Genomic DNA, 202656 nt, shown 5'->3' with positions numbered 1-202656 from the left:
CCCATGCGAGAGTAGGTCACCGCCAGACTATTAATAAAACAGCCCTTCGCTTATGCGAGGGGCTTTTTTTATGTCTGTCCGACCACCACAGCCGATGCAAGGGCATCAGGCTACTATAACGTTTGCTTATACCTAATTGCTTTCCAGACTGAACCAAACTGTCAATTTACTGCTATATTCACTGTAATAATTATAAGGGAGAGCAGTATGAAACGTTTCAATGCTATTACGCTTGCTTTGGCGAGCTCATTTTTCATTACGCCAGTTGCGTCAGCGCAACAAGATTCTGCGCAAGACGTGGAAGAAGTGATTCAGGTTGTAGGTTCTCGATTATCGATGCGAACGGCAACAGACGGTGCTGCACCAGTGGACATCATTAGTGGCGCTGACTTAGCCGCTACAGGTATTACTGAAACGGCTAAAGCGCTTCAGTACGCTGTACCTAGCTTTAATTTTCCATCATCATCGGTTACAGACGGCACAGACGCAGTTCGTCCGGCTTCTTTAAGAGGTCTGTCTCCGGATCACACCTTAGTACTCATTAACGGTAAAAGACGTCACAAGTCAGCCTTAGTTCATTTAAGCGGAACAACAGGAAGAGGCAGCTCGAACGTTGATTTGAATGCTATTCCTATGGCGGCAATAAAACGTATTGAAGTCTTGCGGGACGGCGCTGCAGCTTTATACGGATCAGATGCTATCGCTGGTGTTATCAATATCGTTTTGAAAGATAACGAGAGCGGCGGTAACGCCAGTATTCAAGGTGGCCAAACCTATAAAGGTGATGGTGAGCAATGGAAACTGTCTGCGAGCTCCGGGTTTGCTATTGGAAACGACGGTGCTCTAACTCTGTCTGGCGAGTTGCATCATAAAAATAGAACCAATCGTGCCGGACTCGATCCGCGCCAACAGTATCCAGAGCTACCAAATGGCGATCCAGATCCAAGAGAAGAGACCTTCGACAGACAGAGTTTCCATGTCGGTGATGCGGAGTACGAAAATGCTTCGTTGTTTGCGAACATGGATATTGCTATAGGTGAAGGTAATTTCTACGCGTTTGGCGGTATCAGCGATCGCACTTCCGAGTCAGGTGCGTTTTATCGTCGGGCAATTCAAAGTAATACGCTAACTGAACTGTATCCGGATGGTTTTTTACCTATTTTAGCCCCTGACGTTAATGATCACTCAATTTATGCTGGCTATGAATGGCTAGTTGGCGAATGGACATTAGATTTTAGCGGTGGCTATGGCTTTAGTAAGTTTCAGTATAACGTTGAGAACTCATTAAATGCGTCTTTAGGTCCGGAGCTTACACCAACCTCATTTGATGCAGGTACGCTGGAAAACAGTGAATCCAATGTTACCTTAGACGCCCAACGTTTTATTCCATTCGCGAATAACTCGGAAATTTCTCTGGCTATGGGTATCAGCTACCGGGAAAATTCTTATGAAGTTATTGCCGGTGAAGAAGCATCCTACATTAACGGCGGCTATGAAGATCGCCCCAGTGGCAGTCAGGGCTTCACTGGATTTACTCCTGACTCAGAGGTAGATGAGTCGCGCGATAACGTAGGGGTTTATGTCGAAGCGGAAAACCAACTTACAACTGACTTTATGTGGGGCGCTGCGGTTCGATATGAAGATTACTCAGACTTCGGTAATAACACCAGTTGGAAACTTTCCGGTCGTTATGATTTAACCGACAGGGTTGCGATACGAGGTGCCATTAATACAGGCTTCAGAGCACCTAGCGTACAACAATTGTACTTTAGCAATGTTTCTACTTTGTTTGTTGATCGCGGCAACGGATTAGAGCCCGAACAATCAGGAACCTTTAATAATATTAGTCCGGTAACTCAGGCTCTGGGCATTGGTGCTCTGCAACCCGAAGAGTCTGAAAGCGTTAGCTTAGGTATGGTCTGGAACGGTTACGACGGTTTGGCAGTTACTATTGACGCGTTTCAAATCGAAATTGAGGATCGGGTAATTTTATCCGGCGATGTTGCCCCTGGTGACTCTCCGGCTGTTGAAGAAGCACTTGCCGGTACAGCAGCGGAAAACGCGCGGTTTTTCCTTAATGCTGTTGATACGACAACCAAAGGGCTAGATATTGTAGCCAGTAAAACCTTCGGTATCGGTGACTACGGCGACCTTAAAGCGCAGTTAGCTTATGGTTATAATACTACGGACATTGACTCTATTAACCTGCCGCAATTATTAGATGGGCTGGACGATGTTCTGTTTGATAGTGATGAGCAGATACGTATGACACGCTCCACTCCTGATCATTCAGGGTCAATTGGTTTAACCCATACTAAAGGTAAGTGGACCAGTAATGTCCAGTTCAGTTATTTTGGTAACTACGCCATTGGTTACAGCAGCGGAACCGAAACCTACGGTCCTAACTGGATAACAGACGTAACGGTTAATTATCAGTGGAACGATGCACTGGCTGTTAGAGTGGGGGCGCAGAACCTGTTCAACGAGTATCCTGATGAGCGCTCTGAAGGCAATCAGTTTAATGGTATCTTTAAGTACCCATTAACTAATTCGCCTATCGGGTTCAATGGTGGCTATTTCTACTCGGAAGTTGAATATAAATTCTAATTTCCTCCGAGAGCTAATATTAGTAAAAACCGCCAATAATTGGCGGTTTTTTTATTTCAGGTTAAGGTTTTAAATTTTAACTAGTTGAAAAATATAAGGTAAATAGTTGGCACGGTAGTTGTAACTAGAAAAGTAAGTATAGTTAAATTGCTCACTATTGGAGTTCTTGTCATGTCGAATCGTAGCTTTGGCTGGTTATTAGTTTTATCTGTTATTGGTTTATTCTTTTTCGCTGAAGAGATATTTTCAGTTTTCGGAATGGCTCTTGGCTCGGTGATTGAGTTGTCAGTTACTTTATTGATCAGCTTATTCTTTGTTGGCTTAGTATTTTTTGTGGTGGTCACGGTATTCGGTAGCGTGCTTTTAGGCGCTGGGGCCGCATTTATCGCCCTAATATTAAGTGGAATCGGCTTTTTCTGGCCGCTGATTCTCTGCGTCCTGGTTCTTTACTTTATATTTCGCAAACCAAAGGTTTCTAGAACGGGTTAATCACGTGTAATATAAAGCCTAAGTTAAATCCAATAAGGCTTAGGCTATGTTTAAAACAATAATTGCTGTATTGAGTTTGTTACCGGTTATAGTCGCCGCCGAGACATTAAAAATTGACGATGCCTGGGCTCGTGCGACTATCCCGGGAACCGAAAATGGCGCGGCTTATGCCACACTTGAAAACCTGAAAGAGACCCCTGTCGAAATTACCCGCATTAGCTCAGACGTTAGTAAAGTAGCCGAAGTACATCGACACACAATGTCTGGTGATGTAATGAAAATGGAAGAGGTTAAATCGCTGTCTATTGCTCCGGGTGAAACAATTAAGTTTCAACCAGGAGGGTATCACTTTATGTTGTTTGGCTTGAAATCTCCGCTTGAAGCCAAAGAAAGCTTTTCTCTGACCTTACATTTTCAGTCAGGCTCCAAACAAACCATTCAATTTCTAGTGAAGAAATAAAGAATCCGACATCTAATAGGAAGAGTTATGTATAAAAAAACATTAGTGTTAGCCGTTGCGTTAGCGGTTGCTCCTGCCAGCGCTTTAGCTGATACAGTTTTTGGTGTTTATGCCGGCGGACAATTTTGGGATGCCGATACTGAAGGCGAGTATGCTTTTGCTTCTAATTTAATAGAACCTAATTTCGAGAATGAAAACCAAAGCAGTTACTACATTGCATTGGAGCACCCGGTTCCATTCGTTCCAAATATTAAAGTACGGGAAAATAGTTTAGAAGTTACCAGCGACTACGGGAAAAATGACTTTAGCCATAGAGATTACATTTTTTACTACGAAATTTTCGATAATGATTTAGTCTCATTTGATATTGGCGTCAATGCTATGGATTTCGACGGCAGCTTGTGGGTACTTGGTAGCGATACTATTGGCCGCCAGGACTTTTCTGTTGTTGTGCCTACAGCTTATGTAGCAGCACGAGTGGGAATACCGGCTACCGACTGGACTTTCTTTGCTGATGCCAGTGCACTTAGCGCGAAAGACAGTAAAGTTCAGGATGCTCAAATTGGCGTCGAATATCGTTTAGTTGATAACTTAGCTGTCGATGTAAGCCTTAATGCAGGTTATCGCCATTCGGTAATAGAACTGGATGATGTCGATAATATTTACTCAGATGTGACCTTTAAAGGCCCATTTGTTGGAGTCGAAGTTCACTTCTAATCGATTAATTAGACCATTCAAAGCTTGCAGGTCGTTCAGCATATAAGCTAAATTGTTATATGTTTGTAACTTCTTATAAATGGATGGCCTCAACGCATGGTCAGTAGTCAAGATGAACCACTGTTTCTTCACGACGACGATGAAGTAACTCCGGCAGAGTACAGTAAAGGTTTCTGGAAAATTCTGATTGTCGACGATGATCAGGAAATTCATGCGGTTACTAAAATGGCACTTGCTGATGTTATTATTAGTGGTCGCCAGTTGGAGTTCTTCCATGCTTATAGCGGCAGTGAAGCGCTAGATCGTCTGACTGAACATGACGACATTGCTATGGTATTGCTTGATGTTGTGATGGAAACCGATGACGCTGGTTTAAAAGTGGCTCAGGCTATTAGAGAGCAGTTAGGTAATGACGAAATCCGGATTGTGCTGCGAACAGGGCAACCGGGTTATGCTCCCGAAGAGAGTGTTGTAAAAAATTATGATATTAACGACTACAAAACAAAAACAGAACTCACAAGAAGCCGCCTTTTAACCACTGTATTTTCTGCTGTTCGCTCGTATCAGCAACTTTGCACCATTAATGAAAATCGTCGTGGTTTGCGTAAAATCATTCACTCGGCTTCCAACTTAATGGAAAAACACTCCATTGTTAATTTTTCTGAAGGGGTGGTCACGCAAATTGCTTCCTTGCTTGGTTTGAGTGCTGAAGGGATTGTCGGTGCCAGAGCGCCTCATAAAGATAATGATATTCTGGTACTCGGAGCCGCCGGACACTTCGCGGAGAGTATTAATAAGAGTCTATCCACTCTTAATTCTGACGAAATAGAACAAAATGTCAGAAAATGCCTGAATGAACAGCGCCATATTCATACAGACACAGCTACGGTTTTTTTCATTGACGGGCAGGCACATCAGGCGGCGGCCTACATAGAGACAAAGAATGTTGTCGCTGAGTATGATCAGGAATTGCTGGAAGTCTTTTTAGCTAATATTGCGGTTGGTTTCGAGAATGCGAATTTATTCGAGGAATTGCAGACTGCTGCGTACCTTGACCCTTTAACCGGTATCCCGAATCGGGCTGAATTTACACGGTGTCTTCAAGAGCTGTCGGAGAAGCCCGATAAAGACAAAATGATCGCTGTCATCGACATTGACCACTTTTCGGATGTTAACGATGGATTAGGTCAGGATGTGGGAAATTTATTATTGCGTGCTGTGGCGCTTCGTTTGACAGACCAACTTGGCGATAAAGTCTTTGTTTCGCGTATTTCTGCCGACGTATTTGGCATTTATGGTCCCGCGAATATTGTTACTCCGAATGCCTTCAGTGAGCTTTTTGCCTTACCTTTTAGAGCCGGGGAGCATTACATACCACTGCGGGTAACTTGCGGCTTTGCCTCAGCCACAAACCCTGAGAGTGTCAATGGTAAAGGGTTGTTGAAGCAAGTTTATATCGCTTTAAAAAATGCGAAAAATAACTCTTTTGACCGTTATAACTATTATGAGCCGTCGATGGAACAAGACACCCAACGCCGGCTTCATCTGGTTCGTAGGCTGCGCGCCGATTTTGCCAATAGAAAGCTGCAGGTTTGGTATCAGCCGCAAGTTGAACTGAAAACAAAAAAAGTTGTAGGCGTAGAAGCACTTTTACGCTGGCCTCAAAGCGACGGTTCTTTTATTTCTCCTGCAGAATTCATTCCTTTAGCTGAATACTCCGGGCTGATTGTAGAAATAGGCTCCTGGGTTATTGAAGAAGCTTGTCGTCAAATTAATGCCTTTGATGAAATTGGTCTGCCCCAGCTTCGGGTCGCGGTAAATGTTTCAGTACCACAATTTCGAAAGCGCGACTTTCCTGAGCTGGTAGAAAAGCAAATAGAACAATGGGGAATTGATCCGAAGCGAATTGAGCTGGAAATTACAGAAAGTATTGTGATGGAAGACCCCGATTTAGTCGCCGATATTTTGAGGCGCTTAAAGCAGCAGGGAATTCAGGTGGCAATTGATGATTTCGGTGTCGGCTTTTCATCACTCAGTTACTTACAAAAATTGCCGTTAGATAGAATTAAAATAGACAAAACCTTCGTCAACAATTCAGACGAGAAAAGCGGTAAGATCATCATAGAAACTATTGTCGATATGGCTCGTCGTTTAGGTTTAAAAGTGCTGGCCGAAGGTATCGAAGAGCAGGCTCAACTGGATTACTTTTTAGGGCTGGAATGCACTGAGGGGCAAGGTTTTTTCTTTGCTAAACCAATGCCCGCTGACCAGTTAATCTGCTTGTTACAAAAGCAAATGAGTTACTCTTAGTTATAGACTTCTACGCTGTCGGCTTCCATCTGGTAGCCTACAACCGCAAGGTCACCTTCTTTGCGTTCTACCTTAATGGTGCCTTCTATCCAAACGGCATCATAAGTGTTTTCGTAGGGAACGCCCTCGGCGTATTCAACGTGAATAATTTGGTTTGGCGGTGGCGGCGGCACATGAATGCACGCGCCAAAATAAGGTACCAGTAAAAATTCAGTGACGTTATCGGCGTCCCCTTCCAGTTGCACAACATAGCCGGGAATACGTACTTTTTTGCCGTCCAGGGCTTCAACTACTGGTGCATCCAGATTGGTCTGCCGGTCTTCTTCGGGGTTCGCGTCATAGTATGACTGAGGCTTTACCGGAGGTGGAGTAAACCCTTCAGGGATGAGATCTTTCCAGCCAATTTTTTCAGCAGCCGCGAACGCGGGAAGGGCTAGCATTAAAAGTGCAACCACTAATAACTTCTTCATATTTTCACCGTAAGTCCATCTGCAAGAGATTGGCGATACGCACGCCATGCTGGTATTAAACTTAACATAAAGCCGACAGTAATCACGAGAGCCATGCGCCACCACTCACTAATGCTGGGCCATGAGCTAGTGAAGATTAACCCTGTCTGCGACTGGATAACACCGGCCAACGACCATTGCAGGCCATATAGCAAGAGTAAGCCAGAGAAAGCGCCGACCACGGTAAGTAGCAGGGCTTCACTGAGTAATAAGCCGAATATCGTTCCCGGACCTGCGCCCACGGCTCTTAAGACCGCCATTTCGCGACGGCGTTCCCTTAAGCTGGCAAGCATAATTGTCAGCATACCCAGTAGACCAATCAACACCACCATAGCTGAGATGGCCGTTAACGCCTGCTCGAACACTCTTAAGGTTTTCCATAGCTGCTGCAGCGTCATACCAGGCAGCAGGGCGGTTAAGGGCTCTTTGTCATAGGTGTTGATTTGACGTTGTAAGCGCAAAGCCAGAGGCTTGGCTTTTAAGCCGAGTAGTGCGGCACTGATACTTTCAGCCGGGGCTTCGCCATGATGCTCGTGCTCGCTGGCATGAGCATCGTCATGTTCGTGTTCATGGTTGTGGTCATGTTCTTCGTCGTGCCCGGCTCCACCGCTGTGAATCATCTCCAGACTGTGCAATGTCACCAGCACCGCTTGATCAACCGGGGTTCCTGTTCGTTGCAGGACACCAGTAACCGTCAAGGGGTGCTCATCGTGTTCGCTAAAGCTAATGCCGCCACTGCCGTGGGCAATAATGATATCGTCACCAATGGCTTTTGACAGCTTCTCTGCCGCATCAGCTCCTAATACAACGTCTTCATTTGAGGCAAAAGGCTGGCCTTGTGAAAACGCTAAAGGCTGCTTATCAGCATATTTAAAGTGCTCAAAATACGCATTGGTTGTCGCTACAACCGGTAACCCCTGAACGCTGTCACCCAGCGAAATTGGCACGGCCCAACTGACTTCAGGGCGGCTACTAATATCGGCAAAGCTTTCCCAGCTCATATTGTTGGTCATGCTGCCAATATGAAAGACAGAAGACAGCAACAACTGTGTCTGTCCGGTTCTGGCGCCAATAATTAAGTCTGTACCAGAAACCGTGTTAGCAAAATGACTTTGTACCTGGTCACGGACACGCTCCACTGCCAGTAATAGGGTGACACTGACAGCAATCGCTATAACAGTTAAAAGCACACTCGCGCGTCGGTTCAATAAGCTCTTCAAGGCTAGGCGGATCATGGTTTAGCCCCCCGCCTGATTAAGTTCGTTAAGCTCGACGTGTTTATCAAAATAAGAAGACAAAGCGGCGTCATGAGTCACAAAAATAACCGTGGTGTTATTTTGGCTACTCAACTCGAGTAATAATTGAATAAAGGTATCCCGGTGCTCAGCATCCAGCGCCGAGGTTGGTTCATCCGCTATCAGTAGTTTAGGTGCTCCCAGTAAGGCTCTGGCAGCTGCTACCCGTTGTTGCTGACCAACGCTGAGGGTATGAGCCTGTTGCTGAATTTGTTCTGAGGATAAACCTAAGCGTTTGAGCATTTCCAGCGCAGTCGCTTCTGCCGATGTTCCCTGCTCTGCCAAACGTTGTCGGCGTTTTTTCGAGAACTGACAGGCGAGTAAGGCGTTGTCTAAGGCGGATAAATAGGGCAGTAAATTAAATTGTTGAAATATATAGCCAATATTGTCGGCACGATAACGGTCTCGTTGTCTGCCGGACAGACTGGAGAATGCAGTATCAAACAGGTCTAACCGGCCCTGTTCCGGTGTATTAATGCCGGCCAACAGAGATAGTAATGTTGATTTACCACTACCGCTGGGGCCGCGCAGCAGCACCGTTTCCCCCTGTTTTACCTGCCAGGCAGGAATATCCAGGGTTGGTTTTTGTCCCGCCCAGGAAAAACTCAGTTTTTCTAGATTGACGGCATTCATTACGTCGGTGCTGCTTACCACTTTATATTAAGACTTTTTCGCACGTTCAAAAGAAGACACAATTTCTTCTTTTGCTGCAGCGGCATCACCCCAACCGTCAACTTTAACCCACTTACCTTTTTCCAGCTCTTTGTAACGCTCGAAGAAGTGAGTGATTTGTGCTTTTAACAACTCAGGCAGGTCATCAACGTCATTGATGTGATCGTACTCTTTAGTCAGCTTACTGACCGGAACCGCGATAACTTTCGCATCTTCACCTGACTCGTCAGTCATTTTTAACACGCCAACCGGGCGGCATTTAATAACAGAACCAGCTTGCAGCGGGTACGGAGTCGGGACGAGTACGTCTACCGGGTCACCATCCAGAGACAGCGTCTGGTTAACAAAACCGTAGTTGGCCGGATAAAACATAGCGGTTGCCATAAAACGGTCAACCCACAATGTACCGGTGTCTTTATCAACTTCGTATTTAATCGGATCGGCGTTTGCCGGAATCTCGATGATGACGTTAACTTCTTCTGGCATGTTTGAGCCAGCCGTTACGTTTCCTAAGCTCATAGTACTTCCTGCTGTAGTAATAAAATAATAAAAGATACTGCGCGATTATAGCGGCTCGGGCCACTCACGCAATAGTCGCGCAATATCGACATCAGTCTAATAAGGTTTTGGATGTTGCTTATGGTAATCCATGCACACATCTACCTCGTTGGCAGACCCCATAACCACCGAGACGCGTTGGTGAATATGCTCTGGTACAATTTCCATTAAACGGCCATAACCGTCGGTGGCTTTCCCGCCGGCTTTTTCCACCAGCATTGCCATAGGCGCAGCCTCGTATAAAAGGCGCAGCTTAAAAGGTTTTTCCGGCTTACGGGCATCCCAGGGGTAAGTGAATAAACCGCCCCGTGAGATAACCCGGTGTACATCAGAGACCATCGCTGCATTCCAGCGCATATTAAAGTTCTTACCGCGCGGGCCTTCTTCGCCTTCCAGCAAGTCGCTAATGTAAGCGCGAATAGGATCAGCCCAGTGACGACGGTTTGACATATTAATGGCAAACTCTTTGGTGTCTTTCGGGATTTCCGCTTTCTCGTGGGTCAACAAGAATTCACCAACGGTCTGATCCAGAGTGTAAATTCGCACCGCTTTACCGGTCGTCATAACCAGCATAGTTGCAGGGCCATACAAGACATAACCGGCAGCAACCTGAGCTTTACCTGGTTGCAGGAACATGTTCTCGCTGGTCTCTTCGCCTTCAGGCTTACGCAGAATAGAGAAAATAGTACCCACACCACCGTTTATGTCGATATTAGAGCTGCCGTCGAGTGGGTCAAATGCCACCAGGTAATGTCCTGAATTTGGGCTTTCGACAATGGAATCTTCTTCTTCAGAGGCAACAGCATGGACGTTAGGTGACTCAAGCAACAGAGTTTTTAACAGCTGATTGGCGACAACATCGAGCTTCTTTTGCGTTTCGCCCTGAATGTTTTCGTCCAGAGTTGAGCCTAATACACCGGCTAATGCGCCCTGGTGCAGACGGAAAGAAATTTCCTTGGCTGCAATTTGAATGGTGTTAATAACAGAGATAAGCGATTCGCTGGTTTGATCCGCTCTCAGTGTTGGTAATAAACGTTTCATGAAAGTTCCTGCAGCTCTGGTTATTGGGTGCTAACAAATGTTTGTTCAGAGAGCGCAAATGATACCTTATTTTTTGGTAAAAATCCTGCTTGTCAGTGAGTACGGTGGTACACTTTCGGTATTTTTAAAGCGAACGGATTTAGAGAACACATGCACATTCATATTGTTGGGATTTGCGGAACTTTTATGGGAGGCGTGGCCGCCATTGCACAGCAACTTGGCCATCGGGTAACCGGGTCTGATGCTAAGGTCTATCCGCCCATGAGCACGCAATTGGAAAATCTCGGTATTGAATTGATGCAGGGTTATTCGCATAACAATTTAAAACCACGCCCCGACATAGTGATTATCGGCAACGCTTTAAGCCGTGGTAACGACGAAGTTGAAGCTGTTTTACGGGAACGTATTCCCTATGTGTCCGGCGCGCAATGGCTGCACGACAACGTATTAACCCAGCGTTGGGTTCTGGCGGTTGCCGGAACTCACGGCAAAACCACAACCGCGAGTATGCTGGCCTGGATTTTACAAGATAACGGCTTTGATCCTGGTTTTATGATTGGCGGTGTACCGGGGAATTTTCCGGTCAGTGCCCGCCTAACCGATTCCAACTTCTTTGTGATTGAAGCCGATGAGTACGATACAGCGTTTTTTGATAAACGGTCCAAGTTTGTTCATTACGCACCGGATACGTTAATTCTGAATAACCTGGAATTTGATCATGCAGACATTTTCCCCGATTTAGCGGCTATTCAACGGCAGTTTGCGCATTTGCTGCGGGTTGTTCCCGACACCGGTCAGGTGATTCTACCCGCGGGCGATAAAGCACTGGATGAAGTTCTGGGGCAAGGCTGCTGGAGTCCGGTGGTACGTATGGGTGAGCAGGGTGACTGGCAGGCTAAATTGCTTAAAGCTGACGGTACGGAGTTCGAAGTGCAGTACCAAGGCAAATGCATTGCGCAGGTTAGCTGGAACGTATTGGGTACTCATAACGTTAATAATGCCATGATGGCCATTATCGCCGCCGCCCATGTTGGCATAAAAGCTGAACAGAGTGCGCAGGCGCTAATCCGCTTTAAAAGCCCCAAACGACGTATGGAGTTATTAGGTGAGCACCGCGGCGTAAAAGTCTTTGATGATTTTGCTCATCACCCCAGCGCGATTAAAACAACCGTATCCGGTTTACGCCAGCATCAGCCTGACAGTCGCATTATTGCGGTACTTGAACCGCGCTCAAATACCATGAAAATGGGCGTTCACAGCGATACTTTGGTTCAGTCATTAGAAGATGCAGACGATGTATTCGTGTTGCAGCCAGAAGGGCTACAATGGCAATTGACCGAAAAAATGCCCAAGGCGCATGTGTTTGAGTCGACCGATGACTTGCTGGCAGGGTTGCTAGCCGCAGTCAGAACCGGAGACGCCGTACTTATTATGAGTAATGGCAGCTTCGATGGTTTGCACCAGCGCTTTCTTAAAGCCTTGCAATAACTGGATGACACAGGAACCGTTCAATGAAAACCGACAATAGAATTACTGTTGCGATAACCGGTGCTTCGGGTGCCCCTTACGCGCTGCGTTTGTTACAATGTTTGCTTGATCAGGATCAACAGGTACTGTTGCTCATTTCCAGTGCTGCCCGGGTCGTAATGGCAACGGAGCAGGGTATGCAAATTCCGGCAGCTCCTGACAAGGCAGCGGCAATGCTGTGTGAACACTTTTCGGTTGGTGCTGAGCAACTCAAAGTTTACGGCAAAGAAGAATGGTTTTCGCCGGTGGCTTCGGGTTCAGCTGCGCCCGCAAAAATGGTGGTTTGCCCCTGTTCAACCAGTACCTTGTCGTCAATTGCGCATGGCAGTAGTAATACGTTGATCGAGCGCGCCGCCGATGTCGTACTGAAGGAGCGCGGACAATTGATATTGGTTCCGAGAGAGTCTCCGCTTTCGACAATCCACTTACAAAACATGCTGCAACTCAGTCAGCAGGGCGTAACGATAATGCCGGCAGCGCCGGGCTTCTATCATCAACCAGAAAGCATTGATGATTTAATCGATTTTATGGTGGCCAGAATCTTGGATCATCTTGGCCTTGAGCAGCGTTTAGTCAGCCGTTGGGGCTATGGAAAGGAGTCATAAAGAGGTCTATGAAAGCTTTAGAAATTACAGGCTTACGCAAAACATATCGTGGTGGTTTTGAAGCCTTAAAAGGTATTGATTTAGAGGTTGACGAAGGTGATTTCTATGCACTTCTTGGTCCTAATGGAGCCGGGAAGTCGACCACCATCGGAATTATTTCATCGCTGGTAAATAAAACCTCGGGTCAGGTGAAGGTTTTTGGTTACGACTTAGACACGCAGCTCACCGATTTAAAACGCCAGATTGGTTTAGTGCCGCAGGAATTTAACTTCAATCAGTTTGAAACAGTTCAGCAAATTGTAGTCAACCAGGCCGGATACTACGGTGTTCCTCGATCTCTGGCGAAAGAACGCTCTGAAAAGTATCTGCAGCAGTTGGGGTTATGGGATAAGCGCAATGAACCGGCACGCTCTTTGTCTGGAGGCATGAAACGCCGGTTGATGATAGCCCGCGCATTACTGCACGAACCTAAATTACTGATTCTGGATGAGCCAACGGCAGGCGTTGATATCGAACTGCGCCGCTCCATGTGGGACTACCTGACCAAAATTAACCAACAGGGTATTACTATTATTCTGACCACCCACTATCTGGAAGAGGCCGAAACGCTGTGCCGTAACATCGGTATTATTGATAGTGGTCGCATTATTGAAAACACGTCAATGAAGCGCTTGCTGGCGCAGTTAAGCCGGGAAACCTTTGTCTTAGATTTAGAGCCGGGCCATAACGGCGCAGACATAGAGAACTTTAATCACCGTTGGACAGATGAGCAGACACTGGAAGTGGAAGTTGATAAAAATGCCGGGCTGAACGCCGTGTTCGAGCAGCTTTCTGCCCAAAAAGTAAAAGTATTGTCAATGCGTAATAAAGCCAACCGTTTAGAGGAATTGTTTGTGTCTATGGTCGAGCAGGGGCGTCAGCAGGAGGAAGCCAAATGAGCCATTCCGCAGCTAATTTTATTGCGTTAAAAACCATCTGGATAAAAGAGTGCACCCGCTTTCTTCGTATTTGGATACAAACCCTGGTGCCGCCGGCAATTACCATGACCTTGTACTTCGTCATTTTCGGTAGCATTGTGGGCGAACGAATTGGTGAAATGAGTGGCGTCGGCTATATGGAGTTCATTGTTCCGGGCCTTATTATGATGTCCGTTATTACTAACTCCTATTCCAATGTCGCGTCGTCTTTCTTTAGTGCTAAGTTTCAGCGCAATATTGAAGAGATGCTGGTGTCGCCTGTTCCTACCGCGGTTATTATTGCCGGTTATGTCGGCGGCGGTATGGCAAGAGCCTTGATTGTCGCGGTTATTGTCACTTGCGTGTCATTCTTCTTTGTAGAAGACATCCAAATTGCTCATATTGGTTATGTCATATTAACCGTCATTTTAACCTCCACACTCTTCTGTCTGGGCGGGTTAATTAATGCCGTTTACGGCAAAACCTTTGACGATATTTCCATCGTACCGACATTCGTACTGACGCCGCTAACCTATTTAGGCGGTGTGTTTTACTCGGTTAGTCTGTTGCCGGAATTCTGGCAGAAAGTATCTATGGCAAACCCGGTGTTGTACATGGTTAATGGCTTCCGTTATGGTTTCTTAGGCCAGTCAGACGTGGGTATAGGTCTTGCCATAGCGGTTCTGGTGGGCTTCAATGTGCTGTTCTTTGCGGCGGCTTATTATATCCTCGATAAAGGCATAGGAATCCGTTCCTGATGCAGCAGGCAAGACCGGTTACGACTAACCAAAATGGACCGCATGAAGACACTGAAGCCGCGGTTCGTCGCCATTTAGAAAGTGAGTTTCTGAAACCTATTCAGGAGCACAACCAGCAGGCGTTTGACGAAATTCATGCGCAGGTAACGAGCTGGGGCGGACCTGTTATTCTGGATTCCTGCTGCGGCGTGGGTGAAAGTACTGCAAAACTGGCAGAAATTCATTCCGATGCTATGGTTATCGGCGTTGATAAGTCGGCGCATCGGGTCGACCGTCACAGCCATTATCAGACCAGCGAGAATGGTCAGCGGTACTGGGTGGTAAGAGCCGACCTGAATGATTTCTGGCGGTTGGCGAACAGAGCCGGATGGCAGCCCCGGCAGCATTGCATTTTTTACCCTAATCCCTGGCCTAAATCGGCTCATTTAGCACGCCGCTGGCATGGTAGTCCGGTATGGAAAGATGTGGTTGCGCTTGGCGGTGAATTGCATATGCGTTCTAATTGGAGCCTATACTTGTTAGAAGTGGCGCAGGCACTTAAGGTGAGCGGGCATTATGCCGATATCTCACTGTTGTCCGATGACGCTGAGCCAATAACGCCTTTTGAACGCAAATATAAGAACAGCAGTCAGGCGTTATGGCAACTGCACGCGAATTTATCTAAGGAGTCTTGATTGAGCCCTAAAACAGAAATAGCGGAAGTGAACCAGGAGTCGTTGTATCGCATTTTTACGATACCCGAGGCTCCCGACTCAACGCTGGGTAAAATCGAAAAGCATCTTTCAGAAAACCTGATGGGTTTTTTGGGTGAACATATTGTTGCCCGCGAAAAGCCGCTGCAGGAAATTGAGCGTGACTTTGATAAGTCACAGATACCGGAAGAACCCGCTTTTGTTTCCGACCATACCGAATTTCTGTTGGATAAGCTGGTCGCTCATTCGGTGCATACGGCGTCGCCGCGTTTTATAGGTCATATGACATCAGCCTTGCCGTATTTCCTGTTGCCTTTGGCTAAGCTTATGGTAGGGCTGAATCAGAATCTGGTTAAAATTGAGACTTCTAAAGCCTTTACGCCACTAGAGCGTAACGTTATTGGCATGATGCATCACTTAGTGTATCAACAGGACGCGCCGTTTTATAATCGCTGGATGCACAGCGCTCAGCACTCGCTGGGGGCTTTTTGCTCGGGCGGAACCATAGCCAACATGACGGCTCTATGGGTAGCGCGCAACCGCTTATTACAGGCAGATGGTGATTTCGCGGGCATTTCAGCCGATGGACTGGCTGCGGGTCTTCAGCATTATGGCTATTCGAAGCTAACCGTAGTGGTGTCTGAGCGTGGGCACTATTCATTAAGTAAAGCCGCAGATGTGCTTGGTATTGGTCGCCGAAATTTAGTGTCGGTGGCAACGGACAGTGATAACCGTATTCGTATCGATGAATTACGAAAAACCTGCGAAAAAATTGCAAAAGAAGGCGGGAAGGTGCTCGCGCTGGTTGGTGTCGCTGGTACAACAGAAACCGGGCACATTGATCCGCTTGACGAAATGGCCACTGTTGCCGAAGAAGTGGGTGCTCACTTTCACGTGGACGCAGCCTGGGGTGGTGCGACGTTATTGTCTGAACAGCATCGACCGTTACTGGCCGGTATTGAGCGGGCCGACAGTGTCACTATTGATGCGCATAAGCAAATGTACGTCCCTATGGGCGCAGGACTGGTGTTATTTAAGAACCCATCATTGGTTAAGTCCATAGAATACCATGCCGAGTATATTATTCGTCAGGGCTCAAAAGATTTAGGTTCGCATACCATGGAAGGTTCACGCGCGGGCATGGCTATGATGGTATTTTCGGCCATGCATGTTATCGGACGTCGTGGCTACGAGCTGCTGATTAATAACAGTATTGAAAAAGCGCGCTATTTCTCTAAATTGATTTCGGAGCAGGATGATTTTGAAGTCATTACTGAGCCTGAGCTTTGTATTCTGACCTATCGTTTTGTGCCAATCAAAGTAAAAACGGTGTTGGATAAAGCGACGCCAGAGCAGCTGGCGCGGCTAACTCCGCACTTAAACGCACTGACGCGATATATTCAGAAGCGTCAGCGGGAGACTGGACAGTCATTTGTATCCCGGACTAAGTTAACATCGGCCCAATATCATCATGAGCCAACGGTGGTTTTTCGTGTGGTTCTGGCAAACCCATTAACAACCGACGAGATGCTGCAGGAAGTTTTATGCGAACAGCGTAAAATTGCGGCAAAAGCAACCAGTTTGCGTGGCGCTCTGCATACTGAAATGCGCGAACTGGGTATGCTTATTTAGTTGCCGCGTTGGTAACCCGTAAGTTATCAATTAAGCGCGTTTTGCCCATAAAAGCGGCTGCCAGAATGACCCATTCGTGATCTTCAGGCGTCGCTTCCTGCAAATCTGCTGCGTTACGAATACTGAAATAATCCGGTACAAACCCTGCCTGAGTCAGCTCTTCTTTTGCTGCAGCTTCCAGCTCACCAAAGTTAGTATTTACACTCAGTTTCGCTTTGGTTTCTTCAAGGGTTCTATAAAGCGTAGCTGCTTTCTTCTTTTGTTCTGTGGATAAGTAACCGTTACGCGAGCTCATGGCCAGGCCACTGGTTTCGCGCTGTGTGGCTGTCCCCAGAATTTCTACAGGCAGGCTTAGGTCTTGTACCATTAAGCGAATAACCTGAAGCTGTTGATAATCTTTTTCGCCAAATACAGCTAGTTGTGGCTGCACCATATTAAATAGCTTACAAACAATAGTGGCGACTCCGGTGAAATGGCCCGGGCGACTGGCTCCGCAAAGGATATCACTGATGCCGGGTACTACAATACGAGTTTGTTTGTCGAGACCGCGGGGGTAAACATCACTTACCTGAGGGGTAAATACCGCAGAAACACCTAAAGCGTCCAGCGCCTGACAGTCGGCTTCCAGCGTGCGTGGGTAACTGTCGAGATCCTCGTTTGCACCGAACTGCATAGGGTTGACAAAAATACTGACAACCACGTTGTCGCATCGTTCTAACGCTGTTTTAACCAACTGCAGGTGACCATCGTGCAGGTTGCCCATAGTCGGTACTAAAGCTACTTCAGACTGCTGTTGACGCCATCTTCGAAGTTCAGCAAGTGATTTTAAAATTCTCATTTGTAGCTATGCTCTGCTGTCGGGAACTCGCCTGAGCGCACCTGTTCCGAATATAAACGGAATGCATCGGCAAGAGAGCCGCCCTGAGCCAAAAAGTCTTTGGCAAATTTAGGCAGATAGTCACTGTTCATGCCGAGCATATCGTGCATAACTAAAATTTGTCCGTCGGTGTCTGCGCCTGCGCCAATACCAATAGTAGGGATAGATACCTGCTCGGTAATACGTTTACCCAGAGAAGCGGGTACGCATTCCAGAACAAGCAATTGAGCGCCGGCCTCTTCGAGAGCCAAAGCCTGGTTCAGTGTGTCCTCGGCTTGTTGTTGCTCTTTGCCTTGTACTTTATAACCACCTAGGACATTAACCGATTGCGGCAGTAAACCAAGGTGAGCGCACACCGGAATGCCCCGGGTCTTTAAGCCTTCAATGGTTTCAACCAGCCAGTGACCACCTTCCAGTTTTACCATGTTGGCGCCGGCTTGCATTAAAGCTGCCGCCACATCATAGGCTTGCTCGGGCGTGCTGTAAGTCATAAATGGCATGTCTGCTATAACAAAGGCATTGCTCGCACCACGACGCACACACTGAGTGTGGTAAATCATATCATCGACGGTTACCGGCACAGTTGAGTCGCGACCCTGCACAACATTACCCAGTGAATCGCCCACCAAAATAAAGTCGACGCCTTGCTCGGTCATGAGTTTAGCAAAACTTGAATCATAGGCGGTGAGGGAGCTGATTTTGGTCCCTTCCCGTTTCATTTGTTGTAACGTTGCAATGCTGGTTTTGGTTGTTGCCATGACGCACCTTCAGCAGTTTTAGATGGTTATATCAGATCGACAGATTAGCACGTCCAGACCCTCTTCGGTAAGAGTCTCTGTTTGTTGTTTTGCGGTATTGCCATTAGGCAAAAGTTTGTCGGCGGCTATTTCGACCAGAGGATAAAGTACAAAGCTGCGTTCATATAAGCCCGGGTGAGGAACCCTGAGAGAGTCCGATTGATGTTGCTGCTCATCAAACAGCAGCAGGTCAAGGTCCAGCGTGCGCTCGCCCCAATGCCTGACTCGTTTACGACCAAAAGCATCTTCTATATCGTGTAAGGCTTGCAAAAGCTCGGCCGCCGGTAAGCTAGTGCTTACGGAACAAACTGCATTAACGTAATCGGGCTGGTCTTGCGGGCCCATAGGTTTGCTACCGTAAAGAGAGGAATAAGCTAATAATTGCCAGCGAGAATCATTATTCAGCGCCTTTAAAGCCGATAGAATATTGTCTATCGGCTTACCCAGGTTACTACCCAGCGCAATAAAGGCTTTATGTTGCGTCATTACCTTTATTTTCCTGAGGCTTACGGCGTGGACCACGACGACGGCGCGGTTTGCGTCGGCCTGATCCCGCTTCCGGCTTTGAGGACTTTAATTGCGCCGGGTTGTCCTGTGCTTTACTCCAGTGCTCTGCCAGCCCGGCTAATTTTTTATCGCTATTTTCCGCATAAGAGCGTAACAATAAAAAGTCGTAGGCCGCACGGAACCGTTTATGTTCAAGCACTTTCTGAGCGCGCACACCTTTAGTGATATTCAAGCGACGCTGTAACTGCCAGATATCTCTGGCTGGCAGACTGAATCGCTTGGGTAATGAAACGCGTTGCGACTGTCTGTGAATAACATCAGCGGCGGCAACGTTTAATGCGTCCATAGGTGGCAGGCCACCTTCGTTCTCAAGTTGTTCGCGCCGAGCCTGTAACGGCCACCACAACAACACAGCAATTAAATAGGCCGGAGTAACACGCTGTTCTTCTGCAATGCGTCTGTCGGTGTCTTTAAAAGCCTTCAGCATCATTTGATATGCCGGGCTTTGTTCGTCAGCGACGTAATCTTTCAGCATTGGGAATAACTGCTGAAACAGTCCGAAATCTTTCATCATCAGGAAGTTAGCTTCAGCTTTACCCGACATAAACATTTTCAGGAATTCGTCAAACAAACGTGCCGGTGGAATGTTTATCAGTAGTGGTGCAAGTTCTTTTAGCGGGCCGCTGACTGAATTATCCATCTGCATATTCAGTTTTGTGGCAAAGCGAACGGCGCGCAGCATGCGCACCGGATCTTCACGGTAGCGTACTTCCGGGTCACCAATCATCCGTAAAATACCGGCGTTAATATCATCAACGCCATTGGCAAAATCATAAATGGCGAAGTCGGCGATATTGTAATACAGCGCATTGGCGGTAAAGTCACGACGCTCGGCGTCTTCTTCTATGCTGCCGTAGACATTATCGCGAACCAGTTGACCGTGCTCGTCCTGATCTGCCGTGCGGTTTTTCTTGTTTTCTTCCTGCGGACTGTCGCCGTGGTGGCCGCGGAAAGTAGCAACTTCAATGACTTCTTTGCCAAATACCACATGCGCAAGGCGGAAGCGACGACCAATTAGCCGACAGTTGCGAAATAGGGATTTAATTTGCTCTGGTGTGGCATTGGTGGTGACATCAAAATCCTTTGGCTCAAGCCCCAGAAGAATATCGCGGATGCAGCCGCCAACCAGATAGGCTTCAAAACCACTGTTGTGCAGGCGGTAAAGAACCTTTATTGCGTTTTTACTGATATCGCTGCGGGATACTGGATGTTTGTCCCGTGAGATAACTTGTAATTTAGGTAACCGGCTGGATTCAGGCTTTGCCGTTTTACTGGAAAAGGCGCGCTTTGCCAGTGCTTTTATTCGCTTAATAATGGTGGTTCTCCCTTACCATTGTTTTTATTTAGAATCAGTTGTTGTCTGCATATTGTACCGTTAACGACCTGCTATATGCCACTTTTTGCACCAACTTTGCAACGCCTGTCGCAATATTTCCCTGACAGGGCTTTGTCGCAGCTCCGGTTCTGGCTTAATACCCAGATAATCCAGCGCCGAGAAAAGGTTATTACTTGCCTGGCTGGACTCAATTGACGGTGCATGGTTTTGCTTACTCAATTTGAGTCCATCGTCATTCATTATCAGAGGTAAGTGCATCATTCTCGGCTGCTTTCCGGTGAAATACTGCCATAAAGTGAGCTGCCAGAAACTTGGAGTTATCAAGTCGCTGCCACGTACAATATCGGTAACTCCCTGTTCAATATCATCAACGACCACAGCCAGCTGGTAAGCATACAATCCGTCGCGACGTTTAAGTACGAAGTCTTCAGTGACTGAGGCTGAGTGATCTTCTAATAAGCCGTGCGCGCGGTCATTAAATGTATCAACCGGGTTATTATTAATGAAGCGCAGGGCGTAAGGGGTTGAACGAGGCTGGCGGTTACGACAGTAGCCATCGTAGTGATCGCTGCGGGCACGAATAGCCCGGCGACTGCAGTCGCATTGATAAAGACGTTGAGCGTTTTCCAACTGGTTGAGCTGATGCTGGTAAACCGAATCACGCTGGCTTTGGTATAAAACGGGACCGTCCCATTCTAAACCATGGGCTTCCAACTGAGTTAAAATGGTATCGGCCGCTCCGGGCACAGCTCGCGGTTTATCGACATCTTCAATGCGAACCAGCCATTCACCTTTATGCGCTTTAGCATCTAAGTAGCTACCAACGGCAGCTACTAATGATCCCAGGTGTAAGGGCCCTGAAGGTGTTGGTGCAAAACGGCCACGATACATGAGCCTTTAGGCTCCGGTCATTTGCTTCTCTTTCATCTCGGCCAGCGTTTTACAGTCGACGCACTGGTCAGCTGTTGGGCGAGCTTCTAAGCGGCGGATACCAATTTCAATACCGCACGATTCGCAAAAGCCAAAATCATCTTCTTCTATCTTTTGTAAGGTTTTTTCAATCTTCTTAATCAACTTACGCTCACGGTCACGTGTACGCAGTTCGATACTGAACTCTTCTTCCTGCGCAGCGCGGTCTACCGGATCAGGAAAATTCGCTGCTTCGTCTTTCATGTGATGCACGGTGCGATCAACTTCCTGACGTAATTGACGACGCCATTCTTCCAGAATACGACGAAAATGCGAACGTTGCGCATCGTTCATGTACTCTTCGCCCTGTTTCTCCTGATACGGCTCCAGGCCGGCCATCGCCAGGATGCCATGGGTTTTCTTATCCTTGCCTTGAGGCATCATGGATCTCCTACATTCTCTATATAAAGAGTGCTTAAAAAGCAGTACATTAAAAAAAGGACGCTACGTATACCAGAAAGGTTTACGGTTGGCAATGTCATTCGGATTAAATTTCTGCGGTGAAATTGTGAATGCATTGAGTTTTAAAGGCTTACGGGAACTGGTCTCTCCAGTTTTATTTCTTTCGTCGACGCGCGGCACTTTACGGCATAAAACTCGACTCCGACTGACGCTGCTTTTTTACACAGCTCAGCATACTGGCTATCAATATGCGCGGCAGGAGAAACTTGTTCAATACCGTCGTGCATTACCATGTAAAGCTGCACTGCGCGATGACCATCGGCCACAACCTGCATCAGTTCATTAAGGTGTTTATGAGCGCGTTGGCTGACGGCGTCGGGAAAGTAACCCTGACTCGCATCCGCTAAAGTGACACTTTTCACTTCAATAAAGCATTCACAGTTATTCTGGTCTACGCCCCACCAGTCGATGCGGCTTTTTTCCTTACCGTAGCGCTGCTCTGGTTTCAGCTCTTGCCACTGGCTCAATTCAGGTACAAGGTTGGTTTGTAGTAATTCTCCGGCCATGCGGTTAGCGTGCTGTGTATTGACTACAATCATTTCACCGTTGTTATTCTGAGCGAGCTCCCAGGTCAGTGAGTATTTACGTTTGGGGTTATCGGAAACACTGCACCAGGCTGTAAAGCCGGGTTCTGCACACCCGGTCATGGCTCCGGTATTAGGGCAGTGGGTTGTCGTCGTTTCGTTGTCACCAAAATCAATGTCGGCGAGAAAACGTTTGTATCTTTTTTGCAAAACTCCCTGGCGCAGGGGCTTGTTAAATTGCATCAGAGACCTCATAACTCTAGTATAAACAGACAGCAAATTATCGGGAGAGGTACAGAATGTCCAGCGCACTCGCAATCTATTTAACTCAGGAAGCCCCCGCAAGTTATTGGAATCCAAAATCAAACTTAGTCTTTGGTGACAACAAAGCACAAATCATCTTAGTTGAAGATGAAGCTGAAAACTTGCGGCGTATCCAGAAAGCAGGCCGGACTCTGGACAACACCGGAGCAGTAACCGTTGAAGCTGCTGGTAGTGACTGGAACCTGGAGCGTCAGTGGGCGTTGTCACAAGGTTTTACTTCAACCTTGTCGACCAATCAGGTTATCTGGAATAAAACTGACGAGCCTGCAGTCAAAGAACTTGATGCCATGCGTGAAGCGACTCGTTTCAGCCGTGAACTGACCAATTTGTCAGCGGAAGAAATTTACCCTGAAAGTTTGGCGCAACGTGTAACCGAACACTTTAAGGCTTTGGCGCCAGACGCCATCAGTGCGGAATTTATAAAAGGCGAAGCGCTGAAAGATGCTGGCTGGATGGGAATTTACACCGTAGGTCGTGCCAGTCAGCACGCACCAGGCTTATTGGTATTAGATTACAACCCAACCGGCGATGAGAATGCGCCAGTAGAAACTGCGTTAATAGGTAAGGGTATTACCTACGACAGTGGTGGTTACAGTATTAAGCCGAGCGAAGGCATGCTCGCTATGAAGTGCGACATGGGTGGTGCAGCTACCGTATCCGGTGCATTGTCGCTGGCAATACGCCGGGGTCTGAACAAGCGCGTGAAGCTCATTCTTTGCTGTGCCGAAAACATGATTGATGGTCGCGCGTACAAATTAGGCGACATTATTCGCTATAAAAACGGCCTGACGGTTGAAGTTGTTAATACCGATGCCGAAGGTCGTCTGGTGCTGGCCGATGGCTTACAGGCAGCGGGTGAGTTTGGTGCGAAACAGATTATTGATGCGGCAACGCTGACCGGCGCCGCGCAAATGGCGGTTGGTAATGAATACAACGCGCTGTTTAGTGTGGATGAAGTGGCTGCCACTAAAGCATTGGCTAATGCGGATAAAGAAAATGAGCTATTGTGGCGCTTACCTTTAGCCCCATGGCATAGTGAAAACTGTCCGTCAGCTTTTGCTGATACGGCAAACAGCCGTCCGCAAAAAGGCGGTGGTGCCGGTGGTGCAAGCAACGCCGCAGGCTTTTTACTGCGCTTTGCGCCGAACAGCGGCAAAGGCTGGCTGCACTTCGATTTAGCTGGCGCTTACCAAAAATCGGCGACCTCTATGTGGGCGACAGGCGCTACCGCCGCCGGTGTGCGCACCATAGCCGCAACCGTACAAGGTGATTAATTTGGCATGACCTTGCCAATTGAGAGCGTGCTGCCAGAGCTGGCGAAAGCCTTTCCGGCAGCACGTGTCGTTATTGAGGCACCGCCCGGTGCCGGCAAATCAACACAACTTCCGTTATTTCTGTTGCAGCAGGGGACTGCCGATGACGGCCTTATTGTCATGCTGCAGCCTCGGCGTGTTGCTGCGCTGAATATTGCTCATTATTTGGCTAAGCAGTTGGGAGAACCGGTGGGTGAGCAGGTCGGCTACACGGTGCGCGGCGAAAGCAAGCGCAGTAAGGCAACTAAGTTACTTATCATTACGGAAGGTGTATTGGTTCGGTGGCTGCAGGACGATCCTGAACTTAGCGGCATTGGCACGCTGATCTTCGATGAATTCCACGAACGCAATTTGCACAGTGACTTAAGTCTGGCGCTGGTGATTGATGCCCTGCCATTGCGTCCGGATTTAAACCTGCTGATTATGTCGGCCACCTTGCCCGCAGAAAATCTGAAACTCTGGCTAGAGAATTACTGTGATCAGGTGCAGGTTTTGCGCAGCGAAGGCCGCAGTTATCCGGTTGAGTATCACTATCGCCCAGCATCTCATGTTACTCAATGGCTGGCTGAATTACCCAAAGTGGTTGTCGAAGCCTTTGCTGCTGCTGAAAAAGGTGTTCTGGTTTTCCTGCCGGGCGTTTATGAAATACAAAAGATTGCGACTGAACTGAGTCAGCGAATGCCGCCGGGCACACTCATCTTACCCCTGCATGGGCGTATCCCCTTGCAGCAACAGCGGCAAGTATTAAAAGCATCGGACGAAAAACGCATTATTCTGGCAACTAATATTGCCGAAACCAGCTTAACTCTGGACGGTATTGATGTGGTTGTCGACAGTGGTCGCGAGCGCCGGGCTCAGTACCTGCCTCAATACGGATTAAGCCAGTTAACGACGCAACGTATTGCTAAAGCTTCAGCAACACAGCGTGCCGGGCGTGCGGGTCGTCAGCAGGCGGGGCAATGTTTTCGTTTGTGGGCGCGCTCCGACGAGCATGGCTTTGCCGATTATGCGCCTCCGGACGTTGCCACTCAGGATTTATCAGCACTGGTACTGGATGTGTTGCGCTGGGGCAGTGAGGTGAGCCAACTGGCCTGGTTTTCTCAGCCTGACCCGGGGCATTGTGCCGCGGCGACCGATTTTTTAGCCAGTACCGGCTTAATAAGGCAGGGGCAGTTAACCGCAAAAGCCCGTCAGCTGGAGTCCGGCGGTTTTGATCCCAGAATTTTACTGGTGGCGGATGCAGCCAAAATGCTGAAGAACGAGCAGCAAGCCGCTATGGCTCGTGTTCTGGCGACACTGGAAGAGCCGCAAACTAGCATAAAATCAGTCGATCTGTCTGAACGTACCCAGCAGCATTATCAACAACGAAACCAGGCGCCTTTGTGGCAACAACGCTGGCGCTATTGGTTAAACCATTTTGGGCTGAAAGAAGCTGCAGAAACCGCAGAAGCCAGTGCAGAAGGACTTGCCGTCGCCTTACTGCAGGGTTACCCCGACCGAGTTGCAAAGTACGATGTCAGCCGAGGTGACTTTCAACTGGCTTGTGGTGGTCGGGTCAGTGGCGACAGCAGTCGCCTTAAGCAGCCAGCCTGGGCAATTATTTTTGATGTCACCTTTCATGAGCAAGACACGATAGGCCGCAGTCGCTGCCTGTTACCTGTGGACGGTGCCCAGGCGTTACTGAAAGAAGCAGGCATTCCTTTGCAGACCTTGCAAACAGCTGAATGGGTAGGTGAGCAGCAACAACTGCGACAAATAACTCGTACTCAACTGGGCTCCCTGGTACTCAGCCAGACTACTAATAGTGGACAGGTTTCCAATGAACAAAAAGCCGAAGCCTTCTGCCTGTGGTTGCGCGATAAAGGACTGGATAAACTCAACTGGAGTCAACGCGCGAAACAGCTGCAACGCAGGGTCTATTGGCTGCAACAAGCCGGAGAGCTGGGCGCTTACGACATGAGCGATGCAGGATTACTCAATGATCTGGAGCGCTGGGCTGCGCCATACTGGACGAATATTCGGTCGCTAAAGCAATTGCAGCAGTGGGATCCATACGAAGCTTTGTGTTATTTTCTCGACTACTCAGAACAGCAACGTCTTAATACGGCCTGTCCTGAATGGTGGCAAACTCCGACAGAACGTAAAGTGTTTATAAATTATCTGGACGACAACCCCCGGGTTGAGGTCAAATTACAGGAAATGTTTGGTGTCTCTGAGTCGCCTAAAATTATCGATAATCGACAAGTTGTGACCGTTGATCTTCTGTCGCCGGCCGGGCGTCTGTTGCAGCGAACCAATGATCTCGCGAGTTTCTGGCAAAATGCTTACGCCGACGTGCGCAAAGAAATGCGTGGTCGCTATCCTAAGCATCCGTGGCCCGAAGACCCTCTGAATGCAACCGCAACGTTTAAAACCAAAAGGCAGCAGTAGTGATAAAAAGTCGATGGTTTCAATACCTATTCTGGACAAGCTTTAAGATAGGGCTGGTACTTATCGCCGTCATTGGGCTTTATGCCATTTATCTGGATGCCAGTTTATCCCGCCATTTTAGCAACAAGCGTTATCAGGCACCGGCTTTAGTCTATGCGGGGGAAGTGACGCTGGTAAAGAATCACCCTATGCGTTTGCAGCGTTTAGTCGACGTTCTGGAGCGGGTGGGTTATCAGCGTAATAGTAATACCGAGCAGTCGGGTTACTATTCGGTGGGTAAAAACAATGTCATGGTGCACAGACGGCCTTTCGACTTTTCCGATGGGCCGCAGATGGCGCAAAGAGTGCAAATCAACTTTCACGGCGACCGTATTGAGTCTATAAAGAGCTGGCCCAGTGGCAGAGAGCTGGAAAGCTTTCGTCTGGAACCCGAACTGATAGGCCGCATTAGCACCTTAAGTAAAGAAGATCGTTTGTTAGTGGGGCTGGAAGTCGTGCCTAACTTACTCATTGAAACCTTATTAAAAGTTGAAGACAGAGAGTTCTATCATCATCAGGGGGTATCTCCATGGTCTATTCTGCGGGCTTTAGCTGCTAACTTAAAAGCGGGCAGGACGGTTCAGGGCGGCTCTACTCTTACTCAGCAGTTGGTTAAAAATATTTACCTGAGCAGAGACCAGACGTTGTGGCGCAAGTTTCACGAAGCCATGATGTCTTTGGTTATCGATTACCGGTTTGATAAAAACACCATATTAGAGACCTACCTGAACGAAGTGTATTTTGGGCAGGACGGAAGCAATGCCATTCACGGTATAGGACTTGCCAGTCAGTTTTATTTTGGTAAGCAGGTACAGGAACTGAACCCCAGCGAAATTGCTTTAATGGTGGGAATGATAAAAGGTCCTTCTTATTACGACCCAAGACGTTTCCCGGAGCGCGCCCGCAGCCGCAGGGACACCGTGCTTAAAGTCATGTTTGAGCAGGACCTGCTCGGTAAAGATAATTACGTTGCGGCGGTTGAGCAGGAGCTTGATGTTAAAGAAAGTCGTCGCCTGGTTGAGCACCCGTACCCCCATTATATGGACTTAGTGCGGCGTGAGATGAAGCGCATTATTCTGCCGGAAGACTGGCAGGAAACCGGACTGAAAATCTTCACGCATTTGCAGGTGGATGCACAAAATGCAGTGCAGCGCTCGTTAGCACAACAGCTTATGGCTGACGGCGAAGATGAAAAGTTAGAAGGCGCAATGGTAGTTGCTGATTACCGCAACGGCACGATTAGCGCTCTGGCTGGTGACCGCTTAAGTCAGGCTATAGGTTATAACCGAGCGTTGTTAGCACTGCGACCAATAGGCTCATTAATGAAGCCCATTATTTATGCCGCCGCGATGCAGGATTCAGACGTTGGTCTGCATACGCCGGTTGCAGATGAACCCATTACGTTATCTGACAAAAAGGGAAAAGAATGGAAGCCGCAAAACTACGATAAAGAGTTTGATGGTAGTTTGCTGTTGTACGATGCCTTGGTTCAGTCGCGCAACTTACCGGCCGTTCGGGTAGGCATGGAAGTGGGCATAGACCAATTAGTGAGTTACTTACGTGAGTTAGGAGTGACAACGCCACTACAAGCTTACCCGTCGCTGACTTTAGGCTCAGCATCGCTGTCGCCTGTGGCGGTGACACGAATGTACAGCGCGCTTATGAATGATGGTCGTTATCAGCCTTTGGCTGCGGTTTCGTCTATCACCACACATCAGGGTGAGGTGCTTTATAGGCGTGAAGCACCTGAAACCGAAGAAGTTTTCGATAAAAACGTGTCTTATCTGACTCGTTATGGTTTACGTGGAGTGGTCGCTGAGGGAACCGCAAGCCGGTTGCAGAGTGCTTTAGCCGGCCAGGTAGTCGGTGGCAAAACAGGTACAACGAATGATTATCGTGACAGCTGGTTTGTGGCAGTAGATGGTGAGCACGTGGTTACGGTCTGGTTAGGCCGTGACGATAATCAACCGGTTGGCTTAACCGGCAGTAGCGGGGCTCTCAAAGTTGTGGCGGACTTTTATGACTACTTACCGCCGCTGAGCATGGCTTTAGATGTGCCAGAACCTCTGCAAATGCAAAATTTTCACCCGACAACGGGACAGCGAATTCCTGAAGACTGTAACAATGGGCGGAAATTACCGGCTGAGGAAATCAGGCTTCCCGAGGATATTACCTGTGAAGGCAACATCCGCGAGAAAAGCTGGTGGGAACGTTTATTTGGTGGCTAAAGCGCCCAGACCGAGGCCAGGCGCTATAGCTGCAGAGCTAGACTAACTTAGCAAAGGCTTTTTCAGCGGCATCCAGAGTGTTTTGAATGTCTTCTTCACTGTGCGCTGCCGACATAAAGCCACCTTCAAAGGCCGATGGCGCAAGATACACGCCTTGCTCTAACATGGCGTGATAGAATGTCTTAAAGTGTTCCATATTACACTGTGTAGCCTGAGCGTAAGTGGTTACTTCGGGCTCTTCGGTAAAGAAGAAACCAAACATAGAACCGGCACGGTTCGTTGTCATTGGTACACCAGCCTTGTCAGCGCGTTCTTGCAAACCGTCCAGCAGCGTGTCAACGCGTTGGTAAAGCTGATCGTAAAGCCCAGGGGTAGATAATTGCTGTAACGCGGCTAAGCCGGCGGCCATGGCGACCGGATTACCCGATAAAGTTCCTGCTTGATACACAGGGCCAACCGGAGCAATGTAGTCCATGACTTCTTTTTTGCCGCCGAAAGCGCCAACCGGCATGCCACCGCCAATGACTTTACCCAAAGTAGTGAGGTCAGGTTTAATCTTGTAACGATCCTGAGCGCCGCCCGGAGCTACACGGAAGCCGGTCATAACTTCGTCAAAAATCAGAACTGAACCGTGGTCGTCACAAATGCTGCGTAAGCCTTCCAAAAAGCCTTCAACTGGTGGAATGCAGTTCATGTTACCGGCTACCGGCTCAACAATAATGCAGGCAATTTCATCGCCCATTTCAGCGAAAATTTGTTTCACTGATTCAATATCGTTGTAAGTTGCGGTTAAGGTATGTTTCGCAAAGTCTTCCGGAATGCCGGGGGAGTTAGGAACGCCCAGAGTCAAAGCGCCTGAACCAGCTTTAACCAGCAAGGAGTCGGCGTGGCCGTGGTAGTTACCTTCAAACTTCAGAATTTTATCCCGGCCGGTGTAGCCGCGTGCCAGACGAATGGCCGTCATAGTGGCTTCGGTGCCGGAGTTCACCATGCGTACTTTTTCAATAGAAGGGACTATTTTGCGAATAGTCTCCGCCATGGTGATTTCAACTTCCGTTGGTGTACCGAAGCTCAGGCCTCGCTTGGCTGCCTGCAAAGTGGCTTCTAACACTGCCGGGTGGTTATGTCCCAAAATCATGGGGCCCCATGAGCCGACGTAATCGATATAACGTTTGCCGTCGGCATCCACCATGTAAGCGCCTTCAGCACGCTCAAAGAAGATGGGACTACCACCAACGCCATTAAACGCCCGGACCGGCGAGTTAACGCCACCGGGAATACTGATTTGTGCCTGAGTATATAATTCTTCTGAGCGACTCATGTCGTAACTACCTCTTTACTGTTGGCTTTTTTCGCTGTACCAGATGACATCACATTGGTGTTTATCAACTTGGTCAACGACTCCAAGTGTTAATGCAAACAGAGCCATACGAATTAGCACTCCGTTGTCAGCCTGACGGAAAATAGCCAGGTTGGGGTTTTGGTTTAAGTCGTTATCCAGTTCATTCGCTTCGGCGCGCGAATCTCGCGGCAAAGGATGCATGATGACCGTGTTGGGTTTGTAGTGTTTTGTGTAAATAGCCTGGTTTAAACGAAACTTACCGCGATATTGATCAGCGTCTTCCGGACTTGCAAAGCGTTCTTGCTGTATGCGGGTTTGATAAACAATGTCAGCATCGACAATACCGTCGACTTTTTCTGTAACCGTTACACGATGGCCTGCATTTGCCAGCGTATCTAATACGGAATCTGGCATGGAAAGTTCACGTGGCGAAATTAAAGTGAATTTAATGTTTTTGTACATAGAGAGCAGAGTGGACAGCGAATGCACGGTACGCCCGTATTTCAAATCGCCAATCATGCAAATGTGCATGTTATCAATGCTCTGCTTATGGTACGCCAGTTCTTTCTGGATGGTGTAAAGGTCCAGCAATGCTTGAGTAGGGTGCTCGTTCGCTCCGTCACCGCCATTAATGACCGGTACCCGGCTGCCTTCAGAAAACTCTCTTACTGAGCCCGACTTGGGGTGGCGCATGGCAATAACGTCGCTGTAGCTGCTTAATACGCGGGCGGTATCGTAAAGCGATTCGCCCTTTGCAATGGCCGAACTTTCCATACCGGTAGTTTCGCGGACTTCGCCCCCTAACAGGTTGAACGCCGTGCCGAAGCTTACCCGGGTACGAGTTGAAGGTTCGAAGAAAAGATTACCAAGGATAGCGCCGTCAAGAACTCGAGTGCGTGTTTTACGCCGGGCGTAAGGTTGCATCTTGTCCGCAACGGAGAATATGTAGTCAATGCTGTCGCGATTGAACTGATTTACAGAAAGAATGTTGGAGCCGGTGAAATTCATCTTTGGGTGCGCCTCTGCCGCAGAATGTCACTGGGCGCACACTATAGCAAATCATGCGGCACAAGAGAATCTAATAAGGCTTAACTACCGCTAAAATGATAATAGCGAAAAGTGCCAGTACCGGGAGCTCATTAAACACTCGGTAAAACCGGTGGCTGCGGCGGTTGGAGCCGGTTTTAAAGTCCTTCAATAGTTTGAAACAGTAACCGTGATACGCAAAAAGTAGTAACACCAGTACCAGTTTAGTGTGCATCCAGCCACTGGCGGCAAACCAGGCTGAACCATAGGCAAAAATAAGTACGACACCGAAAATGAGCGTAAGGATGGCGAAGGGGGTGACGAAGTAGAGTAAGCGTCTTTCCATTATGCAAAGTTGCTCGTCTACGGCTGGCTTGGCGTTCATTGCGTGATAAACGAACAAACGTGGTAGGTAGAAAATGCCGGCAAACCAGGCAACCATAAAAGCAATGTGCAGGGCTTTAACCCATAGTATCCATGTCATGCGAGTTCTCTCTGTAAGGCTTTACGGACTATTTCCCAGGTCACAATGCCACAGGGCTGGCCGTCATCGGTTTCATAGACGTACACGGCACCGCGGCGTTGGGCACCAATTTCATCATACACTTCGGCCAGAGTCGATGTGACCCGAATTCCCTTAATAGGAGTGTAGCTCAGGCTGGGACTGTCACCGGCGTTGATATCATAAGTCACCAGACGATAAAGTGCCTGATTATCTTCATCGACTGACATGACAATAACGGTTTTTGCCTGCGCGGATTCAAGTGAATCAACCAGTTCGTTCTGAGTGGGCTCAAGCAGCAATTTGAAATCTGTTTCCATCACGTTTTCAACACCGGTTTTCTGCAATGCGACATGCACCGGAGCCAACTGGTAAGGCAAACCCTGCAGCTCTAGCTGGGAGATGAAAATGGACTTTGACTTCAGTAACTGACTTGATATCAAGTAAGCAGGAACAATCACTAACATAGCGGGAATAATAATTTCCACACTGCGTGACAACTCGACAATTGCGAGCAGGGCTGCCATTGGAGCGTGAATACAGGCCGCTAAAATACCAGCCATTCCCAATAGAATGAAACTGTCGAAAGACAATGGCTGTTGAATATCCAGCCCGTTAACTGCGCCGACAAATACCGCTGCAATAATAGCCCCGATACCAAATACGGCGCCAATTAAACCGCCGGGTATACCCATGCCCAAAGCAATAGCTGAGGCAAAAAGCTTCGCTATAAGTAGGGTGGTCAGCAGCGACATTTCACCCTGATGATTCATTACCTGCTCAATAGCTGTAAGCCCCGGACCTAAACTGCTGGGAATGATGACGGCCAGCATTGCCGTTATAAGCCCGGCAAAGAGCAAGCGAGTAAGCAATGACATGTCTTGTACGGTTTCCATGACATCCAGCATGAGCTTTTTGAATAATACTCCGACAAAGCCCAGTACAACGCCCAGCAGCATCACCCAGGGCAACTGTGTGGTCGGGATATCCTGGGCTGAGAGCACGGCCAGCTCAGAAGCGACACCAAAAATTTCTTCGGTAATTAGCGAACCAGCCACCGCCGACAGCATAACCGGTATAAAAACGTGAACCTTGTATTCCCGCAGTACTACTTCCATCACCAGAACCATAGCCGCCAACGGCGTGTTAAAAGAGGCAGCGATAGCTGCGGCGATACCACAGGCGGCAAGGGTTCGTATAGCGTTTTTGGGTGCGTCGAAATGGAAGCCAAGCCAGGTAGCTGCTGCAGCACCTAAATGAACGGCTGGCCCTTCGCGGCCAACACTGAAACCGGCAACCAGCGCAATTGTTCCACCAAAGAACTGGTTTATGGTACTGCGCCAGGGAAGCATGCCGTAGTGCTGCTTCATACGATGAATAACGTAGGGAATACCCATGCGTACGTGTTTAGAGCCCGACAGCCGAAACAAAACATAAACAATGGCGGCGGCAATAATAGGTAGTAAAAAGCGGTAAGTAGTTGGTAAAGGCTGTTGCCAGTAGCTGTTATTCCCGACAAGATAAGCGCCTTGCTCTATTGCAAAACGAAACCCGGCAATCATAAGAGCGGCGAGAATACCGCCGGCTAGTCCCATTAAACAAATGGCGATAGTGGTCGATGGCATCGCCAGCTGTTTGCGCAATTGTTGTCGGAGTACCGAGTTAGAGGCCATTTAAAATAAGATCCTTACCTTAAACCGTGGGATGGCGCTTGCATATTTATCAATAACATATCAGCATAAACGCTTGATGGAAATGAGCTGGAAGTTATGAAGCCCTATTTTAACCTGAAATACTGGCAACAACGCTGGGGATCCTTCCCGGTATTTGTGTTGTTGATCTGTGTTGCTGTTTTGGTTGTTTACCTGGCCTACTTAGCTGGAGTGTGGCACGCAAAGGCATTAAAAGAAGAAGTTTCGAAGCAGTCGCAGCAACTTGAAGAGCTTTATCAGCGACTTGAGCAGATGGAGTATCAACGCCATGTGCTGCAAGTTGAGTTAGATATTGAGCGTTCGGCTAACCAAAGTTTGCAGGACGAGTTGGGTGCGTTACAAAATGATAACTATGGTTTGCGTCGTGACTTAGCATTTTATCAGAAGATTATGGCGCCGGAGCTACAGGAAAGCGGCGTTACTATAGACTCCTTAACCGTTACTCAGAATCGTTCGGAAAACCATTTCCATTTCTCTCTGGCGGTTTTACAAATTGAGCAGCGTCGCAACTTTGTTCAGGGAAATGTTACTGTTGAGCTGGTTGGCCGTATCGATGGCAAGAAAAAGCGTTATGACTTACTGAAACTTGCTAATATAGCGCAAGACGATCGCAGTTTTTCTATGCGCTATTTTTCCTTGTACGAGGGCGACTTCTTTATGCCGGAAGGACTGGCTCCTGAGCGGGTAGAGGTGAAAGTCAGAATTACCAAAGGTGGTAACGGCACGCTGGATCGAACGTTTTTCTGGAAAGAAATTAGCCGGGGAGATGCTAACCCCGGTGTGCGTAGTGACGGCGATACTTGACCAAAATACTCAGGTAAGAGAAAATAGCAATAGAGTTCAACCAAGGTAGAGAAATCATGAGCAGTGCAGCAGAGCAGGCAATGCCGATTGAGTTCACTGAACAAGCGGCAAGCAAAGTGGGTAAGCTGATTGCTGAAGAAGAAAACCCAAATTTGAAGTTGCGTGTTTACGTAACCGGAGGCGGTTGTTCGGGCTTCCAATATGGCTTTACCTTTGATGAAAAGAAAAACCCGGGTGATATGGAAATAGAAAAAAACGGCGTCACCCTGCTGGTTGATCCAATGAGTTTACAGTATTTAATGGGTGGCGTGGTCAGCTACGAAGAAGGGCTGCAGGGCTCTCGCTTTTTTGTCGACAATCCTAATGCCACAACAACCTGTGGTTGTGGCTCCAGCTTTTCCGTTTAGGCTTTAGCTTCCCCCGGGAACAGCTGAAATTTTTCGACTTTTCCGCTAGAATAACCTCACAATTTTTTGTGAGGTTTTTTTATGAGCGCGTACGCAGAACACATCAAGACAGTTTGTAGCCGCTTTGATAAAGCGTTAGAGGACAACAATTTTGAATCGGTACTGGTTTACTCGGGCCAGCCACGAGTCGATTTTCTCGATGATAACGCGCCGCCGTACCGGGTTAATCCGCTATTTAAATATTGGGTTCCGGTCACAGAAAGCCCCAAAAGTGCTATTTTTTATCGCAAGGGTAGCCAACGTCCTACGGTTTATTTATTTCAGGCTAGGGACTTCTGGCATGCCCCAGTTAATGTGCCGGAGGAAGAATGGCAGCAGCACGTTGATTTAAAAATTATCGACGACTTAAGCATGCTGACTGAAGACTTAGGCAGCGACTTAGAGCAGTCCGTTTTTATTGGTGAAGACTTCGCTCAACCAGTCAGTGATTGGAAAGTGAAAGCTCGCAACCCACAGGCATTGATTGATCATCTGCATTTCCACCGCTCAATAAAAACGGAATGGGAAGTGGACAATTTGCGCGAAGCCAACCGCTTAGCGGCAAAAGCCCATGTTGCAGCAAAAGAAGCTTTTTTTGCCGGTAAAAGTGAGCTGGAAATACACCATGCTTACCTGAGTGCTATCGACTTTCGTGAGTCACAGGTGCCTTACAACAGCATTGTTGCATTGAACAGCCATTCGGCAATTTTGCATTACGACGTATACGACACTGTTCCGCCTAAGCAAATTCGTTCGTTCTTAATTGATGCTGGCGCACGTTACCGCGGTTATTGCTCTGATATAACCCGCTCATACGCTTATGAAGAGGGTTTCTATGCGGACTTGGTTGAAGCAATGGATAAAGCTCAGCAAGAGCTCTTGAGCGAGATTAAGCCCGGTGTGAGCTATTACGACCTGCATGTGTCGATGCATCTGAAAGTCGCGCAAATTTTAAGTGACTTTGAGTTTATTAAAGGTGATGCGCAAAGCATTTACGACAAAGGTTACACCAGTGCCTTTATGCCGCACGGGTTAGGTCACTTTATCGGTTTGCAGGTACATGATGTTGGCGGTTTCTTGAAAGATGACAAAGGCAACAGCTACGAGCGCAGTGAGCGTCATCCGTTCTTACGCTTACTACGAGACATTGAAGTTGGCCACGTCTTCACTATTGAGCCGGGCTTATATGTTGTAGATCAGCTACTGGAAGAGCACAAAGACAGTGCAGATATTAACTGGGAGAAAGTTGATGAGCTACGTCCATACGGCGGTGTGCGTATTGAAGACAGTATTGTCGTTGGAACTGATGGTAACGAAAACCTGACCCGGGACTCCTTTAAAGAGCTGGGTGCTGAATAACGCGGCTATTGATGTAGGACTTTAGCCCCTAAAACCACCGGGTGACTGGCTCCTGTAACTTCAGGCTGGTTACCCGGTTTTTTATGCTCGAAACACCAGCCTAACCAGGCAAAAGCGATTGCCTCAACCCATTGCGGGTCAACGCCTAAACTCGCTGTAGTATCGCATTGAATCGGCGCTAAGAGCTTAGTTAAGCGCTCCATCAATAATGGATTTCGGGTGCCTCCACCACAAAAATAAGCCGTATCGGGTTGTTGTGGCAGGGTTGTCAGTGCATCTTTGATGCTAATAGCGGTAAGTTCGGTCAAAGTGCGCTGTACATCAGCCGGGGATATATCCTGCCCGACCAATTGTTGTTGCAGCCATTTTAAGTTGAACTCCTCGCGACCTGTACTTTTGGGAGCTGGCTTAGCAAAAAACGGATGCTGCAATAAACGCTTTAGCAGGTCAGGCTGAAGTTTGCCTGCACTCGCAAACTGAGCGTTTTCATCGAAGCTTTTACTTGAGTCATTATGCTGAACCCATTGGTCGAGCAGAGTGTTGGCAGGCCCTGTATCAAAGCCCAGTATGTTGCCGTTATGACTAAGCCAGGTGACATTGGCAATACCACCTAAATTAATCACTGCAATGCTTTGATTCTCGCGAGCAAAAACTTGCTTATGAAAAGCCGGAACCAATGGCGCACCCTGGCCACCTGCGGCAATGTCTTTGCGACGGAAATCGTAAATAACATCAATGCCCGTACCCAAAGCCAACCGTGTAGGGTCGCCAATTTGACAGGTGTAGGCTGGTATTGAATTGGGTTTGTGTCGAACAGTTTGCCCGTGACTGGCAATGGCGATAACTTCTTTTGCTGTTATATCCGCTTGTTCAAGGAGTTGATGTACCACTTTGGCACAAAGCTCGGAAAAAGCGATATCTAAGCTGGCCAGCTCATCTGCCTGCCAGGTATCTGTATGACTTAAAGTCAGTAAGCCAGCGCGGAGTTCCGGGAGGAAAGACAAAGAGTGATGAGCTTCAAGTTTAAGTGTGCCTTGCGCGTCTATCTGGACCAATGCCGCGTCAACCGCATCCATACTGGTGCCCGACATCAGTCCAATATAACGCTGAAACATTACTGCATCGCCAGGTAAACGCGTCTGTTGTCGTTTAGTATGGCCATTACCTGATCCGCGTGTTGGCGGAACGAAGGCAATTCTGATTCGCCCAGCGACTTAGCTTCCGGCAATTCCACTGTACGAGGGTTACGATGTACACCGTCTACGAGGAATTCGTAGTGTAAGTGTGGACCCGTTACCCGACCTGTAGCACCGACACGGCCAATAACCTGACCCTGTTTAACACGGTCACCATTTTTTACGTGCTTACGGCTAAGGTGCAAATACTTAGTCACATAGCGTTCGCCGTGCTGAACAAAAATAAAGTTGCCGTTTAACGAGCTATAGCCCGCGGAAACAACTTTACCGTCGCCGGAAGACATCACTGGCGTACCGGTCGACGCTGCGTAATCTATACCGTTGTGCGGGCGTACCCGGCCCGTAACAGGGTGCAGGCGACGAGGATTAAAGCTTGAACTTATGTAAGTAAAGTTAACCGGTGAACGCAGGAAGGTCTTGCGCATGGCGCGACCGTTCGGCGTGTAATATTGTCCATTGTCGTGAAGAATGGCCTGGAAGTTCTCATCCCGGTTTACAAACTCTGCCGCTAAAATTTTGCCATAGCCAACAAATTCACCGTCTACATAGTGCGTTTCATAAAGTACGCTAAACTCGTCGTTTTTACGCAGGTCTAAAGCAAAGTCGATATCCCAACCAAAAATATCGGCAATGCGCATAATTTGGTTGTCAGTCAGACCTGAGTCGATACCGGCATTCCAGAAGCTGGAGTCAATAACGGCATGAGTAAACTCTGTGCGAACTTCAACTTCTTTAGTTTCTATTTCAGCAACAAAGTTGTCGTTCTGGCGAGTAATAATAAGCGTCTCGGTATCGTTTATCTGGTGCGCTAGCTGCACTAGATTATCGTCACTGTCGGTCGCAAAGCGAAGCAAATCACCGGGGTGGACTTTACGCAGGTACTTCGCGTCATCACCGGATTCGGTTACACGATAAAGCTGCTGAGCACTAAAGCCTACTTTGCTGAATATTTTTGCTAAGCTGTCACCCGACTTAACCTGATAGGTCTGCCAGGTCAGTTCTGAGTTTTCGGAGTTTTCATCTGAACTGGATTGTTCAAAAGCTAAATCCAGCTGGTATCGTTTGCCCGGCATTAACTGCTCTGCTGAAGTACTGTTCTTAGATGCCGTAGCAGGTTCCGACGGAATGATTAGTAATAGCAATAGGGCAACGCTGATCGCACTGATCAGAATTTTATGAGAGTGCGGAAGTTGCAGGAACATCCGCTGAATTTTGGTGACAGATTTTAATGTCATATTTTAGCGCACTTCACTTTCTTTATTGTGATTATCCAGTAAACATTTGTCAGCAAACACTGGGATTACCGCACCTGTTTACGACCACGGAATAACCTTATGGTTTCGAGGATAATACGAAAAAATGAAGAATACCAGATTATTGAGCTTAAAACAGTGGTAATAATGGCGTAAAATGGCTGGTTTATGAGTTTTTACAGTTGGAGATGAGGATGAAAACCGAAGTAGCGGAAGCTATTGCCGAGATTACTCGCGGTGCCGAAGAAGTTTTGCTCGAGCAGGAACTGGCTGAGAAGTTAGCCAGTGGTAAGCCGCTGATAGTGAAAGCTGGCTTTGACCCAACTGCCCCCGATTTACACTTGGGCCATACTGTTTTAATTAACAAGCTGAGAGTATTTCAGGATTTTGGCCATAAAGTGGTTTTTCTGATAGGTGATTTCACCGGCATGATAGGTGATCCTACAGGCAAAAATGTCACCAGAAAGCCGCTGACCACAGAACAGGTTATTGCTAACGCTGAAACTTATAAAGAACAGGTTTTTAAAATTCTCGACCCGGCTAAAACCGAAATCCGTTTTAACTCCGAATGGATGTCGAAAATGGGGGCGGCCGACATGATTAAACTGGCTGCGCGCCAGACCGTAGCTCGTATGCTAGAACGTGATGACTTTAAAAAGCGCTATCAGAACAATCAATCCATAGCCATTCACGAGTTTTTATACCCATTAGTTCAGGGCTGGGACTCGGTTGAATTAAAAGCAGACGTTGAGCTTGGCGGAACCGACCAGCGTTTTAACCTGCTAATGGGTCGTGAACTGCAAAAAGAAGAAGGCCAGCGTCCACAAACTGTCATTATGACACCGTTGCTGGAAGGACTGGACGGTGTGCAGAAAATGTCGAAGTCATTAAACAACTACATTGGCATTACTGAACCGGCGAATGACATGTTTGGTAAAATCATGTCGGTGTCAGACGAGCTTATGTGGCGCTACTTCCAGTTGCTCAGCTTCCGTTCCATTACCGAAATTGACGAACTGAAAGCCGCTGTAGCTGACGGGAAAAACCCGCGTGATGTGAAAGTTTTGCTGGCAAAAGAGATTATTGCTCGTTTCCACTCGGAAGACGACGCAGAAAAAGCCGAGCAGGATTTTATTCAGCGTTTCCAGAAAAACGCCTTACCGGACGACATACCTGAAAAGACGGTGCAAGTTGGCACTGAGGGAATGGCAATAGGTAATGTGCTAAAAGAAGCCGGGCTGGTTGAGTCCACCTCTGAAGCGCTACGGATGATAAAACAAAATGCCGTTAAAGTGGACGGTGAGAAATTCAGCGACTCGCGTTACCTCTGCACAGAAAAGGACTCTGGAGTTTATCAGGTGGGTAAACGCCGCTTCGCTAAAATTAACTTAACCGCCTAAGAGCGTTAAATGTTGAGGCTATAAAGTCATTAAATAGTAAAAAGGCGCCTTCAAAGGGCGCCTTTTTTCGTTTCTGCAGTTCAGAGGTTTTGCTTTAGACTCTGAAACTCTTAATTGAGTCCTGGAGCTCATCGGCCAGTTTAGCGACTTCATTAGACGCCTGAGCTGTTTGTTTGGAACCAGAAGCCGTTTGTTCGGCAATGGAAACAATAGACTCAAGACGCTCGCTGATATCCTGCGCAGTACTACTTTGCTCTTTCGCCGCATTAGCAATATGGTTACTGCTGTCAGACGCCTGATGCACTGACTCAGTAATAGACTGAAGTGCCTGAGCTGCTTCATCGGACTGTTGAACACTGAGTTCAGCCTGCTCGCGGCCTTTATTCATTACGGTAACCGCTCGCTGAGAGTCATTCTGCAGATTCTCAATCATGTCCTGAATTTCTTCGGTGGACTCTTGAGTACGGCTGGCCAGAGTACGAACCTCATCAGCAACAACCGCAAACCCGCGGCCTTGCTCACCGGCTCGTGCCGCTTCAATGGCAGCATTCAGTGCCAGCAAATTAGTCTGGTCGGCAATACCGCGAATAACATCCAGAATGCCACCAATGTTTTTACTGTTTTCTGACAACTGATCGATAACTTCCGATGCGCCTTTAATTTCATTTGCCAGGCCTTCGATAGTTGCACGGTTCTTGTCTGAAATTTGACGAACGCGTTTTGCTTCATCATCAGAGTGTTGAATTTCGCGTAAGGCCTGTTCTGCACCGTCAGCCATTTCGCTGGCAGTACTATTCATTTCCTGAGTGGCCGTGGCTACTTGCTCAATTTGACGGCGCTGTTCGTCAATGGCGTTAGTTGTCTCGTCTGAAACATTGGAAGACTGCTCCGCGGCCGTAGCTAGCTGAGTGGCGCGGTTCGCAATACCTTCAATAAGTTTACGTAAATTACCGGTCAGTTTATTGGTATTTGAGGCTAGCTCTCCAAATTCGTCCTGCGAGCTATAGTCAACACGTTCGGTTAAGTTACCATCAGCCATAATGTTCAACATGTGGTTAACGCGTGACAATGGACGGCTGATACTACGTACGGTGTACCATGAAATAAACACGGCCAGAGCAATAGAAATAATGGTGATAATACTATTGAGCCAGCTACTGGTAGAGATAGAGTCTGTTACTGAAACCCGTGTACCGTCGGCTATTCCGCGAACCGCAGTTTGTAGACGGTCGGCTTCAGCCATTAATTTATTTAGCTGGACTTCTGATTTATTCAGAGAGTCTTCTGAGTCTACACGAAGCTGTTGGCGACGAATGACATTGTCCGGATACGAACCAGTGCCTTGAAGGCTGTCGAGCGCATCACGAACTGTCGCAATTGCATCATCTACCATTGAGGCTGTACCGCCTGTAGCCTCATTATCTAAAACTTCCAGGCGAGGACGAATACTGTCAATATTTATGTCAATTTCGCTGCGAATGATTTGAGCACTGTCTAATTTATTCGCTTTGTTCAGGTCATACATTAAAGTGATGAGACTGGACAGTGACGATTCGATGTTGCTGGCTTCACGGGAGATTACTTCGTTATTAGAGGCATCCATGGTGTCCAGCAGCATGATAGCGGCATCATCAATATTGAATGCAATTTCATCTAACTGCGAGGCAGTAACATTTTGCAGTTCGAGGTATTCACTGTGCTGACTAAACAGGCGGTCTATCAGACTAATGTACTGGCGTGAGTCTTTTTCCAGCTCGTTAATTTCGTCACTCTGACCATTCCCCTGAATAAGCTCTTTAAGCTTATCAAGAGAGGAGAAAAGCAACTTGTTAGATTCGTTAAACTCTTTTTTGTGAGCTGCTACCTGTTCTAAACTTTCATCATAAAAAGTTTCTAGCTGAACATTACCCAGCTCGAGAATATCGACTTTAATAGCCGAGACTTGATTCAGTGCCGGTACTGCCTCATCGTTGAGCTTATCAACCGACGAGCCTATGCTGTTGATATTAAACAACGAGCTTAAGCTAATGATGAGTAACAGCAAAGTAATGATGGCAAAACCACCGATAACTCGCATGGCAACAGTAATTTTCATGAAACTTTCCTCAGCACTGCATAATTATTATTATCACTTCCCGGTCAAAGCCGGTTCATGAAAGAAGGTTTTATTTTCAACGCTGTATAACGTCATGTACTGACCCCAAACACAGCCAGTATCCAGCGCTATCACATCCTGACGGCGGGTTTCGCCCATTAGCGCAGCCCAATGCCCGAATAATACTCGATTCTCAGATTTTGACCAAAAGTTAAACCATGGCTTATACGAATCCTGCGACGAACGCTCATATGGATTATCTTTTTGAGAAAAATCCAGTTCACCTTCCGGGTTACAGTAACGCATTCGGGTAAAGGCGTTCACTATAAAACGGTATCGGTCAAAACCTTGCAGACTTGAGTCCCATTTTCCCGGGGAGTTGCCAAATAATTGCTGCATAAAGTTTTCAAACTCATTGCCAGCAATAACTTTCGTGACTTCCTGCGCGTATTGACTGGCTTGTTCGAGTGTCCACCATGGGTAAATACCGGCGTGAGCTATTACCGTTTTGTGCTCTATCAGCTGGTGCAGCAAAGGCTGGTGGCGAAGCCACTCTAACCAGTCATAGCGGCTGCTGTCTTCTAGCAATGCGTTAAGTTTATCTTTCGGATTAGGTTGTCGGCAACCCAGCAACACTGCCATTAAGTTTAAATCGTGATTACCTAATACGGTGTGTACCGAGTTACTGTTTTCGTAGAAAAAACGCAACGCATCGCGCGAATCGGGGCCGCGCGCGACAATATCACCTACGCACCATAATGAGTCGTTTGCAGGGTTAAAGCTGACTTGAGTAAGCAGAGCTTCAAGTTCGCGGAAGCAGCCCTGAATATCACCAACAACGTAATTGCTCATAATTAATGAATAATATTAGGAATGGCCAGCCGGAAAGACGGAATCGGCGCTTTAAACTGCGAGCCATGTTCATCTATCATCAGGTAATGACCTTCCATAGTGCCAATAGGCGTAGCCAGAACGGTGCCGCTGGTATAACTGAACGATTCACCGGCAGCCAGTTTAGGCTGTTGTCCCACAACTCCATCACCGGCCACCCGGGTAATCTTATTGTCGGCATCGGTAATGCGCCATTCGCGGGCAAGTAGCTGTACTATCTGGCTGGACTCATTGGTTATGGTTATGGTGTAAGAAAACACATATTGTCCGGTATCAGGGTTTGACTGAGCCGCTAAATATTGTGTTTTAACCTCTACTGTAATGTTACTGACTGTCATTCTTTTTCGCTTGTTCGGTGAGCCAGTCGGATATCCTGCAGTAATCGTCTACAGAGAGTGTTTCCGGTCTTGCGCCCGGGTCAATGCCAAGGGCTTCCAACTGCTCTGCAGGAACCAACTGTTTAAGGTTGTTTCTTATTGTTTTACGGCGTTGATTAAAGGCTGTCAAACATAAGCTGTGCAGTTGCGCTTTATCTTTAACTGGATGAGGGCTTTCGGTGTAAGGTTCTAACCGAACCACCGACGATTCTACTTTCGGTGGCGGCGTAAACGCCGATGGAGGAACGGCAACCACCGGGGTGACTTTACAGGCTTGCTGCACGCCGACGCTGATTCGGCCGTAACTCTTTGAACCGGGCTCTGCCGCCAAGCGATCAACGACTTCTTTTTGCAGCATAAAGTGCATATCTTTTACGTCATCGGCAAACTTTAACAGATGAAAAATGAGTGGCGTGGAAATGTTATAGGGCAGGTTGCCGAACACTCGTGCCGGACTTTCTTCGGCAAACTGGCTAAAATCTATGCTTAATGCGTCAGCTTGAATCACTTCCAGTTTTGGGCTTAAAAAAGGGTGATGCTGCAGTCGTTCAACTAAGTCACGGTCAATTTCGATAACTTTTAAATGACCACTGCGATCTACTGTCGGTTCAGTTAATGCCGCTAAACCCGGGCCAATTTCAATCAGGTTTTCACCCGGTTGAGGGTTAATAGCATCAACAATCTGCTCAATAATGTATTCGTCATTCAGGAAGTTTTGGCCAAACCGTTTACGCGCCCGGTGACCCAAGTGGGTTTTACTTCCACCCTGGTGTTTACTCCCACTTTGGTTCTTATTCATAATACGCTGCTCTTGCCATATCTATAGCGGTTTGCATTGCCAGGCGGCAACTACCGTCGTTAATCTTGCCTGATCCGGCCAACTCAAGAGCTGTACCATGATCAACAGAAGTTCGGATATAAGGTAACCCGAGTGTAATGTTTACCGCCTGACCGAAACCTTTATATTTTAATACCGGAAGGCCCTGGTCGTGATACATCGCCACTACTGCACTGGCGTCTTCCAGATACTTAGGCTGGAAAATGGTATCTGCGGGGTAGGGACCGTGAAGGTTCATGCCCTGCTGCTTAAGTTGTTCCAGAACAGGAATAATAATCTCTATCTCTTCCCGGCCTAAATGTCCCGACTCTCCGGCATGAGGGTTTAACCCGCAAACTAATATTTTGGGCGATGACTCACCGAATTTCTTGGTCAGGTCGTTATGCAGTATGGTAATAATGTTGGTCAGACGCTCGGCGGTAACGGCTTTTGCCACGTAGGCCAGCGGAATGTGAGTCGTCACCAGTGCCACGCGCAGGCCTTCTGTGGCCAACATCATAACCACATCGTTGCAGTTTGCTTCATGGGCTAAAAATTCAGTGTGTCCTGAGAACGCCACACCGGCTTGATTTATCACACCTTTGTGTACCGGGCCTGTAACAATGGCATCAAACTCGCCTGAAAGGTTACCGTCAGAAGCCCTTTTTAAGCAATCAACAACATAATGGCCATTGGCTGTGCATAACTCGCCCGGAGTCACTTCGTCACACACCGGAATATGTTCTACCCAAAGGTGTCCGGGTTCATGTTGCGGTAGCTCTTCACCCTTTTTGTACTTGTGCAAAGTAATAGGAAGATCCAATTGCTCAGCACGTTGTTTCAATAAACTCTTATCTGCACAGACAACGACAGCAGCCGACCAGGGCTGCTGTGCTATTTTTATAATCAGATCCGGGCCTATACCTGCCGGCTCACCCGGTGTGAATACAAGGGTTGGTATACTCACTCAGCAACTCTTCTGATAAAGGCCTGATCGCGAATTTCCTGCTGCCAGTTATCGAGTTCTTCACGGAACTTACGGCTAAACAGCATTTGGTATGCGCGTTCTTGCTTATTTTCTTCAGTTGCATCCAGAGTTCTGCGATCGGTAACTTCAACAATGTGCCAGCCAAACTGCGTGCTGAACGGTTCACTTATTGTGCCTTGCTCAATGTTTTCTACTTTTTGCTTGAACTCCGGCGCGTATTTATCAGGACGAGCCCAGCCTAAATCGCCGCCGCGAGACGCTGAACCGGGGTCTGCTGAATGCTCACGTGCCAGTTCTTCAAAGGTTTTCTCACCACTTGCTATTTGCTCACGATACTGAGCCAGCATTTCTTTCGCTTTGTTGTCCGACAAAATAACGGAAGGCTTGATTAGGATGTGACGTGCTTTAACTTCCTGAACTTCGACTGTCTGCTCTCCGCGCTTGTCCTGTACCTTCAAAATATGAAAGCCGATACCGCTGCGGATTGGACCAACAACGTCACCCACAGATTTTCCGTCCACAGCTTCAGCAAATAAGGTCGGCATACTGTTAACTGTCATCCAGCCCATGTCACCACCGTCAAGCGCGGCAGAACCTGAGGATGAACGTACAGCCAGGTCAGCAAAGTCGTTGCCTTTGTCCAGTAAGCTCAGAACGGTATTGGCACGCTCTTTGGCTTTTTCTAGTTCGGCCTGAGACGAATTTGAGTCAGCAGAAATCAGAATTTGGGCCAAACGGTACTCGGTCTGAACTTCCTGGTTACTTTCTATTAGCTTTACCAGGTTATTGATTTCCTGTGGCGTGATAGAAACGCGTTGCTGTACAGCGGCGCGCTGAACTTGCTGGATAACCAGTTCGTTACGAATATTTTCGCGGTAGGTCGCCCAGCTCATACCGCTGCTGACCATGTTTTCACGAAGTTCAGCTGTTGTCAGGTCTTGATTATTCGCAATTTCGTTAATGGCTTGCTCTAACTGATTGTCGTCAATTTCGATACCCATGCGGTCAGCCATTTGCAGCTGAATTTCCTGCAGTACCAGGCGTTCTATAGCCTGAGTTTCTAAAACGTCGTCTGAAGGCGCGTTACTTGCGTTGAAGTTCTGACCGTTTTTAACTTGTTGGATAAGTTGGTCAATTTGGCTTTGCAGTACCACACCATCGTCCACTACGACGACAACGCGATCCAGTATTTGCTGAGCCTGAACGGTGTTATTCAGCAAAAAAGACGATGCAATCAGCACAGCTGCTGAACAAAACGATGCAATTTTTTTCATTATACCTACCACTAGTTACTGAGATAAAAAGGACGGCGGTAACCGTACGTACTTTTCTCAAGCATGTTAATTAGACCACTGCTATCAGAAGCTAAACCGCTGATAATAAATTGTATACTAATGCCATTGTCAAATTGAGTTTCGCCGTTTATCTGAGTCGCACTAAAAGCGGGCTCAAGATCACGGTTTATGCGTCTGTATGCGCTAACCCGTAAGGCCCAGCAACAACTGCTGTATTGAACGCCCACCATAGCATCATTTAAACGATCATGTGTGAGATCGTAAAAGACATTCGATGCGACTTGCCAGCGTGAACTTGCTGACCAAACTGCCTGCGTTCCAACTTGTTCAATATCGTTGTTCAGAATGTTGGTTGCCGTGCGGTGACTGACCTGTATCAGGTTTGATTCATCTTTACGGAACTCTACCGCGGTCTGACTCTTGCGGGTGGTGTTAAGTTCCGTATCGTACTGAATTGAGCTGCGTAGTGACCAGTTCTCATCAACGGCCCAGTTAATGTCGGCAACCCACTCACTGTTACTGGAGGTTGTGGTTTCTTCATCGCTGGCAAACAATTGCGTACGACTGTCATTAATATTGTAAATTTGCCCAATACTGGCTCGCAGCACTTCTCGTTCATTCTGAGTGAATAAGCTGCTGCTGACACCGTAAGTTATTTGATTAGCCTCGGCGATACGATCCAACCCCGAAAAGCGGCGGCTACGGAACAGTCCGTGATAATCGTCTTGCAATAACGACGTATCGTAAATGCCAATGTTCTGTTGGTTTTCATAGGGCACATACAAATACTGAATTTGCGGCGACAGGGTTTGACGGTATTGGCTGTCACCCAGTTCAATGGCTCGTTCCAGATGCAAACGGGCTCTGACCCGGGCGCGGGGCAGTGTCCGGGTAACTTCTTCGGTAATGTTAGCATCCGGGCTTTCCTGCCAGTAGCGCGTATAGAGATAAGACAGCTCGGCTTCTGTGTCAAAAGCCGGTTTTTCAAAACGGTACTGAATGCTCGGCTCTACGTGTGCCCGGGTCGCGTATTCGCGCGCCTGATCCTGATTCTGAAAGTAGGTTAGCTCGTTGTATAAGTTGGCGCTGAAGCCGGTGAAGTCGCCGGTATTATAGTCGATACTAAGCTGCGGTAATGTGCGATAAGGGCTGCGGTAGTCTCCAATAAGCTCGTAGTCTTCGGTGCGTAATTGTGCGGTCCAGTTTTCATTATCGTAGTCAAGCTGGGCTACGCGATACAAATGAGTGTCGGCGCGGCCGGCAAAGTCACTGCCAAAGTCATTCAGATAGTTGTCGTCACTAATTTCGGTCGCATCAAGGTAGAAACTCAAGTCCTGGTTTATTTGCGCCGAATGCTGAACGTGCCAAAGGTAGCGTTTTTTATTTGCAATGCGGGTGTCGTCATTGCCTAAATACTCTAAATTGAATTGCCCTGCATTTTGCTCAAATAAATATCGGTATTCGCCTTTCATCATGGTGCCGCGCTCAGACATATAAACCGGAGCTATTGTGGCATCCATATTGGGCGCAATATTAAAGTAGTAAGGTACTTCTACTTCAAAACCACTGTTTGATGATGAGTCAAACGTGGGGTAGAGCAAACCGGTTTTACGCGCGTCACTTAATGGAAAATTAAAATAGGGCAAGTAGAGTACCGGTACGTCAAATAACTCAAACCGGGCATGCCAGGCTTCACCGAAGTCGCTGGTTTCATTTATCTCAATGCGCTCTGCGCGTAATTGCCAGGCCGGGGTTTCGCCCGGGCAGGTGGTGAAGCTTGAGTCTTGCAATAAAACTTCCTGCCGGGACAACGAAAGTAATTCTGCATGGCCCCGCGCGTTATGATTTCGCAGGCGGTAATCACTGTTGTAGAGTTTGGCCTCGTCATCGTTTAAGTCCAGCGATAACGAATCACCGGTAACGCTTAAATAGCCGTCATTAAAAGTAATGCCGTCTGAGGCGAGAATTTCGCCCCTTTGCTGGTCTATAGTGGCCTTTGAAGTTGACAGCCACTGTCCGTTGCGCTGAATGATGACGTTACCAGTAAAATACGCTTTTTCATTGGCGAGAATTTCGGCACTACGCGACTCGACGCCAATAGTTCCGGCTTCGGTTTTCTGCAACTGGACGGCGCCAATCATACTTTCAGTGGACTGAGCCACCGTGCAAGTCATGTGTTGTGGTGCGTCTTGATTTTGTAAAGCCGCTAGCGCGCTGCCGGTAAAGGGCAGTAGCATTAGCGAAGTAATAAACCGTTGCAGCAATTTAATCTTCCGTCGTTGTTGTTAAATGCATTTATTCTGTTTTGCAGCGCGAGGGTATAATAAAGCAATTTTGTTTGTTTCGCTATTTGGTACACTGCTAGTTTTAAGGCTTTGCGACAAATTTGGTGGAGGATATTTTGGAAGACAAACGAGAAGTGGCTCTGCAGGCTTGGTGTGAAGCCCAGACAGGCGTTTCACAACCAACTTTAGAAGTTGTGTCTGGTGATGCCAGTTTCCGTCGTTATTTTCGGGCAACTAATGGTCAGGAAAGCCTGATAGCGGTTGATTGCCCTCCCGAAAAAGAACCAATGAAGCCTTTTTTGGCTGTTGCACAAGCCTATTCTGAAGCGGGTGTTACTGTGCCGGAGATTATTGCGGCAGATTTAGATCAGGGTTTTATGCTGCAATCCGATTTCGGTCAGATATTGTTGCTGAGCAAACTGCATCCGCGCAATGCCCGGCAATACTACCAGCAGGCACTTGCCGCGCTGCCTAATATTATGTCGGTACGCCGGACTGAGCAGGGCCAGTTGCCTGCTTTCGATACCGCTTTGCTGGAACGCGAGCTGTCGTTATTTAAAGACTGGTTATTGAAACAGCACCTGAATTTAGACTGGCATGCCGGGGACGATGAAATTTGGAACCAGTTTAGCCAGCAAATGATTGATAATGCATTGCAGCAACCGCAGGTGGGAGTTCATCGGGACTTTCATTCGCGCAACTTAATGCTGCTGGATGATGATCGTATCGGTATTATCGACTTTCAGGACGCGGTACTGGGACCAGTGACCTATGACGCGGTGTCGTTACTACGCGACTGCTATATTGAGTGGCCGCAAGAGTTGGTTAACGAATTGAGTGAAGGGTTAAGGCAACAACTGATTGAGTCTGATTGCTTAGCGGCGCAGGTTGAGCCGCAGCAGTGGCAACATTGGTTTGACTGGATGGGGTTACAGCGTCACACAAAAGCGGCTGGTATTTTCGCCCGCTTGGCGCACCGGGATCACAAGCCCGGTTATTTACAGGATGTACCAAGAACCCTGGACTATTTGCAGCGAGTAAGTGCTAACTATTCTCAGCTTTCAAATTACAACCGCTGGTTGCGTGAGCGCGTTATCCCAGCCTGGAAGGACAGCCTATGAGAGCGATGATTTTAGCTGCCGGACGGGGCAGTCGAATGCGCCCGTTAACGGATAATCAGCCAAAGCCTTTGTTACCAGTGGTAGGGAAACCATTGTTAGGTTACCACCTGGAAAAGCTGGCAAATGCAGGTGTTAATGAGGTGGTTATTAATCACGCCTGGCATGGTGAGCAAATTGAAGACTTTGTCGGTGATGGCAGTCAATGGGGGCTGCAGGTTTCTTTTTCGAAAGAACCTGAAGGTGGGCTTGAAACCGCAGGCGGTATTATTAAAGCTTTGCCTTTACTCGGAGATGACCCGTTTTGGGTTATTAATGGCGATATCTGGACAGATTGGAATTACCGGGATTTACCAACGCGCTTAGACGAAGAGCAACTGGGGCATTTAGTTATGGTGGATAACCCGGTTCATCATCAAGACGGTGATTTTGTCATTGAAAATGGAATGTTGGTTAATGAAGTTAAAGAAGGCCAACAAACTAAAACTTTTTCCGGTGTGGGTCTGTATCGTAAAGAACTGCTGGCGCCATACCCTGATGGGAAGCAACCATTAAAACCTTTTTTCGACCGGGCAATAGACAAGAAGCAACTGGCAGCAAGCCATCAGGATGGATTTTGGACAGACGTAGGTACACCGGAGCGCCTACATCAACTTAACCAGCGGTTGGAGAAATAACATGGTTTGGGGAAAAGTAGTTGGCGCATTGGCTGGCTTCGCGTTTATGAAATGGCCGGGGGCTATTCTGGGTGCGCTTATTGGTCACTGGTTTGATAGGGGAATGGCTCAGGACTTTTCTCAAAAAGGTGCCTGGGGCCGTTTTCTGTATGGAGCAGAGCAAGCCGCCGGAGATGCCAACTTTATTTACACGCTGTTTGCGGTAATGGGGCACGTTGCCAAGGCAAAAGGCAAAGTTACCACTAACGACATTTCTCAGGCGCAGGAGCTAATGCGCCGTTTGAATTTAAATACAGACGCTACCCGCGAAGCCCAGGAAGCGTTTCGCGAGGGTAAAGAGCCGACGTTTCCTTTGCAGCAAGTCATGAAGGATTTTAGCGCCTCCTTTTACGGTAACCGCGACGTTCTTCAGTTGTTTATGGAGCAGTTAATTGGCCTGGCGTTAAATGACGGCATTCTGGAAAAGTCAGAGCATGAAGTTTTGGTTAACGTGGCTAAGCACCTTGGCTTTACCCGTTTCCAGCTGGACCAATGGTTGATGATGGAAAAAGCGGCGTTTCGTTTTCACCAGCATCGTCGGCAACAGCATCAGCAACAGCGGAAAACCTCCAGCCAGGATGAAATTCAAAACGCGTATGAAGTACTTGGCGTAACGGCGCAAAACAGCAACGCTGAAATTAAGAAAGCGTACCGTAAGTTAATGGCCCGGCATCATCCGGATAAGCTGGCCTCTAAAGGCTTACCTGAAGAGGTAATGAAGCAGGCTCAGCAGCGTGCGCAGGACATTCAGGCAGCTTATGAGAAAATCAAAGAAAAGCGCGACATTCGTTAGAACAACTGGCGTTAAAAAGTCGCGATAAAATTGAATCGGTTAGAAGCCGTGGAATTCCAGCCAACCTTTTATGGTGGAGGTTAATTCACGTTGCCCGGCGTTACCTGAGTTGACCAGCTGTCGCTGGCGGTACGCCGGGTGCTGATATTTATTGGCCAGCTTTTTACGCAGAGACCAGTGCTCACTCACCCAACGATTACCTTCTGCACTGCGAATATCCAGAACCGGCAACTGCGACTGACTGATGCGGTCGGCAAGAGCGCGGTTGTACTGAAACTGTGGCACATAGGCATTAACCAGTACAATAGCGTCGGGCATTAACGAGGGTTCATTTTCCAGCAGGCGTAGGGCAATGTCTGCGGTAATCCCTTCTACTACCCATACAGAGAAGCCCGGGCGGTCCAGTGTTTCGTCCAGCAGCAGGTTTATGCGTTGTTGCAGCGCGCTAACCAGTGGAGTAAATACTTCTTCGTCTGCGGCATCAGGGAAGTGCGTTGTCGTGGCCGGTGTCTGCAAATTGTCTGTGCGTATGTCGTTGTCGGGTGGGGTTAAAGCCCAGGTTGTCCAGCCAAAATCTGGTGCGTTTTCATAAACCGGACGAATATAAAAAGACTGCAATGGATGGTAGTGCCAGTCGGGTAAAAGCACAATCTGGCCGCGTTCAAAGGCCTGTAAATATTCCTTTTTCAATGCCAAATAGCGCTCGTCGTCATCTCCGGTCAACCAATGTATCTGGTCTTGCGGCAAATAACGCTCTAGGTCGTCCTGGCTAACTGCGGGGCTGATAAGAACAACCGCAAGCAGCATTAATAGATAGCACTTCATGCAGCTATTATCGGCTGAAGCAGCGTTAGCTTGAGCGCAAATTGCTAAAACTGAACGGGGCTGTAGAACTCTATAGGTTGTTCGGTTTGTGGATGAGTTACGGCAAGGTATTCCGCATGCAGTAATAAACGCTCAGCAGCAGCGAAAGCATCGCTGTGCGCATAGAATTTATCTCCAAGTATAGGGCAGCCAATGGCTTGCATATGAACTCTTAGCTGATGTGAGCGGCCGGTATGAGGTGTCAGCTCAACGCGGCTGCAACGGTTGTCAAAATCCGTTACCCGATAAAAGGTTGTGCTGGGTTTACCGGTGAAAAAATCCATGTGCTGGCGTGGGCGGTTGGGCCAGTCGCAGGACAACGGCAACTCTATTTCTCCTTGCGGAGCGGGTGGTTTGCCCCAAACTTGTGCAATATACTTTTTACTGGTCGTGCGATTCTGAAATTGCCGGTTCAGGTGGCTTTGTGCGGCTTTGGTTTTTGCCAGTAAAAGAACTCCGGAAGTTGCCATATCCAGCCGGTGGACCACTCTTATTTCCGGGTGTACGCGCTGTACTCGGGTATAAACCGAGTCTTTATGCTCTGGTCGCTTACCAGGAACACTCAGTAGCCCGCTTTGTTTATCAACCACCAACAACTGTCTGTCCTCATAAATAACCTGAAGAAATGGCGTTGTCGGCGGCTGATAATGGAGCAGAGTCATTAATGGTTATTCACCAGAATACGCACTGCCTGAAGCGATAACTGCGGGCTTTCCAGCGCCGCCGTAATTTGCTCTTCGCGCCAATTTATAGCTTCTATTTCACTGCTGCGTACCGATGGGTTTTTCTTCCGTAACTCAAGCAGGCGTGTGCGCTCGTGTTGCAGTGCGGCCAGCGCATTTTGCTTTACCTCATCCAGCTGCTTTTGTTGCCACTCACGGGCCTGTTGCTGGCCGGACTGAATAATTTTTTGTGCGGGGTCACGTAACTGACGCAATATCTGCCGTGCGGTTTTCTTATCAATAAAGCTGGATTGTTGGTCCAGCAGTTCGCGTGACACTTTAGCGGACAGCTCCTGCCCCTGACCATTAAACAGCAGGCGTAAACTTTGTAATGGACAGAACTCCTGCAACGCTGCGGCTTTAGGTGCCGGTACTATGCTGGCAAAGTCCAGCTCCAGGAACCAACTGCCAGCCGGAATCGCCGGGTTTTTTAGCTCCGCAACGCAGGTGCTGCCAAAGTCATCCGCAGTCAGCAGTTCAAGTGCGGCCTGAACCATGGGGTGATCCCAGCTTAAAAAGTCAGTATCTTCAAAGTTCAGTGCGGTGACCCTGTCAAAGGTTATGGTGATGCCGTCATCCGGCAGTCCCGGCAGGCTGCCGACACGCATATGCTCGCCCGGACGAATAAACCAGCGCTCTTCATCCAGCACTTCGTTATTCACACCAAAACGGTCAAAGAAAGCAATCATAAAGTCGGCCAGGGTGTCGGTATCGCTGTCGCTATGAATTTGCTCTATGATTTTTTCAGCGGTTTCAGGACGACAAGCGTTTAGTGCCTGTAACTTGTCCTGCCCTTCACGGTTGCGCTCCAGCCAGATTTCGTGCAGTTCTTTGGTCTGCTCCAGCAACTCGTCACTGAGTGGCTTTTGCTCAGCAATAGCCTGCTCAATGTCCGTACCAAAAGCATCGTACAGTTTACGGCCTATCGCATTACACTGAGAGAAGGCGTTCATACCCTGCTCGTACCAAGGCAGCAATATGGCTTCCGCCGAACCTTTGCAGTAAGGCAGATAAATATCAATATTTTGCAGCTGGCCAATGCGGTCTAAGCGGCCAATGCGTTGCTCCAGCAAGTCGGGGTTGCTCGGCAAGTCGAATAAAATAAGCTGGTGTACAAACTGGAAGTTGCGGCCTTCGCTGCCAATTTCTGAGCACAGCAGAATAGGGCTACCGTCTTCTTCGCTGGCAAAAAAGGCGGCAGAACGGTCTCGCTCGGTCAGCGTCATGCCTTCATGGAAGGTTGCCGCCTGCACACCCGCCAATACCCGCAGGGCTTCGGATAAATCCAGAACCTGCTCTGCCGTTTTGCATATCAGCAGTGCTTTTTCCGAGCGGTTCTGTTTAATGTGATTCAATAACCAGTCAATGCGCGGATCTTCCATCCACCAGGGCATATCTTCATCGGGTTCGCATTCATCCAGCTCTACCGGATGAAAATGGCGTTCAGGAAAACCGCCAATATCGGCCCGGCGGTTACGGAACATAACGCGGCCGGTACCATGTTTATCCAGCAGATCATCGAGTTCTGCCGGGTCAGTAACAGACTCGGCCTGTTCCGCTAATTCTTTATACTGTGTTTGCTCTTGCTGGAAACTGGCAAAGTCGGAGAACCGGTCCGGGTCCAGTAGCTGCAGTCGCTGGAAATGGCCTTCGGCACCTTCTTGCTCCGGAGTTGCCGTTAACAGCAACAAGCCGGGCACGGCCTCACAAAGTTTTTTAACTGCACTAAATTCCGGAGCCTCTGGCTGTAAATGGTGTGCTTCGTCAATAATCAGCAGATCGAATTCCGCTTCAAGCAACGCCTGACTCCAGCGCGACTCGTGCATAAAGCGGCTACTGATAATAATGTGCTGTTCAGTCAAAAACGGATTTTCACTGTCGGCTTCCGCTTGTTCGCAACGCTCATCATCAAACAGGGTAAAGTTCAGCGCAAAGCGGCGGCGTAACTCAACCAGCCACTGATGCATTAAAGATTCCGGTACCACAATTAAGACCCGCTGCGAGCGGCCGGTATTCAGGCGGCGCTTGATGATCATGCCGGCTTCAATGGTTTTTCCTAAGCCCACTTCATCGGCTAAAAGCACTCGCGGGTGGTAACGATCGGCAACGGTTTTGGCAATATACAACTGGTGCGGCAGCAAATGGGTACGAACACCTAATAAGCCGGCAACCTCGCTGGCCTGATGATGCGCCAGATGTTCACTGGCTTCGCAGCGCAACTGATACATATCCAGGCGGTCGGCCTGACCAGCCAGTAAGCGTGTTAACGCGGGGTTACTGTCCACCTGATGCGATAACTGGGTTTCCGGAACCACAACCGACTCCTGGTTGTCATCGCGTATACCATGGTAGGTCACAATACCCTGCGACTCTGTCAGCTCCTGAATTGTGAAGCTCCAGCCGTCGGCATGTTTGCCCTGTTGCTGCACTTGCAGTTGATAACGGGCCAGAGGGGCTTCCTGAGCTGAGTACAGTCGCACTTCACCGGTTGCTGGGAACATCACGGTTAAGTGACGACCTTCGGCCTGGGTGATCATACCTAGCCCTAATTCGGTTTCAGTTTCACTAAGGTAACGCTGTCCAACTCTAAACTCGCTCACTACACACTCCCGCGCGCCATTTTCCAAGGTCGCAATGGTACTTAATTCGCTCGCCAATTCCGAGGAAAAATTTATTTCTGTAACCGTTGTGTCATGAATTTTAGGCTAAGCTGTAAGAAAAGAATAATCACAAGCAAAGGTACGCGCTAATGACAACAAACGCTGGCAAGTTCTTTATCCTGGATACCAACATTCTGCTGCACGACCCTCTCGCTTTTCTCAACTTCGATGAACACAACGTGGTTATCCCCATGGTGGTTCTGGAAGAGCTCGACAATATAAAAGATCGCAATAGAGATGTGAGCCGCGAAGCACGGGTCGCCATTCGCTCACTGGAAGAGGTTTTAAAAGAGGCGACGCCGGAAGAAATTGTTGCTGGTGTTCCGTTAAACCGGGTGCACGGTGAGCATACCGCGAACGGAACTCTGGCCATATTCCCTGACTATCAGCTGGAGCAAACGGAGTCGATGCTGTCGCTGGCTGAAAACGACCACCGAATTATTCAGGCTGCACTGGAAATTCAGCGAGAGCGAGCCCCTGCTGGCGTGGTGTTGGTCACCAAAGACATCAATATGCGCCTGAAGGCCAAAGGCGCAGGTATGAAGTATGTTGAAGATTATCGTACCGACCAGCTTATTGATGACATTCGCTTGCTGACCAAAGGTTTTTACAAGTTTGAAGGCGACTTCTGGTCTCAGGTGGGAGAGGTCAAAACACAGCAGGAAGGTCGCGATGCGTACCACACGGTGAGTCGCGAATTACTGCCGCAGGTTTTTGCCAATGAATACATCATTGACTCAACCAATAACTTTGCGGCGCGGGTGGAAGAATACGACAGTGAAACTGTCACGCTAATGGATTTAAGCGTAGAGCGAATGATGTCGTACGGGGCCTGGGGTGTTCATCCTAAAAATATTTATCAGGCTATGGCATTGCACGCTTTACTGGATACCAGCATGGACATGGTGACTCTTACTGGACCTGCCGGTAGTGGTAAGACGTTTCTCGCCCTTTCAGCAGCACTGCAAATGGTTGTGGAGCAGGGTATTTATGAAAAAATTATCGTTACCCGCAATACACCTGAAATTGCCGAGTCTATTGGTTACTTGCCCGGCACCGAAGAAGAAAAAATGGCACCCTGGCTGTCGGCCATAACCGATTCGCTGGAAGCCCTGCATAAGCAGGATGAAAGTATGGAGTCTAGCCTCAATTACATTATGAAAAAGGCCAACATTCAGTTTAAGTCGCTGAACTTTATGCGCGGGCGCAGTATACAAAATGCCATTGTAATTCTGGATGAAGCCCAGAATTTAACCGCATCTCAGCTAAAAACGCTTATTACTCGTTGTGGTGAGAACACTAAATTAGTGGTGTCGGGTAACCTGGCACAAATTGATAGTTACTATTTAACAGCCGTAACCTCAGGACTGACTTACATCGTAGAGCGATTTAAAGACTACCCGGGCAGCGCTACCATCAACTTAAACGGTGTAGTGCGTAGTCCACTTGCTAAATTTGCGGAAGAGCATTTGTAATCAGTTTAGCGGCACCACGGTATACTGCTGAGTTTCTACCTGAAATTTAGTCTCTTCGCCAACCTGGCCCATCGGCATTGCCGCGGGGCCAGTCACATCGACCAGCACGTAGTTATTGCCTTTGTGTTTAACTGTGGTGTCTCCGGGCTGCCGACTAATGGCAATGCCAAAAACTGCGTGCTCAGGCAAATAAATAATGGCCATTTTGGGCGTTTCGATAATTTGCTTTATAACCGAAGTCATTAAGGTGACTTTACTGTCGCAGTCCCCCTGATTGTAATAAAGCAATTGGTTCGGAGGGACAAAGCCATCGCCCCGGCTATCCAGCTTGCTGTTTAAATCGTTGTACGGTATCTGCTGAATAAAGCTGGCGACATAGTTGATGTAATTACGTTGTGTATTCGTACCTAACTGCTCACCAATAGCTTGTATTAAGGGTTTCAGCGTTGGCGTAACTTCACTGGCTATAGCCGGGTGATCAGGGATAATACCCTGCTCGCCGGGAGGCAAACTCAATTGGCGGTAAAAGTTGGCATCAAGATAGTCGTCCCAGCGCTCATGGTAATAGTCACGTAAACGCTTTTTGTACTCGTTAAGCTGTTGCTTTTTTTGTGCTGTTCTGGCGTTAGCCGTAATCAATTCAACGGACTGCTGGCGCGGGGTTAAACGAGCTTGAATGCCTTGCCACTGCTGTTGCTTAATGTAACGGTTGAGTTGGTGTGCCAGTTCGCGCTGACTGCGTTCGCGATTAAACCCGCGATAACGTTTTAGCGGCTGTAGGAACTCCTTTTTATCGACCTGGAAACTGAATGACTGTTGGCGGTCATCGAAATCACGCCACTGGTAAGAAAAAGCGAGTTGATCGTTATCGGTTTCGTTAAGCTGGAAGAAATTTTGGCTGTACGCGGCAGAGGGGATTACAAAGAGTAACCAGACAACAGCACAAAGTTTATGTGTCATTCTGGCTACTCCCGTTAATTTCTAGAACTTCATTTCTGTAATAGGACTGTCTTCAAATTTAAGGTCAACTTGATACTCGACGCCACCGGCACGAATAAAAAAGTAGGTTTTATCTTTTTTAAAGATTTCCTGCAGAGTCACAATCCGGAAACCCGGGCGACGCTCAGCCGACATGTCCGTTAATTCTACAGAGCCGCGCGAAACCAATATGTTTTGGTAACGAGGACCTGTAATCAAAAGCAGTTTTTTATTTTCGTCTTTCAGTAAAATAGTGTTACCTGTTACTGAATAGGGTTCTTCATTACCAAACAAGGCCAGCTCCTATCGCTTTAACTTATTACTGACGACACTATAACGAATTATCGCTTTTTGGCAAATAACCGTTCATAAAATCTTCAACAATAATTAATGCAGCCTGACTATCAACTGCACCTTTTTTGAGTTTACGAAAACCACCTTCAGCAAACAGGCTTTCTCGTGCCGAGGTCGACGTCAGGCGTTCGTCCTGAAATGCTACGGGTAAACCGAAGCGCCCATGTAAACGGTTGCCAAACTTTTTGGCTCTTTGGGTTAGTGGCTGTTCGGTGCCATCCATATTTAAGGGCAGACCCACTACCAACTGTTCGGGCTGCCATTCGGCAAACAGCTTTTCAATTAGTTGCCAGTCGGGAATGCCTTCTTTGGCCGTAATAGCTGCTAAAGGCGATGCGGTTGCTGTTATGGTCTGGCCTACCGCAACGCCAATACTTTTGGTGCCAAAGTCAAAGCCTATTACTGTGCTCATGCGTGCCCTACATCCGGCCCCAGTTGCCACACGTCAAACCCCAGTTGTTCGGTAGCTTTTTGCCAACGCTCGGAGGGTGGTGTATTGAACAGCAGTTCCGGGTCTGCCGGAATAGCCAGCCAGGAATTTTCCCCTAGCTCCTCTTCCAGTTGTCCGGCTTCCCAACCTGCGTAGCCTAAAGTCAGAAGGAACTGTGGTGGCGCAGCAGATGATCCAAGAGCTTCCAGGATATCGCGCGAGGTGGTCACCATAATGTCGTCACTCATCTTCTGGCTGGCGCGCCAATTGTCCTGCGGAGGGTGGATCACAAAGCCACGCTCACGGCCTACAGGCCCGCCCTGATAAACGCTGCCCTGTAAGTGCTGGTTATTTTCCGGGTAAACAATTTCCAGTTTATCCAGCAGCGAGGTCACACTTAAATCGGCAGGCTGATTAATAACTAAGCCCATAGCGCCTTCTTCATTGTGCTCGCAGATATAGGTCACGGTCCGTTTAAACATTGGATCGTTCAGCATAGGTGTTGCTATCAATAAATGGTTCTGCAAACTGTTCATCGATTCACCGACTCCTTAACGATAATCTCTACTTACAACATGGGGGCGCATAGTTGAATTTCAATTCAGCTTTTCTTCTATTGCCTTAAAGACCAATTCAGCAATATTGATGTCGTAGGCGTTTTCAATTTCGCGCATACAGGTTGGGCTGGTCACATTAATTTCAGTAATGCGGTCACCAATAACGTCCAGTCCAACAATAATGAGCCCACGCTTTTTCAGTTCCGGTGCCACTTTACGAGCCAGAGCCCAGTCACTTTCCGATAAAGGCTGGGCGCGCCCGCTACCTCCAGCGGCAAGGTTTCCGCGGGTTTCTCCTGCGCTGGGAATACGCGCTAAAGAATAAGGCACAGGCTCACCGTCAATAATTAAAATGCGTTTATCGCCGTCTTTAATCTCCGGCAGATATTTTTGCACCATGGCGTAGCGCTGACCTTTCTCAGTCAGAGTTTCAATAATAACGCCTAAGTTACTGCCATCGGCACCAACTTTAAAAATTGAAGCTCCACCCATACCGTCCAGCGGTTTTAGAATCACCTCACCATGCTTTTTATGGAAAGCTTTAATGACATCTGCTCTGGAACTCACTAGCGTGTCGGCAATAGAGTCTGCGAACCACGAAGTAAAAAGCTTTTCGTTACAGTCGCGCAGGCTCTGCGGTTTATTCACCACCAGGCTACCGCGCTGTTCGGCCAGTTCCAGAATTTGCGTTGCGTATAGAAACTCACTGTCAAAAGGCGGATCTTTACGCATCATAATCACGTCAAAATCCTCCAGAGGACGGTATTCACTGTCGGCTAAGCTGTAAAAGTCCGTTTTCTGATCGCGAACGCTAACTTCCCGTGCAAAGGCCATTGGCTGACCGTTATCAATGACTAAGTCGCCCATTTCCAGATAAAAACACTGATAACCACGCGCCTGAGCTTCCAGCAATAAACGAAAACTGGTGTCTTTTTCGGTTTTAACGGTGGCGATAGGGTCCATCACCATAGCTAACTTCTTCATGTAAACTCCTTTAGCTTAAGTCGCCAAACTGATACTGCACGGCGGTTAGCGCTGAAAGCGCGGCGGTCTCTGTTCTTAGTATTCTTGGTCCTAAACGCATGGGTTTAAACCCCTGTTGCTCGGCGGCACTGACTTCAGTATCAGTGAACCCGCCCTCAGGACCAATCAATAATTGTATTCCCTTCTCGGCCTGTTGAAATGACGACAACGGCTGGGTGGCGGTTGGGTCTAACGTCAGGCGCAACCCTTCGAAGCTGCTTTCAATAAAGCCAGTGAGTTGCTGTGCTGGATTCACTTGTGGAACCACGCTACGGCCACATTGTTCACAGGCAGAATGGACAATTTTCTGCCATTGCAGCTGTTTCTTCTCAAGTCTGTCGCCACTTAATTTAACACCGCAGCGCTCACTAAACAGTGGGGTAATTTCTGTCACCCCCAGCTCGACTGACTTTTGCAGTACGAAATCCATGCGATCGCCACGTGAAACGACCTGCGCCAAATGAATATTGACCGATGACTCAGATGCGTTAGCCTGATTGTTGGTTGCAATAAACTGCGCGGACTTTTTTTGGACTGAGGTAATCTTTGCCTCGTAGTTCTGACCGTCACCGTTAAATAAAACAATGCTATCACCTACGTTCAAACGCAATACTTTGATCAGGTGCTGGAAAGCATCCGGACTCAATTCGGTTTCAGTTTGTAAGCTTATAGAGGCGGGGTGATAAATCCGCGGAACTCGCATGTCGTCAGCCTTATTCGGACTTTTAGACGTCCAGAAGTAGAAAAAAACAGAGTGATCGGTTACATTATGCAACCAGTATTAAACGATTTCATTAAAATTAAGGAATAGTGGGCATATGTCACGTCACCTGTTTACCTCAGAGTCAGTGTCCGAAGGGCATCCGGACAAAATTGCCGACCAGATATCCGATGCGGTTCTAGATGCTATTTTAGAGAAAGACCCTAAGGCTCGTGTTGCTTGTGAAACTTACGTTAAAACTGGCATGGTGCTGGTTGGCGGTGAAATCTCGACCCAAGCCTGGGTGGATATTGAAGATTTAGCCCGTCAAACGGTAAAAGACATTGGTTACCGACATTCTGACATGGGTTTTGATGGTGCTTCGTGTGCTGTCTTAAATGCCATTGGTAAGCAAAGTGGTGATATCAATCAGGGCGTTGACCGTGCTAACCCGGAAGAGCAGGGCGCAGGTGATCAGGGCTTAATGTTTGGTTATGCGTCAAACGAGACCTCAGTTTTAATGCCTGCTCCTATTACTTACGCGCACCGGGTTATGCAGCGTCAGTCGGAAGTCCGCAATAACGGTACACTGGACTGGTTGCGTCCGGACGCGAAAAGTCAGCTGACCTTCGTTTATGAAAACGGTAAGCCTGTTGCCATTGATACTGTCGTATTCTCCACTCAGCACAGAGAAGACATTACTCAGGAAACGCTGCGCGAAGCCGTGATGGAAGAAATTATCAAGCCTGTATTGCCGGAGCAGTGGGTTTCAAAAGACACGCAGTTTCACATTAACCCAACCGGTCGTTTCGTGGTCGGCGGGCCTATGGGTGACTGCGGGTTGACCGGGCGTAAGATTATTGTTGATACCTATGGCGGCATGGCTCGTCATGGCGGCGGCGCCTTCTCGGGTAAAGACCCGTCAAAAGTTGACCGCAGTGCGGCTTATGCAGCGCGTTATGTTGCTAAGAACCTGGTCGCTGCTGGTCTGGCTGAACGTTGTGAGCTGCAAATTTCTTACGCCATTGGAGTGGCGGAGCCAACCTCTATTAGCATCGATACCTTTGGTACGTCTACGCACTCAGAAGAGCAGTTAATTGCGCTGGTGCGTCGTCATTTTGACTTACGCCCATACGGATTAATCAAAATGCTTGACCTGGAACGCCCAATCTATAAACAGACAGCGGCATACGGGCATTTTGGCCGGGACAACCTGCCGTGGGAACAAACCGACAAGGCCGCCGATTTACAGGCTGATATTTAAACAAAATATTGCCTATAAATTTGCTTGTACCCCCTGAAATGTGGAGAATACGCGCATCGCAAGTTGCTCTTCATCTTCCAGGGGGTTTTTCATGTCAGAACGTCAATATCTCGCCAATGCCATCCGTGCGCTTAGTATGGATGCGGTTCAGAAGGCCAAGTCAGGCCACCCCGGAGCGCCCATGGGTATGGCGGATATCGCAGAAGTTCTCTGGCGTGATTATTTAAAACATAACCCTCATAACCCAGGCTGGGCCGATCGCGACCGTTTTGTGTTATCGAACGGACACGGGTCAATGCTAATTTATTCGCTATTGCATCTGTCCGGTTATGACCTGAGCATTGAAGACATTAAACAATTCCGTCAGTTAGACTCAAAAACCCCGGGCCACCCTGAATACGGCTACACTCCTGGTGTGGAAACCACTACCGGGCCGCTGGGACAAGGACTTGCAAATGCCGTAGGTATGGCGCTGGCTGAGAAAGTATTGGCTGCGCAATTTAACCGCGACAACCATGAAATTGTTGATCACCACACCTACACTTTCCTGGGCGACGGCTGTTTGATGGAAGGTATTTCGCACGAAGCATGCTCTCTGGCCGGCACTTTAGGCTTAGGTAAGCTCATTGCCTTTTACGATGACAACGGCATTTCCATTGATGGCGAAGTGGAAGGCTGGTTTACCGACGATACCGCAAAACGTTTTGAGTCTTATGGCTGGCACGTAATTAATAAAGTTGATGGACATGATTCAGCTGCCATAACCCGTGCGATTGATGAAGCCCGGGCGAATGAAGATAAACCGACTCTTATTATCTGCAAAACGGTAATTGGCTATGGCGCACCGAATAAACAAGGTTCTGAAAGCTGCCACGGGGCACCTTTGGGCGATGATGAAATTGTCGCTGCGCGTAAGCAACTGAATTGGCCACACCAAGCCTTTGAAGTACCGGCAGACGTATACCAAAAATGGTCTGCGGTGGATAAAGGCGCAGCAGTTGAGTCCTCCTGGAATAAGCGTTGGGTTGCGTATGAACAGGAATATCCGCAACTGGCACAAGAATTGAAGCGTCGCTTAAGTGGTGAGCTGCCGGAAGGGTTTGAGAACACTGTGCATAATTACGCGAAGCAGTTACAGAGCAACCCTGAAGCGATAGCAACTCGTAAAGCCTCATTGAATGTACTGAATGAGTTTGGTCCTAAACTACCAGAGCTGTTAGGTGGCTCGGCGGACCTGGCCGGTTCTAACTTAACCTTATGGAACGACGCAAAAGGCATTACGGCCAATGACGCGAGCGGTAACTACGTGTTCTACGGTGTTCGTGAGTTTGGCATGTCCGCCATTATGAACGGCGTCACTTTACACGGTGGCTTTAAAGCCTACGGTGCTACCTTCCTGATGTTTATGGAGTACGCGCGTAACGCAGTGCGTATGTCTGCGCTTATGAAGCAGCCCAGCATTTTTGTTTACACCCATGACTCTATAGGTTTGGGTGAAGATGGACCTACGCACCAACCGGTAGAGCAACTGGCTAACTTGCGTCAAACACCAAACCTGCAGTGCTGGCGTCCGTGCGACCAGGTTGAAACAGCCGTAGCCTGGGGAGCCGCAGTACAAAGCAGTAAAACCCCTTCGGCGTTAGTGTTCAGCCGTCAGGGCATGCAACAGCAAGGTCGCGACGACGAACAATTAACGAACATTGCCCGTGGTGGTTATGTGCTGAAAGATTGTGACGGCGAGCCGGAAGTTATTTTAATTGCGACAGGGTCTGAAGTTGATTTAGCCGTTAATGCCTTTGAACAACTGACTGATCAGGGGCACAAAGTACGCGTTGTTTCTATGCCGTCGACCAATGTGTTTGATATTCAGGATACTGAATACAAAGAGGCTGTGTTGCCATCCAGCGTTACGCGTCGAGTTGCAGTTGAGGCTGGTATTGCGGACTTCTGGTACAAATACGTTGGGCTTAACGGTGAAGTCGTTGGCATGACAACCTTTGGTGAATCTGCTCCGGCTGGCGACTTGTACAAACACTTTGGTATTACCACAGAAAACACCGTGGCTGCCGCTAAACGTTTGTTGGGAGCTTAAATGAACCAACCGGCCCGTATTGCGATTAATGGTTTCGGCCGTATTGGCCGGAGCTTTTTGCGTGCGCTATACGAAAACGGCTACCGCGACAGCGTGCAGGTAGTGCTTATTAACGAGCCTGCGGCGTCGGAAGCGATAGCGCATTTGCTCAAATATGACTCAAGCCACGGTCGTTTTGGAGAAAAAGTAACGCAGTCGGGTGATGCGCTGACAGTTGCCGGAGACAATATTGCTTTAACTCACCAGACCGAGATTGAAGCCATTGACTGGCGCGCCCATGAGGTTGATTTTGTTGTTGATTGTACCGGTGTATTCGGCAGTCAGGCTGACGGTCAGCTTTATCTGCAGCAAGGCGTAAAACGTGTGCTGTTTTCTCATCCTGGCAAGCCGGACGTCGATTTCACCGCAATTTATGGCGTGAATGAAGAAGAGCTCACCGTTGACCATAAAGTGGTATCGAACGGTTCCTGCACAACAAACTGCATTGTGCCGGTCATTAAAGTACTGGACGATGCTTTTGGGATAGACTCCGGTGCTATTACGACCATTCACTCGGCTATGCACGACCAGCAGGTTATTGATGCATATCATCCGGACTTAAGACGAACCCGCGCCGCCGGGCGCTCTATTATTCCGGTGGATACCCGTTTGGCGCGCGGTATTGAACGAATACTGCCGCACTTAGAAGGGCGGTTCGAGGCCATAGCCGTGCGCGTGCCCACGACCAATGTTACCGCTATGGATTTAAGTGTTACGCTGAACAGCGACGCCACTATTGAGCAAATTAATCAGGTTTTACGTGAGCAGAGCGAGCAGCAGCTGGCAGGTATACTGGATTACACCGAAGAACCTTTAGTCTCAATAGATTTTAACCATGATCCACATTCATCCATTGTCGATGGCACGCAAACCCGCGTTAGTCACAAGCGCCTGGTTAAGTTGCTGTGCTGGTGCGACAACGAATGGGGTTTTGCGAATCGGTTGCTGGACACAGCAAAAACGATGGCTGAACAAACAGAACATTAAGCTTAGAGAGGATATCGCATGTCTGTCATTGCTATGACTGATTTGGATTTAAGTAACAAGCGCGTACTTATTCGGGAAGATTTAAACGTTCCGGTTAAAAACGGAAAAGTCACTTCCGACGCGCGTTTAAAAGCCGCACTGCCAAGCATTCAGCAAGCGTTGAAAGCTGGCGCTAAAGTCATGGTAATGTCTCATTTGGGTCGCCCAACCGAAGGCGAGTACGATGAAGAGTTTTCGCTGCAACCTGTTGTTGATTACTTACAAGAGGTGCTGGATTGCCCGGTGCGCTTATGTAAAGACTACCTCGACGGTATTGAACTAAAGGCCGGAGAACTGGTAGTTTTTGAGAATGTCCGCTTTAATATTGGCGAAAAGAAGAATAATGATGAGCTTGCTAAAAAATTAGCCAGCTTATGCGATGTCTATGTGATGGATGCTTTTGGCACCGCGCATCGCGCTCAGGCATCTACTCATGGTGTTGCTAAATACGCTCCAGTTGCCTGCGCAGGGCCTTTGCTGGCCGGCGAGTTAGAAGCTTTAGGCAAGGCACTGGAAAATCCGAAGCGCCCGTTAGTGGCTATTGTCGGCGGTTCTAAAGTTTCAACGAAACTTACGGTGCTAGAGTCCTTGTCCGGTGTTGTTGACCAGTTAATTGTGGGCGGCGGTATTGCGAACACCTTTGTTGCGGCAGCAGGCCATAATGTCGGTAAGTCGCTTTACGAAGCGGACTTAACCGATGAAGCTAACCGTTTAATGGCGCAGGCAAAAGCCAAAGGCGGCGACATTCCATTACCTGTCGACGTGGTAACAGGTAAAGAATTCAGCGCAGAAGCCAAGGCAGAAACCAAAGCCGTTAATGCTGTTGCTGATGACGATATGATTTTTGATATTGGCCCTGAAACTGCAGAGCAATTAGCGTCTATGCTGAAAAACGCAGGAACCATTGTCTGGAACGGACCTGTAGGTGTTTTTGAATTTGAGCAATTTGGGCATGGAACACAAACCATAGCCAACGCAATTGCAGAAAGTGGTGCGTTTTCAATTGCCGGAGGTGGTGATACTTTAGCAGCAATTGATCAATATGCTATCGCTGATAAGATTAGTTATATCTCGACAGGTGGCGGGGCGTTCCTTGAATTCCTCGAAGGTAAAACATTACCAGCCGTTGCTATTTTACAAGAACGGGCTAAAGACGCCTGAACACAAGTTTTTTAATTAAGGAGTATTTTTTATGGCCCTGGTGTCATTACGACAGTTACTAGACCATGCCGCAGAACACGATTACGGCGTACCGGCGTTTAACGTCAACAACTTAGAGCAAATGCGCGCAATTATGCAAGCCGCCGATGCCACTGACAGCCCGGTTATCGTGCAGGCCTCAGCTGGTGCTCGTAAGTACGCCGGTGCACCTTTCCTGCGCCACTTAATTCAGGCAGCTGTTGAAGAATGGCCACATATTCCGGTGGTTGTTCACCAGGATCACGGTACTTCTCCGGCAGTATGCCAGCGTTCCATTCAACTGGGCTTTAGCTCGGTAATGATGGACGGTTCATTGCTGGACGATGGCAAAACGCCTGCAGAGTACGACTACAACGTAAAAGTAACCAGACAAACCGTAGAAATGGCACACGCTTGTGGTGTTTCTGTTGAAGGTGAGCTGGGTTGCCTGGGCTCACTGGAAACTGGTGAAGCTGGTGAAGAAGACGGTGTTGGTGCTGAAGGTAAGTTGTCGCACGAACAGCTGCTGACCGACCCTGAAGAAGCGGCTGAATTTGTTAAAGCCACCAACGTTGACGCGCTGGCTATTGCTTGTGGTACATCACACGGTGCTTACAAGTTTACTCGTCCGCCAACAGGCGATATTTTAGCCATTGACCGCATTAAAGAGATCCATCGTCGCATTCCGGGTACACACTTAGTTATGCATGGCTCATCATCTGTACCTCAAGAATGGCTGAAAATTATTAACGAATTTGGCGGCGAAATTCCGGAAACCTATGGTGTACCGGTTGAACAAATTCAGGAAGGTATTAAACACGGCGTGCGCAAAGTGAACATTGATACCGATTTACGCCTGGCTTCAACCGGTGCTATTCGCCGTCATTTGGCGGAGAATCCGTCAAACTTTGATCCGCGCAAATTCTTTACCGCGGCAACCAAAGCGATGGAAGATATTTGTCGCGCGCGCTACGAAGCCTTTGGCTGCGCGGGTATGGCGAGTAAAATAAAGCCAATTAATTTAGAAACAATGTTCCAGCGTTACGAAAATGGCGAATTAGACGCCATAGTTAAGTAATTAAGAACTTTATAAAAGATACAGATACGAGGTTAGTGTGCGACTTTCTTTATTATTCGCGAGTTTGTTTTTACCCGTTGTAGCAAGTGCTCAAACGTTTATGTTCGACGATGCTGACGACATTGATACTGAAACCGTAGAAGAGTGGGAAGCCAGTGCCGAATTCGGCCTGCTTTACACTTCAGGTAACACTGAAACAGAAAGCCTGAAAGGCAAGTTTACCGCATCGCGGGACGTGCAGAACTGGCGCCACAAAGGCGTATTCGATTATTACACCTCCGAGCAGGAAGATCAGAGCACGGGGGAAACGAACGAAACTGCAGACCGCATGTTCATTTCGGCGCAGAGTAACTATAAGTTTGATCCTGACAGTCGCGACTCATTGTTTGTCTTCGGTTCATACGAAGAAGATGAATTCAGTGGCTTTGATTATCAGGCTACTGTCGCAACGGGTTATGGTGCTCGTTATCGTTACGACGAAGACATTTACGCTGACTACGAAATTGGTCCGGGTTATTCACGTACAAAACCTGTACAGGCTGAAGGTGAACCTCCGGTTGAATCCGATGGCTCAATGATTCTGCGTGTAGCCGGTAGCTTAAACTGGAAAATCAGTGAAAACTCGCGTTTCAGTGCCTTACTGTCGTCTGAAGTTGGTGAAGACAACACGAAGAGCAAAGCTGAATTTTCAGTGTCAGCGAACATTAATAGCGCGTTGGCTATGAAAGTGTCACTGGGGGCTAACCACAACTCTCATGTTTCTGATGAAAGCATCGAAAAGTTGGATACAGAAACGGCTGTTACACTGGTTTATTCTTTCTAAGCACACTTAGCGATATACCTCAGAAAACCTCAAAGCCGTGGCAATTGCCGCGGCTTTTTTCATTAAGCTGTCATAAAACCTTCTTAAGCTGTCGCAGTGATATCAACTGGGCTTATTTATGCGCGTTTCAACCTTTAGTCGTGTTTCTTCCTTTTCTTTGCTGGGCTTGTCGTTGGTGTTTTTGTCAGTGCTAATTTGGGCTAATAGTCAATTACAGCACTTTGAACAACAGCAGAATATTTATTCATCGATAAAAGAGAAACTGATGGTTGAAGTGGTAACCGAGCTCAGTGGTTACCTGCAGTCAGGTAATGCGCTGCTATTGAACCAAGCCGAAGCCTCGGTCAATGAAGTGAACGCCCAGCTCGATAAGCTGAACTTAGCCTCCACTTCGGTTATGCAGGAACAGCTGGATATTATCCGCAGCCGAATTTCTGATGACTACCGTGCCATAGGTAAGCTCTCTGGTCAGGAGTCTGCTCTGCTAGTAAATGCCGAGCGGTCTTTATTTAACGAATTATCTCGTTTGTTTGACTACGTGCAAAAAGGCAGCAGCAATAACCCCGTGGCTGCCGAAAGTTATCAAAGTATCGGTAGCGACTTAGTGTTATTAATTGCTGACCTGGTGCATACGCGGGAACGTTTATCCAACGGTGAAGCCGAGGAGCAGTCACTGAACCAGGTGCTTAACGCCATGCAAAAAGAGATTGCCCGGCTGCAGCAGCTACCCGAGCTGGGTGTAAAGGAAGAACTGCCCGACCAGTCAATGATGTTGGTTGCCAGAGAGGCGAAAGAATTGGGGCCGAAAATCATTTCAGAAATGAACAGCTTAATTCAGCGTTACCCCAAAGAGTTGTCCTCAACGCTGCAACTTATAGAGTCGCGACGTGAAGCCTTTGCATCAATTTCCGATGACATTGCCAACATTCAGTCGCTGGCTGTAAAGGTAGAGCAGAGTCTCTTGAAAAACCAGCAAGCCAGCCTGATGCAGATAAAGCTGAGTCTTGTGGCCTTGGTGGCGGTACTCCTGGCGTTTGCAGTATTGAACTTTGTGTTACTCAAACGCATGGTTCTGACCCCTCTGCGAAGCTTACGCGACGCCATGGAAACTTTACTTGTTAAACAGGAACTCAATTATTTACCCAACGCCGATCGCGATACCGAGATGGCAGAGATTGCCCGATTCTTTAACGGCATACTCGAACAGACTCAGCGTAGCGACGAGGAAAAGTCTCAGCAAATGACGGTGGTCAATGAAGCGTTGAAGCGGGTAATACAAGAGTTACAGTATATTGTGCAATCCTCTGCTGATACGCAGTCATCCGCATCGGTCACTATTCACGGTATTACTGAACTGAGCGAGTTGACCGAAGAATTAAACCAGTGCACCAATACCCTGGAAAAGAATGCGCTCGATACCCAGGACTCTATGAAACAGAGCCGACAGCATATTCTTAAATTAAGAGACGCCTCAGAGCTGAATGAAACAGCAATAGAAACGGCCAAGCGCTCCGCAGAAGAGCTGGACCATTCGGTAAAAGAAGTAAAAGACGCGTTGTCCATTATTTCGGGTATTGCCGACCAGACCAATTTATTAGCACTGAATGCGGCCATTGAAGCTGCCAGAGCGGGCGAGCAGGGGCGCGGTTTTGCAGTGGTGGCTGACGAAGTCCGGCAGTTGGCGCAAAAAACACAGTCCTCTCTTGGTGGTATTAACGACTCTCTTAACCAGCTGACGGACGCATCGCTTTCCATTGAAAAAGGCTACCAGGACATTGCCGAGGCAAGTTACTCGCAGCAGCAATTTGTTGAACGCCTGGTGGAAACTGCAAATGAGGTTTCTGCTCAGGCGCAGGCTTCAACCGAAGAAGCTAAAACCTCATTCCGGTTGGCAGAACAGCAGACAGACAAAGTTAACGGATTCTCAGTACAGTTACAGCAATTAGTCAACGAAATGGACAACGCGCACCAGTTGTTAAGGCAAGTGGAGGCTGAAGTGGATACTCAAAGAACTGAAATAGAACGAGCGTTCAGCGCATGATGAATTAATCAAATCTTACGGTTCCCTTTACCTTTAGATTTCGCTAACATTCGCGGCAGCTAACATCGGCTGAAAAAAATCGGATAATGTTATGTCAGTGAACTCATTTCTTGGGGTATTTGCAAAGTCCCCTATCAAACCGATGATTGAGCACATGGACGAAGTGCACCGCTGCGCTTATGCGCTTAAAGATTTCTTTAAGGCGGTTTATTCGAAGGATTGGAAGAGCGCAGAAGTGGCTCGTGCAACCATCGTAAAACACGAATCAACCGCGGATGATATGAAACGTAAAATCCGTCTGAACCTCCCTAGTGGCTTGTTTATGCCTGTAGAGCGTGCCGACTTACTCGAGCTTGTTTCTCAACAGGACAAAATTGCCAATAAAGCCAAAGACATCTCCGGTCTGGTTACGGGTCGTGAATTGCTTATCCCGGAACCATTGGTTAAAGACTTTGATGCTTACCTAAGCCGCTGTCTGGACGCAACTGATAAAGCACGCGAAACCATCGGCGAATTTGACGACTTGCTGGAGACGGGCTTTAAAGGCCGTGAACGCGATCTCGTTGATAATTTCATTGTAGAACTTGATGCCATTGAAGCCGACACCGATCAACTTCAAATTAAACTGCGTCAGGATCTACGCAAGGTCGAACTTGATATGAACCCTGTGGATGCGATGTTCTTATACCGTATTCTCGACTGGGTTGGCGACTTAGCCGATCTGGCCGAGCGAGTCGGTGCACGTTTCGAACTAATGCTAGCGCGCGTCTAAGCGGAGTCTGATTTATGGATATTATTTCTAGCTATAGCCTCCTGCTTATCGGGATGGCCGCGGTTTTCGGTTTCTTTATGGCCTGGGGTATTGGTGCGAATGACGTTGCCAATGCTATGGGAACATCGGTTGGTTCTAAAGCTCTGACAATAAAACAGGCAATTCTTATTGCCATGATTTTTGAGTTTGCAGGCGCTTATCTGGCCGGTGGTGAAGTTACCTCAACCATTCGAAAAGGCATCATCGATTCCGGCTATTTCGTTAATCAACCAGAACTGCTTGTGTTCGGTATGATTTCGGCGTTATTAGCTGCAGGCTTCTGGCTTTTAATTGCCTCTTATCTTGGCTGGCCGGTATCAACCACCCACTCAATTATTGGTGCAATTGTTGGTTTCTCAGCCGTTGGCGTCAGTATGGAATCGGTACAGTGGGCAAAAGTCGGGGGGGTAGTTGGAAGCTGGGTTGTCACTCCGGCTATATCCGGGTTTATTGCTTACCTCATATTTATGAGTGCACAGAAGCTCATTTTTGACCGTTCTAACCCTTTAGCAATGGCTAAGCGCTATGTGCCTTATTATATGGGGTTAGCTGGCTTCGTGTTGTCGCTGGTCACCATTAAAAAAGGCCTTAAGCATGTAGGGTTGGACCTTGGCAGTATTGAAGGTTACCTGTGGGCTCTGGGTATTGCAGTACTGGTTTTTGCTATTGGTAAAATGGCAATTGGACGTCTTAAGTTTAACCCTTCAGACGACAAAGACATGCACTACACCAACGTAGAAAAAGTCTTTGCGGTATTAATGGTTGTAACCGCCTGTGCTATGGCTTTTGCTCACGGTTCAAACGACGTAGCTAACGCTATTGGCCCATTGGCTGCTGTTGTCAGTGTGGTTACCAGCGGCGGTGATATTGGCAGTGAGGCGCAGTTAGCCTGGTGGGTACTGCCTTTAGGTGCGGTTGGTATTGTTGCTGGTCTGGCTATGCTGGGTAAACGTGTTATTGCGACCATTGGTAACGGTATTACGCACTTAACTCCAAGCCGTGGTTTTGCGGCGGAACTTGCTGCTGCTTCAACCGTGGTTCTGGCGTCAGGTACGGGTCTACCCATATCAACCACACAAACGCTGGTCGGTGCGGTATTGGGTGTTGGCATGGCGCGCGGTATTGCGGCCCTGAATCTGGGTGTGGTTCGCAACATCGTTATTTCGTGGGTGGTCACACTGCCTGCAGGTGCCATTATGTCGATTGCTTTCTTCTACATTTTAAAAGCAATTTTCGGCGTAGCATAAACTTGCGATAAACAGGCAGCCTGCAACAGTGACAGGCTGCCTACTTTCCAGTAAAATCCGCGCTTCACTAGATCTCGCAATTGCAGCACGGATATGTCAGATACCAATCATTCTTCTTTAAAAGTCAGTGACTTTTCATTTGAGCTACCCGACGAGCTTATTGCCCGCTATCCGCAGGAGCAACGCAGTTCCAGTAGACTGCTCTCGGTAAAAGCCAGTGAAAACAGCATTGAGCATAAACACTTTAAAAATATTGTGGATGAGATAAACGCCGGTGACTTGTTGGTGTTTAATGACACCCGGGTTATTCCTGCGCGTTTGCTGGGCGAAAAAGTGTCCGGTGGTAAAGTCGAGGTTCTGGTTGAGCGACTACTGGATGATCATAGGGTGCTTGCGCATGTCCGTGCTAACCGTGCTCCCAAAGCTGGTGCGCAACTGCTGCTGGAAGGCCATGTAAAAATAACGATGCTGGCGCGTCACGATGCACTCTTTGAGCTGAAGTTTGAACACGACGAGACGGTTCTGGAGCTACTTGAGCAATACGGGCATATGCCATTGCCGCCTTACATCGACCGTCCGGATGAAAGCTCTGACAAAGAGCGTTACCAAACCGTTTATAACCGCGAGCCGGGTGCCGTTGCTGCCCCTACCGCTGGTCTGCATTTTGACGACGAAATACTGCAACAGCTGCGCGATAAAGGCGTGAACTTTGCCTATGTTACCCTGCACGTAGGCGCCGGAACCTTCCAGCCGGTGCGTGTGGAAGACATTAACGACCATGTTATGCACAGCGAATACGCGAAAGTTAGTGCTGAAACCTGCAATGCCATTAAGCAGACCAAAGCTTCGGGTGGCCGGGTTATTGCTGTAGGTACAACCTCGGTTCGTTCGCTGGAATCGGCCGCTCAGGCATCAACTAATGAAACCATAGAACCGTTTTTTGATGACACCGATATTTTTATTTATCCGGGTTATGAATTTAAAGTGGTCGATAGCATGATAACCAACTTTCACCTGCCCGAGTCTACGCTCATTATGCTGGTTTCGGCATTTGTTGGTCGTGATTTAATTATGAAGGCTTATAATGAAGCCATTAAAGAGCGCTATCGCTTTTTTAGCTACGGCGACGCCATGCTGTTACAGCGCTAAACTTAATACACTGAAGTGAATACTTATGACAATGAAATTTGAATTAGACAAAACCAGTGGTCGCGCACGTCGTGGGCGCATGGTGTTTGAACGTGGAACCGTAGAAACGCCAGCGTTTATGCCGGTAGGTACTCTGGGTACCGTAAAAGGTATGACGCCAGAAGAGGTAAAAGACACCGGCGCACAAATCTGCCTGGGTAATACCTTTCACCTAATGCTGCGTCCGGGCACGCAAATTATCCAGCAGCATGGCGACTTGCACGACTTTATGAACTGGGACAAGCCTATTCTGACCGACTCCGGCGGTTTTCAGGTGTTCAGTCTGGGTGAGCTGCGTAAAATTACCGAAGAGGGCGTGACTTTCCGTTCGCCCATTAACGGCGAGAAAATACTGCTGACCCCGGAAAAATCTATGCAGGTTCAACGCGAGCTGGGGTCAGACATTGTCATGATATTTGACGAATGCACGCCGTTCCCTGCGACGCAGGCAGAAGCACGCAGTTCAATGGAGCTTTCGCTGCGCTGGGCTGAACGCTCTAAACAAGAGCACGGTGAGAGCAAAGCCGCGTTGTTCGGTATTATTCAGGGCGGCATGTACGAAGAGCTGCGCGATATTTCTCTGAAAGGTCTGACCGATATCGGGTTCGACGGTTACGCTATTGGTGGTTTGTCGGTCGGCGAACCGAAAGAAGATATGATGCGGATTTTAGAGCACACCGCACCGCAAATGCCTGAGCAAAAACCTCGCTATTTAATGGGCGTGGGCAAGCCGGAAGACTTAGTTGAAGCCGTGCGCCGCGGTATTGATATGTTCGACTGCGTTATGCCAACTCGTAATGCGCGTAATGGTCACTTATTTATTAGCACCGGCGTAGTAAAAATCCGTAATGCAGTGCATCGTACAGACACTTCTCCGCTGGATGAAAACTGTGACTGCTACACCTGTAAAAACTATTCGCGGGCGTATTTGCATCATTTGGATCGCACTAACGAGATGCTGGGCTCACGCCTGAACACCATTCACAACCTGCGCTTTTATCAAAAAGTAATGAGTGACATGCGTGACGCACTGGATGCCGGTACGTTTGATGACTATGTAAAAGAGTTTTACCGCTTAAGAGATCAATCCGTCCCGGCACTGGACTGAGACTTATCGATTTCATCATGTAATTGCTGGTAGCGATCGACACCCGGTTGGTGCTTGATCGCTGCCTCCGCTGAACTCAGTGCAGAAGCTTTCCAACGTTCAACTAAATGTGGCTGTTCGCTATTAAGTTCAGCAAGACCTAAGTACATTTCTGCCCGCAAATAATGGGCTGCCGCTTTTTCTTCATACGTATCCGGATTACCCAGTTCATTAATTGCATTAAGCAGCATAGTGGTAAGCTGTGAGCGGGTAAAAATGTTGCCTGAGCTCAGCACAAAATGAGCGCGTTCGGAATGGTACTTCAATAGCCCCGGGCTACTTGCTACGGCGTCGTCAAAGTGGGTAAGTGCTAACTCGGCCTGCTCAGCCGCCTGTTGCAGCTGACCGCCGTTGGCAAGGTGTTGAGAATAATGAGCAAAGACAAGCGCATGTGCGTATTGGTTCTGTTCAATCGAGTAGCCGTCCAGCAAATGTCGGTTTGTCTGCTCCCGCAGAAAAATGAACAAGACAAAAATAATAACCAAAATGGCAGCACCACCAGCCCCCAGCCAGAAGAATCGTTTTCTTAACTGATAGTGGCGGAGCCAGCCATCCAACTCCTGTTGAAGCTCGCGACAGTGCTGAAAACCTTCGTTCGGCTCAGCCGAGAGCGCTTTCTTTACGATGCGACTGAGTTCGGCAGGAAGCCGGTTACGGTGCGTTATCGGGTGTTGAAAAAACTGCTCCGGTTTCATGTTGGTCAGTAACGACAAAAGCAACGTGCCCAGTTGGTATATGTCTCGCTTAATTGTTGTGGGCGAACTCGGCGCCGCAATACTCAAATCAACTAAAACTGCGGAATTATCAGACTCGTCTTCAGCATTGTCTGCTGAGCGGATCATAATGTTCTGCGCAGTAATATCGTTGTGTGCGTAACCGGCCTCGTGCATACGACATACCCCGTCAGTAAGAGACTTAACCACTTTGGCGGCGTCATAAACAGACAGGCAGCTGCGTTGCTTGCTTAAAGGTTTGCCTTCAATGTACTCAAGCACCATAAACAGTGAAGAGGAAGAAACTTCCGGTTCGCCAACGTCAAACACGCGGCAAAGAGCAGGGTGGTCAACGCTGGATAACAAACGGGCTTCATTTACCAGCCTGTGGCGGCTGACAATAGAGGGCGAGCGGGCAAACTTAATCGCAACCGTGCGTTTTAAACGCTGGTCGTAGGCTTTATAGACCAGGCCACTACCACCTTGTCCCAGTAACTTTATCGACTGGTAACGCGCTGGTATTGGATAGGGAAAATTGTTGTCCGGATGCACTTCAGCCAAACTCGTATCCTTACTACTTAAGCTCAAATCCAGTCTAACGATGACAAACACCAAACAACAGGTTTTGAGGAAGAGCTTACAGTGTATGCATTAAATGACGTCAATTGACATCAAATAAAAATAATTAGTCTGTGGCTTAAAAAACGTTAGATATAAGCTATGATGAGTTTCATAAAAATAATAAAGCAGGGGTTAACACTGATGCGGGAGAACAGCGATGTTTTGGCAAACAGTGGATTCAGGCAGTCCGTCGAAGTCCAGATTAAAGATAAGCAGAGCTATAAACGCTTAAATATGACGCTGGTGGGTCAACAGCATCCCGATTATCTTATTCTGGAACTTTCCAGGCAGTATTGCTGGCAAGATATCTTGCCAATGCTGGCTACAGAAAAGAATGTTGCAATAAAAACGGTCTCTCCAAAAGGCGAGCAGGTAACCGGCGTGGTCGACATTCTCCACATTACTCAATACCCACAAAAACTTCTGTTTGTCAGTTACCCCAGAAATGCCAGCGTGGAAATTCTGCGGTCGTCACCAAGGGTTGGCGTAAATTGCGATGCCAGACTCCAGCTTCAGCTAAAAGATAAACTCGGTGAGCCTCTTACCGGAAAAATTGTGGATATTTCCAATAAAGGTATCGCATTTAATTACTTTGGCACCTCGCCGGTTAATATCGAGGACAGCAGAGGCTTAGAAGCTGAAGTGAGAGTTAAAACAGACGACGAAACCATTTTGCTTCAGCAACTGATAACCCGAAGTATTAGGTCGGTCGGCCCACAGTTATGGCAACTCGGTTTGTCGTACAAAGAAAAACCAAATAATTTACAGGATTTAGTCAGCAAGCTTTTCCTGCACTCTACGCCAGTCCGCGAACTGCTTAGCGATAATGACCCTGGATGGGATGCTTCGGATAACACTTTACAAGGCGAATCTGAGTCGGTACAATTCAGCACCAATTGAACCCGTAGTGGTTAATTTTTAACCGAAACAGATAATTTACCCGAGGTGATTTTTTAATGCCAGTCGTTAAAGTGAAAGAAAACGAGCCGTTTGACGTAGCTTTGCGTCGCTTTAAGCGCTCTTGTGAAAAAGCAGGTGTTCTCTCTGAAGTTCGTCGTCGCGAGCACTATGAAAAGCCGACTTCAGAGCGTAAGCGCAAGAAAGCTGCTGCGGTAAAGCGTCACGCGAAAAAACTGTCTCGTGATAACGCTCGTCGTACTCGTCTTTACTAAGACCATACCTACGACAATTTGAGTGTTCACTTTTCCGTAAAGTGCTGAAAGCCGTGACTATATCGTCGCGGCTTTCGTGTTTCTGCTACTTTTTGTTTTCGCAACTTTCTTGTTTTCGCAACTTCGGTATTGAAACAATATGGCAGGCCTGATCCCCAAAAGCTTTATCCATGACTTGCTCGAACGAGCAGACATTGTTGAAATAGTTGATAGCCGCGTACCGCTGAAAAAGGCCGGTAGAAACCATCAGGCCTGTTGCCCGTTCCATAATGAGAAAACGCCGTCGTTTACCGTTAGCCAGGACAAGCAGTTTTACCATTGCTTTGGCTGTGGGGTGCACGGTAACGCTATTGATTTTCTAATGGAATTTGACGGTTTAAACTTCCCCGATGCGGTGGAAGAACTGGCCGGCATTATGGGAGTTGAGGTTCCGCGGGAACAACCGGAGAACCCTCAGTTAGCACAAAAGAAACAGCAACAGATGCAGGACGACTCCGAGCTTATGAGTAAAACAGCTCGTTTTTTCCAGTATCAGTTAAAGCACCATGAAAACTCAAATCGGGTTATAGACTACTTAAAAGGTCGGGGTTTAAGCGGCGAAACGGTAAAACGTTTTCAAATTGGCTATGCACCCGACGCCTGGGACGGCCTGCTAACCACATTTGGCAGCTCGGCCCCGCAACGCCAGCAGTTACTGGAATTAAAACTTATTAACCGTAACGAGAAAGGCCGACATTACGACTTTTTTCGTGACCGGGTCATGTTTCCTATTCATGACCGGCGTGGCCGGGTGGTGGGCTTTGGTGGTCGTATTATTGATGGCGACGGACCCAAGTACTTAAACTCTCCGGAAACCCGTCTGTTTCACAAAGGCAGTGAGTTATACGGTTACTGGCATATGCAACAGGCCGTAAGGAAACCAGAACAGGTTTGTATTGTCGAAGGGTATATGGACGTGGTGGCTTTATCCGAAGCGGGCATTCACTACGCCGTTGCGTCGTTGGGTACGGCTACTACCAGTGAACAATTACAGCGTTTATTCCGTACTAGTGGCAGAATTGTTTGTTGTTACGACGGTGACCGCGCAGGCCGCGACGCCGCCTGGCGTGCATTAGAAAATGCGTTGCCACTGTTGCGCGACGGCCTGGATATGGCGTTTCTGTTCTTGCCGGAAGGCGAAGACCCAGATTCAGTTGTGCGCGAGCACGGTGCCGAAGCCTTTGAGCGTGAATTAAAAAAGGCGACACCATTCACTGAATATTTCTTCGAGCATTTACAGGCCGATATTGACGTTAGTAGCGACGCCGGACGCTCGCAATTACTGAATATTGCGAAACCCTTAATTGAGAAAGTGGCGAGTGAATATTATCGCGACACCTTAATGCAGCGTTTAGCAGAAAAGCTTCGCCGCGAAACGTCGCAACTGGAACGTCAGTTTGAAAAGCCGCAACGTCAGTCGAGACCAAAAGAAAGCGTAAAAATGACGCCGTTACGCAAAGCCATTGCTTTGTTACTGCAATACCCGCAACTGGCGCAATCGGTTCCGGTTCGTGAGGAACTACGAGAACTGCAGGTTAGCGGCATTGATTTACTAATAGCTTTGCACAAGCAGTGTGCAGAACGCCAAATGACCACGGCGCAGGTGTTAGAAGGCTGGCGCGATACCGAGTATTACCAGCCTTTGCAGAAACTCGCGTTATGGCAACATCAGCTTGACGAAGATAACGTTGAGCAAGAATTTAACGATATATTTATTTATCTAATTGACCAATATTTTGAGCAGCGCGCGAACGCACTTTTAAAGAAAGAGCAGGAAGGTGCATTAACACGAGTTGAGCGTCAGGAATATCAGACGCTGATTCAGTATTTAAGTAAGGCAAGATAGTACATCAGGGTACGCCTTACGCTAGCTTCAAAATCAGTATTCTGATATACTATTTGGTCATTTTGGATACTCTACATTCACAGTCACAGGTGGAACGTCTGTATGCAGCAGAATCGGCAATCGCAACTTAAGGTCCTTATTGCGAAAGGCAAAGAACAAGGGTTTTTGACATTTGCTGAGGTCAATGACCATTTACCGCAGGAAATTGTTGATTCCGATCAGGTTGAAGACATTATTCGCATGATCAACGACATGGGTATTCGCGTGTTTGAAAGCGCACCCGATGCCGATGATCTGATGATGGCAGAAAGTGCTGCAGATGAAGACGCTGCCGAAGAAGCTGCGCAAGCATTAGCCTCTGTCGATGGCGAAATTGGCCGCACAACTGACCCAGTGCGCATGTACATGCGTGAAATGGGGACCGTTGAGCTACTGACTCGTGAAGGCGAAATTGACATTGCCAAGCGTATTGAAGAAGGCATTAACCAGGTTCAGTGCTCTGTTGCAGAATACCCGGAAGCCATTAACTTCTTGCTTGAGCAGTGGGACTCTTACGAAGCCGAAGAGCTGCGCTTAACCGACATTATTTCCGGATTCATCGACCCAGACGAAGTAGACGAAGCGCCTGTAGCCGCTACTAACGTTGGTTCTGAACTTCCAACCGAAGAGCTGGAAAAATCAGACGACGATGATGACGAAGACGAGGAAGAAGCGGATACTGGTATTGATCCGGAATTTGCACGCAGCAAATTTAATGCACTGCGCGAACAATACGAAGCTACACGTCAGGCGATTGCTAAGCATGGCCGTGATGGTGCCGGTGCTCGTGTTGAAATCGATAAGTTAAGCGACTTATTCAAACAGTTCCGTTTGGTTCCTAAGCAATTTGACCGTTTGGTTAAAGACATGCGTGCCATGATGCAGCGTGTTCGTGTGCAGGAACGTATTATTATGAAGATAAGCGTTGAACAGGGCGAAATGCCTAAACGCAACTTCATGAAAGCTTTTGCTACCCATGAAAACAACATGGCCTGGGTTGATAAAGAAATTGACTCTGGTGCAAGCTACTCCGACACATTGAAAGAAGTGCGCGGCGAAATTGAACGCTGTGTAAACAAGCTGGTTGATGTTGAACGCGAAACTGGCTTAACCATTGGTAAAGTTAAAGAAATTAACCGTCGCATGTCCATTGGCGAAGCCAAAGCGCGCCGTGCGAAAAAAGAAATGGTTGAAGCTAACCTGCGTTTGGTTATCTCCATTGCGAAAAAATACACCAACCGCGGCTTACAGTTCCTGGACTTAATTCAGGAAGGTAACATTGGTTTGATGAAAGCCGTGGACAAATTCGAATACCGCCGTGGTTATAAGTTCTCAACTTATGCAACCTGGTGGATCCGTCAGGCAATTACCCGTTCAATTGCGGACCAGGCGCGTACGATTCGTATCCCGGTTCATATGATTGAAACCATCAATAAGCTGAACCGTATTTCTCGCCAAATGTTGCAGGAAATGGGTCGCGAGCCACTGCCGGAAGAACTGGCAGAGCGCATGATGATGCCGGAAGACAAAATTCGCAAAGTACTGAAGATAGCGAAAGAGCCTATTTCAATGGAAACCCCAATTGGCGACGATGAAGATTCGCATCTGGGTGACTTTATTGAAGACAATACGCTGGACTTGCCAATTGACTCGGCAACATCAGAAAGCCTGCGTAACTCGGTTCGCGATGTACTTGGTGGTTTAACAGCACGTGAAGCGAAAGTATTGCGTATGCGCTTTGGTATTGATATGAATACCGACCATACTTTAGAAGAAGTGGGCAAGCAGTTTGATGTGACGCGTGAACGAATTCGTCAAATTGAAGCCAAAGCATTAAGAAAGCTTCGCCATCCAAGCCGCTCAGAGCAGCTTAAATCGTTCTTGGATGAGTAAGATATTCTCTGACAAAGGAGGCAGCATGGGTAACAACCGTGACAATTGGCCGAAACGTATTATTGACTCGCATTTACACATTTATGATGACGAGTTTCCGCTAATTGAAAACCAAGGTCATATCCCTGAGCCTTTTTACATTGACGACTATCGTAACCTGGTACGTGGCATGCCTATTGAAGGTGGGGTCATTGTGTCAGGTTCGTTCCAGGGTTTTGAACAGCGCTACCTGAAAGCCGCGCTGGAAAACCTGGGCAACAACTTTGTGGGTGTTACCCAGTTGCCGGGAACCGTTAGCGATGAAAAAATTCAGCAGTTGAAAGAGCACGGCATTCGCGGTGTGCGCGTTAACTTAAAACGCGGTGTGCATCGTGATATTGAAGGTATTGTTGATTTTGGTAAGCGCATTTGGGACTTAGCCGGATGGCACCTGGAAATCTATGTTGACAGCCGCGAGCTGGATGACATGGTTCCTACTCTGCTTAAATTGCCGAAACTCAGTGTCGACCACTTAGGTATGGCGAAATCTGGCCTGTCTCAGGTTCGTCGTTTAGCCGAAGGTGGCGTAAAAATTAAAGCCAGTGGTTTTGGTCGTACTGAAGTGAATATTGAAGAGGCCATTAAAACTCTGAATGAAACGAACCCGGACGCGTTGATGTTTGGTACCGATTTACCGGGCACGCGCAGTAATCGTTCATTCGAGCCTTCAGATATCACCAATATTGTGAATGCTCTGGATAGCGAAGAGGCAGTTGATAAAGTCTTTTATCAAAATGCCCGCAGTTTTTACAATTTACCTTAAAAATAGAGAGTGAGGTAAGTGCAGTCTCTCTCATCTCACACTAAACATAACCGCCGTCTGGCTATTGCGTTAATTGCAGTGGCTGTCGGCGGTTTGTTAGTTGCGTTCTGGTTTTCTGCAGGCGAAACCCTGCAGCGCAATCAAAATGCCATGAGCCGCTCCTGCCAGAATGTGCAATTAGCGGTAAATAGCCTGTTCCCTGCTTCTGAATCACCGCAACAACAAGTAGCCAACCCCGACTTAATGCATCAGGCGCTCAGCGACGCTATAGCCGACACTAAGGGTGTTAAAGGTGGTTTCTGGCATACAGCCCAAGGCTTTATGGGCTTTGCATTCCCAACCAGCGGCAGTAGCGCCACGGAAATTGGCATTAGTAATGACGATGTTCCTATTGTTCGTTCCGCAGTACAGCGCTCTTTAGAGCAGCAACGCGAGGTAGTTTCGGTACAGTCGAATGACCGCGTGGCAACCGTGGTCGCCGCTTGTCCTGAGACCAACCATTACAACCTGGGCATTTGGCTGAAAAAAGAAGTGCAGCTGGTACCGGCAGACTTCTCTATTATTGTCAGCGTACTCTTTGTTTTGCTGGCCATTATTGGCGGCATACTGGTGGTGTGCGAGTCGGTATTTAACCGCAATTGGCACTCTGAACGTGACCGCATTGTAACGCAGGCCGAAGACAGCTCTCAGGCCGTTACCGTTACCACCGAAATACCAGAAATACAGCCGCTGTTGTTGCTGTTGTATCAGGCGCGTCAGAAAATTCAGGCCAAAGAGCGTGAGCTTAGCCAGCAGATGAACAAAGTTATTATGGCTAACCAGAAAACGCTGGTAGGGCGCATTGCGCGCTCAATGACAGCGTTGGCATTAGCTGATCTGGAAGACATGCAGCGCAAGCTCTCAAAAATGAGTGAAGACGACATTAAGCGCAAGGTTTCGCAGCTAACCGAACTGTTTAATTCGTTTGAGAAAGTCACCTCAGAAATGGGCAATGGCAAAGCCGTGTCACTGGACGTAGAAGATTTTCTGCAGAACCTGGCTGACTACCACGAAGGCCATGGTAACGAAAAAGATATTACGATAACCGCAATAGCAGAAAAAGGGCTGAAGCTAGAGGCTGACCCCTTACTTGTGCGCTTTGCAATGGACTACTTAATACGCCATATAATGAGCTTTGTGCCGGTAAACTCCGAAATTATGCTGCAGGCAACCGCCGAAGAAAACTTTATAAAAATTGCCGTTAGTGACGAAAGCTCGGGTATAGAAGAGAAAAACAAGCATTTACTCTTCCACGCCGACGAGCTGGCACCAACCCAGTATGGCATAGGGCTTAAGGTAGTGCGGGACACACTGCACAGCCAGGGTGGCGACATCAGTTATGAAAAAGTTGATAAAACTTCACGATTTAACGTGCTGATACCCATGACAAAAGCCTAAAAAGTTCGTATAATTTGCGCCGCTTCACAGCTTCCAATCAAAAATGGCCCCTTAGCTCAGTGGTTAGAGCACCCGACTCATAATCGGTTGGTCCCCAGTTCAAATCTGGGAGGGGCCACCACTTTTAAAGGCTTTCAGCCGAAGTTTTTACTAACTTAAATGCTTCATCATGTAGCATGTCGCTTATGTGTCGCTAATGATGTGAGTTTGGAGCTTCAAGAAGTGTTTTTTCGATTTCTGGCGTGTTAAACCAGTTAGTAGAAATAAACCCCATCAATTCCTTTAATTGTTTCTCAAGAGCAATAGCGGAGGTTAAATCCTCTACCTGAGATACTATGCCTAGCTCTCTAGAAGATTTTTCAATAAAGTTTTGATATGCTTCTTTGTCCAGCTCTTCTTTGTCTGCGCTGGAAGAGAACTTTTCTAGCTCTTTTCTGAACTCTGCAACAAGCTTTTTTAAAGTAGTAGGGCTATTATAATCTGTATTACCTTTTGGTGAGCCTATTAGCTTTTTAAGAAGTTGGCGATGGTTAACTTTTGATAAAGAGGGCTCCAGATTTTGAAGTTCTCCGTTTTTTAAACAAGAATCCAGGTAGTTTTTTAGGGCGTCCGATTCTTGTTGAAACACGCTATAGATGAAAGATTGCCGCTGAAGATTTGCTTGATGAACTGTTCCCCAGATCGTGAGTATACCGAGTGTGGAAAATGCAAACTTTATGGGAAGCTCGAATATTGAATAGAAGACCCTAAGCCCTCCGTTTCCAAAGTTCCAACATAGCCCACTATCAGGGTATTCTATATAGAAAAGAAACGAGCTCGCTATTATTATCGTAAGAAATAGTGACTTAAACATAAGGGGTTATAAGGTTTAACCTATTCCTTGCGTTAGTAGCATCTTCGGGATAACTCCTTCTGAGAATACCAAGCTCGTGGCTTATACGGTTCCAGTCCTTCGCAAACCATTTTCTTTGCTGATGTATTTGGTGTTTACTTTCTAGCTTACTTAATCGCCTAAAAATTGAGTTTCTAAAACGATTTGATGGTAAAGGAGGGGCAGAAGTAAGCTTTGATTTTAACTTCTTATGAGCAGGGTGATTAACTCTTTTTAAAATACTTAAAAGGCCATACGCTCGGTGGTATTTTTTATAATAACGATGCGTAGTTCTTCTATTGTCAGTTTTTGATAAGTCACTCACTTGATGAACTAAACGCCTTATCTCTTGATATTTCAGTTTTGATACTTTTGGGGAGTTTCCAGTTACAACTATCCCATGAACCTCTAGGGGCTTAGGCCCCAAAATATCAACTTTACTCTTTGTTTCATTTATCTGGAAACCAGAGTTAACTATCATTTGCTCAACTCTCTGGTAAAGAGTGTCAATTGAAAAGTTTTTTTGAGGACTTGAGATAATTATATCGTCTAAAAGGCGAGAGTATCTAGCACCGCACTCATTAGCTGCTTTAGCTATTCTTTTTTCTTGGGTGCCAAACATCAAGTTTGCTAAGTAACTGCTAGTAGGTGCTCCCTGCGGTACACGGCCTTGGAATGTGCATAGTTCCGTTAATAGTTCTGCAACATCATCCGGAAAGTTAAAGAATCCTGAAAAAATTTTTTCAACTTTTTCATCTGTGATGTGGTCAAAGAAATCTTTGATATCAATAGTTGCTATTATTGCTGAGGGGCAATGGGATTCTGCACATAAAAGGTAGTCTCTGGGGAGGTCGGGATCAGAAATTGATCCAAACAAGTAAGAAGCAAACTCAACTTCTGAGAATATTCGGTTATTAATCTTGTTTTGAATTTTTTTTAATTCTCGATCTACTGAGTAAACGGTGCGCGATTTACCATTTTTTTTAGGGATTATCCTTTTTTGATAAAGCTTAGCTTTATTCTCAATTAGGGAACCGAGTTCTTCGAGGGAACTGTCGAGCGCCGCTGCTAAATTAGCGGGGTTACCTATGACATTTATTGGTTTGTAGGTTGAGATTTTCATTATTATAAAACTACGCCCATCACCTCTCTAGAGGGAAGTTTAGCCTTTTATCTCTGCCTTAGGTATTTAAGTTCAAGTAAAATTTTTCGGCAAACATGATGGGCGTAATTATTGGAGCAACTGAAGCCAGATCTTACATTTCGGCAGCTAGCCCCCTAAAAGGTCTCTTCAGACCGACGTTTAAAACACAAGCGCCAACCTTGAACCGTTTAATACCTAATTCTGAGAACAGAGCGATACGCCCTTAAATTCAACATTAACATTTTTTTACAATAATTCAACTTTTTAGTACAGTTATTCCCAGTACTCCAAGTGGAGCGGGCTAACCCGCTCCTTTAGGTAAAGGCCGCCAAACATGATGACGGGTTTTTAGCCGTTGATCGCCAGCTTTCACACCAATTAGTTTTTTCCGAATGTCTCCATCATAGCGAGTGGTTGATATTTCCCCCGTGTCGGTATCAAACTTCACTTCGTAGTCCAGTTTTAGCTTATGCTCTTTACGTGGCGTGCCGATATTGCCCATGGCTCTGTTGTATTCCGCCCAATTTCCGGTATCGGCTGCGGCTCTTGCAGCTTCAAAAGGTGAATCAGGGGCTTGCTCATGCCTTGCACGTCTTAACTCCCTGTAAACGGACGCAGAAGCTCCGCCTTGCTGTTGAAACTGTCGAATAGACCAACATGAAGCCCATGCTTCAACATGCCTTACAGTCGTTTTAATGGGCTCGTCATAGCTGCCTGTCTCTAGCTCCACTCCATCTATATTTTTTGAGACATACTTTGCAAGGTATCCCGTAGCACGACCTTTTGTCTTATCGATGATTTTAATATCGTAACGGTTTTCAGCCGCGCCTTTTTCGTTACCATCTTCCATTAGAGCATAGTGCGCAATTATCTCTGAAAAACGCTTAATATCTGTTGGACGGATAAAAACAAGGATGTGCCAATGCGGAGTCCCGTCATGTTGAGGCTCAGTAACCCGAATACCAAACATAGTAATTTTGTCCCGTTTCAATTGAGCTCTTATTTTGCGCCAAATAGAATTCAGATATTCCTGAGACTCTCGTGGCGTATAGCCGCCCCAGTTAGGGTTTGGTTTACCTGATTTTGAATAGTTATTGTGATACTTAGAAGGGCAGGTGATAGTAACGAAAACACCTTGATATCCTTCTTCGTCTGCCATTTTTTCAAAACCACTGGCTCGGGTCATTAAGTCGGCGCGTCTGTTTACGGGGTTAGCGATTGTTGACTGGCTAATCTCGAATAAGCTCAGTACTTCTCCTTCCTCGTTTACGACATATTTGTCCTTAAGAAACTTTTCATTTCTCAATTTATCGAGCTCGCGGTCTTTTACGGTCGGAGTACTGCAATAAATGTCCTTGCCTTTCGACACTCTGCTTAGGGTTATTGCCGTATACTCTTTTGCCTGTTTAAGGCTTTTTCTTATACGGCGAGCCCACCACTCAGGGCACTGTAATCTCTGTATACAGCCTTCTAATGTTTTCTGACCGTTAGGCTGAGGCGGTTCAACATTCAATTCTTTTGTATACGAAGACATAATCTTATACAGGGATTTGCGTTCCTGCACTTTGTCTATATACGGGGATTTCGTTCTCGATTTTCCCGTATAGGTATAAGGGTACTCATTAGCGAGCTTAGAAAACTTCCTTGATTGGTAAGCTGCCCATTTCCGTATATCGGTAGAATAGAAATTGATGTTATCAACGAATGTCGGAACCTTTGAGAAAATCGACTTTTTCAGTTTACGTATAAACAGGTTTCTTTCCTTTATAGTAGGTTTATCAAAATAGGCTTTCAGAATGTGAAAACTGTGCTCCAAAGGAAGCACAACAACATGATCCATCAGGAACTTAACGCTACCCGAGTCAACTTGATCAATAAAGGGTTTTAGCTCGGGGTAACTCTCTTGGTAATATTGCTTTTCGGCTTCATTCAACATGAGACACCTCCGAAAGCTCAAGAACCAAATACCAGACACCGCAGATATGGCGATAAGTAGGAGTAACAACCCCTAATTGCCGTAAATGGAAAAGGTCATCAGAGGTAACTTGTAGCTCGTCATCATCGGTTATCATCCGCCCCATCGCTGGGAAAAGATCGACGATTATGTGAATTGGTTTACCTGAAGACAGGTGTTCAACGATTTGCTTTTGGTTTGCACTTAACTCAGCCATGGTTCACCTCATGGTCAGTTAAGTTTGAAGCCTTATAGAAGCTTTCTAGCCAAGCGTCTAAGTCTTCTTTCAGGTAACGGATTGTGCGACCAATTTTTATAAATGGCGGAGCAGGCTTACGTTTGCCCAGTTGACCATCCATACGCGATTGGCGCAGGTAAGAGCGGCTCATCCCGATATACTCGGATGCCTCGATTTCAGAAAATGCACGTTTCGCAACGTTCATAATATTTACCTTACTGTTTATGAATGTACAGTTAGGTTATGAAACTGATTTAACCGGATGAGGCTAGGAGTGAGAAAATGGGTTTGTGAATGAGGTTATTATTTAGTTTTGAATAGAACAGCTGCTTTTTTAACCTTGGTTAGCCGATTAGCTAAGCTGTCTCTCTGAACATAATTGTGCTCTAGGCTAGCTGATCGCCAGCAAAGTTCACTAGCAGAGATATCAATGATTATATCTTCTGTATCAAAAATGCTTTCAGATTTTTTATAATCTGAGCGTATAGCGTTCCAAACTTCAGGTAGTGTTATTCTTGGTAGTGATAATGCCACGCGGAGAAGTAATTCATTAAGAAGATCGACAGTTGCTCCGCTAGCTCGTAACGCATCAATTTCGCTTAGGTTTGAAACTGTAGAAGGTATTTCAGATTTATCTCCTCCAGGCTCTAGATTTTCTATAACACTTCCCGTTACGCAGCATTCGTTGAGTGATAGCATTTTGCCGTTAAATTCTACTTTCTTATTGGCCGCTCCAAGGTGCCCTAACAGTGCCTCAAAGCCATTTAGAGCCGTTATTTTTTCATTCTTATACTCATCATTCTTTTGAATAGAACTTCGAGCTTTATCAAATCTACCTCCTTGATGACTTTTACCAAGTCTAGGCTCTAAGAAAGCGAAAGTAGGCATTTTTAATGGGGTCGTTATTTTTCGAGGCTTCCAATCGGTAATGCCGTGAAAAGGTGGTTTGTTTCCATTAGGTAAGTCAAAATCCCAGTTTCTGAAAAGCCCATCTACGATTTCAGCGTGAACTATATTTGAGCGGCCTTTGGTTAAAATATGTTTGGCGTCTTCGAGATCAAGTTTTATTTGTGCCTGTCCTTTTGCAATACCTGAACCTATCTTGGTGTTTGCCATTTGTTGATAAACTAAAAAATTTGCCTGTTCCACAGAAGCTAGAAATTCAAGTTGCCCGAGTTCAACTAAATGCATAATTCGCTCCGCGGAGTATCCGTGGACGCCGATAAGTTCGTTTACTTTCATGAATAAGGACATAATTCGAATAAAACTGGTACATTAGGGTTAATTGAAGATAACAGAATTAGTATTCCGAAAGCGAGGAAAACTGAGAATGTGGGAACGCCTTACAGCCCCTGATAAAACCGTTTTTAAAACCCCTTTATTCCTGATTAGCTTTTGGCTTCCAGTTGTTATCAGCATGATACTTTTCGGGCTAATAGCATTTTCCGATGGTTTAACACTCTCAATAATGGGAGGCAGCGATGCATACTCGCTGATGGTCGAACGGATGAAAGTACCACTTATCGTCCTATCTCTATCGATCCCCTTATCTGGCCTAGTCGCGTCAAATCACAGGTCAATGCAGCTAGTGAAAACTATACGAGGCCAAGAACGAAAACGTATGTATGATCTTTACTATGACCACCAAAAAGAGTTTTGTACTACCACTGGAAGGATTATAGAAACTGATGAGTGGAGCTACATTGAGAATGCCGATTTACCGCTAATTCACCGATCTGTTTATCGGCACAATATTGATGAGCTAAATGACGAGTTTTCCCCAAACACAACTGTTATTAATGCATTACTCTCTTTTGTCGAAGAAGGGAATAATTTTATAGAGTCTCAAAAGGTCGAGATATTCGAGGCTATTAAGAATGATCATTTTAAAGAGGCTTCAGATAAAACTTTGATTACTTTTGAGAATTTGATTATGAACCTCAACCGGTTCAGGGAATTTTTGATGGTTCGTCCTTTGAAAAGCGAAGAAAAGTACTTAACTGTTTTGAAAGCAGTTTGCGAAATAGACCTATTAAGGGGTTGGTTTAGAGAAAAATATAGTGATAAATTTGATAAGGTGTTTAATGAACACTCGTTGAATGAGTTGCTTGTAGAAATTTCGAATTACTTCGGGTTCTCCCCTTATGACTTAGACAAGGGGCGCTTAATAGCAGTATTACAGCTGTCTGAAATTAAGAAAAAGGATTCATCGTAGGCTTACCGTCCGAGCTTTATCTTCCGGAGTCAAATGAGCTTACCGAAGAATTGTCTTCATATGGGCTTAAGTCGGTATCAGACAACGCTCATAATGAATGAAAAGTAGATGCAGATAATCCCCCCAATTGATAGTAAAATACTATTTTGTGACAGCTTATCCGCTAAGCTAATTTTGATTAAATACTAGGAAATTTAGATGGAACAAACTGAAAAGGTAAGGAAATCCAATTTTGTCGTTCGGTTATTTAAAGGGGATGTATCATTACCTATCACCTACTGGATCTTTGGTGTCTTAATTGGGGGGATAGGCTCTCGCCTAGCTTTATCAGAAATTGAATCCAATTTCTCTCAATTATCAATTAGCGACAATGGAATGCTTTTAATTTACACAATTATTGGGAGCTTTGGGGCGTATTCCTTGTTTATGCTAGTTGCGATTTGGCGTAGTGCAAACAAGTATGACGGAAGTGCAATATGGTCGTATTTGGCAAAATTCGCAGTCATTCTTAACTTGGTATTATTTGGTGTAAATCTTTGGAAGGCTAACGATACTGAATATACCTTGAAGGAAGGGTTGAGGATGGTGAATGCAAGCCTCCCTGCAATGATAGATAAAGAGACCCGTCTAAATTCTATGTCCATAGAGGGGAAAAGCATTATTTCCAGATACACTATGGTTAATTGGTCAGTAGAAAAAGTGAAGGTGGAAGAATTCAAATCGTTTATGCGAGAAAAGCTTACAACGAAAGTTTGTGAAAGAGACGACACTCGATCGTTACTAGAAGAAGGCTATAGAACAATTCATGCATTTTTCGACAAAAATTCGAATGACATCACAAAAATCACCCTAAATATTGATGATTGTTCTGAAGAATAGCGATGCGTGCGAATTTTATATTGACTACGATATTCATACAGTCAGAAAATTCTTGCCGCTCAATAGGTTAAATTAGATTTACTGCTCTAGCTTTATGCTCCGGCGCTAAATGAGCATACCGAAGAGTCATCTTGATATCAGCGTGGCCTAGTAGCTCCCGAAGAGTATTCAGATCGACTCCGCGCATGACTAGTTTACTGGCAAAATGGTGTCTTAAATCGTGAAAGCGGAACTCTTCAATTTCGGCTTCTTCCAGTACCTTGAGGAAGCCTTTTTTAATATCAGTTAAAGGCTCCTTGTCTTTACCATGAAATACGTACTGGCTTTGGCTAATTGGCTTCCAGTTTTCTAGTACGTGAAAGGCGGTATCGTTAAGGGGAATAATGCGACTTTTACCCGACTTGGCGTTACCCGCCTCAACTGTCAGCGTTTTGCTGTAGAAGTCTATGTTTGACCATTTAAGTTGAAAAATTTCGCCTCTACGCATTCCGGTGTTCATGGCTAGCAAGACAATAGGCTCTAAATGATCGGAATACTCCTGTTCTCTCAAATCTGGCTGGGTAGGGTAGTTTCTGACACGTCTAAACTCATTGGCTTGATCTCGGGCTGTTTTAAGTCGCTCGTCACGCTCTCTTAGGGTTGATAGCAGAGATTCCTCTTCGTCTGGCGAGAGGTAGCGTAAACGGGTGCTTTCAACTTTTAGCGTTTTAACTTTTTTTAAATCGTGATTCGGTAATAAATCCCATTCTACGGCTCGGCTCATAGCCCCCTTAAGAGAGTTTACGTAGTGATTGACGGTAGCCTTACCCATTTGGGCTTTCACTTTTTGGTTTCGCCACTGTTCAACTTTACGGGCTGTTATCTCAGAAAGTGGGGTTTTAAGGAAATCGGCAAAGCCTGACTGAATGGTTTGAATAATTCGATCAGCCGTTTTTGCATTTCTAGCTTCTAACCAAGGCTTATAGTGCTCTACTAAGTATTTACCTAATTGATTAGCTCGTTGGCGTTCGGTTTCCTGCCTTTCGTCTAAGCGACTCTTTTGAATGTCTATGCCTCGGGCTAGTTCTCCTGATTTCACTTTGGCTATTTCGCGAGCTTCGCTAGGCGTGAGTTGACCGTGACTACCTATTTTAAAGTTGCCTTCTCGACCGTGGGTTTTGTAGTACAGGTAATAATGGATGTTACCAGAGGCATGAATTCGAGCATGAAAGCCGCGAATTTCTGTATCGGTAAGTCGTTTGTCAGACGGTTTGAGCTTCTTGATAGAAGACGTGGTTATCTTCGCCTTAATTGCCATTGCAAATACCTGTGTCGATAGCATGTCGCTTATGTGTCGCTTTTTGATTATGCTTCAACGAACGGGAATGAACAATGGTGATTAACCTTTGTTTTCACAAGCTATTGTATTTAAAGGTTATAATATGTTTTCTTCGTTCTTTTTGGTTCATGCTTGTTCATGGTTAAATACCTTTAAATAGCCGCTCATAATCGGTTGGTCCCCAGTTCAAATCTGGGAGGGGCCACCATTTTTAAAGGCTTTCAGTATTAGTTATTACTAATGAAAATTAGTTGGTGAGTCGATGGTTTAACTACAAGATTAATGTCGATTTAACTAACACTGTCAATTAGAGTCGTGAGCGTTTATAGGCCGCATAGGCTTGAACGTGCTGTAGAATGATTTTTAGCGAATCTTTATTGTCTAGCTGGTCGCAGGGTAAGCCGTTAATATTCTCAAGATCTTCCGATGGATAAAGTGGTTTTTCAAGCCACTTCCAAGCTTTAGCAGGACTTGCTTCTAGGGTTTTATCACTTAAAATTGATATAATTTTTTCAATTTCTTCGGGGTGCTTGAACCAGCTAAAAGGCCTTATTGCCGATTTTCTTGCGCCTCGAACGCGGCAAGGCATCTGAGACTGAGCAAGCTCACATTCATCTATAAAATGAATAGTCCAATCGGATAGGGTGCTTAAGCTATTATTGGGTTTACGGTAGTCTTCGTACCGTTTTATAGGAATAACAACACCTATTTGTATTTGACGATGACGGTTTAGTTTGTTGTATTCTCGAATTTTCTTTAGAGCAGGTACAAAGTCTGTGTCGTTCGTTACAAAAACGACTTGTTCTAGCTCTGGTTCCATCATCGCGTCGTAAACAGCTTCAAGCGCAAGGTGAACATCACTTTGTTTTTCTTCCATTTTCCAGATTTTAATGCGTTCAGAAGCGCGTGGCTCTAACTCCCTACCGTCGTTACCGTACTCTACTTTAGGGAATTTTGTTTTATCAATTGAGTAGCTACCTTTGAAGGTTTCCAGACGGTCACCCAAGTGGAGCTTGAGAGCTAAGTGATAAGCACGTTGATCATTAAGAGAATTGGAGTCAGCAGCTGCTCGTTGACTAATTTCAGCTGTGAAAAATTTAACTGCAAGCGGGTCTAACTTCGAATTCGGAGCGCCTGAGCGAGTGAGAAGTTTTTCAGATAACGAGACTGGGTTAAGCCATTTATAGGGAGTCCCCTTTAAACAGCCAAAATACAAATTGTAGCCATCGATATAAATTCTTGTTCTCAAACTTTCCATCCCTGAAATGAAAAAACCGACGCAAGGTCGGTTCTTTCGCCCAACTCCAGGGGTCTGTATGTCGCCACGCGTGGAAGATGGGTAAGTTGTTGTATAAAGTTATACTATTAGTTGACAATCTGCAAGGTGTTTTACGTAAAATCTTTCTAGCGATCTTCGAATTTAAAAAAATCTGTGAATTGTAGTGGTCAACTAAATGTGGTCACTTAATTAGAAGCACTACTGTCACGCTAAAACACATCTCACCCCATCCTTGCAAAACGCTGCTGTCGCCAATGAGTCAGCCGGGGCAGCAGCAGCCCTGAAATGACAACCGCCATACCAAGCAGCTGCAAACCGGTAACGTTCTGGCCAAAAGTTACGGCGGTAAGTGCGGCGAAAATGGGCACGAAGTTGAAAAACAAAGAGGCGTTTGCGGCACCAAGCTGTTTAACGCCGGAAATCCACAAAAGGTAGCCACCCACGGTGCCAAAAACCCCAATGAAGAGTAAGTCGGCTAAGACAATTTGGCTTATTGCCAGGCTTTCCTGAACAGGGTGGGCTTCCGCGCTAAACGCCGCTACTACAGAAATAACGCCAAGGCCGGCTAACATGCCAATAAAGGTATAGGGGATCATAGGCATCCAGCGGCTAATACCTTGCGTTAAGTAGGTGTAGAGGCTCCAGCACAACATACCTAAAAAGATGATCTGGTCGCCGTGGTTGAATTCAAAACTGAGTAAGCGTTTCAGTTCGCCGTTGGTCAGCACAAGCAACGCGCCCGACAAGCAAACCACCAGGCTGAATACGGCACCGCGGGTCAGCAGCTTACGCTGTAATAAAGAGCCAATTAGCGATGTGGTTAACGGGCTTAGTGCCATAATCAAAGCGCCATTGCTGGCGTTGGTTTGAGCCAGGCCGGTGAATAGCCCTAGGTTGAGTCCGCCTACGCCAACAATGGAGACACCAACGACCCACAGCCATTGTTTAGCTCTTAACTCGGGTATGGGTATGCGTTTCCACTTTATAAAGGCAAACAGACAAGCGGCGGCTATAGCAAAACGCCAAATAACTAACGTCAGGGCGTGAACTTCTCCCAGAGCGTGTTTGCCTACGGGAAAGGAAGCTCCCCAGAAGAAAGCGCATAATAGTAATAGCAAAACAGCGTTTGTATTGGCTGAGCGGTTCATACGTATCTCCGCAGGAAGAAACTTGAGAAAACATGGCTGACAGTGTATAGATTCTATTTACGGTATAAATAAGAGAAAATGGGAATTAAAATTCCAAATATGAAACCTAATTACTCACTGGATGACATGCGCTGCTTCTGTATGGTGGCGCAGTATGGCAGTTTTAAACAAGCGGCGGTTGCCTTACAAATGCCGCTTTCCACGCTCAGCCGCAGAATTGCCAAGCTGGAACAAGACTTAGCGTTGCGGCTTTTTAATAGGGACGCTCACCGTGTGCAACTAACCTTTGCGGGGCAACGGTATTACCGCAGAAGTGCGCCTATTTTCGACGAGCTGGACAATGTGGCTGCGTGCCTGCAGCAAGACAGAAACGAGGCCAAGGGTACGATAAGAATTTCTGCCCCAATTAATTTCAGCGTTCAGGTACTGGTTCATCATTTTAATGCGTTTATGAAGCAGTATCCGGACATTGAGCTCGACTTAAAGCTATCAAACCAAACTATCGACATTGATGAAGAAGCCATGGACTTGGCTTTTCGCATTGGTCATCACAGCGCAACTCACTGGATTGGCCGACAGTTAACCAATATTCGTTTTGCTATTTGCGGTCCGGCAAATTTGGACGTATCCCACATAAAGGCTCCCGCCGACTTAGCCGGGTTACCCACTGTGCTGTGTTCGCCTATGCTGACCTGGAGTCTGCAGCATATTCACTCGGGTGAAAAGCAGGCTTATACGGCTACCGACAACATACGCTTAAAAGTGGATGACATGAGTTTACTGACTGAAGTGATAAGCGGTGGCATAGGTGTTGGTTTTATTCCCGACTACCACGCGCAACCTCTGCTCGAGTCGGGTAAAATTCAACACATTTTACCGGACTGGAGCAACCAGGCCCGCGGGTGTGAAATGCTCTACCGGGACAGAGACAATATTCCATATAGGGTAAGGCTGTTGATTGACTTCATGCTACAGCGTTTCCAGGGTAATGATGGAGTGATGTAAATAGCAGCAATCAGCCAGCTTCCCCGCAGAAATTTCACATTTACAGTTTATTTACATTAAGGAATATAATAACCTTAACTTGTTAAAGATAAGTAATACCCCTCAAGTCATTTTATAGGTTCCTGCCGTGGATAAAATCAGTTCATCACTCATTAACTTCTTTGCATACGCGCCCGTGTGTTTTCTGGCGGCGTTGTGCTTGGGCAGTGGTGTGGCTGAAGCACAGGAAAAAAGCTATTCCGATTGCGCCTACATAGAGTTTGACGACGTAGACCCAAGCACTCTTACTCTGCAAGAACGCATTGCGCTTGAAGAGGCGGCGCTGTTTGCCTCTTTAGATGACTCGGCAGAGTGTATGGAAGAGGCCACTGCGTCGGCTTCCGGCAGCCTTGCTGATGCTGCCAGTGGTAGCGGTTCTGGTGCTGCAGGTGGTGCTTCGGGCTCTGCCGGCAGCTCGGGTAATAGCGGCGCAAACTCGAGTGAGCAGCAACAGCAATCTGCATCAACGGCATCGGAAACTTCGGTGGATACAAAAGATCATAAGCGTGGCAACAGCGGTGGCGGCAGTTCTGCCGTATGCGACGCAGTGAAAGAAGGCATGGCTTCTGCAACAACAGAAGCTGAGAAAGAGCATTTTAAAGGCTTAATGGCTGAGTACGGATGTTAATAATTAACGGAAGAAGAACATGAATACACTAGCTCAACTAAAAAAACTAAAACGATTTTCAGTCGTTATGACGCTTTCAGCAATGTTTACATTAGCAGGCTGCCAGTCAACCCAAACGAATGTTACCAGCGTTGGCCCAAGCATGAATGGTCCGTCAGACTCTAAAGCCTTGGGCAAAGAAGAGCGTAGCTACAGTTACAACTCTAATGTTTACCTTAATGTGGCTATTCCGGTGTTTGACCCGGGTTTGCCGAAAGACAGTTCCGGCAATATTGATGATGAAGCCATAGTTGAAGAAGACATTTGGCCACAGGTACGCCGTTTAGAAGCGAACCGTTTTGCGGTAAATACCCGCGAAGCGCTTTCTGACACGGAAGCCTTTGGTGCTGTGAATGTTACTCCTGACGCTAATGTCAGTGCCGATGTTTACGTCCTGGGCAAAATTAATTACTCAGACACCGAAACCGTTGAGATTGGTGTTCGTGTTATGGACGCCAGTAACCAAATTTGGGGCGAGGAAGAGTTTGAGTATCAGGTAGGCGCAGGCTTTTACCGTGACGCGTTAAGAAAAGGCGAGAACCCTTACGGGCCAATTTTTAAAAGCATTGCGGGTTATGTTTATGACTTGCTAATTCAAAAGTCTGAAGAAGAGAAGAAAACCATTCAGACGGTTTCTGATATGCGTTACGCCTCTATGTACAGCCCTGAAGCCTTTGGTGGCTACCTGGGTGAGTCCAGCAGCTTCTTCTCGAACCGCTCAACGATTACGTTGAATGGAGCTCCGGCTGAATCAGACCCAATGTATCAGCGGGTTAATGTGATTAAAGCGAAAGACCAGCAGTTTGTTGACTCATTGCAGGACAGCTACGACACGTTTTATGCAACCACTCATGACGCGTACCGTGCTTATCAGGAAGAGACCTTACCGGTTGCTATTGATATTCGCCGCAAAAAAGCAGAAAGAACCCGTGCGCAGGTTGGTGCTGGTATTTTAGCTACGGCTGCTATTTTGCTGGGTAAAAACTCAGGCTCTAGCGCGGGTCAGGTGGCCAGTGCTGCGGCAGGTTTAGGTGCGGTTTACAGCTTAAGCGAAGCAATAAAAACCAACCGTGAATTAGGCACTCAACGCGCATTGCTTGATGAAATGGGACAAAACCTGGATATAAAAGTAACACCGCAGGTAGTTGAGCTTAATGACCAGAATATTGAATTAACCGGTACTGCGGGTGAGCAATACGCGCAATTACGCGAAAAGCTGAAAGAGATTTATGATCTCGAATCAACGCCGTTAACTCAGCTTTAATTCACCTAAGGAAAGGTAACGATGTCGTCTGTTGATCAGCAAATAGCAGAAAACCGTGCTAAAAAGAAAAAAGTCATAGTAACAGGCGTAATTGCTTCTGTTTTTGCCTGTTTGCTGATTGGCGTTGTCGTTACTTTGCTCGCTTATTTTCCGGTTTCGGGTAACACACCGGTAGCCGCGGAAAAGCAAGAAAAAAGCGAGCCGCAAACAAGCTCCGTTAACCAGGCAATAGACAGAAAGGCGCTGCAAACGGCCTTAAATGAGACCAATCAGCGCGTTTCTGAGCTTGTTGCTACCTCGTATTTATCAAAGTGGCAGCCCGCCGAAGTTAAAGGCTTTCAGGCCGACATAGATCAGGCTTTTAGCGACTATGGCGCCAGTAATTACAGCCAGGCGCAAACCACTGTCGAGCAACTCAACACAGATATTACAGAGTACCAAAGCGCGTTTGACCAGGCTTATAAGCAGGCTTATGAAAACGCAGCAAAAGCCTTTGCTGCCGACGATATTGATGACGCTGCTCAGCTGAATGCTCAGGCTTTAAAGGTAAAAGGCGACTATAGCGACGCGCTGGCGTTGCAGAAACGCATAGACACCTACCATGAAGTAGCCGACCTGTATGAACAGGCAAGAGTGGGCGGTGTAGAAGGCAACATAGAGAAGCAGCGTGCTGCTTATCAACAAATTCTTAAGCTTGATCCGCAACAGCAGGATGCAAAGGCAGCCTTGGCGAAAGTGGAACAGCAAATTAAACAACAACGTTTTGCCCGTGCCTTGGCAACGGCGGTCAATGCCATTGATAACAAGGACTTTGATCGCGCCCAGGAGGCATTAGCCAAAGCTTCGGCTATAGACAACAACCGGCCGGAACTGGCAACCCTGCAGGCGCAAATTGACGCTGAGTTAAAAAGTCAGGGTGTGAAGTCGTTAGAAAAGCGCATTCAGGTATTTGCCGGTGCCGACGAATGGCAGACCGTACAAATGCTTGCAGAAAAGGGTCTGGCCGATTATCCGGACAGCCAGGTTGTGCAGCAGGCGAAACAAAGCGCGAGCGAAATATTAGCCGCCAGCAGCGCGCTGGATGTGTATATTGACAGACCGGGCCGTCTTGCTGACAACAACATTCGCCAAAATGCCGTGAATGCGGTGTCCAAATACAGTGGGCTCACGCAACTTAGTGCAAAGCTGGGCGAAAAAATAAACCAGGTTGAGCAGCTCATTGAAAAGGAAAATCAGCCCATAGATGTGACGATTCGCTCCGACAACCGCACTTATATAAAAGTATTGGGCGTTGGTGTTGTGGGTGAGGTAAGAGAGAAAACCATCCAGTTAAAACCGGGTAAATACCAATTAGAAGGCCGCCGCGAAGGCTACCGCTCAACCATTGTTGGTGTTGTGGTGGAGAAGTCGGGCACGCCAATTGTTATTAACGTTCAGTGTAACGAACGCGTTTAGCATAATTTAGCGTAGAATAATTAAAAAAACAGGAGAGACTTCGTGGCCACACTTGACGAAGCCATTGAGAAAGGACGACGTAAACGACGGCTAATGGCTATTGGCTTCTCGGTCAGTATTCTTGCACTGCTGATTATTTACTTTGGCTGGTTGTTTTTAACAAAAGGCTACAGTTTTACCGTAAAACCAGCAGAAGCTGCGCAAACTCAGCGCTTTGCGGTTAATTCCGGTATTGGTTTTTTCATCGACAATAAATATTACGCGGTAGGCTCTGGTGGCCTTGTGGCGGTGTCTGCCGACAAGTACCAAACCAAAGAAGTGCAGGTAAACGACAACAGCCCTTCTACCATTGAAGTTGAGCTGGAGCCTAAACCGGCAAAAGTGACAATAACAACAGAGCCGGGCGCAAATGATATTGTCTGGTCAGTTAACGGTGAGCAGCGAGAAACAGCTTCTACCTTTGAGGGGGAATTTGCTCCCGGAACTTATACGGTGTCGGCCTCGCATCCGGCTTACGAGCCTGCTTCAGTGGCAATTGAGGCGTTAATAGACGGTAAGGTTGAAGAGCAAATTCGGCTAACCCCTATTAGTGGCACTATCTCTATTAATTCCAGCCCGGCTGGCGCGTCGGTTACCCTTGACGGCAAAGAGGTTGGTTCAACACCGGTAACCGTTGCTAAAGTGGGTGGCGACTACCCTGTGGTGGTGAATTATCCGGGGTATGAACCGGTAACGGACACCGTGTCTTTAACCGTGCGCAATAAAGAACCTAAGCGTAATTACCGTCTTCAGCCAGTTCAGGCAACGGTTAATGTTTCGGTGAGTCCGAAGGGCGGAGCGTTGCTGGTTAACGGCGCGCCGGCAAAAAATCCAATTAGCGTTGATGCCAATAAAGAACACGTTATTCGTTACGAAAAGGCTGGCTACATTAAGCAAAGCCGGACCATTAAGCTGGGTCCAGCCGAAAACCAGCAGCTGACCTTTAACTTAGACCCGGAAATGGGTGACGTAGCTTTTACCGCCAACGAACCCAGCGACCTGTACATTAACGGACAAAAGCAGGGCGTTACGCCGCTTCGCACCAAGCTACAGGCTTTACCGTCAGAAGTTGAGTTTCGTAAAACCGGTTACCGTACGGTCAAGCAAGAGTTTCAGCCAAGCAGCGAGCGGCTGGTGAACGTAAAAGCCGAGATGCTGCGCGAGTTTGATGCCAGAAGAAAAGAAGGCAAGCCGTTGTTTGTCAGTACTTTGGGCATTGAAATGAACCGTCTGTCGCCGAAAAAATTTACTATGGGCTCGCCGGTTAATGAACCTAGTCGCGGGCGCAATGAGCACCAGGTGAAAGTGGATTTCTCGCGTGATGTATGGATATCGCGCCATGAAATTACCGAAGCGCAGTTCGCCGCGTTTAAAGGCTCGGGCAGCAAAACTAAAATGCCGGTCACGAATGTGTCCTGGGACGAAGCTGCTTTATTTACTAACTGGCTGAGTGAACAGGAAGGCTTGCAGCCTTTTTATAAAATCAGTAATGGTAAAGTGGTAGGAACCGATGCGGGCTCGCGTGGTTACCGCTTGCCGACCGAAGCCGAATGGGAATACATAGCCAAAATTAATCGCAGGGCCGACTCCACTATTTATGTATGGGGCAGTCAGGATCACCTGCGTGACAAGCAGGGCAACTTTGCCGATGAGTCTGCAAAAGGTCAGCAAACTTTCATTTTACGTGGCTACAATGACGGTTTTGCCGGTAAAGCACCGGTAGGCAGTTTTAAAGCAGAGCGCGGCGGTTTTTTTGACTTAGACGGTAACGTCAAAGAATGGGTGCACGACAGCTACACTTTAAACCCTCCCGACCTTGACCGGGTTTACACCGATTACCTTGGTGCGGCTCGCGGCAATGGAAATGTGGTAAAAGGTGCGTCTTATAAAACTGGACGGTTGAAAAATATTCGTGCCAGCGTTCGCGACGGCGAAAGCGCTTCGGCAGAGGATATCGGCTTTAGAATAGCCCGGTATCATGAGTGATGAGGAGAAACATCATGAAGAAACGCGTGATTTTGGGCGTCATACTGCTGGCTTTGGCCGGCAGCGCGACGGCTTACTTTGTGTCTTTGGATGCACCACAAGATTTCCCCACCAACATTTAACGCCCGGAATGCATAATGTCTAAAAATAATACGCTTTCAATGAGCCCTAACTTTTTTGTCAGTGGTGGTGTGCTACTGGCTATTTTTACCCTGATACATTTGCTGTATGCAGGACTTATTCGCCCGGCGGCCGAAGTGGCAATGGCAGAGCAAGGGACAGAAGCTTTAACTGCATTTTCGGTCATCTTCAAAGATGTTGAACAGCAGGTGTGCATTTCGCTTATGTTGTTCTGTCTGTTTCTTATGCTGTACAAGCTGTGGCGGCTAATTGATGAAGAAGAAATTTATTCGCGCGACTTACTGGAAAGCTACGACAAGTCCGAAGCGCTGGACGTTGATGCGGCATTAAATGATTTAGAAAGCTCGGCTTATAAAGAAACCCCCGCATACAGCACCTGGATTAACTGTATTCGTCGTTTTAAGAACACCAAAAACGTTCAGCATGCGGCTGACACCATCGAGTCATCGGTAGACAATATTGCCATTCAGTTAGAAAGCGGTAACAACATGATCCGCTACATTATCTGGGCTATTCCGTCTATTGGCTTCGTGGGCACGGTTCGCGGTATTGGTTCGGCGCTGGCGCAGGCTGACAAAGCACTGGATGGTGACATTGCTGGTATGACTGCGTCGCTGGGTGTGGCTTTTAACTCAACTCTGGTGGCACTGTTTATTTCTTTGATTCTGATGTTGTTTATGCACTTGCTGAACAGTCGTCAGGACAAGATGGTGATCCGCACGCAAGAGTCCTGTGAGAAACACTTGCTGTCTCATTTACACAGTTAATTGAGCGACTCAGATGCGACGAACACGCCAGGCTGGCGACGGCTTTAACTTATCTTTTCTGGATGTCATGGCATGCGGACTGGGCGCCGTTATTCTTATTTTTATCCTGATAGATTTTAAAGCTTTTACGCCCGACCCTTCAGAAGAAAAAGAAAAGCTTGAGCAGGAGCTGGCGGCGTCAATGGACGAGCAGCAGCGTCTGAAAAAATCCATCGACGAAATTAATGACAAAATTGCGCTGGAGTCAGCTAAGCAGGAAGACTCCGAAGAAGCAAAAAACGACACCACCCAGGATCAAACCAAAGCGTTGCAGGACTTGTCGACTCAGTTGGCTGTTGTCGCCGACCTGGAAAATCAGTTAGCGGCGCTATCCAAAGAAGTTGAGAAGTCAGCCAACGTTGAAGTGTCCGGCACTGGTGAGCAGAACTTTATTACCGGCATGAAAGTGGAAGGCGAGCAAATAGGCATTCTGGTGGACAAGAGCGCCTCCATGATGGGCGACAACTTAATTGACGTGTTGAGCAAACTGGCTTTGAGCGACGGCAAAAAAGTGTCTACTGCTAAATGGATAAGAACGCGCCGGGTTGCTCAGTGGTTACTGGCAAGGCTTCCGCAAACCTCAAAAGTGAGTGTGGTGACCTTTTCCGATACGGCAAAACGTTTAGGGCAACGGAACGTCAGCACTGCCTCTGTCAGCGGGTCGATGAATTCTATTGTGAAGGACTTAGGCGCGGTTGTGCCAGAGGGCGGCACCAACCTTCAGCTGGGTATTAGTACGTTATTTGAGACGAACCCGGATATTACCGACGTGTATATTGTAACGGACGGCCTGCCAACATTGGGTGACGGCCTGCCGATTTCCTGTCGTAACTTTATTTCGACGAAAAAGTCCATTTCTTCAGACTGCCGTCAGGCATTGATGGTTGAGACCATCAAGCGCGCGCCTAAAGGTGTCCGCTACAATATTATTCTTCTGCCGATAGAAGGTGACCCCTACGCTTCACCGCTTTACTGGAACTGGTCGCGGGTCAGCGGCGGCACATTCTTATCACCTGCTCCGGAGTGGCCATAATGAGAAAAATTCAGCGTGCGCCAATAGAGGTTTTTAACCTTTCGTTTCTGGATATTATTTCCTGTGCTTTTGGTGCGGTAATTATGCTGGTGTTGTTAGCGAAAAATGGTACCGAGGACACCGAGCGCGGGCCAGCTAACCTCAGTACCTTAGTTGCAGAAGTATTGCAGGCGCAGCAGTCGGTGGAGGAGCTTCAGGGAGCTTTATCAGACAAACAGGATGAACTGTCCGCTGCCGAGCAGAAAACGGCGTCAGTCACCGAACAGGAAAAGAATTTAGAAAGCTCTATTCCGCGGGCACAGAAAACCCTGCAACAGTTGCAGGATAAAGCCTCGTCGTTAAGGGCTGAAATACGGCAAGCCACCGCAATGCTAAACACGCCGAACAGCACTGACACACCGGATGATGACGTAGGTGGTATTCCAACCGACGCTGAATACGTAGTTTTTGTTATTGATAATTCCGGGTCTATGTCGGGGGGCCGGGGCTGGAACCGGGTCATTAGCGTAGTTAACGACATTATAGAAAGTCACCCGAAAATGAAGGGCTTTCAAATTATGGCCGCCGACGGTGATTTTATGTTCAGCAGTAAAGCGGGTGACTGGTTACCTGACAGCAAACGGTTCAGACAAATGGCCATGCAACAAATGCCAAACTTTACCGGCGGTAAAAGTGCGCCTGAGCTGGGTATTCTGAAAGCCATTAACCTTTATAAAAAAACCAAGGGCACAACCAGCTTGTACGTTTTTGGTGATGACTACCGCGCCAGTGACTTAGACGCCATAGTTCGGCAAATAACCAGCCAGAATCAGGGAGCCGATGGCAATCCGGTAATGCGTATTCATGGAATAGGCTTTAGCCGTGCACAAGGCAACGCGGAAACCTTCGCTGCCTTTATGCAGGCTGTTGCTAAGCGTAACCGCGGCGCCTTTGTCGGGCTGAACTTTTAGTTTTGAACTTGCCGTTCAGCACGTGCCGCATGCAGCTTTTTGTAGCTTTCTATTAAGCGTAAGTGTCTATCCAGACCTTCAAGCTGCATATTGGTTGGTGTCAGGCCGTAAAAACGTGTGGTGCCTTTAACAGAGCCTATAACGGCCTCAATGGTCTCTTCACCGTACATGCGGCCTAAGTTGTAGCGGTAGTCTTCTAATTCCAGTTCTTCGTCCAGAGTAATTTCCAGCACGGCCTCAACAGCACGATAAAACAGCGTGCGCTCAACGGTGTTGTCGTTGAATTGCAGGAACATTTCTACATATTCGAAGGCGTCGTCATGGCGTTGCAGTGCAAGGTAAATTAGCAGCTTCAACTCGAGAATAGTGAGCTGGCCCCAGACGGTGTTTTCATCAAACTCAATGCCAATCAGGGTGATAATATCCATGTAGTTATCAAGCTGACTGTCTTCCAGGCGTTCGACCAAGTCTTCTAACTGATCATCGGTTAAGCGGTGCAGGTTGAGAATGTCTTCACGGTATTGCAGAGCAATATTGGTGTTGTCCCAAATAAGGTCTTCCACAGGGTAAACTTCAGAATAGCCCGGTACCAGAATACGGCATACCGGCGCGCCTAAATCTTCATGCACGGCTATGTAAGCTTCTTTGCCCATGTCCTGCAAAATACCAAACAGCGTATCGGCTTCTTCCTGGTTAGAACCGCTGAAGTCCCATTCAACAAACTCAATATCAGACTTAGCACTAAAGAAACGCCAGGACACAACGCCCGATGAATCAATAAAGTGCTCAACAAAGTTATTCGGTTCGGTTACGGCCATGGAGTTGAAAGTTGGGGCTGGCAGGTCGTTCAAACCTTCAAAGCTGCGGCCTTGTAATAACTCGGTCAGGCTGCGCTCCAGCGCTACTTCAAAGCTTGGGTGCGCACCAAAAGAAGCAAAGACACCGCCGGTTCTCGGGTTCATTAAGGTAACGCAGGCCACCGGGAACTGACCGCCAAGCGAGGCGTCCTTAACTAACACTGGGTAGCCTTGTTCTTCTAATGCTTTTATTCCTTCAAGAATATTCGGGTAATTGTTAAGCACCTCTTGCGGTACATCCGGCAGGGCAATTTCTTCTTCAATAATTTGCTTTTTAACGGCGCGCTCAAAAATTTCTGATAAGCACTGAACCTGCGCTTCGGGCAAAGTATTACCAGCGCTCATGCCGTTACTTAAATACAGGTTTTCAATTAAGTTCGACGGAAAATAGACCGTCTCGCCGTCGGAATGACGTGTGAACGGCAAGGACACAATACCGCGGTCAGCACGGCCTGAGTTAGTATCAATTAAGTGTGAACCACGCAGTTCACCTTCCGGGTCATAAAGCTCACGACAGTATTCGTCCAGAATTTCAGTGGGCAGCTCGTCGTTTGCGCCGGGTTTAAACCATTTTTCGTTGGGGTAGTGCACAAACTCGGCGTTTGCTATTTCTTCGCCAAAGTATTGGTCGTTATAAAAGAAGTTACAGCTTAAACGCTCAATAAACTCGCCCAGTGCGGAGCATAAAGCGCTTTCCTTGGTGGCGCCTTTGCCATTGGTAAAGCACATAGGGGAGGCGGCATCGCGAATATGCAGCGACCAGACATGCGGGACAATATTACGCCATGAGGATATTTCTATCTTCATGCCCAAATTGGCCAGTATCGCCGTCATGTTAGCTATGGTTTGTTCCAGCGGTAAGTCTTTGCCTTCAATAAAGGTTCTGCTGTCGCTGTCCGGGCGTATGGTCAGTAATGCCTGAGCGTCTTGAGTAATACTTTCAACGGCTTCAACGTCAAACTCCAGATCATTTTCTATAACGCGCTTCACGGCGCAACGCTCAGCTGCCCGAATAATGGCCTTGCGATCTTTCTCGGAAATATCGGCCGGTAACTCAACCTGAATTTTAAACAGCTGCTTGTAACGGTCTTCCGGATCAACAACGTTGTTTTGTGAAATGCGGATATTCTCGGTTGGAATGTCGCGAGTGTCGCAATACAGGCGAATGAAATGTGCCGCGCACATAACGGAAGATGCCAGAAAGTAGTCAAAAGGACCGGGAGCAGAGCCATCGCCTTTGTATCGAATGGGCTGATCCGAAATAACTGTGAAGTCATCGAATTTCGCCTCAAGGCGCATATTGTCGAGAAAGTTTACATTGATTTCCATTTAGGGAGCACCGCGGTTGATAAGTTGACTGCTGTCAGCGAGCAATAGGTACCATTATCCCATTTTTTTACTTATTGATCATTATCCGCGTAACCGCTACCAATGGCACTGAAAGGTAGTTTCAGGCCAAGTTCCGGAACTTGTATGGCTATCCAGGCCGGAAAGGTATTGCTGTTGGGGCCGGGGAGCACTTCGTATTCATTTGCCCAGGGGTAGCGCGACGCCGCTTCTTCAATTCGTGTGATCATAGCAGCGGCCTGAGCTCCCGATACGGAGAGTATTTTTTCGGGTTCGGCACCATACCAATAGCGGTCAGGTGTTGCTGTTTCATAAATGCGCAGTGCCGGGCGCCCGTGCTCCACACCCCAGCCCACAACTTCGTATACGGTATACTCACTGGCATTCTCAGGTTTTACCGCCAACCAGGTATGAACCGCAAACCAGCCACGCCAGCCAAAGGCATCGGCTGCATAGGCTTCTATTATGGCTTGCTTTTCAATTTCAGGATCAGGCGCGATACCAGCGGGGTCTCTGGACGCATCGCGCCAGTCTCCTGACGAACACCCAAGCAAAAGCAACGCCATAGCTGTAGAAATTAATACTCTGGTCATATTGGCTACACCTGTTTTAAACAAAAGCTTGTTACTTACTACTCTATAGCTTACATAAAAGCTCACATCATAACTCGTGTTTGATTTACGAGGGTTTTACACTCAAAAATTTTGCCGTTGATAAAAAATTTCTGTATGATTTACAACATTATAATTACAATCCAGCCCTATAAATGAAAGGTATAATATGAATAAGAAAGGACTCCTTGGCGGCGTCGGTATCGTCGTAGTTGCAGGCGCTCTCATAGGCCCTAAATTCGTTGGCCCTCAAGTTGAGGGTGCGTTAAAGCAACATGTTGAAGTGATAAATCAATTACCCGCTTATAACGCTCGTATGGTCTCATTTGATAGTGGCTGGTTCGGTTCAACTGCAACAATATCGCTGGGCGTAGATTTCGGTTCTATTTACCCGGAAGGGTCAGCACCTGATGACTTGTCTTTTGAAGTGGTTATTGATGTTCAGCACGGTCCGGTTCTGACTCAATTTTCTCCTGGTCTGGGTATGGCTTCGTTTGAAGCTCATGCAAAGGACGATGGGTTACGTGAGTATATTGAATGGGAAGAGAACACGCCTTTTTATCACCTGACGGGTTCAGCAGGTTTTTTTGGTGGTGTTAGTTATGACGATGAAATTGTCGCGTTCAGTTCTAAACCGAATGATGAGCAAACGTCACTGACCTTTACTGGCTATGAAGGTGAAGGTTCCATTTCTTCGGATGAGTTCAGTTACGAAGGAAAACTGGAAGGCGCAGAAGGTCTTATTGAGGGCCAGGCTATCAGCATTGGTGAGTTTGAAATAAGCACTGAAGCTAAAGGCAACATGCTGGAAATTGTGAAGGGCGAGCTTTATGAAGGCGAAATGTCTATGAAGCTTGATAAAATCATTGTAGGCCAGCCGGATGATGTCGACCTGTTTGAATTGAAAGATCTTGGAATTGAATTCGTTAGTTATTTCAGCGACGACAAAGAAAGCATGAATATTGATATGAACTATTCTGTAGAGTCGCTGAAAGCCGAAGACTTTGACCTTGACGATCTGAAGTTAAAGATGGCTTTTAATAACATCGATTCTGAGTTCTTGCTTGCTTATAACCAAATGATGCAAAAGATTTATGACCAGAACCCCGACGAAATAGAAGTTGCGACGCAAAAGCTGGTAAAGGAAAACCTACCTAAGTTACTGCAGGCAGAGCCTGAGTTCGTTATTAGTGAATTTAGCGGGAAAATGGAGCCGGGCGAATTTAAAGGTGACCTAAGCGCTAAATTGGCGGGTGTAAACCAAATGCCGGACAATATGGAAGACACGCAATTCTGGCTTTCTAGCCTGATTGTTGACTCATCCATTGCTATTGATAAGCCGTTGTTGAAATGGGTCGCAGAACAGCAGATGTTGTCAACAATGCGTATGCAAATGCCTGGTGCCGATGAAGCTGAACTGCAGAAAATGGCTGAACAACAAGCACCAATGATGATTGATATGTACATACAACAAGGTTTGCTGAAGGAAGAAGACGACGAGTACCGCAGCGAATTCCAGATGGAAAACGGTGAAGGTGTACTGAACGGTCAGAAAATTCCAATCGCGAAAATGATGTAATTATTGTTTGGTGATAAAAAGATGGTAATGAAAAGCCTCAACCGAATACATCGGCTGAGGCTTTTTTGTTTCAGGTTACGATATTACGACTTTGCCAACGAGAATCGAGATGTTCTTTGGCTTCAATAACTTGCCGCAACTGCTCAATGGCCTTCCAGATATCTTCAAAGCTGTTATAAAGAGGGGTAAACCCAAAGCGGATATAATTTGGGGCACGAAAGTCGGCTATTATACCTCTTTGAATAAGCGCCTGACATAAGCCATAGGCGTGCTCATAACGATACGACAACTGACTGCCTCGCTGTTCACGTTGCTGTGGAGAAATAAGCTGTAGGCTGCTACCCAGTGCAGCGTCTTCTAATAATTGATGAAACACCTCGGCCAGCTGTAAGGACTTTTCCCTTAACCTTTCCATGTCCACATTCTCAAAAGCTTCGAGCGCCGAATCTACGGCTGCCATGGCAATAATCGAAGGGGTGCCGGTCAGCATTTGTTGAATACCGGCAGCGGGCTCGTAGTCTGGTGTGAAATCAAAAGGACGTGCATGTCCGAACCAGCCACTTAAAGGCTGACTCATATTCTGATGATGGCGTTTTGCGGCATAAATAAAGGCTGGCGCGCCGGGGCCGCCGTTTAGATATTTGTAAGTACAGCCAACCGCAAAGTCAGCTTTCCAGTCGTCCAGGTGCACGGGCATTGCCCCTGCGCTGTGGGCTAAATCCAGAATAACCAGTGCCCCCTGGCTGTGTGCGCTGGTAATAAGTTGTTTAGCGTCAAGCCGTCTTCCGGTTCTGAAGTTAACTTCGGTTGCCAGAACTACTGCGGTTTTATCGTCAATCTGTTGTTCCAGCTCGCTCTCCTCAACTAGCTTTAGCTGACAACGATGTTCACCAACAAACTGCGAAATTCCCTGCACCATGTATAAGTCAGTCGGGAAGTTGTCTTTTGTTGATAACACGATATTACGCCGGGAATCCTGACGTTGCGCAATGGCCAGTGCGGACGCCAGCGCCTTAAACAAATTCACCGATATTGAATCACAGCAAATGGTCTGCTCCGGCTGTGCGCCAATAAGGCTGGCAATTTTTTCACCGACGCTTTGCGGTAGGTTAATCCAGTTATGTTCGTTCCAGCTACTGATAAGATCTTGCGACCACTGCTGCTGGATAACCTGCTGTAAGCGGGTTGCCGTTGCTTTGGTCATGGCACCCAACGAGTTACCATCCAGATAAACCTTATTAACCGGCAACTGAAATTGTTCACGGTGCCGGGCAAAGGGGTCAATGTTGTCGAGTTCTCTTATGTCAGTGAGGTTCATGGTTTTAGCTCTTTGTTCAGTCGCTGAATAATGGCTTCCCACGCAGTTGAGTTCGGGTGTATCAAGTCAAAATGGCCTGCGCCTTCAAGTTTTTCTGTTTTTACGTCGAGATCCGCGGTTTGGCTCATAGGTACAATTTGGTCGTCGGTACCCTGCATAAGCCAGGTATTAGAGTGTAGCCTCTGTGCTTTGGGGCTCGCAGCACGGTAGTCGTCTTCGCTGGTGTAAGCTGTTTTCATTAAGTTGCTGGCGGCACGGTTACAACTGCCTTGCGCCTTAGTGTAGCTGACCATATCAGTAATTGCGGCCAGACCAATAACCACGTTTATATTTTCAGCCGAGGGCGTTTCCCGGGTGGTAGCCAGAAGTGCGAGGTGCCCTCCGGCAGAATGTCCCATAACCGCCACTGACTGACCATTGAGCTTTTGCTGGATAAAGTGAATTGCGGTTTTCACGTCATTGAGACTCGCCGGCCATTCTCCGCCTTGCTCTCCCAAACGCCGATATTCAACAGACCAGACATTAAAGCCCGCTTTCCTTAATGCGCTGCTTGCCGGGTTAGTGTGAGTAATATCGTATTCTTTTAGCCAGCAACCACCGTGAATAAAAATCACATTAGCGGCCGTGTCGGACTGCGTTGGCGCGTTCCAGTATTGAATAAACTGAGAGGAGTGAGGCCCGTAGTTGTAGCTGTTATCGGGGCTATCTGAAGACAGCTCGAGCACTGACTGGAAAGGCACTTGCTGCAAAGAATTGTCACCGGCAAAGGCATTAGAGACAGCCAGACTGAAAATAACAAGCCCGCAGACTGCCAGTTTTGAAGGAAGCTTTATCAAGTAATACCACTCGCTTTAATGTTTTAAAATATAAAGGATTGGAGACCATACAAGCATTTAAAGGACGGCTCAACAAAATTGACAGATCAGCAACAAATACGTCATTTATTCGTCATCGTATCGTCAACTGACCTCAGTACATTAGCCCGGCGTTAACGCGTTAATCACTCACATTAAGGTTTTAAGGGTTATGATTACTCATAAGAAAACATCGGCATTACCGTTCCCGACAAATAAAGTATTAAACTCTGTTGTTGCTGCGCTTTGTGCGTTAAGTGCGCCTGTTGCTTTTGCGCAACAGGGCACATCAGATGAACTTGAGCGAATTGAAGTGACTGCGCAAAAACGTGTGCAGTCTATTAACGACGTGCCTGCCAGTATCAGTGCGTTTGAAGGAAGCCGCCTGGACGAACTGGGCTTAAACGAACTGGATATGATTTCAGACCTGACGCCCGGTTTGGTTATTCAGGAACAAAGCCCGAACAACCCTGGTTTTGTTATTCGCGGTATTACCTCAGACAGCGGCTCAGCTCAGGCATCTCCACGAGTGTCGGTTTATTACAACGGAGTGGATGTCTCACGCTCACGTGGTTCCTACTTTGAGTTGTTTGATATAGAACGTGTCGAGGTGGTTAAAGGCCCGCAGGCAACGTTATTTGGTACAGCTGCATCGGTTGGCGCTATTAGTGTTATAACCCGTAAGCCAGAAGCGGATTTCTCTGCCGAAATTAGTGCTGGCGCGGGTAATGAATCTCAGAAGCGACTGGGTGGTTTCATTAACGGTGGTAATGAGTTAGTCAGTGGACGGCTGGCGTTCAGTTACCGCGAACGCGACGGGTTTATTGAGAACATAGCGCCGGGTCAGGACGACATGAACGGCGTTGACAGGCAAGCCTTACGTGGTTCTCTTCGTTTTCAGCCTAGCGATGCGGTGACCGCTGACCTAATTTATAGCTATGAGAAAAACGAAGATACCGGAACCTCATTTAAGAACGGTATTTTCGCACCAACCGGCGGTGACACCAGCCCTTACAGTTTTGTTGAAATGACCGGCAGCCCTTATTCGGCCTCGGTATTAGGCCGTGAAAAGCTGGGGCTGGACAGAACCGTCGATGACATTAATTTAACCGTAGACTGGACCATTAGTCCGCGCCTGAGCTTTACCTCGGTGAGTGGATACCGCAGCTTCGACTCATTGGAAGTGTTTGACGCAGACGGCACCCAGGCCTGGTTCCTGGAGTTCGGTGAAGACGCCGAAGGTGACCAGTTCAGTCAGGAGTTTCGCTTTAACTACGCCGGCGATAATCTCTTAATGCTGTGGGGCATTAATTACTTCACGGAAGACGGCAGCCAGCGTGTACCATTTAGCACAGAAGAATCTATCTTCCTGAACTGCGCCGGTGCTTTGCCAAGTGGCTTACCTTGTATTAATGCTGATGGTTCGGTTAATCAGTTAACGCCGGTATTAACAGGTGGCGCTTTGCAGGAAATTCCATACGCAGGCGAGTTTACAAACTTTGGCGACAATGAATCCTGGTCTGCATTTGTCGATTTAACTTACCAGTTAAACGATAAAACCGAAGTTGCTGCGGGTATCCGTTATGTTTCAGAAGATCGCGAAAGTGGTTTTGCTGCAACCATGCCAAACAGCCAGTTGTTACCTTTGTTGGGTCTGCCAACACAAACGTTGTTGCCGACTGTATCAACCGACGGAGAAGTATTTTCCGCTAGCAACAGTTCAGACGCCTGGTTGCCTCGCTTTAATATTATTTACAAGCTGAACGACGACAATAACTGGTTTGCTACGGTTTCAAAAGGTCGCCGCTCTGAAGTTGTGGATGTGAGCTCGACTCTTGATGCAGACGGTGAAGCCGCGGGTGATTTTGGTTTAATTCCGGCGGAAGTTATCTGGAACTACGAAACCGGCCTTAAAGGCAACCTAACGGAAAACCGTGTGCGTTATTCTGCGTCGGTGTTTTATCAGGACTATTCAGACTTTCAGGTGACTTTACAGGATGATTCGGGCAACTTTTACACCGCGAACGCAGGCTCTGCGACTAACTTTGGTGTCGAAACTGAAATTAATGCGAATTTAGGCGCAGGTATTGAGGTGTTCGGCCACTTGGCGTATCTGGATGCGAAAATTGATGACGACAGCACCAACGGCAGTTTAGCCGGGAATCGCTTCCGCCTTCAGCCAGAATGGACTTCAAGCCTTGGGGTGATATACGAAGCAGCGCTTTCCAGCCAATACGCATTGCGTGGCTCTGTAGTCGGGACTTACCGGTCTGAAGTGTTCTTTGAACCAGAAAATGCGCCGGTAGCTGGCCTGGATATCAGTCAGGATTCAGTCACTTTAGTGAATGCGTCGCTGGGTCTTTATAATGACTCTGCTGACTGGAGTCTGGCGTTGAAAGCAACTAACTTATTCGACAAAGAATACCTGGTTGATGCCGGGAATACGGGCGGAAGCTTTGGTAACCCAACCTTTATTTCTGGTCCACCGCGTTTGTTTTATTTAGAGTTTACCAAGAAGTTTGGTATGTAAAACTGTGCTAAAACGAGAAAAGGGAACCTGTGTCATGGTTCCCTTTTTTATTTTACGAGCTAGAAACTAACTTCCCGTGTAGCGCGCTTTGTGCTTATTCACTACCCGATAGTCTTTGCTGCGAATCGTGTCCACGAATACCCATTCTGCTTCTACCGCGTCCTCGGACGCAAACAGGTTCATATAACCGCGCTGATGCAGGTTCGTATATTTTAAGTCTTCGATAAGGGTAGGCAGTGCTTTGGCTAGCTGGTCTGCGGTTTTTGTGTCCAGGCTTAAATAAGCTTCCATTCCCGGAGATGATACCGAAGACGTGGCAAACTCCACCCCAATGTGAGCTCCATCTGAACTGCGCAGCTCGCTGTGCCAGGCGTTGTGAGTGTCTCCGGCAATAACCACCAGCTGTTTATTGGCTTTTTGCGCCGCCCGGTAGAGCATTTCTCGTTCAATGGGGTAACCGTCCCATGCATCAAGGTTATAGGGAGTAACCTGAGTGACCATTGCCTTTTGCTGGGCTGTTAACTCTTCGCCGTTCTGCAGGCGCTTTTTAAGCTCTGCTATTTGTAACAGCAGTGGTGTGACTTTACTGCGGTCATCTGCCGCGAATGCGGCCGCAGGAAAGTTCATTTTCCCCATAAGCAATTGTTGACCTAAAACTTGCCAGCGCGCTGAGCTGTTATTCAGTTTATTAACCAGCCACTGTAACTGCTTTTTGCCCATGATGCTGCGGTCAGAAGACATGTCCTGCTGGAATTTTTGGGTATTGAACTGACCGCTTTCTGCATCGCGGTAGTCGTCATAATTCAGCTGTTTATCACGTCCGATAACGCGGGTATCCAGCATGATCAAATCAACTAAGTCACCGAATTTGAAATCACGATAAATAGTGAGGTTGGCTTCGCCCTGTGGCGGACGAATAGGCAGCCACTCATAATACGCCTGAACTGCGGCTGCGCGCCTTTCAATAAAGCTGCCTTCATCTTCCTGGTGGTTTTCTGCACCGTTTTTCCAGGTGTCATTGCTAATTTCATGGTCATCCCACACGGCAATAAAAGGGGCATGTGCGTGCAGTGCCTGTAACCCTTCGTCGGTGCGGTAAAGCGCGTAGCGGCGACGATAATCAGTCAGGGTAAAAAGTTCTGTATTATTGTTGTCGGGTAAGCCGCGGCCAATTTCTTGCGAACCTTGGGTGGCGTAACCGCCTGCGCCATACTCGTAAATGTAGTCACCTAAATGAATGACCGCATCAATAGAATCGTCCTTTGCTGCTTCGGAGTATGGGTTAAAGTAACCGGCGGGGTAGTTAGAGCAGGAGAAAACCGCAAACTTCAGCGGTTTTAAGCCAGATTCAGGAAGCGTTTGCGTTTTGCCAGAGGGGCTTTTGCTGTTCTTACCTAAAAAACGATAGTAGTAACGCTGGTTTGGCGATAATTGAGTAACGTCGACTTTAACTGTGTAATCTCTGCTGGCGCTTGTTGTGGCCGTTCCGGAGCGAATGATACTTGAAAAGCTCTCATCGGCGGCCAGCTCCCAGCCCAGCGTTACTTGTTTTTCTGCGCTATTTTCCGGCACGGCGCGCGTCCACAACAAAATGGCGTTTGAAGTTGGATCGCCACTGGCTACGCCGTGGTCAAACTTGACGGAGCTGCGCTCACTGGTTTTGCCAATACTTGCACAGCCCTGTAATGCTGTTGATACGGTGACTGCTGCGCCAGTTGCTGCAAATAGCTTTAAAAAGTCACGTCGGTTAAATTGCTTCACTGTTTTACTCCATGCATTTTTCCCAGAGTAAAAGAAATTACTCCGTAAACATGAAGACTTAATGACAGTAAAGTGTTAGTTCAGCCTTAACTTATTCATCATCACTTTTGGGTTTAAGCTCAAGCGCTTGTACCGCTGAACGAACGTCCTGCCCTGAGGTTTCCTGAAAAACCTGTAAGTCAAATTGTGGCAGTATGGCAAACAAGTGATCAAAAATGTCGGACTGAATACCTTCGTAGATTTCCCACGCGGTATCGTTACTAAAGCAGTACACTTCAATGGGTAAACCCTGAGCTCCCGGATTTAACTGACGAACCATCAGTGTCATTCCTTCGTGTATGTCGGGTCGCTGCTTAAGGTATTGTTTTACATAAGCGCGGAAGGTGCCAATATTGGTTACCTGACGTCCGTTTATAGGGTCGAAACCCTTTTTCTCCAACCCGGCGTTCCACTCCGTTATGTCTTTTTCTTTTTGTTCCAGATAATCGCTAAGTAACGAAAACCGTTTTAGTTTTTTCTTTTGCTCGGCGGACAAAAAGTGAATACTGTTCTGGTCAATATATAACGCTCGTTTTATACGGCGTCCACCGCTTTCCTGCATGCCCCGCCAGTTTTTAAACGACTCGGAAATAAGGCGCTTGGTGGGAATGTTCGTAATGGTTTTATCCCAGTTTTGTACCCGAACTGTATGCAGTGCCACATCAATGACATCGCCGTCAGCGTTTAACTGGGGCATTTCAATCCAGTCGCCTACACGAAGCATGTCATTAGATGAGAGCTGAATACTGGCGACCAGTGACAGAATGGTGTCCTGAAATACCAGCATGGCAACCGCACCCATGGCACCAATTCCCGATAGCAGAATAACCGGAGAGCGGTCCAGCAATGAGGCAATAATGAGAATAGTCGCCACCACATAGACTACTATTTTCGCTATTTGCAGATAGCCCTTTATTGGCTTTGTATGCGCGTCAGGCTGGCGACTGTATATTTCGTTAACGCTGGTCATGGCCGCGCTAAACGAACGCGCCAGAGTCAGTATAAGGTAAGCAATACTGATGTTACGTATGATGGTGGTGGCGGTTTCCGGCAAGTCCGGTACCAGATAAATACCACCGGACAGCACTAACGCAGGAACAACCTGAGCCAGGCGGCTGACGATAACGCGAATGCCGATGCCCGGATCACTGCCTAACTGGGTTTGAGACAGCAGACGGGAAATACCGCGCAGTAAAACGTGTTTGGTCACAAGCTGAGACAACCAAACCGCTATAACAAGGAAAAAACAGGCCCCAATTGTGTAGGCCCAGGGTTGGGTTGCTGCCCAATCATGAAACCACTGCGGGTAATCCAGTTCCATCATAATTTTTGTTCCACCGCTGCTTTTAAGTCCTTTCTAAAGCCCAACATAAATACGACCTCTGCTACGACGAATAAGGGACCAATGGCTAACCCCATAATATCATCTACAAAAGCCGGTTTACGCCCTTCAAAATAATGGCCGACAAACTGAAACACCCAGCCGACAACAAACAGGCCGATGCTCCAGCTCAGCCATAAGCTGGTTGGTAATGCGGCTATGTCGCGCCCAACTGACAGCGACAGCCATAGCAAAATGGTCATGAGCAAACCTAATTTGATATCCAGACGGATATAAAAAATAACCGCCGCCAGAACAACTAAGTTGGCGGGGGTAATCAAAAAGTAGTCCAAGGGTAGCGCAGGCCGTGATAATAAACTAATGATGCCGACAACAATCAGTGGAATACCGACAAGATGAGTCATGACATTCTTACGATTCCGATGATAAGCCGCATACTGTGCCAGGTGATCAACGATGGTTTTCATAGTCTGTGCCGCTTGGTAGTAAAATAGAGGCTTAGATTGCTACGCACATGGCTTGATGTCAATGGAGCTCAATGCTTTCAGGCTTTTATTTTTCTATTGCTCAGTGGTTAACTTACCGCTAACCTAAAGCCTTTATTTTAAGCAGGCATTGAGTAGGGGAAATCCGGTGGCGTTTGATTACGGTTCGATTGATCTTGGGTTAAAAAATCCGTTTAAAACCGAAGGCTTGGTAACGAGTATTCGTGGAGTTGTGCAATCGCTGTTTGGCGTTTATTTGCTGGTGGCCGGAGCAGGCTCTGTAAAGCAAGACCCGATTATGGGTTGGGTACTGGCTATTTTCGGTATTTCACTTCTGGCCGTAGGCATTAAAGTACTGAGCGGCGGCATTATGGCTATGCTGCGCTACTTTGTTGGTCGTAATCATCCTACGTCACTGGCTCCTAACTTTAGTAAGTCTGAGCGCAGTACCGCGCAGGAAGAGGCGCGTTACGTTGCTTATAACGATCAGGCTCTGGAAGAAATGCTCATGGGCCGTAAAAACAGCACCTTTATAGAGCCCAAAGGCTTACTGGCGCGAATAGCTCACACGGTATTTCCCAAATTACTGTTTATGCCTTACCCCGTTCGTAATATGGCGCAACGCCTGTTAGGGGCCTGGGTGCGTACTCTTACGGCAATGGTTGCGTTTGGCTTTGCTGCTTTTGTGTCCCTGGCTGGCTTTGCCGGAGACGCAGGCGTACTGGCTTTCCCTGTCTACACTGTTTTATTGACGCTTTACATCATGCACGTATGGAAGGCTGCCGGTAAGGCTATATCCCGTGGTGCGGAGCAGACTATTGACTCTATGGGCAGCGGCGACCTGGTCAAAATTATTGCCTTCGCCTTGTTGTTGCCTGTTGTGGTAGGGCTAGTGGTGAGCTGGTGGATGGCTGCAACAGACGTAACGGCGGCAACGGTTGAGCAGTATTATGCCGCTTTGCCGGACTTTCATGCCGGCTGGTACTTATTTGGTATTTTTGTTGGTGCTTTAATTTGCACGGCTGTCACTGTGGTGTTGCTGAAAAGACGTTTAGCCCATGCGAATCCGGTTTCTGAAGTATCTGAATTACGGGAAAACTGGCAGGAGTCGGTACACCCTAAAGAGATTTTTATTAACCTCGACAACCTGGTCATGGCAAACCGCCGTTACCGCGAAGTGCCAAACCGGGTTTATCGTGAACTGGATCCTAACTTACAGGAACACGTTGACGGCAAAGGTGCCTTTAGTGGCGAGATGATTCAGGAAATTCAGCCTCAGGTAAAACCTATGGGACTGGGCGGGTTATTTGATAAGTCGCGTTTGGTCAGTTTGCTTTTGGGTAATAGTCTGTTCATTATCGGCGTGCTGTTCACCTTCTTCTTAGCTTATGCTGCGGTCGATTTTGTGAGGGTTCTTGACAGCATGAACTATAGGTTGACTGAAGAGACTCCCTATAGCGACTTAATGACCTTAGCAGGCGTATTCATGACTGCCGTTCATTTTTATCTTATTGGCTATGTCCTGCGGGCATTTGCGGGTTTAGCCGCTAATATCGCGCATCTGTTTTATGCGGAAATTCAGTTTGAATCCATGCTTATTTACTTTAAGTGCGAAGGAACCTTTACTGAGTCTAAAATTTCAACCGGTACCGGTATTCACGACAGTACCCGTTCAGAGAACACGTTGGTGCGCAGTAGTATTACTCCCTGGGTTATCGTGTCACGTATCGTGTCGACAACTTTTGCTGCAACCGGAATGAAAAATCTGGAGCATCCGCGACATATTCTGGAAATGCACAAATCGGATGACGAAATGGCGTCTATTCGCAAGGATGTTATCGACTTTCTGAAAGACCGTGAGTCTATTGCTTCCATTACCAGTAATCGCGATTTGGGCAATGCTTCTCAAATACATCAGTTAAATGAACAGACCCGCGCCATTCCGACAGATCAGGACAGACTGCAGCAATCAAAGTCGAAGACTTCTGATGAAGAAGCCGCTGGTTACCTTCGCCAACAGGAAGAGCTGGGCTCAGATAACGACACTGAGACCGACAAAGATCGTTAATTTCCCTCGTTAAAGCCGCAGGCGGGCGCTTTGCCCGTCTGCACCTGCTACCAAGGTCGTAGTGCAGCACCATAAAGTTTCATAGAAACTGTTCGATAATTATACATGGTACGTTGCGTTTTTTACGCCTTATGGAAGCAGATAAATGTCCACAGTTGATGTGAAACCTCCTTTATTGATAACGGCTTTGGCAATAGCCGCCGGTGTCCTTGTCCTTTCTTTTGTGCCCTGGTTGTGGCTGCAGTTATGTCTGCAAAGCTTATTATTCATTGCCTTGAGCTGGTTTTATGCCCGTTATTTTAGTGCCGCCAGAATAGCGGATGATGAAGAGCCCTCTGAGGGGGACGGCACGGATCAGTTGGCCGAAAACTCCGGTAAAAATGCAATAGCAACGGCAGAGCTTAGTTTTGCGATAAACCGTTTTAAAACCGTTTTGGCAGATATTGTCGAGCGTTTGAAAGAAAGTGTGGATAACTCGTCACGGGTTAGCGAACGGGCGAAGGGAATAGAAAGCTTTTCATCGGAAGTGGCTGTTGCGGCAGAGCAAACCAAGCAGATAAGCCACGAAGGCCGCGAAAGAATAAAGCAACTCACTCAGAAGATAGCTCTGGTAGTAGCGGACAGCCGAGAAAGTGCTGAAGCGGTCAGAGGTCTGCAGGCTAAAGCCGATGATATTCGTAAAGTGACCCAGGTTATTGACAGTATTGCGGAGCAAACCAACTTGCTGGCGCTGAATGCATCGATAGAGTCGGCGCGCGCAGGTGAACATGGTCGCGGCTTTGCGGTTGTGGCCGACGAAGTAAGAACGCTGGCCGGGCGAACTTCGGATGCAACCGTGGAAGTGAGTAATTTAGTGGAAGCGATTCATAATGAAACCACGGTCGCGGTCAATAATATTGAGCAACTGTCAAAGCACATTGAGCAGCAGTCGGAGACAACCGTGGGCATTGTTGAACAACTGGCCAGTATTGTGGAACAAGCTGAAACGGTGGAACAGCAATTACAAAAAATTACGGGGTTAATGGGTGAGAACGCAGAGGATCTTTCCCGTAATGGTGAGCTTCTGCATTCTGTAAACTCAGACTTATCTGAACAGTACCAACAACTGGATGACGTAAGCGGGCAGGCCGAGCAACTGGAGCTGCAGTCGGAGCAATTATTCGCGCACTTGGTTGAAAATGATGCGGACGCTGAACATAGAGTGATTTACCAGGCCGCAACCGACGCTGCTAAACAAATTGGGCAGCGTTTAGAACAGACTATTGAGCAAGGTGAGCTGACGTCAACTCAACTGTTTTCCCGAGACTACCAGGCGGTTCCCGGAACCGAGCCGGTAAAATACAAGACACCTTACACGGAGTTTTTCGAGAGTATATTACCCGCTATTCAGGAACCTATTCTGAAGCGGCATGAACACATTATTTACGCTATTGCCACTGACCCGAAAGGCTATGTCGCGCGGCACAACGATGCGTTTAATAAGCCGTTAACGGGTGACCCGAAAAAAGATTTGGTCGGCAACCGCTCGCGTCGGCTATTTAATGATAAAACCGGGGCACGTTGCGGAGCTCACACGCAAACGTTATTGTTACAGACCTACAAACGCGATACTGGCGAGGTTATGCACGACTTATCGGTACCCGTTTACGTAAATGGAAAACATTGGGGCGGCTTCCGTATCGGCTACAAGCCGCTGTAGATATTCAGGCGACATTGAGGCTGAGCAGTATGTCACACGATACCATTGCAATGAATAAAGAGCGGCAGGATTTAAGTGGCCTGGAGGCTGTCTGGTTATTTGGTTATGGCTCACTGATTTATAAAGTCGACTTTCCATATCTGGAACGGGCGGCTGCCTCAATACAAGGATGGTCACGACGTTTCTGGCAAGGGTCGCACGACCATCGGGGTACACCCGAAGCTCCGGGCAGGGTACTGACTTTAACAGAAACGCCGGGTGAAGAGTGCACCGGAATGGCCTACAAAGTCTCACCCGATGTGTTTGAGCATTTAGACCATCGTGAGAAAAACGGTTACTTAAGGTTCACGACGCCTATGAGTTTTCGTGACGGCAGCCAACAAGAAGGCCTTGTTTATATTGCAACAGAAGACAACGAAGCGTTTCTTGGCGAGGCTCCGGCTTCGGAAATTGCCAGCCATATAGCCCGTTCGTCCGGCCCCAGCGGACCCAATGCCGAATACCTGGTCAAGTTACAGCTGGCGCTACAACAGCTGGATGTCAATGACCCGCATATTACGCAGGTTTATGAGGCTTTAATGGCAGACCAGGCTAATCTCTGTCCTGAATAAATACCGTGTCGGCGGTTTGCGGTAACTTATAGAGCTCGCCCTGCCAGTAATGGCAGCCAAATTCGGCCAGTGTATCTAACTGAGTTTGCTTTTCTACGCCTACCGCCTGTACTTCCAGTCCCAATTCAGAGGTCATGCGAATAACTGCTCGCACTAAACTGCGCGAGCGCGCGTTAGTATCAAGGTCGCGAATAAACTCTCTCTCTATTTTAATTTTACTGACCGGCATATTTTTCAAATGCAGCATACTGGCAATACCTTTGCCGAACCGGTCAATCACCAGAGTTATACCTAGCTGATGTAACTTCTCAATAATTTCCAGAGTGTCCGGCAGCGGTTCTTGTAAGCTGCTCTCACTTAAATCAAATTCAAGCTTTTCCGCTAGTTCCGGGTTGTGTTTAACAAACTGGCTGACTGTCTGATAAAGTTGCTGAGAAATTTGCTCGGTTGCCAAATTAATACCGACTTTTCCCGGAACGGTGTTTTGCTCCTGCCAGAGATCAATTTGCTCGATAACCTGTTCAACCACCCATACTCCCAGGGTGTCCAACATGCCATTGGCATCAAACTGTGGCAGGAACTGGTCGGGTTTTAATGTGCCAAGGTCGGGGTGTTCCCAACGTAGTAATGCCTCAACGCCTACTACCTGCTTTTGCATGTTGAGTACGGGTTGATAAACCAATTGCATTTGCTCGGTCTGCAACACGCTGCGGACATCTTCTTCTAATTGGATTTCATCGTAAGAGCGGGTTTCCAGTTCTTGTTTAAAGTAGGTGTTGCTTTCATTGTGCTCGTCCTTAGCTGAGTTCATTGCCAAATTGGCCTGAGCGAGGAGCTTTTCGGCATCGTAGCCGTCGAGTGGATAAACGCTGGCACCAATACTGGCAGCCAGTTGCACTTGCCGCTGGTTGTCCGACAATATGAATGGCGGTTCGTACGCGGCCTGAATTTGCAAGATGATGTTCTGAATATCGATGTATTCAACAATATGATTCAAAACGACGGCAAATTCATCACCACCAAGGTTATAAAGTTTGGTACCGAAGGGAACGGCTTTTTTTAGTCTAAGCGCCAGGCGTTGTAAAATTTTATCGCCAATATGATGGCCATACTGGTCATTCACCTGATGGAAATGATTAACGTTCATTACAATGACGGCAGCCAACCTGTCGCTGGGCAATTCATCTAATAACCGGGTTAAATCCAGTGCCAGCGAGTTGCTGTTAGGTAAGCCGGTTAAGTCGTTAAAAAAGGCCAGCTTTTGTAACTGCCGCTGTTGCAATTTCATCCGCGTGACATCGTTTAGGGTTGCAATGTAGGCAGCTTCCCCGGGGAAACTAGCCGGGGCTTCACGAACGGTTAAAATGGCAGAGTAACGTTGTTTATCCGTATTACGACCGACAATCAGAATACTCTGGTTACAGGGGAAGTTTTCGTTAGTTTCATCAATTTCCGTTGCTGCCAGCAATTCCTCAAGTTTTGAATTCAGACACCCCGATTCTTTTAAGCCGGAAATGTCGGTAAATGGCGTATCAATAGCTATTATTCGGCGGTGCTCATCCAGTAGTGCGATGCCTGATAATACCTCGAGCTCCGAGTTCTTCCCGGAATTAATGCTGGGGGTATCGTAGTAGTCGGTAGAAATATTTGTCCATGAGCCCTGAAAACGTAGAGGCTTCTGACTGCTACGACGTACCTCGTCTCTCACCCAAACGTAATGTCCCTGCTGGTGACGAAAACGATATTCACAAACAAACTGCTCTTCTTCAAAGCCTCGTAAAGCCGTTTTCTTCACGGTTTTTACGTCGTTAGGGTGAATGTTGTTGAGCCACCAGCCCGGCGCCATTACCTCTTCTGTTGAGTACCCAAGAATACGTTCGCAGTTTGTGCTTACCCAGTCGACGCAGAAGCCTGAATCGAGAGCCCTAAGCTCGTAGTGCACGGTTGGGCTGTTGCCCAGATAGCTATGCAGTAACTCACGAGACTTTTTAAACCTTAAGAACCAAATGCGGCGAATAAAGAAAAACAGAAACACCACGGATAGTGCGACAAACGCCCAGGGCTCCCATTGAATTAAGGTGCTTTTTGTGCCGGCTTCCAACGGTAGCTTAGGGATTAAGGTTTTAGCACCTATTTCCCAGATGATAGCGGCTATAATATAGCAGAGCGCCAGAATAACTTCCGGCCGTTTGAAAAAGCGTTTACGCGACGCCCGATGCAGTGTTAACTCTCTTTCATCTCTCATTATCGTATCCGTGCCCAGGGTATTTCTGACTTTTTCAATGACTTACTGAGAATGGAACCTTGTAATTCTTCACATCCTATTTGCTTTAACAGTAGCAGCTTAGCGCGATCATTGATGCCCGTAGCTATGGTTGTTAAGCCTCGCGCTCTGGCCATTTTGACCATAGAGGCTAATTCTCTTTTTTGATCGCTATGGGAAGTGGCTTTTTGCACTAATTCCTCAGAAAGTTTTACTGCATCTACAGGTAACACAAAAAGTGACTGTATAGTGGAGCGGCCTTCCCCAAAATGCGAGGCAATAACATTACAGCCAATGCTGCGTAGACGTTCCAGATAGCGTTTCGATTTGTCGGAAAGTGACATTAAGGCTCGCTCACTGACCTCTATATTAATATTCTGTGCCGGAAATTTGGTTTCCTGCAGTTCGTGCGCTAAAACATTGAGTACAAGCGGGTCAACAATGTCATTAATGGTCACGTTAATAGCGACGCGGACAGTCACTTTTTGTTTTTGCCATACCCGCAGGTCTTTAAAGGTGCGTTGAATAATCCATGACGTAAATTGCTGAGTTAAAGAAGCCTCTTCTATCATTGGTTTAAACTCTTCTAAACTCATACTGCCGCGCTTGGGGTGCACCCATTTGGCTGAAACTTCCAGCACGGAAAAGTAGCCAGAGTTGGTATTCAGGCGAGGCTGATAGTAAAGCTGAATATCGTTATTTTTCATTGCCTCGCTAAACTGGCGCGAAAAAGTGACCTCTTCAATTTGGTCAATAGCTTCATTTTGCTCCAGAAACGAAAACTGTTGTTTCTTTTGAAAAGCGTTGAAGGCATGTGACTGAGCTTCGTCGAAAACTTTCTGGTGGTCTTCTTTAAGTTGTTCGTTTTTCACCCTGAGCACACCGGCGGTGCTGTCCATCTGATAAGAAACACCATCAATGACTATGGGCTTCTCCAAAAAGCTTTCTATTTTTTGTTGCAGTTCTTTTGAGTTTTCTTCAGCCTCAGAGCGAACCCCAACCAGCTCATTTCTTGATGTCTGACCAACCTGAACCTGGTCTCCAAGGAGTTTTTTCAGTTGAACAGCCATTTGCTTAACCAGTTCGTTGGCTTTTTCGCTTCCGACTTGCTGTTGAATTTTATCCATATTCTGCAAGCGGAAGTTGAAAATATCGACCAGGTCATCGGGAGAACTGCCCTTTCTATGACCAATGCTTTCTAGTTGCTTTAACAGAGCGTTGATGTTGGGAAGGTTGGTTCCCTGATATTTGAATTTGGCCGTTTGCTCGGCGCCGCTTAATTCTTTTATGACTTTGGCAACCATCCCCGCCATAGTGGCTACAAGAGTATAAGCAACCATACGGAGCATCCAGCCGCCGACAATTTCGTTGCCGCTTATCAGCGACTCGGAAAAAGAAAAGGGGCTGAGTAATAAGCCACACATGAAACCAGCTAAAGCACCAATGCGTGACCCCAGCAATAAACCGGCAAAAATTAAGGGAAAGTAAAGTAGGTGTTCGTAAAGACTCGGAAGCCCGCCTGTTATCTCAATGACTTTGATAATTGCCGCAATAAGTATCGCCAACACGAAGCCCATGAACACCTGCTTTTCGGCGTTCATCTCCGTGAAGTTGACGACACTTTCTTTGAGCCAGCTGGTAAAGCTGTTTGGGTCTTCTGATTTAGGCATTTATTCTTATCAGTTGTGATAAATTAGGCAGTTAGCTATCTTGAGGTTGTTATCAATCTTAACTTCTGTCAAGTATTTGAGCCGAGAATCATTAACATCAAGGAACGAGCTATGCGGGAATCTTTAGAACGGCGGGCATTTTTACTGACAATGGTTTTAGTCAGTATCGCCTTTGCCTGGGTACTTATACCGTTTTGGGGCGCCATTTTTTGGGCTTGTGTGGTGGCTGTTATTTTTTATCCGCTACAGCAAAAACTGAAAAATAAATTTGGAAACAAACCCAATAGGGCAGCTCTTGTAACCTTGCTAATTGCATTGGTTATAGTGGTGATCCCAGGGCTGGGTATTTCATACTCCTTTGTGCAGGAAGGTGTCAGCTTTTATCAGCGGCTGGACGAAGGCAAGATTAACCCGGGTAAGCTCTTTGATGACGTTCAAAAAGCGTTTCCGGTTATTAGTGACTTGCTTGCTCAGTTTGATATTAAAGCCAGCGACGTGCGGGAAAAAATATCTTCGGGCGCAGCCAGCGGCAGTAAATTCTTAGCCGAAGAGGCGTTAGCCTTTGGCCAAAATACTTTTTCTTTTCTTATCAGTCTGGGGTTGATGATTTATCTAACCTTTTTTCTGCTAAGAGACGGGCAGTCTTTAATTAACCTGATGGTGAAAGCATTACCTCTGGGTGATGAGCGCGAGCGCATGCTTTTTAGTAAGTTTGCTGGTGTGACCCGGGCGACAGTGAAAGGAAACATTGTTGTTGCCATAGTTCAGGGGGCATTAGGTGGCATAATTTTCGCCTTGCTGGGTATTCCAGGAGCCCTGCTATGGGGTGTCGTCATGGCTTTCTTGTCGTTAATTCCGGCGGTTGGTGCCAGTTTGGTATGGTTACCGGTATCTATTTATTTGTACGCGACAGGCAGCTGGATAGCCGCCACCATACTCGTCGGCTACGGCGCAATAGTGATTGGTCTGGCCGACAACGTACTGCGCCCAATTCTGGTGGGGCGTGATACTAAGTTACCGGATTATTTGGTGCTGTTTTCTACTTTAGGTGGTATGTCGTTGTTTGGTATTACCGGGTTTGTTTTAGGGCCGCTGATTGCAGCCCTGTTTTTGGTCTTCTGGAATATCTTTATGACAGAATTTTAGCGGCCGGGTTAATACGGCCTCTTAAAGTTGAGGCCGTAAATATCCTCCAACCCTGCCCTTAGGAGATAACACCCATTGCCACAACTGAATGTCGCGTGCACGGAACGCACCTGCGCAGGACAGCAAATAATATTTCCACATACGGTAAAATTCGTCATCAAACTGTGACTTAATAGACGGCCAGGCCTTATCGAAATTCTCAAACCAGGCCACTAAGGTTTTATCGTAATCGGCACCGAAGTTGTGCAGGTCTTCGCAGACAAACTTTTCTTCCAGTGCCGTTCCTATTTGTGAAATAGACGGAATTTCGCCATTCGGGAAAATGTACTTGCTGATCCACGGGTCGGCTGCGGTGTCACTGACATTTTTACCTATAGTGTGCAGCAGGAACAGGCCGTCCTCTTTGGTGCAGCGCAGAGCGACATCCATATAGTCGTCGTAGTTTTTCTGACCGACATGCTCGAACATGCCTAAGCTGATAACGCGGTCAAACTGCTCGTCCAGCTCGCGATAGTCCTGTAACCGGAACTCTACCGGAAGGCCTTTACAGCGCTCCTTGCCAAGGGCTACCTGCTCTTTGGATATAGTGACACCAACACATTCGACACCGTAGTTTTCAGCGGCATACTGCATGAAGCTGCCCCAGCCACAGCCAATATCAAGAACGCGCATGCCAGGCTTCAGTCCCAGCTTTTTACAGCACAGTTCAAGTTTATGTCGTTGTGCTTCGTCAACGTCTTTGGCTTTTTCCCAGTAACCACAGGTGTAAACCATACGCTCATCAAGCATAGACTGATAAAGGTCATTGCCCATGTCGTAATGATGCTGACCAACTTCCCAGGCTTTGGATTTACTTTGTAAGTTGAAGACTCGGCTTTTTAAGGAATGAAAAATAAGGCGGGCGGGGTTAACTTCATCCTGAATGCCGGAGCGCAGTAGCTGGAAGAAAAACTGGTCAAGTGATTCGGCATCCCACAAACGAGCCATATAGGATTCACCCAAGCCAAGATTACCGCGCGAAAGTGCCTGATCAAATACGGTTTCATCGTGAACCTGCATATCCCAGGCTCTGTCACCGTTAATGCGGATATCTGCTTTCGCTAAAAGCTCTTCAACATACTCTCGTGATGTCGACATATTTGTTCGCCCATTCCGGAAAATGATGGTTAAAAACGTTATCAAGAATGGGCGAAACTGGCAATAAAGAGCCTTTTACCCGTCTTTTTTCGACGTAAACTCAGGGTAGGCTTCAACGCCGCAATCGACTTGATCTAAGCCGATATATTCCTGCTCTTTAGTTACACGAATGCCCAGTATTAGCTTCAGTATAGCCCAGACAATAAGACTACTGAAAAACACCCAGCAGAAAATGGTACCGACACCGGCTAACTGAATAAGAAAGCTGGCACCGTCATCGCTGAGCGGAACCACAAGAGTGCCGAAAATACCGACTACACCGTGCACTGAAATAGCACCGACCGGATCGTCAATGTGGAGTTTATCCAGCCCAATAATGGACAACACGACAATAAGCCCCGCAATAAACCCAATAACGCCGGCAAGCCAGGGCTCCGGAGTGACCGGTTGCGCAGTAATGGCTACCAGTCCGGCTAAGGCACCGTTCAAAATCATGGTTAAATCGGCTTTTTTCCACAGCAACTTAGTAAACAGCAGAGTGGCGATAGTACCAGCTGCGGCCGAGGTGTTCGTGTTTACCATGGCGCGGGCTATGGCATTGGCGTCGTCAACGGTGCTTAGCGCTAACTGCGAACCGCCGTTAAAACCAAACCAGCCAAACCAGAGAATAAAGGTACCCAGTGCTGCCAGTGGCATATTAGAGCCGGGTAACGCATTGATACTGCCGTCACTCAGGTATTTACCGGAGCGCGGGCCCAGTAAAAGAACCGCGGCAAGCGCCGCTGATGCACCGGTTAAATGCACAATGCTGGAGCCGGCAAAGTCGACAAAGCCCCATTCAGTCAGCATTCCACCACCCCAGGTCCATAAGCCCTGCACTGGATATATGACCGCACTAAGCACGACGCAAAATACGAGAAAGCTCATGAGTTTCATACGTTCGGCAACGGCACCAGAGACTATCGACATAGCAGTGGCAACGAACACCATCTGGAAGAAAAAGTTGGCGTCGGCAGCGTAAGCCGAAGTCGATGGGTCTGGGTACATCACCGAGTAACCGATAACCAGATAGGTAATACAGGCAATAGCGTAGAGCGCGATGTTTTTGGTCAGAATTTCCGTGGTATTTTTGCTTCTGACCAGACCCGCTTCCAGCATGGAAAATCCGGCTGCCATCCACATAACCAGCGCCCCGGATATGAGTAAGTAAAAGGTGTCTACCGCGAAAGTGAGTTGTTGTAAGTTTTGTGCTTCCATGATGGGCTCCTTAAAGGGCGTCTTGGTCGGTTTCGCCGGTGCGTATGCGAACGCATTGCTCCAGCGGCATAACGAATATTTTTCCGTCGCCGATATTGCCGGTATGAGCAGCGGCAATGACCACTTCCAGAGCACGTTCGACGGTTTCGTCGGGAACAGCCAGTTCAATTTTCATTTTGGGAAGGAAGTCGACTTGATATTCGGCGCCCCGGTACAGTTCGGTATGCCCCTTTTGACGTCCTACTCCCCGGACTTCAGTCACTGTCAGGCCTTTGCAGCCAATTTCAAACAGCGCTTGCTTCACATCCTCCAGTTTGAAGGGTTTGATTAACGCAACGAGCATTTTCATGGTGCTTTCCTTATTAAAATATTGTTAAGCAACCCTTTTACTTCATGAAGCGTGCCAGAATTTAACCAACTGATATTTATGGATAAATAATATTTTCGTGATTTTTTTGCACAAAAAACGTGCTCTCCTTCTGTGCATTGCACCAAAAGTGCTATTGAACCAAAAGGGTACAGGGGAGATACTATTTACCTACAGTAGCGAATGATTAAAGGTGCAGTGGCATGAGAGTTGGCGCGCGGCAGAGCGATCTTATCGGGCAGACGGATTTACTTCGTATACCGTCGCTGTCTGATTTAACCGGATGCGATATTTTTATTAAATGTGAGTTCCAGAACCCGGGCGGCTCCATTAAAGATCGCGCGGCTAAGCAACTGATTGATGATGCTATGGAACGCGGCGAATTAAAGCCGGGTATGACGGTGGTTGAAGGCACTGCCGGGAATACCGGTATCGGTCTTGCCGTTGTGGCAAAGTCTTACGGCTTGCGTATGTTAGCGGTCATGCCCAATGACCAGACACCGGAAAAAGAGCGAATGATCCGCTTGCATGGCGGTGAACTGATGGCGGTTGACCCGGTCCCCTTTAAAAATGAAAACCACTTTTACCATACAGCCCGCCGTGTAGCGGAAGAACGCGATGACTGCTGGTGGGCTAACCAGTTTGAAAACACCAGTAACGCCCGGGCGCACTACCTTCACACCGGACCCGAAATATGGGAACAAACCGGAGGCAAAATAGACGTTTTAGTGTCTGTGGCTGGAACGGGCGGCACCATTGGCGGTAACTCACGTTTCTTAAAAGAGCAGAATCCGGAGCTGGATGTTTGGGTGGTTGACCCGGATGGTTCCGGTATCTACGAGTTTTTACGCAGTGGCGAATATGTGTCTAGTGGCGGCTCAATGACTGAGGGCATCGGCATTATGCGGCTAGTCGATAATTTCCGCCAGGCACGTATTGATCACGCGGTTAATTTGCCCGATCAAGATTTAGTGACTTTGTCACGTTATATCAGAGACGAAGATGGTATTGTTCTTGGGAGTAGCTCGGCGCTGAACGTTGCTGGCGCATTGGCTGCGGCTTTACGAAAAGGTCCGGGACATCGTATTGTGACCTTCTCCTGTGACTTGGGTGAACGTTCGGTGAGTAAGCTGTACAACCCGGAATATTTGCGCGGACGCGGGTTAAACCCTGACCCGGAACCTATTGACGTATTAATGAAGCGTTATCGCGAGCTTGGCGATAAGGTATTAGAGGTTAACTGGAACAATGACTAAACGTATTTTTGGGTGTTTGTTTTTATTGGTGTCAGCAACCGCAGTTCAGGCGCAGGACGAGACGCCGGATGCACCGTTCCATGACCTTAAAGTTCCGCAGTTTCTGGATATTGCGCATCGTGGGGCATCCGGTTATTTACCCGAGCACACTCAGGCCAGCACCGTTATGGCTCATGGTCTGGGAGCGGATTATATAGAGCAGGACGTGCAACTGAGCCGCGATGGTGTTCCGGTGGTTCTGCATGATGAAATTCTGGATCATGTGACCAATGTGTCGGAAGTGTTCCCGGAAAAACATCGTCCTGATGGCAAATACTATGTGGTGGATTTTTCGCTCGAAGAGCTTAAGCAATTAACCATTGTTGCCCGGCATAGAGATTATGAACTGGTTTATCCTAAGCGATTTTCTCACCCTGACGTTCACTTTCCGATACAAACGCTGGATGAGGAAATCAAACTGATTCAGGAACTGAACCGCGTTCGGGATATGTCGACGGGTATTTATGTTGAGCTGAAGTCGCCGCGCTGGTACCGGCAGCAGGGATACGATATTACTTCTGCGGTGATGTCTGTTCTGGCTCACAACGGCTACCACGACAAACGCCCAACACCGATTTATCTGCAGTCTTTTGACCCGGAAGTGTTACGTCGCTTAAAGCGTGAATTTAACTGGGACTTTCCGTTAATTCAACTGGTGGGTGACAATGAGTGGGGAGAGACTGATATTGATTACAGTGCGATGCGCACCGGCGCCGGGCTGGAGTCAGTAAAAAGCTACGCTGAAGGTGTCGGCTTGTGGGTAAACCACGTATTAACCGGAGTGTCGGAGAGCGGTGAGCCTGAATGGGACAGTGTTTTAAAGTCAGCGGAAGAGAAAGGTCTGGATGTTCATGTTTATACCTTGCGGGCTGACGACTTACCCAAAGGCGTGGAGTCTCATGGGCAATTACGACAGTGGTTAAAACAAGCTGGCGTAGAAGGCGTATTTACTGACTTTCCGGATAAAAAGTAAAGCGCATTTTGAAACCGTCGCTGCCGTCATCGTAGTATTCCGGCAGAATATCGATGGTTTCGAAACCACAGCTTTGATACCAGTGAATAGCGGCCTTGTTGTCGCTTTTCACTTCCAGCGACATGGCATTAGCGCCGCCGGTTTTCGCCTCGCTCAGTATCTTGTTCATTAGCAAATTACCAACTCCTAAGCCGCGAAAGCTCTGAGCTACGGCTATGGAGTATAAGCGCCATACTTTGCTGTTACGCCGGGTAAAGGCAATAGCGTACCCGGCTAAATCATTACCTGAACGTGCTACCCAGCAGTAATTGTGGCTGGACTCAATTACCCGCTTAAAACTGCGACGGCTAATACAGCTGTAATTAAAAGTCGCACGTTCTAAAGAGACTAATTGTTCAAGGTCATTCTTGTTTGCCCGCTCAATGCAAAACTCAGTACTCATCCAGGCGTCGTCCAAAATCAGCCATAATCAGCCGGTAAAGTTCATAACCTAAGTGTTTGTCTTCCACACCAGACTCAATTGACGGGTTGTCATTAATTTCAATAACCACCGGGCCTTGTGATGTTTGTTTAATATCCACACCGTACAGGCCGTCTCCAATTAAGCGAGTTGCCTGTAATGCTAGCCGTACCACATCTTTAGGAGCCTGATGCACGCCCAACGTGGCGAAAGAACCACTTTTACCCCGCGAAGAGGACTCGCTGTGGTTATAAATTTGCCAATGGTTGCGTGCCATAAAGTACTGACAAGCATAAATGGGTCGGTTATTCAGCACGCCAATACGCCAGTCGTAGTCGGTTCTCATATACTCTTGTGCCAGCAGTATAGTGGATTGATTAAAAAGCTCCGTTGCCACTTTTTTAAACTGGGCTAAGTCTTCTGCTTTTTCCACGCCAATAGAAAATGAACCGTCAGGAATTTTCAGTACAACAGGGTAACCTAAGCGCTCGCCTATGGCCTGGTAGTCAATTTCTGACTGGCTTAACAAGAGTTCTGTTTTCGGCGTTGCCACCTTATGTTTATCCAGTAACTCTTTTAAGAACACCTTATTGGCACATTTAACAATGGAGTCAGGGTGGTCAATGACGACCATGCCATTGGCTTCGGCTTTCTTGGCAAAGTGATAGGTGTAATGATTAATGCGGGTGGTTTCCCGGATGAAAAGCGCATCAAACTCCAGCAGACGGTTGAAGTCGTTTGCCGTAATCAACTCAGCTTCAATATCGGCCTCTTTTGCGGCCTTAATAAATTGTGTCAGCGCTTTTTTGTCGCTGGTTGGAATGGCCTCGTCTGGGTTATAGAGAATGGCTAAATCAAAACGGTACTCTTTGCGGGTGCGCGCTTTGCGCCACACACGTTTACTGAAATGATCCAGTGAGTTACCAAAAAAGCTTTGCTGCTCATCAGTCAACTGATTCAGTGCACCGGATGTCAGCTTGTTAATATGCCAGCGGCCGTTAAATTCCAGCTCAACTTTTAAAATAGGGCAGGGGTAGCGCTCAAATATTTGGCGCGCAAAAGAAGCGAGCTCAGGCTGTTCGCATAAGCCAAAACAAATCAGTAATGACAGTGATTTTTCGTCACGGCTCTGCAAATATTTAGTGAGTGATCGGTCGGCAGTATTAATCAGTAACTGATAGTGAGAGAAGTTAGTCAGATCATTAATGGTCGCAACCGACGGCATAACTCTTTGTCCGCGAGCCTCTGCCAGCAGACTAACATAATAGCCGGTTGACAGGTAAGATAGGTCGTTACACAAATTTAAGACATGATAACGACTCTGCAAGTGTGCTGATTGTAAGTATTCACTTGCGGTGAGTAGGCTTTGACTTGGGTAATAAGGCTGCCAGTCGGCGGCGTTATCTATGATAAGGTGAACGTGTTGCTGCATGTCGTAAAGTACTCAGAAGTCGTTAAAAATTATGTAAGTTATTTGCTTATTATTTGCGTAATAAAAGCAACTCACACTATATTAGAAAGACGACGGATAACAAGCAGATTTGCTGTTTTATCTTTTTCAAAGGAGTCAGGTGAATGCTGACAATTCTGGCAAAGCTGTTAAAAGCTTTGAATTCTGAAACCAGTGCCTGGGCACTGGCGTTAGCTGTAGTATTAGGAATGTTCATGGGGATAACCCCGCTATGGCGAATTCATAACTTAGTAATTTTATTGGCGGCGTTAATATTCCGCGTAAACCTCAGTCTATTCATTGTGTCTTTTGGTATTTTCTCGGGTATTGCTTACCTGCTGGACCCCTGGTTCCACAGTGTCGGTTTGAGTTTATTAGAAGCGTCAGGCTGGCAAGGGATTTATGAAGCTCTGTATGCTACTGCATTAGGACGCTTGTCCATGTTTAATCACACCATAACTATGGGTAGCTTTGTTATAGCGTTGATTGCAGCGCCAATCGTAGCTGCGTTGAGTTACTGGATTATTGCCAATTATCGTAAAAGAATTCAGGCTCAAATAATGAAAATGCGCGTGGTGCAGGTTATTCGAGGTAGCCGTTTCTGGCAAATCTATACGGACTTGAGGGGGTGAGTATGAAGCGCAGTATCATTCGCTGGCCGGGACTGGCCGTTTTCGCCGGGTTCGTATTGCTGTTGGTCGCTATTTCCTGGTTGTTTCTGGACGCTATTATAAAAGTCACACTAGAACACACGCTGGGAAGACTGAACGGCGCTGAAGTTAATATTGAACGAGTTGAGCATAGCTGGGTACCTTTATCTCTGACTTTGGCCGGTATTCAGGTGACTGACCCTAACGAGCCGAAAAATAACAGGGTACAGGTTGGTGAAGCTTCGGCGGACATCAGCCCCACAGAAATAGTGCTTGGCCGAACTTTAATTGAACAGCTTACTATGACCGGAGTTCGTGTTAATCAGCCACGGGAAAGCGAAGGTGATGTTTATGTCATGCCGGATCAGGAAGACGTGCAGAATTGGGCCGGTCAGTCCTGGGATAAACTGACCACGTCTTTGCCTTCTGTGGACGATATTGTCAGCCAGGTTGATTTGCGTACAGAAACGGTGATTGACGAAGCCAAAGCAGCTTATGAAAAGCAAGAACAACAGGTTAAAGCGGCTAGAGAAGCTTTGCCCAGTAAGGACAAGGTAAAAGAATACGAAGAGAAAATTAAGCAGATAACCGAAGGCAAAGTGGAAGGCCTGGGTGATATTGCGGCAAGAAAAGAGGCTTTAGATGAGTTAAAAGACTCGATTCGCACAGACAAAGAAGCTGTCAGCAACTTTCGTGATGAAGTGAAGCAAGCGAAAGAAGTGGTGCAACAGCAAATAGCCGAACTTAAGAATGCGCCGGGTAACGATATTGACCGAATTAAGTCGTTTTTCAGTATGGACGGAAGTGGTCTAGAGAACGTGACTGGCTTGTTATTAGGCGAAAAAGCCAGGGAGTGGAGTAAGTACGTACTTCTGGCCTATGAACAACTGGGCCCTATGCTGGCGCGTTCGGATAACTCTGCAACCGTAGAGCCTGTTCGCGGCGAGGGACAGAGAATTTCCTTTGCCGATGACAACGCACCTCCGGAGTTTTTAATTAAGAAGGCGCGTACTGAATTTATGGTTGGCGGTACGGTTATTGATGTCGACTGGCAAAATATTACCCACCAACATAATTTACTGGGTCAGCCGACGACGTATCAGGCTCGTGCCGATAACAGTGACTTGTGGAATGCATTTAACCTAAATGGTGAATTGTCGCTGACTGACCTGGGCATTGATGCGAAACAGCAATGGCAGTTGAAAGGCGCAAAACTGAATAACCTGGGGCTTAGCAACAGCAGCGAACTCAGTGCCAATATTATATCGTCGATGATGGATAGTGATGGAACCGTGTTAGTTCGTGAGAACAAACTGGACGGCAAAGCTATGGTACGTATGCTGAACCTTGACTTAGAAGCCGAGGGCAGCAGCAAGTTGACCTCTGCGGTTGCCGGTGCGTTAAAGCAACTACAGCGGTTAGATATTACCACCAACATTGGTGGTGATATTCAACGGCCATCGCTGAGTTTTGAATCCGATTTAGATGACCAGCTAGGTGATGCGTTGGCTCAATCCGCGATGGGTGAAGCCGACGAAAAACTGGCTGAAATAAAAGCTGATCTTACTGCCAAAGTGTCTGAGCAATTAGGTGGTCAGCAAGGCCTGCTGGAAAACTTCACTCAATGGGACAATGAGTCTGGTGAACAGAGCAAACAACTGGAAGAGTTGTTAAAAGCTAAAGTTGGAGACAGTCTTAAAGATAAACTCAAGAGCCGCCTGGGCGGCTCTTGAGTCTCATTTTTATATCATGAACAGTCCAATGGCCACGGCCAGCCCCAATAATGGCACCACAACAGTCACTGCGGCAACCGCCCAATAAGCGGCGCTGTGTTTCTCGTTGCAAATAGCGCGAATAGTCGTGACCACGTAACCGTTGTGGGGCAGCGAGTCGAGCGCACCTGAAGATATCGAAACAATACGGTGTAATTGCTCGGGGTTAACGCCCGCATTCATGTAGTGCGGGCCTACTTCAGGTAATGCGATAGCCTGGCCACCGGATGCCGAGCCGGTTAACCCGGCAATAACGCTGACAGCAACTGCGGCGCCGACTAATTCATTGCCAGGCAAACTGGTCATGGCGGTAACGGCAGCATCAAAGGCTGGTGTAATTTTGGCGATACTGCCAAAGCCGACTACCGCTGCAGTATTACCGATAGCCACTAAAGCCCCTGTCGTGGCCTCATGAATGGCGGTTTGTGGTTTATGAAAGTGCTTAAAGTTTATGACCGCAATAGCAATTACACCACCTAGCAAAGCAACAATTAACGCGTTTTGTTGCAGGGTGTCGTGAAAGGTAAAAGAGAGTCCCAGAACCACTAACAATGGAATTAAGCCGCTAATAGGTGAGGGCAGCTTGCGCTCAAGCAATATCGGGTCGCCTTCACGTGCTTCGAACTTCTCACCATTGGCTATAGCGCGGTTAATAATCTTTTTTAACCACCAGTAACCGAAGGTCGCCATTAATACAGCGACCACCAGACTGACCTCCCAGGCCGCATAAGGTGACGTGCCAAGGTATTTAACTGGTATCCAGTTCTGGATTTCCGGTGAGCCCGCGGAGGTCATGGTGAAAGTGACGGAGCCAAAGGCCAGCGCCGCCGGAATAAAACGACGAGGTAAGTTGGCATCTTTAAATAAACTGAGCGCCATCGGGTAAACCGAAAAAGCGACAACGAAAACGCTGACACCGCCATAGGTTAAAATAGCGCAGGCCAGCACTACCGCCAGAACCGCCTGCTTACGGCCTAGCTTATCGATGATCCAACGCGCAACACTGTCCGCGGCTCCGGTATCCTCCATGAACTTACCAAATAGAGAGCCGAGTAAGAACATAAAGAACCAGGCTGCAACAAAGCTGGCAAAACCATCCATATAGGCGCTGACGAAGTTGACCTCGCCGGTCAGTAGCGGCACTCCGCTACACAATGCAACTATAACAGCGCACAGAGGGGCGCTGATAAACAGATTCACCCCTTTTAAAGTGAGTACGATAAGCAATACCAGGCCGCCAACCAGACCAATCATACTTAACATGAGTTACCCCGCGAATTGAAGAAATAAAACATGCTCAACATAACTAATGGTCCTGATGATCCCGGAACACCGGCAGTGACCAGTTAAATTTTATTGCCCCAAGTCGAATGAGCAAAGTTGAGGTCATGCCCGCAGCTAATGCGACTAAAGGTTGATAGGGTACAAGCACGACATAAACGGTAGCGCCGATAATACAGGTGGTAGCGTACAGTTCACTTTTTAAGACCATTGGAATATCGCGCGCCAGAACATCGCGCAACATACCGCCAAAACAGGCCGATATGGTGCCCATGATGATAGCGATAAAGGGTGGGAAACCGGCTGATAGTGTTTTTTCCGCGCCCATAGTGGCGAAAAAGGCCAGACCAATAGCATCTGCAACCATTAGTGTGTTCATGGGAATATAGGCTTTAAATCGCAGCCATATAATGGTGAGCAGAGCGGCGATAATTATGGTGTATAGATAAACTGGGTCGTGTGTCCAGAATACCGATAATCCAAGAATAAGATCGCGCGTTGTACCGCCGCCAATCGCTGTCGCTGAGGCTAAAACGAGTACGCCAAAACCATCCATCTTTTTGCGAAACGCTAATAACGTACCGGCTACCGCAAAAACCGCGACACCGGCGTGATCTGTCCAGTAAAATATTAATTCCATGAGTCATCAAAAAGTAGCAATGGTATAACTTAGTTTGTCATTAACCTTTATTGATTCCCAGCACAAATTGATTGGCTATTTAGACTTCATAATTTTATGATGGCATCAATTTAAAAGCTGCTGTTGGGCTAAGGATCAGCGAGAATGAGTGCAACCGAGTACACGACAAAACATGTAGTTGATGATCTCGTTAGTAGCTACCAACGAGTTCCAATGTTAGTGATCGCAGTGCATCCTGATCGATCCCGGATTGGTGAGCGCGCAGCGTTAATGGATTTGTACAGTCAGGGAAGTGACTATCTAAGCAGGGTCAAGCCTGAATTCGCTAAAAATGGTAATGCTGGCAGAGCGTTGCTTGATGAGTTTATCAGCCGCTCGCCAATCATTTTTCAGCGCGAGTCAGGTGGTCGTATTAAGCTAAAGGCGCATAGCACAAAAACAACGGTCACCATTGCCGGGCGCGGTGTTCAGGACGAATATATTCTGAAAGAGAGCGACCTTGATAACGGTGTCGTTATTGGTTTAAACCACCGCATCGTTTTACTTTTAAAGTTATTACCACTGCAAGATTCCTCGGTAGATGATAACGATGTGTTATTTGGTATTAGCTCTGATATTCGAGCTATTCGTGATCGTGTTTCCCAACTGGCCGGGATGGACTTGCCGGTTATGATTAGAGGTGCCGCCGGAGTGGGGAAGCAACAGGCCGCCTTTGCAATTCATCAGGCCAGCGAACGTCGGGAGCAGCCTTTTATTAGTGTAAACCTGGCTGCAATACACGATGCAGTTGCAGAAGCTGAATTGTTTGGTAGCTATCGTGGTGGTAGCCGCCAACCCGGCTATTTTGAACAAGCTGGTGGCGGTACTATTGTGCTGGAAGATATCGAGGATGCCTCGCCGGGCCTACACCGTTTGCTTTATACTGTGCTGCAAAGCAAGTCTGTTGTACCTGTTGGTGCAGAAGAAACACTGCCAATTAATTGCCGTATTATGCTGACCAGCCATCAGGAATCCAGTAGCGTCGAAGAAAATTCAATGCTGTCCATGCTGATTGAAAAGCTTTCAGCTTATCAGTTGTTCATTCCGCCATTAACCGAGCGTCGTGAAGATATCGGTTTATTATTCGACTACTTTGTACGTGAGCAGTGGAGCAAGCTTTACGCTGACCGCTCTCATGACGTCAAAATTCCTGGGGAATTGATGAGTCAGCTGCTGACCTTTCATTGGCCTGGGAATGTACGACAATTGCGAAATGTAGCGCGTCAGGTCGTTATTGATAGCCGTGAGCAAGAGCAACTGCACCTCGATCCGCAACTTTTATCTATGCTAAAGCCGAGTAACGCCGGTCACTGGGAAGATGAAACCAGTGTTCATCGCAAACCCAACAGTATTAGTCGAGATGAGCTACTGGAAACACTGCGCAGCTGTCGGTTTGAGCTGCAGGCAACAGCAAAAACTTTGGGTATCTCCCGGGCATCGGTATATCAGCTTATTCAGCGCTTTGAAGGGGTTCGCACAGCGCAGGATTTGTCGGAAGAAGAGATTAAAAAAAGTTATGAGCAGAACCGCTCTGACACCGAAAAAATGATGTGGGATTTGCAAGTGTCTCAAATAGGTTTACGGCGCAGGCTTAAAAGTTTGGGATATGATATTTGATAATACTGAGCGCCGTTAAACTTTCTGATAGTATAGCGACCTTAGAAAAACTGAATTGCATTCTGGAGTAACTGTCCCCATATCGTGAGATGGTTATCCGAAATTTAATAATAAATTTAAATTAACTGAGGGAATTTTATGGACTTTTTTATTAGCTCAGCATACGCGCAAGACGCAGGCGGACAAAGCAGTGGCGGTATGGAATTGATTTTCATGCTGGTCATGTTTGCGTTAATTTTTTACTTCATGATTTATCGTCCACAGGCGAAGCGTGTCAAGCAGCATAAAGAGCTGATGGGTGCTTTGAGCAAAGGCGACGAAGTGCTGACTCAAGGTGGTTTGGTCGGTAAAATCACTAAAGTAAGCGAAGACAAAGACTTTCTTGTTATTGCTTTGACTGACGAGCTTGAAGTAACCATTCAGAAAGGTTCTGTGACTTCCGTTCTTCCGAAAGGAACAATGAAGTCTCTCTAATCTCTGACATTAGAAACAGGGGCACGACGTGTTAAATAAATACCCGTTGTGGAAAAACCTGCTGGTTATTTTTGTCGTATTGATGGCAGCGCTTTATGCGCTGCCAAACATTTACGGCGAAGATCCAGCAGTTCAAATTTCCGCAAACCGAAATGCGACCATCGATACCAGCACCATGGATCGCGTGAAGAGCAGTCTGGAAAACGTTGGCATACAAGCTAAAAGCATTGCTTTAGAAGAAGAGCAACTCTTAGTTCGACTGAACTCCGATGATGAGCAGTTAAAAGCCCGGGAGAGCATCCTGGAGAGTTTAGGTGATAATTACATTGTCGCTTTGAACCTTGCTCCTGCAACTCCTGAGTGGTTGAAAAGTGTTGGTGCTCAGCCAATGAAGTTGGGGCTGGATTTACGTGGCGGTGTACACTTCTTAATGGAAATCGACATGGACGAAGCCGTCCGTAAAATAGTCGATGGTATGAAGGACACGATTCGTGCCGAACTGCGTGAAGAGCGCATTCGTTACAGTGCTGTTCGCGTTAATGACACCACGGTTGAAATTGAACTTCGTAATGAAGAAGCTTACGCGGAAGCTGCCGAGTATCTGGATGGCCGTTATCAGGGCTATACACTTCTGGAAGACGATGAAAACCAACTGCTGCAACTGCAGATGAGCGATCAGAAGCTTGCTGAAACACGCGATTACGCGGTATCTCAGAATATTACCATTATGCGTAACCGGGTTAACGAGCTGGGTGTTGCCGAGCCGCTTATTCAGCGTCAGGGTTCAAACCGCATTGTGGTAGAACTGCCGGGCGTACAGGATACAGCACGGGCGAAAGAGATTTTAGGGGCTACAGCAACGCTGGAGTTCCGTATGGTTGATTCCGAGAACGATGTGCGTGACGCACAGAACGGTCGTGTTCCTTTTGGCAGCGAACTCATGCCAATGCGTGACGGTCCGGATCAATTGTTGAAAGAAGACGTTATTCTGACAGGTGACCATATCGTTAACGCGGGAGTCGGTTATGACGAATATAACCGCCCGCAGGTTAACATCACCCTGGATGGCGCTGGCGGTAACAAGATGTCTTTATCGACTAAAGACAATGTTGGTCAGCCTATGGCTACCGTCTTTATTGAATATAAAGCCACAGACGAGCGCGATGAAGAAGGTAACTTACAGTTCACTAAGAACGCGGAAGTTATTAACGTAGCAACAATTCAGTCTCGTTTGGGCAGCAACTTCCGTATTACCGGAGTAGGCGCAAACGAAGCTCAGAACTTGGCGTTGTTATTACGCGCCGGTGCACTTATCGCGCCGATTCAAATTGTCGAAGAGCGCACTGTAGGTCCAAGCTTAGGTCAGCAGAACATTGATTCTGGTACTCAGGCAATTTTCTGGGGCTTTGTGTTAGTTCTGGCCTTTATGTTGTTGTACTACAAGAAGTTTGGTCTGGTTGCGAACTGTGCTCTGGCAGCAAACCTGGTTCTTATTATTGGTGTTATGTCGATGATTCCGGGAGCCACACTGACCTTACCGGGTATGGCAGGTATTGTACTGACGGTTGGCATGGCAGTAGATGCTAACGTACTTATTTTTGAGCGTATACGCGAAGAAATAAAAGCAAAACGAAGCCCTCAACAGGCAATTCATCACGGTTACGACAGCGCCTTGTCGACCATTGCCGACGCGAACGTAACAACGCTGATTGCAGCGCTTATCTTGTTCGCTATTGGTAACGGCCCTATTAAAGGCTTTGCTATCACTCTTGCTATCGGAATTATAACGTCCATGTTTACCGCGATAGTTGGAACCCGTGCCATTGTTAACTCAGTTTGGGGCGGCAAAAAGCTGTCTAAACTGTCTATTTAGGGGGAGCCATGCAAGAGATTATAAAAACTGATGAACGACTTCCCTTCATGCGCTTCCGCGGAATTATGGGCCTTATCAGTGCATTACTGGTGGTGGCGTCCATAGTTTCGTTGTCAGTCAACAAGCTCAATTTTGGGTTGGATTTTACTGGCGGAACCTTGCTTGAGGTTGGTTTTGAAAGCGCGGCCGATTTAAGTCGTGTTCGTGGTGCATTGGATGAAAGTGATTTCGGCGACGCTGTAGTACAGAACTACGGCTCGCAGGAAGATATACTGATTCGCCTTGAGCCTCGTGAAGGGGTTAAAGCTGAACAACTGGGTACTACAATACTCGAGTCGTTGCGTACCGAGTTTGATCAGACCGTTGAAATGCGCCGCATTGAGTTTGTTGGCCCGAATGTTGGCGACGAATTTATCGAGCAAGGCGGGCTGGCTATGCTAACCGCTCTTATTTGTATTTTGCTCTACATTGCAATGCGTTTTGAGTGGCGTTTAGCCGTGGGTGCTGTAGCAGCACTAGCGCACGATGTCATTTTAACGTTGGGACTATTCTCTATATTGCAGTTAGAGTTTGATTTAACGGTTCTGGCAGCTTTACTGGCGGTTATTGGTTATTCAATTAACGATACGGTGGTGGTTTGTGACCGTATTCGGGAAACCTTCCGTAAGTTTGCTAAGTTAACGCCAATTCAAACCGTTAACCGGGCACTAACCGATACCTTAAGCCGTACAATAGTGACCTCGTTGACAACGATACTGGTGTTATTGACCTTATTCTTCCTTGGTGGACCATTAATTCATGGTTTTGCTACGGCGTTATTATTTGGTGTGGTTATTGGTACCTATTCATCCATTTATATTGCCAGTACAGTCGCACTGAAGTTTGGTGTGAGCCGTGAAGACTTGATGCCACCAGAAGTGGAAAAAGAAGGCGCGGATCAAGATCCGCTGAACTAGTCTTACGGTATAATTTGAATGGAGTGCATAGACATGTTGGCCGTTGTTTCACCTGCTAAAAACCTGGATTACGAAAGTGACTTGCCGGAACTGAATGTGACGCAGCCACGGTTGCTGGATAACGCCGAAGAACTGGTTGAGGTTTGTCGGCAATTAAGCCCGCAACAACTGGGGTCGCTAATGAAAATCAGCGATAAACTGGCAGGTTTGAATGCTGCTCGATTTGAGCAGTGGCAACGGCCTTTTAATGAAGACAATGCACGTCCGGCTATGTATGCATTTAACGGTGATGTCTATACCGGCTTAGAGGCTGCCAGCCTGAATTCAGAGGCTATTGATACGGCACAAAAGCAGTTGCGGATTTTGTCTGGTCTTTATGGTGTTTTACGTCCCCTGGATTTGATGCAGCCGTACCGACTGGAAATGGGTAGCAAGCTGGATAACCCTAAAGGCAAAAACCTGTATGAATACTGGGGCGATACTATTACGCAGATGCTAAATGACGACCTGGCTGAGCTGGGTAGTTCAACTTTAGTGAATTTAGCTTCTAATGAGTATTTCTCGGCGGTTAAGCCAAAAGCATTAAATGCGGATATTATTACACCCGTGTTTAAAGATGAAAAAAATGGTCAATATAAAGTCATCAGCTTTTATGCCAAGAAGGCGCGGGGATTAATGGCACGATTTATCCTGAACCAAAAGCCAAAATCCGTGTCTGATCTAAAAGAATTTGATGCAAATGGCTATAGTTTCAATGAGGCTATGTCCAGCGATAAACAATTGGTTTTTTGTCGTGCTGAGCAAAAATAAAGGAGCGCACAATGAGTGACGACCAGGTTGAAACATCAACGGCAACAGAAGAAGCAAGTCGCAAAACGACTTGGATTGTTGTTACGCTTATTGTGCTGGCGGTTATCGCTGCCATAATATGGTGGTGGCTGCCGGCTTCTGACGACAAGAAGCAACAAACCGAAACAGTAGAGGTTGATCAGCAGCAATCAACCGAAGTTCAGGTTGAGGGGTATGAAGAAGAGTCTGAAGAACCTGAGCCTGAAATTGAGCCAGAACCGGTTCCAACCGAACCTGAATCTGAACCGGAACAAGAGGAGGCTGAACCTGAGCCAGAACCTATTGCTTTACCGGAACTGGATAACAGCACACCAACGGTGCTTCAGAATCTTGATTCAACCGACGTTAACATTCGTCCATTAAAAAGCTCTCAAATTATTCGTGACGCAGTTGTACTAATGGACAATATCAGCAACGGCAGCATTGTTCGTGAACGCACTATTGTGCAGCGTCCCGATGGCCGTTTTAGTGTGTTGGAGGTTGATGGTGAACTCTATATTGACGAAAGCAGCTACCGCCGATACGACGCTTTAGTCGACTGGTTTGTGAGCCTGGAGCCTGATGCACTGGCTGAAAACTATGAATTATTTAAGCCATTAGTGCAGGAAGCTTACGCAGAAATTGGCTATCCAGAGTCAGATTTTGATGACACCTTGCTGGAAGCCATTAATGTCATACTTGAAACGCCGGTGCCAGAAGGGCTGGTTCAGGTAGAAGATGACAGCGTTATGTATACTTTCGCTAACGACTCTTATGAATCATTACCGGCAGCGCAAAAGCAATTACTGCGCATGGGCCCTGAAAATATTCAGCGAGTGAAAGAAAAGTTACGCGAAATAAGACAGGTACTACAGTAATTTTATGACCGATAAACAAGTAATACCGGAATTTGTTAAAGGCGAATTTCCTGTTACCCAGAACCGCTTTTTACGTTGGGTAGGCCGTTTTGGCTTACGTGTATTGGGCGGCTGGAAAATTAATGGTGAAATGCCTCACGTAAGAAAAGCGATTCTTCCGGTTGCGCCGCACACATCTAACTGGGATTTCCCGGTTGGAGCCTGCGTCATGTTAGCTATGGGTTTAAAGCTTAATTATTTAGCTAAGAGCAGTCTGTTCCGTTTTCCGCTGAAAGGTTTGTTAACCAAGCTGGGCGGACTTCCTATAGACAGAAGTAGCGCGAATGGCGTTGTTGGCAACATGGTGAAAGAGTTTCGGGAAAAGAACGAACTGATTTTAGTGATAACTCCCGAAGGCACAAGAAAGCGGGTTAAAGAGTGGAAGAAAGGCTTTTTACACATGGCACAGCAAGCTCGTGTACCTGTTGTTCCTATTGCTTTTGATTATGCGCGTAAAGCTATCGATATAGGCCCGGCGTTAATGATTGGCGATGAACTGGAAAAAGAGCTTGCGCGGGTTAAATCTTATTTCGAGCACGCGCAGGGTAAGCATGGAGAAGCGTGTTGAGAATGCTTCTTCGGAGTTTTCTTCTCCTGTCAGTACTGTCGTTATTTAATGCGGCAGTAGCGGCAGACTTCTGGCAAAAAGAATGGGCTGTTCCTGAATATGCCGAGGGTAACAGCTTAATTATTCGCCCCATTGAACGTTCCGATGCCGACCGCTTTTTTCACAGCTATATGACCTCGCAGAGGTGGCTTTATGAACGCCTGGGTTGGTCCTGGCCGTCAGAAAAAAGCACCCCTCAGCAAAACGAAACCATGGTGAATTACCATCTTGAGCAGGCAAAAGCGCAAACAGCTTTTACTTATTTGGTGATTGATAAGGAAGATAAGTCCATTATTGGTGCCGTTTATATGGTACCGGTGGCTGCCAGTAGACAAGAAAAGAATGGCATTTCACGTAATTCCTATAATGCGGAGGTCAGTTGGTGGCTTTTAGAGTCGGCCATTGGCGATAACTTGCACAATGATTTTTTTGTGCTTTTAAAAGACTGGCTGGAAGCAAGTTGGCCCTGGCGCCAAGTGTTGTTTCCGGTATCAGAAAATAACGAAACAGCTTTGCAACTACTGGAAAGTAGCAGTGCCCGCTCGCTGGGTCGTGATTTAGATGCTGAAGAAAGGTATTTCTCCTACTCAATTTCACGCAAATAGCCCCACATTGTGCTATGATCGCGCGCAATTAACGAACGGTTAATAAGGAAAACTCATGCAGGTAATTGAAGGTGGAATAAACGCGGCTGGTAAAAAGTTTGCCATTATCGTTTCTCGCTTTAACCATTTTATGGTTGAAAGCTTATTAGACGGTGCTGTGCAGACATTAAAGCATTATGGTGAAGTCGCGGACGACGATATAACTGTTGTGCGTGTTCCCGGCGCTTATGAAATGCCGGTAACAGCGAAACGTCTGGCCAGCTCTGGTAAATACGACGCAATTATTGCGGTCGGTGCGGTTATTCGCGGTGGCACACCACACTTCGAGTTTGTTGCCGGTGAATGTAATAGCGGTTTAGGCCGGGTTGCGACCGAGTTTGATTTACCTGTCGCATTTGGTGTTATTACCACAGATACGCTGGAACAAGCCATTGAGCGCAGTGGTTCTAAAGCCGGAAATAAAGGCTCGGAAGCCGCATTAAGCGCGCTTGAAATGGTCAATGTACTGAAACAACTCTGAGATACTTCAAATGAAACCCGCAGCAAGAAGAAAGGCCCGCAAGTTGGCCGTGCAAGCAATTTACTCATGGCAGCTATCGCAGAACAGCTTTAGCGATATTGAGGCTCAATTTTTAACGGAAAATGACACCAGCAAAGTGGACGTTGACTACTTTTTAGAGTTAGTGCGTGGTGTTGGCGGGCATTACCGGACACTGGACGAAGCGCTGGCACCGTTTTTAGACAGGCCGATTAAAGAGCTCGACCCCATTGAACTGGCCGTTTTAAGGCTGGCAGCTTACGAGTTGCGTGAGCGCGTTGATGTGCCATACAAAGTCGCTATTAACGAAGCGATAGAGCTGGCTAAATCTTTCGGTGCCGATGAAAGCCATCGTTTTGTCAACGGCGTACTCGATAAAGCAGTAGACACATTCCGCCCAACCAGGCAGTAACTTATGCCCCGCGATGAATTTTCGCTTATTAATGAATACTTCACTCATCGCTCCGCAAAACGGGGCGATGTTGCTATGGGCATTGGAGACGACGGTGCCGTTGTCCGACCAATGCCTGAGCATGACCTGGTCATTGTTACCGATACACTGGTAGAAGGTGTGCATTTTGATATGACCACGCCACCCCGTGCTATTGGTCATAAAAGTGTTGCTGTGAATTTAAGCGACTTAGCCGCCATGGGCGCCCAGCCATGCTGGATTAATCTGGCTTTGACGCTTCCGCGTATGGATGAAGACTGGCTACAGGAATTTAGTGGTGGCTTGGATGAAATTTGCAGTTATTACGATTGTCAGTTAATTGGTGGTGACACAACCAAAGGCCCGCTGACAATAACCATTACGGCTCACGGACAACTGCCTTCGGGTAGCGCGATACCGCGTTCCGGCGCAAAAGCGGGCGACTGGATTTATGTCAGTGGCTCTTTAGGTGATGCGGGTTTAGGCTTGCAGGTTACACAAAATAAAGTCAGCACAACCGGTCGGCATTTGCAGCAGGTAATAGAACGCTTGCATTATCCCACCCCCAGAGTTGCTTTAGGCCAAAGTCTGCGGGGCGTCGCAAGTTCCTGCATTGATGTTTCTGACGGTCTGCTGGCCGATTTAAGACACTTAATGACAGAAGCTGGCACTCAGGCGCAACTGGAACTGGAAAAGCTGCCACTGTCACTGGCGTTAACCGAAACACTTAAGGTGGATGACGCACTGGCTTTGGCTTTGACTGCCGGAGATGACTACGAGCTTTGCTTTACCTTGCCCGAGGAACATCGGGGGCGTATGGAAACCTTAACCACGCATCTTAAGACCCGGCCTGTGTGTATTGGTCGTGTAGCGAACGGTGAGTCCGGTGACATTCAGCTGCGCTATAATGGTGAAGACTGGTTGCTGGCTGAAGGTTATAGCAGCTTTAATCATTTTCCACAGAACGAAGCTACTAAATAAGACGCTTAAGGAGCCGCAAGCCCATGTCTCATGCGAAACTTTCATGGTTTAACCCCATACACTGGCTTGCGTTAGGCTTTGGCTCAGGTCTGGCTCCTAAAGCTCCCGGTACCTTTGGAACCCTTATTGGTATTCCGGTTGTCTTTCTGTTAGCTCAACTTAACTGGTGGGAATATCTGCTGGCACTGGTGGTAATGACGCTGGCCGGTATTTGGATATGTCAGTATACCGCTAAGGCCATGGGAGCCCATGATCATCCATCAATTGTCTGGGATGAGATAGTTGGCTATGCCGTTGCCATGTTCGCACTGCCTGTAGAGCCTTTTTGGTTGCTGGCGGCCTTTGTGTTGTTCCGCATTTTTGATATCTGGAAACCCGGGCCAATTGGCTGGGCAGATAAAAAGCTAAGCGGCGGCAACGGTATTATGATGGATGACGTGCTGGCGGGTATTTTCTCGGCAGTATTACTGCATTTAGGTTGGTGGTTGTCAGGTCTGCTGGGCTAAAGCAAACCTGACCTTGTCATACTTCAGCTTTTCTTAATAAAGTCATTCACCTGCCGCTCAATACCTGCGGCATCCAGACCCAGTTCGGCACGAACTTCACCTTGCGAACCATGTTTAATAAACTCGTCCGGTAAGCCTATTGTTAACACTTGCGGGCTTGCTTTGTGTTGGGCTATGTATTCGCTCACTGCACTGCCTGCGCCGCCTGCTATGACGTTTTCTTCTACGGTTACCAGTACCGAATGGGTTGTCATTAACTGGTCCAGACAAGCGGTGTCCAGAGGTTTTACGAAACGCATATCGACAACGCTGGCATTAAATTTGGCTGCCGCTGCTTCCACTTCCGGCAGCAGGGTACCAAAATTAAGGAAAGCAATATTCTGCCCCTGAGTAAGGGTTTGAGCTTTTCCTATATCAATAACTTTACCCTGACGAAGCTCCAGACCAACACCCGCTCCACGGGGGTAACGAACCGCTGCCGGACCTTTGTACTGATATCCTGTGGTTAGCATGTCCAGACACTCTTGTTCATTACTGGGAGCCATTACCACCATATTAGGTATGCAACGAAGGTAACTTAAGTCAAAAGCGCCCTGATGAGTGGGGCCGTCAGCACCGACAATGCCGGCACGGTCAATGGCAAAAAGCACATCAAGGTTTTGCAGGGCGACATCGTGAATGAGTTGATCATAACCACGCTGTAAAAAGGTGGAGTATATGGCGACAACCGGCTTCAGTCCTGAAATAGCCAGACCCGCTGCGTAAGTCACACTGTGCTGCTCAGCTATAGCCACGTCAAAGTACTGTTGTGGATATTGCTGTGAGAAGGTCACCATACCAGAGCCTTCACGCATAGCCGGTGTTATGGCCATAAGTGACTTGTCATTACTTGCGGTATCGCACAGCCATTGGCCAAAAATTTCAGAATAGCTGGGAATACCCGGTGCTTTCTCAGGCAGGCTGGACTCTTTGGGATCAAACTTTGGCACGCCATGGTAACCAATAGGATCTTTCTCTGCAGGTCGGTAACCTTTGCCTTTTTGCGTCACAATGTGCAGCAATTGCGGGCCGCCTAAACTACGCATGTTCGATAACGTGTCGACCAGAGTATCGACATCATGGCCGTCTATAGGACCTATGTAATTGAACCCCAGCTCTTCGAAAATAGTTCCCGGCGCCATCATGCCCTTCATGTGCTCTTCGGCACGGCTGGCAAAATGGCGAATATGAGGGAGCGGGCTGAGTAATTTTTTGCTGCCTTCCCGTAAAGAGGTATAAAAACGACCTGACAATAAGCGGGCAAAATGATGGTTCAGAGCGCCAACGTTTTCTGAAATAGACATGTCATTGTCGTTCAGCACGACCAGCATATCCGGTTTTATATCACCCGCATGATTCATGGCTTCAAATGCCATACCTGCGGTCATTGCACCGTCACCGATAATAGAGACGACTTTCTGTCGCAGGCTTTGTCTTTGTGCTGCGACCGCCATTCCTAAAGCTGCTGATATAGACGTACTTGAATGCCCAACTGAGAGCACATCGTATTCACTTTCTTCGCGCCAGGGGAACGGGTGAAGCCCGTCTTTTTGACGAATAGAGTGCAACCGTTGTTTACGCCCGGTCAGAATTTTATGTGGGTAAGCCTGATGGCCAACGTCCCAAACCAGCTTATCCTCTGGTGTGTGATACACATAATGCAGGGCAACCGTCAGCTCTACGGTGCCTAAACCTGACGCGAGGTGGCCGCTGCTTTGGCTCACTGAGGTCAATAAAAACTGTCTAATTTCTGCGCACAGTTCCGGCAATTGCGTCCGTGGTAAACGGCGCAGGTCAGCGGGGGAGTTAATTTTATCAAGTAACGGATATTGTTGAGTCATTCAGTTAGTGGTCCCGCTTTAACAGCAAGTCGGAAAATTGTTCAAGTCTGTCTGTATTGTAAGGGATATCGCTTAACGACTGTAGTGCTTTATGGTGTAAGTTTTGCAGGCGTTGCTGAGCACCTTCTATCCCAAGCAAACGCACGTAAGTTGACTTCTCAGACGCGGTATCTGACCCCTGAGGTTTGCCCAGAGCTTCAGTGTTACCTGTTACGTCGAGGATATCATCCTGTACTTGAAATGCCAGCCCCAGGTAATGAGCGAACTGCTCAAACTTTTTCCGCCATTGTTGTGAATTGTCATTACCGCACAACACACCCATAGTGGCGGCGGCTGTTATCAACGCGCCGGTTTTACTTAAATGCATTTGCTCCAGAGCGTCTTCAGTGAGGATTTTAGCTGTCGCCTGTAAATCTATTGCCTGACCTGCACACATTCCGCGGGCACCGCTGGCTTTAGCCAGTACCTGAACCAATTGCAGCTGTCGTTCACTGGGCAATTGTTCCATACGGTTTTCGGTTAAGACTTCAAAAGCCAGTGTCTGTAGCGCATCTCCGGCTAAAATGGCTGTCGCTTCGTCGTAAGCAATGTGGCAAGTCGGCTGACCACGGCGCAAGTCGTCGTCATCCATTGCTGGCAAGTCGTCGTGAATTAAAGAATAAGCATGTATCAACTCAACAGCGGCAGCGGCTTGCAGAGCGTCATTCTTATTGGCGCCACAAATATCGGCAACAGTCATCAGCAGGTAAGGGCGAATACGTTTTCCGCCCATTAACACACCGTGCTGCATGGCCTGATTCAGACGCGAATTCAGGGTTAACTGCGCAAGCGTTTGCTTTAAGAAGGTATCGACTTGTTCTCGTGTTGCTGCTGTTAACGAGTTAATCGTCACATCAGTTCTCCATTGCTTTCATCAGTTTCAGATTGCTGCTCGGCCAGCAAGGTTGTCACTTTTTGCTCGGCTTGCTGCAACTGCTGCTGGCTGGAACGTGACAAGGCAATGGCTTGTTCGAATTTCTTCAGCGATTGCTCAAGCGGTAAGTCGCCTTGTTCCAGTTCATTAACCAGCTGTTCTAACTGCTCCAGAGCCTGTTCAAAGGATTGCTGTTTCTGTTCGTCTGCCATAGCTGAGTCTGCCTTAATATCTGTGATGAGCCGCATTGCTAATAGAATGAAAGTTAATTATCCGATAAAGAATCCGGAATGTCAGCCGATGATCTCATTATTCCTGTGTAAGATGAACAGATGTCGCTTGTAAGCGCGACGCGATTGTTTAAGAATGAGCACAGCAGCATAAATGAAAACTCAAATCGGGGAGGAAGGCTGAGTGGATATAGCAACGCTCGTAGGAATTATCGGTGCCGTTGGCTTTGTCATTGTTGCTATGGTTCTGGGTGGGGATATTGGTCTGTTTTTAGATACTCGCTCATTCTTTATCGTATTCGGCGGTTCATTATTTATAACCTTAGCGAACTTTTCTCTAAGCCAGTTTCTGGGTACGGGGAAGGTGGTTGTTAAGGCGTTTTTCTTTAAAATTGAACACCCGCAAGAGCTTATCGACACTGCTGTTGAAATGGCAGACTCTGCGCGTAAAGGTGGTTTCCTGGCACTTGAAGAAGCGGAAATTCCGAACAAATTTTTTCGCAAAGGCGTAGACATGCTGGTTGACGGTCACGATGCCGAAGTTGTCCGCCAAACTTTGTCTAAAGACATAAAAATGAGCTTTGCCCGCCATGAAGAGGGCGCCCGGGTATTCAAAATACTGAGCGATGTAGCACCGGCTATGGGTATGATTGGTACCCTGATTGGCCTGGTTGCTATGCTGTCTAATATGGATGACCCGAAGGCGATAGGACCAGCTATGGCCGTTGCTTTGTTAACAACGCTTTATGGTGCCTTTTTAGCCAACGTTATTGCCATTCCTATTGCTAATAAATTATTGCTACGGGCCGAACAGGAAAAGCTGAACCGGCAACTGATACTGGATGCCATTTTAGGTATTCAGGATGGTCAGAACCCTCGTGTCATTGAAGGTATTTTACGTAATTACTTAGCTGAATCTAAGCGTATTGGTAACGAGGATGAGGACGAGTAGTTATGGCCTCAGAGAAAGTCAGAGACGAAGAAGAAGAGGACTGCAACTGTCCGCCCCCTGGATTGCCCATGTGGATGGCAACCTTTGCCGATCTCATGACTTTGCTCATGTGCTTCTTCGTGCTCTTGTTGGCTTTCTCGGAAATGGACGTGCTGAAGTTTAAGCAAATAGCCGGTTCAATGAAGTACGCTTTAGGCGTGCAGAATAAAATTGAAGTGAAAGACATTCCTAAGGGTACCAGTGTTATCGCTCAGGAGTTCCGTCCCGGGCGGCCAGAGCCAACGCCCATTGAAACTATCCAGCAGCAGACCGTGGAAATGACGCAGCAGATGCTCGAGTTCCAGGAAGGTGAATCCGACTTTGCCGGTGGTCAGCAAACTGAGCGGGGCGGTCAGGAGTCCGACAGCGCGGATGACGAAAAAGAGGCAGAAGCGGAAAACACTGAGGCTATGACGCAGGTATCTAAGGAGCTTATGCGTCGTATCGAGCAGCAGCTTGAGAATGAGATTAAAGCCGGTACTATTGAGCTTGAGCAGCACGGTCAACAAATTATCATTCGCATACGTGAACAAGGCTCATTTCCTGAAGGCTCGGCATTTTTACAGCCGCAGTTCCGGCCTATTATTCAGCAGGTCGCCGGGGCACTGAAAGATATTCCGGGTGAGGTCACTATTTCTGGCCATAGTGATAATGAAAAGCTGGTATCGGAAATCTACTCATCAGACTGGGATCTCTCCAGTAAGCGGGCGGTTGCGGTTGCGGAAGAAATGCTGAAAGTAGACGACTTTAGCGAAGACCGTCTGGTGGTTATGGGCTATTCCGATACTAAGCCATTGGTGCCGAATAACTCGGAAGAAAACCGCAAGCGAAACCGTCGTGTTGAAATATCCGTCATGCAAGGTAAAGCGGCAGAATCTGACCCGGTTGATGTTATCGACTGAGCGCTGGTTTCTGCCGGGCATGACACGTATAATTGCCCACTTCCCTAAAGACTTGACGATTTTGCTATGAAGTTTGTTGTTCGCCTGCACGCTGAAATTACCATTAAAAGCCGTTCTGTTCGTAAGCGTTACGGTAAAGTACTGACTAATAACCTGCGTAAAATACTGGCTCCGGTTGACGACTCGGTATACGTCAAGTGGCTATGGGATCGTATCGAAGTTTCTGCTGATGGCGACGACTCTCAGGTACGTAGTGAAATCAAAGAGATTCTGCAAAACACCCCCGGTATTTCCTGGTTTGCCGAAGTTATAGAACAGCCATTAACCGATTTTGATGCGGTTGCCGAACTGGTTGGTGAGCACTGGTTAAAGCGTTTGCCGGGTAAAAGCTTTGCTATGCGGGTTAAGCGCAAAGGTAATCACGAATTCAGCTCACAACAGCTAGAACGTTACGTCGGCGGTTATTTGCTGGAACGTGTTCCGGATACTTCTGTAAACCTATCTAATCCGGACCTGGACATTGCGCTGCAAATTACTAATCAGATTGTTCATTTGGTTGGAGAACGAGTGAATGGCTTAGGTGGTTTTCCTATTCCGACTCAGGAAACCGTACTGTCATTGTTAAGTGGTGGCTTTGATTCCGGCGTTGCAACCTATGATTTTATCCGACGCGGTGCGCGAACTCATTTTTGCTTTTTTAATTTAGGCGGTGACGCCCATGAAGTGGCGGTGCGTCAAATAGCCTATTATTTGTGGAAGCGTTACAGCTCCTCGCACCCCATTAAGTTTATTAGTGTTGATTTTGCCCCTATTGTTGACGACATTCTGACAAACGTGGATAACGGTCAGATGGGCGTGGTGTTAAAACGGCAAATGCTGCGGGCTGCGGATAAAGTCGCTCGTTATGTAAAAGCGCAGGCGTTGGTCACCGGTGAAGCTATGGGGCAGGTATCCAGTCAGACTCTGTCTAACCTGAGGGTAATTGATCAGGCTACATCGGCGTTGGTTTTACGTCCGCTAATAACCAAAGACAAACAGGAAATTGTGGATGAAGCAAAGCGCATTGGTACCGAACCATTGGCTAAATCCATTCCTGAATATTGTGGTGTCATTTCTAATAAGCCCACAGTTAAAGCCATTCCGGCGGTTATCGAAGCCGAAGAAGCGAAGCTTAACAAAGATTTACTGGATCAGGTGGTACGGGCGTCAAACGTACTGAGCATGCAGGATATAGCGACGCAAACAGACGCAGAACTGGCACTGCCGGATACCACAACGGAACTCAGTAGCGACACAACCATCATAGATATTCGAAACGATGAAGAAATTGAAGCAGCACCCTTGTCAGTAGAAGTTGAGGTTATTGAAATTCCATTTTTCAAATTAGCCTCACAGTTTGCTGAACTGGATCAAAGCCGGGAATACTTGCTGTACTGTGATCAAGGCATTATGAGCCGGATGCAGGCTTTGTTATTGCACGAAAATGGCTATAACAACGTATCGGTTTATAAGCCCTAATTTAGAGAGAAGTAGACTATGCTGGCAAGAGCCCTATTTTTTGTTGTGTTATCGACAGCCACCTTTCTCTTTTTGTGGCAGTTTCCAAGTACCGGAGCTCAGAGCATTCCGCATCTGGATAAGCTGGTTCACTTTGGAATTTTCTTTGTTCTGGCACTGACCTTTCACAGAGCGTTTGCATTGTCAGCTAAGCTGTCGCTACTGATTCTGGTTTGTTATGGCTTATTAATAGAAATAGCCCAGTCTTATGCGCCCGGGCGTAGTGCCGACGTTTATGATTGGTTGGCAGATGCCAGTGGGGTTGTTGCTTACTTTATTTTGCACCATTTACTAAGCAAGAAGTCGCGTTAACGCGACTTCTTCTTTTTATCCGTTTTCTTTTTCACTTTTTTCTTCGACCGGGACTTTTCTGTCGACGGAAACTTATATTGAGGTTTTAACCCTTCAATTGTTCGTCTGTCGAGTTTGGCATCCAGGTAACGCTCGACACGTCCCAGTAATAAAGCATCATGTGCTTCTACCAGTGATATAGCCGTTCCTTTTTGTCCGCCGCGGGCTGTGCGCCCAATACGGTGCAGATAAACATCGGCCTGTTTAGGTAAGTCGTAGTTAACAACCACGGTAATGTCGTCTACATCCAGCCCTCGAGCAGCTATATCAGTAGCTACTAAGGTAATGTCCGTAGTTTGTTTAAGCTCGTTCATGATGCGCTGACGATCGCTTTGTGGCATATCGCCCCGTAGCGTGACAATTTTACGGCCGGTACCAAACTGGCTGCGCAGGAAGTTTGCAATAAGTTCCACGCGTTCACGTGTTCTGACAAAGACAAACTGCCGGCCAGGATGAGTCTGAAGCACATTCATTAGCAGTTTGCGTTTATGTTCATCGGTATCCGCTAAATAAACCCATTGAAGAATTTTACCACGCTCACGCTTTGGTGGTTGCACATCAATGTATTCAGGTTCTGTTAATAACTCGCGGGAAAACTTAATAACGCCAGAGCTGTTTAATGTTGCCGAAAGTAACAACGACTGCTGGCGATGACGTGCCTGCAATGCCATTTCTTTTACTGTTGCTGCAAACCCCATATCCAGCATGCGGTCGGCTTCATCAATAATAAGCCACTCAATGCCTTCCAGGTTGTATTGCTCGGCTTCGAGCAAATCCATGAGTCGGCCAGGTGTTGCAACCAATATGTCGTGTGTCTTTTCTAATAACGACAGCTGCGAACCATAATTGATGCCCCCGGTGACAACCACAGAGGTTAATCCGGTTTTGCCCTCAAACTGTTTAGCCTGTTCATGAATTTGTTCAGCCAGTTCGCGCGTTGGAGCCAACACCAGGATACGAGCTGGTCCCGGTTGCTGACGCGGGAAATCCAGCAAATGCTGCAGTGCCGGCAGCAGGAAAGCCAAAGTTTTACCTGTTCCTGTTGGTGCGCTAATGAGTAGGTCGCGACCATCCAGGGCGGCAGGAATACTTTGCTGTTGTACTTTTGCTGGTTTGTTCAGTTCGGCATCGCGAAGAACCGCTATTAAGCGGTCATCGAGGTCAAACTCTTCCCAGTCTGGCGTCATGTTATTTTCCTTGAAATCGTCTTGTCTGCTGCAATTAACGTAGCAGCAATAAAGCGGAGTTAGTTGTCTGTAGCAGGCTGGTTGTGGTGCTGCCTACTAAAAACTGACGAATACGCGAGTGACCATAAGCCCCCATGACCAGAAGATCAATATTGTGCTCTTCCTGGTACGCATGAAGTGCAGACTCAACTTCGCCAGAGCGTATTTCAAACCGCGAATCATGTCCCAGCTCTCGCAAGTGGTTAGATGCCGCTTCTATGGATGCGCGGCTGTCGTTTGTATCAGCGCCAACCATAACCAAATGTAACGGAAGGCCTTTGAAAATTGGGCTTTCCGCAAGCATGCGAATACCTTTACGGGAGGAATCACTGCCGTCGAATGCTAACATCACATTTTTAGGTTTAGTAAATTCCTCAGGTGCGACCAGAATGGGTCTGTGCATGGTTCTTACAACGGTCTCAAGTTGGCTTCCGACACGATTGGTACGGGTAGTTTCTTCGCCATGAAGACCCATAACAAGCAGTCTCATGGAATCTTCTATTTCTAACAAGGATTCCGCCAGGTCGCCGTGTCGCTGGCGTAAGTTAACTTGTTCAACACCACTTTGGGCTGCGCGCAATTTTGCACTTTCCAACATGTGATGGCCTTGTTCTAAGGCCAACTTGCTGCGTTGCTGGTCAAGTTCTGCTAGTTGTTCAAGCAAAGCTTCCCGGCTGCCTAAGCCGATGTTACCTGTCATATTAGTCTCGGTGGGGTAACGCGCTTCGTCCAGAACATGAAAAAGCGTCAATGGCGTTTGTAAGCGTAACGCCGCCCAACTGGCGTAATCACATACAGATTGAGTTGACGCAGAACCATCAATACAAGCAACAACATGTTTCATTATTAAATCCTTTTCCATTAGTGCCCGCCCATCAGCTTATCGACAGCCTCGGGTTTGTCATGTACGCCAAAGCGGTCAACGATAGTCGTGCTGGCTTCGTTAAGCCCTATGACGTCTACTTCCGCACCTTCACGGCGGAACTTCACCACAGCACGGTCAAGTGCATCAACGGCGGTGATATCCCAGAAATGGGCCTGACTGAGGTCGATTACAACCTGCTCAACCCCTTCTTTGAAATCAAATGCGTCAAGAAACTTTTCAGATGAGCTGAAAAATACCTGACCAATGACCCGATAAGTACGTTTTATGCCGTCAGAGTCAATCTCTGACTTAATGTACAGGTAATGCCCAATTTTGTTAGCAAAGAACATGGCAGCCAGCAGCACACCAACCAATACACCATAAGCCAGGTTATGCGTTGCAACAACGACTGCAACTGTCGTAACCATGACAATATTGGTGGACAGCGGATGTTTCTTTAAGTTCTTAATGGAACTCCAGCTGAAGGTACCAATAGAGACCATGATCATTACGGCAACCAGCGCCGCCATAGGAATTTGTACCAGCAGGTTGTCCAGAACCAAAACCATAATCAGCAGGAAGATACCGGCCGCGAATGTAGACAGACGTGTACGACCACCTGATTTTACATTGATAATAGACTGACCAATCATGGCGCAACCGGCCATACCGCCGAGTAAACCTGAACCTATATTCGCGATACCCTGACCTTTACATTCGCGGTTTTTATCGCTGGGGGTATCGGTTAAGTCGTCAACGATAGTCGCCGTCATCATGGACTCAAGTAAACCCACTACGGCAAGCGCCGCCGAGTAAGGGAAGATAATGGCTAAGGTTTCGAAGTTTAACGGAACGTCAGGCCACAGGAAAATAGGGAAGGTGTCCGGCAATTTACCCATATCACCGACGGTACGAATATCTAGTCCTAAAAGAACCGAGGTAATAGTCAGCGCAACAATACAAATAAGCGGCGACGGCAGGAATTTGCCAATCACCGGAATGTACGGGAAGCCGTAAATAATGGCGAGGCCAGCTACGGTCATGGCATACACATGCCAGGTGACGTTTGTCAGTTCAGGCAACTGCGCCATAAAAATAAGAATGGCCAGAGCATTTACGAAACCGGTGACCACCGAGCGCGAGACAAAGCGCATCAGCTCGTCCAGTTTAAGGTAGCCGGCAGCAATTTGCAGCAACCCGGTCAGTAAGGTGGCCGCTAACAAGTACTCAAGTCCATGCTCTTTGACCAGCGACGCCATAAGCAACGCCATGGCGGCGGTTGCGGCAGATATCATCCCCGGACGACCGCCGGTAAAGGCAATAACAACGGCAATACAGAAAGAGGCATACAGGCCCACTTTCGGGTCAACGCCAGCGATTATTGAGAATGCGATGGCTTCAGGAATAAGCGCTAATGCGACCACAATACCTGACAACAAATCACCACGTATATTAGAAAACCAGTTCTGCTGGATAGACTTCAACATAGATAGATAACACCAAATTTTAATAGTAAATATAAAGCGGCCGGAATGGCCAGAAAAGCAGTGAACAGCCTACTGCGCACCTGTGACAGGAAAGTGACGGCTAGGGTGGCGTAATACGCGTCAGCACGTAGGTGGCTCCTTATGGTTTGAGGCTGGTCAAAAAAAGAGCGCGAATTTTAGCATAAAATGTGCCAACTACAACCGAAAAAAATTATTTTCGGTCGCTGTCTGGGGCATTGCGTTGTGACGGGTCACTTTTAAAGTCGCTGACCAGCTTGCGCGGGTTCAGCGCTTCGCGTTGCTTTTGTGCCGCCTCGGCCCACCAGAATAACTGATTCAGAGTGCGGCCGAAATATTGGATCCAGCGCTCAGTGTCTTCAACCTCTTGAGTGAATTTGCCGTTTTCCTCAAATACTGTTTGCGCTTTAGGCACGTGGATCATAGCGGATACCGGCAGGCAGCCTAATTCAGACAGGAAGGTGCGCATATTAACCGCCGCGCGAACGCCACCCCACTGACCAGCCGAGTAAGTCGCAATGGCACTGGGTTTATAAGAGTACAAAGACGCACCGAAGTGGTTCAGTAAGTTTGCTAAAGCAGGACTCATGGAGTGGTTGTACTCAGGGCTGACCATAACGTAAGCATCGGCAGCTTCAATCTTTTTAGCCAGAGCGTCTAACTGTTTGGGAACGTCTTTTTCATGGTATGAAAAATGTGGCTTAAAAACATCGCCAAATGAGTAATCTAAAGGGTCAATAAGTTCGACTTCTGCGTTATCGAAGCTTTGTTCCAGGTAATTAACGCAGGCCTTTGCTACACGTTCGCCCAACCTGGCTGGCTTGGGTGGTGTGCTGTCGCGTACCGTACCTAAAAACACTAAATATTTCATTGTGGTTCCTTAACTGAATTTCTCGCTGGCAAAAAGCTAATAGCGGCGGTGGATAATAGCAATAGCAGCGTTGATATCATTAGGCAAGCAACCAGCCCCCATTGCTGATACACCCAACCGGATAAAATGGTGCCCAGCAGACGCCCAGCAGCATTAGCCATGTAGTAAAAGCCAACGTCCAGGGAGACACCGTCGGCACGTGAGTAAGAGACAATAAGGTAACTGTGCAGCGACGAGTTAATGGCAAACAGAATGCCGAACAACCCTAAACCAATAATAATGCTCTGGGTAACAGGTAAGTCCTGCCAAAGTGCCAGGGCAAGGGCTAGGGGGCTAATAGTCAGTAGCGCATTCCATACAACCGTCTGAGTTTTAGGTACATCATTGCCTGTTTTTGTGAATTTAGGGGCAATGCTTTGTACAAAGCCGTAACCAATAACCCACAAGGCTAAAAAGCTGCCGACTTGCCAGTGGTTCCAGTCCAGCTGGCTGGCTAAGAACACAGGTAAGGCCACCACAAACCAGACGTCGCGTGCGCCAAAGAGTAAGAAACGAGCCCCCGATAAAATATTGATAGGCCGGCTTTTGGATAAAATGTCCTTAAACTTAGGCTTGAACTTTGCCTTGCCCGACTCTTTTTTCAGGAAAATTAAACTGGCTACCCAGACCAGGCTGAGCATAACCGTCATGGACAGCACTGCACCCTGAAAGCCAATTAACGTAAGCAACAAGCCACCGAGGAAAAAGCCAACGCCTTTTAAGGTGTTTTTTGAGCCAGTGAGTATGGCGACCCACTTATATAGCTGGCCTTGTTTGTCGTCCGGCACCAGCAGTTTAATGGTGCTTTTAGCGCTCATTTTATTGAGATCTTTGGCAATGCCAGACAACGCCTGTGCGGCCATCACCCAAATGACGGTGAGCATAGAACCCGGTACCAGCAGCATGGCAAGCGCCACAATCTGTATACCGAGCCCAATGTTCATGGTGCGATTGAGCCCCCAACGAGCCCCCAGCCAGCCACCAAATAAGTTAGTGACTATGCCGAAAAACTCGTAGAACAGGAACAACATAGCCACTTCCAGCGCACTGTAACCCAACTGATGGAAGTGCAGCACCACCAGCATGCGCAGCGCGCCGTCAGTCAGCGTAAAAGCCCAGTAGTTACCTGTAACAATCAGGTATTGGCGTATCGCTGGCGACAGCTGACTGAGCATTAGCCGACCTTTTCGACCAGTTCAACCGCGCGGTTTGCATAACCCCACTCGTTATCGTACCAGGCATAAATTTTCACGTGAGTGCCATTAATAACCTTGGTGGACAGGGCATCCACAATGCTTGAGCGGGGGTCTGTTTTGTAATCTATTGACACTAGCGGGCGCTCTTCGTAACCCAGAATGCCTTTGAGTTCGCCTTCAGAAGCTTCTTTCATCCAGCCGTTGATTTCTTCCACGCTGGTGGCTTTCTTCACCTCGAACACGCAATCGGTTAGTGACGCGTTGGCTAAAGGTACACGTACTGCGTGGCCGTCAATTTTGTCCTTCAGCTCCGGGAAAATCTCCACAATGGCCGTTGCTGAACCGGTGGATGTAGGAATTAAGCTCATGCCGCAGGCACGGGCACGACGTAAGTCTTTGTGCGGCGCGTCCAGAATGGTCTGGGTGTTGGTTAAATCGTGAATGGTGGTAATTGACGCGTGCTTAATACCAATTTTGTCCTGCAGTACTTTGACAACAGGTGCCAGACAGTTGGTTGTGCAGGACGCGGCGGTGAGTATTTGATGTTTTTCCGGATCGTAAAGGTGGTCGTTAACGCCCAAAACAATGTTCAGAGCACCGGACTCTTTGACCGGAGCTGATACCACCACACGCTTAACGCCCTGTTCCAGGTAGTCGTTGAGCACTTTCACTGTTTTCATCTTGCCGGAGGCTTCCAGAACCACATCACAACTACTCCAGTCGTTGTCAGCAATGGTTTTGTGTTGAGTGAAAGCTATGCGTTCATCACCAATTTGAATGGTATTGTCCTGACCTTCGGCTTCATAACCCCAACGACCATGCACCGAGTCAAAGTTCAGCAAGTGTGCAAAAGTAGCCGCATCAGCGCCGGGGTCATTCACCTGAACAATCTCCAGGTCAGGGTTTTCCCATGCCACGCGAAGCGCCAAACGGCCAATACGACCCAAACCGTTAATTCCAACCTTAATCGTCATAAAAGACTCCTTTTGTGTATCTCTTACCTGCCTGCTTTTGGGCTCGGGGGGAGTTTGCTGTCGTGTTTCGCTTGAGCATTGCGCCCCCTATGGCGGAGACGCTACAAGCTCATCCATGAGGGCTTGACGAAGGCCATCCTTGGCCTTCGACACTCCACCATAGGGGGCGCAACACTCATAACGCTTACAAGACAACAAACTCCCCCTCCCATATCTAAAGGGTTTTTGCGCTTATCACTCCACGCCTTAACTTGATGCAAACCAGTGTTTGGTTTTATTCGCGAACCAGACTAATGAGAGCATCACCGGTACTTCTACCAGCACGCCAACAACCGTGGCTAGCGCTGCGCCGGACTGCAAACCAAATAGTGAAATAGCTACGGCTACTGCTAACTCGAAAAAGTTTGAGGTACCAATTAAGCAGGCCGGAGCCGCTATGCGGTAAGGCAGCTTAATGAGTAACGCAATAATAAAGGTAATAGCAAAAATGCCGTACGTCTGTACCAATAATGGCGTAGCAATCATGGCGATATCCAGCGGACGGCTCAGTAGAACTTCGGCCTGAAACCCAAACAGCAGTACCACAGTCAGAAGCAGGCCCACAATTGACCAGGGCTTCATGTTCTGATCAAAGTTCGCGAGTGCTCTATTACTGTCTGAATTTGAGCGGGTGATGTACTGACGCGTTATAAATCCGGCAATAAGCGGGGCAATAACGTAAAGGCCAACGCTTAATAGCAGGGTTTGCCAGGGCACAATGATATCGGTAACACCGAGTAACAAGGCCGCAATGGGCGCAAACGCGAAAATCATAATAATATCGTTAACCGACACCTGTACCAGCGTGTAGTTGGCATCGCCTTTGGTCAGCTGGCTCCAGATAAAAACCATGGCAGTACAGGGCGCAACGCCTAATAAAATGACTCCGGCCAGGTATTCATTTGCGGTTTCGGGTTCAATAAAGTCGGCAAATATACCTTTGAAGAATAGCCAACCCACCAACGCCATGGTAAAAGGTTTCACCAGCCAGTTAATGACAACGGTCAGAATTAAACCCTTGGGCTCTTTCGCTATTTGCGTGATAGCGCCGAAATTCACCTGCACCATGACGGGGTAAATCATCAGCCAGATAAGTACTGCAATAATTAAATTAACCTGAGCAAACTCAAAAGCTGAAAGCCATTCGAAAGCGCTTGGAAAGAAGCTCCCCAGGGCGGTTCCGGCAATAATAGCTAAGGCTACCCAGGCAGAGAGAAAACGTTCAAACACACCCATTATCGATGTCCTTTATCAGTTGGGGGTTATAGTCGGCGGTGGTGATAATGATTTTACGCATCCAGTCAGGTAGTGCCGGATTCAGCTGGTAGTAAACCCAGCGCTGGTCTTTGCGGTCAATCAGCAGCCCATATTCGCGCAGCTGTGCCAGGTGACGCGACACTTTAGGCTGAGACATGGCAGTAGCATCAACAAACTCACACACGCAAAGTTCTTTGTGTTTTGCTAACAGGCTTATCATGGTTAAGCGTAGCGGGTCTGCCATAATTTTGAAGAAATCTTCCGGTGCATTAAATAAATGCGGCTTGCCCTTATCTTTGCGCAAAATGAGCAAAAACATCTTAATGCGTTTGCTCAGTTCCTGAGCGGTTTTCGTAAAGGCGTTGGAGTTTTTGCTGCTAACCGGATCGGGAAAGTCCCAGGCGATAAAATGATTATGTTTATACTGCAACTGACATTCAGAGCGGGCGCGGTCACATAAGCTGATTACGTAATCAAATTCATCAATGCTTAAATCTGAGATGGTCTTTGAACTTAATCCTTCGGTACTAACCCCAAGGGCTTGCAGCGCTTCAATAGCTTTAGGTTCAGGCTGGGTTGGTTCAGTGCCGGCACTGTAAACTTCCAGTTCATCATTACCAAACTGTCGCAAAATGGCTTCGGCCATTAACGAGCGAGCCGAATTGGCGGTACAGAGAAACAGAACCTTCGTGGTCATGGGTATCATCACATATTCGATAATTCATATATATATGGTAGTTCGAATATGTAGAAGGTGCAACAGTGAGAAGGGGCCGGTTGTCACTTGTTTCGCTTGAGCATTGAACCTCCTGTGGCGGAGACGCTACGAGTTCATCCATGAACGCTTGACGAAGGCCATCCTTGGCCTTCGACACTCCGCCACAGTAGCTCCTGTAGCCTCAGCGCTCTTGGTTCAACATCCCACCTGACATAAATGTCAGGCTACGTATCGGGGTGCCAGTTAAAGGCCTAGTACCTCTTTGCCTTGGTCAAAGGTAACGTCAACCGGTATGCCGGCGTCGGTTAGTTTGTCCAAATCGGCTTTTAACTGTGGGCTGACAACGCCTAGCGTTGCAACTAATTCAGCTACGCCGTTGTAGTCGCCGTCGCCTTGTAGTGTCAGAATTTTTTCTGACAGGCTGTTCATGGCGTTACGCATTTTTTCCATATTAATGGCGTATTGGCCGCTGGCGTTACGTTCAAAAGCACCTGCGTCGGCAAAGTAGTTAAAGCGAATCATGTTGGCTTTGCCGTGTGCACTTGAGGCACCAAAACGAACGGAGCGGAAAATACTGGCCATAAAGGTGGTGTAGTAATCTTTCAGTTCGCCTTCGGCTAAAACGCCTTGCTCAAATAACTGAGTCACCATGTACAGACCCAGAATATCCGCTTTTCCTTCTTCTAAAGCAGAAGCGTGCTCTTTTAATGCTGAACGTACGGTGCCTTTGTCATTCAGGGTATTTTTAATGCCTAAGCCGTGAGCCACTTCGTGGAACATGGTGTTAGCGAAAAAGGCGTTAAAGGTAATGTCTTCACGTTGCTCTGGCACAATGAGTTGCGCGGCAATTGGTACTAGTATTTTATCGAACTTAGCTTGCATGGCATTTTTAAGCTGCAAACGACGTGTGCCTTTTTCTAACTGAACTTCTTCGTCATTAGGCAGGTTAATGGCAATGGTTTTGCTGCCAGCATTTGAATGGCCTGCGTAGTACACAACATCGTATGCGTTTAGCTGAGCGTTAGCGCCGGGTTTTTCTGCTTTGTAAGCGGGCTCAACCGGTAAACCTTCCTGTAACTGCGGCAGATACTCAGCATACTTTTCCAGACGCTGGCTCCAGGCCTTATCTTTTATTAACACGTAAGACTCAAAAGCGGTTTTGTAACCAAATAAATGGTCCTCATAATTTTCAATAGGACCGATAACCACATCAATATCGTTACCTGTCATGTCCATCCAGGCCATATCGGAAGGTTGGTATTCATTGCTTAAAAAAGCATCGGCGCGCAAACGCAGGTACTCTGAAAAATCTTTGTTTTCTGCTAAATCGGCAGCCTGGCGGAGTAAATCAGCGGCTTTAGTTAAAGACTCTTTATAAGCCTCTGAGTAGGCTACTGTTTTCAATTCGCCTTCATCGTTGCGACGCAACAACGTATATAAACTGTCTTTGTTCGCAAGCTCGGCGTTTTCAAATTCCGTTTTGGTCATGTCGGCAGGGTAAAAGTTAGCGCCTGCAGGTTTGTCTTCAAAACCGGTTAAGAAGGGCTGGTTATTGTTTAGCCTATCCCATGGTCCGTAGTTAATAACAGTAAACTCCCGGGCTTTTTCTTCAACCTGGTTTAAAAGTTTTTGTTTATCACCCGGAAACGCTTGCTGCCAAAATAGGTTGTCCATAATTTTTGACGCGTCTATGAGTAAACCGACCATTTTTTTCTGCTCGTTTGATAAATGCGACAGGTCCGTTTTTAGTTGGTAGGGTGTGTAGATATCAAGTCTTTGTTCTGCCCCCTCAACTAATTCGTAGTTATTTTGTTGTCCGCTATCAGGGTTTTGTGTGGTGGTTTGTGGCTCGCTGCAACCCATTAAAACCAGTGCTAGTGGTGCTAAGCTAAAAAGTGTTTTTTTCATAATATGACGTTTCTAGAAATTGAGTTGTTGTAAAGTTCTGTTAATCTACTTCCAAGCTTTTTCAGAAGCAAGAAAACCATAATAATAAGGAAATAAAATGTCATCGCAAAATGCACTATACATGCTAATTGACGAGCGACTCAGACGTGATGAATTAAAACTTCCCGGCTTACCTGAAACGGCAGAGCAAGTGCGCAACGCAGCCATGGATCCGGACTGCAACCTGCACGATCTCTGTCATATTATTCAGCAAGATACCGCGTTGACAGCACGGCTTATTCGCCTGGCGAATAGTGCGTACCTTGGCGGCAGAAACAAAGCCGAGAGCTTAATGCAGGCGTTAACTCGTATTGGTATGCGGCGCATTCGGACACTGGCATTGGCAATGGCAATGGAGCAGGTGTTTAAGCCGGACAATGACATAGTACAGATGTTTTCTCAGCAGTTTATTGTTGAAAGCAGAGAAATTGCGGCGGCAGCCGTTGTTATAACCGAAGACTTACAACACAGAGGAATTGGGCACCGGCTGCATCAGGACGTTGCATTGTTAGCTGGTATGGTGTCGCGCATTGGCGTTGCCCCAATTTTGCATATGGCGAATGAATTTGAAGACAGTTTCGCCAACCCTTCTTTTATTAAAGAGTGTATTACCCAGTTTAGCTCGACTTTAGGCAGTAATATTCTCAGCTACTGGCAATTTACGCCAAATCTGGTGCAGGTACCGCTGTGCTATTACAACGGCAGAATGACCTTAAACGATGCGATAACCGTGAACTATTGTGACATTGTGCATTTGGCTGGCTTGTTAACCGGAAACGTGAAACCTAATAAGGACAGTGTGACTTTGGTTGAGTATCAAATGCTGGGGGTAATTAAGACCGACGATTTTTGGCAGCAGGAGTCTGTGCAGAAATCCTACCGCCAAATGCTGGACTTGCTCTCTTAGCCAAAAGCTCTCTTTAAATCGTCAAATAGAAGCCCGACTTCGGCACTAACCAGTGCAAAGTCGGCGTCGATTTTTTCTTCCGGACTAGGGTCAACCAAATCATCTTTGGCGTCGAGCAGGCGGTCCGTTGGTTTGACTCGTTTTAATGCCATATCCGACTCAATAATAAATTCTAAATTTTCCTGCCATACCAGACCTAAACGAGTAACTTGCTTGCCACCGGCCAGGTGCGCCTGAATGTCTTCACGGGTTAAGTCTTCCTGCTTGCAGCGAATAATGCCGCCGTCCGCTTGTGGTGAACGCAGTTCTGCTTCATCACCAAACTCGAATGGATTCGGTAATTCAGCACTTTGTAACCAGGCCGTCAGGTAAGTTTCAACTGCGTCGCTTGGGCTCACCGGGCGCACAGGTAACGAGCCGACAGAACCACGCAACAAACCTAAAAAGTCTTCGGCTTTATTGGCTGCTGACTCATCAATAGCGATAATTTGGCGGTCAAGATCGATGTAACCCCAGCTTTGGCGAAAACGGCTGAACGCCTGTGGCAGAAGCTGGTGAATTAAGTCTTCTTTTAAGTTTTGTTTTTCTTTGCGCGGCACCGAGCGGCCTTCGGCTTCACTAATTTGGCGTACTTTTTCGTCCAGCTGGGCGTTAACAACCGTGCTGGGAAGTACTTTTTCTTCTCGTTTGGCACACAGCAACCAGCAATTACCCAAGCTGTGAGTCAGTACTTCATTGTCTGCACCAAAAGGCGAAGACCAGCCAAATGAGCTTTGGTCCGAACGCGAACAGGGGTGAAAGCTGTGCTCAGCTAATTGTTCAGAGAAATCATCAGGCAGGGAAAAGGTTTCGCTGAATTGATAAAAACGAAGATTTTTAAACCACATAGGTAAGCTGTTCCTGTCGCAACAAATAAAACAAAAATAAGGGCAGGGATTGTAGCCCGTTAGGGCAGAGCTGTCAGTTTAAAACCTGTACAGAAAATGAAAAGAAATAGTTTAAACCTTTACCGGGTTCACTTTCAGCGCTGATTTCACCAGACAGAGTCTGAGTGACCAGGTTCCTGACAATATGCGTACCCAGGCCGCTGCCGCCCTGGTCTCTTTTCGTGGTAAAGAAGGGGTCAAATAAGCGTTTAAGCTGAGCTTCGGATAAACCATTACCATTGTCAGAATAGTGAACCTGAAGGGTTTCACCATCGAGCCGGATGGAAATGGTCATAAGGCCTTCATCAATGCCGTCAAAGGCATGACGTAGCGAGTTAAGAATCAGGTTGGTAAAAATTTGCGATAACGCGCCCGCCGGGCAACGTATGAAAATGTCATCGGCACATTCAAGACGCACCTGGTGGTTGGTCTTTTTAAGGTGAGGCTGCAAGGACTGAACTAAGTCTTCGATATAGCTTTTCAGGTTAATGTCGCGGATAGCGTCCGACGCCTGGTCGACAGCCACTTGTTTAAAGCTGCTAATAAGATCAGACGCGCGGTGCAAGTTGCTGTCCAGTAAGTTCAGGCTTTCGCGACCTTCCTCTATAAACTTCTTCAGCTGCGTTTGCGTCAGTTCTTTATTAAGCAGCGATTGATCAAGCGTGTCGAGCTTTTCGCGTAAATAAGAAGACGCCGTAACGCTAATGCCTATGGGCGTATTCACGTCGTGCGTAATACCGGCAACCAGCCCGCCCAGCGACGCCATTTTTTCCGATTCAATAAGTTGCTGCTGAGTTTCACGTAAGTTATTCAGTGAAGACTCCAGCCGCTGGTTAGACTGACGCAATGTATTTTCAATTGCGCGGCGCTGGCCAACTTCGCGCTCCAGTTTTTCCTGACGCATTTCCAGCTCGTTCTTACGTTGTTCAAGGTCAAGCATAACCTGACTTAAGCTGGAGGTTTTGCGCGCCACTTCCTGCTCAAGTATGGCATTTTGCTCGTCCAGCTGACGGTTAGCCGCTTTGAGCTTCTTCTGGGTGCGATCCAGGTCCGACTGATATTCCTCAATATTATCCAGCAGCTGGTTATATGCCTGCTCTACCAGCACCAGTTCATTGTTGTGCTGGTCAGCTAAGCGAATTCTGGAGCGTTCTAGGTTATCCAGCCGGAAACCTTTAATTTGCTGAGTTAAGTCGCTGAGTGGCCGGTTCAGCATGCGGTTAAAGGCAATAGTGAAAAGCACAATAAGGAAGATACTTTTAATAATGGCGTTACCGATAATAAAGCCAAGGCTCACTTTAATACGGTCAATGGCAATGTCGCGGGTCGAAAACAGGCTGACATCACCAACTTTGGTGGAGTGACCAGAAAATTCAAATATGAGTGAATCGTAGTAGCCGAAAATGCCGTTACGTTCGGGTAGTAACGCACCTTCGCTATTGTCGTCGGGCAAGTCACTCATTTCTGTGGTTTCGCCCAGTTGCACCAAAATATTACCAGCATCGTCGCGGATAAGAACACCGGCAATAGCGGGAATGCTAATAAGGCCGTCGGCAATGGTATCAATCTGGTTGCTGTTGAACTCCCAAAGCGAACGCGTCAGAGAGCCATTAAATGTGCTTTGCTGGTTCTGCAGTTCGGCAATCAATACTCGTTTGGTATCAAAATATTCAGCCCCAATTTGTATCGCGGTCACAATTAACGTCAACAAAAAGTAGACGGAAAGCACGCGAGTTAATAAGGAGGATGAAATACTTTTGATTGCCATAGACTGAGGTCAACGAGTTGTACAGATAGGGATAAACTAATTCATTGACTGAAATAACGCAATAAAGCAATCCAGCCCAATAAAAAGCACTGACACAAAAATGACATATTACAGTCATTAAGCTGTCACGAAAAGTGACTAAAGTCGCCACAAATTAATTCACAAAGGTCATAATTTATGAAGTTAATTACTTCTGCTGGCGCTTTAGCTGTTGCAGCCTTAGTTGCGGCTCCGGCTTATTCGCAACAGGATACACTGGAACCTGTGGTCGAGCAGGCATCCTCTATTAATGAATCTGCCCGTCAGTCGCAGCTGACTATAGACCAGATTTCCGATGATATGCAGGAACGACTGCAACAGTATAAACGCATCATGAAAGAAATTGATGGATTAAAGGTTTATACCGCGCAAGTCGAGCAGCAAATCGATAGCCAGGAAAGCGAAAAAAGCGACATCAATAACTCTATTGATCAGGTCAGTTATGTCGAGCGCCAAATTACCCCATTAATGTTGCGGATGATTGACTCGCTTGAGTCTTTTGTTGAATTAGACGCCCCGTTTCTGCAGACCGAGCGAAGTGAACGCTTACAGCAGCTGAATGACTTGATGGAAAGAGCCAACGTCGATGTCTCTGAGAAATTCCGTCGGGTTATGGAAGCTTACCAGATAGAAGCTGACTACGGCCGCAACATTGAAGCTTATACCGCCGAACACGAAATTGATGGTCAGCAACAAGACGTCACCTTTTTGCGTGTTGGCCGTGTCGCTTTGATTTACAAAACCCGCGACGGTCAGCATTTGGGATTATGGAATCAGCAAACGCGCAGCTGGGAAGAGCTTGATAGTAAGCACTTACCTGAAATTGACGAAGCCATTCGTATTGCCAGAAAACAACTGGCGCCAGATTTACTGATGATGCCGCTGTTCGCGAATAAATCGACCGGTTCTACTAACAACGGCAGCGGCCAATAAGGAGTGATAGCCATGAGATTAAGTAAGCAGATTGCAAAATGGTTCTCAGTAACGCTACTGGCCATCACTTCTACCGCGGCTTTGGCGGCACCGGTTCCGCAGGAACCCATTAATTTAGATGAGCTTCTGCAGCAGTTGCAGCAGGGCAAGTTCTCACAGTCAGAGAACAACAAAGAACGTGAACAGCGCTTTCGTGAAAGAGAGCAAGAACAAAAAGCCATGCTGGAAGACGCGATTGCCGAGCGCAATCGTCTGGAGCAGCGCGCAGAGCAACTGGAAACTCAGTTCGAGCAGAACGAAGTTGATTTGGGCAACCTGAGCGATACTTTAACGCAACGTATGGGCTCACTAAAAGAGCTGTTCGGTGTGTTGCAGCAGGTTGCTAATGATGCCTCCAGTAACTTCGATAACTCGGTTATTTCTGCTCAGTATCCCGGGCGTGCCGAGAATTTATCGGAACTTGCTGAACGCATGGGCTCCTCATCTAAATTGGCCTCTATTGAAGATATTGAAAGCGTCTGGTTTGCGTTACAACAGGAAATGACGGAATCCGGAAAAGTTGCTGAATTTACTACTCAGGTTACCGCGGCAAACGGCGACAAGTCAGAAAAAGAAGTGGTTCGTGTCGGTGCATTCAACCTGGTTGCAGACGGTAAATATCTGGAACGCGTTGGTGAAACCGGTTCGGTTGCCGAACTGGTGCGTCAGCCGGCGGGTCGTTATCTGGGGACTGCAGAAGATATTCAGCAAACCGACAGCGGCGTTGTGACTTTTGGTCTTGACCCCACTGGTGGTTCAATTCTGAGTTTGTTAGTTCAGGCACCAAGCCTGGGTGAGCGTATTGATCAGGGCGGAACTGTTGGTTACATCATTTTAGCACTGGGTGCTATCGGCCTGCTGTTTGCACTGGAACGCTTTGTTTCGCTGATGCTACTGGGTAATAAAGTGAAACGTCAGCTGAAAAAAGATAAACCAAGTGACGATAACCCGCTGGGCCGCGTCATGCTCATTAAGGAAAAATACCCACAGGCTGATACCGAAACTCTCGAGCTGAAATTGAGTGAGGGCATTTTGCGGGAAGTACCTAAGATTACCCGTAACCTGACGTTCATTAAGATTATTTCAGTCGTCGCACCGCTAATGGGTCTGCTGGGAACGGTCACCGGTATGATCAAAACCTTCCAGGCAATTACCTTGTTTGGTACGGGTGACCCGAAACTGATGGCGGGTGGTATTTCACAAGCCCTGGTAACAACGGTACTGGGTCTGGTGGTTGCTATTCCAATGACGTTACTGTTCGCGACTTTACATACGCGTAGCAAAAACCTGATTCATATACTGCAGGAACAAGCATCCGGCATTATCGCGGAGCGGTCTGAGCGAGGAGAGTAACCGTGTTATTCCTCATTGAATTCAGTAATGCGATTAGAGATTTCATCGAGGCTGGCGGACAAGTTCTGCTGGTCATCGGAATCCTCATTTTTACCATGTGGTTGATGATTCTTGAACGCATTTTTTATTACCTCAATGGCCACCGCGCTTGTGTGAAGGACGTACGTAAACGCTGGCAGGAACGGGAAGATAAGTCGTCCTGGAATGCTGAGCAAATTCGCGAGGCAATGATTTCACGGGTCAGTCTGGCGTTAGGCGGTAACTTACCAATTATTAAGGCGCTGGTGGCCTTGTGTCCGCTGCTGGGGCTGATGGGCACCGTAACCGGCATGATTGAAGTGTTTGATGTGATGGCTGTGACCGGAACCGGCAGTGCCCGCTCCATGGCGTCGGGTGTTTCTAAAGCCACCATTCCGACCATGGCGGGTATGGTTGGCGCTTTGTCGGGTGTGTTTGCCGCGACCTGGCTGCAACGTACCACACGTCGTGAGCGCATGAAGCTGGAAGACAAAATTTTATTGGAACGTCACTAAGGTGATGTCGAGGACAGGATTATGAAGCAGCATTTTGCCAATTTAATTGAAGAAGAAGAAAGTGCTATCGATATGACCCCCATGCTGGACGTGGTGTTCATTATGTTGATTTTCTTCATTGTCACGGCTTCTTTCGTGAAGGAAGCTGGTATTGATGTGAACCGCCCTGATGCGGCCACCGCAGTGCAGAAAGACCGCGCCAATATCTTAATCGCGATAAGTGAAAACAACGAAATTTGGATTGATAAGCGCCAGGTGGATGTACGGGCAGTGCAGGCTAATATCGAACGTCTGTACGCGGAAAACCCGCAGGGGTCGGTGGTGATTCAGGCGGATCAGGAGTCAAACACCCGGGTGTTAATTAAGGTAATGGATGCAGCCCGCTCGGCGGGGGTTTACGACGTTTCTGTAGCAACGGATGAAGAGTAAATGATGAGATTCCTGGCAGCATTACTGGTTGCAGCTTTTGTCACCATTGGTTTGTTTTACCTGATGCAGTCTTTGATCAGTGGTGGCGAAGGGGCAATGAGCGAACCGCCGCGAGGCAGCGTGCTGGACTTTGTGCGCACACCTGAGCCTGAAGAGGTGCAGGAAAAGGAGCGCAAGCCTGAACGCCCTCCGGAACCCGAGCAGCCACCAGAGGATATGCCTCAGCCGCAAATGAACAATGATATTGCAGATAATGATGGCGGCTCAGGTTATGACTTTTCCGCCAATATGGACAGTGGTGCCGACATTGGCAATGGCATGTCGCTGCAAGCAAGCGACGGTGAGTATCTGCCTATTGTGAAGGTTCAGGCTGCGTACCCTCGCCGGGCTTTGCAGCGTGGTATTGAAGGCTATGTGGTGGTGGAGTTTACCGTAACAAAACAGGGTTCGGTACGTGACCCGGTTGTGGTGGAAGCCGATCCCGAAGGTATTTTCGATCAGGCCGCAATGGATGCCGTTCTGAAGTTTAAATACAAACCTCGGGTTATTGATGGTGAAGCGGTGGAAGTGGATGGTGTCCGCAACCGCATGACCTTTGAAATGAACTGATTGGGTGACTTATGAAATTTAAATTCATTGCTTTTGCGGCTTGCGGTTGTTGGCTGGCCTTTGCCCATCCGGTGCTGGCACAACAGACTGAACGGGTTCCGGCGTTACGGGAAAAGGTGTACGGACAACTAGCCCGGGCGCAGGAGCAGGCCGATAACGGTAACCTTGCCGAAGGCATTTCGATACTGGGTGAAGTGGCAGAAAAAGCGGATAGCATGAACAGCTACGAGCGCGCCATGATGTGGAACTTCTACGGTTTCATGTATTACGAGCAGGGCAATACCAAGGAAGCGATTAACTACTTTGAGAAGGTGGTGAAAGAGTCTCCTATTCCTGAGTCGCTGGAAAAAAGCACCTTGTTCAGTTTGGCTCAGCTGGCTTTAAGCGATGGCCAGTTCCAACGTGCAATTGGCTTTTTAGACCAATGGGAAGGCCTTGCCGAAGAAGATGAAATGGGTAAAGCCTGGGTGTTAAAGGCACAGGCTTATTATCAGGCCGATAAACACCGCGAAGCTCTGCCTCTTATTGATAAAGCCATTGCCGCGGTTGATGCGAAAAATAAAATACCTGATGAAAACTGGCTGATTTTAAAACGTGCATTGCACTACGAGCTGGAGCAGCCAGAGCAGGTTGCCAAAGTCATGGAACGTTTAGTGACCAGTTACAGCAAGCCCGAGTACTGGGTGCAACTGGCCGGTGTTTACGCGCAGCTGGAACAGGACGCAAAACAGCTGGCGGTGCTGGAAGCGGCACATCAGCAAGGTTTTATTGAAACGGGTAGTGAATGGCGTCAGTTAGCGCAGGCATATTACTTCAATGAATTGCCGTACAAAGCGGCAGAAACCATGCAGGAAGCCATGTCTAAAGGCAAAGTTGATGCCTCTGTCGATAACCTGAAATTTGTGGCTCAGGCCTATACGCAGGCAAAAGAAAACGAGAAAGCCATTAGTGCCTATAAAAAAGCGTCAGAAAAAGTTGAACACGGAAACTTTGCAGCACAAATAGCTCAGTTGTATTTGGCTCTGGATAACAATGAAAAAGCTGTGGAATACGCCAAACAGGCCTTTACTAAAGGTGAGCTGGACAACGAAGGTAATCTGTATCTGGCTGAAGGCATGGCACAACTGAACTTAAAACATTATGAGCAGGCCATTGAATCCTTTGAGCAGGCCGCAGAAATTGAAGGGGCCGAACGCTCAGCTAAACAATGGCTTAAATACGCGAAAAGTCAGCATAAGCAGCAACAGCAAATGGCGAACTTACAATAAGCGAGTATTTATAACTTTATCCCAACAATAATGTCATGTGATTGACTAAAAAACGAAAAAAAACTGTAATAATTTTTTCATTCATTATAATGTGCGCGAAATTTATACAGTTTTAATGTTTTTTGGGTGAGGATAATGATGAATAAATACTCGGTTCCGTTACTGATTGCTGCCGCCGCAGCCAGCTTTTCGGCTTTCGCTAATAATGATGACAGTTTAACGGTTTACGGCCGGGCAAATGTTTCGTTTCAAAGTAATGACTACGGTTTTGGTTCTGAAACCGAGGTGGTGAGTAATTCATCGCGCTTTGGTTTTAAAGGTGCCAGCGAGCTGGAGTCTGATTTAGAAGTCTTTTATCAAATTGAGTTTGGCGTCGACTTAGCCGATTCTGATGATGAAAAAGACGCGGTAACTAACCGGAACCAGGTTGTCGGATTGCGCGGCAATTTTGGTAAAGTGATGATTGGCCGTTACGATACTTTTTTAAAAGACTCTCAGGGCTCAGTCGATGAATTTAAAGATTTTGAAGCTGACTTAAAAAGTTTATTCAAGGGTGAAAACCGTCCGGACAACACCTTGACGTATTACTCGCCGTCATACAAAGGCTTTAGCTTTGGTGTTACTTACGTAGCGTCAGAAAATGACAATGTCGACGACGGCCTATCTTTTGGTCTGCTATATGGTGACAGCAAGCTGAAGAAAACCAAGTATTACGCTGCGTTAGCTTTTGATCGTGACGTGAATGGTTATGATATTACCCAATTAACGGGCGCGACTAAGTTTGGAAAAACCCGTGTTGGCGTTGTTTTGCAGCAGTTTGAAACCATTAATGGCTCAAATGATTCTGACGGCTACTTAATCAGCGCGGCTCATCCTTATGAAAACTGGGTTTTTAAAGCACAGTATCAGGCTATAGATGATGACAACGATAACGACGCTTCATTATCTGTGGGTGCCGATTACTTCTTCAGTGGCGACACTCGTGTTTATGCCTGGTACACAGGCCGTGACTGCGATATCAGCCGTTATTCGACACGTGGCTGCGGTGCAACACCAGGTATTGAACAAGACTTTGTTGCAGTCGGTATTCGCCACGACTTTTCCTGGTAATCGCTTTCTCCTAAAGAAAAACACAAAAGTAGCCTGACACTCTTTGTCAGGCTACACTATAGCGGTCACTCTCAACCTATCTGTACGCTATGATCAACCTCGCTGTATTGGGGCTCTACTTACTCATTGGTTTTATCCTGAAGCGTACCGGCAAATGCCCGGACAACACAGCGCAAGTTCTCAATCTCTACGTTATTTACGCTGCCTTACCCGGCGTTATATTCAGTAAAGTTCCGGCTCTGGAGTTTTCTACTGATCTGCTGATTCCGGTTGTTATTCCCTGGATTCTTTTAGCCTTTAGTGCTGTTTTTATATGGTTGTTAGGGCGAGCCTTTAAATGGCCCCGGGAAGTGGTCGGCGCGTTACTTATTTGTGTGCCACTGGGCAATACCTCGTTCTTTGGTTTTCCGATGATAGAAGCCTTTTATGGCAGTGACGCTATTGTCTACGGCTTACTATACGACCAGTTTGGTTCTTTCTTTGGTCTGGCAATTTATTCGACCATAGTTATCGCTCTGTATCGTGAGCAGGACAATAAACCCACAGTGGCCAGTGTTACCCGTCAAATTGTGACGTTTCCGCCTTTTATCGCGCTAATTATTGCGTTGTTAACAAAATCTTTGGTTTATCCGGAAGTTTTTCAGCGGCTCATTGACTCGTTGGCGGTGACTTTAGTGCCCGTTATTATGATAGCGGTGGGTTTTCAGTTGAAATTCCGCCTGCCTAAGGGTAGTAAAACACCATTAACGGTGGGTTTATTGACGAAGCTAGTGCTAATGCCTCTGATTACCGTTGGTTTATTGTATGGCTTCGGTTTTGACAGTACTCTGGTTCAGGTCACTATTTTTGAAAGTGCCATGCCGCCTATGATAACAGCAGGCGCAGTGGCTATTATGGCTGGGCTGGCGCCGCGTTTGTCGGCGGCTATGGTCGGTTACGGCATCTTATTTGCTTTTGTTTCCTTACCCATTGTTTACCAATTATTACAGTTACTCTCTGCGCATTGATATAAGAAATTTTACAGAGATGTGTCTAGATTCATAAAAGTGTCATATTCTTTGGTAATAATTGAACCATCAGTTCATATTAGGGAAACAATGCATGTCACGTAGAATTCTAATTGTTGAAGATGAAGCGCCTATTCGTGAGATGTTGAGCTTTGTTATGGAACAACACGGTTATCAAGCTGTGGAAGCCAACGACTTTGACGCCGCTGTTGATAAAATTGCCGAACCATATCCGGACATGGTGTTACTGGACTGGATGCTTCCGGGCGGCTCAGGTCTGCAGCTGGCTAAAAAAATTAAAGGCGATGATTTTACCCGTAATATTCCTATCATAATGCTCACCGCAAGAGGCGAAGAAGAAGATAAAGTTAAAGGCCTGGAAGTCGGCGCTGATGACTATATTACCAAACCTTTTTCTCCGAAAGAGCTTATGGCCCGCATGCGCGCCGTTTTTCGCCGCGTTGCGCCAACCGTGCTCGATGAACCGCTGGAAGTTGAAGGCTTAAAACTTGATCCGGTATCGCACCGTATTTCGGTCGATGACAAAGGCATCGATATGGGTCCGACAGAGTTCAAACTACTGCACTTTTTTATGACACACCCAGAGCGGGTATACAGCCGTGAACAGCTGCTGGACCACGTTTGGGGCACCAACGTGTATGTTGAAGACCGGACGGTCGATGTTCATATCCGTCGTCTGCGTAAAGCCCTGACCGAACATGGTTACGACCGTTTGATTCAAACGGTTCGGGGAGTTGGCTATCGTTTTTCAAGTCGCTAAGCTCAGGCTGATTTAGTATGGACAGGAACTACTCTAACTGGCAGTCACTGACCAGCCTTGCCCTATTTCTGCTGCCCTTCTTATTCGTTGGTTGGCTGTTTGACTTGTTCTGGCCGGTAACCGCTCTGGCGTTATTAGGGCTGGTTTGCTGGCACTATTACTACCAGCAAAGGCTCATTAAGTGGTTATGGCAAAGCCGTACCTTAATGCCGCCTTCTGCTCCTGGCAGTTGGTCGTATATTTACGATGGTATTTATCGTTCGCAGCGCCGCAGCCAAAAAAGGCGTAAAGCTCTAGCGCGCTTATTACGACGTTTTCGTGAAGCTGCTGAAGCTTTGCCTGACGCTGCTATTGTGTTCCGTGCCGACGGAGCATTGCTGTGGAGTAACAAGCTGGCGCAGTTTTATTTTGGTTTGCGTTGGCCGGATGACGCCGGACAGCGGTTATCAAACCTGATTCGGCATCCTGAATTCTATGCCTACCTGAACGCCGGTAATTTTGACGAAGAACTGACTATTCCGTCGCCCATTCGTGACAGCCTGGATATTGAAATTCGCATTATGCCGTACAGTGAAGACCAGTTTCTTCTGGTTGCCCGTGACGTAACTCAGGTAAAACGTCTGGAGAACTTACGTCGTGAGTTTGTGGCAAACGTTTCTCACGAACTGAAAACGCCGCTGACAGTATTGCAGGGTTATCTGGAAATGATGGATGAGCCGCAACAGACGCCGCCAGCCATGCTGAAAAAAGCCGTCGAGAACATGAATGCGCAAAGCACCCGCATGGCAAACCTGGTGGACCAACTGCTTACGCTGTCGCGCATGGAAACGCCAAGTAACGATGTCTTTGATCACGAAGTGGATATGCCGGGTTTGCTGGAACAGTTAGAGTCTGAAGCGAAGCGTTTAAATGAAGCGAAACAACATAAAATTGAGTTTGACGTTGCACCCGTGCGGATTTACGGCAAAGAAAACTTGCTGCGCAGTGCGATGCAGAACTTAATAACCAATGCCATTAATTACACACCCAACGGCGGTGAAATAAAAGTCACCTGGAAAACCGTAGCCGGTGGTGTTGAGTTTAGCGTGAAAGATAACGGTAAAGGCATTGCTGCAGAACACTTGCCGCGCCTTACCGAACGTTTCTACCGGGTTGAGGATGATCGCAACAGTGCCAGTGGTGGTACCGGCTTAGGGTTGTCGATAGTTAAGCACGCAATAGAACACCACAACTCGCAATTAGATATTAATAGCTCGCTGGAAAAGGGCAGCCGCTTTTCATTTCGAATACCAAGTGGACTATTAGTCAGTTAGTCATAAAATTTTCATATTGTCATAAAGCTGTCACATAACCGTCTTAAACTGACCATAATTCGAAAACAGTTCAATAACCCTTAGAGGTGAATACACTATGTTTCAATCAACTTTGAACAAGACATTAACCGGTTTAGTGGTTGCAGGTTCACTGGCGTTCAGCTCGTTAGCTGCGGCAACTGACGATTTACCAGAATACGAAAAAGTCAGCGGTTTATCAGGCAACTTGTCGTCAGTGGGTTCTGATACCCTGGCTAATATGGTGACCTTCTGGAGTGAAGAGTTTAAGCGCAACTACCCAAGCGTAAACATTCAGGTTCAGGCGGCAGGTTCTTCAACAGCGCCTCCGGCCTTAACTGAAGGCACATCAAACTTCGGTCCTATGAGCCGTGCAATGAAGTCAAAAGAAATCGAATCTTTTGAAAAACGCCACGGTTACAAACCAACTCCGGTTCGCGTTGCAATTGATGCGCTGGCGGTATTCGTACACAAAGATAACCCAATTGAAGGTCTTACAATTCCTGAAGTTGATGCAATATTTTCATCAACTCGTAAGTGCGGCCTGAACCAACAAGTGAACCGCTGGGGCGACCTTGATATGGACGGTGAATGGAGCAACCGCGACTTACAGCTCTATGGCCGTAACTCGGTATCCGGCACCTATGGTTATTTTAAAGAAATAGCGTTATGTGACGGCGACTTCCGTTCGAACGTGAACGAGCAGCCGGGTTCAGCGTCTGTGGTGCAGTCAGTTTCTACCTCAATTAATGCGATTGGTTATTCCGGTATTGGTTATGTAACGTCAGGCGTTAAAGCGGTACCTATCGCTAAAGCCGAAGGTCAGGAGTTTATTGGTGCAACCGCTGAAAATGCGTTGGCAGGTCAGTATCCATTAGCTCGCTTCCTGTACATTTATGTGAATAAGCATCCGACGAAACCTTTGGGTAAAGCGGAAGGCGAGTTCCTGCGCATGATTTTGTCAAAAACAGGTCAGGATATTGTCAATAAAGACGGTTACATCGGGTTACCAAATGCGGTAGTTAAAGCCGAACTGAAGAAGCTTGGCTTAGAATAATTTTTCCCTGAAAACGAATAGCCGGTAGCTTGCTGCCGGCTTTTTTTATAACTATTGCTGCATTATTAAGAAAATATGACAGTGGTGTAACAATACTGTCACATTATTCAACTAAACTGTCTGCAGACTTTTAGTAACGCGTATTCAAACTTGAGGTTTCTGATGGCATCACTGTCAGCTCAACAACTAGCCGCTAATCGGGGCCGATTATTTAAAGATCGTGCCGCACGCTATGGTGTCACCTTAGGTGGTATTATGGTGTTGGTAGCGCTGTTGCTTATCTTTTTCTATCTACTTTATGTTGTCCAGCCTATATTCCGCTCAGTTGATTTAACTGAACAACAAAGCTTTTCTTTGCCAAACAGCGAAGGAGTCAGTGCTGTTGGTATGGAAGAGCAAGCCGAAATAGGATACCGCCTGATGCGTTCAGGGGAGTTCCAGTTTTTCGCTTTAAGTGATAAGCGAGCAGCAAACCGTGAAGCGGGCGATATAATCAGCTCTAAAGCAATTGTAGAAGCTGATAAAGTGACCAGTTTCGCAAGTAGCTTGCCGGTTAATAAACAGTATGCGTATGGACTGGATGATGGGTCCGCGGTAGTCGTCGAGCCTAAGTTCAGGGTGACTTTTGCTGAAGACCCGAAAACTGGTATAGCCGAGCGTACCATTACCCCAAGAGTTGAAGTGCTTAATAATGGTGACCCTCTTACCGTAGCTGAAAATGGCCAGCCTTTAGAAAAGCTCGCTTACGATACCGATGGCGAAGCGATGTTGTTTGCTGCGGTGCAGAATGGCAACAATCTATTAATTACCAAGTACGCTGCTGAAGAAAACTTTATGACCGGTGAGGTCAGCTTAAAGCCAACTTTTAGCCAGGTCAGCCTTAACGGTAGTATCGATGACCTGGTGGTTACTCCTGATTTGCGTCAGGTGATGGCGCGTCGGGGCAACCGAATTCACGTGTTTGACGTCGGGTTAACCGGCAACGTCACCGAACGGGAATTGATGATAATTGATGCGCGCGAGCAAGGAGACGCCACCGGTATGTACCTGCTTGCGGGTGCCAGCTCTATTTTAGTTACCCACGACTCCGGGCTCATTACTCAGTGGTTCCAGGTATCAACTGATCAGGGGCGCGAGTATCAGTACATTCGTTCTTTTGATGTCGGCTCTCCGGTTGAAAACATTGAAGTAGAATATTATCGCCGGACCTTCTACACGGTTTCTGAAAATGGCGACCTCGGCATTTTTCATACGACCTCAGAAGCCGATCTCTATCGCGGTAACCCATTAGAGTCCAAGCTGCAAAACGTTATGGTCGATCCGCGAGCTAATTATCTTATTATGCAAAGTGGCGACCGCTTCAGTGTTTTCGATGTTGATAATGAACACCCTGAGGTAACCTGGAGCGCTATGTGGCAGGAAGTCTGGTACGAAGGTTACCCAGAGCCTGACTACACGTGGCAGTCAACCTCCGGCTCCGATGACTTTGAATCTAAATTCAGTTTGGTGCCTATTTCTTTCGGTACTATTAAAGCTGCCGCCTACGCAATGTTGTTCGCAGTGCCTATTGGCTTAGCTGCAGCGGTTTACACAGCCTATTTCATGTCGCCTTCGGTACGTAAATACGTAAAGCCGACGGTAGAAATTATGGAAGCTTTGCCTACCGTTATCCTTGGTTTCCTGGCTGGTCTTTGGCTGGCACCGATTATAGAAATGTACTTGCCCGGGCTAATAGCCGTTCTGCTGCTGGTACCCGCGACAATAATATTGACCGCATTTTTATGGTCAAAGCTACCGCCTAATATTCGTAACACCGTAACCGACGGGCGCGCTGCATTGCTGCTTATACCCATTATTTTGCTGGTTGGCTGGTTCTCCTTTGGCCTGAGTCCCTGGGTTGAGGAAGTTCTGTTTGACGGTAATGTGCGTGGCTATTTAACCAATGAACTAGGCATAACCTTTGACCAACGTAACTCGCTGGTTGTGGGTATCGCCATGGGCTTTGCGGTTATTCCAACCATCTTCTCTATTGCCGAAGATGCGGTATTCAGTGTGCCTAAGCATTTATCTAATGGCTCTCTGGCATTGGGTGCTACCCCATGGCAGACACTGACTAAAGTCATTTTGTTAACTGCAAGTCCGGGAATTTTCTCGGCGGTTATGATGGGTCTGGGGCGCGCTGTGGGCGAAACCATGATTGTTCTGATGGCTACCGGTAATACGCCAATTATGGACTGGAACATCTTCGAAGGTATGCGCACCTTATCTGCCAATATTGCGGTCGAGATGCCGGAATCTGAGGTTGGTAGCTCGCACTACCGAATCTTGTTCCTGGCAGCTTTTGTGCTGTTCATATTTACCTTCTTCTTTAACACCATTGCTGAATTTGTCCGTCAACGCTTGCGTGACAAATACAGCTCGATGTAATTCCGGAACAGAGGTTTATAGCAATGAATACATGGTTTAAATCCGGAAAGCCCTGGATCTGGTTAACCGCCGGTTCAGTTAGTATCAGTCTGATAGCCGTTATCGGGCTGGTGCTTATGATTGGCTGGCGCGGGCTGTCTTTTTTCTGGCCTTCAGCTATTCACGAAATGTCTATTGAACAGGCTGACGGTTCAACGCGCACGTTAATTGGCGAAATTTATGAAAGCGAGTCGGTACCAACGTCACGAGTGAGTGACGCAGGCACTATCATGGACGGCTATGAAGAAGAGGAAGTGACTCGTTACCTAATGAAAATTGGTAACCGTGAGTATGTGCCTCTCGATTTTGCCTGGGTGTTAGGGCCTGCGATTCGTGCGGACGAAACGCCAGCTGATCTGGCCGTTATTGAACGAACCAAAGATGGTAACTTTTATGGTTATCCAGTTGCGATTGAACAGCAGGGGGAGCGAGTTGCGACACAAGGCAACTTGCGTGAAGAGCTGTTTCAACGCATGGAACGAGCGGTAGAGCTTAATGAAGAAGCCATGGCGCTGCAGGAAGGCGAAATAGGTGCGGTTAATTACAAACTAAACCAGCTCAATCTTGAGAGCCGCAGTCTTGAGCTTGAGGGGAACTTAACTCAGGAAGCCATGGACGACATTGAACGTCGTCGCGAAGAGCTGCATAACGAGTATCTTGAGTATGAAAAAGAGCTGTTTGCACTGCGCGATAAAGCGGGTCGTGATTCATTAATTATGCGCGACATGCGCGGTGAGGAAATTAAAGTACCGATGTATCAGGTGCTGGATGTGAACTTTCCTAACGACATGGGCTTTTTCTCAAAAGTAGGGCACTTTTTCCAGCAAATTGGTAAGTTTGTGTCAGAGCCACCTCGCGAAGCCAATACCGAAGGTGGGGTGTTCCCGGCAATTTTCGGTACCGTTTTCATGGTGCTGTTAATGTCGATTATTGTGACGCCCTTTGGTGTTATTGCGGCCGTCTACTTGCACGAATACGCGGGTAAAAACGCCGTCACTAAACTGATTCGTATAGCGGTTATCAACCTCGCGGGTGTTCCATCTATTGTTTATGGTGTGTTTGGTTTAGGTTTCTTTGTCTACATGGTGGGCGGTAGTCTTGACCAGGTATTCTATCCGGAAGCCTTGCCCAGCCCGACCTTTGGTACGCCAGGCGTTCTTTGGTCTGCGGTAACTCTGGCTATTCTGACGCTGCCGGTGGTGATTGTATCGACCGAAGAAGGTTTGTCTCGTATTCCACCCTCGTTGCGCGAAGGCAGTTTGTCTTTAGGTGCCACTAAGTGGGAAACCATTTGGCGCATTGTTCTGCCTATGGCGTCACCGGCTATTATGACCGGTTTGATCCTGGCCGTTGCCCGTGCTGCAGGTGAAGTTGCGCCATTGATGCTGGTGGGTGTGGTTAAGTCGGCGCCTATGTTGCCGCTGGACGGAAACTTCCCTTACTTCCATCTGGACAGAAAATTTATGCATCTGGGCTTTCATATCTACGACGTAGGCTTTCAGAGCCCGAACGTCGAGGCTGCCCGGCCGCTGGTTTACGCTACGTCTTTCTTGTTGATAACCGTTATTGTCGGTTTGAACTTAACAGCCATTGGCGTACGTAACCACTTACGTGAAAAATACCGCTCACTTGAGCATTAAAGTTGAGCACGAAAGTTTTGATGAATTAGCGAAAAGGTCTGAACTTATGATTTCGGTAAATCCGAGTACAAGCAACTTAGAAAAGCTGGACTTACACAACTTGCCAGCAGAACAGACTGCTTTAGATATTAAAAACCTGGATCTTTACTACGGTGAAGATCAGGCGTTGTATGATATTTCTATGCGCATTCCGAACAACCGCGTAACGGCGTTTATCGGACCATCGGGCTGTGGTAAGTCAACGCTTCTGCGCTGCATTAACCGCATGAACGACTTGGTTGAAATTTGTCGTATTGAAGGCCAGATTGATATGCACGGCCACAATATTTACGACAAGAACGTTGATGTAGCGGCGCTGCGTCGTCGTGTCGGTATGGTGTTTCAGCGCCCGAACCCCTTCCCTAAGTCTATTTATGAGAACGTGGTTTATGGTCTACGCTTACAGGGTGTAAAAGACAAACGTGTGCTGGACGAAGCGGTAGAAACTTCACTGCGAGGTGCGGCCTTATGGGATGAAGTAAAAGACCGCCTAAACGCCAGTGCGTTCAGTTTGTCGGGTGGTCAGCAGCAACGTCTGGTTATTGCGCGTTCTATTGCCATTGAGCCGGAAATTCTGTTGCTGGACGAACCAACGTCTGCTTTGGATCCTATTTCGACTTTGACCATTGAAGAACTGATCACCGATTTGAAAGACAAATATACCGTGGTTATTGTCACGCATAACATGCAGCAGGCCGCGCGCGTTTCAGACCAGACAGCATTTTTGTATATGGGTAAACTGATTGAGTACGCCGATACTGATACTCTGTTTACGACCCCGTCTGAGAAGCAAACAGAAGATTATATTACCGGTCGTTACGGTTAAGGAGAGTGTCATGGATAAGATGAATATGAACAAGCACATTTCCGGCAAGTTCAACGAGGAACTTGAGGCTGTGCGTAACCGTGTATTGAGTATGGGCGGTTTGGTTGAAAAGCAATTGCAGGATGCGTTGCTGGCAATTCAGAAAGGCGACGCCGATCTGGCCGAAAAAGTGCTGAGCAGTGACCACAAAGTCAATAAGCTGGAAGTGCAAATTGACGAAGAGTGCGTACATATTATTGCTAAACGTCAGCCCGCTGCTAGTGACTTGCGTCTGGTTATCGCTATTATCAAAACCATTGCTGATTTAGAGCGTATTGGCGACGAAGCCGAGCGCATTGCTAAGGTTGCGAAAGAAAGCTTCAATAACGACCAACAGCAGCTGTTGGTGAGTCTCGAAAACCTTGGTCAGCAAGTATTAAGCATGTTGCATAAAGTTCTGGATGCTTTCGCGCGCATGGATCTTGAATCGGCTTACGACGTGCATCAGCAGGACGAACAGGCTGACCGTCAATATGAAGCGCTGACACGCCAGCTTATGACTTACATGATGGAAGACTCTCGTTCTATTCCAAAAATCATGAATGTTCTTTGGTCTGCACGTTCTTTAGAGCGTATTGGTGACCGTTGTCAGAACATTGCCGAGTACATTATCTTCTTTGTGAAAGGCAAAGACGTGCGCCATGTCTCACCAGAGAGCATGGAACGCACGGTTATGGGTAAAAAAGACTAGAATAAGCGCCGGGCGCGAATCGTGCCCGGAATGTCTTTCAGTTGCTGCAATACATCGGCACCGTTATCGCTGTCGATGTCCATCACTACATAGCCAACGTTCTCATCCGTTTGTAAGTACTGACCTACCACGTTAATTTCGTTGTCACTAATAATGCGGTTAATAGCGTTTAGCATACCCGGCTGGTTTTTATGAATATGCAGCAGGCGTTGCGCTGTTGCGTGTGTCGGCAGGCTAACTTCAGGGAAGTTCACCGCAGACAGGGTTGAGCCGTTATCGGAATAGCGCACCAGTTTTCCGGCCACTTCAACGCCAATATTTTCCTGAGCTTCTAAGGTTGAGCCACCAATGTGGGGGGTTAACAGGCAGTTTTTTAGGCCGCGCAAAGGCGACAGAAATTCATCGCTGTTGCCTTTGGGTTCAACCGGAAACACATCAATAGCAGCGCCGGCCAGGTGTCGTGACGACAAGGCTTCTGCAAGAGCGTCGATATCCACAACCGTTCCGCGAGAAGCGTTAATCAGCAGGCTGCCGGGCTTCATGCGCTCAATTTGGCGGCGGCCTATCATCCACTGAGTTTGCTCATTTTCCGGCACGTGCAAAGTGATGATATCGGATTGTGCCAGTAAGTCATCCAGCGTGGCTACCGACTGAGCATTGCCCATAGGCAGTTTGTCTTCAATATCAAAGTAACGAATGTGCATGCCCAGCTGCTCGGCCAGAACACTAAGCTGACTGCCTATGTGGCCATAGCCGACTATGCCGAGTATCTTTCCGCGTGCCTCATAAGATTGCTTGGCAGATTTTAACCAACCGCCTTCGTGGGCTACGGCATTTTTTTCCGGAATGCCACGCAACAACATAATTATTTCGGCTAAAACCAGCTCAGCAACGCTGCGGGTATTTGAAAATGGCGCATTAAAAACAATGACACCGTGCTTCTTCGCTGCATCTAAATCAACCTGATTGGTACCAATGCAGAAGCAACCTACGGCAATGAGCTTTTCGGCAGCGGCAAACACACGGTCGTTCAGCTGGCTGCGCGAGCGTATACCCAGAATATGGGCGTCTTTAATTTTTTCGCACAGCTCGTCTTCGCTTAGCGAAGTCTGCAGTATTTCCAGATTATGATAGCCATGATGCCGAAACAGCTGAATGGCGCTTTCATGAATGCCTTCCAGCAGCAAAACTTTGATTTTGTCCTTTGCCAGTGATATCTGCATTAGCCACTTACCTTCAGGGTTTGTACTCCGTCTTCACGAGCAATTAAAGCGATATCAGCGCCGCGTTGGGCAAACAGTCCGTTAGTGACCACGCCGACAATATTATTCAGCTCAGCTTCAAGCTTCATTGGCTCCATAATATCGAAGTTATGCACATCGAGGATCCAGTTGCCGTTGTCGGTAGTAAAACCCTGACGCCACACCGGGTCGCCGCCCAGCTTCACAATTTCACGGGCCACGTACGAACGCGCCATAGGAATAACTTCAACCGGCACCGGGAATTGACCCAGGCGGCCAACCATTTTGCTTTCATCTGCAACGCAAACAAACTTCCTGGCTACTGCGGCAATAATTTTCTCGCGGGTTAATGCGCCACCGCCGCCTTTAATCATTTGACCGTGCTCAGTAATTTCGTCAGCACCGTCTACGTAAATGGGTACCTCCACAACCGAGTTAAGCTCAAACACTTCAATGCCGTGCGATTTCAGGCGCTCGGTTGAGGCTTCAGAGCTGGATACCGCACCCTCTATGTCATGCTTTCGTTCGGCCAGGGCATCGATAAAAAAGTTTACCGTTGAGCCGGTGCCGACTCCGACCACAGTGCCGTCTTCAATGTATTGCATAGCAGTTTCTGCTGCCGCTTTTTTGAGTGCATCAGCGTTGCCTGACATGAGCGTTTTTCTCCGTTTGTTTTTTATACGCCAGTATAAGGAATTTGTTGGTTTTTATCGACGTTTCTTTGCTTCAGAAACGCCAGTGTTTTGCCGGTGTTATCACTTCCGGCAATGGAATGTCCCAGCTCTCGACAGGAATGCTTTGAACCAGTTGTTCGTTATAGCTTAACCCTACGGGTGATAAGTTGGGTTGATAACCGTTATGCCATTGAGCCAGAGTGCGATCATAATAGCCGCCGCCCATACCCAGCCGGTTACCGTTTTGATCGAATCCGACAAGAGGCATCAGCAGTATCTGAATGTTCGATAGCGGCACCACATTCTGTACGTTTAATTCAGGTTCCTGAATACCGTACTTGTTGAGCGTCATTGGGGTATCAGGAGTATAGCGTAAAAACAGCAAATGACCTTTAGCAAAAGGGTGAAGCACCGGCAAAACGGTGTTAAATCCTAGTTGCCACAGTGTTTCAATAACGGGAAAGGTCGGCAGTTCACCGTCAAAACTTTTATATACGGCTACTGTGGTTTGTTCTGGTTGCAGATGACTTAAACGCTGTTGCAGTCTGTTGGCAACCTCGCGCGCGGCCGTCTGTTGCTGTTCGGCGGGTAAATTGCGGCGAATCTGCTGTAACTTGCGTCGGAGATTGTGTCGGGTCATGCTAGAGTCTGCTTTTAGAAAAACGCTGAAGAATGGTCTGAGGATAACCGATGAAAACAATAAAAACGATAGCTTTAGCCATGGTTGCCATGGCTTTTACGGTTGCAGCCTATGCTGTGCAAGCGCCACCTAAAGCCCCGGAACGTGACCGTGGCGAAGGTCCATACGAACGCCTTATTTTACGTGGCGGCACATTAATTAACGGTGAAGGTGCGCCGCCATTTGGCCCGGTGGATATTGTCATTGAGAACGACCGTATCGTGAATATTATCAGCGTGGGTAACCCAGGCGTGCCAATTAAGCCGGAAGGGCGGCCCGAAGCGGGCGCTAACGACAAAGAACTGGATGTCAGCGGCAAATACATTCTGCCCGGCTTTGTCGATATGCACGGGCACATTGGCGGCTCGGCAAAAGGCATTCCGGCGGAATACGTGCTGAAGCTATGGTTAGGACATGGTATTACCACCATTCGAGAGCCGGGCAGTTTTAATGGCCTGGACTGGGTTCAGTGGCATGAGAAACGCGCTGCGGACAACCGCATTACGTCGCCGCGAATTATTCCCTACGTTGGTTTTGGACAAGGCTGGGATAAGCCCATTTATAATGGCGAACAGGCACGCGAGTGGGTTCGTTATATAAAAGACCAGGGCGCAAAAGGCATTAAGTTTTTCGGTGCTTCGCGTAAGGTTATGGAAGCGGCGCTGGACGAAGCCAACAAGCAGGGCTTAGGCACTATGATGCACCACGCTCAACTGAATGTGATGTCAATGAATGCACTGGACTCAGCACGCTCAGGCTTAACCTCAATGGAGCATTGGTATGGCTTGCCGGAAGCTTTGTTTGAAGAGCAGCGCGTGCAGGACTACCCGGCAGATTATAACTACAACAACGAGCAAAACCGTTTTGAAGAAGCCGGGCGTTTATGGAAGCAGGCGGCAGAGCCGGGCTCCGAAAAATGGAACTCGGTACGTGACGAGTTGATTGAGCTGGACTTTACCATTAACCCCACCTTAACCATTTACGAAGCCTCGCGTGACTTAATGCGCGAGCGTCAGGCTATTTGGCATGACGAATATACTCTGCCACGGTTGTGGGGCTTTTTTGAACCCAGCCGCTATGCACATGGTTCGTATTGGTTTGACTGGACCACGGACAACGAAATTGCCTGGAAAAAGAACTACCAGAAATGGATGACGTTTTTGAAGGACTTCCATGAAAACGGTGGCCGTATTACCACTGGCTCGGATTCAGGCTACATCTACAAAATTTACGGCTTTGGCTACATTCGCGAGCTGGAATTACTGCGCGAAGCGGGTCTAAACGCGTTGGAGGTTATTCATGCTGCCAGCCTGGCAGGTGCCGAAGCACTGAATATGGAAGACGACATTGGTTCAGTGGCCATTGGTAAAAAAGCCGATATGGTCATTGTGAACGAAAACCCGATGGACAACTTTAAAGTGCTGTATGGCACCGGGCATTTTAAACTGGATGATAATAATCAGCCAATGCGTACCGAAGGCATTCAGTACACCATTAAAGACGGTATTATTTTCGATGCTCAGCAACTGTTGCAGGACGTTAAAGCCATTGTTGCTGAAGAAAAGGCGGATCGCCAAAAATGAGGGTGGCTTCCCAAGGTGCCGCTGCTGGCTGTAGCCCTTGAACCCATTGGTTCAAGGCGGGGAGCAAATGGTATCTGCCGTAGGCTTCCCGGTTCAAGCCGGGCTTGCACATGGCAGGCCAGTGATCCCCTTTTAATACAAGCATCGGCTCAGGGACATAAGCCTGCTGGCAAACACCCCAGGAAACCGCAAAAGGGTTTACATTGTTGCTTTAGCTTAACCGTTAACGATTACGTTGTGAGCGTTGCTCACTCATAGCCTGTTCAATGGTTGCCTGAAGCAACTGAATTTTCTCTTCCAGTTTAGCAGTTTTTGCAGACTGTTCATTTTGATCCTGAATCCATTCATGACACAAATTCAGGGCTGTCATTACTGCTATCTGTTCCACATTGGTCAGTTGGGTCCGTTCTTTGGTTTCTTCAAGCCTTTCATTAAGCGCATCCGCCGCTTGCTGTAACGCACTCTCCTGCCCAATGGGGCAAGCGACCTTGTAATTACGTTCCAGCAATTTTATATCCATGGTTTTTGCGGTCATTCAAAGACTCCTTGCAACTGACTCAACAGCGTTGATAACGGCATTATGGCATGAGCTACCGGTGTTTGTCAGCTAGCGATTACGTAAAGCCAGTGTTAGGATTAGGGCAAGATTAACCAAAGGCAGAATGTGAATGTCGACACGTTTTAATTATGACCGTTTAGTTGAGCTTTATGCACAATACGATATGACGCCAAGTGCATCGGAAGTGCAGGGCATGTTAACCGGGCTAATAGCCACCGGTAGCGACGCCAAAAGCAATGAATTAATGATATTAATGTCAGACCTGGCATACGACGGCCAGGGCTTGCCCGTCGAGCTGGAGAACTTGCTGCAACAGCAGGCTGAAGAAATTGAGCACTCGCTGGGCGACGAAGATTTAGGCTACCGCTTATTGTTACCTGAAGACACCACTCCGTTGTCTGACCGCTTAAGCGCACTGGCTGGCTGGGTTAACGCCTTTTTAGTGGGCTATGGTGTTAATCAGGAAAATATGACCAACTTAAGTGGTGACTTAAAAGAAGCCATTGAAGACATGGTCGAGCTGGCAAAAATAGAATTTACCGATGACGGTGATGAGGAAGAAGAACGAGCCTACACCGAAATTGTCGAGTATCTGCGTATTTCAGCCATGATGTGTTACACCGAGTTAGGCCGAAAAGAACAGCCCGCGAACCAGCCGCCTAAAACTTTACATTAATTACTGACGGAGTTGAGGTCGTTGATGAAAGACGTTATTCCGCAGGACGAATTTAACCAGCGCCGGCAGCAGTTATTGGAATTGTTGCCGACTAATTCACTGGCACTGGTTGCCGCCAGCAGTGAAGTGACCCGTAGCAACGATACCGAGTTTCCGTTCCGGCAAAACAGCGACTTTTTCTACTTAACCGGTTTTAATGAACCGGACGCTGTATTGCTGCTGATCAACGACAGCAACCCGCGCAGTGTTTTATTCTGTCAGGACAAAGATCCAAAGCACGAAGTTTGGCACGGGTTGCGTCTGGGTTATGAAAATGCCGTTGAAGCCTTAGCTGTCGATAGCGCAGAAGACCTCGATACCTTGCCCGAACGCTTACCCGAATTGTTGCAGGGCATTGAATCGGTTTTTTACCCCATGGGTGAAGATTCAATACTGGCCGAGTTAGTCAGCGAGGCTCGTGACGAAGTGAGTGTTAAAGCCAGACGAAGCGGTAAGCTGGCGCCTCAAAGCTTATCTGATTTACGGCCTGACCTGGACGCCATGCGTTTAATTAAGTCAGCCGCAGAAATAACGGTAATGAAAGAAGCGGCACGTATTAGCACGCAGGCATTTCGTCGTATTATGCGTTTTGTCGAAGACGGAAAGCATGAGTATCAGGTCGCAGCGGAGCTGCATCACGAGTTTGCTATGAACGGCGCTTTGCATCCGGCTTACGGTATTATTAGCGGCGGTGGGGCAAACGCCTGTATTTTGCATTACACCGACAACCGGGACGTGCTGCGCGATGGTGATTTACTGCTGGTGGATGCCGGTGCCGAATACCAGGGTTACGCCGCCGATATTACCCGCACCTTCCCGGTGAATGGAAAGTTCAGTGAGCCACAGAGCATACTCTATAATTTAGTGCTGGAAGCTCAGCAGGCAGCCTTTGCTGAAATAAAACCCGGCAGCAATCTGGTTAATGCGAGCGAAGCCGCAGCGCGGGTCATTAGCGACGGTCTGACGGAGCTTGGTATTTTAACCGGTGACGCAGAAGAGAATTTCAAAGAGCAGCGCTGGAAAACCTATTTTATTCACGGATTAGGCCACTGGCTGGGTCTGGACGTTCACGATGTGGGTCGTTATCGCAGCAGTGAAGGTGAACCGGTTTCTTTTAAACCGGGCATGGTGCTGACGGTAGAACCGGGCATTTATATTCCGGAAGACGCCGGGGTTGATGAAAAGTGGCGCGGCATTGGCATTCGCATTGAAGATGACCTGGTAGTAACAGCTGATGGCTTTGACAACATGACCGCGGGCGTACCGAAAACCATTGAAGAGATTGAAGAATGGATGAAAAGCCAGTAACTCAGGCTGATGTGGTTATAGCCGGAGGCAGCTTAGTGGGTGCCTTAACCGGCTTAATGCTGGCGCAGCAGCGGCCGGACTGGCGTATTGTGGTGTGTGAACCACGCGCCGAAGGCCCGCCCGCCGACAAGCGCATTATTGCGCTGGCAGCTGCCTCAGCAAAGCGGTTACAAAGCTTGGGCGCGCTCAATGGCATTGACAGCACGCCAATAAAACACATTCATATTTCTGATCGTGGCTTTGCCGGCGCAGCCGAATTACACGCTGAAAACGAAAAAGTTGAGGCGCTGGGGCGCGTGGTTTCGGCCTCAGAGCTGGTCAATAACCTATACCTGAGTTGCCAGAAACAGCCTAATTTAAACTGGTTGTCCGGTGTGCGACTGGAGTCACTGCAACAGCAGCAGGATTACGTGGAACTCACTCTGGATAACGCACAGAAATTGCAGGCCAAATTGCTGATTGGCGCCGACGGCCAGAACTCGTTAGTGCGCGAACAGCTTGAATTAAAATCCGATACCTACGACTACGGTCAGTTTGGCTGTATTGCCACCTTAGACATGAAACAGCCCTTAGATGGCTGGGCTTTTGAGCGTTTTACCGAAGCCGGACCCATTGCTTTGTTGCCCATGCAGAATTCGCAGGCCTCATTGGTGTGGAGCTTTACTGAAAAACAACGTGAAGCCGCCGAACAATGGTCAGATACTGAATTTTTACACCGTTGTCAGCAGGCCTTTGGCTACCGTGCAGGCTTATTTACCGGGGTATCGAAGCGGGTTTTTTATCCGCTCATTTTACGCCGGGCTAAACGCTCAACCCATCACCGCAGTGTCATTATTGGTAACGCCTCGCATGCGTTACACCCCATAGCCGGGCAGGGGTTTAATCTGGGCTTGCGGGATACCGAAGTTTTATGTGAAGTACTGGCAACAACCGATGACCCCGGTAATTTCCGCGTTTTACAAGGCTACGAGCAGAACCGCGAACGCGACTATCAGGCCATTATTAAGCTGACCGACGGCCTTGTGCGTGGTTTCTCCAACCATTATTTACCCACCGTTGTGGGCCGCAACAGTGCGCTGATGTTACTGCAGCATTGTTCGCCGCTGAAATCCGCCTTTGCACGCTTAACCATGGGGATGAAACCATGACCATGAAACGCAAAAAGTTAGATGTTGTGATTGTTGGTGGCGGTATGATTGGTCTGAGCCTGGCGATACGCCTGGCTCAGCAGAACCGACGAGTAATGGTGCTGGAAAGACATTCGCAGCCTGAGCTTTCTGAAGAGCTGGCTTTACGGGTGAGCGCGTTGAATGATCGCAGTCGCAGCGTATTAAAAGACTGCGGAGCCTGGCCTTTAGTGCAGGAACACCGAAGCGGCCCCTACCAGAGCATGCAAGTGTGGGACAAAGACAGCCCGGCGCACATTGAGTTTTCTGCAAAGGAAATTAACGCCGAAGATTTAGGCGCGATTGTTGAAAACAACGTGGTGGAGCACTTTTTATGGCAATGCGCTGAGCAGTTAGGTGTTGAGATATTGCAGACGCAGCAGTGGACAATGGTTCACGCCGGCGATGAGTCTCACCCCGCGGAAATAGAGGTTGGTGAGTGGTTACTGTCAGCTGATCTTATAATTGGAGCCGACGGTGGTCGTTCGAAAGTGCGTCAGTATGCTGAATTACCAATTTCTTTCTGGGACTACGGACAGCAAGGCATTGTGGCGAACATTCGCACGGAACAACCGCATAATGGCGTGGCTCGTCAGGTGTTTTTGCCCACAGGGCCGCTGGCGCTTCTGCCAACGCCTGACTCTCATACGGTTTCTATTGTCTGGTCTGCCGATGAAGATCTCGCCAGAAATTTGCTTAATGAGACACCGGAGCGCTTTGCAAAACAGGTGGAAACAGAGTCAGGGCGGGTATTAGGTGGTTGCGAGTGTGTTTCTGATATAAAAGCCTTCCCGCTTAGAATGCAGTATGCCCGCCAATGGTATCAGCATCGTATTGTTTTGGCAGGTGACGCGGCTCACACCATTCATCCGCTGGCCGGGCAGGGTGCAAACTTAGGTTTTGGTGACGTGAAAGCTTTAACCGAGAAAATAGAGGGTGTGGATTTATCTTCGCTGGCGCAATTGCACCGCTCGCTGAGTGCGTATCAGCGCGAGCGCAAAGCCGACGCTCAGCTCATGATAGCCGCAATGGAAACGTTCAAACGCGGTTTCGGCACAGCAAACCCAGTAGTGAAAGGCCTACGAGCCCTGGCCTTCGCACTGCCAAACAAACTCACCTTTTTGAAACGCAAGCTAGCCGAAGTGGCTCTGGGGAGCTAGGTGGCGGTGGTTGCTACGTACTGGTCTGGGAGCCGCCCGTAAATACGTCCCTGTAGGGCTTGGGCAGCGCCATCCATGGCGCTGCACACTCCCTGACCAGTACGTACCAACCATAGGCGCCACCTATTCCGTAGCTCAGCTCTCGTAGCCTGACGTTCACGTCAGGTGAGATGTTCAAATCCTCGCTTTCAGGTAATCGGCTAATTGTGAGGCAGCGCTTGAGGCGCCGCCGGCCAGGCGCATAATGACGTTTACAGAGCCGGGGGCTGGTAATTTTTTCCCATTAGCAAGCGCATCTATTACCGAAACACTGTCCGGTACTGTGCTACGGGCCAGTACGGTTATTCCCAAACTGCTGTGTAGTGCGGCGGTAAGCCCTGAGAAGTCGGTGTTGGTGTAAGTAATTCTGTAGGGCTGGTGTATCCGTTGCAGACTCTGTTCGGCACGGCGGCGGTAAATACACCCTTCCGGAGCTACAACCAAAGGCAAACTGGGTTGCTCGACCAATGCGGGGGAGCCCACCCAAACCAGCTCTTCGCGCTGAATCAAAACATCGCTTTTATTGGTCTGTTCGCGCAGCGCCAGAATAATATCGAACTGCTGTCCTAGTCCGGACAGTAAGTCTTTACTCAACGCGGAAGTCACCTGCAGCGTAACCTGCGGGTAAACCTGAGCAAATTGACCAAGCACTTTAGGTAGCAAACTGGACGCGAATTCGCTGGTAATACCCAGCCGCACTTTACCACTGACTTGTTGCGGCTCGAACTGAGCCCAGGCCTGGTCATTCAACGCCAACATTCGCTGTGCGTAGTCAAACAGCACGTCACCGTCGGCGGTAAGGGCAAAGCCGCTGCCCTGGCGCGTTAGTAGCTCAACGCCCAGTTGCTGCTCCAGCTTTTTAAGCTGCAAACTAATAGCTGGTTGAGAGCGCCCCATGCGTTCGCCGGCGAGTGTCATACTGCCCAGCTCAATCACCGCACTAAAACTGCGTAAGGCCTCTAAGGATAAATGTTTCATTGGTTCGCTTTATAAAGTCATTACTGGGTATTTGAAAAATTAATACCATTATAAGCATTATTGATTTTAAGTTTAAACGAATCACGCCTATAATTTGCGCCCATACACACGCACATAAAGTGAACAGAAAAGGAACACGGTATGGGTAGCAGAACGCCACTGTACGAAGCACACGTAAAAGCGGGTGCAAAGATGGTTGATTTTCACGGCTGGGACATGCCGCTGAACTACGGTTCACAAATTGAAGAGCACCATGCTGTACGCCGTGACTGCGGTGTTTTCGATGTGTCGCACATGACCATTGTTGACGTAGAAGGTCCACAGGCTCAGGCGTTTTTGCGTTACCTGCTGGCTAACGACGTTGCCAAGCTAAAAACCGAAGGCAAAGCACAATACACCAGCATGTTGAATGAAAACGGCGGTGTTATTGATGACCTTATTGTGTATTTCTTCTCAGAAACCGCTTACCGCATGGTGGTTAACTCAGCCACCCGTGACCGCGATCTGGCATGGATTGAAAAAGTTGCTGCCGATTTTGATGTCACCACCAAAGAGCGTGACGACATGGGTATGCTGGCGTTGCAGGGCCCTAAGGCCGCTGACAAAATTCAAAACGTATTAACTGCAGAGCAGTACGCAGAAATTGACGGCATGAAGCCTTTTGTGGGTAGAGACGTTGGCGATTACTTTATTGCGACCACAGGTTATACCGGCGAAAAAGGCTACGAAATTGTGGTTCCGGCTGAGCAGCTTGAAGCCCTGTGGAATGACTTGCTAAAAGCCGATGTGGCTCCATGTGGCTTAGGTGCTCGTGATACACTGCGTTTAGAAGCTGGCATGAACCTGTATGGTCAGGACATGGATGAGAACATCACGCCGCTGGAAGCCAATATGGGCTGGAGCGTAGCGTTTGAACCGGCTGACCGCGACTTCATTGGTCGTAAAGCATTAGAGCAGAAAAAAGCTGAAGGTCACGACAAGTTAGTCGGCCTTGTGATGGAAGAGAAAGGTGTACTGCGTCACGGTCAAAAAGTAACCGTTGAGGGTGGCGAAGGTATCATCACTTCTGGTACATTCTCGCCTACACTTGGTTTCTCAGTTGCAATGGCTCGCGTTCCATCAAGTGTTGGTGATACAGCGGAAGTGGAAATGCGTAAAAAACAAATGCCGGTGAAGGTAGTTAAGCCAGGTTTCGTCAGAAACGGTCAATCTGTTTTATAATCGAACAAGATTCAATACATTCCGGGTAACCCGGGTAGAAGGAAAGCAATATGAGCAATATTCCAGCAGATCTGAAATACGCATCAACTCACGAGTGGGTTCGTGACGAGGGCGACGGTACCTTTACAGTAGGTATCTCTGAGCATGCGCAGGAGCTTCTTGGCGATATGGTGTTTGTTGAGTTACCTGACGTGGGTGACAAAGTGGCCACAGGCGACGACATTGCCGTAGCTGAATCTGTAAAAGCAGCATCAGACATCTACGCACCAATGACAGGTGAAGTTGTTGCGGTTAACGAAGACCTGGAAGATGCCCCTGAAACCGTTAATAACGACCCTTACGGTGACGGCTGGTTATTCCGTATAAAAGCAGATGACAGCAGCGAGCTGGACAACTTGCTGGACGCAAATACTTACGAGGCTTCAATCGACGAAGACTGAGGCCATTGGCGCATAGCACCAATGACACAGAGCGTCCTGAGCCCCGGAAATTAGCCGGGGTTCATTGTTTTTTGTATCCGATAAGTTTTCGATAAATTTCCGATAAATGTACGAGGCTGAGTTAAATGAGCAGTACTACCCTGACGCAATTAGAGCACCACGATGAATTCATTAGCCGCCATATTGGCCCAAGCGCTGATGAGCAAAAAGCCATGCTGGCTGAGCTGGGTGTAGATTCTTTAGAAGCATTAACCAAAGACACTGTGCCTGGTGCGATTCTGCGTGAACCGTTCCTGCAGACAGGGGAGCCGCAAACTGAACGCGAAGCTCTGGCTCGTCTTAAAGACATCGCGAAAAAGAACCAAATTTGTACCTCGTACATTGGTATGGGTTACTACGACACCGTAGTGCCTAACGTTATTTTGCGTAACGTGCTGGAAAACCCGGGTTGGTACACAGCGTACACGCCGTATCAGCCGGAAATTGCGCAGGGCCGCTTAGAAGCACTGCTTAACTTCCAGCAAATGACCATGGACTTAACTGGTTTAGATTTAGCCAGCGCCTCATTGCTGGACGAAGCCACTGCCGCCGCCGAAGCAATGGCTATGGCGAAGCGGGTTTCTAAAAACAAAAAGTCCAATGCGTTTTTCATTGCCGACAACGTTTACACACAAACCATTGACGTGGTTAAAACCCGTGCCGAATACTTTGGTTTTGACATTATTGTCGGACCGGCGCGTGAAGCTTCTGATCACGATGTATTTGGTGCGTTATTGCAGTACCCGGACAAACAAGGCCAGTTGCACAACATTGAACAGTTAATTGGCGAATTGCAGGAGAAGAAGGCCATTGTCGCCGTTGCTTCTGACTTAATGAGCCTGTTAATGGTGAAGTCACCGGGCGAAATGGGCGCCGACATGGTGTTCGGTAACGCTCAGCGCTTTGGTGTTCCAATGGGCTATGGTGGTCCTCACGCCGCGTTCTTTGCTACCCGTGACAAGTTTAAGCGTTCATTGCCAGGCCGTATTATTGGGGTTTCTAAAGACTCGCGCGGACGCCCTGCACTGCGTATGGCTATGCAGACCCGTGAGCAGCACATACGCCGCGAAAAAGCGAACTCAAATATTTGTACCGCGCAGGTTCTGCTGGCCAACATGGCGTCGTTTTATGCTGTGTATCATGGCCCGGACGGCTTGCGTCGTATTGCCAACCGCATTCACCGTTTAACCGACATTGTCGCGTTAGGCATGCAGGACAAAGGCGTGAAGCTGGTGAACAGTCACTGGTTTGACACTCTAACCTTTGAAATGAAAGAAAACGCCGCTGACGTATTAGCGCGCAGCAAAGCCCTGGGTCTTAACCTACGCGTTGACGGCGAAGGCGTGTTCGGTATCAGCCTGGACGAAGCCAAAACGCGTGATGACGTTGAAACCTTATTTGCCGCGCTGTTTGGCGACAACCACGGTTTAGATATCGACGTACTGGACAGCCGTGTTGCTGGCGGTGACGTGGAATCTATTCCTGCTGATTTAGTGCGTACTTCTCAGTACTTGCAGCACCCGGTATTTAACGAGTATCACTCAGAAACCGAAATGCTGCGTTACATTAAAAAGCTGGAAAATAAAGATTTAGCCCTGAACCACTCAATGATTTCTCTGGGCTCGTGCACCATGAAACTGAACGCTACCGCCGAGATGATTCCGGTGACCTGGCCTGAGTTTGGTCAGTTGCATCCGTTCTGCCCGGCAGAGCAGGCACAGGGTTATTACGAGCTGGTTGAAACCTTGTCTGAATGGTTAATTGACGTAACCGGTTACGACGCTATGTCTATGCAGCCGAACTCCGGTGCGCAGGGCGAGTATGCAGGCCTGCTGGCTATTCAGAAGTACCATGAAAGCCGTGGTGACGGACACCGCGACATTTGCCTTATTCCAAGCTCTGCCCACGGCACTAACCCGGCATCCGCTCAGATGATGAACATGAAAGTGGTGGTGGTTGACTGTGACAAACACGGCAACGTGGATATGGACGACTTAAAAGCCAAAGCAGAAGAAGCGGGCGAGAACCTGTCGTGCATTATGGTGACTTACCCGTCCACACACGGTGTTTACGAAGAAGGCATTAAAGACATTTGTGACCTGGTTCACAACTACGGCGGTCAGGTTTACATGGACGGCGCCAACATGAACGCACAGGTGGGTGTAACCTCACCGGGTTACATTGGCTCTGACGTATCGCACCTGAACCTGCACAAAACCTTCTGTATTCCGCACGGTGGCGGTGGCCCTGGCATGGGTCCTATTGGCGTGAAGCAGCACTTGGCTGAATTTCTGCCAAACCACTCCATTGTAAACATTGACGGCCCTAAAGCAGGCAACGGCGCGGTATCTGCTGCTCAGTTCGGTAGTGCCAGCATTCTGACCATTTCATGGATGTACATTGCCATGATGGGCGGACGCGGCCTACGTGAAGCGTCAGAAACCGCTATTTTGAACGCCAACTACCTGGCTGAGAAGCTCAGTAAGCACTTCAAAATTCTGTATCGTGGCCGCAACAACCGTGTCGCGCACGAGTGCATTATCGACTTGCGCCCAATGAAAGACGCTGCCGGCATTGCCGAAATTGATGTGGCTAAGCGCCTGCAGGACTACGGCTTCCACTCACCGACCATGAGCTTCCCGGTTGCGGGTACCATTATGGTTGAGCCGACCGAGTCCGAGTCTAAAGCCGAGCTGGACCGCTTTATTGAAGCCCTGGTTAGCATTAAAGCCGAAGCCGAGAAAGTAGCGGCCGGTGAATGGCCAAAAGACAACAACCCGTTGATGAATGCACCGCATACACTGGCCGACATTACCGATGCAGAATGGAACCGCCCATACGATCGCAAAACGGCAACCTACCCGGTTGAAGCCGTTGGTTACGACAAGTTCTGGCCAACCGTTAACCGCATTGATGACGTATTTGGCGACCGTAACCTGATGTGCTCATGCCCGAGCATTGAAGAGTATCGGTAGGCTGTGTGGTGGGTGAGTACAATGATATGTCGCTGGGAGGGTTATTTGCTCAAATTAGCTGAGCATTGCTTTTCTACCTACCAACTGAACGCACGTTAAGTGCGTTCACACAACACACGAAGTTTTTGAGCTAGCAGGAGAATGAGCATGTCTTTAGATGATTACAAGGAGCGACCCTTTCGACTCTCTGAAAACAGTGATGGGGTTGATGGTGGTATTGAATTTAACGCCCATGACAGCGGCAAAACAGAAACGGCTTGGGTTGATATTGTTGACGATGAAACAGAAAGCCTTCGTGCTCGTGTTTCTGTTCAGGTAAACAAGCAGCCTATTCCGCACACGGAAGACGAGCAGCGGATCTTTTCTGAAAGCAATGTATCAGTAGAGCTTTTTGATGCAGACAGCGGCGACGATGTATCGGACGAGGTGAGCGAAAAGTTACTTGACGAAACGGATGCAGTGCAGCATTTACAACGCATTTGTTCTGACAAAGATCAGAGCGAGTAATAAATCCAATAACATCAGCCTCAATCTCTGCTACTGCGCTCGTCGCAATACAGGCCATTCGCAGGAATTGAGACTAAACAGAGCAAACTTCTCAGTGTTTTTTAGTGGGTAGCCTGACATTTACGTCAGGTGAGGTACTCACTGAAATGAATATGGAGCCCGCTTTTAGCGGGCTTTTTCACTCTATTTAGACGCCATACTTAAATTTCCATACTAACTGGAGATTACCCATGGCAGTTCAACAAGCATATCCGTGGAATAAAGATCGAATTATAGGGCAGAAAAAGCCACTCCAGATATCCCATATCTGGGGCATTCGCATACGCCTTGAACTTGAAGGAAAGGCAAGAGATTTGGCTCTTTTCAATCTCGGTTTAGATAGCAAGCTTAGAGGTTGTGATTTAGTAAAACTAAAAGTATCGGATGTTTCGTGTGGTCGTTCGCTGCTTACCCGAACTCACGTTGTGCAGCAGAAGACAGGCTGTCCAGTACAGTTCGAGATAACTCAAGGAACTAGAGACTCGCTATCCGCATGGATCAAGCAAGCGAACCTATCAGAATCAGATTATTTATTTATTTAGATCGAGAGTCACTGGCGCAGAACATATCTCGACCCGCCAGTACAATCGGATATTTCACGGTTGGATCGAGAAGCTGGGCTTGGATCGCTCGCTGTACAGCACTCATTCAATGCGAAGAACCAAGCCATATCTTATCTATAAGAAAACTAAGAATCTCAGAGTTATCCAACTTTTGTTAGGCCACAAGAAGTTGGAAAGCACGGTGCGTTACCTTGGAATTGAAGTTGATGACGCACTTGATATTTCCGAGTCACTTGAGGTTTGACTGTTAGGGGGCTGCTACGGCAGCCCTGTGCCATGAGCGGACGTTAACACCGTTTTAAGCGGCAAATCGCTGTTGGCTAAAATAAGTGAGGAACGAACAAAAAGCCAACTGTAATTTGTCCGACTTGAAAACCCTTGTTAGTCGTTACCACACTGGAATATGTGGTTGCTTGTTTCGACTTAGTGAGACATTCGTTATCAACTGTGTATATTCACTTTGAAAGTCGTTCCTCTGAAGTTGTTGAACGGCATATGATTTCATTTCAGTAACAGTAGCAAAACTTTCTTTAGCAACTAATTTTATTATATCTTTAATATAACCGTACATATCTTCACTTGCTTTATCAGGATCTTCATCTAGTTCATAAAAGTCAGCCCCTTCATGAACAAGTTTATTCCTAACATCGTGATATAACTCATCGTACCTTTTTAACTTTTTAGCAAAGGTGTCAGGACAACCATTTGAAAGAAGTGAAGCAATGTATGTTCGCTGCTTCCATCCACTCCAGTCAGGATCCGTTAGTCCATCTAATGTAAATACTAGATTTAAGAATTGGGATTCACTTCCAAGCGAATAAAATGACTGGCGACAAGATCTCAGTGCACCAATGATTGCTGAAGATAATTCATTATTCACATCACCGTTATGTACGGCCTCCAAAAACTCAATTCCATCTGAATAAAAGCTATCAACTTGTGGACCTAGCCAGTTGTTAGCTACTGAAAATGGCATTGAAATCCCTTTAAGTTCAAATGGTTTTAAATGTGTTCTTTCTATTGGTATTATGTCTACACAATATAAGCCATTTTTCATTTGACCTGCTGGGTTTGGAGTAAACTCTTTCTTAATAAATGAACTTTCGACGTATCTAACCAAATCCATAGCATGTTCAGCCATAGATAAACATTTATTGATAACATAATTATTATGGTTAATCGTTTTATTCAGATTTAATAAATCTTTATATTTCAACTTAACATCAAATTGCAAATATTCACAAGAGTAACTTGTTAACCTTTCATAAGGTTCTAAATCAAACTCTTTTCTACAAAAGAATGTAAAAGGTCCTACTGTTAGCGTTTCTTGAATAAATATACTTTTCAACGGAACAATAACTATACATTTGAATTCACGTTCAGGCTCCAATTCAGCCAACTCTAAATTAGCGTCTTTCGATTCGCCTCTCTTAATTTCTACCCAATCAAAACATTCGGTAAAATCAGAAAATATTTCGTCATCGTCTTTTTTAGATATTTCATCTTCAACACTAAATGTCACCCCATCACCTTCTGGAAATGGACTAGCCCAATAACCTTTAACTCTGATATTTTCCAATGACTTTGAAACTTCATCTTCCTTTCCTTCAAAATCACTTTTAGCCCACACCAAATTTCCGTTATATTTGGTACCTGACTCGTCGACTCTTGGTACAATTAATCGAGCTTCCATACATATCCTTACTTTTGACAAATGCCGAACTTATTTTTACGACTAACGCTGGTGGTAATGGGCGGCAACGGAACGCAGCTTATTTGGCGTCCCGTTGACCACATTGTTAGCCGCTCATCGTCAGTCGAAACCACTCTTTTCCCACAGGATCATCAACGCAAAAGTCATCAAACACTTGCTGTAATGGGAAAA

At 47.5% G+C, this 202656-nt stretch carries 180 protein-coding genes, 1 tRNA gene, 1 other RNA gene and 1 pseudogene; 102 read left to right on the top strand and 81 right to left on the bottom strand.

Annotation, left to right across the window (positions count from 1 at the left end):
* The first annotated feature begins 207 nt into the window (after window positions 1-207).
* The 5 genes from ACN0TF_RS12710 (at window position 208) to ACN0TF_RS12690 (ending at window position 6583) form a co-directional block, all read left to right on the top strand.
* Window positions 208-2607: a TonB-dependent receptor plug domain-containing protein gene (locus tag ACN0TF_RS12710; RefSeq protein WP_417442230.1), complete on the top strand. Its 2400-nt coding sequence runs from the start codon at window positions 208-210 to the stop codon at window positions 2605-2607.
* A 171-nt stretch (window positions 2608-2778) separates the two neighbouring features.
* Window positions 2779-3096 (top strand): hypothetical protein, encoded by a 318-nt coding sequence (locus tag ACN0TF_RS12705; RefSeq protein ID WP_011235497.1) that lies wholly within the window; start codon window positions 2779-2781, stop codon window positions 3094-3096.
* 46 nt (window positions 3097-3142) lie between these two features.
* Window positions 3143-3556: a copper chaperone PCu(A)C gene (locus tag ACN0TF_RS12700; protein WP_417442229.1), complete on the top strand. Its 414-nt coding sequence runs from the start codon at window positions 3143-3145 to the stop codon at window positions 3554-3556.
* A gap of 27 nt (window positions 3557-3583) precedes the next feature.
* A complete protein-coding gene (locus ACN0TF_RS12695; protein WP_417442228.1) occupies window positions 3584-4273 on the top strand; it encodes a TIGR04219 family outer membrane beta-barrel protein in 690 nt (229 codons plus the stop codon).
* A 96-nt stretch (window positions 4274-4369) separates the two neighbouring features.
* Window positions 4370-6583 (top strand): EAL domain-containing protein, encoded by a 2214-nt coding sequence (locus ACN0TF_RS12690; RefSeq protein ID WP_417442227.1) that lies wholly within the window; start codon window positions 4370-4372, stop codon window positions 6581-6583.
* Here the strand turns inward: ACN0TF_RS12690 and ACN0TF_RS12685 are convergent.
* The 5 genes from ACN0TF_RS12685 to ACN0TF_RS12665 all read right to left on the bottom strand — a co-directional run bounded on the left by ACN0TF_RS12685 (window position 6580) and on the right by ACN0TF_RS12665 (window position 10658).
* Window positions 6580-7053: a DUF3299 domain-containing protein gene (locus tag ACN0TF_RS12685; protein WP_417442226.1), complete on the bottom strand. Its 474-nt coding sequence runs from the start codon at window positions 7051-7053 to the stop codon at window positions 6580-6582. The two genes, ACN0TF_RS12690 and ACN0TF_RS12685, sit on opposite strands and share 4 nt — an antisense overlap.
* Window positions 7050-8327, bottom strand: coding sequence for an ABC transporter permease (locus tag ACN0TF_RS12680; RefSeq protein ID WP_417442225.1), 1278 nt, complete (start codon window positions 8325-8327; stop codon window positions 7050-7052). The genes ACN0TF_RS12685 and ACN0TF_RS12680 overlap by 4 nt, the downstream gene beginning before the upstream one ends.
* 3 nt (window positions 8328-8330) lie before the next feature.
* Window positions 8331-9020, bottom strand: a complete 690-nt coding sequence (locus tag ACN0TF_RS12675; protein WP_417442224.1) for an ABC transporter ATP-binding protein — start codon at window positions 9018-9020, stop codon at window positions 8331-8333.
* Window positions 9021-9047: 27 nt separating this feature from the next.
* A complete protein-coding gene (gene ppa / locus ACN0TF_RS12670; RefSeq protein ID WP_317497508.1) occupies window positions 9048-9578 on the bottom strand; it encodes an inorganic diphosphatase in 531 nt (176 codons plus the stop codon).
* 96 nt (window positions 9579-9674) lie between these two features.
* Window positions 9675-10658 carry a class 1 fructose-bisphosphatase gene (locus tag ACN0TF_RS12665; RefSeq protein WP_417442223.1) on the bottom strand — a complete coding sequence of 328 codons (984 nt, stop codon included), beginning with the start codon at window positions 10656-10658 and terminating at the stop codon, window positions 9675-9677.
* A gap of 150 nt (window positions 10659-10808) precedes the next feature.
* Here ACN0TF_RS12665 and mpl point away from each other — a divergent pair, with 150 nt between their 5' ends.
* From mpl to panP, 6 genes are read left to right on the top strand one after another with little or no spacing between them, the layout of a single operon-like run.
* Complete coding sequence (gene mpl / locus ACN0TF_RS12660; protein ID WP_417442222.1) at window positions 10809-12146, top strand: UDP-N-acetylmuramate:L-alanyl-gamma-D-glutamyl-meso-diaminopimelate ligase; 1338 nt, start codon at window positions 10809-10811, stop codon at window positions 12144-12146.
* A 23-nt stretch (window positions 12147-12169) separates the two neighbouring features.
* On the top strand, window positions 12170-12790 hold the full coding sequence (locus ACN0TF_RS12655) for a flavin prenyltransferase UbiX (RefSeq protein ID WP_417442221.1): 621 nt from the start codon (window positions 12170-12172) through the stop codon (window positions 12788-12790).
* An 8-nt stretch (window positions 12791-12798) separates the two neighbouring features.
* Window positions 12799-13728 (top strand): ABC transporter ATP-binding protein, encoded by a 930-nt coding sequence (locus ACN0TF_RS12650; protein WP_417442220.1) that lies wholly within the window; start codon window positions 12799-12801, stop codon window positions 13726-13728.
* On the top strand, window positions 13725-14504 hold the full coding sequence (locus tag ACN0TF_RS12645) for an ABC transporter permease (protein ID WP_034822007.1): 780 nt from the start codon (window positions 13725-13727) through the stop codon (window positions 14502-14504). The genes ACN0TF_RS12650 and ACN0TF_RS12645 overlap by 4 nt, the downstream gene beginning before the upstream one ends.
* Window positions 14504-15178, top strand: a complete 675-nt coding sequence (gene trmB / locus ACN0TF_RS12640) for a tRNA (guanine(46)-N(7))-methyltransferase TrmB (RefSeq protein WP_417442219.1) — start codon at window positions 14504-14506, stop codon at window positions 15176-15178. Before ACN0TF_RS12645 ends, trmB begins: the two co-directional genes overlap by 1 nt.
* On the top strand, window positions 15179-16828 hold the full coding sequence (panP, locus tag ACN0TF_RS12635) for a pyridoxal-dependent aspartate 1-decarboxylase PanP (RefSeq protein WP_417442218.1): 1650 nt from the start codon (window positions 15179-15181) through the stop codon (window positions 16826-16828).
* Here panP and panC read toward each other — a convergent pair.
* The 7 genes from panC to sfsA form a co-directional block, all read right to left on the bottom strand.
* Window positions 16821-17666: a pantoate--beta-alanine ligase gene (panC, locus tag ACN0TF_RS12630; protein WP_417442217.1), complete on the bottom strand. Its 846-nt coding sequence runs from the start codon at window positions 17664-17666 to the stop codon at window positions 16821-16823. The two genes, panP and panC, sit on opposite strands and share 8 nt — an antisense overlap.
* Window positions 17663-18463, bottom strand: a complete 801-nt coding sequence (gene panB / locus ACN0TF_RS12625; RefSeq protein ID WP_417442216.1) for a 3-methyl-2-oxobutanoate hydroxymethyltransferase — start codon at window positions 18461-18463, stop codon at window positions 17663-17665. Before panB ends, panC begins: the two co-directional genes overlap by 4 nt.
* Window positions 18464-18481: 18 nt before the next feature.
* Window positions 18482-18988, bottom strand: coding sequence for a 2-amino-4-hydroxy-6-hydroxymethyldihydropteridine diphosphokinase (gene folK / locus ACN0TF_RS12620; RefSeq protein ID WP_417442215.1), 507 nt, complete (start codon window positions 18986-18988; stop codon window positions 18482-18484).
* Window positions 18975-20294 carry a polynucleotide adenylyltransferase PcnB gene (pcnB, locus tag ACN0TF_RS12615; RefSeq protein ID WP_417442232.1) on the bottom strand — a complete coding sequence of 440 codons (1320 nt, stop codon included), beginning with the start codon at window positions 20292-20294 and terminating at the stop codon, window positions 18975-18977. Before pcnB ends, folK begins: the two co-directional genes overlap by 14 nt.
* Before the next feature lie 150 nt (window positions 20295-20444).
* Window positions 20445-21296 carry a tRNA glutamyl-Q(34) synthetase GluQRS gene (gluQRS, locus tag ACN0TF_RS12610; RefSeq protein WP_417442214.1) on the bottom strand — a complete coding sequence of 284 codons (852 nt, stop codon included), beginning with the start codon at window positions 21294-21296 and terminating at the stop codon, window positions 20445-20447.
* A 6-nt stretch (window positions 21297-21302) separates the two neighbouring features.
* Complete coding sequence (gene dksA / locus ACN0TF_RS12605; protein WP_011235477.1) at window positions 21303-21755, bottom strand: RNA polymerase-binding protein DksA; 453 nt, start codon at window positions 21753-21755, stop codon at window positions 21303-21305.
* Window positions 21756-21898: 143 nt separating this feature from the next.
* Window positions 21899-22603 carry a DNA/RNA nuclease SfsA gene (gene sfsA, locus ACN0TF_RS12600; RefSeq protein WP_417442213.1) on the bottom strand — a complete coding sequence of 235 codons (705 nt, stop codon included), beginning with the start codon at window positions 22601-22603 and terminating at the stop codon, window positions 21899-21901.
* Between the two features lie 56 nt (window positions 22604-22659).
* Between sfsA and pepB the strand changes: the two genes are divergently transcribed.
* Genes pepB through mrcB form a run of 3 tightly spaced genes read left to right on the top strand, consistent with a single transcriptional unit; the run spans window position 22660 to window position 28694 of the window.
* Entirely contained in the window at window positions 22660-23958 is a 1299-nt protein-coding gene (pepB, locus tag ACN0TF_RS12595) for an aminopeptidase PepB (RefSeq protein ID WP_417442212.1), read from the top strand.
* A 6-nt stretch (window positions 23959-23964) separates the two neighbouring features.
* Entirely contained in the window at window positions 23965-26427 is a 2463-nt protein-coding gene (hrpB, locus tag ACN0TF_RS12590) for an ATP-dependent helicase HrpB (protein ID WP_417442211.1), read from the top strand.
* Window positions 26427-28694, top strand: a complete 2268-nt coding sequence (gene mrcB / locus ACN0TF_RS12585) for a penicillin-binding protein 1B (protein ID WP_417442210.1) — start codon at window positions 26427-26429, stop codon at window positions 28692-28694. Before hrpB ends, mrcB begins: the two co-directional genes overlap by 1 nt.
* A 37-nt stretch (window positions 28695-28731) precedes the next feature.
* Here mrcB and hemL read toward each other — a convergent pair whose 3' ends face one another.
* The 4 genes from hemL to ACN0TF_RS12565 form a co-directional block, all read right to left on the bottom strand.
* Window positions 28732-30015, bottom strand: coding sequence for a glutamate-1-semialdehyde 2,1-aminomutase (hemL, locus tag ACN0TF_RS12580; RefSeq protein ID WP_417442209.1), 1284 nt, complete (start codon window positions 30013-30015; stop codon window positions 28732-28734).
* A gap of 15 nt (window positions 30016-30030) precedes the next feature.
* Window positions 30031-31044: an aspartate carbamoyltransferase gene (locus ACN0TF_RS12575; protein WP_417442208.1), complete on the bottom strand. Its 1014-nt coding sequence runs from the start codon at window positions 31042-31044 to the stop codon at window positions 30031-30033.
* 70 nt (window positions 31045-31114) lie between these two features.
* On the bottom strand, window positions 31115-31546 hold the full coding sequence (gene hemJ, locus ACN0TF_RS12570; RefSeq protein ID WP_417442207.1) for a protoporphyrinogen oxidase HemJ: 432 nt from the start codon (window positions 31544-31546) through the stop codon (window positions 31115-31117).
* Complete coding sequence (locus ACN0TF_RS12565) at window positions 31543-33237, bottom strand: chloride channel protein (protein ID WP_417442206.1); 1695 nt, start codon at window positions 33235-33237, stop codon at window positions 31543-31545. Before ACN0TF_RS12565 ends, hemJ begins: the two co-directional genes overlap by 4 nt.
* A gap of 96 nt (window positions 33238-33333) precedes the next feature.
* Between ACN0TF_RS12565 and ACN0TF_RS12560 the strand changes: the two genes are divergently transcribed.
* The 3 genes from ACN0TF_RS12560 to pepQ all read left to right on the top strand — a co-directional run bounded on the left by ACN0TF_RS12560 (window position 33334) and on the right by pepQ (window position 35885).
* Window positions 33334-34080, top strand: coding sequence for a DUF6776 family protein (locus ACN0TF_RS12560; protein WP_034822037.1), 747 nt, complete (start codon window positions 33334-33336; stop codon window positions 34078-34080).
* A gap of 56 nt (window positions 34081-34136) precedes the next feature.
* Window positions 34137-34487: an iron-sulfur cluster insertion protein ErpA gene (gene erpA, locus ACN0TF_RS12555; protein ID WP_011235467.1), complete on the top strand. Its 351-nt coding sequence runs from the start codon at window positions 34137-34139 to the stop codon at window positions 34485-34487.
* An 81-nt stretch (window positions 34488-34568) separates the two neighbouring features.
* Window positions 34569-35885, top strand: coding sequence for a Xaa-Pro dipeptidase (pepQ, locus tag ACN0TF_RS12550; RefSeq protein ID WP_417442205.1), 1317 nt, complete (start codon window positions 34569-34571; stop codon window positions 35883-35885).
* Window positions 35886-35890: 5 nt separating this feature from the next.
* Here pepQ and ACN0TF_RS12545 read toward each other — a convergent pair whose 3' ends face one another.
* On the bottom strand, window positions 35891-37000 hold the full coding sequence (locus ACN0TF_RS12545; RefSeq protein ID WP_417442204.1) for an anhydro-N-acetylmuramic acid kinase: 1110 nt from the start codon (window positions 36998-37000) through the stop codon (window positions 35891-35893).
* On the bottom strand, window positions 37000-38316 hold the full coding sequence (locus ACN0TF_RS12540; RefSeq protein WP_417442203.1) for an OapA family protein: 1317 nt from the start codon (window positions 38314-38316) through the stop codon (window positions 37000-37002). The genes ACN0TF_RS12545 and ACN0TF_RS12540 overlap by 1 nt, the downstream gene beginning before the upstream one ends.
* Before the next feature lie 212 nt (window positions 38317-38528).
* On the opposite strand from ACN0TF_RS12540, the gene tyrS reads away from it, so the two are divergent.
* Window positions 38529-39734 carry a tyrosine--tRNA ligase gene (tyrS, locus tag ACN0TF_RS12535; RefSeq protein ID WP_272988970.1) on the top strand — a complete coding sequence of 402 codons (1206 nt, stop codon included), beginning with the start codon at window positions 38529-38531 and terminating at the stop codon, window positions 39732-39734.
* Between the two features lie 94 nt (window positions 39735-39828).
* Here the strand turns inward: tyrS and ACN0TF_RS12530 are convergent, their stop codons facing one another.
* From ACN0TF_RS12530 to ACN0TF_RS12500, 7 genes are read right to left on the bottom strand one after another with little or no spacing between them, the layout of a single operon-like run.
* A complete protein-coding gene (locus tag ACN0TF_RS12530; protein WP_286823192.1) occupies window positions 39829-41829 on the bottom strand; it encodes a methyl-accepting chemotaxis protein in 2001 nt (666 codons plus the stop codon).
* A gap of 33 nt (window positions 41830-41862) precedes the next feature.
* Complete coding sequence (locus tag ACN0TF_RS12525; protein WP_417442202.1) at window positions 41863-42681, bottom strand: symmetrical bis(5'-nucleosyl)-tetraphosphatase; 819 nt, start codon at window positions 42679-42681, stop codon at window positions 41863-41865.
* A gap of 2 nt (window positions 42682-42683) precedes the next feature.
* A complete protein-coding gene (apaG, locus tag ACN0TF_RS12520; RefSeq protein WP_286823190.1) occupies window positions 42684-43058 on the bottom strand; it encodes a Co2+/Mg2+ efflux protein ApaG in 375 nt (124 codons plus the stop codon).
* Window positions 43045-43896 carry a 16S rRNA (adenine(1518)-N(6)/adenine(1519)-N(6))-dimethyltransferase RsmA gene (rsmA, locus tag ACN0TF_RS12515; RefSeq protein WP_417442201.1) on the bottom strand — a complete coding sequence of 284 codons (852 nt, stop codon included), beginning with the start codon at window positions 43894-43896 and terminating at the stop codon, window positions 43045-43047. Before rsmA ends, apaG begins: the two co-directional genes overlap by 14 nt.
* On the bottom strand, window positions 43889-44881 hold the full coding sequence (gene pdxA, locus ACN0TF_RS12510; protein ID WP_417442200.1) for a 4-hydroxythreonine-4-phosphate dehydrogenase PdxA: 993 nt from the start codon (window positions 44879-44881) through the stop codon (window positions 43889-43891). The genes rsmA and pdxA overlap by 8 nt, the downstream gene beginning before the upstream one ends.
* A complete protein-coding gene (surA, locus tag ACN0TF_RS12505; RefSeq protein WP_417442199.1) occupies window positions 44878-46176 on the bottom strand; it encodes a peptidylprolyl isomerase SurA in 1299 nt (432 codons plus the stop codon). Before surA ends, pdxA begins: the two co-directional genes overlap by 4 nt.
* Window positions 46177-46187: 11 nt before the next feature.
* Window positions 46188-48461 (bottom strand): LPS-assembly protein LptD, encoded by a 2274-nt coding sequence (locus ACN0TF_RS12500; protein ID WP_417442198.1) that lies wholly within the window; start codon window positions 48459-48461, stop codon window positions 46188-46190.
* Between the two features lie 137 nt (window positions 48462-48598).
* Between ACN0TF_RS12500 and ACN0TF_RS12495 the strand changes: the two genes are divergently transcribed.
* Genes ACN0TF_RS12495 through djlA form a run of 3 tightly spaced genes read left to right on the top strand, consistent with a single transcriptional unit; the run spans window position 48599 to window position 51109 of the window.
* The gene (locus ACN0TF_RS12495) at window positions 48599-49603 is read left to right on the top strand and encodes an aminoglycoside phosphotransferase family protein (protein ID WP_417442197.1); all 1005 of its coding nucleotides are present in this window, start codon (window positions 48599-48601) and stop codon (window positions 49601-49603) included.
* Complete coding sequence (murU, locus tag ACN0TF_RS12490; RefSeq protein ID WP_417442196.1) at window positions 49600-50277, top strand: N-acetylmuramate alpha-1-phosphate uridylyltransferase MurU; 678 nt, start codon at window positions 49600-49602, stop codon at window positions 50275-50277. Before ACN0TF_RS12495 ends, murU begins: the two co-directional genes overlap by 4 nt.
* A gap of 1 nt (window position 50278) precedes the next feature.
* Complete coding sequence (djlA, locus tag ACN0TF_RS12485; RefSeq protein ID WP_011235453.1) at window positions 50279-51109, top strand: co-chaperone DjlA; 831 nt, start codon at window positions 50279-50281, stop codon at window positions 51107-51109.
* 39 nt (window positions 51110-51148) lie between these two features.
* Here the strand turns inward: djlA and ACN0TF_RS12480 are convergent, their stop codons facing one another.
* The 3 genes from ACN0TF_RS12480 to rapA are packed head-to-tail and all read right to left on the bottom strand — an operon-like array spanning window position 51149 to window position 55295.
* Window positions 51149-51934, bottom strand: coding sequence for a DUF3530 family protein (locus tag ACN0TF_RS12480; RefSeq protein ID WP_417442195.1), 786 nt, complete (start codon window positions 51932-51934; stop codon window positions 51149-51151).
* Between the two features lie 44 nt (window positions 51935-51978).
* Window positions 51979-52635 carry a pseudouridine synthase gene (locus ACN0TF_RS12475; protein ID WP_417442194.1) on the bottom strand — a complete coding sequence of 219 codons (657 nt, stop codon included), beginning with the start codon at window positions 52633-52635 and terminating at the stop codon, window positions 51979-51981.
* A complete protein-coding gene (rapA, locus tag ACN0TF_RS12470) occupies window positions 52635-55295 on the bottom strand; it encodes an RNA polymerase-associated protein RapA (RefSeq protein ID WP_417442193.1) in 2661 nt (886 codons plus the stop codon). The genes ACN0TF_RS12475 and rapA overlap by 1 nt, the downstream gene beginning before the upstream one ends.
* Before the next feature lie 149 nt (window positions 55296-55444).
* On the opposite strand from rapA, the gene ACN0TF_RS12465 reads away from it, so the two are divergent.
* A complete protein-coding gene (locus ACN0TF_RS12465) occupies window positions 55445-56830 on the top strand; it encodes a PhoH family protein (protein WP_417442192.1) in 1386 nt (461 codons plus the stop codon).
* Here ACN0TF_RS12465 and ACN0TF_RS12460 read toward each other — a convergent pair whose 3' ends face one another.
* From ACN0TF_RS12460 to ACN0TF_RS12435, 6 genes are read right to left on the bottom strand one after another with little or no spacing between them, the layout of a single operon-like run.
* Complete coding sequence (locus tag ACN0TF_RS12460) at window positions 56831-57790, bottom strand: hypothetical protein (RefSeq protein ID WP_417442191.1); 960 nt, start codon at window positions 57788-57790, stop codon at window positions 56831-56833.
* A 21-nt stretch (window positions 57791-57811) separates the two neighbouring features.
* On the bottom strand, window positions 57812-58102 hold the full coding sequence (locus tag ACN0TF_RS12455) for a hypothetical protein (RefSeq protein ID WP_417442190.1): 291 nt from the start codon (window positions 58100-58102) through the stop codon (window positions 57812-57814).
* Between the two features lie 37 nt (window positions 58103-58139).
* The gene (gene ruvX, locus ACN0TF_RS12450) at window positions 58140-58574 is read right to left on the bottom strand and encodes a Holliday junction resolvase RuvX (RefSeq protein WP_417442189.1); all 435 of its coding nucleotides are present in this window, start codon (window positions 58572-58574) and stop codon (window positions 58140-58142) included.
* Complete coding sequence (locus tag ACN0TF_RS12445) at window positions 58571-59128, bottom strand: YqgE/AlgH family protein (protein ID WP_011235445.1); 558 nt, start codon at window positions 59126-59128, stop codon at window positions 58571-58573. Before ACN0TF_RS12445 ends, ruvX begins: the two co-directional genes overlap by 4 nt.
* Before the next feature lie 60 nt (window positions 59129-59188).
* Complete coding sequence (gshB, locus tag ACN0TF_RS12440; RefSeq protein ID WP_417442188.1) at window positions 59189-60133, bottom strand: glutathione synthase; 945 nt, start codon at window positions 60131-60133, stop codon at window positions 59189-59191.
* Between the two features lie 10 nt (window positions 60134-60143).
* The gene (locus ACN0TF_RS12435; RefSeq protein ID WP_417442187.1) at window positions 60144-60875 is read right to left on the bottom strand and encodes a 16S rRNA (uracil(1498)-N(3))-methyltransferase; all 732 of its coding nucleotides are present in this window, start codon (window positions 60873-60875) and stop codon (window positions 60144-60146) included.
* Window positions 60876-60990: 115 nt separating this feature from the next.
* On the opposite strand from ACN0TF_RS12435, the gene metK reads away from it, so the two are divergent.
* From metK to tgt, 11 genes are all read left to right on the top strand, one after another.
* Entirely contained in the window at window positions 60991-62136 is a 1146-nt protein-coding gene (gene metK / locus ACN0TF_RS12430; protein ID WP_417442186.1) for a methionine adenosyltransferase, read from the top strand.
* Window positions 62137-62227: 91 nt separating this feature from the next.
* Entirely contained in the window at window positions 62228-64228 is a 2001-nt protein-coding gene (tkt, locus tag ACN0TF_RS12425) for a transketolase (RefSeq protein WP_417442185.1), read from the top strand.
* Window positions 64229-65254, top strand: a complete 1026-nt coding sequence (gene epd, locus ACN0TF_RS12420; RefSeq protein ID WP_417442184.1) for an erythrose-4-phosphate dehydrogenase — start codon at window positions 64229-64231, stop codon at window positions 65252-65254.
* Window positions 65255-65272: 18 nt separating this feature from the next.
* Entirely contained in the window at window positions 65273-66454 is a 1182-nt protein-coding gene (locus ACN0TF_RS12415; protein ID WP_417442183.1) for a phosphoglycerate kinase, read from the top strand.
* A 31-nt stretch (window positions 66455-66485) separates the two neighbouring features.
* Window positions 66486-67550 (top strand): class II fructose-bisphosphate aldolase, encoded by a 1065-nt coding sequence (fba, locus tag ACN0TF_RS12410; protein WP_034822116.1) that lies wholly within the window; start codon window positions 66486-66488, stop codon window positions 67548-67550.
* Window positions 67551-67587: 37 nt separating this feature from the next.
* Window positions 67588-68373, top strand: coding sequence for a DUF481 domain-containing protein (locus ACN0TF_RS12405; protein ID WP_417442182.1), 786 nt, complete (start codon window positions 67588-67590; stop codon window positions 68371-68373).
* 118 nt (window positions 68374-68491) lie between these two features.
* Complete coding sequence (locus tag ACN0TF_RS12400; RefSeq protein ID WP_417442181.1) at window positions 68492-70414, top strand: methyl-accepting chemotaxis protein; 1923 nt, start codon at window positions 68492-68494, stop codon at window positions 70412-70414.
* A 91-nt stretch (window positions 70415-70505) separates the two neighbouring features.
* Window positions 70506-71186: a TIGR00153 family protein gene (locus ACN0TF_RS12395; RefSeq protein ID WP_417442180.1), complete on the top strand. Its 681-nt coding sequence runs from the start codon at window positions 70506-70508 to the stop codon at window positions 71184-71186.
* Between the two features lie 14 nt (window positions 71187-71200).
* The gene (locus tag ACN0TF_RS12390; RefSeq protein ID WP_417442179.1) at window positions 71201-72472 is read left to right on the top strand and encodes an inorganic phosphate transporter; all 1272 of its coding nucleotides are present in this window, start codon (window positions 71201-71203) and stop codon (window positions 72470-72472) included.
* A gap of 93 nt (window positions 72473-72565) precedes the next feature.
* Window positions 72566-73621, top strand: a complete 1056-nt coding sequence (gene queA, locus ACN0TF_RS12385) for a tRNA preQ1(34) S-adenosylmethionine ribosyltransferase-isomerase QueA (protein WP_417442178.1) — start codon at window positions 72566-72568, stop codon at window positions 73619-73621.
* 31 nt (window positions 73622-73652) lie between these two features.
* Window positions 73653-74768, top strand: coding sequence for a tRNA guanosine(34) transglycosylase Tgt (gene tgt / locus ACN0TF_RS12380; RefSeq protein ID WP_016341397.1), 1116 nt, complete (start codon window positions 73653-73655; stop codon window positions 74766-74768).
* On the opposite strand, the gene ACN0TF_RS12375 is transcribed toward tgt, so the two are convergent.
* Entirely contained in the window at window positions 74744-76072 is a 1329-nt protein-coding gene (locus tag ACN0TF_RS12375; protein WP_417442231.1) for a serine/threonine protein kinase, read from the bottom strand. The genes tgt and ACN0TF_RS12375 overlap by 25 nt on opposite strands.
* 210 nt (window positions 76073-76282) lie before the next feature.
* On the opposite strand from ACN0TF_RS12375, the gene ACN0TF_RS12370 reads away from it, so the two are divergent.
* The 7 genes from ACN0TF_RS12370 (at window position 76283) to ACN0TF_RS12340 (ending at window position 83490) form a co-directional block, all read left to right on the top strand.
* Complete coding sequence (locus ACN0TF_RS12370; RefSeq protein WP_011235430.1) at window positions 76283-77041, top strand: glycosyl transferase; 759 nt, start codon at window positions 76283-76285, stop codon at window positions 77039-77041.
* Window positions 77042-77097: 56 nt separating this feature from the next.
* The gene (rpsU, locus tag ACN0TF_RS12365) at window positions 77098-77313 is read left to right on the top strand and encodes a 30S ribosomal protein S21 (protein WP_011235429.1); all 216 of its coding nucleotides are present in this window, start codon (window positions 77098-77100) and stop codon (window positions 77311-77313) included.
* A 139-nt stretch (window positions 77314-77452) separates the two neighbouring features.
* Window positions 77453-79198, top strand: coding sequence for a DNA primase (dnaG, locus tag ACN0TF_RS12360; RefSeq protein WP_417442177.1), 1746 nt, complete (start codon window positions 77453-77455; stop codon window positions 79196-79198).
* Between the two features lie 102 nt (window positions 79199-79300).
* Window positions 79301-81130, top strand: a complete 1830-nt coding sequence (gene rpoD / locus ACN0TF_RS12355) for an RNA polymerase sigma factor RpoD (protein ID WP_417442176.1) — start codon at window positions 79301-79303, stop codon at window positions 81128-81130.
* A gap of 25 nt (window positions 81131-81155) precedes the next feature.
* Entirely contained in the window at window positions 81156-81932 is a 777-nt protein-coding gene (locus ACN0TF_RS12350; protein WP_011235426.1) for an amidohydrolase family protein, read from the top strand.
* 18 nt (window positions 81933-81950) lie between these two features.
* Entirely contained in the window at window positions 81951-83369 is a 1419-nt protein-coding gene (locus tag ACN0TF_RS12345; protein WP_417442175.1) for a sensor histidine kinase, read from the top strand.
* Between the two features lie 45 nt (window positions 83370-83414).
* Window positions 83415-83490, top strand: a tRNA-Ile gene (locus tag ACN0TF_RS12340).
* Window positions 83491-83562: 72 nt separating this feature from the next.
* Here ACN0TF_RS12340 and ACN0TF_RS12335 read toward each other — a convergent pair.
* From ACN0TF_RS12335 to ACN0TF_RS12310, 6 genes are all read right to left on the bottom strand, one after another.
* On the bottom strand, window positions 83563-83997 hold the full coding sequence (locus ACN0TF_RS12335) for a hypothetical protein (RefSeq protein ID WP_417442174.1): 435 nt from the start codon (window positions 83995-83997) through the stop codon (window positions 83563-83565).
* A gap of 217 nt (window positions 83998-84214) precedes the next feature.
* Complete coding sequence (locus tag ACN0TF_RS12330; RefSeq protein ID WP_417442173.1) at window positions 84215-85363, bottom strand: reverse transcriptase family protein; 1149 nt, start codon at window positions 85361-85363, stop codon at window positions 84215-84217.
* Between the two features lie 322 nt (window positions 85364-85685).
* On the bottom strand, window positions 85686-87320 hold the full coding sequence (locus ACN0TF_RS12325; protein WP_417442172.1) for a replication endonuclease: 1635 nt from the start codon (window positions 87318-87320) through the stop codon (window positions 85686-85688).
* Complete coding sequence (locus ACN0TF_RS12320; protein WP_417442171.1) at window positions 87310-87555, bottom strand: hypothetical protein; 246 nt, start codon at window positions 87553-87555, stop codon at window positions 87310-87312. The genes ACN0TF_RS12325 and ACN0TF_RS12320 overlap by 11 nt, the downstream gene beginning before the upstream one ends.
* Window positions 87548-87781, bottom strand: coding sequence for a helix-turn-helix domain-containing protein (locus tag ACN0TF_RS12315; RefSeq protein WP_110014361.1), 234 nt, complete (start codon window positions 87779-87781; stop codon window positions 87548-87550). The genes ACN0TF_RS12320 and ACN0TF_RS12315 overlap by 8 nt, the downstream gene beginning before the upstream one ends.
* Before the next feature lie 98 nt (window positions 87782-87879).
* Window positions 87880-88767, bottom strand: coding sequence for a hypothetical protein (locus tag ACN0TF_RS12310; RefSeq protein WP_417442170.1), 888 nt, complete (start codon window positions 88765-88767; stop codon window positions 87880-87882).
* Window positions 88768-88906: 139 nt separating this feature from the next.
* Here ACN0TF_RS12310 and ACN0TF_RS12305 point away from each other — a divergent pair, with 139 nt between their 5' ends.
* Window positions 88907-89791, top strand: a complete 885-nt coding sequence (locus tag ACN0TF_RS12305) for a hypothetical protein (RefSeq protein WP_417442169.1) — start codon at window positions 88907-88909, stop codon at window positions 89789-89791.
* Between the two features lie 198 nt (window positions 89792-89989).
* A complete protein-coding gene (locus ACN0TF_RS12300; RefSeq protein WP_417442168.1) occupies window positions 89990-90670 on the top strand; it encodes a hypothetical protein in 681 nt (226 codons plus the stop codon).
* Between the two features lie 67 nt (window positions 90671-90737).
* Here ACN0TF_RS12300 and ACN0TF_RS12295 read toward each other — a convergent pair whose 3' ends face one another.
* The 3 genes from ACN0TF_RS12295 to ACN0TF_RS12285 all read right to left on the bottom strand — a co-directional run bounded on the left by ACN0TF_RS12295 (window position 90738) and on the right by ACN0TF_RS12285 (window position 94415).
* Window positions 90738-91967 (bottom strand): tyrosine-type recombinase/integrase, encoded by a 1230-nt coding sequence (locus ACN0TF_RS12295; RefSeq protein ID WP_417442167.1) that lies wholly within the window; start codon window positions 91965-91967, stop codon window positions 90738-90740.
* Window positions 91968-92295: 328 nt separating this feature from the next.
* Window positions 92296-93237 carry an NYN domain-containing protein gene (locus tag ACN0TF_RS12290; protein ID WP_034822182.1) on the bottom strand — a complete coding sequence of 314 codons (942 nt, stop codon included), beginning with the start codon at window positions 93235-93237 and terminating at the stop codon, window positions 92296-92298.
* Window positions 93238-93488: 251 nt separating this feature from the next.
* Window positions 93489-94415 (bottom strand): DMT family transporter, encoded by a 927-nt coding sequence (locus ACN0TF_RS12285; protein WP_417442166.1) that lies wholly within the window; start codon window positions 94413-94415, stop codon window positions 93489-93491.
* Between the two features lie 99 nt (window positions 94416-94514).
* Between ACN0TF_RS12285 and ACN0TF_RS12280 the strand changes: the two genes are divergently transcribed.
* From ACN0TF_RS12280 to ACN0TF_RS12245, 8 genes are all read left to right on the top strand, one after another.
* Complete coding sequence (locus ACN0TF_RS12280) at window positions 94515-95420, top strand: LysR family transcriptional regulator (protein ID WP_417442165.1); 906 nt, start codon at window positions 94515-94517, stop codon at window positions 95418-95420.
* A gap of 127 nt (window positions 95421-95547) precedes the next feature.
* Window positions 95548-96087, top strand: a complete 540-nt coding sequence (locus ACN0TF_RS12275) for a hypothetical protein (protein WP_417442164.1) — start codon at window positions 95548-95550, stop codon at window positions 96085-96087.
* Window positions 96088-96106: 19 nt separating this feature from the next.
* Window positions 96107-97390, top strand: a complete 1284-nt coding sequence (locus tag ACN0TF_RS12270) for a hypothetical protein (RefSeq protein WP_417442163.1) — start codon at window positions 96107-96109, stop codon at window positions 97388-97390.
* Window positions 97391-97411: 21 nt separating this feature from the next.
* The gene (locus ACN0TF_RS12265) at window positions 97412-98845 is read left to right on the top strand and encodes a tetratricopeptide repeat protein (RefSeq protein WP_417442162.1); all 1434 of its coding nucleotides are present in this window, start codon (window positions 97412-97414) and stop codon (window positions 98843-98845) included.
* Window positions 98846-98887: 42 nt separating this feature from the next.
* The gene (locus ACN0TF_RS12260) at window positions 98888-100870 is read left to right on the top strand and encodes an SUMF1/EgtB/PvdO family nonheme iron enzyme (RefSeq protein WP_417442161.1); all 1983 of its coding nucleotides are present in this window, start codon (window positions 98888-98890) and stop codon (window positions 100868-100870) included.
* Between the two features lie 137 nt (window positions 100871-101007).
* Entirely contained in the window at window positions 101008-101778 is a 771-nt protein-coding gene (locus ACN0TF_RS12255; protein WP_114981680.1) for a MotA/TolQ/ExbB proton channel family protein, read from the top strand.
* 13 nt (window positions 101779-101791) lie between these two features.
* Entirely contained in the window at window positions 101792-102850 is a 1059-nt protein-coding gene (locus ACN0TF_RS12250; RefSeq protein ID WP_417442160.1) for a VWA domain-containing protein, read from the top strand.
* A complete protein-coding gene (locus tag ACN0TF_RS12245) occupies window positions 102850-103800 on the top strand; it encodes a VWA domain-containing protein (RefSeq protein WP_417442159.1) in 951 nt (316 codons plus the stop codon). Before ACN0TF_RS12250 ends, ACN0TF_RS12245 begins: the two co-directional genes overlap by 1 nt.
* On the opposite strand, the gene ACN0TF_RS12240 is transcribed toward ACN0TF_RS12245, so the two are convergent.
* Both ACN0TF_RS12240 and ACN0TF_RS12235 read right to left on the bottom strand, forming a co-directional pair.
* A complete protein-coding gene (locus ACN0TF_RS12240) occupies window positions 103797-105986 on the bottom strand; it encodes an OsmC domain/YcaO domain-containing protein (protein WP_417442158.1) in 2190 nt (729 codons plus the stop codon). The genes ACN0TF_RS12245 and ACN0TF_RS12240 overlap by 4 nt on opposite strands.
* Before the next feature lie 71 nt (window positions 105987-106057).
* Complete coding sequence (locus tag ACN0TF_RS12235) at window positions 106058-106597, bottom strand: DUF3750 domain-containing protein (protein ID WP_286824586.1); 540 nt, start codon at window positions 106595-106597, stop codon at window positions 106058-106060.
* Between the two features lie 187 nt (window positions 106598-106784).
* On the opposite strand from ACN0TF_RS12235, the gene ACN0TF_RS12230 reads away from it, so the two are divergent.
* A complete protein-coding gene (locus tag ACN0TF_RS12230; RefSeq protein WP_286824584.1) occupies window positions 106785-108194 on the top strand; it encodes a YdgA family protein in 1410 nt (469 codons plus the stop codon).
* 70 nt (window positions 108195-108264) lie between these two features.
* On the opposite strand, the gene kynU is transcribed toward ACN0TF_RS12230, so the two are convergent.
* Together kynU and ACN0TF_RS12220 are read right to left on the bottom strand one after the other, a co-directional pair.
* Entirely contained in the window at window positions 108265-109512 is a 1248-nt protein-coding gene (gene kynU, locus ACN0TF_RS12225) for a kynureninase (protein ID WP_417442157.1), read from the bottom strand.
* Complete coding sequence (locus ACN0TF_RS12220; protein WP_417442156.1) at window positions 109509-110348, bottom strand: alpha/beta hydrolase family protein; 840 nt, start codon at window positions 110346-110348, stop codon at window positions 109509-109511. The genes kynU and ACN0TF_RS12220 overlap by 4 nt, the downstream gene beginning before the upstream one ends.
* 190 nt (window positions 110349-110538) lie before the next feature.
* On the opposite strand from ACN0TF_RS12220, the gene ACN0TF_RS12215 reads away from it, so the two are divergent.
* Entirely contained in the window at window positions 110539-112896 is a 2358-nt protein-coding gene (locus ACN0TF_RS12215; RefSeq protein ID WP_417442155.1) for a TonB-dependent receptor, read from the top strand.
* A gap of 66 nt (window positions 112897-112962) precedes the next feature.
* On the opposite strand, the gene ACN0TF_RS12210 is transcribed toward ACN0TF_RS12215, so the two are convergent.
* The 3 genes from ACN0TF_RS12210 to ACN0TF_RS12200 all read right to left on the bottom strand — a co-directional run bounded on the left by ACN0TF_RS12210 (window position 112963) and on the right by ACN0TF_RS12200 (window position 116505).
* On the bottom strand, window positions 112963-114657 hold the full coding sequence (locus ACN0TF_RS12210; protein ID WP_417442154.1) for an alkaline phosphatase D family protein: 1695 nt from the start codon (window positions 114655-114657) through the stop codon (window positions 112963-112965).
* A 91-nt stretch (window positions 114658-114748) separates the two neighbouring features.
* Window positions 114749-116020, bottom strand: coding sequence for a mechanosensitive ion channel family protein (locus tag ACN0TF_RS12205; protein WP_417442153.1), 1272 nt, complete (start codon window positions 116018-116020; stop codon window positions 114749-114751).
* Window positions 116017-116505, bottom strand: coding sequence for a DUF962 domain-containing protein (locus ACN0TF_RS12200; RefSeq protein ID WP_253619087.1), 489 nt, complete (start codon window positions 116503-116505; stop codon window positions 116017-116019). The genes ACN0TF_RS12205 and ACN0TF_RS12200 overlap by 4 nt, the downstream gene beginning before the upstream one ends.
* A gap of 166 nt (window positions 116506-116671) precedes the next feature.
* Here ACN0TF_RS12200 and ACN0TF_RS12195 point away from each other — a divergent pair, with 166 nt between their 5' ends.
* The 3 genes from ACN0TF_RS12195 to ACN0TF_RS12185 all read left to right on the top strand — a co-directional run bounded on the left by ACN0TF_RS12195 (window position 116672) and on the right by ACN0TF_RS12185 (window position 120901).
* A complete protein-coding gene (locus ACN0TF_RS12195) occupies window positions 116672-118591 on the top strand; it encodes a hypothetical protein (protein ID WP_417442152.1) in 1920 nt (639 codons plus the stop codon).
* 145 nt (window positions 118592-118736) lie between these two features.
* Window positions 118737-120290 (top strand): methyl-accepting chemotaxis protein, encoded by a 1554-nt coding sequence (locus ACN0TF_RS12190; RefSeq protein ID WP_417442151.1) that lies wholly within the window; start codon window positions 118737-118739, stop codon window positions 120288-120290.
* A gap of 29 nt (window positions 120291-120319) precedes the next feature.
* Window positions 120320-120901, top strand: coding sequence for a gamma-glutamylcyclotransferase (locus ACN0TF_RS12185; protein ID WP_417442150.1), 582 nt, complete (start codon window positions 120320-120322; stop codon window positions 120899-120901).
* Here ACN0TF_RS12185 and ACN0TF_RS12180 read toward each other — a convergent pair.
* Window positions 120882-123146: an EAL domain-containing protein gene (locus ACN0TF_RS12180; RefSeq protein WP_417442149.1), complete on the bottom strand. Its 2265-nt coding sequence runs from the start codon at window positions 123144-123146 to the stop codon at window positions 120882-120884. The genes ACN0TF_RS12185 and ACN0TF_RS12180 overlap by 20 nt on opposite strands.
* Window positions 123146-124834: an EAL domain-containing protein gene (locus ACN0TF_RS12175; protein WP_417442148.1), complete on the bottom strand. Its 1689-nt coding sequence runs from the start codon at window positions 124832-124834 to the stop codon at window positions 123146-123148. The genes ACN0TF_RS12180 and ACN0TF_RS12175 overlap by 1 nt, the downstream gene beginning before the upstream one ends.
* Before the next feature lie 111 nt (window positions 124835-124945).
* On the opposite strand from ACN0TF_RS12175, the gene ACN0TF_RS12170 reads away from it, so the two are divergent.
* Window positions 124946-125980: an AI-2E family transporter gene (locus tag ACN0TF_RS12170; RefSeq protein ID WP_417442147.1), complete on the top strand. Its 1035-nt coding sequence runs from the start codon at window positions 124946-124948 to the stop codon at window positions 125978-125980.
* Between the two features lie 21 nt (window positions 125981-126001).
* Here the strand turns inward: ACN0TF_RS12170 and cfa are convergent, their stop codons facing one another.
* The 3 genes from cfa to ACN0TF_RS12155 all read right to left on the bottom strand — a co-directional run bounded on the left by cfa (window position 126002) and on the right by ACN0TF_RS12155 (window position 128723).
* On the bottom strand, window positions 126002-127117 hold the full coding sequence (gene cfa / locus ACN0TF_RS12165) for a cyclopropane fatty acyl phospholipid synthase (protein WP_417442146.1): 1116 nt from the start codon (window positions 127115-127117) through the stop codon (window positions 126002-126004).
* Window positions 127118-127192: 75 nt separating this feature from the next.
* The gene (locus ACN0TF_RS12160) at window positions 127193-128374 is read right to left on the bottom strand and encodes an ammonium transporter (RefSeq protein ID WP_417442145.1); all 1182 of its coding nucleotides are present in this window, start codon (window positions 128372-128374) and stop codon (window positions 127193-127195) included.
* A 10-nt stretch (window positions 128375-128384) separates the two neighbouring features.
* Entirely contained in the window at window positions 128385-128723 is a 339-nt protein-coding gene (locus ACN0TF_RS12155) for a P-II family nitrogen regulator (RefSeq protein WP_011235392.1), read from the bottom strand.
* Between the two features lie 221 nt (window positions 128724-128944).
* Between ACN0TF_RS12155 and ACN0TF_RS12150 the strand changes: the two genes are divergently transcribed.
* Window positions 128945-129997 carry a cysteine synthase A gene (locus ACN0TF_RS12150; RefSeq protein ID WP_417442144.1) on the top strand — a complete coding sequence of 351 codons (1053 nt, stop codon included), beginning with the start codon at window positions 128945-128947 and terminating at the stop codon, window positions 129995-129997.
* Window positions 129990-131009: a glycerophosphodiester phosphodiesterase gene (gene glpQ, locus ACN0TF_RS12145; RefSeq protein WP_417442143.1), complete on the top strand. Its 1020-nt coding sequence runs from the start codon at window positions 129990-129992 to the stop codon at window positions 131007-131009. The genes ACN0TF_RS12150 and glpQ overlap by 8 nt, the downstream gene beginning before the upstream one ends.
* Here glpQ and ACN0TF_RS12140 read toward each other — a convergent pair.
* On the bottom strand, window positions 130984-131451 hold the full coding sequence (locus tag ACN0TF_RS12140) for a GNAT family N-acetyltransferase (protein WP_417442142.1): 468 nt from the start codon (window positions 131449-131451) through the stop codon (window positions 130984-130986). The genes glpQ and ACN0TF_RS12140 overlap by 26 nt on opposite strands.
* Complete coding sequence (locus ACN0TF_RS12135) at window positions 131441-132901, bottom strand: RimK family protein (protein WP_417442141.1); 1461 nt, start codon at window positions 132899-132901, stop codon at window positions 131441-131443. Before ACN0TF_RS12135 ends, ACN0TF_RS12140 begins: the two co-directional genes overlap by 11 nt.
* Before the next feature lie 143 nt (window positions 132902-133044).
* Between ACN0TF_RS12135 and ACN0TF_RS12130 the strand changes: the two genes are divergently transcribed.
* Window positions 133045-133551 (top strand): DUF2062 domain-containing protein, encoded by a 507-nt coding sequence (locus tag ACN0TF_RS12130; RefSeq protein ID WP_417442140.1) that lies wholly within the window; start codon window positions 133045-133047, stop codon window positions 133549-133551.
* Between the two features lie 2 nt (window positions 133552-133553).
* On the top strand, window positions 133554-135302 hold the full coding sequence (locus ACN0TF_RS12125) for a TIGR03545 family protein (protein ID WP_417442139.1): 1749 nt from the start codon (window positions 133554-133556) through the stop codon (window positions 135300-135302).
* A gap of 9 nt (window positions 135303-135311) precedes the next feature.
* On the opposite strand, the gene ACN0TF_RS12120 is transcribed toward ACN0TF_RS12125, so the two are convergent.
* Both ACN0TF_RS12120 and ACN0TF_RS12115 read right to left on the bottom strand, forming a co-directional pair.
* Window positions 135312-136604, bottom strand: a complete 1293-nt coding sequence (locus ACN0TF_RS12120) for a GntP family permease (RefSeq protein WP_417442138.1) — start codon at window positions 136602-136604, stop codon at window positions 135312-135314.
* Between the two features lie 43 nt (window positions 136605-136647).
* Window positions 136648-137262 carry a trimeric intracellular cation channel family protein gene (locus ACN0TF_RS12115; RefSeq protein ID WP_417442137.1) on the bottom strand — a complete coding sequence of 205 codons (615 nt, stop codon included), beginning with the start codon at window positions 137260-137262 and terminating at the stop codon, window positions 136648-136650.
* 144 nt (window positions 137263-137406) lie between these two features.
* Here ACN0TF_RS12115 and ACN0TF_RS12110 point away from each other — a divergent pair, with 144 nt between their 5' ends.
* The 12 genes from ACN0TF_RS12110 (at window position 137407) to ACN0TF_RS12055 (ending at window position 147633) form a co-directional block, all read left to right on the top strand.
* The gene (locus tag ACN0TF_RS12110) at window positions 137407-138918 is read left to right on the top strand and encodes a sigma-54-dependent transcriptional regulator (protein ID WP_417442136.1); all 1512 of its coding nucleotides are present in this window, start codon (window positions 137407-137409) and stop codon (window positions 138916-138918) included.
* Between the two features lie 138 nt (window positions 138919-139056).
* Window positions 139057-139392, top strand: coding sequence for a preprotein translocase subunit YajC (gene yajC / locus ACN0TF_RS12105; RefSeq protein WP_034822229.1), 336 nt, complete (start codon window positions 139057-139059; stop codon window positions 139390-139392).
* Between the two features lie 28 nt (window positions 139393-139420).
* Window positions 139421-141265 (top strand): protein translocase subunit SecD, encoded by a 1845-nt coding sequence (gene secD / locus ACN0TF_RS12100; protein WP_034822230.1) that lies wholly within the window; start codon window positions 139421-139423, stop codon window positions 141263-141265.
* A gap of 8 nt (window positions 141266-141273) precedes the next feature.
* The gene (gene secF, locus ACN0TF_RS12095) at window positions 141274-142221 is read left to right on the top strand and encodes a protein translocase subunit SecF (RefSeq protein ID WP_034822231.1); all 948 of its coding nucleotides are present in this window, start codon (window positions 141274-141276) and stop codon (window positions 142219-142221) included.
* Between the two features lie 33 nt (window positions 142222-142254).
* A complete protein-coding gene (yaaA, locus tag ACN0TF_RS12090; RefSeq protein WP_034822232.1) occupies window positions 142255-143031 on the top strand; it encodes a peroxide stress protein YaaA in 777 nt (258 codons plus the stop codon).
* Window positions 143032-143042: 11 nt separating this feature from the next.
* Entirely contained in the window at window positions 143043-143927 is an 885-nt protein-coding gene (locus ACN0TF_RS12085) for a DUF3014 domain-containing protein (RefSeq protein ID WP_417442135.1), read from the top strand.
* Between the two features lie 4 nt (window positions 143928-143931).
* Complete coding sequence (locus ACN0TF_RS12080; protein WP_034822235.1) at window positions 143932-144534, top strand: 1-acyl-sn-glycerol-3-phosphate acyltransferase; 603 nt, start codon at window positions 143932-143934, stop codon at window positions 144532-144534.
* Window positions 144535-144536: 2 nt separating this feature from the next.
* On the top strand, window positions 144537-145178 hold the full coding sequence (locus ACN0TF_RS12075) for a GNAT family N-acetyltransferase (RefSeq protein ID WP_235598950.1): 642 nt from the start codon (window positions 144537-144539) through the stop codon (window positions 145176-145178).
* Window positions 145179-145233: 55 nt separating this feature from the next.
* Window positions 145234-145698, top strand: a complete 465-nt coding sequence (ribE, locus tag ACN0TF_RS12070; protein ID WP_011235370.1) for a 6,7-dimethyl-8-ribityllumazine synthase — start codon at window positions 145234-145236, stop codon at window positions 145696-145698.
* A gap of 10 nt (window positions 145699-145708) precedes the next feature.
* Window positions 145709-146128 carry a transcription antitermination factor NusB gene (gene nusB / locus ACN0TF_RS12065; RefSeq protein ID WP_034822240.1) on the top strand — a complete coding sequence of 140 codons (420 nt, stop codon included), beginning with the start codon at window positions 145709-145711 and terminating at the stop codon, window positions 146126-146128.
* Between the two features lie 3 nt (window positions 146129-146131).
* Complete coding sequence (gene thiL / locus ACN0TF_RS12060; protein WP_034822241.1) at window positions 146132-147127, top strand: thiamine-phosphate kinase; 996 nt, start codon at window positions 146132-146134, stop codon at window positions 147125-147127.
* Between the two features lie 23 nt (window positions 147128-147150).
* Entirely contained in the window at window positions 147151-147633 is a 483-nt protein-coding gene (locus ACN0TF_RS12055) for a phosphatidylglycerophosphatase A (protein ID WP_034822243.1), read from the top strand.
* Window positions 147634-147656: 23 nt separating this feature from the next.
* Here the strand turns inward: ACN0TF_RS12055 and dxs are convergent, their stop codons facing one another.
* The 3 genes from dxs to ACN0TF_RS12040 are packed head-to-tail and all read right to left on the bottom strand — an operon-like array spanning window position 147657 to window position 150638.
* Window positions 147657-149513: a 1-deoxy-D-xylulose-5-phosphate synthase gene (dxs, locus tag ACN0TF_RS12050; protein ID WP_417442134.1), complete on the bottom strand. Its 1857-nt coding sequence runs from the start codon at window positions 149511-149513 to the stop codon at window positions 147657-147659.
* Between the two features lie 4 nt (window positions 149514-149517).
* Window positions 149518-150405 (bottom strand): polyprenyl synthetase family protein, encoded by an 888-nt coding sequence (locus ACN0TF_RS12045; protein WP_417442133.1) that lies wholly within the window; start codon window positions 150403-150405, stop codon window positions 149518-149520.
* Window positions 150402-150638, bottom strand: coding sequence for an exodeoxyribonuclease VII small subunit (locus ACN0TF_RS12040; protein ID WP_034822249.1), 237 nt, complete (start codon window positions 150636-150638; stop codon window positions 150402-150404). The genes ACN0TF_RS12045 and ACN0TF_RS12040 overlap by 4 nt, the downstream gene beginning before the upstream one ends.
* Before the next feature lie 202 nt (window positions 150639-150840).
* Between ACN0TF_RS12040 and pomA the strand changes: the two genes are divergently transcribed.
* The 4 genes from pomA (at window position 150841) to ACN0TF_RS12020 (ending at window position 154418) form a co-directional block, all read left to right on the top strand.
* A complete protein-coding gene (gene pomA / locus ACN0TF_RS12035; protein ID WP_034822251.1) occupies window positions 150841-151608 on the top strand; it encodes a flagellar motor protein PomA in 768 nt (255 codons plus the stop codon).
* 2 nt (window positions 151609-151610) lie between these two features.
* On the top strand, window positions 151611-152549 hold the full coding sequence (locus ACN0TF_RS12030) for a flagellar motor protein MotB (RefSeq protein ID WP_034822253.1): 939 nt from the start codon (window positions 151611-151613) through the stop codon (window positions 152547-152549).
* Between the two features lie 66 nt (window positions 152550-152615).
* Window positions 152616-154067 (top strand): tRNA uracil 4-sulfurtransferase ThiI, encoded by a 1452-nt coding sequence (gene thiI / locus ACN0TF_RS12025; protein WP_034822255.1) that lies wholly within the window; start codon window positions 152616-152618, stop codon window positions 154065-154067.
* An 18-nt stretch (window positions 154068-154085) separates the two neighbouring features.
* A complete protein-coding gene (locus ACN0TF_RS12020; protein ID WP_034822257.1) occupies window positions 154086-154418 on the top strand; it encodes a VanZ family protein in 333 nt (110 codons plus the stop codon).
* On the opposite strand, the gene srmB is transcribed toward ACN0TF_RS12020, so the two are convergent.
* The 9 genes from srmB to ACN0TF_RS11975 all read right to left on the bottom strand — a co-directional run bounded on the left by srmB (window position 154415) and on the right by ACN0TF_RS11975 (window position 165055).
* The gene (gene srmB, locus ACN0TF_RS12015; RefSeq protein WP_034822259.1) at window positions 154415-155644 is read right to left on the bottom strand and encodes an ATP-dependent RNA helicase SrmB; all 1230 of its coding nucleotides are present in this window, start codon (window positions 155642-155644) and stop codon (window positions 154415-154417) included. The genes ACN0TF_RS12020 and srmB overlap by 4 nt on opposite strands.
* A gap of 34 nt (window positions 155645-155678) precedes the next feature.
* Window positions 155679-156527, bottom strand: a complete 849-nt coding sequence (locus tag ACN0TF_RS12010) for a universal stress protein (protein WP_417442132.1) — start codon at window positions 156525-156527, stop codon at window positions 155679-155681.
* Window positions 156528-156544: 17 nt separating this feature from the next.
* Entirely contained in the window at window positions 156545-158035 is a 1491-nt protein-coding gene (locus ACN0TF_RS12005; RefSeq protein ID WP_417442131.1) for a SulP family inorganic anion transporter, read from the bottom strand.
* 211 nt (window positions 158036-158246) lie between these two features.
* Entirely contained in the window at window positions 158247-158924 is a 678-nt protein-coding gene (locus ACN0TF_RS12000) for an NADPH-dependent FMN reductase (RefSeq protein WP_417442130.1), read from the bottom strand.
* The gene (gene arsJ, locus ACN0TF_RS11995; RefSeq protein WP_417442129.1) at window positions 158921-160138 is read right to left on the bottom strand and encodes an organoarsenical effux MFS transporter ArsJ; all 1218 of its coding nucleotides are present in this window, start codon (window positions 160136-160138) and stop codon (window positions 158921-158923) included. The genes ACN0TF_RS12000 and arsJ overlap by 4 nt, the downstream gene beginning before the upstream one ends.
* On the bottom strand, window positions 160138-161133 hold the full coding sequence (locus tag ACN0TF_RS11990; protein ID WP_417442128.1) for an ArsJ-associated glyceraldehyde-3-phosphate dehydrogenase: 996 nt from the start codon (window positions 161131-161133) through the stop codon (window positions 160138-160140). The genes arsJ and ACN0TF_RS11990 overlap by 1 nt, the downstream gene beginning before the upstream one ends.
* 246 nt (window positions 161134-161379) lie before the next feature.
* Entirely contained in the window at window positions 161380-162408 is a 1029-nt protein-coding gene (gene arsB / locus ACN0TF_RS11985) for an ACR3 family arsenite efflux transporter (protein ID WP_417442127.1), read from the bottom strand.
* Complete coding sequence (locus tag ACN0TF_RS11980; RefSeq protein WP_417442126.1) at window positions 162395-163126, bottom strand: metalloregulator ArsR/SmtB family transcription factor; 732 nt, start codon at window positions 163124-163126, stop codon at window positions 162395-162397. Before ACN0TF_RS11980 ends, arsB begins: the two co-directional genes overlap by 14 nt.
* A gap of 264 nt (window positions 163127-163390) precedes the next feature.
* Window positions 163391-165055 carry a dipeptidyl-peptidase 3 family protein gene (locus ACN0TF_RS11975; RefSeq protein ID WP_417442125.1) on the bottom strand — a complete coding sequence of 555 codons (1665 nt, stop codon included), beginning with the start codon at window positions 165053-165055 and terminating at the stop codon, window positions 163391-163393.
* A gap of 97 nt (window positions 165056-165152) precedes the next feature.
* Here ACN0TF_RS11975 and ACN0TF_RS11970 point away from each other — a divergent pair, with 97 nt between their 5' ends.
* Window positions 165153-166001, top strand: a complete 849-nt coding sequence (locus ACN0TF_RS11970) for an HDOD domain-containing protein (RefSeq protein WP_011235350.1) — start codon at window positions 165153-165155, stop codon at window positions 165999-166001.
* On the opposite strand, the gene rdgC is transcribed toward ACN0TF_RS11970, so the two are convergent.
* Together rdgC and ACN0TF_RS11960 are read right to left on the bottom strand one after the other, a co-directional pair.
* Window positions 165998-166888 (bottom strand): recombination-associated protein RdgC, encoded by an 891-nt coding sequence (gene rdgC / locus ACN0TF_RS11965; RefSeq protein ID WP_287796281.1) that lies wholly within the window; start codon window positions 166886-166888, stop codon window positions 165998-166000. The genes ACN0TF_RS11970 and rdgC overlap by 4 nt on opposite strands.
* Window positions 166889-166961: 73 nt before the next feature.
* A complete protein-coding gene (locus tag ACN0TF_RS11960; protein WP_417442124.1) occupies window positions 166962-168695 on the bottom strand; it encodes an ATP-binding protein in 1734 nt (577 codons plus the stop codon).
* A gap of 177 nt (window positions 168696-168872) precedes the next feature.
* On the opposite strand from ACN0TF_RS11960, the gene ACN0TF_RS11955 reads away from it, so the two are divergent.
* From ACN0TF_RS11955 to phoU, 15 genes are all read left to right on the top strand, one after another.
* Window positions 168873-169667 (top strand): DUF3450 domain-containing protein, encoded by a 795-nt coding sequence (locus tag ACN0TF_RS11955; RefSeq protein WP_417442123.1) that lies wholly within the window; start codon window positions 168873-168875, stop codon window positions 169665-169667.
* Between the two features lie 12 nt (window positions 169668-169679).
* Complete coding sequence (locus tag ACN0TF_RS11950) at window positions 169680-171059, top strand: MotA/TolQ/ExbB proton channel family protein (protein ID WP_417442122.1); 1380 nt, start codon at window positions 169680-169682, stop codon at window positions 171057-171059.
* A gap of 2 nt (window positions 171060-171061) precedes the next feature.
* Window positions 171062-171592 (top strand): MotA/TolQ/ExbB proton channel family protein, encoded by a 531-nt coding sequence (locus ACN0TF_RS11945; protein ID WP_417442121.1) that lies wholly within the window; start codon window positions 171062-171064, stop codon window positions 171590-171592.
* Window positions 171593-171613: 21 nt separating this feature from the next.
* Complete coding sequence (locus tag ACN0TF_RS11940) at window positions 171614-172021, top strand: ExbD/TolR family protein (protein WP_253618993.1); 408 nt, start codon at window positions 171614-171616, stop codon at window positions 172019-172021.
* A complete protein-coding gene (locus ACN0TF_RS11935) occupies window positions 172022-172630 on the top strand; it encodes an energy transducer TonB (protein ID WP_417442120.1) in 609 nt (202 codons plus the stop codon).
* A gap of 11 nt (window positions 172631-172641) precedes the next feature.
* Window positions 172642-173898 carry a tetratricopeptide repeat protein gene (locus ACN0TF_RS11930; protein ID WP_417442119.1) on the top strand — a complete coding sequence of 419 codons (1257 nt, stop codon included), beginning with the start codon at window positions 172642-172644 and terminating at the stop codon, window positions 173896-173898.
* Window positions 173899-174033: 135 nt separating this feature from the next.
* Complete coding sequence (locus ACN0TF_RS11925; protein WP_417442118.1) at window positions 174034-175008, top strand: porin; 975 nt, start codon at window positions 174034-174036, stop codon at window positions 175006-175008.
* Window positions 175009-175097: 89 nt separating this feature from the next.
* Window positions 175098-176015, top strand: a complete 918-nt coding sequence (locus ACN0TF_RS11920) for an AEC family transporter (RefSeq protein ID WP_110014111.1) — start codon at window positions 175098-175100, stop codon at window positions 176013-176015.
* A 94-nt stretch (window positions 176016-176109) separates the two neighbouring features.
* On the top strand, window positions 176110-176796 hold the full coding sequence (gene phoB, locus ACN0TF_RS11915; RefSeq protein WP_011235339.1) for a phosphate regulon transcriptional regulator PhoB: 687 nt from the start codon (window positions 176110-176112) through the stop codon (window positions 176794-176796).
* A gap of 17 nt (window positions 176797-176813) precedes the next feature.
* Entirely contained in the window at window positions 176814-178109 is a 1296-nt protein-coding gene (phoR, locus tag ACN0TF_RS11910; RefSeq protein WP_417442117.1) for a phosphate regulon sensor histidine kinase PhoR, read from the top strand.
* Between the two features lie 97 nt (window positions 178110-178206).
* Window positions 178207-179184 carry a PstS family phosphate ABC transporter substrate-binding protein gene (locus ACN0TF_RS11905; RefSeq protein ID WP_181813907.1) on the top strand — a complete coding sequence of 326 codons (978 nt, stop codon included), beginning with the start codon at window positions 178207-178209 and terminating at the stop codon, window positions 179182-179184.
* Window positions 179185-179346: 162 nt separating this feature from the next.
* Window positions 179347-181611 carry an ABC transporter permease subunit gene (locus ACN0TF_RS11900; protein WP_417442116.1) on the top strand — a complete coding sequence of 755 codons (2265 nt, stop codon included), beginning with the start codon at window positions 179347-179349 and terminating at the stop codon, window positions 181609-181611.
* A gap of 23 nt (window positions 181612-181634) precedes the next feature.
* Window positions 181635-183290 carry a phosphate ABC transporter permease PstA gene (gene pstA, locus ACN0TF_RS11895; protein WP_153849687.1) on the top strand — a complete coding sequence of 552 codons (1656 nt, stop codon included), beginning with the start codon at window positions 181635-181637 and terminating at the stop codon, window positions 183288-183290.
* Between the two features lie 46 nt (window positions 183291-183336).
* Window positions 183337-184155: a phosphate ABC transporter ATP-binding protein PstB gene (gene pstB / locus ACN0TF_RS11890; RefSeq protein ID WP_034822279.1), complete on the top strand. Its 819-nt coding sequence runs from the start codon at window positions 183337-183339 to the stop codon at window positions 184153-184155.
* A gap of 10 nt (window positions 184156-184165) precedes the next feature.
* Window positions 184166-184885 carry a phosphate signaling complex protein PhoU gene (gene phoU / locus ACN0TF_RS11885; protein WP_011235333.1) on the top strand — a complete coding sequence of 240 codons (720 nt, stop codon included), beginning with the start codon at window positions 184166-184168 and terminating at the stop codon, window positions 184883-184885.
* On the opposite strand, the gene serA is transcribed toward phoU, so the two are convergent.
* The 3 genes from serA to ACN0TF_RS11870 form a co-directional block, all read right to left on the bottom strand.
* A complete protein-coding gene (gene serA, locus ACN0TF_RS11880; RefSeq protein WP_417442115.1) occupies window positions 184882-186108 on the bottom strand; it encodes a phosphoglycerate dehydrogenase in 1227 nt (408 codons plus the stop codon). The genes phoU and serA overlap by 4 nt on opposite strands.
* Entirely contained in the window at window positions 186108-186779 is a 672-nt protein-coding gene (gene rpiA / locus ACN0TF_RS11875) for a ribose-5-phosphate isomerase RpiA (RefSeq protein ID WP_417442114.1), read from the bottom strand. The genes serA and rpiA overlap by 1 nt, the downstream gene beginning before the upstream one ends.
* Window positions 186780-186852: 73 nt before the next feature.
* The gene (locus ACN0TF_RS11870) at window positions 186853-187440 is read right to left on the bottom strand and encodes a 5-formyltetrahydrofolate cyclo-ligase (protein WP_286824370.1); all 588 of its coding nucleotides are present in this window, start codon (window positions 187438-187440) and stop codon (window positions 186853-186855) included.
* Between the two features lie 50 nt (window positions 187441-187490).
* Here ACN0TF_RS11870 and ACN0TF_RS11865 point away from each other — a divergent pair, with 50 nt between their 5' ends.
* Window positions 187491-189062 carry an amidohydrolase family protein gene (locus ACN0TF_RS11865; RefSeq protein ID WP_417442113.1) on the top strand — a complete coding sequence of 524 codons (1572 nt, stop codon included), beginning with the start codon at window positions 187491-187493 and terminating at the stop codon, window positions 189060-189062.
* 3 nt (window positions 189063-189065) lie between these two features.
* Here ACN0TF_RS11865 and ssrS read toward each other — a convergent pair.
* Window positions 189066-189250, bottom strand: a non-coding RNA gene (gene ssrS / locus ACN0TF_RS11860) — 6S RNA.
* A gap of 35 nt (window positions 189251-189285) precedes the next feature.
* Window positions 189286-189597 (bottom strand): cell division protein ZapA, encoded by a 312-nt coding sequence (zapA, locus tag ACN0TF_RS11855; protein ID WP_011235328.1) that lies wholly within the window; start codon window positions 189595-189597, stop codon window positions 189286-189288.
* Between the two features lie 133 nt (window positions 189598-189730).
* Between zapA and ACN0TF_RS11850 the strand changes: the two genes are divergently transcribed.
* From ACN0TF_RS11850 to ACN0TF_RS11835, 4 genes are read left to right on the top strand one after another with little or no spacing between them, the layout of a single operon-like run.
* Window positions 189731-190297, top strand: a complete 567-nt coding sequence (locus tag ACN0TF_RS11850; protein ID WP_011235327.1) for a UPF0149 family protein — start codon at window positions 189731-189733, stop codon at window positions 190295-190297.
* Window positions 190298-190321: 24 nt separating this feature from the next.
* Window positions 190322-191644 (top strand): Xaa-Pro aminopeptidase, encoded by a 1323-nt coding sequence (gene pepP / locus ACN0TF_RS11845; RefSeq protein WP_417442112.1) that lies wholly within the window; start codon window positions 190322-190324, stop codon window positions 191642-191644.
* Window positions 191626-192792 carry a 2-octaprenyl-6-methoxyphenyl hydroxylase gene (gene ubiH, locus ACN0TF_RS11840; protein WP_417442111.1) on the top strand — a complete coding sequence of 389 codons (1167 nt, stop codon included), beginning with the start codon at window positions 191626-191628 and terminating at the stop codon, window positions 192790-192792. The genes pepP and ubiH overlap by 19 nt, the downstream gene beginning before the upstream one ends.
* Window positions 192789-193970, top strand: a complete 1182-nt coding sequence (locus ACN0TF_RS11835) for an FAD-dependent oxidoreductase (protein WP_417442110.1) — start codon at window positions 192789-192791, stop codon at window positions 193968-193970. The genes ubiH and ACN0TF_RS11835 overlap by 4 nt, the downstream gene beginning before the upstream one ends.
* Before the next feature lie 174 nt (window positions 193971-194144).
* On the opposite strand, the gene ACN0TF_RS11830 is transcribed toward ACN0TF_RS11835, so the two are convergent.
* Entirely contained in the window at window positions 194145-194987 is an 843-nt protein-coding gene (locus ACN0TF_RS11830; RefSeq protein WP_414018646.1) for a LysR family transcriptional regulator, read from the bottom strand.
* Window positions 194988-195128: 141 nt separating this feature from the next.
* Here ACN0TF_RS11830 and gcvT point away from each other — a divergent pair, with 141 nt between their 5' ends.
* The 5 genes and pseudogenes from gcvT (at window position 195129) to ACN0TF_RS11805 (ending at window position 201015) form a co-directional block, all read left to right on the top strand.
* A complete protein-coding gene (gene gcvT, locus ACN0TF_RS11825; RefSeq protein ID WP_417442109.1) occupies window positions 195129-196208 on the top strand; it encodes a glycine cleavage system aminomethyltransferase GcvT in 1080 nt (359 codons plus the stop codon).
* 50 nt (window positions 196209-196258) lie between these two features.
* Window positions 196259-196648 (top strand): glycine cleavage system protein GcvH, encoded by a 390-nt coding sequence (gcvH, locus tag ACN0TF_RS11820; RefSeq protein ID WP_153849677.1) that lies wholly within the window; start codon window positions 196259-196261, stop codon window positions 196646-196648.
* A gap of 125 nt (window positions 196649-196773) precedes the next feature.
* Entirely contained in the window at window positions 196774-199662 is a 2889-nt protein-coding gene (gene gcvP / locus ACN0TF_RS11815; RefSeq protein ID WP_417442108.1) for an aminomethyl-transferring glycine dehydrogenase, read from the top strand.
* Window positions 199663-199809: 147 nt separating this feature from the next.
* Window positions 199810-200169, top strand: coding sequence for a hypothetical protein (locus ACN0TF_RS11810; RefSeq protein ID WP_417442107.1), 360 nt, complete (start codon window positions 199810-199812; stop codon window positions 200167-200169).
* A 230-nt stretch (window positions 200170-200399) separates the two neighbouring features.
* Window positions 200400-201015: pseudogene (locus tag ACN0TF_RS11805) on the top strand (tyrosine-type recombinase/integrase).
* 144 nt (window positions 201016-201159) lie between these two features.
* Here ACN0TF_RS11805 and ACN0TF_RS11800 read toward each other — a convergent pair.
* Window positions 201160-202464: a hypothetical protein gene (locus ACN0TF_RS11800; protein WP_417442106.1), complete on the bottom strand. Its 1305-nt coding sequence runs from the start codon at window positions 202462-202464 to the stop codon at window positions 201160-201162.
* Window positions 202465-202656: the final 192 nt, after the last annotated feature.

It is taken from the genome of Idiomarina sp., from assembly GCF_048265525.1.
GTDB lineage: Bacteria > Pseudomonadota > Gammaproteobacteria > Enterobacterales > Alteromonadaceae > Idiomarina.
The sequence above is the reverse complement of the archived record's forward strand: the minus strand, read 5'-3'. Positions and strand labels throughout refer to the sequence as shown.

Excerpts from the sequence above, each read along its gene's own strand:
- ACN0TF_RS12710 (WP_417442230.1), top strand. The coding sequence starts at position 208 with ATGAAACGTTTCAATGCTATTACGCTTGCTTTGGCGAGCTCATTTTTC.
- ACN0TF_RS12705 (WP_011235497.1), top strand. The coding sequence starts at position 2,779 with ATGTCGAATCGTAGCTTTGGCTGGTTATTAGTTTTATCTGTTATTGGT.
- ACN0TF_RS12700 (WP_417442229.1), top strand. The coding sequence starts at position 3,143 with ATGTTTAAAACAATAATTGCTGTATTGAGTTTGTTACCGGTTATAGTC.
- ACN0TF_RS12695 (WP_417442228.1), top strand. The coding sequence starts at position 3,584 with ATGTATAAAAAAACATTAGTGTTAGCCGTTGCGTTAGCGGTTGCTCCT.
- ACN0TF_RS12690 (WP_417442227.1), top strand. The coding sequence starts at position 4,370 with ATGGTCAGTAGTCAAGATGAACCACTGTTTCTTCACGACGACGATGAA.
- ACN0TF_RS12685 (WP_417442226.1), bottom strand. The coding sequence starts at position 7,053 with ATGAAGAAGTTATTAGTGGTTGCACTTTTAATGCTAGCCCTTCCCGCG.
- ACN0TF_RS12680 (WP_417442225.1), bottom strand. The coding sequence starts at position 8,327 with ATGATCCGCCTAGCCTTGAAGAGCTTATTGAACCGACGCGCGAGTGTG.
- ACN0TF_RS12675 (WP_417442224.1), bottom strand. The coding sequence starts at position 9,020 with ATGAATGCCGTCAATCTAGAAAAACTGAGTTTTTCCTGGGCGGGACAA.
- ppa (WP_317497508.1), bottom strand. The coding sequence starts at position 9,578 with ATGAGCTTAGGAAACGTAACGGCTGGCTCAAACATGCCAGAAGAAGTT.
- ACN0TF_RS12665 (WP_417442223.1), bottom strand. The coding sequence starts at position 10,658 with ATGAAACGTTTATTACCAACACTGAGAGCGGATCAAACCAGCGAATCG.
- mpl (WP_417442222.1), top strand. The coding sequence starts at position 10,809 with ATGCACATTCATATTGTTGGGATTTGCGGAACTTTTATGGGAGGCGTG.
- ACN0TF_RS12655 (WP_417442221.1), top strand. The coding sequence starts at position 12,170 with ATGAAAACCGACAATAGAATTACTGTTGCGATAACCGGTGCTTCGGGT.
- ACN0TF_RS12650 (WP_417442220.1), top strand. The coding sequence starts at position 12,799 with ATGAAAGCTTTAGAAATTACAGGCTTACGCAAAACATATCGTGGTGGT.
- ACN0TF_RS12645 (WP_034822007.1), top strand. The coding sequence starts at position 13,725 with ATGAGCCATTCCGCAGCTAATTTTATTGCGTTAAAAACCATCTGGATA.
- trmB (WP_417442219.1), top strand. The coding sequence starts at position 14,504 with ATGCAGCAGGCAAGACCGGTTACGACTAACCAAAATGGACCGCATGAA.
- panC (WP_417442217.1), bottom strand. The coding sequence starts at position 17,666 with ATGAGAATTTTAAAATCACTTGCTGAACTTCGAAGATGGCGTCAACAG.
- panB (WP_417442216.1), bottom strand. The coding sequence starts at position 18,463 with ATGGCAACAACCAAAACCAGCATTGCAACGTTACAACAAATGAAACGG.
- folK (WP_417442215.1), bottom strand. The coding sequence starts at position 18,988 with ATGACGCAACATAAAGCCTTTATTGCGCTGGGTAGTAACCTGGGTAAG.
- gluQRS (WP_417442214.1), bottom strand. The coding sequence starts at position 21,296 with ATGTATCGTGGCCGTTTTGCACCAACACCTTCAGGGCCCTTACACCTG.
- dksA (WP_011235477.1), bottom strand. The coding sequence starts at position 21,755 with ATGCCTCAAGGCAAGGATAAGAAAACCCATGGCATCCTGGCGATGGCC.
- sfsA (WP_417442213.1), bottom strand. The coding sequence starts at position 22,603 with ATGCAATTTAACAAGCCCCTGCGCCAGGGAGTTTTGCAAAAAAGATAC.
- pepB (WP_417442212.1), top strand. The coding sequence starts at position 22,660 with ATGTCCAGCGCACTCGCAATCTATTTAACTCAGGAAGCCCCCGCAAGT.
- hrpB (WP_417442211.1), top strand. The coding sequence starts at position 23,965 with ATGACCTTGCCAATTGAGAGCGTGCTGCCAGAGCTGGCGAAAGCCTTT.
- hemL (WP_417442209.1), bottom strand. The coding sequence starts at position 30,015 with ATGAGTCGCTCAGAAGAATTATATACTCAGGCACAAATCAGTATTCCC.
- ACN0TF_RS12575 (WP_417442208.1), bottom strand. The coding sequence starts at position 31,044 with ATGAATTTCACCGGCTCCAACATTCTTTCTGTAAATCAGTTCAATCGC.
- hemJ (WP_417442207.1), bottom strand. The coding sequence starts at position 31,546 with ATGACATGGATACTATGGGTTAAAGCCCTGCACATTGCTTTTATGGTT.
- ACN0TF_RS12565 (WP_417442206.1), bottom strand. The coding sequence starts at position 33,237 with ATGGCCTCTAACTCGGTACTCCGACAACAATTGCGCAAACAGCTGGCG.
- ACN0TF_RS12560 (WP_034822037.1), top strand. The coding sequence starts at position 33,334 with ATGAAGCCCTATTTTAACCTGAAATACTGGCAACAACGCTGGGGATCC.
- erpA (WP_011235467.1), top strand. The coding sequence starts at position 34,137 with ATGAGCAGTGCAGCAGAGCAGGCAATGCCGATTGAGTTCACTGAACAA.
- pepQ (WP_417442205.1), top strand. The coding sequence starts at position 34,569 with ATGAGCGCGTACGCAGAACACATCAAGACAGTTTGTAGCCGCTTTGAT.
- ACN0TF_RS12545 (WP_417442204.1), bottom strand. The coding sequence starts at position 37,000 with ATGTTTCAGCGTTATATTGGACTGATGTCGGGCACCAGTATGGATGCG.
- ACN0TF_RS12540 (WP_417442203.1), bottom strand. The coding sequence starts at position 38,316 with ATGACATTAAAATCTGTCACCAAAATTCAGCGGATGTTCCTGCAACTT.
- tyrS (WP_272988970.1), top strand. The coding sequence starts at position 38,529 with ATGAAAACCGAAGTAGCGGAAGCTATTGCCGAGATTACTCGCGGTGCC.
- ACN0TF_RS12530 (WP_286823192.1), bottom strand. The coding sequence starts at position 41,829 with ATGAAAATTACTGTTGCCATGCGAGTTATCGGTGGTTTTGCCATCATT.
- ACN0TF_RS12525 (WP_417442202.1), bottom strand. The coding sequence starts at position 42,681 with ATGAGCAATTACGTTGTTGGTGATATTCAGGGCTGCTTCCGCGAACTT.
- apaG (WP_286823190.1), bottom strand. The coding sequence starts at position 43,058 with ATGACAGTCAGTAACATTACAGTAGAGGTTAAAACACAATATTTAGCG.
- rsmA (WP_417442201.1), bottom strand. The coding sequence starts at position 43,896 with ATGAATAAGAACCAAAGTGGGAGTAAACACCAGGGTGGAAGTAAAACC.
- surA (WP_417442199.1), bottom strand. The coding sequence starts at position 46,176 with ATGAAAAAAATTGCATCGTTTTGTTCAGCAGCTGTGCTGATTGCATCG.
- murU (WP_417442196.1), top strand. The coding sequence starts at position 49,600 with ATGAGAGCGATGATTTTAGCTGCCGGACGGGGCAGTCGAATGCGCCCG.
- djlA (WP_011235453.1), top strand. The coding sequence starts at position 50,279 with ATGGTTTGGGGAAAAGTAGTTGGCGCATTGGCTGGCTTCGCGTTTATG.
- ACN0TF_RS12480 (WP_417442195.1), bottom strand. The coding sequence starts at position 51,934 with ATGAAGTGCTATCTATTAATGCTGCTTGCGGTTGTTCTTATCAGCCCC.
- ACN0TF_RS12475 (WP_417442194.1), bottom strand. The coding sequence starts at position 52,635 with ATGACTCTGCTCCATTATCAGCCGCCGACAACGCCATTTCTTCAGGTT.
- ACN0TF_RS12465 (WP_417442192.1), top strand. The coding sequence starts at position 55,445 with ATGACAACAAACGCTGGCAAGTTCTTTATCCTGGATACCAACATTCTG.
- ACN0TF_RS12460 (WP_417442191.1), bottom strand. The coding sequence starts at position 57,790 with ATGACACATAAACTTTGTGCTGTTGTCTGGTTACTCTTTGTAATCCCC.
- ruvX (WP_417442189.1), bottom strand. The coding sequence starts at position 58,574 with ATGAGCACAGTAATAGGCTTTGACTTTGGCACCAAAAGTATTGGCGTT.
- ACN0TF_RS12445 (WP_011235445.1), bottom strand. The coding sequence starts at position 59,128 with ATGAACAGTTTGCAGAACCATTTATTGATAGCAACACCTATGCTGAAC.
- gshB (WP_417442188.1), bottom strand. The coding sequence starts at position 60,133 with ATGAAGAAGTTAGCTATGGTGATGGACCCTATCGCCACCGTTAAAACC.
- ACN0TF_RS12435 (WP_417442187.1), bottom strand. The coding sequence starts at position 60,875 with ATGCGAGTTCCGCGGATTTATCACCCCGCCTCTATAAGCTTACAAACT.
- metK (WP_417442186.1), top strand. The coding sequence starts at position 60,991 with ATGTCACGTCACCTGTTTACCTCAGAGTCAGTGTCCGAAGGGCATCCG.
- tkt (WP_417442185.1), top strand. The coding sequence starts at position 62,228 with ATGTCAGAACGTCAATATCTCGCCAATGCCATCCGTGCGCTTAGTATG.
- epd (WP_417442184.1), top strand. The coding sequence starts at position 64,229 with ATGAACCAACCGGCCCGTATTGCGATTAATGGTTTCGGCCGTATTGGC.
- ACN0TF_RS12415 (WP_417442183.1), top strand. The coding sequence starts at position 65,273 with ATGTCTGTCATTGCTATGACTGATTTGGATTTAAGTAACAAGCGCGTA.
- fba (WP_034822116.1), top strand. The coding sequence starts at position 66,486 with ATGGCCCTGGTGTCATTACGACAGTTACTAGACCATGCCGCAGAACAC.
- ACN0TF_RS12400 (WP_417442181.1), top strand. The coding sequence starts at position 68,492 with ATGCGCGTTTCAACCTTTAGTCGTGTTTCTTCCTTTTCTTTGCTGGGC.
- ACN0TF_RS12395 (WP_417442180.1), top strand. The coding sequence starts at position 70,506 with ATGTCAGTGAACTCATTTCTTGGGGTATTTGCAAAGTCCCCTATCAAA.
- ACN0TF_RS12390 (WP_417442179.1), top strand. The coding sequence starts at position 71,201 with ATGGATATTATTTCTAGCTATAGCCTCCTGCTTATCGGGATGGCCGCG.
- queA (WP_417442178.1), top strand. The coding sequence starts at position 72,566 with ATGTCAGATACCAATCATTCTTCTTTAAAAGTCAGTGACTTTTCATTT.
- tgt (WP_016341397.1), top strand. The coding sequence starts at position 73,653 with ATGAAATTTGAATTAGACAAAACCAGTGGTCGCGCACGTCGTGGGCGC.
- ACN0TF_RS12370 (WP_011235430.1), top strand. The coding sequence starts at position 76,283 with ATGCGGGAGAACAGCGATGTTTTGGCAAACAGTGGATTCAGGCAGTCC.
- rpsU (WP_011235429.1), top strand. The coding sequence starts at position 77,098 with ATGCCAGTCGTTAAAGTGAAAGAAAACGAGCCGTTTGACGTAGCTTTG.
- dnaG (WP_417442177.1), top strand. The coding sequence starts at position 77,453 with ATGGCAGGCCTGATCCCCAAAAGCTTTATCCATGACTTGCTCGAACGA.
- rpoD (WP_417442176.1), top strand. The coding sequence starts at position 79,301 with ATGCAGCAGAATCGGCAATCGCAACTTAAGGTCCTTATTGCGAAAGGC.
- ACN0TF_RS12350 (WP_011235426.1), top strand. The coding sequence starts at position 81,156 with ATGGGTAACAACCGTGACAATTGGCCGAAACGTATTATTGACTCGCAT.
- ACN0TF_RS12330 (WP_417442173.1), bottom strand. The coding sequence starts at position 85,363 with ATGAAAATCTCAACCTACAAACCAATAAATGTCATAGGTAACCCCGCT.
- ACN0TF_RS12325 (WP_417442172.1), bottom strand. The coding sequence starts at position 87,320 with ATGTTGAATGAAGCCGAAAAGCAATATTACCAAGAGAGTTACCCCGAG.
- ACN0TF_RS12320 (WP_417442171.1), bottom strand. The coding sequence starts at position 87,555 with ATGGCTGAGTTAAGTGCAAACCAAAAGCAAATCGTTGAACACCTGTCT.
- ACN0TF_RS12315 (WP_110014361.1), bottom strand. The coding sequence starts at position 87,781 with ATGAACGTTGCGAAACGTGCATTTTCTGAAATCGAGGCATCCGAGTAT.
- ACN0TF_RS12310 (WP_417442170.1), bottom strand. The coding sequence starts at position 88,767 with ATGCATTTAGTTGAACTCGGGCAACTTGAATTTCTAGCTTCTGTGGAA.
- ACN0TF_RS12305 (WP_417442169.1), top strand. The coding sequence starts at position 88,907 with ATGTGGGAACGCCTTACAGCCCCTGATAAAACCGTTTTTAAAACCCCT.
- ACN0TF_RS12300 (WP_417442168.1), top strand. The coding sequence starts at position 89,990 with ATGGAACAAACTGAAAAGGTAAGGAAATCCAATTTTGTCGTTCGGTTA.
- ACN0TF_RS12295 (WP_417442167.1), bottom strand. The coding sequence starts at position 91,967 with ATGGCAATTAAGGCGAAGATAACCACGTCTTCTATCAAGAAGCTCAAA.
- ACN0TF_RS12285 (WP_417442166.1), bottom strand. The coding sequence starts at position 94,415 with ATGAACCGCTCAGCCAATACAAACGCTGTTTTGCTATTACTATTATGC.
- ACN0TF_RS12280 (WP_417442165.1), top strand. The coding sequence starts at position 94,515 with ATGAAACCTAATTACTCACTGGATGACATGCGCTGCTTCTGTATGGTG.
- ACN0TF_RS12270 (WP_417442163.1), top strand. The coding sequence starts at position 96,107 with ATGAATACACTAGCTCAACTAAAAAAACTAAAACGATTTTCAGTCGTT.
- ACN0TF_RS12265 (WP_417442162.1), top strand. The coding sequence starts at position 97,412 with ATGTCGTCTGTTGATCAGCAAATAGCAGAAAACCGTGCTAAAAAGAAA.
- ACN0TF_RS12255 (WP_114981680.1), top strand. The coding sequence starts at position 101,008 with ATGTCTAAAAATAATACGCTTTCAATGAGCCCTAACTTTTTTGTCAGT.
- ACN0TF_RS12250 (WP_417442160.1), top strand. The coding sequence starts at position 101,792 with ATGCGACGAACACGCCAGGCTGGCGACGGCTTTAACTTATCTTTTCTG.
- ACN0TF_RS12245 (WP_417442159.1), top strand. The coding sequence starts at position 102,850 with ATGAGAAAAATTCAGCGTGCGCCAATAGAGGTTTTTAACCTTTCGTTT.
- ACN0TF_RS12240 (WP_417442158.1), bottom strand. The coding sequence starts at position 105,986 with ATGGAAATCAATGTAAACTTTCTCGACAATATGCGCCTTGAGGCGAAA.
- ACN0TF_RS12235 (WP_286824586.1), bottom strand. The coding sequence starts at position 106,597 with ATGACCAGAGTATTAATTTCTACAGCTATGGCGTTGCTTTTGCTTGGG.
- ACN0TF_RS12230 (WP_286824584.1), top strand. The coding sequence starts at position 106,785 with ATGAATAAGAAAGGACTCCTTGGCGGCGTCGGTATCGTCGTAGTTGCA.
- kynU (WP_417442157.1), bottom strand. The coding sequence starts at position 109,512 with ATGAACCTCACTGACATAAGAGAACTCGACAACATTGACCCCTTTGCC.
- ACN0TF_RS12215 (WP_417442155.1), top strand. The coding sequence starts at position 110,539 with ATGATTACTCATAAGAAAACATCGGCATTACCGTTCCCGACAAATAAA.
- ACN0TF_RS12205 (WP_417442153.1), bottom strand. The coding sequence starts at position 116,020 with ATGATGGAACTGGATTACCCGCAGTGGTTTCATGATTGGGCAGCAACC.
- ACN0TF_RS12200 (WP_253619087.1), bottom strand. The coding sequence starts at position 116,505 with ATGAAAACCATCGTTGATCACCTGGCACAGTATGCGGCTTATCATCGG.
- ACN0TF_RS12190 (WP_417442151.1), top strand. The coding sequence starts at position 118,737 with ATGTCCACAGTTGATGTGAAACCTCCTTTATTGATAACGGCTTTGGCA.
- ACN0TF_RS12185 (WP_417442150.1), top strand. The coding sequence starts at position 120,320 with ATGTCACACGATACCATTGCAATGAATAAAGAGCGGCAGGATTTAAGT.
- ACN0TF_RS12180 (WP_417442149.1), bottom strand. The coding sequence starts at position 123,146 with ATGAGAGATGAAAGAGAGTTAACACTGCATCGGGCGTCGCGTAAACGC.
- ACN0TF_RS12175 (WP_417442148.1), bottom strand. The coding sequence starts at position 124,834 with ATGCCTAAATCAGAAGACCCAAACAGCTTTACCAGCTGGCTCAAAGAA.
- ACN0TF_RS12170 (WP_417442147.1), top strand. The coding sequence starts at position 124,946 with ATGCGGGAATCTTTAGAACGGCGGGCATTTTTACTGACAATGGTTTTA.
- cfa (WP_417442146.1), bottom strand. The coding sequence starts at position 127,117 with ATGTCGACATCACGAGAGTATGTTGAAGAGCTTTTAGCGAAAGCAGAT.
- ACN0TF_RS12160 (WP_417442145.1), bottom strand. The coding sequence starts at position 128,374 with ATGGAAGCACAAAACTTACAACAACTCACTTTCGCGGTAGACACCTTT.
- ACN0TF_RS12155 (WP_011235392.1), bottom strand. The coding sequence starts at position 128,723 with ATGAAAATGCTCGTTGCGTTAATCAAACCCTTCAAACTGGAGGATGTG.
- ACN0TF_RS12150 (WP_417442144.1), top strand. The coding sequence starts at position 128,945 with ATGAGAGTTGGCGCGCGGCAGAGCGATCTTATCGGGCAGACGGATTTA.
- glpQ (WP_417442143.1), top strand. The coding sequence starts at position 129,990 with ATGACTAAACGTATTTTTGGGTGTTTGTTTTTATTGGTGTCAGCAACC.
- ACN0TF_RS12140 (WP_417442142.1), bottom strand. The coding sequence starts at position 131,451 with ATGAGTACTGAGTTTTGCATTGAGCGGGCAAACAAGAATGACCTTGAA.
- ACN0TF_RS12135 (WP_417442141.1), bottom strand. The coding sequence starts at position 132,901 with ATGCAGCAACACGTTCACCTTATCATAGATAACGCCGCCGACTGGCAG.
- ACN0TF_RS12130 (WP_417442140.1), top strand. The coding sequence starts at position 133,045 with ATGCTGACAATTCTGGCAAAGCTGTTAAAAGCTTTGAATTCTGAAACC.
- ACN0TF_RS12125 (WP_417442139.1), top strand. The coding sequence starts at position 133,554 with ATGAAGCGCAGTATCATTCGCTGGCCGGGACTGGCCGTTTTCGCCGGG.
- ACN0TF_RS12120 (WP_417442138.1), bottom strand. The coding sequence starts at position 136,604 with ATGTTAAGTATGATTGGTCTGGTTGGCGGCCTGGTATTGCTTATCGTA.
- ACN0TF_RS12115 (WP_417442137.1), bottom strand. The coding sequence starts at position 137,262 with ATGGAATTAATATTTTACTGGACAGATCACGCCGGTGTCGCGGTTTTT.
- ACN0TF_RS12110 (WP_417442136.1), top strand. The coding sequence starts at position 137,407 with ATGAGTGCAACCGAGTACACGACAAAACATGTAGTTGATGATCTCGTT.
- yajC (WP_034822229.1), top strand. The coding sequence starts at position 139,057 with ATGGACTTTTTTATTAGCTCAGCATACGCGCAAGACGCAGGCGGACAA.
- secF (WP_034822231.1), top strand. The coding sequence starts at position 141,274 with ATGCAAGAGATTATAAAAACTGATGAACGACTTCCCTTCATGCGCTTC.
- yaaA (WP_034822232.1), top strand. The coding sequence starts at position 142,255 with ATGTTGGCCGTTGTTTCACCTGCTAAAAACCTGGATTACGAAAGTGAC.
- ACN0TF_RS12085 (WP_417442135.1), top strand. The coding sequence starts at position 143,043 with ATGAGTGACGACCAGGTTGAAACATCAACGGCAACAGAAGAAGCAAGT.
- ACN0TF_RS12080 (WP_034822235.1), top strand. The coding sequence starts at position 143,932 with ATGACCGATAAACAAGTAATACCGGAATTTGTTAAAGGCGAATTTCCT.
- ACN0TF_RS12075 (WP_235598950.1), top strand. The coding sequence starts at position 144,537 with ATGCTTCTTCGGAGTTTTCTTCTCCTGTCAGTACTGTCGTTATTTAAT.
- ribE (WP_011235370.1), top strand. The coding sequence starts at position 145,234 with ATGCAGGTAATTGAAGGTGGAATAAACGCGGCTGGTAAAAAGTTTGCC.
- nusB (WP_034822240.1), top strand. The coding sequence starts at position 145,709 with ATGAAACCCGCAGCAAGAAGAAAGGCCCGCAAGTTGGCCGTGCAAGCA.
- thiL (WP_034822241.1), top strand. The coding sequence starts at position 146,132 with ATGCCCCGCGATGAATTTTCGCTTATTAATGAATACTTCACTCATCGC.
- ACN0TF_RS12055 (WP_034822243.1), top strand. The coding sequence starts at position 147,151 with ATGTCTCATGCGAAACTTTCATGGTTTAACCCCATACACTGGCTTGCG.
- dxs (WP_417442134.1), bottom strand. The coding sequence starts at position 149,513 with ATGACTCAACAATATCCGTTACTTGATAAAATTAACTCCCCCGCTGAC.
- ACN0TF_RS12040 (WP_034822249.1), bottom strand. The coding sequence starts at position 150,638 with ATGGCAGACGAACAGAAACAGCAATCCTTTGAACAGGCTCTGGAGCAG.
- ACN0TF_RS12030 (WP_034822253.1), top strand. The coding sequence starts at position 151,611 with ATGGCCTCAGAGAAAGTCAGAGACGAAGAAGAAGAGGACTGCAACTGT.
- thiI (WP_034822255.1), top strand. The coding sequence starts at position 152,616 with ATGAAGTTTGTTGTTCGCCTGCACGCTGAAATTACCATTAAAAGCCGT.
- ACN0TF_RS12020 (WP_034822257.1), top strand. The coding sequence starts at position 154,086 with ATGCTGGCAAGAGCCCTATTTTTTGTTGTGTTATCGACAGCCACCTTT.
- srmB (WP_034822259.1), bottom strand. The coding sequence starts at position 155,644 with ATGACGCCAGACTGGGAAGAGTTTGACCTCGATGACCGCTTAATAGCG.
- ACN0TF_RS12010 (WP_417442132.1), bottom strand. The coding sequence starts at position 156,527 with ATGAAACATGTTGTTGCTTGTATTGATGGTTCTGCGTCAACTCAATCT.
- ACN0TF_RS12005 (WP_417442131.1), bottom strand. The coding sequence starts at position 158,035 with ATGTTGAAGTCTATCCAGCAGAACTGGTTTTCTAATATACGTGGTGAT.
- ACN0TF_RS12000 (WP_417442130.1), bottom strand. The coding sequence starts at position 158,924 with ATGAAATATTTAGTGTTTTTAGGTACGGTACGCGACAGCACACCACCC.
- arsJ (WP_417442129.1), bottom strand. The coding sequence starts at position 160,138 with ATGCTCAGTCAGCTGTCGCCAGCGATACGCCAATACCTGATTGTTACA.
- ACN0TF_RS11990 (WP_417442128.1), bottom strand. The coding sequence starts at position 161,133 with ATGACGATTAAGGTTGGAATTAACGGTTTGGGTCGTATTGGCCGTTTG.
- arsB (WP_417442127.1), bottom strand. The coding sequence starts at position 162,408 with ATGGGTGTGTTTGAACGTTTTCTCTCTGCCTGGGTAGCCTTAGCTATT.
- ACN0TF_RS11980 (WP_417442126.1), bottom strand. The coding sequence starts at position 163,126 with ATGACCACGAAGGTTCTGTTTCTCTGTACCGCCAATTCGGCTCGCTCG.
- ACN0TF_RS11975 (WP_417442125.1), bottom strand. The coding sequence starts at position 165,055 with ATGAAAAAAACACTTTTTAGCTTAGCACCACTAGCACTGGTTTTAATG.
- ACN0TF_RS11970 (WP_011235350.1), top strand. The coding sequence starts at position 165,153 with ATGTCATCGCAAAATGCACTATACATGCTAATTGACGAGCGACTCAGA.
- rdgC (WP_287796281.1), bottom strand. The coding sequence starts at position 166,888 with ATGTGGTTTAAAAATCTTCGTTTTTATCAATTCAGCGAAACCTTTTCC.
- ACN0TF_RS11960 (WP_417442124.1), bottom strand. The coding sequence starts at position 168,695 with ATGGCAATCAAAAGTATTTCATCCTCCTTATTAACTCGCGTGCTTTCC.
- ACN0TF_RS11955 (WP_417442123.1), top strand. The coding sequence starts at position 168,873 with ATGAAGTTAATTACTTCTGCTGGCGCTTTAGCTGTTGCAGCCTTAGTT.
- ACN0TF_RS11950 (WP_417442122.1), top strand. The coding sequence starts at position 169,680 with ATGAGATTAAGTAAGCAGATTGCAAAATGGTTCTCAGTAACGCTACTG.
- ACN0TF_RS11940 (WP_253618993.1), top strand. The coding sequence starts at position 171,614 with ATGAAGCAGCATTTTGCCAATTTAATTGAAGAAGAAGAAAGTGCTATC.
- ACN0TF_RS11935 (WP_417442120.1), top strand. The coding sequence starts at position 172,022 with ATGATGAGATTCCTGGCAGCATTACTGGTTGCAGCTTTTGTCACCATT.
- ACN0TF_RS11930 (WP_417442119.1), top strand. The coding sequence starts at position 172,642 with ATGAAATTTAAATTCATTGCTTTTGCGGCTTGCGGTTGTTGGCTGGCC.
- ACN0TF_RS11925 (WP_417442118.1), top strand. The coding sequence starts at position 174,034 with ATGATGAATAAATACTCGGTTCCGTTACTGATTGCTGCCGCCGCAGCC.
- ACN0TF_RS11920 (WP_110014111.1), top strand. The coding sequence starts at position 175,098 with ATGATCAACCTCGCTGTATTGGGGCTCTACTTACTCATTGGTTTTATC.
- phoB (WP_011235339.1), top strand. The coding sequence starts at position 176,110 with ATGTCACGTAGAATTCTAATTGTTGAAGATGAAGCGCCTATTCGTGAG.
- phoR (WP_417442117.1), top strand. The coding sequence starts at position 176,814 with ATGGACAGGAACTACTCTAACTGGCAGTCACTGACCAGCCTTGCCCTA.
- ACN0TF_RS11905 (WP_181813907.1), top strand. The coding sequence starts at position 178,207 with ATGTTTCAATCAACTTTGAACAAGACATTAACCGGTTTAGTGGTTGCA.
- ACN0TF_RS11900 (WP_417442116.1), top strand. The coding sequence starts at position 179,347 with ATGGCATCACTGTCAGCTCAACAACTAGCCGCTAATCGGGGCCGATTA.
- pstA (WP_153849687.1), top strand. The coding sequence starts at position 181,635 with ATGAATACATGGTTTAAATCCGGAAAGCCCTGGATCTGGTTAACCGCC.
- pstB (WP_034822279.1), top strand. The coding sequence starts at position 183,337 with ATGATTTCGGTAAATCCGAGTACAAGCAACTTAGAAAAGCTGGACTTA.
- phoU (WP_011235333.1), top strand. The coding sequence starts at position 184,166 with ATGGATAAGATGAATATGAACAAGCACATTTCCGGCAAGTTCAACGAG.
- serA (WP_417442115.1), bottom strand. The coding sequence starts at position 186,108 with ATGCAGATATCACTGGCAAAGGACAAAATCAAAGTTTTGCTGCTGGAA.
- rpiA (WP_417442114.1), bottom strand. The coding sequence starts at position 186,779 with ATGTCAGGCAACGCTGATGCACTCAAAAAAGCGGCAGCAGAAACTGCT.
- ACN0TF_RS11870 (WP_286824370.1), bottom strand. The coding sequence starts at position 187,440 with ATGACCCGACACAATCTCCGACGCAAGTTACAGCAGATTCGCCGCAAT.
- ACN0TF_RS11865 (WP_417442113.1), top strand. The coding sequence starts at position 187,491 with ATGAAAACAATAAAAACGATAGCTTTAGCCATGGTTGCCATGGCTTTT.
- zapA (WP_011235328.1), bottom strand. The coding sequence starts at position 189,597 with ATGACCGCAAAAACCATGGATATAAAATTGCTGGAACGTAATTACAAG.
- ACN0TF_RS11850 (WP_011235327.1), top strand. The coding sequence starts at position 189,731 with ATGTCGACACGTTTTAATTATGACCGTTTAGTTGAGCTTTATGCACAA.
- pepP (WP_417442112.1), top strand. The coding sequence starts at position 190,322 with ATGAAAGACGTTATTCCGCAGGACGAATTTAACCAGCGCCGGCAGCAG.
- ubiH (WP_417442111.1), top strand. The coding sequence starts at position 191,626 with ATGGATGAAAAGCCAGTAACTCAGGCTGATGTGGTTATAGCCGGAGGC.
- ACN0TF_RS11835 (WP_417442110.1), top strand. The coding sequence starts at position 192,789 with ATGACCATGAAACGCAAAAAGTTAGATGTTGTGATTGTTGGTGGCGGT.
- ACN0TF_RS11830 (WP_414018646.1), bottom strand. The coding sequence starts at position 194,987 with ATGAAACATTTATCCTTAGAGGCCTTACGCAGTTTTAGTGCGGTGATT.
- gcvT (WP_417442109.1), top strand. The coding sequence starts at position 195,129 with ATGGGTAGCAGAACGCCACTGTACGAAGCACACGTAAAAGCGGGTGCA.
- gcvH (WP_153849677.1), top strand. The coding sequence starts at position 196,259 with ATGAGCAATATTCCAGCAGATCTGAAATACGCATCAACTCACGAGTGG.
- gcvP (WP_417442108.1), top strand. The coding sequence starts at position 196,774 with ATGAGCAGTACTACCCTGACGCAATTAGAGCACCACGATGAATTCATT.
- ACN0TF_RS11810 (WP_417442107.1), top strand. The coding sequence starts at position 199,810 with ATGTCTTTAGATGATTACAAGGAGCGACCCTTTCGACTCTCTGAAAAC.
- ACN0TF_RS11800 (WP_417442106.1), bottom strand. The coding sequence starts at position 202,464 with ATGGAAGCTCGATTAATTGTACCAAGAGTCGACGAGTCAGGTACCAAA.